A 230,686-nucleotide genomic window follows, 5' to 3' on the forward strand; every position below is an offset into this window, starting at 1 on the left:
GCCGAAGGCGGTGTCCATGTCGGCCATTCGCGCTTGATCGCAATGCGCGCCCTGCCATGCCATTCAAAGCCCTCGCGGCCGACGCCGATGCCATAGCGCATCGCTTCACCGTCATCCATGACGAGGTAAAGAAACTTGTCGTTGGTGTCGACGACGATTGTGCCGGGCTTTTCCTTGGTGTCGTAGCGGACAATCTGGCGGTGAAATTGTCTCTTGACCTTGTTGATGGGGATGCGCGGCAACTTATAGCCGGCATCTGTTACGGCACCGTAATTGCTGGTGAAAATCCGCATCGGGCCGACTGTGCTGCAACCGGCAAGAGCGGTCGCCAAGGCAGCGGCAAGAATGAGTGACTTCAATCGCATGAGAAAATGGTGCCTTTGCTCAAATAGCTTTGCCCGATTCGAGCCCGAAATCCGCCGTTATTCATGGTGGCTATTTTTTTGCTTGCCAAGCTTGTGATGCCTATATGCTGATGGAAATGTGTCCGTATGTTACAAACTGTGTCATTGCGGCAACAGGCACTTCGACATCACGAAGATAAACTATGCTCCTCAGGAAAATACTTTTTCTCGAGGCATACAGACAAGGAGCCGGCCATGAATGTTGGTGATGCGGGTCGCCGCGCCGGGCTTCCGGCCAAGACCATTCGCTACTACGAAGATATCGGCCTGATTCGACCGGAGCGTGCGGACAATGGTTACCGCACTTATTCCGGCGATGATGTTCATCGCCTGGCGTTTCTCAAGCGTGCCCGCAGACTCGGTTTTTCGATCGACGACTGCCGCCAGTTGATGGCGCTTTATCAGGACCGCTCGCGTGCCAGCGCCGACGTGCGCCGGATCGCTTCTGCCCAGGTCGTGGCGATTGAAGAAAAACTGAGCGAACTGAAAGCCATGCGCGCGACGCTGCAAAATCTTGTCGATGCCTGCAATGGCGACGAGCGCCCGGATTGCCCGATTCTGGATGACATGGCGGGACGTCAGGAAGAGACACAGCCGGGTACGCCGGGCGAGCGCGACAGGCGGTCTTGATATCGGAGGGTTCTGATTATTGGCTAAAGTGACGTGCCGCAACAAGGCGTAGAATCTGTATAGCGCGTTTGATTAGCAGAGCGTGATTTCGGCGGATCTGCGTTGCCACATACACCGGTTGCATGATGTCCGGCGCATCGGTGATCAGGGAAATAGACATCCCTGCGTCTGACAATTGTCGATGCAGGTGGGCTGGCAGATAGGTGGTGCCACCAATGCGCTGGAGGAACGCTGTTGCCAATTCCTCATAGCCCACGCTCATCGACGGGCGGGTCAGTTGCGGCAAAAGTTCGGCATGAACTCGGTCAAAATAGGAAGTATATCCTGTGTGGATGTAGCGCTCCGGCGCAACCTCGGCGAGCGTACGAACTTCCGTAGAAACCATCACGAACCGCTCGGTTCCAATTTCTTCGACGCGAAGATCAGGTAAATATTTTGGAGCAAACAGCAGCGCAATATCAATGTTTCCGCTGGCCAAATCAGTGACGATCTGTGCCGAGTAGTCTGCGTTGAGGTGCAGAGCAATGCGGTCGTGTGACGCGTAGAGATCACCTGCCCAGTCGAGAAGCAGCGTGCGCATGAGGCTGAACTGGGCCGATACACGCAAGGATCCGTCAAACTTTTCCATCGCGCCGGCATCACGCCGTGCATGGCTCCATGCTGCTTTCAGTGCGCGCGCGTGTTGTTCAAAGCGAGCACCGGAAGCGGTGGGGATCGCCCCGGCGCGACCTCGTACGAAGAGCGTGGCACCGACTGCGCCTTCCAGTGTACGCACACGCGTACTGATCGTCGACTGTGTTGTGCCCAGCCGCTCTGCTGTTCGGTTGAAATTCCGTGTTTCGAGAAGATCGAGAAAGGTGTCGAGAAGATCCAGATTCATCTTTAATCGAATAATACGATTGATAATTGCATATCAAGCATGTTTATCAAATCGATCATTTGCCTTCTAGTCCTCCCGGTCAATTCGAATAACACTGACGGGGAAAGGGCAAGGCCATGTTTATTGTCGATTGCGACTGCCACAATTACTGGTGCAGCGCGACGGTACTCGAACCCTATCTGGACGGCTTGTGGAAGGATATGTTCAACCGGGGCGAGCGGACCGGTCCGGTTGGCGCTTTCCCGCATGGCCATCGCGCCTGGTTCCACCCGGAGGGGTTCGCCCGTCAAGACGTGCAGCCCGAGAGTGAGGACGATAATTATCTGATAATGAAGGAAAAGCACCTCGACAAGTATAACATCGGGGTTGCTATCCTTACCGGCGACGAGGCGATCGAAGCATCGACACTTGCCAATCCTCATTACGCTATGGCCTTGTGTAAAGCGTATAACGATTACCAGATCGACTATTGGCTGCCCAAAGATGATCGGTTCATGGGTTCGATTGTCGTGGCCCCACAAGACCCACAACTTGCGGCCGCCGAAATCAGGCGCCTCGGAAGCCATCCGAGGATGGTCCAGGTTCTGGTATCGCACGGCGCTCAACGTCCCTATGGCGATCCGTTCTATCATCCGATTTTTGAGGCATGTGCGGAAGTCGGCTTGCCATTCGCTATGCATCTGGGTGGACAGGGAGGAGTGAATTCGACCCCTATAGGGGCAGGTCCGACGATGTTTTTCTGGGAGACCCATGCGGTTCTGCCGCAGTCGGCTATGACGTATATGGCTTCGATGATTGCTCAAGGTGTCTTCGAGAAATGGCCCGATCTTTATTGCGTCGTTATCGAATGCGGCGTGGCTTGGGTTCCTTCGGTCTTGTGGCGTCTGGATGCTAATTATCGCGCACTCCGAAAGGAAACGCCGTGGCTGAAAATGCTGCCTTCCGAATATTTCCGGCGCAACATTCGCTTTTCAACACAGCCCCTGGAGCAGCCGAATAATGTCCAGCATCTTTGGACGACGTTGGAAGCAATGGACGGTGAACACACTCTCATGTTCGCATCGGACTACCCGCACTGGGACTATGATGACGTCAATGCGTTGCATATCCCGTCAAAATGGCGCGAGAGAATCATGGGGTTGAATGCGCTTGAGGTCTACAAGCGCATCAGTGCGCCTGCGGCAATGATTGGGCAACTGGAGGCGAATTATGGCTGATTTGCATTTCGCCTGTCACGTTTCGGATGTTCCTGCCAATGGGGCGAAGATTGTAGCGATCAAGAAACATTCCGTTGGCGTCTTCAAGCTTCCGGACGGCTATTTCGCTATGCTGAATGTCTGCCCACATCGGGGAGCTGCAATCTGCCAAGGCCCCGTGTGCGGCACGACGGGAACAACGGAAACACGGGACTTCGTCTATGAACGCTCTGGAGAGATTGTTCGTTGCGCCTGGCATGGCTGGGAGTTCGACATCCGCACCGGACATTTCCTGGTCGACCCCAAGATTCGCGCTAGAACGTTTCCGGTTACCGTCGAAGACGACAACGTTTTCGTGCAATTCTGATGTCTGACATCGACTTTGGCGAAAAATGATAGAGGCTTCACAGCTAATGACCTGCCTCGGCAAGGATCCATTCCCGGAAATCGTTGAGCGCGGGATTGGACAGGGCGCCCTTGCGGTAAGCAAGATGGAAGCCATAATTGGCGAGTTCAACCTTTGACACCTTGGTGAGCAGACCAGCGTCCAATTCATTGGCAACCAGCGCATCGTTAAGGGCAAGGCCTTGGCCGTCGATCACCGCCTGTACGCGCACATTGGGGTCCGGAATGACAAGGGCATCGCGTGCAGGGCGATAGGCAATTCCAGCCGCACGATGCCAGTCGGCCCAGGCATGGCTTTCCTCACGATCGTGCAGCAGCGACACTTCGGGCAGCACTTTTTCCAAACCTTCCAGCTTGATCCGCTCGGCAATGCGCCTGCCAGCGGTCGCAAAGGCCGGTTGCGGCAAAAGCAATTCGGTTTCCATATCGGTCCAATGGCCGGTCCCCCAGCGAATGGACATGTCGATGGTGTTGTCACGAATGCCTATCACATCGACCACAGGTTGCACCCGCAAACCAACCTCGGGGTGTGAAATGATGAAATTCATCAACCGGGGAGAAAGCCAGCGAGAGGCGAAATAGGTCGGCGTGGCAATAGTGATGCGCCTGCTGTCAACCTGACGCAGATTGGCAATGGTGCGTTCCAGTTCCTGATAGGCGGTGTGGGATGCATGCCACAAAATCTGACCCTTTTCAGTCAGCTTGATGCCGCGGTGTTCGCGCGTAAACACCTGGAAGCCGAGATCCTCTTCGAGACGCCTGATCTGATAACTCACCGCACCCTTGGTGAGATTGAGCTTCTCCGCCGCTTCGGTGAAGCTGAAGCTGTTGGCGACAACATCGAGAAGCCGAAGTGTATCGAATGACCGAAAACGCATATATTGCGTATAAGAATTTTAGACGCAAGAGGCAAATCATTTGGTTTGCGTCGCGTGGTTTTTCGGCATTTATTCGCGCAATGTATTTTATCCGGATTGATGCGCTGCCATTTGGCGTTCATTGCGATCAATCCCCTTCATCGGAGATGCAAGTTGGAAACCGCCATCCTTGTTAGCGACATCGCTCCTGCACCAGTTCCTGGTCGTCGCTCAGGTGGTCGGTTGGCGCGCATGGAACGCCGCTCGGATGCGGCCCGTCCGGCGGCTCCTGCCATCATTACCCGCCAAATACGGACTTACGATCTGCTGGACGACGAGACCCTTTGTACGATCGAGGCACATGCGGACTGGATCCTGAAGGAGATCGGCATCGAGTTTCGCGAAGATCCAGAGGCGCTGGAACTGTTCCGGCAGGCTGGAGCAACAGTGACCGGGGAGCGTGTGCGGTTCGATCCGGGCCATGCCCGTGCATTGTGTGCCACAGCGCCAGCCAGTTTTCGCATGGAGGGCCGCAATCGGGAAAGCTCCATCATTCTTGGCGGCAATCATGTCGTTCTGATGCCATCCTATGGCCCCCCATTCGTGCGCGACCTCGACAGTGGGCGGCGTTACGCAACGATTGCCGATTTCGAAAACATTGTGAAACTCACCTTCATGTCCGGTGTCTTGAATCACTCCGGCGGGACCGTGTGCGAACCGGTCGACCTGCCGGTCAACAAGCGCCATCTGGATATGGTTTACGCGCATCTGAAATATTCGACCAAGCCGTTCATGGGGGCGGTGACGGCCCCCGAGCGTGCGCAAGATTCCATCGACATGGCGCGTATCGTTTTCGGCGATAGCTTCATGGAAGAAAACTGCGTCATTCAGGGCAATATCAACGTCAACTCGCCACTGGTCTACGACCATATCATGACGGGTTCCCTGAAAGCCTATGCACGTGCCAACCAGTCGGTTGTCGTCTCTCCTTTCATTCTGGGTGGCGCTATGGGGCCGGTTACCCAGCCGGGATTGCTGGCTCAGGCGCATGCCGAGGCTATGGCTGGCATCGCGCTTTCCCAGTTGGTGCGCAAAGGGGCGCCTGTCGTATATGGCAATTTCCTGACCACGATGAACCTGAAGACCGGCGCGCCGACATTCGGGACGCCGGAGGCCAATCTTTCGACCTTTGCCATTGGCCAACTTTGCCGCCGTCTCGGCCTGCCATTGCGTTGCGGGGGGCAGTTGACCGCCTCGAAGGTGGCCGATGGTCAGGCCATGCAGGAATCGACCAACAGCATGATGGCGGGGATACTTGCCGGCTCCAACTTCATTTTCCATGCGGCCGGTTGGCTCGAAGGCGGCCTGACCATGGGCTACGAGAAGTTTGTCATGGATCTGGATCACTGCGGAATGATGCTGAGGATGATTCAAGGCCTGACGGTGGACGCCAACGCACTTGCCGATGAAGCATTTCGGGAAACGGGACCCGGTGTGAATTTCTTCGGTTGCGGCCACACATTGAAGAATTTCGAAACGGCCAATTACATGTCCGACCTTGCCGATACATCGTCTTTCGAGCAGTGGAGCGAGGCAGGATCGCAAGACACTGAGCGCCGGGCCAACCGGCGTTGGAAAACGATGCTGGAAGATTACGAGGCACCACCCCTGGATCAGGGGATCGACGAAGCACTGCGCGATTTTATGGATCGCAGGAAAAACGCTTCCACCGACGCCTGGTACTGACCCATCAAGGCGCAACACCATTCCCAAATGAAAGGATCATGTGCATGAGCACGTCTACGCGTATATCCGCCCTTGCAAGTCGCCACCGGGCCCTGGGCTCGACACTTGACGATTGGAACGGAATGGGGACCGCCTGGAGCTATGATAGCGACCCGTGCAAGGAGCATGATGCGGTACGCGAGGCCGCAGGTCTGTTCGATATGTCGGGGCTCAAGAAAGTGCATGTGCAAGGCAAGGATGCGAGAAGCGTTATCGACGATGTGATTACGCGCGATGCGACGCGCATCGATGCAGGGCGTTCAGCCTATACCAGCGTGCTTACAGATCAAGGCACCGTTTGCGATGACGCCATCGTGGCCAATTTGGGCAATGACCATTGGCTTTTCGTGCACGGTTCCGGTGAAAGCATGGAGCGGTTGCAAGAATCGGCGTCCGGCAAGGATGCCAGCGTGACATTTGATGACGATCTTCACGATATCTCCCTGCAAGGGCCGGGTTCGACAGCTCTGCTTGCCTCGCACACGCCTGCTGACATCGCAGGGATGGCCTATTTCAGCCATCTCGAAACGACGTTGTTCGGTCATCCATGCCGGATCTCGCGAACAGGCTATTCAGGCGAGCGCGGCTACGAGATTTTCGCTGGCGCTGATGTCGTTTGCGATATCTGGGACAAGATACTGGCCCACGGCAAAAAAGATGGCGTGATGGCATGTTCTTTCACAGCGCTCGACAAAGTTCGCATCGAGGCGGGGCTTCTCTTCTTCGGGTACGACATGACCGCCGAACATACGCCTTGGGAGGTCGGCCTCGGGTTCACCATCAGCCAGAAGAAGGGGCAGTTCCGGGGCCGCGACAAGGTCATGGAGGCGAAGGGAAACGAACGTTTCGTGCTGCGCGGGATTGTTGCCGAACATGACGACGCCGTACCCGGTGGAGCGGCTCTGCGTATGGACGGGAAAGCTGTCGGTATCGTCAATAGCCCGGTCTGGTCGCACAGGCTGGGAAAATCTCTGGCGCTGGTTCACCTGCGCCCGGACATCGCTGTTGCCGGCAAGCGTCTGGAGGTTGTATCGGAGGATTTTTCATGCCCGGCAACAATTGCGGAGCTGCCATTTTTCGACCCGCAGAAGAACCGGGTGCGAGAATAGCTGCGAAGGGAGACCCTTTGAGCCGATGCCACCAGCATCTACAGCACATCGCGTCTAAAGGGGTTTATGAATTGAGCATCTCTTGCGGCGACGATCAGCTATCTTTGGGGAGGCATCGAGATGAACATGATGAACCGGCACGCTGGCTCCTTTGAAGAGCCATTGGAGCGCGCTGGTCGTACCTGCATCGAACCAGACCCATGTGTCGTCGTGCCGATGCGGTTCATGTTTATTCTGGTTCCCGGTTTCTCACAGCTTTGCCTGTCGTCCTTGATTGACCCGCTGCGCATCGCCAATGCCGTGTCGGGGCGTGATCTGTTCACATGGAAGCTTGTAAGTGAAGATGGCCAGCCGGTTGTGTGTGCCAGCGGTATCCGTGTTTGTGTCGACAGCGCGCTTGGAGAGCAGTCAGATCTCTTGAATGGCGGACACCGTGTCGATGTGGCGGTAGTTTGTGCTGGCGATTGGGTTGAACGCTATGAAATTGGACGGATAGTTTCGTTTCTGCGCGTCTGTGCCCGTCGCGGATTGACCCTTTGCGGATTAGGGACGGGCACTTGGGTTCTGGCCGCTGCAGGTCTTCTGGCAAATGCGCGATGCACGATACATTGGAGTAAATTGGCAGCATTATCCGAAACATTCTCGCGGCTGAATGTGGCGGATGTGCTCTTTGTCGAACAGGGCAATGTGACGACTTGTGCCGGTGGGCTTGCGGCTTTTGACCTGGCGTTGAACCTGATCGAGCGCCACTCCGATAGCGAACTTGCCCAAACTGTTTGTGGTTTCGTGTCTGCCGTCCGTTGGCGCGAGGGAGAAAATTGCCAATCTGTTCCGCTTGGGTTGCGGCTCTCGGGTGCAAGCTTGAAGCTTGAGCAGGTGATAAGGCTGATGGAGCAGAATCTCGAAGAACCATTGTCCCTGTATGAGATTGCTCAACAGGTGGGTTCCTCACGCCGGCAGGTTGAGCGCCTGTTCCGACGCCATTTTCGAACCACGCCCCATCATTACTATCTGACGCTGCGGCTCGAACGCGCGCGCCAATTGATTGAATCGACGGACATGCGCCTGACGAATGTCGCAATGGCCTGCGGCTTCGCATCGGCGTCACATTTCACAAAATGTATCCGGGAACATTTCGGGCTTATTCCAAGCAAACTCAGAGACAATGTGCGTGAGACCCGGCTCGCTAAGTTGTCAGTGTCTGGCAGAACCAGCCCCCTCACGTCAGAGGATTGGTCACCGCCAGCCTCGGCGTTCACCTCGTTGCCATCATGATTTAACTAAGATGAATGTCGATTGGCCCTGGTGCGAATTTCAGTGCCGGGACACCAAAGCGCGCCGCGTCTAAAGAGATTCATGCAGCGTGCTTCAAGCCATTGTTTTTGTGCATGTCGTTGTTCCAAAACCGCTGCACAGTTTTGGGCGGCATGCACTAGGACGGTAGAACCGCACCTTCCAGCGTGGTCAGTTGATGCAGGAATTGCTCGGCCTTGCTGCGGCTATCATCGTCCTTGGCATCCGCAATATCCTCGCGCGCATCCTGAATGCGACGCGCGATTTCTGCGCGATCAATATCCTTGACCGGCACCGCAGATTCAGCAAGCAATGTGCAACCTGAAGGCAGGATATCGGCAAAGCCGCCGAACACGACATAGCGTTCTTCGCTCCCACCGGAAGCTCTTACCGTAACGACGCCGGGCTTGATCGTCGTCATTGCCGGTGCATGGTTTGCCATCACGGTCATCTCGCCTTCCGTGCCCGGAATGACGACAGACTCGACCTGTTCCGAAACAAGCAGGCGTTCCGGTGAAACCAGTTCGAATTGAAAGCTATCAGCCATGATGTCTCACAGTATGTTGGACCCGAGCGTGCGGGCCCTCATAAGCCCGCACAATAGCAAACCGGAACTTACGCCGCTTCGGCCGCCAGCTTTTGCGCCTTCTCGACGGCTTCTTCGATGGTGCCGACCATATAGAAAGAGGCTTCCGGCAGATGATCGTATTCGCCTGCGACAAGACCCTTGAAGCCCTTGATGGTATCGGCGAGATCGACCAGTTTGCCAGGTGCACCGGTAAACACCTCGGCGACGAAGAATGGCTGCGACAGAAAACGCTCGATCTTGCGGGCGCGGGCAACGGTCAGCTTGTCCTCTTCGGAAAGCTCGTCCATGCCGAGAATGGCGATGATGTCCTGAAGCGACTTGTAGCGCTGCAATGTCTGCTGCACGTCGCGGGCAACCTGATAGTGCTCATCGCCGACAACCAGCGGATCGAGCATGCGCGACGTCGAATCCAGCGGATCGACCGCAGGGTAAATGCCCTTTTCCGCGATGGCGCGGTTCAGCGTCGTGGTTGCATCAAGATGCGCAAACGACGTTGCAGGTGCCGGGTCGGTCAAATCGTCGGCGGGCACGTAAATTGCCTGCACCGAGGTGATCGAGCCCTTGGTCGTCGTGGTGATCCGCTCCTGCAACGCGCCCATGTCGGTGGCAAGTGTCGGCTGGTAGCCAACAGCAGAAGGAATACGCCCAAGCAGCGCCGACACTTCCGAACCAGCCTGCGTGAAGCGGAAAATGTTGTCGACGAAGAACAAGACGTCCTGGCCCTGATCGCGGAAATATTCAGCAACCGTCAGTCCGGTCAAGCCAACACGCGCACGCGCTCCTGGAGGCTCGTTCATCTGGCCGTAAACAAGCGCGGCCTTGGAACCTTCGCCGCCGCCTTTCTGGTTGACGCCGGATTCGATGAACTCATGATAGAGATCGTTACCTTCGCGGGTACGCTCTCCGACACCGGCAAACACAGAATAACCGCCATGTGCCTTGGCGATGTTGTTGATCAGTTCCTGGATCAGCACGGTCTTGCCAACGCCGGCACCGCCGAACAGACCGATCTTGCCGCCCTTTGCGTAAGGCGCGAGCAGATCGAGAACCTTGATACCCGTGATGAGGATTTCCGCTTCCGTCGACTGTTCGACATAGCTTGGCGCGGACTGATGAATCGAACGCACTTCACTTGCATCGACCGGGCCTTCTTCATCGACAGGATCGCCGATGACGTTGATGATGCGGCCAAGCATGCCTGGACCCACCGGCACCTGGATCGGCGCACCCGTATCGGTGACCGCCTGGCCACGAACGAGGCCCTCGGTCGAGTCCATCGCGATGCAACGTACCGTATTTTCACCGAGATGCTGGGCAACTTCGAGTACCAGCCGGTTTCCGACGTTCTCGGTCTCGAGCGCGTTCAGGATGGCGGGCAAATCATCGCCGAACTGCACATCGACAACAGCGCCGATGACCTGCCGAACTTTTCCGACTACCCCGCTTGCCTTGGCAACGGCGCGCGGTGTGCTTGCCTTGGCCGAAGCTGCTGCCTTTTTGGCCGGAGCTGCTTTCGTTGCCGCCTTGGCCGGAGCAGCGGCTTTCGTCGATGCTGCTTTACTAGCGGTCGCCTTTTTGGGGGTCGCTGCTTTCGCCATTGTTTTTAACCCTTTTTCGTCCGTTTGTTTCTCACACGTATAACAGGAAGGAAACCTCCCTTACCGGTTCGTGCTAGAGCGCCTCGGCGCCCGAAATAATCTCGATCAATTCCTTGGTGATTTGAGCTTGCCGCTGACGATTATACGTAATCGACAGTTTGTTGATCATATCACCAGCATTGCGCGTCGCATTGTCCATGGCGCTCATCTTGGCACCCATTTCCCCTGCTGCATTTTCGAGCAACGCACGGAAAACCTGCACCGATATGTTGCGCGGGATGAGATCGGAAAGGATTTCACCCGGCTCCGGCTCATATTCATAAACAGCGCTGTCATCGCCTGCTTCACCATTGGCTGCACTGACAGCCGCGGGAATGAGTTGCTGCGCGGTCGGAATTTGAGAAATGACCGACTTGAACTGCGAATAAAACAGCGTGCAGACGTCAAAACTGCCTTCGTTGAAGAGTTGAATAACCTTTTTGGCAATCCCGTCGGCATTGGTGAAACCGAGTGTTTTGACTTCGCGCAAATCAACGCGGTCGATAATCAGCGACGCAAAATCGCGACGCAATATATCAAAACCCTTCTTGCCGACGCAGATGATCTTGATCGTCTTGCCATCCGCCTGCAACTTGCGGGCATGATCGCGCGCAAATCGTGCGATCTGGGAGTTGAAGCCACCACAAAGCCCGCGCTCTGCCGTGCAAACGACGAGCAAATGCACATCATCCTTGCCGGTACCGGTCATCAATGCTGGTGCATCGCCACCGTCACCAACCGCTTGGGCAATGTTGGTCAACACCGCCCCCATCCGCTCGGAATAGGGGCGCGCCGCTTCGGCAGCCTCCTGGGCACGGCGCAGCTTTGCCGCGGCAACCATCTGCATTGCCTTGGTGATTTTCTGCGTCGCCTTGACCGAGGCGATACGGTTACGAAGGTCTTTTAATGACGCCATGCTTCAAACTCGATCCCGTCATCCGATCTCTGTTCAGGCAAAGGTCTTGGCGAAAGCGTCAATTTCACCTTTGAGCTTGCCGCGCAAATCATCGGAGAGCGCTTTTTCCTTGCGGATAGCGTCAAGCACGTCCTTGCCGGTCGAACGCATATGCGACAGCAGGCCCTGTTCGAATTTACCAACCTGGGCAACAGCCAGCTTGTCGAGATAGCCATTGACGCCGGCAAAAATCACCGCGACCTGCTCTTCCGTCTTGAGTGGAGAAAACTGTGGTTGTTTCAGCAACTCGGTCAGGCGCGCGCCACGGTTGAGCAAGCGTTGCGTCGAGGCATCGAGATCCGACCCGAACTGCGCGAAGGCAGCCATTTCACGGTATTGCGCAAGCTCACCCTTGATCGACCCGGCGACCTGCTTCATCGCCTTGATCTGCGCTGCAGAACCAACGCGAGACACCGACAGACCCACATTCACGGCCGGGCGAATACCCTGGAAGAACAGGTTGGTTTCGAGGAATATCTGACCATCGGTGATTGAAATGACGTTGGTGGGAATATAGGCCGACACGTCGTTGGCCTGCGTCTCGATGACCGGCAAAGCCGTCAGCGATCCGGCACCATTGTCGTCGTTCAGCTTTGCTGAGCGTTCCAGAAGGCGCGAATGCAGATAGAACACATCGCCGGGATAGGCTTCACGTCCGGGCGGACGACGTAGCAACAGCGACATCTGGCGGTAGGCAACGGCCTGCTTGCTGAGATCGTCATAGCCGATCAACGCATGCATGCCGTTATCGCGGAAATATTCGCCCATGGTGCAGCCGACAAACGGCGCAATATACTGAAGCGGGGCCGGATCGGAGGCTGTCGCGGCGATGATGATCGAATAATCGAGCGCACCGCGCTCTTCGAGAATTTTCACGAACTGCGCCACGGTCGAGCGCTTTTGGCCCACGGCAACATAAACGCAATAAAGCTTTTCAGATTCCGGCCCGGATTCGTGAATGGCTTTCTGGTTCAGGATCGTATCGAGAATAATAGCTGTCTTGCCGGTCTGTCGATCGCCGATGACCAATTCACGCTGGCCACGACCGACGGGAATGAGCGCATCAATGGCCTTTAGGCCAGTCGACATCGGCTCATGCACCGATTTACGAGGAATGATGCCAGGTGCCTTGACGTCAACGCGCTTGCGCTCCTTGGTCTTGATCGGACCCTTGCCGTCGATCGGATTGCCAAGCCCGTCAACGACACGGCCAAGAAGCTCAGGCCCGACAGGTACGTCAACGATGGCACCGGTACGCTTGACGGTGTCGCCTTCCTTGATGTCACGGTCATTGCCGAAAATAACGACGCCGACATTGTCTGCTTCAAGATTAAGCGCCATGCCGCGAATGCCGCCTGGAAACTCGACCATCTCGCCGGCCTGAACATTGTCGAGGCCATATACGCGGGCGATACCATCGCCAACGGACAGAACCTGTCCAACTTCGGAAACTTCGGCCTCTTTGCCGAAATTCTTGATCTGGTCTTTCAGAATTGCGGAAATTTCCGCGGCGCGAATGTCCATCAGCCGACCTCTTTCAGTGCAAGCTTAAGCGAATTGAGTTTGGTTTTGAGCGACGTATCGATCTGGCGCGAACCCATCTTGACGACAAGGCCACCAAGCAATGAGGGGTCTATCGTCATATTGATCGTTACATTCTTGCCGGCAACGCTCTTCAGCGCGGCTTTCAGTTCCGTCTGCTGTGCCGAACTAAGCGTGTGTGCCGAGGTGACGTCAGCCGATGCCTCGCCGCGATGATCGGCAGCAATCTTGCGAAACGCACGGATCATGCCCGGAACCGCAAACAGCCGGCGGTTTCTTGCGACCACACGCAGGAAATTTCCAGCCAGACCGGAAATCCCGGCCTTGTTGACAATCGCCGAAATGGCTTTTTCCTGATCGTCGGCGGCAAACACAGGGCTTTCAATGAGGCGTCGCAGATCGGCACTGCCATCAAGCATGCTTTCGAAGCCTGTCAAATCAGCTTCAACCTTGGCAATGGAATTCGCCTGGCGCGCGAGCTCGAATAGCGAGCCAGCGTAACGCTCTGAAACACCGGAGATTGGCGAGGACGACTGGGCCACGGTCCGTCTTTTCTCTTGTTTGACAGGCCGCAGATTGTTGGCTCGAGCAAAAACTCTGGCTAAATCTTTGACCTTACTTAGGTTATTTCCAGGCAAGGGAATGGCTTTCGCATCCCCTAGCTGAAAGTCGATTGCCGTCTAGCACAGGCTTTTTCAGACCGCAATGCATCCTCTGGCATGTATGCCCGGCACTATTGTCGCATTAGCCCGCCAAGTTCAACAGCGTGGCGACGATTCAGGCCAAAAAGCCGAAAACGAATGCGAGCGGAAATGCCGCCAACAAGAGCTCAACGACGACCGCCGCCCAATTATAGGGTGTATTGGCACCGTCAGACATCATCCCCAGTATGCGGCCAAACACGGTAAACAACCAGGAAAAGCCGAGCGCCATATAAAGCAGAGGCTGCGCGAGCAAAATGGCACACAGGCCCAGGCCCAGATAAAATCCGGCCATGCGGCTGCGCCCCTCTACGATTGCTTCCGGCTTGTCCGATAGCGGCTGCAAACGCAAAGCCTTGAAAGCAAGACCAGGGGCAAGAAACAGGACCAGACCGAGCGCCAGGGTAACAACCGCACTCGACCAGGCGAGCCATTCGCCCTGGCTCATCGGCCACGGAAACGAAAATTCCATTATTATCCCCTCATCGCAATCCGTAGCAGATTGAAGATTGTGCGGCTGGGAAGTCAAGCGCCAAACTCAACCACCATCCAATCTCAAAAGGAGGTTTTATACCCCGCAGCCACCGGCCATTCAAAGAAAACTCTGCGGATCAATATCAACCTGCACCCGCACCGAACCGCGAACTTTCGGCCCACTTGTGAGCATGACGCGGACGAAGCGCTGCATATCGGAGCGTCGTTCGCCGTGCACCAACAATCGGAATCGATGGCGGCCGCCGATCATAGCAAGCGGTGCCTCTGCCGGGCCAAGCACGGTGATGTCGCCAACCTCTGGTGCGGATCGGCGCAAGGCACGCGCATGACCTTCCGCTTCCGCGCGCGTGGCGGCACTGACAATGATCCCGGTCAGCCTCCCGAAAGGCGGCAAGGCAGCACGTTCGCGCTCAGTAATTTCGCGCTGGTAGAAGCTCTCCGCATCGCCCGACATGATTGCGTGCATGACGGGGTGGTCCGGCTGGTAGGTCTGGAGCAGGCCAAGGCTTTTCTTGCCGGTGCGCCCCGCTCTGCCAGTTACCTGGCTCAAAAGCTGAAATGTACGTTCGGCGGCGCGCGGATCGCCATTGGCAAGGCCGAGATCGGCGTCGATCACCCCGACCAATGTCATGTTCGGAAAATTGTGCCCCTTGGCGACCAGTTGCGTTCCGATCACGATATCGGCCTCACCATTGGCAATCGCCTCCAGTTCGAGCCGCAGTCTGCGCACGCCGCCCATGATATCGGATGAAAGTACAATCGTGCGGGCTTGGGGAAAGTGCGCAACCACCTCTTCGGCAATGCGCTCTACCCCCGGCCCACAGGCCACGAGATGATCGAATGTCCCGCATTCCGGGCACGCCTCCGGGCGTTTTTCGCTATGGCCGCAATGATGGCAGATCAAGTGTCCGCGGAACCGGTGCTCAACCAGCCATGACGAGCAGACTGGGCAGCCAAAGCGGTGGCCGCAAACCCGGCACAAGGTCAGCGGTGCGTAGCCGCGCCGGTTCAGGAACAATAAGGACTGTTCCTGCTTTTCAAGCGTTTGCCTGATGTGAGAGAGCAAAACGGGCGACACAAATCCGCCGCGGGCAGGCGGCGCACGGCGCATGTCGATTGCCTTGAGGTCGGGAAGTGCTGCTTCGGCAAAGCGCGCTGGCAGCACGGCCCTGGTGTAACGGCCCTGTTGTGCATTGACCCGGCTCTCAATCGACGGTGTGGCCGAGGCCAGCACGATGGGAAACCTGCCGATGCTGGCGCGCACCACCGCCATGTCGCGGGCATTGTAGAAAACGCGATCCTCTTGCTTGTAGGCCGGATCATGTTCTTCATCGACAATGACGAGGCCAAGTTCCCTGAACGGCAAGAACAATGCCGAGCGTGCACCGGCAACAACACGAACACTTCCTTCCACCACCTGGCGCCACACCCGCTCACGCATGCGTGGCGGCAGGTCGGAATGCCATTGCGCCGGCTTGGCGCCGAAACGATCCTGAAAGCGTTCGAGAAAGGCGTGGGTCAACGAGATTTCCGGCAACAGGATCAGCACCTGCCGGCCTCGTTCCAACGCTGCGGCGACCGCCTCGAAATAGACTTCGGTCTTGCCCGATCCGGTCACCCCGTCGAGCAATGTTACTCCGAACGCTTCATCCTCGACATTGGAGCGCAAATGTTTGGCCGCCTCGCGTTGATCGGGCATCAGGTCAGGTGTGGAATAGGTTGGGTCGGGCAGGGCAACTACCGGACGTGGCGGGATCATCACCGTCTCAAACACGCCTTGCGCCTTGAGGCCATCGATAACGCTTGATGAAACACCCGCCGCATGGGCAAGGCCGGAGCGTGTCCAGGCAAGCCCTCCCACCGCTGTTTCAAGTACCCGCGAGCGCGCCTTGGTCACGCGGTCAGGTTCTTCAACGGTTCGCTGCAAGCCTTCCGTCCAGGGTTCCGGATCGAAGGCTTCGGGTGCACGCAACAGCATGCGTGCCACGATACCTGGCGGCGACAGCGTGTATTGCGCGACCCAATCAACAAAGCTGCGCATTGCTGCGTCTATCGGCGGGCAATCGAACACATGCTCGATCGACCGCAATTTTCTGGCGTCCACCTCATCGGGCGTATTGTCCCAGACAATGCCGGCAACGTGGCGCGGGCCAAGCGGTACACGCACAATCGAACCCGGCTCCACATGCATTCCTTTGGGAACCGCATAGGTGTAGGGACGTTCAGCAGGCATGGGCACGAGCACGGCGGCAGTGAAACGCGAATCTTCTTTCATGAGACGTGACCTTGCCCCGACTTTGGTCTAGAGCAAAGCCCAAGCGCCAACCTGGGGCCGAGCGCACGCTCAAGCGCGTTGGGCGCGCATGGAATAATTGCCAAGGAGAACATCATGAAATTCTTTGTCGACACTGCCGACATCAAGGAAATCCGCGAACTGAACGATCTGGGGTTGGTTGACGGGGTTACCACCAACCCGTCGCTGATACTCAAATCAGGCGGCAAGATCGATGAAGTCACCAAACAAATCTGCGACATCGTCAAAGGTCCGGTTTCTGCCGAAGTCACAGCCACAGACTATGACGGCATGATGAAGGAAGCCAAGGTTCTGGCCAGGATCGCCGACAACATCGCCATCAAGGTGCCGTTGACCCTTGACGGATTGAAGGCCTGCAGGTCTATCCGCTCCGATGGCCGCATGGTCAATGTCACGCTGTGCTTTTCTGCCAATCAGGCTCTGTTGGCAGCAAAGGCCGGGGCTTCTTTCATCTCTCCGTTCGTTGGCCGGCTCGATGACACCGGCATCGACGGAATGGACCTGATTTCAGACATCAGACAGATCTATGACAATTACGATTTCCAGACCGAAATCCTTGTCGCTTCGGTGCGCTCAACCAGCCATGTCCAGCAGGCAGCCCTGATTGGCGCAGATGTCGCCACCGTTCCGCCATCAACATTGCGCGCGCTCGTCAAGCATCCTTTGACCGACAAGGGCCTCGAAGCCTTCCTCGCGGACTGGGCCAAGACCGGCCAGAAGATCGGCTGAGCGCCAACTCGTCAATAAGTCTGAACCACGCCCCCCGACATCATCACGCTGATGTCTTTCACGCTGGTGTCGGGGGCGTTTTTGCATAGCCGGAGCAGCTAGGGTTCTTGCAACAGCCGACGCGCTTCAACGCTTTGCAAGATCCTGAGTGATCGCCAGTTGCAACAATTGCGCCAATTCCCGCGCCGCACGGTTTTCAGCATCAATTTGCGCGCGGTAGTTTGCGAATTCCTGCAGTGGCCGGTCAAACGACGCCGACATCGAACGATTGCCTGTCGAGATGGTTTTACCGGTAGCGGTATCTGTCAGCTTGTAGTTCGCCGTCAGGATAACAGTTCCGGCGGTTGGCACGTCTTGTGTGGCGGATGCCTGTATGGATGCGGCTGATTCCACCGCCTCGGTCACGTTGAGATCAAGCGAATAAAGCGGTGAAGCTGGCTCGCCAGCGCCGCGCGTCAGCCCAAAGATCAGATTGTTTCGCACCTGCTGGGCATAGCGCGTATTCACCGGGCTGACGGCAATTGACGCAAGTTCCTCGGTTGCGCCAACCTGCGCTCCTGGTGAAAGCGGGGCGTTGGAATAAAGCGGTCGCACGGTGCAGGCCGATACCAGTGCGACACTGATGAAAAAAGCCGCACGCAATGTTGAATTCAGGCGGCGCGCCAGTGCCGTCTTGCTATTTTCAGGCAACGACATTGACGATCCTCTGAGGCACAACGATGATCTTGCGCGGTGTCTTGCCTTCGAGCGCCTTTTGCACGAAGTCGAGAGCAAGCACTGCCTGTTCGACAGCAGATTGATCTGCGTCGCGGGCAATTGTCAAATCGCCGCGTTTCTTGCCATTGACCTGCACCGGCAGCACGATCTCGTTGTCAACGACGAGAGCGGGATTGAAGGATGGCCATGGCTGCGCTGCAACCAATCCCGATCCGCCAAGTGCCTTCCAGCATTCCTCGGCCAGATGCGGCATCATTGGCGCGACCATGACAATAAGGAACTCCAATGCCTGGCGCACGGCACCCGCACGCGCGCTATCGCCATCGCGGTCATCCGCAAGGGCAGCAATTTCGGGAGAAAGCGCATTGGTCAACTCATAGAGACGGGCAACCGCCTTGTTGAAATGCAACCGTTCTATGTCTTCGCCCACTGCCTTCAAAATCTTGTGGGCCGTGCGCGAAATGGTCGCGACATCTCCTTCACCAGCAGCAGATGCGACATCGCGCAAAACAGGCGCGGCTTCCGCCACAAGACGCCATATGCGCTGGACAAAGCGATGAGCGCCTTCAACGCCCGCTTCGGTCCAGATCACGTCGCGTTCCGGCGGTGAGTCCGACAGCATGAACCAGCGCGCGGTATCGGCCCCGTAGCTGGCGATGATGTCATCAGGATCGACCACGTTCCTTTTCGATTTCGACATTTTCTCGATCGACCCGACCTCGATCGGGGAGTCATCGGCCAACAGCACGGCCTGCCGCTTCCCGTCAGCCTCATCGACCTTGACCTCGGCAGGTGTAACCCAGCCTTGCGGCCCCTTATAGGTTTCGTGCACGACCATGCCCTGAGTGAACAGGCCCTCGAATGGTTCGCTTACCTCGTTGAGATGTCCAGTTGCCTTCATGGCGCGTGTGAAGAAACGCGAATAAAGGAGATGGAGGATCGCATGTTCGATGCCGCCAATATATTGATTGACCGGCAGCCAGCCCTTTTTGCCATCGACATAAGACAGCGTCGTCGGCCTTGTCTCATTCCACGGATCGGTGAAGCGCGCGAAATACCACGACGAATCGACAAATGTGTCCATCGTGTCGGTGTCGCGGCGTGCTTTCTTGCCGCATTTCGGGCAGTCCACATGCTTCCACGTCGGATGATGATCGAGCGGATTGCCGGGGCGCTCAAACGTGACATCGACCGGCAATTCGACCGGCAGGTTCTCGTCGGCCACAGGTTGCGCACCACAATCGTCGCAATGAATGACGGGGATGGGGCAACCCCAATAGCGCTGGCGCGAAATCAGCCAGTCGCGCAGCCTGAACTGCACCTTGCGCTCAGCCTGCGGACGGTTGCCGACGGTTGCACCTGAAAGCCGCGTCGCCACTTCCTCGAATGCGTCGCTTGGTTTCATACCGTCGAGAAAGCGCGAATTGATCATCGTGCCATCTTCGACATAGGCTTCTTCCGTAATCTGGAAGGCGGGTGCCTCAATGCCTTCCGGCTTGACCACCGGCACAACCGGCAGCCCGTATTTATTGGCAAAATCAAGGTCGCGCTGGTCATGCGCCGGGCAGCCGAAAATTGCGCCCGTGCCATAATCCATCAAGACGAAATTGGCGACATAGACCGGCAGCGTCCAGTCCTTGTCAAAGGGATGCGTGACACGGATGCCCGTATCGAAGCCTTTCTTTTCCGCTGTCTCGACGGTTGCCACCGATGTTCCCATGCGGCGCACGTCCTCGATGAAGGATGCAAGTTTCGGGTTTGTCTGCGCCGCCTTTTTTGCCAGCGGATGATCGGCTGCAATCGCCATAAACGATGCGCCGAATATGGTGTCGGGCCGCGTCGTATAGACTTCCAGTTCATCTTCGCCCGATGGTGCCGTGTCGCTTGCCAGCGGCCAGCGAACCAGCAGGCCTTCGGAACGGCCGATCCAGTTGCGCTGCATGACCCGGACTTTTTCCGGCCAGCGTTCAAGCGTGTCGAGCCCGTCGAGCAGGTCTTGCGACATCGAGGTGATCTTGAAGAACCATTGCGTCAGATCGCGCTGCTCGACCAGTGCGTCGGATCGCCAGCCGCGCCCGTCTATGACCTGCTCATTGGCCAGAACCGTCATGTCGACCGGGTCCCAATTGACCTTGGCCGATCTGCGCTCCACCAGTCCGGTGCGCCAGAAATCCAGAAACATCTTCTGCTGGTGACGGTAATATGCCGGATCGCAGGTCGCGAACTCGCGCGCCCAATCGAGCGAAAGGCCCATCGTCTTCAATTGGCGCTTCATCGTGGCGATGTTGGAATAGGTCCAGTCGCGCGGATTGACCTTGTTGTCGCGCGCCGCATTTTCCGCCGGCAGGCCGAAGGCATCCCAGCCCATCGGATGAAGCACATTTTCGCCTTTTGCGCGATGGTAGCGCGCCACCACGTCACCCATCGTATAGTTACGCACATGGCCCATATGAATGCGCCCTGAGGGATAGGGAAACATCTCCAGCACATAATATTTCGGACGCGGGTCGTCGTTCTTCGTCTCGAACAGCTTTTCGGCATCCCATGCCTTTTGCCATTTGGGTTCTGAAGCGCGCGGATTGTATCGTTCGGTTGCCATGACCGGTTTTTCTTTTAAAAGCATGAGGAAAGCTGCCACGCTCACGCGGGCAGCCAGGAACATGGCTCCGGTCTTCACCATGCTTTGGCAAACCCGTCAACCATATGGGTGCACCACCGGGGCAAAAACAGCGGTATCGGACGATAGGAACCGGATATGAACCATGCTGTCGAACAGCTTGCAGCGGTCAAGGCAAATATTGGCGCAGCAGAACAGAGTTCAAAACGCAGTCCGGCAAGTGTCACGCTGGTTGCTGTCTCCAAAACATTCGATGCGGATGTCATTCGCCCCGTTATCGAAGCGGGCCAGCGCGTTTTCGGTGAAAACCGCGTGCAGGAGGCGCAAGGAAAATGGCCGCTGTTAAAAGCCGATTTCCCGGATATAGAGTTGCACCTTATCGGCCCGCTGCAATCCAACAAGGCCAGGGAAGCAGTCGCCCTGTTCGATGTCATCGAGACGGTCGATCGCGACAAGATCGCTGCCGAACTTGCCAAGGAAATGCGCAAGCAAGAGCGGACACTGCGATTATTTGTGCAGGTCAATACGGGGTCGGAGCCGCAAAAGGCTGGCATCGAACCGAGCGAAACCATTGCCTTTGTCACGCGCTGTCGCGATGTCCACGGGCTCACCATCAATGGTTTGATGTGCATTCCGCCAGCCGATGAAAATCCGGGGCCGCATTTTGCCCTGCTTGAAAAACTCGCGCGCGAAGCTGGTGTCGAACGTCTTTCGATGGGCATGTCTGGTGATTACGAAACCGCAGTCGCGTTTGGTGCAACCAGCGTCAGGGTGGGGTCGGCAATTTTCGGAAGCCGATAAGGTCTCTGACCAGCGCCCTTTATCGGCAATGGGAGCCCCGTTTGAACGTCACCGGCGATAATAGCGTCTGACGCGGGGATGGCCGGACAGCGGCGCGGGCCTGTAGGGTGGTGAATACTTGTCAAATCTGCATTCAATTCCGTCGCATAACATGTCGATATCAACTGACTCCCAGCGAATGTTTCTGGCGCTCTGAAGCCAGAATATGCCCAGCCCTGTTCTCTCATCATGTGCCTTGCCCAGCATATTGTCGTGCATGTTGACGGTGAGCGGAATATGGAGATGGCAAACGTTTCGCAACCTGTCGAGCATCCAGTCGAGCGCAAGGTCGGCCAGTTTCCAGTCGTCATTGTAACCGCCTCCGATGTCGGAATGCACGCCCGGAAACCAGACCTGTTCGATAATCTGACCGGCAGCGCGCCCCTCAATGTTCACGTCGGCCCACTGCACCGGGGCAAATTCCTTACGGTTCTCATCTATCGACAGCGCATGCAGACCAACCGGCACACGTTCCGATAAATCTTTGTCGTGGAATTCGTGTTTCCACGGATTGACCAGATTCATGATGCCGGGAAGCCCAAGCGCTTTCACCGTATCGAATACGCCGACCACGTCGGGCACGGCCTGCTGCGCCCGATATTTGCGCGCAAAGGTTTCGCCCGCCGCTTTTCGCGCGGCCTTGCCTTTGATCTTGTAGGTAGCGACTGCTTCTTCGGCGATTTTGCGCCGCCGCTCTGCGCCTGACCCTTCACGAGCCTTGGAAATAGGGGTGCCGGCGTCGTCCATTGCTATGCCGCAGGTTGCCAGCACACCGCCGAGGCAACGAACGGTGTAGGCACCACGACTGAAGCCGAAGAAGCCGATCTTCATGCCGGGACGCCATTTGAGCAGCAGGGCTTCGTAGCAATCGACGATGTTGGCGCTAATGCCCCAGCCCGTCACTTTGGACCAGAAATTGCGGAAAGTACGGGTCCAGTTATTCGCGCCTTCGTCCGGTGCACCAAGTCCTGGGTCGTAGAAGCTCTCCAAATAGGGCTTGCCTTCAGCCGCGGAAAACATCTGGAACACATTGGTACTCTTGATCGCCGCGTCGTTGCGGACGCCGCGCTGGCCCGTGCCGTCGGAGAAGATCAGTACCCACTGCTTGAGCGGTTCCGGCATTGGCCTCTCGATTGCGAGTTGCGTTTCCAAAGCACGTCGCGTTCAAAGTCATTCATGCAGCGTGCTTCAAGCCATTGTTTTCATGCATGTCGTTGGCCCAAAAACGCTGCACATTTTTGGGCGGCATGCAGTAGACATTTCTGCGAAGCGCGCTGCCGGAAAAGGCATCAGTGCAGCACGAACTCGCCATCGACTTTTCTCCATTCATTCGATGCAATCAGCTTCTGATGTGAATAGCTCACTGAATGCAACGGCCCTTCGAGCCTGGATTTCCAGAATTCGATGAACTTCACCAGCACCGGAAATTTCGGAGCGATGTCGTAGTCCTGCCAGATATATGTCTGCAACAGAAGTGGATGATCTGGAAAATGGTAGAGGATTTTTGCCGTTGTCAGGCCATAGCCCTTCAGCATCAGTTCCATATCGAGATGGTCACGCATGGTTGCCTCGCAAACCTGCATTTCCCCCCGCGCAAATTGTGCGCGCCGATGGTTAACCCTTTATTGATAACGTTTGGAACGGGGTTTTGCTTCCACGCCCGGCAAGCTGATCTTGCAAAAGCTTGAGCCATTTTGTTTTTTGCAACCGATTTGGCTAGGCCGGGAGTGAGCGGTGATATTGAGCACGTCAACAATGTCGAATTGTTGATACATACCTGATAGGTTGAATTAATGAAAAAGAAAATCTCCGGCGGCCTTGTCCACGAACTACCCGAGGATTTGGTTGCTGCGCTGACCGATACATTAGAAGTTACTAGCTTATGGGAAAACTTGACGTCTATTGCCCGAAATGAATTTATTTGTTGGGTTGAAGATGCGAAACAGGACGAGACTAGGAAGCGGCGGATTAATCGAACTGTTGAGGAGCTTCTTGAAGGCCAAAAACGCCCATGCTGTTGGGTAGGCTGCATTCACCGCACCGACAAAAAACCCAGCAAATGGCAGCAAGATGTCTTAATCGACAAAAAGCCAAAAAAGTAATGTCCAAAGTCAATTTGGCTGAGCCTTCGCAAAAACCATGGTTTTTGCGACAATGGTCTCTCAATTATCTAGAGGTTTGTAAGGGGTAGAATTTTGGTCAGCGGAGACAATACGACAAACCAAACAGGAACGATTACACCCTACTTCACCGTTGAAGATGCGGACGCGTTGATTGAATTTGCCGTAGAAGTTTTCGATGGTTTATTGGTTAAAGAAGATAGATACAAAGACGGAAAAATCCAGCACGCGCGAATTCGTATTGGTGAATCAATAATAATGCTTAATCAAAGCACGGAGCAGTTTTCCGCTAATGTATCTCAGATTTATTTGTATGTTGACGACGTCGATTCGAAGTTCCAAACCGCATTGAAATGCGGTGCTATATCAATAATGGAACCCAATTTAAGGCCGTTTGGTGATAGAATTGCTGGTATAAAAGACCCTTGTGGAAATATCTGGTGGATTGCTAAACAGGTAAGCTAAACAGTTATTTTTAACCAACAGAGGTTGTGTGGAATATTCGAAAGATTGTAGCTATGTAGTCATCCTCCAGTCGCATAATCGGATATCTGGAACATTTGTCAGGTTGCGACATCGACAGAACGATAACTTCACTCGACAAGCGAAATTTCAACTGATCCGCTGCTCAATTTCTGCGTCATCCGGTCACGCAATCGAACGTCTAATATTGCCGTTCGGGTGGAACTGTTAATAATGTGGTTGACTTGCGACGGTGATCGCCGCGCCATTCGCATTTTGGCCAATGGCTGATTTTGGAGGAAAGCAGGAATGTCCGATGTTCATGTCCACCGCGTTCAATCTGCGTGGAAGAAGAATGCGCTGATCGATAACGAGACCTATCTCAAATGGTACGCCGACAGCGTCAAGAACCCGGATAAATTCTGGAACAAGCACGGCAAGCGCATCGACTGGTTCAAGCCCTATACCAAGGTCAAGAACACCTCGTTCGACGGCAAGGTTTCGATCAAGTGGTTCGAGGATGGCCAAACCAATGTTTCTTATAACTGTATTGACCGCCACCTGAAGAAGCGCGGCAATCAGGTTGCCATCATCTGGGAGGGTGACAATCCTTATGATGAGAAGAAGATCACCTACAATGAATTGCATGAGCATGTTTGCCGGCTTGCCAATGTGCTGAAGAAGCATGGCGTCAAGAAGGGCGATCGCGTCACCATCTACATGCCGATGATCCCTGAAGCGGCCTACGCCATGTTCGCCTGTACCCGCATCGGCGCCATCCATTCCGTCGTTTTCGGCGGCTTCTCGCCGGATGCGCTGGCCGGTCGTATCGTCGATTGCCAATCCAATTTCGTTATTACCGCCGATGAGGGGTTACGCGGTGGCAAGCCGATACCGCTGAAGGACAATACCGACAAGGCCGTCGAGATCGCGGGCAAACAGAAGGTGAAGGTCAATAATGTTCTGGTGGTACGCCGCACAGGCGGCAAGGTCGCCTGGGCCGAAGGCCGCGACCTCTGGTATCACGAAGAAACCGCCTCGGTTAAACCCGACTGCAAGCCGGAGAAAATGAAGGCGGAAGACCCGCTGTTCATCCTCTACACATCCGGCTCGACCGGCAAGCCGAAGGGTGTCTTGCACACCACCGCAGGCTATCTCGTCTATACCTCGATGACCCATCAATATGTCTTCGACTATCACGACGGAGACATTTACTGGTGCACAGCCGATGTCGGCTGGGTAACGGGTCACTCCTATATTCTCTATGGTCCGCTGTGCAACGGTGCAACGACGCTGATGTTCGAAGGTGTTCCCAACTACCCGACACCATCGCGCTTCTGGGAAGTGGTCGACAAGCACAAGGTCAACATCTTCTACACCGCGCCCACCGCCATCCGTGCGCTGATGGGAGCGGGCGACAGCCATGTGGAGAAAACGTCGCGCAAATCGCTGCGGATACTTGGCTCGGTTGGCGAGCCGATCAACCCGGAGGCATGGCAATGGTATTATAATATCGTCGGTGAGAAGAAGTGTCCTGTCATTGATACATGGTGGCAGACGGAAAATGGCGGCATCCTGATTGCGCCGCTACCGGGAGCGACTGACCTGAAGGCGGGCTCTGCAACGCGGCCATTCTTTGGCATTGTCCCGCAGATCATGGACGCTGACGGCAAGGTCATCGAAGGTGAAGGCTCCGGCAATCTGTGCATCGCCGACGCCTGGCCCGGCATGATGCGCACCGTTTATGGCGATCATGAGCGTTTCGCACAGACATATTTCTCCGCCTATAAAGGCAAGTATTTCTCGGGCGATGGCTGCCGCCGTGACGAGGACGGCTATTACTGGATCACCGGGCGGGTTGATGATGTCATCAACGTATCCGGTCACCGCATGGGCACCGCCGAGGTGGAATCCGCGCTCGTTGCCCACGACAAGGTGTCGGAAGCTGCGGTCGTCGGTTATCCGCACGACATCAAGGGGCAGGGCATCTACTGCTATGTCACGCTGATGGATGGCGAGGCACCGAGCGAGACGTTGCGCAAGGATCTTGTAACGCATGTGCGCAAGGAAATCGGCGCGATTGCCACGCCTGACAAGATCCAGTTCGCACCCGCCTTGCCCAAGACGCGTTCGGCCAAAATCATGCGCCGTATCCTGCGCAAGATCGCCGAAGACGATTTCGGCTCGCTCGGCGACACCTCGACGCTGGCCGATCCGAGTGTCGTCGACGAGCTGATTGCCAACAGGCAAAACAAGAAGGGCTAAAGCAATCCCCGAGAAAAGTGTGTAGCGGTTTTCCGTTCGGGATTGCGCAAAACAAACAAGCAATCCCCGAGAAAAGTGTGTAGCGGTTTTCCGATGCTGTCGGGGTCGAACCGTCAGGGTGAGCATATGGGCGACTTGGGAGAGGTGATAGAGCTTTGGCGCTATCCTGCCAGTTCACTGGCAGGAGAAACTATGCAGACGATTTCCGTCAATCAGGCGGGTGCTGATGGCGACAGGCTCTTTGGCCTTGTCGAAGCGGATACAGGGGAGATCGCACGCCCTGATGGCCATGAGAAATGGCACCAGGTGCCGCGCATCAAGGCTCGCCTATCCGCCGATCGCAGGCTTGAAATAGCCACCTCCAATGGTGAATGGATCGCGGCGCCCAGCCCGGATTGCGACCGTGCCATTTCGGCCTATCTCGGCTTCGACGCGGCAATCTTGCCGTATGGGGGCGGTAGACCATCTGGATATGCGGGGGAAATCACGGCGCCGCGTTATAAAAAGGCACCCTTGCATCTGTTGACCACGGCATCGCTGGCGCGATTGAAAGCCCTGCACCCGAGCGGAGATCCAGATCGCCGCCGCTTTCGCCCCGGCATCGTTGTCGATATGCCCGAGGTCGAAGGCTCTTTTCCCGAAACCGAATGGATTGGCCGCAAGCTGGCAATAGGCGAAGTCGAGTTGACGATTTCAGATCCATGCCGCCGCTGCGGGTTCACCATCATCGGTCAGGACGGGTTTGACAGCGACCCCGATATTCTTCGAAATCTCCTGCGTCACAACGCGCGCAATATCGGTGTTTATTGTCAGGTCGATAGACCGGGTACCATTGGTCTCGGCGACAAGATGCGGTTTGTTTGAGAAATTTGAGCGCCCGCAACCGGCATTGCTATCGAAGATCAAGTGAAGGCCGCCAGCTTCAACAGAAGTGGCGGCCTTTCTTGCCTCAAATGCATGTCGCCCAAAGTGTGCGGCGATTACGGGCAACTACATGCATCAAAGCAAAGACTTAAAGCGCGCAAAACGAACCCTTGAATGTGCGCCGGGCTTTACGTTCGGCTATTTGGTGAGCGCCAGACGTTGCGTATTGCTGATGATTTCCTTGAATGCCGCATCCAGTTCCGGTCCGGTTGAAACATCGAAGAAATGCTTCAGGGCGGAGGTGTCCGTGGTCGCACAGTCTTTCAACACCGCCCTTGCCGGGCTGTTTGGGTTGGAACCGAGCGCGAAGCCGATCGTGTAGACCTGAATGCCGTCATTCTTCATGTTGGTGCACACGGCTTCAGCATAGCTGCGCGACTTGCTGGATTGGTTGCCCTGAGGCTTGCTGCCGATGGCAACACCAGCAAAGGCTGTGTTGAACTCACCATCGGTCATCAGGATTGCGACCTTGGAAACTTTCGTCTTGTCATACTCAGCCGGTCCGTCTCCCAATCCTGCCGACACGATCGTCGAACGCCATTTTGGCGACAGCATGTAATAGCCCCACTGCGCTGCGATTCCGCCGGCAGTCACACCATCAGCTTTGAAGTTATCGATCGTGTCGAGCAATTTTTGCTTGTCTGTGGTCAGCGGAATAAGTTCTGCCTTCGGGCATTTTGTGCCAGTGACCTGGCCCTGCCAATTCTTCGTCACGGAAATTCGATAATCCCTGTTCACTTTGGCCAGATAAGGCTGCCCGGCAACATTCAGGCGCTCCATATTGGGGCCGTCATCGGAAAAGTCGGCGCTGCCATCCTTGAATTTCCGTTCAGTGGCGCATTTATCTATGGGGGTGGTCACAGACACTGCGATAGGATCGTAGATCGACGGTGGCACGATGGGGCCGCCTTGAACCTCCTCGAACACCGAGCCCACAAGCTTGCCGGTGTTGACAGCTTCGGCATAGGGAACGATAGCAGCCCGCACGCGCGGATTGTTCGGATTTTGTTGGCCGAGCAATGCTTCTACGGCGTTTTTGGCGGCAGTTTTGAGATCCTTGATCTTCTGCCCGCCCATCGAGCCGGTAATGTCGAGCATCATCGCCACTTCAATATGTTTGTCGGAATATACTGCGGCACCCGTATTATAAACGCGCTTGGTCTTACCCATCCCGAACAGGGGGAAATAGAGATTGACGTCGACATAGGCACCGGCGGTGACAGTCTTTGCCGTCTTGTTGATCGTCAGCTTGTCGAGAACGATCTTGTCGGAGGGTAAAATTCCACCCGCGCTGTTTGCGGTCAGAAATGCGCGGACGGTTTTTTCTGCCTCTTCTTGCGTGGCAGCACCCGTGGTCAGGTCACGCGCCGTCGATGTAACAGCTGAATCGACCGCGCTACGCAAAGCCGATTTTGCATTCATGATCTGGCCTATATTGACCGCGTAGCCAACGCCCAAGGCCAGCATCGCCACCGTCACGCCAAAGATGAGCGCGAAATTGCCGTTGCGGTCTTCCACGAAGTTGTTGATCGACTGACCCGAAATCCCAAAATGCCGCATGATACTGCCTCCGTCTGCCACGACTTTGTTGTCGTTTGTCCCTGCCTTGCAGGAAACTGGCCGGAATGCGGGGAGAGGCGACGCACAACCAATGTATCGCTGTAGGCTATTGTTTTTGCTTATGTTCTGTCGAGGAAATGGTAAAGGCGAAGTAAATGTTTGCTCGTAGCTGCCTCGCGCTTTTACCGGACACTAACCATGAGCAGTGCCGCAATCATCCATAGTGGAAAAGCGTATCAATTCGGGACGTGTCTTGTGTGCCAAACGGGGTCAGTTGCACCAACTGTGCCGACGGCCACCAAAATATGGGCGAACCAATCTGCGCGACAAAAGGGTCGCAGCAATTGCTGTCCCATCCTCAGAGGCGACATCGGCCAACACCCGCCCGTAATATTTGCCGCCGCCAATGTTGGAGATGGAAACAGGACCGCTGTCGAGCATCGCCGCCAGCGCCTTGCGTGCAAGAATTGCGGCGGCATGTTCGCCGTCGCAGCGACTCTTCAGCTCCGGCGCATCAATGCCTCGTATGCGGATGCTGACCCGCACGGACTGACCCGGCCAGACGATAGCTTCGGCAAGAAATGTATCGCCATCGATGACGCGGATCACACTGGCTTCGACCGGCCCTGGAAAGGGTTTGGCCGCATGAACGGGCAATACGCCCATTCCCAGAGCGAACATCACACCAAACGGGGCGATCAATCTGAAAATATTCAAGAGCTGTGACATGATACAAAGGAAATTATTCCTATCGTATGTCAAATGCAAGAGCAAAATTACCACATGCGGCTGAGCCCAGTCAGGCAGCCTTGATCATCAGAAATCGGCAGTCAGGCCCTTGACGTCCCAGTCGCCATAGCGTCCGGGCTCCAGTCCACCACGTCCGCCTATCTCCTTGGGCAGTGCGGCCTCGGCGGCCAGATAGGCTTTGCGCCGTACTTGCGCTTCCGCAAGCGCCCGCTCAGCTGCTGGTGTCAGGCGTTTTACCTCGACGGTTTTGTATTCCAAATCTGCACCAGCACCCTGCGGCTTACCGTTTTCTTCTGTCATGCCATCCTGCCAATGGATTCAAACGCTACGACCTTCTTCCCATCATATAGCGGGGCGGGTGCGAGGGATCGACTCCTTTTGCGCGTATTTTTCTAAGGGGCATTCCGTGATCAAGAAAGGTTCTTCCGGCTGGAGTTCGCTGTTATGGTCAGGACCCGTCCGAAGGAGACGTCAATGCGCAGTCTCGTTGCCGCGATCATTCTTGCCAGCCTTGGCCATGTTGCTCATGCCGGCAGTATCAGCAGCGCCTATACGGATCTCGACCCGCAAAAGGATTGCCTGACCTATGCGCAGGCCGGGGAAGGCGATGGCGAATGGGCCGATCTTGCCTGCTCGGGTTATCGTGGATACCCGGTACTGCTGGCATATGACGATGCACGGGAATCGGTTTTTTACGGATTTCCCGCCGCCGATATGACGCCGGTATGGGAGAGTTTTGCCAGTTTCAATTCAAGCAGTGCCAAGGTGGAATGGCGCATCGAGATGACCGGTGATGTCACCGTTCCGTTTGCTGCAATTCATCGCCGCATGGTCAGCAATTCAGAGCAGCCCGACAAATCCAGCGAGGTCCTGCTCATTGCCAAGGTGGGCCAACCGGGGGTCCGTGAGGGCTGTACTGTTGGTCTTGTGCTGGCAACGGGCAACGCTGATGCCAATGAAGATGCTCGCAAGATCGCAGACGAGAAAGCCCGCGCCTTCGTTTGCGGAAAAGACAAGCGCGTGGACATCGGTGCTGTTCCGGCGTTCGGCCGGGTCGATAACTGAAAAGGATGAGCCGCTCTAAGTATTTGTTTTTACGCAATCCCGGACAGAAAACCGCTGCACACTTTTCCTGGAATTGCTCTAAGCGCTTTTTGCGCGTTCGATTGCCTCGACGATCATCTGCTTGGCTTTCGCGGCGTCGTACCAGCCATCGATCTTCACCCATTTGCCGGGTTCAAGATCCTTGTAATGTTCGAAAAAATGCGAGACCTGATCGAGTGTGATCTGTGGGAGGTCCGTGAAGTTCGCTACTTTTTCATAGCGCATGGTCAGGCTTGGCGATGGCACGGCGATGATCTTTTCATCCTGCCCGGCATTGTCTTCCATGATGAGCACGCCAATGGGGCGTACATTGATGACGCACCCAGGCACCAATGCACGGGTCGAGCAGATCAAGACGTCAATCGGATCGCCATCGCCCGACAATGTGTGCGGCACGAAGCCGTAATTGCCGGGATAGCGCATGGGCGTGTGCAAAAACCGGTCGACAAAAAGCGTGCCCGCTGCCTTGTCCATTTCATATTTGATCGGCTCGCCGCCAACAGGGACTTCGATAATGACATTGATGTCTTCGGGCGGATTGTGTCCGGTGGCTATCGCTTCAATGCGCATATGGTCTTTCCGTGGAATATCGCAGCACCGATAGCGGCTGATCGGCTGTCAGGCAATGACAGGATAGAAGAAAGATCAGGTTTTCGGCGTTCTGGTAAACGTGGCGCGCAGCTATTCCCAGACGAATGCGACCTTTTTCAAGGCCTTGTGCTCAAAGATTTCGACGCCTTCAGCGATATCGCGCCCGCCCGCACCGGTATAGAAGGAAAGTGCGTTTTCATTTTCTTCCAACGCCCAAACCACCATGCCTTTCAAGCCATAGTCGACCAGTCTTTGACGCGCGGCGGCGAAAAGGCGGCTTCCCAATCCAATGCCCTGATACTCAGGGCGCACGTAAAGTTCGTATATCTCGCCTTGCTGGCGTAGCTCGCGGGCCCGGTTCTTGCCAACGGTGGCGTAGCCCGCAACGGTACCGCCAATTTCCACAATCAGAACGGTTGCCGAGCGTTTGATGGCATTCGCCCACCAGTCGACGCCACGGCGATTGATCATGGATGCCAGTGTCTTGTGGGGGATGATGCCACAATAAGCTCCGCGCCACGCTTCAAGATGCACATCGGCAATTTCGCCTGCATCGCGCGGTTCGGCTCGTCTGATATCTATCGTCAGCGTGTTCATGATTTGTTAACCATAAACGCGCCTTGCCCGATTGCAAGCGTCTAGTCGCCTGTCAAATGATTTTCACACATCTGACTTCGAGGCGCATGGTGACATTGGGGCGGCTGGCCAGAATGCCGTCTAGTGCATGTCGCCCAAAAGTGTGCAGCGGTTTTGGGACAACGACATGCACAAAAACAAAGGCTTAAAGCACCCTGCATGAATCCCTTTAGACGCGACGCGCTTTAGCGATGATCCTTTGTCAAATCTCGACCAGATGATCGTCGAGTTCGTTGACATCTCCGGGCGAGACAGGAAAGTGCTCGGCCATGATTGCACCGACGGTCGTGATGGCCTCGACAAAGCCGTCGGCAAGGTGGTCGTTGCGTGCCTGAATTGTCAGATCACGCACGACATCATCCCATATGTCCTGTTGGACGCGACTGTTGATGCCCGCATCGGCGATCACTTCGGCATAATGTTCAGCCAGCGACACGAAGATGAGAACGCCCGTTCGTGCCGTGGTCATGTGAATGTTGCGTGCCAGAAATTGCCGGACAGCATTGTCGTGGGCGGCCCGGTGGCGCAAAGGCCATGGCACCAGATGGATGCGCAATCCGGGGGCAAGCCACAGGAGCACCATCGCTCCTGCAAGGGCCAGGCATTGCGCCAGCATGAAGTGCGGCAAGCGGATGGAAAGCCATCGGTATTCCAACCCATAGGCGGCAAGCAGGCTGATCAGAACGATGCCAACCATTGCCATGAAGGCTGCGGGGAAGAAGTAGGCGTCGCTTCGATGGGCAACGACGCAATAGATTTCTGCATCGGTCTTTGCCTCTGCGGTACGAATGGCCTGTGCCACGCGGAGACGGTCCTGTTCGGTGATAGGATGTGTGGCCATGTCTTGTTCACCAACCTCCTGATGAGCCGCCGCCGCCGGATGAACCGCCGCCGCCTGAAAAACCACCGCCGCTGCTGCCGGACCTGCCGGAGGAGCCGTTGGACGTCGTGAACGTGATACCAAGCCAGCGATAGGTTCTCGGGCCAATCTTCTGGCCTAGGATCGGCGGCAAGATAGCCATCGCAAAACCGCCGAAGAATATGGTTGCCCACAAGATGAAAAAGATAACGGGAAACCAATCCTCAACGCCTGACGAACTGTTCTGATTGCGCGCGCCGCGTGCTTCGAGCTCTTCCGGGTTGCCCTCAAGCACCATGATCATGTCATCGACGGCTTTTTCGATGCCGCCGGAAAAATCGCCGGCACGAAAGGCTGGCACCATATCGTTTTCGATGATCAGTTTGCTGTGCAGGTCGGTCAGCGTACCTTCAAGTCCATAACCGACCTCGATGCGCATCTTGCGATCGTTACGGGAGATCAGAAGCAGGACGCCGTTGTTTTCGCCTGCTTGCCCCAGGCCCCAGGCGCGAAACAGCCGATTGGCATAGGGCTCGATTGCCTCGCCATCGAGATCGGGGATCGTTGCCACGACGATCTGATCGGAACCCTTCTTTTCAAAATCGGCGAGTTTTTGCGTCAACAGAACTTCCGTTGGCGCATCGATCATGCCGGCGGTGTCAACGACGCGCCCGCTAAGCGTTGGCAAGGTGGCGGCAAATGCAGCCAGCGCGAAGACAAGCGCGAGGAAAATCGTGGCGCATGACAGCGCAAGCATGCCACGCGCACTTACGGAAATCGCTCTATGGTTTGTCACTGTCATCGACATTTTCGGCATGGGCTATGCGTTTTCGTCTATCCGCCCTGACCCGTGCCGAAATCGACCTTAGGCGCGTCCATCTTGTCTTCTGCAACCGTAAAGTTCTGGAAAGGCTGGTTATTTCTGAACCAGAATGTCGCCCATAAGACTGAAGGGAAGGTACGCAGCGTCAAATTATAGTCCCGTACCGCGGCAATATAATCGCGTCGTGCGACCGCGATGCGGTTTTCGGTGCCCTCAAGCTGCGCCTGTAGTGCCAGGAAATTCTGGCTTGCCTTCAGGTCCGGGTAGTTTTCCACGACGGCCAATAGTCTCGACAAGGCGCTGGTCAAGCCAGCCTGATTTTCCTGAAACGCCTTGAAAGCGTTGGGATCGGACAGCGTTTCGGGTGTCACCGTTACCTGAGTTGCCTTGGCGCGAGCTTCGACGACGCCTTCCAGCACGTCTTTTTCGTGGCTCGCATAGCCTTTGACGGTCTCGACGAGATTTGGAATGAGATCGGCGCGGCGCTGGTACTGGTTGAGCACCTGGCTCCACGCTGCCTTGGCGTTTTCCTCCGCCGTTGGAATCGTATTGTAACCGCAACCAGTCAATAGCGGCAGCAACAGTGTCATCATGACGAATGCCGGCAATTTGCGAAGCGGAGGCAGGAAAGTCAGGCGCTGGGCAAGCATAGGAGGTATCCTCTGGCGTGGACGATGGAAAAGCATTACCACAAAGTGTCGCCAAGAAAACGCTGTTGGGGAAAACACGTGACTGCTGGAGAAAACGGGCCTATTGGCTGGTACCGTGCCATCTTGCCAAAGGCTCTGTGTTTGACCTGATGAAGTAGCTAATGTTTCGATGAAACGGGATGTCATCATGGCTGGACCTCGAGATACGGACAGGGAGCGTGAGGCGCGCTATATCCTCAAGGGGATTGCGCGCGAGACCGACCCGAGCGGCACCTCCTTCATTGCCCGGACAGCAAAAAGCGCCCAAAGTCATGTCAACGCGGCAGATTGCGATCCATCTGACAAGATCGAATATTGGGGGACGCGCATCGGGCGCGTGATGGGCCTGATCCTGGCTTGCGCGATGCTCGTCGGGTTGGTGATTTATCTCTTTGGGGGCGGATAACAGGCAGATGCCGGCATCGACAAGTGACGCGCCTCGTGCCGTCATCGTCATTTCTAGTCATGTTGCGCGTGGCTCGGTCGGTAATCGCGCGGCCGTCTTTGCGTTGGAGACGTTGGGGTTTCCGGTCTGGGCCGTGCCGACCGTCATTTTGCCGTGGCATCTAGGTCATGGCCCTGCCACCCGTATCATTGCGCCAACGAAACAATTTGCGGCACTTTTGAACGACCTTGAACACTCGCCCTGGCTTGGCGAAGTCGGCGCTGTCTTGTCCGGCTATCTGGGCAATGCCGAACAGGCTGAAGCTGTCGCTTCGCTGGTGCGTACGATCAAGGCAAGAAATTCAGCCGCTGTTTATATCTGCGATCCGGTGATGGGTGATTCCAATGGCCTCTACGTGCCGGAGGGCGTGGCGATTGCAATGCGCGATCAATTGTTGCCGCTGGCCGACATCGCCACACCGAACCGCTATGAACTGGAATGGATGACAGGCACGAAATTGCCCGATTTGAAATCGACGGCGGCGGCCGCGTTGGAAGCCGGGCCGCCGACCATGCTTGTCACCTCCGCGCCAGCGATGATGGCGGGAGGCACGGGCAATTTCCTGCTCAACGCCAGGCACGCGCTGCTGGCCGAACACCGCATAATCGAGCGACCACCGAATGGGCTGGGCGATCTGACCGCCGCTGTCTTTCTGGCGCGCGTCCTTGCCGGCCACCCACCGGAAAAGGCGCTTCAATCAACAACGGCTGCGGTTTACGAAATTCTTGCGCGGACTGCGAAACGGGGCGGCGACGAATTGCAACTCGAAACAGACGCGCAAAGCCTGTCTAATCCGATGGCAATGGTGCAGCTTCGTCATCTCCTGCATCCGGGGCGCAAGTCAAAGGCGTGACCGCTTGGGGCGCAGCCAAAGGGGTGGCTGTTACACGCGATTGCGCCGGAATTCGACGATTGTATAAGATTTACCGTCACTTCTTCATTGATCGGTGGGGTGTTTTCCCGCTACAGGCTTGTTGACACAGTCCAAGCTGTCGCCATCCAAACCGGAAAGGCAATGCTGCCAACCATGAGCCACCTCCCAGAACATCTCCTCGCCGGCTATCGCCACTTCATGAGCGGTCGCTATGCAACCGAAAGCGGTCGCTACACTTCGCTCGCACGCGAAGGCCAGTCGCCGGAAACGATGATTATCGCCTGTTGCGATTCGCGCTCCGCTCCTGAAACGATTTTCGATGCAGGTCCGGGCGAACTGTTCGTATTGCGCAATGTTGGCAATCTGGTGCCGCCTTGCGAACCCGACGGAGAGTTTCACTCCACGTCGGCTGCGCTGGAATTCGCCATCCAGAGCCTGAAGGTCAAGAACATCGTGGTGATGGGCCACGGTCGTTGTGGCGGTATTCGTGCAGCATTGAGCACGGGTAACGCCCCACTTTCGCCCGGTGATTTTATCGGCAAGTGGATGAGCCTTATCGCACCGGCAGCAGATACGGTGGCCTCGAGTACATTGATGACGTCAGGTGAACGCCAGACGGCGCTGGAACGCATTTCGATCCGTTATTCTCTGGCAAATCTCAGGACATTTCCTTGCGTCAGCATTCTGGAAGGCAAGGGTAAACTGAGTTTGCATGGAGCCTGGTTCGATATCTCGACCGGCGAGCTTTGGGTGATGAACAAGGACACCGGCGATTTCGAGAAGCCGGATATTGGCGTTGAAGTGGCGGAGCCCGTGGTTTCGGCGGCAGATTGATGGTGCGCGCCCTTCTCAGTTCTATTGCCTTGGCAATATTCCTGACGGTGGGCGTTTTTTCGGCTCGTGCTGATGATGGCGTCATAGACCGCTGGTATGCAGCCTTGTTGAAGGTAGATCGCGCTGAGCTTTCAAACCTTTTGTCGAGTGATGCCCGCATCGAATTGTCGGATCTTGGTATCGAGCAAACCAGGACCGAGTTCATTGCCTCGATGGACGAATGGGAGGAGGCGGTGAAAGGGGCTTCGATCCGCCACAAGGTCGAGAAAACGGATGGTGATGTGACGACTGTTCTCGCCTGTTATCATTTTACGACCAACGATCTGCTCATGCGCGAAATCTTCGCGGTGAGCGACAATCACATTTCGGTCAATACGCAGACGGTTATCGCGGAAAATTGCGATAGCTATTGAAACGCTGCCGATGGTTGCACCCGGTCGTGGTGCGTCCTACATCGGACGAGGATCATCGTTTTGACCGTCCCCGATCAGCGAAAGAGTTTTCATGTCATCTGCAAAGACAGTCGATCTTGCCGCGCAAGCCCTGACAGCGTGGGATGGCCCGCTCGGGTTGCCTGATTTTTCCCGCATCGGCGATGGCGATTTTGCCCCGGTATTCGATGCCGCACTCAGCCAGCATGAGATCGAGATTGCGGCGATTGCCGATAATCCGGTGGAGCCAAGCATCGACAACACGCTTGCCGCTCTCGAACTGTCAGGCGAGGCGCTTGACCGGGTCTCCTCGATCTTCTGGTGTCGGGCTGGTGCGCATACCAATGAGGCAATTCAGGCGCTTGAGCGCGAGATTTCGCCAAAGATGTCGCGGCATTTTTCGTCCATTTCCATGAACGCCAATCTGTTTGCCCGCATAGATGCGCTCTACCAAGGCAGCGCCAAGCTTGACCTCGATGCCGAGACATTGCGGGTATTGGAAAAGACCTGGAAGGGCTTCGTGCGCTCGGGTGCGAAACTCGATGCCGACGGCAAAAAAGGCTTGCCGCGATCAATGAAGAATTGTCATCACTTGGCACGTCATTTGGACAAAATGTGCTTGCCGACGAAAGTGGCTGGTCGCTCCTTCTCGACGAACCAGATCTTGCCGGTCTTCCTGATTTCGTCAAGAGTGCGATGGCTGAAGCTGCCGAAACACGCGGTCACAAAGGCCGCTATGCGGTTACCTTGTCACGTTCGATTTATGAGCCTTTCACAACGTTTTCCGAACGGCGCGATTTGCGCGAACTGGCCTGGCGCGCCTTCACCATGCGCGGTCAAAATGGCGGCGCGCACGACAACACGCAGGTTGTGCGCACTATGCTTAAGCTGCGGGCGGAAAAAGCCAATCTGCTTGGCTATTCGTCATATGCGGCGCTCAAGCTGGACGATACCATGGCCAAGACACCGAAGGCCGTGCATGAATTGCTCGATCCTGTCTGGCAAAAGGCGCTGGAAAAAGCGGCAAGCGACCAGAAAGAACTGGAGAGGCTGGCGACATCTGCCGGCAGCAACGAGACATTTTCCACATGGGACTGGCGCTTTTATCAGGAAAAGCTGCGGGCCGAGAAATTTGCCTTCGACGAGGCCCAGCTCAAGCCCTATCTCCAGCTTGATCGCATTATCGAGGCCTGTTTCGATGTCGCAACGCGCCTTTTCGGGCTGCAATTTGAGGAAACAAAAGACATCGCCGTCTGGCACCCCGATGCGCGGGTTTTCGTTGTCCGCAATGGTGTCGGAACTGAGCGCGGCCTGTTCCTCGCCGACTATTTTACCCGAGCCTCGAAGCGCTCCGGTGCATGGATGAGTTCCCTGCAATCAGGCTACAAGCTGGGTCATGGCGCCAAGCCCATCATCTACAACATCATGAATTTTGCCAAACCATCAGTGGGCGAGCCGGCGTTGCTTTCGATGGACGAAGCGAAGACCCTGTTCCATGAATTCGGCCACGCGCTGCATGGAATGCTGAGCGAGGTGACATGGCCGAGCGTTTCGGGCACGTCCGTCAGTCGCGACTTTGTCGAGCTTCCCTCACAGCTTTATGAGCATTGGCTGACGGTTCCCGAGGTTTTGGGAAAACATGCGCTGCACTACCAGACCAGTGAGCCGATGCCCAAGGCATTGCTGGACAAGATGCTGGCCGCGCAAACCTTCGGCGCTGGCTTTGCCACGGTTGAGTTCACCGCATCCGCGCTTGTCGACATGGCCTATCATGCACGATCCGACGCGCCGGAAAGCCCGCTTCGTTTCGAATCCGAAACGCTTGCAGCTCTGCAAATGCCGGACACGATTGCCATGCGTCATCGCACGCCCCATTTCGGCCATGTCTTTGCGGGTGACGGCTATTCGGCCGGTTATTATTCCTACATGTGGTCGGAAGTGCTGGATGCCGACGCTTTTTCAGCCTTCGAGGCAAGCGGCGATCCGTTCAATCCGGCGCTCGCGGAGAAACTCAAGACCAATATCTATGCTGCCGGTGGTTCCAGGGACCCTGAAAAACTCTATACGGCCTTTCGTGGCAAGATGCCTTCGCCAGCGGCAATGATGGTCAAGCGCGGTCTGGTTTAGCTGGCTTTCATGTCTGATTGATGCTTGCCTCGATCAGCAGTTCGGCGTTTCTTGCCACCGACCGGGCAGGGCCGCCCGTGCCGAACAATTGCCCCGAGATGTAGGCACCCTCGATCAGGAGTAGCAGCCCGTCGCCCAGCGTGTCGGGATCATTGGCACCCATGGTTTTTGCCATCGCGCGAAGGCGGCGGCGCAGTTCTTTCTTGTTTTCCTCGCTTACCGTGCGCGCCGGGTGGTCGCTTTCAGGGTATTCCACGACTGCATTGGTCATGCCGCAGCCCCGGTAGCCGGGTTTTTGCGTGCGTTTTCCCACGCGGGTCAAGAATGCCAGAATCTGAGCGCGTGGATCGTCTGGATGGGCCGCTACCGCCTCATTGAACCGGCCCCAGAATTCACCGTCATATTGGCGCAAATAGGTGGCTGCGAGTTCATCCTTTGATGAGAAGCTGCGATAAAGGCTTGGCTTGGTGACGCCTGCGGTCCTGACAATCTCGTCGACGCCGATCGCCCTGATGCCTTGACGGTAGAAAAGGTCGCGTGCAACGCGCAGGATCCTTTCTGCGGCACGCGGTGTTTTGTCGGTGCTGATCTTCAGTTCAATATTTTTGGTGGATGTCATTCCTGGCTTCGCTTGACAATGTTACCGCTCGGTACGTATGAGGTTCATATGATGACACGTACCGATCAGTAACATGATAACTCGATCCGCTCCCTTTGGCCAGCGCTATGCGTTCGTGATTGTCGGCGTAATTTTCCTGTGCCTGCTCATTGCGGCCGGCCTTCGCTCTGCGCCTGCGGTCATGATGTTGCCGCTCGAAGACAGCCTCGGCTGGGGACGGGATTCCATCTCTTTCGCCGCTGCGGTCGGCATCTTCCTTTACGGGCTTGCGGGGCCGTTTGCGGCGGCGTTGATGGAGCGCATCGGTTTGCGCATGACGTTGATTGCGGCCCTGGCGCTCATGTCGGGTTCGACCGCGCTCAGCCTGTTGATGAGCCAGCCCTGGCAAATGGTGGTCACCTGGGGCGTGCTGTCCGGCACAGGCTCCGGTGCGGTGGCCACCGTTCTCGGGGCAACTGTTGTCAACCGCTGGTTCAAGACCAATCGTGGCTTGATGATGGGGCTGATGTCAGCATCCAGCGCCACGGGAATGCTGGTATTCCTGCCAATTCTTGCAGCACTTGCCCAGTCGGGCGGCTGGAAACCGGTGGTTATCGCTGTCTCGGTTGCCAGCGCCTGCCTGTTGCCGCTCGTCTATTTCCTGGTGCCGGAACGTCCCGCGTCGATCTCGCAGGTGCGCTATGGTGCCGATGCTGACGATGTTGCGCCGCGTCCGCCTGCTGCGCAGGGCAATTTTCTGGCCGATACATTACGTACACTGAAACGGGCTGCCGGAACGCGTGTCTTCTGGTATCTTTTCGCGACCTTTTTTATCTGCGGCTTCACCACCAACGGCCTGATCGGCACGCATCTCATCGCTTATTGCGGCGATATGGGCATTAACGAAATTCAGGCGGCGGGCCTGCTTTCGATGATGGGTGTTTTCGACCTGATCGGAACAACGCTATCGGGCTGGCTGACTGACCGTTTCGACCCGCGCAAGCTGCTCGGCATCTATTATGCAATTCGCGGATTGTCGCTCATCTACCTGCCTTATTCGGGCTTTTCGGCAACCAGCCTGATTGTTTTTGCTGTGCTTTACGGGCTCGACTGGATTGCAACGGTTCCGCCGACGTTGAGATTGTCCAACGAAGCCTTTGGCGACAATAGCGGGCCGATTGTTTTTGGCTGGATCGTTGCCGGACATCAGGTCGGGGCGGCCAGTGCCGCTTATTTCGGCGGTATCATGCGCGAAATCCAGGGCAATTACGAACTGGCTTTCATGATTGCCGGGATGACCGCCATTGCGGCCGCCTGCGTCGCGCTTCTGATCGATACCAGTCGTCCGTCATTCGAAAAAGACGCGCAATTGGCTTAGAAATTTTGGTCGATTCGTCGTTATTTCGGTGAAATTTGGCGGCAAAACCGCGAAAAACGGGTCAGTTTGGATAGCAATTTAGCGGAATATTCGGCCATTTTGCATCGAAACATCCGTTTTCAGCCTGTCTTTTCTTCAAAGAAGCACTGACCGGACCGGTCACCATGGGATCGACGCCGTCAGGCGCATCGGCAAAAAGCTGCTCCGCGCTTGAGGCCATACGCATCTCATCTTGAACAGAACCGCTGCTGCTGACCATCGAATTGGCAGCGCCCGCAGCAAATATGATGGTCAAAGCGGCGGCACCAATGCAAAGACCTGCGCGCCCGGAAAGTTTATTCGACAATTTGCAATACCAATTGTTCATCGTGCGAAAGGCTCCGCCCTTGGTTAACGGAATCTTGTCGCATCAAGCTCTTAAGAATCAGTGACTATCCATTTGACTCGTCGCGTCCCCTTTCGCAAATGCGAAAAAACCTGTATGAGCCGCGCAACCGAAGAAGGTAGCGCCTGATTTTCGAGTTTTGGCCCGCTGCCGCAGATATTCCAGAGACTCATATGAACCTTCGTAACATCGCGATCATCGCGCACGTCGACCATGGCAAGACCACACTTGTCGATCAGCTCTTGCGCCAATCCGGCTCATTTCGAGAAAACCAACGCGTTGCGGAACGCGCCATGGATTCCAACGATCTCGAGAAGGAACGCGGCATCACCATTCTGGCCAAGGCAACTTCGGTCGATTGGAAAGAAACGCGTATCAATATTGTCGATACACCAGGCCATGCCGATTTCGGCGGTGAGGTCGAGCGCATCCTCTCCATGGTCGATTCCGCCATTGTTCTGGTCGATGCCGCCGAAGGCCCGATGCCGCAGACAAAGTTCGTCGTTGGCAAGGCGTTGAAGGTTGGCTTGCGCCCGATCGTTGTCATTAACAAGATCGACCGGCCGGACGCGCGCCACGTCGAAGTGGTCAACGAGGTGTTCGACCTTTTCGCGGCGCTGGATGCCACCGACGAACAGCTCGATTTTCCAATTCTCTACGGCTCAGGCCGCGACGGATGGGTTTCGGAAAATCCCGAAGGCCCAAAAGATCAGGGCCTGGCACCGCTGTTCGATCTTGTTCTCAAGCATGTGCCGACGCCAACCGTGCATCCCGGACCGTTTCGTATGATCGGCACTATTCTGGAGGCCAATCCGTTTCTCGGGCGCATTGTTACCGGACGTATTGAATCAGGCGCACTCAAGGCCAATCAGGCGGTCAAGGTTCTCCACCATGATGGCTCCTTGATCGAAACCGGGCGCGTTTCCAAGATTCTCGCCTTCCGTGGTCTTGAGCGCCAGCCAATCGATGAGGCACAGGCTGGCGACATCGTTGCCATTGCGGGCCTGTCGAAGGGCACGGTTGCCGATACGTTTTGCGATCCGTCAGTCAGCGAGCCGCTCGAAGCCCAGCCGATCGATCCGCCGACCGTGACGATGAGCTTCATCGTCAATGATTCCCCGCTGGCCGGTACCGAAGGTGACAAGGTGACAAGCCGTGTCATTCGCGACCGCCTGTTGAAGGAGGCCGAAGGCAATGTTGCGCTGAAAATCGAGGAATCCACGGACAAGGATTCGTTTTACGTTTCGGGCCGCGGCGAGTTGCAGCTTGCCGTCCTCATCGAAACGATGCGCCGCGAAGGTTTCGAACTTGCCGTGTCGCGGCCGCGTGTCGTCATGCAGAAGGACGAGAGCGGGCAGTTGCTTGAGCCGGTTGAAGAAGTCGTCGTCGACGTTGACGAAGAACATGCGGGCATCGTCGTGCAGAAAATGTCCGAGCGAAAGGCGGAAATGGTTGAACTTCGTCCATCGGGCGGGGACCGTCAGCGGCTGGTGTTCCATGCACCGACGCGCGGGCTGATCGGCTATCAGTCGGAATTGCTGACCGATACGCGCGGCACTGCCGTGATGAACCGGCTGTTCCATTCTTATCAGCCATATAAGGGCGATCTTGCGGGGCGCACAAATGGTGTGCTGATCTCCAATGAGCAGGGCGAGTCAGTTGCTTATGCCATGTGGAACCTTGAGGATCGCGGCCCGATGGTCATCGATCCCGGCGTCAAGGTCTATCAGGGCATGATCATCGGCATTCACTCGCGCGACAACGATCTCGAAGTGAACGTGTTGAAGGGCAAGAAACTGACCAATGTGCGTGCCGCCGGTAAAGATGAGGCAGTGAAGCTGACGCCGCCGATCCGCATGACGCTGGAGCGGGCGCTGGCCTGGATTCAGGATGACGAACTGGTGGAAGTGACGCCGAAAACCATTCGCCTGCGCAAGCTTTATCTCGACCCCAATGAGCGCAAGCGTTTTGAAAAATCGGCAAAGGTGGCGGGAGCGGCGTAGCCACCCCCGTTTGCTTGTCGCTTTCAAGCTGGTGTATTTTCACGGAGCCTGACATCGAGCTATAATTGGCGGATGGACTGGTTGTGGAGCCGCGAATGCATATCACCTCTCTGCTTATCTTTGCTGCGGCGCTATTCGTTGCCGCAGGCTCGCCCGGTCCGTCGATTGCGGCACTGGTTTCGCGGGTAATCTCCAAGGGCTTTCGCGATGTTCTGCCTTTCCTCGCGGCCATGTGGATTGGCGAGGGCATCTGGTTGTCTTTCGCCGTATTCGGGCTCGCGGTTGTGGCCCAGACCTTTCATTTGGCTTTTGTCGTCGTCAAATGGATCGGCGTTGCCTATCTGGCATATCTGGCTTGGAAAATGTGGACGGCACCTGTCGAGGCGCGCGAAGAAGAACTACCCAGCGATAAATCGCCAATGAAGCTGTTTTTTGCCGGTATGGCAGTCACGCTCGGCAATCCCAAGATCATGATGTTTTATCTGGCGCTGCTTCCGACCATAATCGACCTCACTTCGGTCACCGTCGTTGGCTGGCTTGAACTGACACTGACCATGGCCATCGTGCTGATTGCCATCGACTTGACATGGGTACTGGCTGCGGCGCAGGCGCGCAGGCTGTTGAAGAGCAAACTGGCGATGAGAATTGCCAATCGGATCAGTGCCACGACAATGGCCGGTGCTGCTGCATTAATCGCAGCACGACCTTAGGCTGCTGTGCATTAGAATCCTCATAGTGGGTTGGCGAAGCAGCCCATATACCGCTGCAAAACCAGGGCTGGGTTCATGAGCGGATGCCGATCCTGACTGAACCGACATCCGTTTGCCTGAGTTTCCAGACGCCTTGCGTTCAACCCATGTTGATGATCGGTGCGATCTCGACACTGCAATTGGGCGCCGCCAACATAGGGCATCCCTTGGCCTTTTCGGCGGCATCGTCAATATCTGCAGCCTCGATGATGGAATAGCCGCTGGTCGGGTTGGCACCGCCATTGTTTTCGGTACGCCCACCAGACAACACGGTTTTCGACATGCCAACCGGATTGCCACCATCGACCACGGCGGAGCCGAGGCCACCGAACCAGTCAGTCCAGGCTTTCATGACTTCCTTTTGTTCGGCTTCGGTTTCCGGCATCTTGCCGGAGCCGTGATATATGTAGAGAAATCTTGCCATGCTCTCCTCCTTTAATCAGCAGCGTTGAACCGGATTGCGGGCACGCCGCGTCTTGATCATCGAATGAAACAGGCAATTGCGCAATGAAAATGCGAAGCAGCTAATATGAGTTCGCCAAGCTCGGGAATTCAGCGCGCCATTGCGTGATATTCATTGTTCGGGCGCATATCGACGGCAGCGGCGACGCGGTTGGACATATTGAAGAACGCCGTGGTTGAAGCAATATCCCAGATGTCGCGGTCGCTAAAACCGGCATCACGCAAGGTCTGGCGATCCTGTTCGACGATTTTTGCCGGTTCTTCGGTAAGCTTTACCGCAAATTCAAGCATGGCGCTTTGACGCTCGGAAAGTGCTGCGGCGCGAAAGTTCATCACCATCATTTCGCCGAGAAGCGGATCGCCTGAAAGCTGGCGCACCGCCGCGCCATGGGCGCTCAGGCAGTAGAAGCAATGGTTGATCGAGGACACGACAACCGCGATCATTTCGCGTTCGAGTTTGGACAGACCCGACTCGCCCAACATCAGGTCATTGTAACTGTCGGTGAATGCACGCAACTTCTTCTCATCGAACGCATAGGCAAGAAGCACATTGGGCACCATGCCAAGCTTTTCCTCACATTTTTCGAAATAGGCTTTGGTGGTGTCGCTCAATTCGGCGGGGGTGAGATCGAGTGCTGTCGTTTTGCCTGTCATTGGGATCACTTCTTATTTGCGGGGTGCGATGAGCCTGCTTGTGGCTTCGGAATTATTTTCTTTATGTATCGTCAAACCTTTGTCGCCAAAAGTCGATCATCTGATACGATAGTTGCACGTGCATGTGGCGAGAGGAGCATTTTACATCATGGTCAAACAGAAGTCGGCAAGCAAGCTGAAGAAGCCGATTGCCAAATCAGGCGTGGCGAAAAAGGTTCAAACATCAGGCAAGCTTGCTGATTATCTTCTTGCAAGAGCACCAAGCGAAGACATCTCAGCCTATGATGCAGCCGACATGGAGCGTGCTGCGGCATTGGCTGCGAAGGCCGTGGCGGGCCACAAAAGGGGTGAATGTGTCATTGCCATAGAGGCTGACTCCGGCGTGTCCCGACAGGAGCGGCCGGTGAGCGTGATCACAGTCGTCAATGACAACATGCCATTTCTGTTCGATTCAATTCTCGGCGAAATTTCCGAGAGCGGTGGCGAGCCCATGCTGGTTACGCATCCCGTCATTGCGGTCAGACATGGAAAGAACGGCGTCGAAGAAATTCTCGGCGATGGCAGCTTTGCCAAAGGCGACAAGGATTTTGATCGGCTCAGCGTCGTTCATGTCCATATAGGGCGGCTGTCTCAAGACCAGGCAAAGGGATTGACCGAGCGGCTCAAGAAGATCGTGTTGCAGGTTCGCTCTGCCGTCAACGACTGGAAGCCGATGCTGGCGCGTCTTGATCAGGCGATTTCCGAGTTTCGCTATGCGCCGGTGCCGCTCGACAAGGGCCATGTTGCAGAAGCAATCGCCTTTCTTGAATGGCTGCGCGATGACAATTTTACGTTTCTTGGCATGCGCGAGTACAAATATAGCGGTGGCGAGACGAGTGGCTCGCTTGAGCTTTCCAACAAGATCGGTCTTGGCATCTTGACCGACCCGGATGTTCTGGTGCTGCGCCGTGGCACCGAGGCGGTGACGACGACACCCGAAATCCGTGCATTTCTGCATGGACCGGAACCGCTGATCGTTACCAAGGCCAATGCCAAGTCGTCGGTGCACCGGCGCATCTATCTCGATTATATCGGGATCAAGACCTATACCGCGAAGGGCGTTCTGCTAGGTGAACTGCGCATCGTTGGCATGTTTACCTCGACGGCCTACACGCGCTCGGTGATGAAGATACCTTACCTGCGCTCGAAGGTGGAAACGATCATCACCAAATCCGGTTTCAATCCGCATGATCACTCCGGCAAGGCGTTGATCAATGTGTTGGAAAGCTATCCGCGCGACGAACTCTTCCAGGTTCCGATACCTATCTTGAGGAAACATGCCGAAGCCATTCTTGGGCTCATCGACCGCCCGCGCGTGCGCGCATTGGTGCGCGTCGATCAGTTCGATCGCTTCGTCTCCATTCTGGTCTTCGTGCCGCGCGATCGCTATGACAGCGAGGTGCGCGAAAAGGTTGGCGCTTACCTCAAGAATGTGTTCGACGGGCGTTTGTCGGCATATTATCCCGCATTTCCCGAAGGCGGCCTTGCCCGTGTTCATTTCGTCATCGGCCGGTCCGGGGGCAAGACACCGAAGGTCGAGCAGGCGACAATCGAGGCGGCCATTCGCGCCATCGTGCGGACATGGGAAGATGCGCTGCGCGAAGCTGCGGCTGAATCCGGATCGGACACGTCGCTTGCCAGTATCGCGGCTCAGTTTCCCGAAAGCTATCGCAACAGTTTTTCGCCGGCGGTGGCGCTGGTCGATGCGGGGCGCATTGCAACCATCACGAATGAAAATCCGATCGCCATCGACTATTACCGCGATGCCAGCCAGGCGCCTGAACAGGCATCGCTGAAGATCTATCATCATGGCGATCCCGTGGCGCTGTCACGACGCGTGCCGGTGCTGGAAAACATTGGCTTTCGTGTTATCAGCGAACGCACCTTCGAGGTCGGCGAGCAGTCCGAGAAGGTCTTCGTTCACGACATGGAGCTTGAGAACGCCTTTGGCCGTCAGATCGACCTTGACGATGGCGGCGCGTTATTCGAGGACGCTTTCCTGTCCGTCTGGAGTGGCGAGATCGACAATGACAGCTACAATGGGCTAGCCCAGACTGCGGGACTGTGGTCGCGGGAAATCCTGGTATTGCGCGCCTATGGGCGATATCTGCAACAGGCCGGTATTCCGCAAAGCCAGGATTTCATTGCCGCGGTTCTCAATCGCTACCCCGATATAGCGCGCGGCCTGCATGCCTTGTTCGTCGCCTGGTTCGATCCTGCTTCGCAGGCCGAGGGGGCGGTCACGGCAAAGCATCTGAAGGCCAAGATCAAGGATGCGCTGGAGGAAGTTCCCAATATCGACGATGACACCATCATCCGTCGCTATCTCAATTTGATCGAGGCGTCGCTGCGCACCAATCACTTCGTCAAGGGTAAGGCAGACCGGGGTCAATCACTGGCGATCAAGCTTGATTCGCGGGCCATTGAAGGTCTGCCCGCGCCAAAGCCGTGGCGTGAAATCTTCGTTTATGGCTCGCAGGTGGAAGGTGTTCACCTGCGTTTCGGCCCTGTTGCGCGCGGAGGATTGCGCTGGTCAGATCGGGCGCAGGACTACCGCACCGAGGTGCTGGGTCTCGTCAAGGCGCAGCAGGTGAAGAATGCGGTCATCGTGCCGGTTGGGGCGAAGGGCGGGTTCTTTCCCAAGAAGCTGCCAGTGGGTGGTAGCCGCGATGAAGTCTTCGAGGCCGGGCGCGATGCGTATATGAACTTTGTGTCGAGCCTTTTGTCGATCACCGACAATATCGACATCGATCATGTCGTTCACCCCGATGATGTGGTGCGCCATGACCCGGACGATCCCTATTTCGTCGTTGCGGCCGACAAGGGGACGGCGACGTTTTCTGATACGGCCAATGCAATCAGCGAGAAGCACGATTTCTGGCTCGATGATGCATTCGCCAGCGGTGGCTCGGCCGGTTACGATCACAAGAAGATGGGGATCACCGCCAAGGGTGGTTGGGAGGCGGTCAAGCGCCATTTCCGGGAGATGAATCGCGATATCCAGACGATGCCGTTCACAACGGTGGGTGTCGGCGATATGTCGGGCGACGTGTTCGGCAATGGTATGCTGTGTTCGCGCGAGACGCATCTTGTCGCGGCATTCGACCATCGCGATATTTTCATCGACCCTGAACCGGATGCAGAGGCGTCCTTTGTCGAGCGTCAGCGTCTGTTCGACCTGCCAAGATCAAGCTGGCAGGACTACGACAAGACAAAGCTTTCGCAAGGCGGCATGATCATTTCGCGCAGCCAGAAATCGATCACGCTGTCACCGGCCGCCGCTGCCGCTATCGGTATCGACAAGAGCGTTGCGACACCGACGGAAATCATGCGGGCAATCCTGTCGGCACCTGTCGATCTGTTATGGTTCGGCGGCATCGGCACTTATCTGCGTGGCTCAGGCGAAGCCAATCAGGATGTTGGCGACCGCGCCAATGACGCGATCCGAATAACGGCATCGGATGTGCGCGCCAAAGTGATCGGCGAGGGTGCCAATCTTGGCATGACGCAGCGCGCACGCATCGAATTCGGTTTGAAGGGCGGTGCCTGCAATTCCGATGCGATCGACAATTCGGGCGGGGTGAACTGCTCCGACGTCGAGGTCAATATCAAGATCGCGCTGGCTTCGGCAATGCGCAAGGGTTCGCTTACACGTCCGGCGCGCAACAAGTTTCTCGCCGAGATGACAGGTGAGGTCAGCGAACTTGTGCTGACCAACAATTATGAGCAAACGCTGGCATTGTCGCTGGCCCGCAAGCGCGGGCTGGCCGATCTTGCGCACCAAAGCCGGTTCATTTCCGTGCTTGAAGGCCGCGGCCTGCTTGATCGTGCAGTCGAGACGCTGCCGTCACCGCTTGGCCTTTCCGAGCGTGAGACACGGGGCGAACCGCTGACCAGGGCAGAACTCGGCGTGCTGCTGGCTTATGCCAAGATCGTGCTTTTCTCCGATATCGTTGCATCGGATGTTCCTGACGATCCGCATTTCGATAGCGACCTGATGGGGTATTTCCCTGTTCGTATGGCGAAGAAATACACGGCGGAAATCCACGGGCATCGGTTGCGCCGCGAAATCATCGCACGCGTCATCGCCAATGATCTGGTCAATCGGGGCGGCCCGTCCTTTGTCAGCCGGTTGCGTGAATCCACGGGCTGCACGGCGGCTGAAGTGGTGCGCAGCTTTGCGTTGATACGCGATGGCTTTGACCTGCCGTCGCTCTATCGCGAGATCGATGCACTCGACAACGAGATTGACGGTCAAGTGCAACTCGACCTTTATCAGGCAGTGAGCAGGCTGATTTTCGGGGCTTGCGGATGGTATCTGAAAAACGATACGGGAACGGCACCGCTCGGCCAGCGGATTGCGGGGTTGCGAGCGGCACGCAAGGCATTGGAGCCGAAACTGGTTTCGCTGTTGCCCGCCTTTTCGCGCGAACGTGTCGAGGCGCGCCAGCACGGGTTATTCAAGGGTGGTGCGAGCGAGAAGCTGGCCGAACGACTGGCGTTGGTCGATCTTGGCGAGCTGATTCCCGATATTGCCATGACGGCCAGTCTGGCGGATGCTGATCTCATCGTTGCGGCCAAGGCATTTTTTGCCGTCAGCGATGCGTTCCGAATCCCGCGTGTGGAAGATGCTGCGCTCGCAATCATGCCGTCGGATTATTACGACCAGCTTGCCTTGGCGCGGGCCAGCGATGCGATTTCTGCAGCACGGCGCGATATCGCCGTGGCTTCGTTGACCGCTCACGCATCGGCTTCCGATCCGGTCGCGGCATGGCTCGAAGCTGGCGGGGAGCGCGTTGGGCGTATCCGCGAGCGGCTTCAGGCTCTGACGGAGGGGGAGATTACCGTGTCGCGCCTTTCGGTGGCATCCGGGTTGATGAGTGACCTGACCGGGCCAACGCTGTAGTTGCGAGACTTGCCTTCGCGAACCGAATGAATGGTCGTTTCAGAGAGGTTCGCGCTACGCACAAATGACGCATTATAACTTTGATTGAGTATCGGACCGAAAACTGGCAACCACTTTTCGGTTCGATGCTCGAGAGAAACACCAGGAAAACCGCTGCACATTTTTTCTGAGATTGTTCTAAAGTCAGCGCAATTGCGATTCTGATCGAGCACTTGCGGGGGATGTGATGGCCGAAATTGAAGTGCCGCGCGCGTCGGGGCGTGGCATCTGGGGCTGGATGCTGTTCGACTGGGCGGCGCAACCCTTCTTCACGGTCGTTACGACCTTTATATTTGGTCCGTATTTCGTGGCGCGCATGGCAAGCGACCCGGCCATCGGGCAAGCCGCGTGGGGTTATGGTATTGCGGCGGCTGGCTTTGTCATCGCCATATTGTCGCCGGTGCTTGGCTCGATTGCCGACCAGACCGGTCCACGCAAACCATGGATCGCATTTTTGCGGTCATCCAGATCGTCAGTCTTTCCCTGCTCTGGCTCGCGGCACCGGGCTCCAATCTTTTCCTTGTCGTCCTGTGTTTCTCGCTGGCCTCTGTTGCGGCTGAATTTTCGACCGTGTTCAATGATTCCATGATGCCAAGACTGGTGCCGAAGGAGGAGATCGGCAAGGTTTCCAATCTGGCGTGGGGGCTTGGCTATCTCGGCGGCATGATCGTGCTGATCTTTGTCGTCGCGCTTATGGCGGGGTCGCCGGAAACGGGCAAAACGATCATTGGCGTTAATCCGCTATTCGGTCTTGATCCAAAGCTGGGAGAGGATGCGCGCGCCACCGGGCCATTGTCGGCATTGTGGTATTTGATCTTCATCCTGCCGATGTTTTTATTCACGCCCGACAGTGTGCGTGGCATGGCGATTGGACCGGCAGTACGCGAAGGCCTGCAAAGCCTGAAAGCGACGATTTTTGAAGTGCGCCAGCGCAAGGGGATATTCCGCTTTCTTGTTGCGCGGATGATCTATCAGGACGGCGTCAATGCGTTGCTGGCATTGGGGGGCGCGTTTGCCGCCGCGATGTTTGGATGGTCGATCACCGAGATCGGCGTTTACGGGATCATTCTCAACATCGTCGCGATTTTAGGTTGCCTCGTGGCAAGCCGACTCGACACGGCGATAGGCTCCAAGGCGCTGGTGATGGTGTCTCTGGTTCTTCTGGGCATTGCCACGGTGGGGATTGTTTCGACAGGCCCCGGCTATACGCTGTTTGGCGCATGGCTGATGCCGGGTGCGGATACGGGTGGATTGTTTGGAACGCCGGCGGAGAAAGCCTATGTGGCTTTCGGTTTGCTGATCGGCATGGCTTTCGGACCGGTGCAGGCGTCGTCGCGCTCCTATATGGCGCGCAGCGTTACGGCGGCTGAGTCCGGGCGTTATTTTGGTATCTATGCGCTGGCTGGACGAGCTACGAGTTTTGCCGCGCCATTTCTGGTGGCGACAGTAACGGCGCTTAGCGGGTCGCCGCGTCTTGGCATGGCGGTGATTATCCTGTTCCTCGCCGGTGGGGCATGGATCCTGATCGGGACGCCCTATCCTGCCGACAAGTCGAAGGGTTAAGGGGCTCCTTGATGCGTGTCATCCAAAGTGTGAACCACTTCGAGTGTTTGTTTTTACGCAATTCCGGACGGAAAACCGCTGCACAGTTTTCCTGGAATTGCTTTCAATGCCGAAAGTGGCGGACGCCGGTAAACACCATTGCGGTACCGTGTTCGTCCGCGGCAGCGATCACCTCGTCGTCGCGCATTGATCCGCCCGGTTGAATGACGGCGGTCGCGCCGGCTTCCACCGCAGCAAGAAGGCCGTCGGCGAACGGGAAGAATGCATCCGAGGCGACGACAGATCCCTTGGTCAATGGTTCGCTCAATGTGGCCGCGTCAGCGGCGTCTTGCGCCTTGCGCGCGGCAATGCGGGAGGAGTCGACGCGGCTCATCTGGCCCGCGCCAATGCCGACGGTAGCTCCATCCTTGACGTAGACAATGGCGTTTGACTTGACGTGCTTTGCGACACGGAATGCGAATTTGAGATCGGCCATTTCATCTGGTGTCGGTGCGCGTTTGGTCACTATCCTGAGGTCGAAGTCATCGACATTGGCATTGTCGCGGCTTTGCGCGAGCAAGCCTCCGGCGACCGATTTGACGATAAGCCCCGATGCGCGTGGATCAGGCAAGCCATCTGTTACAAGCAGGCGAAGGTTCTTCTTTGCGGCAATGATTTCGATCGCTTCAGCCGACGCCTCAGGTGCGATGATTACTTCGGTGAAAGTCTTGACGACCTCTTCGGCTGTCTTGCCATCAAGCAGGCGGTTCATTGCAACGATACCGCCAAAGGCAGAGACGGGATCGCAGGCCAGTGCCTTCAGATAGGCGTCTATCAGCGATCCGCCCTGGGCGACGCCGCAAGGGTTTGCATGTTTGATGATGGCCACCGCAGCCGCCTTGTCGGGATGAAATTCTCCGACCAGTTCGAAGGCTGCGTCGGTGTCGTTGATGTTGTTGTAGGAAAGCTGCTTGCCTTGCAACTGGCGTGCCGTGGCGACGCCGGGCCGCTTTTCGCCAGTGACGTAGAAGCCTGCGGATTGATGTGGATTTTCGCCGTAGCGCATCACCGTTTCAAGTTTACCACCAAATGCGCGCCATGCGGGGTGCTCGACCGAGAGTGTTTCTGCAAACCAGCCGGAGATTGCCGCGTCATAGGCTGCGGTGCGCGCGAAGGCTTTTGCGGCGAGCATTTTGCGGAAATCCAGCGATAGCGAGCCGAAGTTCAGTTCCATGGCATTGAGGACGGGTGCATAATCTTCAGGGTCGGTGACGATGGTGACATAGGCGTGGTTCTTGGCCGATGCGCGCACCATGGCCGGGCCGCCGATGTCGATGTTTTCGACAATGGCACTATAGTCGGCGCCGGATTGGCGAACCTCTTCGAAAGGGTAGAGATTGACGACGACAAGATCGATCGGTTCGATCTTGTGCTGACGCATGGCGGCTGCGTGTTCGGGATCGTTGCGCACGCCGAGCAGCGCCCCATGCACCGAAGGGTGGAGCGTTTTTACGCGCCCATCCATGATTTCGGGAAAGCCGGTCAGTTCCGAGACGTCGCGCACTGCGATGCCGGCATCGGCAATGGCTTTTGCCGTGCCGCCGGTGGAAACGAGTTCAACCCCGGCATGGGCAAGTGCGGTGGCGAATTCGACCAGTCCGGTCTTATCTGAAACGGACAGCAACGCGCGCCTGACCGAGATGAGATCCGGTGCCGGAATGTTTTTGGAAGCGACAGCCATGAAAGGCCCTCCGGGAGGTTGCGAGGCTTGGCGGGCTCTGGAGCGGTTCAGCCATTTCGATGTCAGCGCCAGGCGGATTTAAGTGCTTGATTTTACATAATTATATGCGGAAAATCGCTGCTTATTTTTTCGAGAGTTGCTCTAGCATATAAGAGGAGGAAATCAAGCAGTGCGCTCGCTCATCCCCTGCTGTCGTCGAATATCAGCTTCTGTCGGGTCTCGGGCAATAGCCGTGCGTGTCAGTTGCCAGTGAATTTCCGAAACCTCGGAAGCCTTGAACGACAAAACGATCTGCTTGCATCGGCGCGGCCCGCCAAGACCGGCAAAATAGATGGATTCTTCGACATCCGGTTCGATCTGCTCGGATGTGAAGACCCAACTGTCGGCACCGGCGGCTGTGAGAACGAGGCGGTCATCGCTGTCCTTGAACAGGCCGATGTCGGGTGAGATGTGAAAGCGGATCGCGACAAAGTCACGCCCGTTGTTGCGAACCGGGTCGTTTCCGGGGGCCATGAACCGGTCGCAGCCAGAAAGAATGTTGCCCTGCGCAGACAGGGTCAATTCACGCTCATGCAGGATACCGAAGCGCTGCACGTAGCCGTCATGGCGGGCGACGAAATTCTGGATGCCCATACTGTCGTTGCGCTGACAGGTGACGTGTCTGGGGCCGCCGATGAGGGGCGAACCCACGAATTCGCTAAAGCGCGGCGAATGATTGAAGCGCGCGGACGAGGTGTCGTTCAGCGTTGCGGTCGAATGTGCGGCGGTGGCGCGCGCCAATGGCCGAAACTCCACTTCGCCATAGGTATCGACACCTGAATTGACAATGAAATGCTGGCGGCCCGACGACATCTCAAAGGAGAGGCAGCCAGCATGTGCTGACCCGGAGAGGTCGATTGCTGGTGGCGGGCCTGTGTCGGCAATCACCGTCACATCATTCATGGACAGGCGCTCATAGCCGGAATGCGGCGCATGAAGGAGGGACGCGCCATCGGTATCGTCATGGCGCATGATGGCGGCGATGCGGTCAGGAATGGTGGCGCCCATGCCATTGAAGCGTGCCAGGCTGCCCTCTTGATGGCGGAAAAAGCGCAGGGCAGGCAGCATCCGGTCGATGGCACCAATCAATGCCGCTGGCGGGGCCTCTGCCTGATTGGCATAGGTCTGGCGTAGCGGCAGAAGGTCGGCGAGGATTTCCAGAACGGTCAGCGGATTACGCGAAACGTGGCCGCCGTCGGGGAGTATCTGGTGATCAAGCTCTTCGGCCAGATGGCGGGTAGCAGTGCGCAACGCCGAAGGAGGGGCAGGCAGGGAAAGTGCAGCGAAGGCAAGAGCAATGCGTGCGCGCAGGCGATCCCTGCCGGTGGGCATCTCGCGTACAGTTGCGCGCAGATAACGGATCTGGACGGCCAGCGATTTCAGGAAAGCCCGGTAGAAAGGGAATTCCGCGCCCTGGAGAACCACGGAAGAGTGCTGGAGCCATGCAATGATGCGCTTGGACGTTGTGCCGGGTTCCCACGCCACACCAGCGAGGTTGGTGCCATGCATGGCGATCCAGTCAGACACAAGGGCGCGTGCGTTGGCCGATGCAAGCTCGGTATTGGCGGCGCGCATGTGGCGCAGCCATCGAAAGCCGTGCAGGGATCGTTGCCAGCCGCGATTGGCCACTTCGATCTGAAAAGGCGATTGGCCTGCCGTTTCCACCAAATGGCCCGAAAGCGGGTAGCGCCCATAGTAAATTTCAAGCGCAATCTGAGGGTCGGCCAGACGCAGGTCTGGCGGCGCAATCAGGACACGTTCCGGTGTGCGGCCGGAATAACGCCAACGATAGGCTGGCCCGGCGCGCAGGCGTCGGCGTGTCTTGCGCCAAAACTCCCTTGCGACGAGCGCCCATAAGCGCGTCGTGTTGCTGGCAGCGTTTGCCAATGCCTCTCCTGAAGTCCCAATCTGGCACAATGGTATATGATTCAAGAACTTATGCGAAGGCCATTTTCGCAATCGCTCAAGGATGTCCACCATGTCTTGAAGTGGCCGTGGCGGCGTTGCGAGATCAGTTCTTGTGCAGACGCGCAGCGAAAAAGCCGTCAAGGCCAGATATTGAAGGTGTTGCCATCTGCAAGCCGGCCGGTGTGGTGCGCAATGTCCCCTGGGGTGTGATGAATTCGTCGATGCCGGGAACATCTCCGGGAAGGACGGGGTCGATGACAACTGACTTTATGGCTGCAAGGCTGGCAGTGAGCAGTTGTTCGCCTTCAAGCGGGTCAAGCGAGCAATTGGAAAAGACGATGCGGCCCCCGGCTTTGTCATGGCGATGGCACAGGCGAGCAGCCGTTGTTGCAGGTTTGCAAGCTTTTCAATGTCGGCAACGGTTTTTGTCCAAGGGACATCGGGGTGACGGCGTATCGTTCCGGTCGATGAGCAGGGAGCGTCGAGCAGCACAGCGTCGAAGAATTCGGCTGGCTCGAATTTCAGGATGTCAGCCTGTTCGATCTCGGCCTTCAGACCCAGCCGGTCGAGATTCTGGGCAAGCCGGGTCAATCTGTTTTTCGAAGAGTCGATGGCGGTGACCTTGGCACCGGCAACAATAAGCTGGGCACTCTTGCCGCCGGGAGCAGCGCAGAGATCGGCAACGCGCAAGCCACGAATGTCGCCAAACAATCGGGCAGGAATGCTGGCGGCGGTATCTTGCACCCACCACGCGCCTTCGGTGAAGCCCGGCAATTCGGTAACCGGTGCGGCCAGCTTTTCGATGCGCACGGAACCGGTCGGTAATACGATGCCGCCAAGCTTTTCTGCCCATAGCGCGGGATCGGATTTCACGCTGATATCGACGGGCGCTTCGTGGCGATGTGCGTCGAGTATTTTTCTGGTTGTTTGCTGGCCATAGGCGGACACGAGGCGTTCAGAAAACCATTTCGGCGCTTCATCGGTCTTGGTGAGAACTTCGGCCAATTCGGTGTCCTTGTTGCGCGCAATGGCGCGAAGGACGGCATTGACCAGACCGGAAAAGCGAACAGTTCGCGGATCGGATTTGGCGTGGGTTACGGCCAGATCAACGGTGGCGCTGTCGGGCACGTCGAGAAAGAGGATCTGGGCGGCTGCGACGTTCAGAATATGGGAAAGTACCGTTGCGTTTGCTGGCAGAGGCTTTTCCAGCCTGCGCGACAGCAGAGCGGCAATGGTCATGCGGTGACGCAATGCCGTTGCCAGAATTGCGCGAACCAAAGCGCGGTCACGCGTATCGAGTGCCATATATTGCGGATGTCCGTGATCGTTGTCGGTCAGGCCATCGAGCGGTGTCTTGGCATTGATTACGGCTGCCAGCAACCTTGCCGCGGCTTTGCGTACGGCCAAACCCGGAATTTTGGCGCTGTCTTCGTCCGGTTGGTGGCTTCTGCCATTTGCCGAGGCCTTGCTTCCGGCACGATTGTGGCGCGGGTTCACGACCAAGGTCTCGTGGGGCGATTTTGCCCATCGGGATGTGTTGAAAACAGATTGTCCATACGCTCGCCAGATCACAATTGATGGTGAAGAGGTGCGTTCGGCGTTGTTGGCGATCTTGTCAAGGGTTGAATCAAGGCAGGCGGAACACCGCTGCGCAGTTTTGCCGGGATTGCTTTAATCGTCTGGTGCGGTTGTCTTGCTTTTCGCGGGAGCTGAAACCCATGCATATAGTTCGCCGACAATTCCTCTGCGGAAGATGAGCACGCATATCATGAAGATGAGGCCGGTCGCTATCGTGACTGGAAAGTCGGAGGTGGCAAGTGAGTTTTGCAGCCCGACGACAAGTCCGGCTCCAACAATCGGGCCAACCATTGTGCCGATACCGCCAAGCAGGGTCATCAAGATGACCTCGCCCGACATTTGCCAGGCGACATCGGTCAGCGTAGCAAACTGGAAGACGATGGCTTTCAGCGAGCCGGCCAGCCCGGCCAATGCCGCCGACATGACGAATGCGGCAAGCTTGTAGTTGGCGACAGAGTATCCAAGCGAGATTGCCCGGTCCTCATTTTCCCTTATCGAGCTAAGGATCATGCCGAAGGGAGAATTGACGATGCGCCAGATTGCAAGCACGCCTACGAGGAAAACCGCCATAACGAAGTAATACATGTTCAGCGGTGCATGCAGGTCAATCATGCCAAACAACATGCCGCGATGAACGCCCTGGATGCCGTCCTCACCGCCCGTAAAGGGTGCCTGAACGCAGAAGAAGAAAAACATCTGGGATAGCGCCAGTGTGATCATCGCGAAATAGATGCCCTGCCGGCGTATGGCGAAGAAACCCATGACAAGGCCGAGCAAGGCTGCGCCGATCACACCGATGACAATGGCGGCTTCGGGAGACCAGCCCCAAACCTTGATGGCGTTCGCAGTGAAATAGGCGGCGCCGCCGAAGAAAGCCGCGTGGCCGAACGACAGAAGGCCAGTGTAGCCAAGCAGGAGATTGAATGCGCAGGCAAAAAGCGCGAAGCACAGCATCTTCATCAGGAAAACCGGGTAGACGAAGAATGGAGCGGCCAATAGTCCGACAATGCCGAGGACAATCAGAAGCCCTTCGATGTAGCTGGATGTCTTGGTGCGCGGGCCGCTGAGGGTCATGTCCACCATATCAGGCATCCTTTCCAAACAGGCCGGCAGGGCGAACCAAAAGCACGATGGCCATGATGACGAAGATGACGATATTGGATGCTTCCGGATAAAAGACCTTGGTCAGTCCCTCGGCCAATCCGAGCATGTAACCGGTGACGATTGCACCCATGATCGAACCCATGCCGCCGACAACGACAACGGCAAAGACGACGATGATGAGGTTCGATCCCATGAGAGGGCTGACCTGATAGATGGGAGCGGCGAGAATGCCCGCGACACCTGCCAGTGCCGAGCCGAGGCCATAGGTCAAGGTCAAGAGGATTGGAACATTGACACCGAAAGCCTGGACGAGGCGAGGGTTCTCCGTCGCGGCGCGCAAATAAGCACCGAGTTTCGTCTTTTCGACGGCAAACCACGTGCTGATACATATGATAAGTGAGGCAATGACGACCCAGCCCCGATAGTTCGGCAAGAACATGAAACCGAGATTGGTGCCACCCGAAAGCAGCGGTGGAACCGAATAGGGGTTTCCCGACACACCATAATAGTAGCGGAAAACACCTTCGATGACCAAAGCGAGGCCGAAGGTGAACAGGAGGCCATAGAGCGGGTCAATGTCGTAAAGGCGCGACAATGCCAGACGCTCGACAATGATGCCGAAAATGCCAACGATTATCGGCGCGATAATCAGGGCAGGCCAATAGCCGATGCCGAGATGGGCAAGCAGCAGGTAGCCAACGAAAGCGCCAAGCATATATTGCGCGCCGTGAGCGAAATTGATGACACGCAACAGGCCAAAGATGATGGCGAGGCCGAGGCTCAACATGGCATAGAACGAGCCGTTGATCAGACCGACCAGCAACTGGCCGAGAAATGCCTGGATGGGAATTCCGAAAATCATCGTCATGTCGATCTCACACGCCCAATACTTCGTGGAGTTGGTTCATTCGGTCGGGCAATTCGCCAACCGGGAAGCCAGCCATGACCTTACCGTGTTCCATCAGGTAGAAGCGGTCGGCGATGCGACTGGCAAATCGAAAATTCTGTTCCACGAGCAGAATTGTCATGCCGCGCTGTTTCAAGGTGGCCAGTAGTTCACCGATGCGCTGAACGATGACAGGGGCAAGGCCTTCGGTCGGCTCATCAAGCAGCATCATTTTTACACCTGTGCGCAATATGCGGGCCATCGCCAGCATTTGCTGTTCGCCACCGGACAATTTCGTTCCCTGGCTGTTACGGCGTTCCTTGAGATTGGGAAACAGCTCGAAAATTTCATCGACGCTCATTCCTCCGGGTGCCACAACTGGCGGAAGCATGAGATTTTCATCGACGGTCAAAGTGGCGAAGATGCCTCGCTCTTCCGGCACATAGCCAAGGCCAGCATGCGCCGTCTGGTGAAGCGGCATCTTTATCAGGTCGTTGCCGTCGAACACCACCTGACCGGTGCGCTTGCGAATGAGGCCCATGATGGTGCGCAGGGTCGTTGTTTTGCCGACGCCGTTTCGCCCCAGAAGCGTGACGGTTTCCCCCTCAAAGACTTCGAGGTCGACGCCGTGCAAAGCGTGGCTTTCGCCATACCAGGCGTTAAGGGCGTGCACGGAAAGCATGGGTGCGGGACTAGTCATGATCTGTCCCCATATAGGCAACTTTGACGCGCTCATCCTGGCTGACATTGTCGTAATCGCCGGCGGCCAGGATTTCACCATGCTGCAAGACAGTTATCCAGTCACAGAGATTGGCAACGACGGTCAGATTATGCTCGACCATCAGAACGGCGCGATCGCGGGCTACCGAACGAATGATGTTGGAAACGACGCCGACATCTTCATGACCCATGCCAGCCATCGGCTCGTCGAGCAAAAGCACTTTCGGTTCAAGGGCAAGCGTTGTGGCAATTTCCAGCACCCGTTTGCGGCCATATGAAAGATCGCTGGCCATCAGGTGCTTTGCATCGTCAAGGCCGACCGAGTGCAACAATTCCTCGGCGCGAGGCGTCAATTGATCGAGCGTTGAGGTCGAGCGCCAGAACTGGACGGCGAGACCGTTTGGACGTTGCAGGGCAACCCGCACATTGTCGAGCACGCTCAGGAACGGGAAGATCGCAGAGATCTGAAACGAGCGCACCAGCCCCATGCGCGCAACCTTGGCGGGTGGCGTGCGGGTTATGTCGCGGCCAAGCAGTTCGATCCTGCCACTGGTTGGCTGGAGGAACTTGGTCAGGAGATTGAAGACAGTAGTTTTGCCGGCCCCGTTGGGGCCGATCAAGGCATGGATCTTGCCATGATGTATGTCGAGATCGACATTATTGACTGCGGTGAAGCCGGCAAAGTCACGACGCAAGCCGCGGGCGGAAAGAACCACCCGCGGCGTGTCATTTTCGGCGACAGGCGTCATCATTGGGCCTGTCGTTGCCGTCACTTGGAGACCAGTGGGCAGCCACTTTCCGACGGCTTGATGAAGGCTTCGTCGCCAGGAACGGTTGCAAGAACCTTATAATAATCCCAAGGCTTCGTGCTTTCCGAAGGCTTCTTCACTTCCATGAGATACATGTCGTAAATCATGCGGCCATTGGCACCGACCTTGCCGTTCTTGGCAAAGACGTCGTTGACCGGCATCGAATGCAATTCCTTGGAAACAGCCTCGGTTTCGTCGGTGCCTGCCTTGTCGATGGCTTTCAGATACTGCGTGACCGCCGAATAGGTTCCAGCTTGAATCATGTTGGGCATACGGCCCGTTCTCTCGAAGAAACGCTCACCGAATTTGCGCGATTCATCATTGCGATCCCAATAGAAGCCTTCCGTCAGCGTCAACCCTTGCGCAGCCTCAAGTCCAAGGCCGTGAACTTCCGAAAGGGTGAACAGCAGTGCCGCCAACCGCTGGCCGCCAGCAACGATGCCGAACTCCGCTGCTTGCTTGATTGCATTGGCGGTATCGAGGCCGGCATTGGCCAGACCGACGACCTTGGCACCCGAGGCCTGAGCCTGAAGCAGGAAGGATGAATAGTCGGTCGTTGCAAGTGGATGGCGAACCGCACCCAGGACCTTGCCGCCCTGTGATTTGACGAAATTCGACGTCTGTTCTTCAAGCGAATAACCAAAGGCGTAATCCGCGGTGAGGAAGAACCAGGTGTCGCCGCCCTGCTTGACCAGCGCTCCGCCTGTGCCAACCGCCAATGCGTGCGTGTCATAGGCCCAATGGAAGCCATATGGCGAGCATGCCTTGCCGGTCAGGTCGCTTGAAGCGGCACCGGTGACGATGTCGATTTTCTTCTTTTCAGCCGAGATGCCCTGTACCGCAAGCGCGACGGACGAGGTCGTCAGTTCCATGATGGAATCGACCTGTTCGGTGTCATACCACTGGCGCGCAATGTTGGAAGCGATATCGGCCTTGTTCTGATGGTCGGCGGTGATGATTTCGATCGGCGCGCCCTGAACGGTGCCACCATAGTCTTCTGCGGCCATCTTGGCTGCTTCATAAGACCATTTGCCACCAAAATCGGCATAGACGCCGGACTGATCGTTGAGGATGCCAATCTTGACCTTGCCGTCGGAGATATCACCGGCCCAAGCTGGAATTGCTGTGGCAGCCAAAAGAGCTGCCGAAACGAGATACGTTAATTTCACTTCTATTCCCTCCTTGTGACCAAAGTCGGTTTGCCACCGAACCTTGCCCACCATTTCATGAAATTCGGTCGATTACGTCAGACGTCTCCCAGACAGGGCCTCTTTGAGCAAAGGCGTTGTTTTGTTCCAAATACGTCTGATATCGACCGAGGTAATATGCGTACCTCGAAATGCTAACACTGTCACCACGTTTGTAGGAAGATAACTTTTGTCTAAGACGGAGCCAGAAAAACCGGTTTCGCGATGAACTGCGGCAAACCGGATCAACCTGTGCGCGAGACGCAATATTTCGAGCGCCTGTTACCATAGTTGGATTGCAGGCCGGGCCATTCTGGTCGAAAGAGAATTTCATGCGCAGTAATTCGAATAGCGGTCCTGGCAATGGCGATGTCGTGGACTACGGGGAATGGGACTACATAATCGTTGGTGCGGGGTCGGCCGGCTGCGTGCTTGCAAACCGGTTGAGCGCCAACCCGCGCAATCGCGTCCTGCTGCTGGAGGCTGGCGGCAAGGACAATTATCACTGGGTCCATATTCCGGTCGGCTATCTCTACTGCATGGGCAATCCGCGCACCGACTGGTGTTATAATACGGAAGCCGAGGACGGTCTCAACGGTCGCTCGCTTGCCTATCCTCGCGGCAAGGTGCTGGGTGGCTGCTCCTCGATAAACGGCATGATCTACATGCGCGGTCAGGCCCGCGACTATGACAATTGGCGTCAGTCCGGCAATCCCGGATGGGGATGGGATGACGTGCTGCCGCTGTTTCGGCGCTCGGAGGACCACTACCAGCTTGATGATGCCCATCACGGACAAGGCGGTGAACTGCGCGTCGATCGGCAACGGCTGAGCTGGCCGATACTGGATGCTGTGACGGAAGCCGCAGGCGAGCTTGGGGTGCCGGCAACCAGCGACTTCAATACCGGCAATAATGAAGGTGCCGGTTATTTCGAAGTGAACCAGAAGAACGGTGTCCGTTTCAGTGCTGCGCGGGCATTTTTGCGTCCGGTGCGGGGGCGTACGAATCTCCGTATCGTTACCGATGCCACGGCGCAAAGAATTCTGTTTGAAGGTCGCCGCGCTACCGGCATCATGTTTCGTGGCGCTCATGGGCGCATGACGAAAGCCAAAGTGGGGCGCGAACTGCTGCTTTCTGCCGGAGCGGTCAACTCACCGCAATTGTTACAACTTTCCGGTGTCGGCCCGGCACATATCTTGCAACAGCACGGCATCGAAGTGCACCACGAATTGCCGGGTGTCGGCGAAAATCTTCAGGATCATCTACAGATACGCACAGCCTTTCGCATTCAAAATGCGGCAACGCTGAATGAGCGTCAGGCGAGCTTGTGGGGCAAGGCGGGCATTGCGCTTGAATATGCCTTGAAGCGGGCCGGGCCGATGTCGATGGCACCGAGCCAGTTTGGCATCTTCATGCGCTCCGATTCGCGTTTCGATACGCCCAATATCGAATTCCATGTGCAGCCTTTGTCACTTGAGCGTTTCGGGGAGCCGCTGCATGATTTTCCCGCCATTACCGTTTCGGTGTGCAATCTGCGCCCTGAATCGCGCGGGCATATCCACATCCGTTCTGCCGATCCGCGCCAACCTCCGGTCATCGCGCCAAACTATCTGTCGACTGCGGGCGACCGCGATATCGCGGCCCAGTCGGTTATTCAGGCAAGGAGGCTCATGGCCACCAAACGCATGCAGCCTTACCACCCAGAGGAGTTCAAGCCGGGAACGCATATCAGCAGCCCGGAAGACCTTGCTCGCGCTGCCGGTGATATTGCCACGACCATCTTCCATCCGGTAGGAACCGCGAAGATGGGAACCGATGACAATGCGGTGGTGGATGCTCAACTCAAGGTGCATGGCATTGAAGGTCTTCGCGTTGTCGATGCGTCGATCATGCCGACCATCGTATCGGGCAATACCCATGCGCCAACGGTGATGATCGCAGAAAAGGCTGCCGATATGATCGCGGCGAGTGCCTGATTTGGCAGAGTTGGCATGTTGAGTGGGTGAAATCGGCAATTTGCCGCTTCTTACGTGGTGAGCGGTATTGTGGCGACCGGGAGGGCTAAATGGATTTTTCGTCAGTCACGCGTGAATATAAAAAGGCATCCACCGCGTTTCGACTGCCTATTCCCGAATATTTCAATTTCGGGTTTGATGTCGTTGATGATTGGGCGGTGCGCGACGATCATACCGCGATCATTGCCGTTTCTCGTGATGGCGAGACGGTCGAACATCTCCCGCATTCGTATTTCAGTGAGAATTCGAACCGGTTTGCCAATGCGTTGCAGGCGCTGGATGCGCACCCGGGTGATTTCGCCTGCGTCGTGGTTGGTCGGGTGCCTGCTTGGTACACGGTGTTGTTTGGCTGCATGAAAGCCGGTGTGATTTCCATGCCCGGCACAAATCTCCTTACCGCGCATGACATTGCTTATCGGATCAATCATTCCGGTGCGAAGCTGATTGTCGTAACGTTGGAACATTGTGAAAAAGTAGAATCAATCCGTGCGCAATGTCCGACGCTGAAGACATTCATTGTCGTTGATGGGGCCCGCGATGGCTGGCTGTCGCTGGATAAACTTCTTGCCGATGCATCACCCGATATCAACCGCGCAGCATTTGCTCCGACCCGCTCCGATGACATGATGATGGCCTATTTTACCTCCGGCACGACGTCGATGCCGAAGATGGTGCCGCGCAATCACGGCTATGGACTGGCACATGCGGCGACCGGCCTTTTCTGGATGGATTTGACGCGTGCCGATGTGCACTGGTCGCTTACCGATACCGGATGGGCCAAGGCGGCATGGGGGATATTGTTTCCGCAATTCCTGCTCGGTACGCCAACTGTGCTTTATAATGGCGACGGCGCTTTCGATGCCGACCTGCATTTGCGCCTTATCGCCAAGCTTGGCGTGACGACATTTTGCGCGCCGCCGACCGTCTATCGGCTTTTTGCACAGCAGGATCTGAAGCAATATGACCTGTCTGGCTTGCGCCGTTCACTTGGCGCAGGTGAACCGCTCAACCCGGAGGTCATGCGCATCTGGAAAGAAGCGACGGGAACGGTCATAGCCGATGGCTACGGCCAGACAGAAACGATCAACATCGTTGCCAATTTCCCCAGCGAAGACGTCCGCTATGGGTCGATGGGCAAGCCGGTGCCGGGGTTCGATGTCGATGTTGTTGACGAAGACGGCAAGCGCGTTGCGCAAGATGAGGTCGGGCATATTGCGGTCAATATTGCCAGAACCGTATCCGAACGGACTTTTCCACGGATACTATACCGGCAAAGAACTCGATACCGCTTCATTTCGCAATGGCTGGTACTATACCGGGGATACCGCAAAGCGCGACAAGGATGGCTATTTGTGGTTTGTCGGCCGCTCCGATGACCTGATTTCGTCGGCGGGTTATCGCATCAGCCCGTTCGAGGTCGAGAGTGCGCTGATCGAACACCAAGCGGTTGCCGAAAGTGCTGTTATCGGCAAGGCAGACGAGACGCGCGGTGAGATCGTCAAAGCCTATATCATCCTGGCCAAAGGTTTTTCCGCGTCTGACGAATTGGCGCGCGACATTCAGGATTTCTGCCGCAAGCTGACAGCCCCTTACAAATATCCTCGTGAAATCGAATTTGTCGATGTCTTGCCGAAAACGATTTCGGGCAAAATTCGCCGGGTTGAACTCAGGCAGGCAACGAAAGAACAGTAGGCGCATTCGTTTCCAGATGGAGCCTGCTCTTTTTTGCGATGATTAGGCGTAAGACAGCCGCGGCATATAATGTGGCGGCAATTTGTCTGCTTGAAGCCTTACGAGGCCATGCTATCCGATGATTGAAGTTTGGGGTGTCGGATTTGAACAGACGGCATAATGGATGGGATGTACTGGCGGCTTTTACAGTCGCCTATTTTCTCGTTCTCCAATCCGTTCTCGGCACCTTCGCTTTTGCGATTGGACCCGATGCATCTCAAGTCGATGCCTTCGGCAATGTGATTTGTACGCATGAGGGGGCTCGCGAAGGCCCGAGTGACCTTCCGCAACAAAAGCATGTGCCTGCGTGTTGCGCGCTGGGCTGCAAGCTGGTGGCATCCGTTTCGTTCACGCCGCCGGTGAATGACCGGTTTCTGGCAGAGCATTCCTATTATATTGTTGCCTTTGTCTTCCCGACTTCGGTTCATCTGGATTTCGAGCGCCCGCGCTCTCCATCCGAGCCGCGCGCGCCCCCGGCCGTAGCCTGATTTAAGCGAAAGCGGTTGCGGAAAAGGCCGGTAGCGGGGTTGTGTTGCAGCAGCCGTGCCAGGCCCGGCAGGAACCTTTCGCTTGCTCGCTCATCCAAACATCTGAATTCATCGCGACCGGATACCGGCGCCCTTCTTCATGGAGTTATTCTATGACTTGTCTTTCTCTCTCTTCGCGCACGACCAACGCGCGCTATCAGCTCTTCTTCAACTTGTTCGCCCTGACACTTTTTGCCATTGCCTTCTCCCTTGCCGGTTCGCGCATGGCATCGGCGCATGAATACAAGATTGGCGACCTTGTGATCGAGCATCCGTGGTCGCGTGCGACGCCGGCTGGAGCAAAGGTTGCCGGCGGGTATTTTGTGATCACCAACAATGGCAGCACGCCGGACCGGCTGGTGTCGATCTCATCTGAAATTTCGGCGAAATCGGAATTGCATGAAATGTCGGTCAAGGACGGCGTTATGACCATGCGCCCGGTTACTGACGGCCTTGAAATTCCGGCTGGTGGAAAGGCGGAATTGAAGCCCGGCGGCTATCACTTGATGTTCATGGGACTGAAGCAGCAACCCAAAGAAGGCGAGCGGTTTTCCGCCACCCTGACATTCGAGAAAGCCGGTGCAGTCGATGTCAAATTCGCAGTCGAGGCCATGGGTGCGACCGGCGATCATTCCAACTGAATATTTCAGCTTGAGGACGCTTGTCTGATTTCGAGATGGAGGTGATAGAGCGTTCTTCGTGCGACCAACGGGTGACATGATTGGGCGAGGCAATCGTGTTCATCTCGTAGCCCCGCATTGGCCGTGTATTGTCTCCAGAAGGCGAGCAAGCTCGAAGTTAATCGATTGAATTTTGTCGCGCGAGAGTAGTTTCCTGTGTTGACGAAATCTTTCGAGAGGGTCAATCATGGTCACGAAATCATGCAAGGGCCGTAACTGGAGAAGGGCGCTATGAACTGGTCGTTTCAGCTTTACAGCGCCCGTAATTTCACGCCATGGGCTGAAGTGGCGGCGATGCTTGGCGATCTCGGTTACAGCGAGGTCGAGGGCTTTGGCGATGTCTATGGCGATCCGGCCGGTTTTCGTGCGCTGCTTGATAGCTACGGATTGACCATGCCGTCCGGTCATTTTTCCATTGAAGCACTGGAAGCTGATTTCGATGGCGTTTGCAAAATTGCCGACGTGCTTGGCATCAATCTGGTGATCTGTCCCTATCTGGATGAAGCACAACGGCCGCGTGACAAGGCAGGCTGGATCGCACTGGGCGAACGCCTTGCCAGGGTTGGGGAGGCGGCGCGCAACCGGGGCTACGGTTTTGCGTGGCACAATCACGATTTCGAGTTCGAGAAGCTTGCTGATGGCTCGGTGCCGATGGAGCATGTTCTTTCGGCAGCACCCGCTATCGGCTGGGAAATCGACGTTGCGTGGGTGGTACGCGCTGGCAATGATCCGCTTGCGTGGATCGAGCGTTACGGTTCACGCATCGTTGCGGTTCATGTGAAGGATATAGCGCAGCCCGGCACGGGGCTGGATGAGGACGGCTGGGCAGATGTCGGCCACGGAAATGTCGATTGGGCTGCGTTGTTGACGGCGCTTCGAGCGCACACCAATGCCCGGCATTTTGTCATGGAGCATGACAATCCCGCTGACATTGGGCGCTTCGCACGCCGCTCAATGGCAACGTTGAGCGGTTTGGCGGAAGGCGCTTAGATGGCACGCAAGCTGGGCGTCGGGATTATTGGGTGCGGCAATATTTCGACGACGTATTTTTCGTTGGTGCCGCTGTTTCGCGACATTGAAATCCGTGCTTGCGCCGATATCGATATGGGGGCGGCAAAGGCGCGCGCGAGGGAGTTTTCAGTTCGCGCGGAGATAGTAGAAGACCTGCTGCGATCCGATGACATCGACATCGTCGTCAATCTCACCATACCGGGCGTGCATTACCAGGTCTCACGAGAAATCCTTAATGCCGGTAAGCACGTTTATTCGGAAAAGCCATTTGTCCTGTCACTCAAAGATGGCCTTGACCTGCAAGAGCGCGCTGCGAGGAAGCGCCTGCGCATTGGATCGGCACCGGACACATTTCTTGGCGGGGCGCATCAGTTGGCCCGTCATCTCATCGACGCCGGAAAGGTCGGCAAAATCACCAGTGGAACGTGCCATGTGATGAGCCACGGCATGGAGAGTTGGCATCCCAATCCGGACTTCTTCTTCCAGCCGGGCGCTGGCCCGGTGCTCGACCTGGGGCCGTACTACGTCACCAATCTGATTCAACTGATCGGCCCGGTCAAACAGGTCGTGGCGTTTATTTCGACCCCTGCCAGTGAGCGGGTAATTTCTTCCAAGCCACGGGCTGGCGAGAAAATACCGGTCAACACGCCCACCACCGTTCATGGCATTTTGCAGTTTGAAAATGGCGCCGTCATTTCCATGGATTATAGCTGGGATGTGTGGAGCCATGGCCATGCGCCGATGGAGTTGTATGGGCAGGATGGTACGATCCATTTGCCTGACCCGAATTTCTTTGGTGGGGCGCTCAAGGTCACGAAGAAGGGGAAACTGGTGAAGACGGTGCCGAAATGGAACCATCCATTCGGTGTCGCCAATGAAAAGCACCCGGACGGGATGATGGCGAATTATCGGGCCGCGGGGCTTGCCGATATGGCGCGGGCAATTCTCGAAGATCGGCCACATCGCTGTTCGCTTGAACTGGCACTTCATGCAATCGATGTGATGACCAGCCTTTTGAAATCGGGGGAAACCGGCAAAGTTGTCACGCTGCGCACAAATTGCGAGCGCCCGGCGCCGCTTGGTGGCAAGCAAGCGGAAGCACTGCTTGCCAATGGCAGGCGTTAGACGTGCTTGCTTTGAATGAACCTGAACCTGGCTTCGTGCATTCCTGCGACGAAGCTTGCCTGCAACAAACCTCTTGAGGATGAATATGCCGTACCTGCCAGATGCGAACCGTTACGACACAATGATCTACAACCGGTGTGGGAATTCCGGCTTGCGGTTACCGGCGATCTCGCTTGGGCTATGGCACAATTTCGGTGATGATACACCCCACCGCACCAAGCAGGCGCTCGTGCGCAAGGCTTTCGATCTGGGCATTACTCATTTCGATCTCGCCAATAATTACGGGCCTCCTGGTGGTGCGGCAGAGCACGCATTCGGCGAGATCCTGCGGACCGACTTTGCGGGCTATCGGGACGAACTGATCATTTCGAGCAAGGCCGGATACGATATGTGGCTGGGCCCCTATGGAGAATGGGGCAGCAGAAAATACCTGCTTGCCAGCCTTGACCAGAGCCTCAAACGGCTTGGGCTCGACTATGTCGATATTTTCTATTCGCATCGTTTTGATCCCGACACACCTCTGGAAGAGACGATGGGTGCGCTGGATCACGCCGTGCGTTCGGGCAAGGCGCTCTATGCCGGCATCTCCTCTTACAATTCGCAGCGGACCCGCGAAGCGACCGACATATTGAGGAGACTTGGGACGCCTTGCCTCATTCATCAACCGAGCTATTCGATGCTCAATCGCTGGGTCGAAGAGGATAGTTTGCTGGACACGCTGGATGGTCTTGGCATTGGCTCGATCGTCTTTTCGCCGTTGGCGCAAGGCATGCTGACGGATAAATATCTGAAGGGCATTCCAGAAGACAGCCGGGCCGCACAAGGCAAGTCATTGCAGCAATCTTTCATCAGCGAGCAGACACTTGCCAATATCAAGGCACTGAATGCCATTGCCGGACAGCGCGGCCAGACATTGGCGCAGATGGCTTTGGCCTGGGTGTTGCGCAATGGCCGTGTCACGACGGCCCTGATCGGTGCCAGTAGGCCCGAGCAGATCGAGGATTGCGTCAGTGCGTTGAAGAACCGTGATTTTACCGATGCCGAACTGGCCGAGATCGACACCTATGCGCGGGAAGCCAATATCAATTTATGGGCAGCTTCAGCCGAGCGCCAGGGGCCGCAGCGAAAATAGGGACTGTTGGAAAGGCGCGGATTTGGCAGGCTGTGCCCATCTCGTTGTCTTTGCTTGCCGGAAACGGTAGCAAAAGTGGTGGCGAATGGTTATTTCAAGTTCAGGAAGCTATCTGCGGTCTTCCCGCGGGCAAGTGGAAGCAGGATCATGGCTGCACGAAATGCGTTGACAAAGAACCAGCTTCAGGTGCTGGACAAATTGCAAGTCGCTCACGCGCCGCTTAGTGCCTACACATTGCTCGACCAGCTTCGTGATCACGGGTTTCGCGCGCCGCTTCAAGTCTACCGGGCGCTGGATACATTGGTCAAAGGCGGGTTTGTGCACCGGGTCGAAAGCCTCAATGCGTTTGTCGCTTGTGCCGAACCCCATGATCACAGCCATTCCATGACCGCCTTCACCATCTGCGATATATGCGGGCAAGCCGCCGAGTTCTCCGATCACCAAGTCGGCCAGCAACTCGAAGAGTGGGTTCGTTCGACCGGTTTTTCTCCCAAGAAGGCTGTTATCGAGTTTCGCGGGACCTGTGCCAAGTGTCAGCAGGCGGCGGCTTGAGACAGCATTTGCAAATCGCGTCTCTTTTCGTCGTGCGTGCGACCCTGGTTCCGGCCTGACGCATTTCTCTTGGTCCGCTCCCGCTAAATTGCAACGCTTGGCTGCGTAACATCATCCAACTGATTCTGCTAAATATTCGGGCGCTGGCAGAGGATCGGTTGACGCGATTCGCGTGCCTGCGGAAATGTCAGATTGGGCTGTCAAATCAGTATAATGCAATCTATTCGACGCTGGATCCAAGTTGGTGAGAATTCACGACAGCCAGATTATCTCGCACGGCCTGGCAAGTGGAATGCCGTCCATTCCGGTTGGTCGCGACAACAGAAGGCAATATTGTATACAATAATTTAAAATGATGTTGACATGGATGTATTTTTATTATCTCATTTCCTTAGTCGCGCAGCCGTAGAGCAACCAATCAAAGCGTGAGATCAAAAGGGGAATGAACATGATCAGCAGACGCACTGTCCTGAAATCCGTGACGCTCGGTACGGTCTCCGCACTGGCAATCGCGGGAATGCTCGCTTCGGCGCAGGCCGAAAACAAGACACTCAAGATCGGTTTCGTGGGCGTTACCAGCGGTCCTGCCGCCGCATGGGGCACCTCAAATGTACGTTCCATGCAGGTGCTCGCCGACTGGATGAACGAAAAGGGCGGCGTCAAAATCGGCGACGATACCTATAATATTGAACTCGTCACTTTTGACGATCAGAAGGACCCGAAGCGGGCCGTCGCCGGTATGGAAAAGATGGCCGAGCAGGGCATCCATTATGTGGTTGGCCCTAATGTCGATGATGGTGCGGCTGCGGTACGCCCGGTCGCCGAAGCCAAGGGAATCATCTATTTTCCCTATTCCTTCCCCAAGGCGCTATACACGCCGCCGGCTTCCAACGCCGTTCTGGGTATGGTTGCCAACTACCAGTCGGCACCGGCCATTTACAAATATCTGAAGGAAAATGAGGGCGTCAAAAAGGTCGCCTTCGTTGCAGCAAACGAGTCCGACCCACTCAGCCAGCGGGACGGCGGTGTGGAGGCAGCCAAGGCACTCGGCCTCGACATCGTGGCGCAGAACGATACCTATTCCAACGATACGCGCGACTTTACACCCGTGCTGACCCCCATCATCCAGCAAAAGCCGGATCTGCTCGTGCTTTCGGGCGTTGCCCCGGCCAATGCGCCGCTGTTGATCCGCTCCGCGCGCGAACTCGGCTATGAGGGGCTCATTTCGGCTGAAACCGCGCAGGACGCCACCGTGCTGCAAGAAGGGGCGGGCGATCTTGCCAACGGTTTCATCTCCGTCGGCGGTGCCTCCACGCCGGAAATCCGTACCCCCGTCATGGAAGAATTCATCGATCGCTACACGAAGAAATACGGCGAATATAACGATGAATCCAACACCAAGGTTTATGCGCTCCAATACATCGTCGACACACTGCAGGCGAACCCCGCGGCAATCGACAATGTGGAAGAATACAAGAAGACCATGGACACCTTCTCGGCACCCAATCCCTTTGTGAAGGATGGCACGCTGAAATATGTCGGTACGACGTCGTTTACCCAGAAGCGCCAGATCTCCGTACCGATGGTGGTTACGCAGTTCGAGAATGGCAAGTTCGACACGCTGTTCGTCGGTGAAGTAGACTAGAGCGGTTCAGCTTTTGATAGAATCACTGAACCGCTCTAAGTATTTGTTTTTACGCAATCCCGGACAGAAAACCGCTGTACACTTTTCCTGGAATTGCTCTAAGGCGATCAACCGACAGATTGTCTGCGCCAATAATCCCTGGCGCAGATGTCTGGTTTGGGCGAGCCGGTTCCAGTGGGCTGGCGTGAGTATTTGAATTCATCGTGTTGTGACAACACGCGGTGCGGGACCAGTCCCTACCGCGTCGCCATCTGGATTTGACATCATGGAACAGGTGATCGCCAACGGGCTTTATCTCGGCGCTCAATATGCGCTGATCGCGCTCGGACTTACGCTAATTTTCGCGTTAATGAATGTACTCAATTTCGCTCACGGGCAGATGTATGTGCTGGGCGGTTTCGTAACCTATGCGGTATATGGCAGGCTGGGCTTGCCTTTTCCGGTGGCGCTCGCCGCTGCTTCCATCACATTGGCCGTTGTCGGTGGGCTAATCGAGAAATTCCTGTTCCGTCCGGTGTTGCGGCGAAGCGAGCGCGAGGAAAGCAGCATGCTTCTGGCCGCCGCCGTAGCTTTCTTCCTTGATGCGATCATCTTGCTCATATTCGGCGAGAAGCAACGTGGTGTCCCCAAGATCGTCAGCGGGGTCTTCGTCTCGGACGGTCTGATCATGCCTTACGACCGCATGGTGGTGGGCATCGTGGCTTTGGCGATGATCGCCGCCTTCGTACTTTACATGCAATACAGCCGAACGGGGCGGGCCATGCGGGCCCTGGCGCAGGACCGCATTGCGGCGCAATTGATGGGCGTGAACGTCGACCGCTATTCCATGATCGGCTTCGCGCTTGGCGCATTGCTGGCCGGAGCCGTAGGCGGCCTTCTCGTTACCATAACCGGTGTCAATTCCGGCATTGGCGGCCCTATCTCGATCAAGGCGTTTCTTATGGTGATGATCGGCGGTGCGGGCGTGGTCGGTGGTGCCATCGCCGGCGGCTTCATTCTCGGTATGGTAGAATCGGTCGGGCTCACGGTACTGCGCGAATATGGCGACGTTACCTATCTCGTCATATTTGCGCTTTTGATGGTGTTCCTCAGCATCCGCCCGAACGGGCTGATGGGCAAGCCCTGGGGTTGAGCCATGACACTGAAAGCCAAATTTGCCGTTTCCGTAGCGTTCCTGATCATCCTGCTGATATTTGTGCCGCTTCTGATAACCGCAACAGGCCGATCCGACCTCTACTACACGCTCACCTCCGTTGCGTTGCTCAGCATAATCAGCGCAGGTGTCTGGGTCACCTTCTACATCGGCCGCATCAATATCGGACAAGGTGCTTATGCGCTGATGGGGGGATATGTGTCGGCGGTGCTCGTCACCGGCTACGGTGTCTCCTTCTGGGTGACGCTGCCACTGGCTGGCCTGTTTTGCGTGGTGGCCAGCGTACTGATCGGTTTGCCGATACTTCGCCTTCGTGGGGTCTACTTCGCCATGGTGACGTTGGTGCTGACGGAAGTGGTGCGCCTGCTCGCGCTGGCGCTGCCAATCACCAATGGCGCCAGGGGAATCGTCAGCATTCCGCAGCCAGGTGGCATAGGGATATTCGGAATCACGCTGGTGCCGGATTTCGCCACGCTGTCGAACCCGCGCTTTGCCTTCTACATCGTCTCGGTGCTGCTCATGGCGCTGTGTTTCGGTGGCCTCTATCGGTTGAAACAATCGCGCATCGGGCAATTGTGCCAGTCGCTTCAGCAAAACGAGGAACTGGCCTCGTCAATCGGCGTCAATATTACCTATCTGCGCGTGCTTGCCTACGCCATCTCTTCGTTCCTGGGCGGGGTCGGTGGCGCGATGTTTGTAGCGATCACGCAATCGGTCTACCCGTCGAGCTTCACCGTCGTCGACTCGATCAACTTCATGCTCAACTGCTTCCTTGGCGGACTAGGCTATGTGTTCGGCCCGATGCTGGGCACCTTCGTGCTCTATTTCGGCTGGGATATGCTTTTCCAGACAGGCGAGTTCCAGCTTCTCATCTTTTCCTCGATCCTGATCGCACTGATGCTTTTGCTGCCGAATGGCATTTTGAGCCTTAGGCTGCCGGGGCAACGCAGGAGAGCGGAGTCCAAGCGGACGGCACCGGGGAGAGCGGCACCATGACCGACATCCTGAAGGTCTCCGAATTGACCAAGCGTTTCGGCGGTCTGGTCGCAGTTAACAAAGTCTCCTTCACGGTGCGCGAGCGCGAAATCCTCTCCGTTATTGGTCCAAATGGTGCGGGCAAGTCCACCCTGTTCAAGCTGATCTCCTCCTTCCTGCAACCGACGGAAGGCAAGGTGCATTTCAAGGGCGACCGCATCTCGGGACTTGCCGCCCATATCGTTGCCCGCAAGGGTGTGGTGCGCACCTTCCAGGAAACCACCATCTTCAAGGGCATGACAGTGCGCGACAATGTCATCATCGCTCATCATTTGCGCTCCAAAGCCAGTCTTGCCGGCTTCTACTTCGGTACTGGAGCGGCGCGGCGCGATCAGGAGGACTTCGGCCGTTCGGCGGATGAAATTATCAATTTCCTGGGCCTGGGCGATCTGGGCGATGAGACCGCCTCTACCCTGCCGCATGGTCATCTGCGCGCGCTGGGCATCGCCATAGGGCTTGCCACCGATCCAGCGGTGCTGCTTTTGGACGAGCCTTTCGCGGGCATGAATCACGACGAGACCAAGCGCGCTGTGGAGATAGTGCGCAAGGTGCGTGAGCGCGGCATCACCGTGCTTCTTGTCGAGCATGACATGCCGGCGGTCATGACGATTTCCGACCGCATCGTGGTGCTGAACTTCGGCGAGAAGATCGCAGAGGGCACACCCGTTGAGATACAGCAAAACCCCAAGGTCATCGAGGCCTATCTCGGTGCCGAAGATGAATCGATCGGATTGTAGGCTATGGAAACACTGCTCAAATTCGACGACGTCGAACTCTATTATGACCATGTCTACGCGCTGAAGGGGGTGTCGCTGGCGGTCGAGGAGGGCGAGACGGTGGCGCTGATCGGTGCGAACGGTGCCGGCAAGTCGTCCATCCTGCGTGCCATCACTGGACTCAAGAAGCCACAAAGGGCGAAATCCACTTCCGTGGCAAACGCATCGACGACACCGGACCGGACGAGATCGTGCGCATGGGTATCTCGATGGTACCGGAGGGGCGCCGGGTTTTTCCCTTCATGACGGTGAAGGACAATCTATTGATGGGTGCTTTCACGCGCAAGGCCAAGGCCGAGATCGCCGACACTCTGGAGCGCGTGCTGGTGCGCTTCCCGCGGCTTAAGGAACGCTACACGCAGCAGGCCGGCACGATGAGCGGCGGCGAGCAGCAGATGCTGGTGATCGGCCGGGCGCTGATGGCGAAACCGAAGCTTCTTCTGCTCGATGAGCCTTCGCTTGGAATCGCGCCGAAACTGGTACAGGACATTGCTCGCTCCATCGTCGCCATCAACCGCGACGAGAAAGTCAGCGTGCTCCTTGTCGAGCAGAATTCGCGCATGGCGCTACGCATCTCTCATCGCGCCTACGCGCTGACGACCGGCACCGTCGCACTTAGCGGCAATTCCGCCGAACTGCTGAACGACGAACGGGTCAAGCGCCTTTATCTTGGCGCGGAAGTATAGATCGGCCGCGTATGCGCATCCTTGTCATCAATCCGAACACGACAGCATCAATGACGATCAAGATCGGCAAGGCCGCGTCTTCCGTCGCGGCTCCAGGCACGGAAATCGTCGCGGTCAATCCGAACGACGGGCCTCCCAGCATCGAAGGCTATTTCGACGAAGTTTTCGCTGTTCCGGGCATTATCGCCGAGATGATCGGGAACAAGGCGGCGGATGCCTATGTGATCGCCTGCTTCGACGATACCGGGCTCGACGCGGCACGCTGCGCCACGGAGGCGCCGGTAATTGGAATAGGGAGGCTGCCTTCCACATGGCGAGCCTCATCTCCGGAAAGTTCAGCGTCGTTACTACGCTTGCCCGCTCGGTCCCGGCGATCGAGCACAATCTGGTGAAATATGGGCTTGCGACGCGCTGTGCCAAAGTGCGAGCTTCCGACGTGGCTGTCCTTGATCTGGAAAAACCTGGTTCCGACGCGCGCCACAAAATCTCCGACGAAATCGCCCGGGCAATCCGGGAAGAATTCGCCGAGGCGATTGTGCTAGGCTGTGCGGGTATGGCGGATCTTGCCAGTCAATTGTCGCACGAGCATGGTGTTCCGGTCCTCGACGGTGTTGCTTGCGCGGTGAAGCTCGCGGAATCCCTTCATGCGCTTGATCTCCATACATCGAAGGTAGGCAGTTACGAGGCTCCGCGTGCAAAGCGCTTTGCCGGTGCTTACGCATCGCTGTCGCCCACTGAATAACACGATGAACGGAGTTTCAGCAGCTTAGCCTGATCCTGCGGATATGGTATCGCTCCGACCGTGCTAACGGGGTTGACCATCGTACTTGCAATGTGAGAATTCAGGTTCTTCCGCTTGGTTGCAGCAGGCCCCAGCCCTGTATCACTGGAGCGTTCGAATGCATCGCCGGGAAAATAGAAGCATGTTGACTGTACTGCAGCCCGATACGCAGCTTGAGAAGCCGGCCACGCGCTGGACCCTTGTCTATCGCGGGGTCAAGGATGCCATCGTCGGCCGCCGTCTGATGCCGGGAACAAAATTACCGGAAGACGAACTCGCCACCATATATGCGGTAAGCCGCACGGTGGTACGCTCGGCCCTCCAGGCATTGGCACACGACCGTCTGGTGCGGCTTGAGCCAAATCGTGGTGCCTTCGTCGCGCATCCCTCGAAGAAGGAGGCGCGCGACGTGTTCGAGGCGCGTGCGCTAATTGAATCTGAGGTTGCCTCCATAGCCGCATCGAAGGCGACGCCGCAGGATATCGCCATTCTGCGGCGCCACCTCAAAAGCGAACATGAGGCGCTTGATGCAGGCCGCGACAGCGAGGCGATCATATTGTCGGCCCGTTTCCATGTCGGAGTGGCCGAGATTGCGGATCAAACTGCGTTGACTAATATCGTTCGTGATCTGGTCTCGCATTCGTCGCTTATCATCACGCTCTACTGGTCGCGGCGCGACACGACCTGCCAGACCCATGCCCACCACGACCTCGTCGACGCCATTGAGGCGCATCGTAGTGCCGATGCAGCCCGGCTGATGCAGAGCCATCTGGCCGACCTCATGTCCGGCCTTGATCTTACCAGAGGTGATAACAAGCCCGAAAAGCTGGCTGATATTCTGCGTTGAACGTGTGGACCAGGCCGTATGCTGGCACCTGAAAACGGTATGGAACCAGTTGGCCAATATTCCCGAACTTAAGGTTACGGCTACATTTTCACGGCGCTCGGCGTCCTCCAGTCATCTGCCGGTCCTGCGAGGAGGGTATGATGAACTCCTGTTCTTCCCGCGCTTCCTTGATGAACATGGAAGCTTCAGACGGCTCAACGAGGACGCCGAGCGCCGACGGCACATCAACCAAACAGTTCCCTGTTTCGCTGTGCCGTAGCCAGTATTTTTGAGAGCCCGCTATCGGCAACGCATTGCGCGGCAGAATCGAAATCATGCCAACTGCGTATGCGCTGCTGCTTTTCAGGCCAGTCCACAAGCGTTCCGCGTACCTCCAGAGCGAACAGGATGACAATGCAGTCGAGCATGCGTCCATCCTCAAGCAGCTTCACGCAAGAGTATTGGCCGAAAGGCTCCTTTGCGATTTCGCCAACGACACCAGCCTCTTCAAATGCCTCTTGCGCTGCGGACTGGGATGGCGTCTTCCCTTCAACGAGCCAGCCTTTCGGCAGTTTCCACCTTCCACGGCGGCGCGAGGTAATCAACATGACCTGCGCTCGGCTAGAGCTGGAACGCTTCCATCGCCACGGCAAGGCTCCATATTGAACTGCCAGAGCTTGCGGCCGGTTCTTCACGCGCTCATGCGGGACTGCAAACTCCGTCATGCCGCTCATGGTCGTGTTCCATGAACGCGAGCGATAAGTGAATCTGCTCGACCCTGTTTCGCATGTCTGTAGTTTGCCGATGAATAAACCGACCGTGGTGAAGCACTGGGTGTATGAGCGCACCAAGGACAGCGGGCGGCAGCCCGCGGCAATCGTCTGCTACAGTCCGAGCAGACACTGATGTGAATTTTATGAAGCATGTCGATCTCCGCCAACGCGCCGGCGACGGCGCGAGTTATGAACCGATATTTTGGCTGCTGTCCCGGAGAGGCGGCGATGTGCGGTTCGTCAGAGAAACATGCGACCGCTCCGGGAAACAACATCTGTTTTCCCGGCCAGCCTCGATACCTTGATGAAAGCAATCATGCACATGTCTTTCAACGTATGATCATCGGTAGAGAATACAAGTGCGGGAATGAAAAATCTTTTTTTCAAGGAGTTGACTTATTCTCCCCGTTGGTCACGATAGCTTTATGCGGAAACGATGTCTTTCCTTTTGCCTAATGATCAGGGCCAGTCTGCTCACCGGCAATTAGCCCTGGTCCGGTGGCGCTTTCGCTTCAGGCCAGGGATTTCTATCAGCAACTTCAATGATAGTGCGCGTGTCAGCATGCCCCGCACCCTCCTGCTTGATCCGGTAGGCAGGGATAGCGAAGGCGTCTGTTTATTGACACGCACCAGCAGAGGTAAATGTTATGGCCAAAAGAACAGGCAACCGTGAACACCGAAAACCAAAGCAAGTGAAGCAGAAGGAACAATTACTTGGTTCCTCCGAAATCTTGCAGGCAACGCTTGGTGTGCGTAGGAAATGACGAAATCTGTCGTGGCGTGAAGAAATTTGCGCCACGGCAGGCTCAGCGAACTTGCGAACAGTCACCGATAAAAAGACGCTGGATGGTCGCATCTTGACCGCGCTTGAACAAGCGCCGTCGGTGCGACGGTGACGGCCGACACGCTTCTTGATTTGTTACACTCTCAAAACATGTTTGCAGCATCCATCAGCATTCGAACCGCCGAATGTTTTCTCTGATCGACGCGCTTTCGCACCTCTCATCGGAACATGCCTCTCCCACCATGCTCCTGGCTTTCGGTCAGACCACCGGATATCGCAACAATGGTGGCAGTTGCCCAAATGACGGCCAATGCCGGCGTGAATGAGAAAAGGATGTCTGCCGCCAGCGGATCATGGTCATGAGTATCGGCGGTGTTTGAAAGCGACACTGCATCGGGCGACACGCTATCGCGAATTAACCCACCATCGTCTTCCCACCGGGCGATACAGGCATCATGCTGTATCTCTGCTACCCTACGGAGCTCGCCGCGCGGCCTTGGTTCATTGGGACAGGCAAACACGTCGGAAAAGTCTGCTGAAGAAATCATTGGTTGTCTCCCTTGGTCAGTTCGTTCACTTGGCGCGTGTGTTGTGACCAGGCTGAGCGCGACGTGGCCACAGCCTGGCTGCGTTGAAAAACGGTAGCTCACGCGTAAGCCGGCACCACTTCTGCGCCACTCGACGTGGGTTCATCCTTCACTCTGGCAGGTTGATCGGCGATTGAGGATCGCTTGCCCTCGTAGCGAGAGTTCAACCCGTCGATTACTTGCGGTATCTCGCTGCGCAGAATGCCAATATCTGCAAGTAGCTTGTCGTCCAGCCGTTCGAGTTGAGTGATTGCCTGACGCCGTTTCCAGCGTTCAGAACATGCATTGATTAGCCGATACAGAAAGCCTGGGTTCTCGGCTGCCCGATACCGAGGCGGTAGATTGTTCGGTGCTCGTATTTGCAGATGATGAGACATGTCATCCTCCATGATCGGGAATGCTGGCGCACCACATTGAAGCCGTCACACGTATGTGACCGCACCGGCGTCAGCGGTTACAGAGCTAGCAACGGCAATCTGATCTGGATGTTGCACACAGCCGCTCACCAGCGGTGGTGAGTTACCGTTCTGCTCATTTGAGTGGTGAAGAAATCAGGGTTGCCCCGAGGCAGATGTGGACACGAATGCCCGGCACCCGCTCGGGGCTACGAGCGGTTCAGTAGTGTTCCTGCAAAGAGCAGAAACCGTCTATGATTGCTGAACAAGAACATATCCTTGATATGGGCATTCCCTTCGGGCTTTCAATCCGGCGTTGATGTGCCGCGACCTTTCGACACGACGTATCGGAAATTGCTCTGGGATGTCATCGTGGAACCGTGCACGTCGAGGGCGGATGGCCCGGCCGAGAAGTTCGACAAGTGAGTCTTCAGGCCCTTGGTGTTGTTTCTGCTTGGCCATGAGATCGCGAGGTCACGCCTTCTAAAACACATCGCGTCTAAAGGGATTCATGCTGGGTGCTTTAAGCCATTGTTTTTGTGCATGTCGTTGCCCCAAAACCGCTGCACACTTTTGGGCGACATGCATTAAAGCTCTTGCTGATCGGGGCGCTCTGAGGGGCGTATCTGGACCTGCTATTTTTCTCCATGTTTACGTATCGAAGCCATGACGCTGTCGCCTACTGAGACCAGAGTGTGACAGACTGGTATCTTTGGGATTCTTGAGGAATGCAGGGCATCAGGAAAATTCAACGTTTTCAGATAATTCCGCTGGTGGAGCTGAGGAGGATCGAACTCCTGACCTCGTCATTGCGAACGACGCGCTCTCCCATCTGAGCTACAGCCCCGTCCAGCGGATGGCGCATTTATGAGCCGGGAGCATCTGCTGTCAAGCGAGCAATTGCAGCGGATTTTTTCGCAAGCCACCGCACTGTGATCGGCGCCTCTTGCCCGATTTCGCTGGAATGGCTACATGTCGGCAACAATTGGAGTCCGGTATGCTTGCCCTTATTCAGACCATTGTTCTTGCGCTCGACCTTTACTGGTGGGTCATAATCGGCTCAGCCGTTTTTTCCTGGCTTTACGCCTTCAACGTCGTCAATCCGCGAAACCAGTTTGTTGGTACTATCGGCAACATGCTTTTCCGCATGACCGAACCCGCGCTCAGGCCTATCCGCCGTTTCATGCCGGATCTTGGCGGTATTGACGTTTCGCCGATCATCCTGTTGCTGATCCTCTTCTTCGTGAGGCAATTCCTGCTCACAACGGTATTGTCGCTAGTTGTCTGATTTACCTGACGAGTGCGACCAATGCCGCGGTTGAAGCGGCACGTGTGACTGGCGATTGCGTGAAATTCACCGGGCTTCTGGCGAAAGTAGAATCTTTGTCGGGAAAGCAAAGACCCGCGCCTCCTGGGGAGACGCGGGCTGTTGCCTGGGCGCACTAAACGCCGCGGTACTCGATACATGTCCCGCAGACCCCGACCATGCAGGTTCATGGTGAAGAATGACTTAACGATCAGCCTGTCAGGCAACGATATTGATCTGATGGTGCTTTGAGCCGTGTCAGCCGGCGCGGCAAGGCGGCTTATCCGTTGGCGATCGCGGCGACATGGTTGTCGAAATTCGCTGATTCCATCAATGTCTTGCAGCGTGCAAAGCGTTCGTCGGCATAGGCACGAAAGTCCTCGGCGGGATTGTTGTTGGCAAGCTGGATCAATCCCCATAGCGTCCACAATAAATCGCACATCGCCTTGTAGATGACGACCCGCCCGTGCTGCGCCGGTCTTGGCTCCTGCTCGAAATAAGCCAGCATCATCTCCTCGTCCTGAGTGGAATCGAAATGACCTTCGACCGAAAGGTCACCGAGATCCCAAAGCGGATCGTTCATGCCGGCATATTCCCAATCGACGATCCACATGCGTTCATTTGCATCGAGAAAATTCTCGCAAAGCGGGTCACAGTGACACGCGGTGAGGGGCAGGGGATGTGCGGTCAGGGCTGCCCTGATCCGCTCGGATTCTTCCACAACGTCATGGTAGCCTGATGGCAGCGCCACATCCTTGGTCGAAAGCATTTTCAGGTAATCGTCGATCATGGCAAACAGTTCAAAGCGAAATGGAAAGATCGCCCCGCTGTCGTGCAATTGCCGTAGCGCCGTGCCCGCCCGCCCCGGACTGCCGTTACGTTCCTTGAAATTCTGAGGCGTCATGGTTTCGACGCCGGTGAGGAATTGCGACACCATCACACCGCTTTGGTCGTCGAAATAGAGAACTTGCGGGCTGACACCGGCCTTTGCCGCTTCGCGGGCGGCGACGGCTTCATTGGCGCGGTCGATATACTCCTCGGTTCCCTTGCCCGGTATGCGCAGACAATAGTCTCCGACGTGGAAAACCAGATTGGTCATGCCGCCAAGGCGTATGATGGGCCCACGAAAATCGGCCAGGAGCGGGATCGTCGTGACAAGTTCTCGCGCTATCGAAACACCACCGTCATCACTCATGCCTTCAACCTTTCCATTCTGGCATCATAGAGTGTACGAGGCCCACGGGTGGCCGGATAGGCCTTGCCGAACGCCTCGATTTCGAATTCCTTTTCACCGGCTGTCTCAATCGGCAAATAGCCGAAGGCGATGGTCTTACTGAGCGTGTATCCGTAGCCGGTCGATGATGTCGAGCCGACAATTTTGCCTTTGTGCAGGATTGCTTCGCCGCCATGCAGGGGGCAAAGCCGTCTATGGTGAATGAGCAAAGCTTGCGCTGCGCGCCTTCGGCCTTGATCCGTTGCAAAGCGGTGCGACCGATGAAATCGCCTTTGTCGAGCGCGACTGCGAAGCCCAGTCCGGCTTCGTAAGGATTGTAGTCCGGAGAGATGTCGCCGGACCAATAGAGATAGCCTTTTTCCATCCGGCACGAGTCGATGGCACGGTAGCCGATATCGGCTATGGCATGGGTTTCGCCTGCTTCGCGCAGCGTCTCATATACGTGCATCGCGTATTCCTGCGGTATGTAGAGTTCATATCCCAGTTCACCAACGTAGCCGATGCGCACGGCCAGCGCGGTCGCATCGCCGATCTCGATGTTTCGGGCTGTGAGAAACGGGAATGCCGCGTTCGAGATGTCATCGTCGCTGACTGCCTGCAAGACGGTGCGCGCGTACGGGCCGCACAGATTGAGCGTCGCATATTGATTGGTGACGTTGCGCAGGGTGACGCCTTGGGAAAGGTGTTGAGCGACCCAATGTGCATCATGCACCCCAAAGCCCGAACCGGTGACAAGCAAAAACCGCTGTTCATCGGCATGAACAATGGTGACGTCCGCTTCGATGCCGCCCTTCTCGTTGCACAATTGCGTGTAGACGGCCTTGCCCGGCGCGCCAGACAGGTCATTGGCTGCAATGCGTTGTAATTGGCCTTGCGCATCTGGCCCGGAAATCTCGAATTTCGAGAACGAAGTCTGATCGATCAGCGCCACACGCTCGCGGATTGCCATGACCTCCTCACCTACGGCATTGAACCATCCCGGCTTGTTTTCGAAGCTTCCCAGTTCGATGGATTGGCCGCCGTCAATGGAGAACCAGTTTGGCCGTTCCCAACCAAATTTGGACCCGAATACCGCACCGTTCTCGCGCAGTTTGGCGTGCAAGGGCGAGCGCCGCAGACCGCGCCCCGCGTGCGGTTCCTCTGCAGGCCAATGTATCTTGTAATAGGCCCCATAGGCTTCGATGATGCGTTGTTCCAGATATCGACCCTGCGCTTGCACGCCACTGAAGCGGCGCACATCGAATGGCCAGAGATCCATTCCGGCGTCGCCATGCAGGATCATGTTGGAGAGCGCCAGCCCGCCACCGCCAGAGCCTGCAATGCCAGCGGTAAAGCCACAGGCGACGTAGAAATTGTCCAGTTCCGGGGCAAGGCCCATGATTGGTTCGCCATCGAAGGAGACCGGGATAGGGCCATTGATGACTGTCTGGATGCCGATTTCATTGAGGACCGGCAAGCGCTCGGATGCAGGCAAGGCAAAGAGTTCGAGGCGTTCCATATCCGCAGGAAACAGTTCGCGGCCAAAATCGAATGGTGGCTTTCCTCGCCAGCACCCCTTGGTGCCATCTTCCCAACCGCCGATGGCAAAGCTGCCGGTGTCGGGCTTCAGGTAGAAATTGTGGTCGGGATCGCGCAGCGTGGTCAAATCCTGATCGAACGTCAGCTTTTTCTCGGTCAGGAAATACTGGTGTTCAACGACACCGGTAGCCAGCGGCACGCTTGCCATTTCACCAACGCGCTTGGCCCATAAACCGGCGCAATTGACGAGAATGTCGCAACCGATCGTTCCCGTATTGGTGACAACGCCGATGGCGCGACGGTTCTTCACGACAATATCTTCGACGGTTATGCCTTCTTCGATACGCACACCGTTCTGGCGCGCACCCTTGGCGTATGCCATCGTCAATGAATAGGGATCGATATAGCCGTCGCCGGGAATGAAGGCCGCACCCTCGATGCCATCCTTGACGATGAAGGGAAAGCGTTGTGCTGCTTCTTCCGGTGACAATGAATAACATTCGACGCCGAAACTTCTGGCCTGTCCCATGGAGCGGCGGATTTCGCTCCAGCGTTCATGGCTGCCCGCGAGCCGCAGTGACCCGACTTTTTCCAGGAGATTGCCTGCCCGGTTTCGGCTTCCAGCCGATCAAAGACCGCGACCGAATTCTGCATCAGCCGGGTGAGGTTCTTCTTTCCGCGCAATTGGCCGACAAGACCTGCCGCATGCCAGGTGCAGCCGTGCGTGAGTTGCGATTTCTCGACCAGAAGCACATCCTTGGCACCATCCCGGCCAAGATGGTAGGCAACGGACGTTCCAATCGCGCCGCCGCCTATGATGAGAATATGGACGTGGCGGTCGGCTTGAAAGGTCATGATTTCACCTTCTTGCCGGTTGGGTCATAGAGGGGTTCGAGATGGATGCGGGCCGGTGTTTTTTCCATCGCCACGACGAGTTCATATTCGCCGCTGACAAGGAATTCGTCGGAGACGCCGTCAGTGTCACGCACATATCCGTAGCCGATATTCTTGCCGATGGTGTAGCCATAACCGCCGCTGGTCAGGTAACCCACGGCCTGTCCGTTGCGCAGGATCGTCTCGCGCCCGACCAGAACGATGTCCAGATCATCAACCGTGAAACCGGCAAAGCGTTTGCTCATCGCTGCGCCATTGAGCTTTTCCAGCGCGCGCCGCCCAAGAAAATCTGTGTTCTTTCTCATCTTGACGGCCCAGCCGAGGCCAGCTTCCTGGGGCGTGTCATTGGGCGTAATGTCTGAACCCCATGCACGGTAGCCCTTTTCCAAACGCAACGATTCCAGCGCCCTGTAGCCGATAGGGCGGATGTCATCGGCTTTGCCGCTTGCCATCAGTGCATCGAAAACCTCGCCGATGGCGTCAATGGGAATATGCAACTCCCATCCGAGTTCACCGACATAGGTCACGCGCAGAGCACGTAACGTATGACCGGCAATCGTGATTTCGCGCAGATGCCCGAATGGGAACGCCTCGTGGGAGACGTCCGTATCGGTCACGGACGCCAGTACGTTGCGGGCTTTCGGCCCCATCAGCGACAATGTGCCGAAATCTTCGGTGACGTCTTCAAGCGCAACATCGAGCCCATCGGGGATGTGGTCGCGGATCCATGACTGGTCGTGGGTGCGAAACCCGGTGCCGGTAACGATGTAGAACCGGTCATGGGCCAGCCGCGCGACAGTCAGATCCGCTTCGATGCCGCCGCGCGTGTTCAGCAATTGCGTATAGGTCAATCGGCCGACCGGTTTGTTGATGTCGTTGGCGCATATCCAGTCCAGCGCCCGCAATGCGTCTTCACCCGTCATCTCATATTTGGAGAAGGACGATTGGTCGAAGATGCCAACGGCTTCACGCACGTGGCGATGTTCTTCGCCAACGGGCGCGAACCAGTTCTGCCTTCCCATCGAGTAAACGTCCTGGGCTTTCGCGCCGGAGGGGGCAAACCAGTTTGGACGTTCCCAACCGAGCTTGGAGCCGAACACGGCATTGTGCTTTTTCAGCCGGTGATAGAGCGGTGAAACAATGCGCGGTCTGCCGCTTTCATATTCTTCATGGGGAAAGCCGATGGTGTAGTGCTTACCATAGGCTTCCAGCGTGCGGTCGCTGACCCATTTGCGATCACGGTGCATTTCAGAAAAGCGGCGGATATCGACGACCCAGAGATCGAGCGGCGCTTCGCCATCGACGACCCATTGGGCAAGCACCCAGCCTGCGCCGCCGCCGGATGCAATGCCGAATGCGTTGAAGCCGGCGCCGACGAACATGTTGGCGCATTCGGGTGCCGAACCGAGGATGAAATTGCCGTCGGGCGTGAAACTTTCCGGGCCATTGATCATCTGCTTGACGCCGGCAGTTTCCAACGCCGGGACCCGTTCGACAGCCTGAATCATGTGCTGCTCGAAATGGTCGTAGTCATCGTCGAAAAGACGGAACTCCCAATCATTGGGCACGTCGCCTCCCGTCAGGCCCGTCTCCCAGGCCTGCGGGTTTGGCTCGTAGCCGCCCATTACCAGGCCGCCGACCTCTTCCTTGAAGTAGGTGCGCCGGTCGGGGTCGCGCACAGTCGGTGCGTCGGTTGCGAGGCCGTCGATCTTTTCGGTGATGATGTATTGATGCTTGACCGGCTGCAAAGGCACGTTGATGCCTGCCATGACGCCAAGCTGTCTGGCCCATTGCCCCGCACAATTCACCACTTTCTCGCAGGCGATGTCGCCCTTGTCGGTTTTTACCGCGGTGATGCGCCCTTCCTCGATGTCGAATCCGGTAACGCGCACGCCTTCATGCAGTTTCGCGCCATGCATACGCGCGCCCTTTGCCAGAGACTGGGTGATGTCTGACGGGCTGGCTTGTCCATCGCTGGGTAGCCAACTGGCACCGACGAGATCGCTCGTTTCCATCAACGGCCACATCTGTTTGACATCTTCTGGCGAAAGCAGGTGCATATCCATGCCAAAGCTTTTCGCCGTCGTTGCCAGGCGTTTGTACTCGATCCAACGGTCAGCGTTGGTGGCAAGCCGCAGGCAGCCGGTCATTTTCCAGCCTGTTGCAAGCCCGGTCTCAGCCTCAAGCCCCTTGTAGAGATCAACCGAATATTTGAGGACGCGGGTGATCGAGGCAGATGAGCGCAACTGCCCGACCAGACCGGCGGCATGCCATGTCGAACCGGAGGTGATGCGGCCCTGTTCCAGAAGCAACACATCGGCCTTATGGTCGCGGGCGAGGTGATAGGCGGTCGAGCAGCCGATGATGCCGCCGCCGATGACGATGATTTCGGCATGGGTGGGCAAGGTCATGATGGTGGCTTCCCGTATGTTGTTCTGTAGCTTTCCAGCGCCGCTTCAAACCGCGACAGATTTTCGGATGTGTAGGCGACGTAATCGGCACCGGGTGCGTCGAGGTGAAGCTCCGAGATCATGCTCCACATTGCTTCGCGCAGCAGCGAGGCGCACTGCATGGCACCATAACTCTGGCGCGTTTCGGCACTTGGCCTGTGCCCGAAATAAAGGCTTAGCAATTGCTCCGATTCGGCGTCATTCATGCCCGCATTCGATGCGGTGCCTGCAAGGTCAAACATGGCGGTGTTGAAGCCGGCATATTCAAAGTCGATCAGCCAAAGCCGCTGACCGTCGTCCATGAAGTTGGCGGGTAGAAGATCATTGTGCCCGAAGACGATGGGCAGGGGCGACTGAGCCTGTTCCAGTTCTTGTGCAAGGCTGAGATAGCGCGGCAGATGCGGCGTCATGCGACTGCCCTTGGCCTCCAGCGTGCGCGCATAGTCACGAATGACGTGAAACACCCAGAACATGAAACCCGCACCAGAGATGTGATTGGGCATTTCGCGGTGAAATGTTCGTATCAGTGGCGCGATACGCTCGATATTGGCGCGGACATCATCGCCGTCATAGGTCTTGGCCGCGATATGAGCGCATATGGTGACGCCGTCTTCGGCATATTCCACAGCCGGGCCGACGCCTGCGGCATGGGCGGCGCGCGCTGTCATCAATTCGCGCTCGCGCGAAACGTGGTGGAAGGGATAGTCGCGCCCGAACCTCACGACATGTTTGCCGTTGGCATCGGTAACGAGAAAGTTCTCGTTGCTCATTCCGCCTTCCAGCGGCGCGATTTCGATCACGCCGTTCCAGCATGGCAAGGTGCTGATGCGATCCTCGTTTCGGGAATGCCGGCGATTTGTCATGCCAGCCCCAACCTGATTTTCGCGCGTGCCGCTCCGGCGGAGATCAGCCGGTCAGCGATGATGGCAATGAAAGCGACGGCAAGCCCGGCAACCAGACCGCGCCCCGTGTCGGCCTTGGTCAGCGCGATATATACCTCTTGTCCGAGATCACGCGTTCCAACCAATGCGGTGATGACCAGCATGGAAAGGGCGAACATGATGGTCTGGTTCAGGCCCAGCATTATTTCCGGCAGCGCCAGCTTGAGTTTGATCTTGGTGAGAAGTTGCCAGCGCGTACAGCCCATCGCCTGCCCGGCCTCGATGAGACGCGGATCGACTTTCTGCAAACCAAGCACAGTGTAGCGAATTGCCGGGGCAATGGCATAGGCGACTATGGCGATGAGCGCGGTGAAATCGCCAACACGGAACAACATGACGGCGGGCATCAGATAGACAAAAGATGGCAGCGTCTGGAGGGTGTCGATGACCACCTGAACCCAGCGCCATGTGCGATCCCGTTCCGCCGCAATGATACCGATCGGGATGCCGATCAGCGAAGCAATGACGACCGAGATACCGCAGAGATAGACCGTAATCATAGCCTTTTCCCACTGGCCGGTCGCGGCAATCAGAAAGGCCAGTGCACCCACTAGTGCGCCCAGTCGCGCGCCTCCAAGCCGCCAGCCGGCAAAGGCGAGAAAGGCCGTTACGCCGAACCATGGAAAGGCACCCAACAGACGTTTGAACGGAATGAGTATGTTGAGCAAAACCATGTTCTTCAAGGCTTCGATGGTGTCGAAGAAGTTGACGTTGATCCAGCGAACAGCCTCGGAGAAAATACCACCAGTCGAAATTTGAAGGCTTTCAGGATACCGCTGAACAGCCGGAACCATCAGGCCGACGGCCGCTGTAACGATGACAACAGCGAGGGCAGCAATCAGATAAGGGTATCGCTGCATGATGCTACCTGTAAGGCGCACCGCATCGGACGCACCGGCCTTGATTGCATAGGCTTGTGACAGCCGGTCAAGTGCTATGGCGAGAGCGACGATGGCCAGCCCGGCTTCAAGACCGGCACCGATGTCGAGACGGCGCAAAGCTGCCAATACGTCGAAGCCCAGACCACCGGCACCGATCATCGAGGCGATGATGACCATGTTGAGGGACAGCATGATGACCTGATTGACACCGACCATCAGGCTATCCTTGGCCGAGGGGATCAGAACACGCCATGTCATCTGGCGGCGCGAACAGCCGATCATCTTGCCCAGATCGAGGATTTCCGAAGGAACAGAGCGCAAGGCCAGAACGGTTATGCGCGTCATTGGCGGCATGGCGTAGATCAGTGTGGCGACAACGGCCGCAGTCGGCCCAAAGCCGAACAGGAACAGGATTGGCACAAGGTAGGCAAAGACCGGGATGGTTTGCATCAGGTCCAGCAACGGGGTCAGCACGCGCTCGAAATGCGGCCAGCGATGGGCGAGAATGCCGAGCAGCAAGCCACCGATGACGCCAAGAGGTGCTGCAACCAGAATGGAAGCCAAGGTGATCATGGCGCTGTCCCACTGGCCGAATATGGCCAGAAAGCCAAAGCAGGTTGCCACGATGATTGCGAGCTTGCGGCCACCGGCATAAAAGCCCATCAGCGCAACAATGGCGATGACTGCGATCCATGAAAATGGCGGCAGGATTTCTACCGCACCGGACCCTTGCCCGGACAGCCATCCGGTGGATAACACGCTGAGCGCAAACTCATAGGGGATATTGATGAGGGTGGCGATGAAACGGGTGAGATCGGTGAAGGTGAAGAGCCCGAAGCTGGCGCTGTCGACCAGCCATTTCATGATGCCGCCAATCCACCGTTGCGCCGGGATTTGCCAAGCCGTCGGATAGACGAAACCCCATTTGGCGTCGCCCCCGAATTTCCAGAATATGATGAAGATAAGGATGGCTGCGACCCAGAGGCCTACACTGCCGCTGCCACGCCTGTGCGTCATCTCACCGGGTGGTGCGGCTTGCGTTTCGAGCGGTTGCGCCGGGGCTGACATTTCAGCCTCGCATCATCAGGGCCACGACATCTGCCCGGTCGAGAACGCCAATGGTCGTTCCATCTGGATCGACGACCCGCAAATGTTGTGTGGTCTCATCGAACATTGGCGCAGCTTCGGCAACAGTCAGCCGCGCGGATACGCTTGTTCCGTTCAACTTTGGGGAGGGGTTGGCCGAGGAGGTTTTGTCGGACGCCTTCATGACCGAGGCAACCCTGACAACCTTGGCTTTTGCTACGTTGCGGGTAAATTCGGCGACATAGTCGGTGGCTGGATCCAAAACGATGTCTTCGGGTGATCCGACCTGGACGATTGCTCCATCCTTCATGATGGCGATGCGATCAGCGAGCCTGATGGCTTCGTCGAAATCATGGGTGATAAAGACGATGGTCTTTTTCAAGACGGATTGCAGGCGCATGAATTCATCCTGCATTTCGCGCCTGATCAATGGATCGAGAGCGGAGAAAGGTTCGTCGAGGAACCAGAGTTCCGGCTCGACGGCTAAAGAGCGGGCGATGCCGACACGCTGCTGCTGACCGCCGGAAAGCTCGCGCGGGAAGAAATTCTCCTTGTCCGCCAAGCCGACCAGATTGATCATCTGTCGTGCGCGTTCCTCGCGTTCCGCCTTGGCCATGCTCTGGACTTCGAGTGGGAAGGCGACATTGGCGAGCACGGTGAGGTGGGGAAGAAGGGCGAAATTTTGAAACACCATGCCCATCTGATGGCGTCGAATTTCGATCATTCGCTGCGCATCGGCTTCGAGAAGGTTCTCGCCTTTGAAGCGTATTTCTCCTGCTGTCGGTTCGACGAGGCGCGACAGGCATCGCACGAGCGTGGATTTGCCCGATCCCGACAATCCCATGATGACAAAAATTTCGCCGGTGCGGACTTCGAGATTGACGTCTCGCACCGCACCGACGAGCCCCCGCTCAGAAAGTTCTCTCAACCCGGCATCCGGTCCGGTAGATTCAAGGAATTCTTTCGCGCCAGCGCCAAAGACTTTCCAGACGCTGCGGCAGACGAGTTTCGGTTGTGGCTCAGCCATCAGTCATCCAGCCCCTGAAGAAGAGGTTCACAAATTGCCCGCAGGGGTCGAAGCGAAGTTGGCCGCCGCAACGGGTGCGGCGGCACTCAACGTGATGTTACTTCTTGATCCACTGCGACCAGCGCGCTTCGTTGGCGCCCATCCATTCGGCGACAACATCATCGACCTTTTTGCCATCGAGGTCGACCTCGGTGATCATCTTGCCCATCTCATCATTGTCGATGGTGAAGGCCTTGATGGCCTTGTAGGCATCGGGCCACTTGTCCTTGACGCCGGCCCAGCCGACCTTCCAGATTTCGCCATGCGGTTTGCCGCAATCATAGGCCATATCGGGGTTGATACCCCATTTCGGGTCGTTGTAGCATTCCTTGGTGTATTCAGGGAACTGGACCCATTCGCCCTTGTATTTCGCGGTTGCCCAATGAGGCGCGTAAATCCACAAGAGGATAGGTGCCTTACGCTGATAAGCACTTTCAAGTTCGGCGAAAAGCGCGGCATCGGTGCCCGCGTGAATGACTTCAAATGGCAGGCCAAGGGCTTTTACGCGTTCGTCGTCAAATCCGCCCCAGGTTACCGGGCCGCCAAGATAGCGCCCTTTTGGGGCGGTCTCCGCGGTTGAAAAGGCTTCGGCGCACTTTTCGTCTTTCAGTGCTTCCCAGTTCGGCAGGCCGGGGCATTTTTCCTTCATATATTCAGGAAACCACCATTCCTCCTTGGCCTTCATGCCGGTTGGGCCGAAATTCTCGACCTTGCCGGTTGCGGTAGCGGCGTCCATGGCCTCGCGACCCGTGGTCTCCCACATCTCCATTGCGACATCGAGATCGCCTGTTTCAAGCCCGGCAAACTGGGCCAGATAGTCGGCCTGCACATAGTCGATATTATTACCGGCTTTCTTGAGAACCTCGCCCATGATGTGGGTGGTGATGAGCTGGCCGGTCCAGTCATGCAAGGTCAGCTTGATCGGATCTGACGAATCCTGCGCCCAGGCGGGCGCCAGTGAAATGACCGAACTGAAGGCAATTGCCCCAAGTGCGGCTGTGAAAATACGTTTGCGCGAAACCATGTCGAGTCTCCTGCTCACCCTTTTGAATATTGTCGTTGGTGCCTCAGGTCGTTGCTGTCTCCCGCAGCAAGCGCCTCAGGTTCATCACGCGATCAGTGTCACGCGGGTTGCCCCGGATTGTCAACGCGAATTTGTGGTTTTTTGTGTTAATTTGCCCGAATAAATGGCTTACTCATTGCGTTCATTGGAAAGGTTGCCATAAAATCGGGCATGATACTGATTGCATTCGGAATCGACCCCAGATGATCCATTCGAAACGCCACGGTAAAATTTTACGTCTGCTGGGTGAGCAAGGCACGGTCACCATTGCGGATCTGGCTGAACGGCTCGGGGTTTCGCTGGAAACCGTACGGCGCGATGTCAGGCCGCTGACCGATGACGGGATCGTCGTCAAGATGCATGGTGCCATCGGCCTGCCAGCAATGACCAGCGAAGCGCCGTTTGAGCGCCGCATGCGTGAAAACGCCAATGCCAAGCGGATAATTGCGCGCATGGTTGCGGCTACTATCCGCGATGGCGATTCCGTCATGCTCGACACTGGTACGACAACAAGCTTTCTGGCGCGGGAATTACTCGGCCATCGCCGCCTTACAGTCGTCACCAATTCATCGGATATCGCCCGCACGCTTGCAACCGTCAACGGCAACAAGGTCTATATGGCGGGCGGCGAACTGCGCAGCGATTCAGGCGCTGCATTCGGTAGTTCGGCTGTCGAGTTCGTCAGCCGGTTCAGCGTTATCCATGCAGTTATTTCCGCCGGCGCGATCGACGTTGCTGCCGGTGTTGTTGATTACGATCTGGCGGAAGCCGAGTTTGCCCGCATGGTGCTGTCGCGCGGTCAGCGATCAGTGGTCGTAACCGACCACAGCAAATTCGCTCGTCAGGGACTGGTCAGAGTTTGCGGCTTTTCCGGCTTTACCGAACTCGCGACAGATGAGGCGCCGTCTCGCGATATTACCGAGGCGCTTAACGCCGCCGGTACGCGGTTGACGGTCGCCAAGTGAGTCGTTGGAGTGCAGCGCCGGATCTGGTCGATGGAGGATAGGACAAGTCAGGCACCGCGTGCGGACGGGCTTTTCCCATAGGCTTCGCTGCGCTCGACCGCGCGGTAAAAATCGGTGAGCTGCTTGCCGCGTTCCGGCTTGAAGGTTCGTTCTGCACCAATCACCGAGGTGATGCGGTCGATACGGAAAGCGCGAAAATCATCACGCATTTCGCACCAGGCAACGAGTGTCCAGACCTTGCCCCAGAACCAAAGCCCCAAAGGGCGTATGTCGCGCTCGGTACCGCGGCCGGATTCATCATTGTAGCAAATGGCCAGCACATGACGCTTTTCAACCGCGCGCTCGATGACGTCGATGGCTTCGCGTGCAGCGTCACTGACCACCCACATCGGCGTGTGAATCTCGGTGCGGGCGATGCGATCCTTTTCAGCATCGGGCAGTACAGCGCCGATCTTGACCAAAGCCTCGTCGGCGGCGCGGGCCATCGCGGCACCGCCAAAAGCGCGCACCATGCGTGCTCCAGCCACCAACGCCACGATCTCGTCACGCGAGAACATCAAGGGCGGAAGGTCGAAACCTTCCCTCATGATGTAACCGACGCCGGCTTCGCCATCTATAGGCACACCGGTTGACTGCAGGTCGACGATATCGCGGTAAATCGTCCGCTCGGAAACCTCCAGCCATTTGCCCAGCTTCTGGGCCGTTACCAGCCGCCCGCCACGCAGGTGCTGAACAATCTGGAACAGCCTGTCGGCGCGTCTCATCACTTCGTCTCCCGGCGTCTATGAGGCGTGCCTTTCTTGCACGACGCTCCTGACAACATTGTGTCAGGAGCGTCGATTTCAAACGCCAAATTTGAGGGCTGTCGATATGGCGAGGCATTTTTACCTTATTTCCAGTTGCGCCGCTCTGGCCAGCCAATGTCAGAGCGGAGTTCGGGTGGTAGTGCGTTCAAAACGCGTTCGGTGTGGACCTCATTGCGGATTGTTCGGATTTTGCCGAAATAATGCTTTATCGAATTGTAAAAACCGAAGCTGGTCATGATGGCGTTCCTCTCGGTTTGAAAGGATGAACCATCGCACACCTGTCCTGACAGCGGTCTGTCAGGACAGGTGTGGGTTATTGGAGCGGCCAGACCATCATCAGCATCGGAACAGCGACGATGATGACCAATATGGACAGCGGCAAGCCAAGGCGGGGATAGTCGGAGAACTTGTAGCCGCCCGGTCCCATGACGAGCGTGTTGCATTGGTGGCCAATCGGAGTGAGGAAATCGCATCCTGCACCGATGGCGACGGCCATCAGGAATGCTTCGGGCCGGTAGCCGATCGTATCAGCGAAGCTGGCGGCGACCGGAGCCATGACCAGCACGGTGGCAGCGTTGTTGAGAAATGGTGTCACCATCATTGCGGTGAACAATATCAGGCCGAGTGCACCATAATTGGGCAATGCCTGGGCAAGTTGGGCAAGTGCATCGGCAATAAGATCGGTGGCTCCTGTGGTGCGTAGTGAGTCACTTACGGGAATGAGGGCAGCGAGCATGACCAGGATCGGGCCATCAAGTGCTGTATAGACTTCACGAAGGGGGATCACCCTGAACAGGAGCATCATGACGGCGGCACCAAAGAAACTGACGGTGACTGGCAGCAGGCCGAGAGCGGTTGAACCAATGGCGGCGACGAGGATAAGCAAGGGCACGATGCCATTGCGTACGCTGCCAAGAAGGAGGGGGCGTTCTGCCAGTGGCAGGAGATCGAACTCGCGCAAAAACTCCGGCAGGGCCTTGCGAATACCCTGAAGCACGATCACGTCTCCGAGCCGAAGGGTGATTTCGCCCAGCCGTTGATCGAGCCGCTCGTTCTTGCGGCTGACGGCCAGGAGATTGACGTTGAAGCGTTCGTAAAGCAGCAGACGCTGTGCCGACCAGCCGATCAGGCGCGAGTTTTCGGTAATGACGGCTTCGATAGCGGTCGCATCGGCTACATTTCCGCTTTTGTTGACTGGACCAAGGTTTTCGCCGACGCGAAGTTTGGCTTGTTCGACCAACCGGTCAAGAGAATCAGGGCCACCCTCGATCAGCACAATGTCACCCAGACGCAAAATCGCATCGGGCAAGGGCGCGATACGAATGACGCCGGAACGCAGGATTGCGGTTATGACCGTGTCGCCAGCCGATATTTTCAACAGGTCGGCCAGTGGCTTGTCGAGCACGACCGAATCCTTGGTGACATGGGCCTCGGCTGTGTAGTCCTTGATGTCGAGCGCTTCATTCAAAGAGGTTGTTTGCCGCTCGCGCTGCGGCAAAAGCCAGTAGAACAGGACAAGGAAAACACAACCTGCGGCGGCCAGCGCCGCTCCGACGGGCATGAAGTCGAACATCGTAAAGGGGGTGCCGGTCAGTTCTCCGCGCAGCCGCGATACGATGATATTGGGCGACGTACCAATCTGGGTCATAAGGCCGCCAAGCAAAGACCCGAACGCCATCGGCATAAGGAAGATCGACGGCGATACTTTCGAGCGGCGGGCAAACTGGAAAGCAATCGGTATCATGATCGCCAAGGCACCGATGTTCTTAACGAAGGCAGCCAGAATTGTAACGGTTACGACAAGCAGCGCCATTTGCGCACGCACGGACGAAACATTTGGCGCAAATCGCTGGATCGCGAGTTCCATGATGCCACTTCGCGCCACTCCGGCGCTGACCAGCAGGGCACTTCCGACAATGATGACAATATCGTCGCTAAAGCCAACGAAGGCGTGGTCAAACGGTACGACACCGACCGCCATGGCCAGCAATAAGGCTGCCATGGCAACAAGATCGTAGCGTATTCGCCCCCAGACAAAGGCTGCCATCATGATGCCGATGACCGAGAACGAAAGAATTTGAGGCAGTGTCAGCATGAGCATCCATTAGTGAGGTTTGGTTCCCGATTGAATCGATAACCACGCCAACCCTACCTTTTATCCAATTCCATACGGAAGCGTTGTTCTCACTTTTGTTGAGATTGCCCTCAAAAAACCGGGCGACGCATCAAGCGCATCAACTGCAATATGGTTCATCGTCATGAAACGTCATTGAGGAAAAGTGGTTCCTCAATGAACGGTTTCAGCGAGCGCCATGGCTCAAACACCTATTCCTTTTTCTTTCATCGAGCCGGTTATTTCATCTAGGATAACAGGATCATCGATGGTCGCCGGCATGGTCCATTCCTGCTTGTCGGCAATTTTCTGCATTGTGCCGCGCAGCACCTTGCCCGAACGCGTTTTTGGCAAACGCTTTATCGTAACGACCGTCTTGAGGGCGGCGACGGCACCAATCCGGTTGCGCACAAGCGCCACGACTTCGCTCTCAATCATATCGAGATCGCGGGAGACGCCGGCATTCAGAACGACAAAGCCAAGTGGGATCTGCCCTTTCAATGTATCGGCAACGCCGATTACCGCGCATTCGGCAACATCTGGATGTTCCGCCAGAACTTCTTCCATTGCGCCGGTGGATAGCCGATGCCCGGCTACGTTGATGATGTCGTCGGTGCGCGCCATGACAAACAGATAGCCGTCGTCGTCTATGATGCCGGCATCGGCTGTCTTGTAGTAGCCAGGAAATTCATCGAGATAGGCTTGATGAAAACGCCTGTCAGCATTCCACAATGTCGGCAGGCAGCCGGGCGGCAAGGGCAGTTTAAGCACGACATTGCCAAGTGTGCCGTTCGCCACCTGATGACCGGCATCGTCCAGCACGCGAATGTCGTAACCCGGCATGGGAACACCCGGCGAGCCATATTTTACCGGTAAGATGCCAAGACCGACTGGATTTTGCGTGATCGGCGCGCCGGTTTCGGTCTGCCACCAATGGTCGATTACCGGCACGGTGAGGTGTTGTTCCGCCCATTTGATGGTTTCGGGGTCTGCGCGCTCGCCTGCGAGAAACAGGGTGCGGAATTTTGACAGATCGTATTTGCCGATGAATTCGCCTTTGGGGTCCTGCCCCTTGATGGCGCGGAAGGCGGTTGGTGCCGTGAACAGGGAGACAACGCCGTGATCGGCGATTACACGCCAGAACGTACCGGCGTCCGGTGTGCCGATGGGCTTGCCCTCGAACATGACCGTCGTGCAGCCATGCAGCAGCGGCGCGTAGACGATGTAGGAGTGGCCGACCACCCAGCCAACATCCGAAGCTGCCCAGAACACTTCGCCCGGCTTGACGCCAAACTCATTGTCCATCGACCATTTCAGCATGGCCATGTGGCCGCCATTGTCGCGTATGACGCCCTTGGGTTGCCCGGTGGTTCCTGAAGTGTAGAGCACATATAGTGGATCGGTGGCCGCAAGTGCTACGCAGTCGACATTGGCACCAGCCGCTATTTCGCGCGCTACGGCGTCGGCATAGTCGATATCGCGGCCCTCGACGAGATCGCAGCCGAGTTCCTCACGCTGCACGACGATGCAATGCTCGGGCTTGTGTCGCGCCAGTTCGATGGCACCATCGAGTAGCGGCTTGTAGGCGATTATCCGGCTGGGTTCGAGCCCGCAGGACGCTGAAATAATCAGTTTCGGTTGGGCATCTTCGATGCGTTTGGCAAGCTCCTGTGCCGCGAAACCGCCGAATACGACGGAGTGGATTGCTCCCAGCCGGGCACAGGCGAGCATGGCAAAAGCTGCTTCGGCCACCATCGGCATATAGATGATGACCCGGTCGCCCTTGCCGACTCCCTGATTTTTCAACACGCTGGCCAGCGCGACAACCTCGCGCTTCAACTCGGCGTAGGTGTATTTGCGCACTGTATTGGCGATTGCGCTATCGTGGATCAGAGCGATCTGGTCGGCTCGTCCGTTAGCCACATGCCGGTCGACGGCGTTGTAACAAGTGTTGCAGGTCGCACCCACGAACCAGCGTCCGTAAATGCCCTGATCGGGGTCGAACACCTTGTCGAATGGGGAGAACCAGTCGATTTCGCGTGCTGCACTGGCCCAGAATTCTTCCGGATCGCGTTGCCAGTCGGCGTAAACCTGATGATAGCGGGACATCGCCTATCTTCCTCCCAAGCGTATTCGTCTCAGTTCTTTCCAGTGTCCCGATTCTGAAATTCGTTTCATCAGATATCAATCTCAGGTTGAATTTCAGAATCGAAAGGACACCACCACACTAGCTGCTCTCATCGTGCAACGTCTATCTAACTTAGGGTGAAGGCAGCATCACCGGCTTTGACAGGACGCGTCGATGCTGCTCAAACGCAGCATGTCAAAACTTCTTGCGTTCGTTATCATTGCGATGATGGGAATCCAACTGATCAAACCGCTCGGTCTTCCGGGCCTGAAGAAGCGCAGCGATTTCTGGAAACTGGCAGTTCTGGCGTTGGCGGCTATTTCGGCAACGGCAGCCTTTGGCCATTGGGGCTAATACGCGCGCGGCACGGATGGCTCGCTGCGAGGTGGTTGTTACCCATGTATGAAATAATAGACTGCCAGCAACAGGCCAATAGCTATGACGATGGCGCGAACGATTGTCTGCGGGACGCGCCTTGCTGCCCAAACGCCGGCAAAGCCGCCTATGGCCACGCCGGGCACCATGAATGCCGCCTGTAGCCAGGCAATGACGCCGCCTGACACGAAAACGACGATCGCTACTGCGGCGATGATGATCGAAAGCATGTTTTTCAAGGCATTCATCCGGTGGTAGCTGCCACCTTCGGTAAGGCCGAGCGTGGCCAGCATCATCACACCCATGCCGGCGCCGAAAAAGCCGCCATAAATGGCAGTGAAGAACTGCACGATGCACCCCGACAGCGTTGCGCTTGCGCTTTCCGGCCGTTCAGCCGATATCGCCTGTCTCAGCTTCGGGCCGACCGCGAACAGAATGGTGGCAGCGATCAACAGCCACGGCACCATGGCACCGAAGGCTGCGTTGTCGAGCTTCAGAAGGACAATCGAGCCAATGGATGCGCCGATGGTTGAGACGATGGCAAAAGCAATGGCACCGCGCCACATGCGCCGGATGTCGCTCCAGTAGGCGAGTGTCGAGGTAACATAGCCGGGGAACTGCGCAATGGAGGAGGTGGCGTTGGCGACAATTGGCGGCATGCCAACCAGCGTCAGGGCACCGAATGTGAGAAAGGTGCCGCCCCCGGCAATGGCGTTTGCCACGCCAGAAAGCAAACCGGCAAGGAAGAGAAGCGAAGCATCGAAAATTGTCACGGACGTATGAAACCAGATTATGAGACTTATGCTGCTTAACGCGTGGACGTTTGAGGGGAAAGGGTCCAGAACCACAACATGATGGGGTGTTGGTGCTGCCGGTAGAAAAATTGCGGAGCCTGCGGCCACTCATTTCGTATGCACGCTCCGGTATCGGGGAACAAAAAGGCGGACGGCAGGTGACAAACGCTTCCCGATAGTGTATCGCCGCGACCGAACCGGTGGGAAAAATCCCTCTGGGCCCGTCAACGATTGACGGTGTAGCCGCCCCTGCCCAATGCATTTCAAGTAAAGGGCATAGCCGAACGGTCATTGAACTGTGAAGCAAGAGTGGACGCTCTGACTGTCGGAAGAACAAGAAGTGGAATCCACGATGGATATCATCCGTCAGATCGAGGTCGAACAGGCCGCCAAGATCGAAGCCAAGCGTACGCTGCCCGAATTTCAGCCCGGCGATACAGTCCGTGTGCAGGTTCGCGTGACAGAAGGTACACGTACCCGCGTTCAGGCCTATGAGGGCGTGGTGATTGCCCGTTCCGGCGCAGGCTTCCAGGAAAATTTTACGGTTCGCAAGATTTCTTACGGTGAAGGCGTGGAACGTGTGTTCCCGGTTTTCTCGCCAATGGTTGAAGGTGTCGACATTGTCCGTCGCGGCAAGGTTCGGCGTGCCAAGCTTTACTATCTGCGCGACCGTCGCGGCAAATCTGCGCGTATCTCGGAAAACACTGGCGTTCGCGCCCGCAAGTTGAACGAAGCCGAGCGTGCAGCGTTGAACGCTGAAAAGGCCCGCATCGAAGCCGAGAAGGTTGCTGCTGCGCAAGCACTTGCAGCAGAAAAAGCTGCACAGGAAGCTGCCGAGAAAAAGGCTGCTGAAGAGGCGGAAGCCGCCAAGGCAGCCGAAGCTGCAACCGCTGAGGCGAGTGCAGAATAATTTCGGCCAATATATCCAGACAAAGGCGGCTTCGGCCGCCTTTTTTATTGGATGCAGAGGCGGAAATGACGGCGATGCCGGTGCAAATGGGGCGAGGTTGCGAACGAAACGGCGGGCAATAGGCTTGACGTTCGATCCGTTCATCAGGAGGCTTGCGCGGGAAATGGAGAGTGCTCGTGGATGTTGACAAGGCGAATACGGCGCTTGATGCGGTCTATTCGGCAAAGACACCGGATGAGCTTGCCAAGGCTTATGCGGATTGGGCGGCGACCTATGACAGCGAAACGGCTTCGCTTGGCTATCTGCTGCCTTTCCTGATCACGGCCTGGGTTGCCCGCTATGTCGGCGCAGGCGAAGGCCCGCTGCTCGATGCGGGTTGTGGCACGGGGTTGTCGGGCCCATCGTTAAAGGCGCTTGGTTATGAGGACATTTGTGGGCTCGACCTGTCGGAAGACATGCTCAAGATCGCAAGTGGCAGACAAGCTTATCGCGAGCTGAAACAGGCCATGCTTGGCACGACGCTGCCGTGGCCGGATGGGCATTTCCGTGCATTTTTCTCGACCGGGGTTTTCACGCTTGGCCATGCGCCGGCTACTGGTCTTCATGATCTTGTGCGCATTACGCGTCGAGGCGGACACGCCATCTTCACGGTTCGCGACCAGGTGTTCGCGAGCGGCAGCTTCAGTGATGTCTTTGCAGACATTGAGTCCCAGAATAAATGGCGGATGGTGGAGGAGAGCCCGTGGTTTCGGTGCTTCGCGACCGCTGAACCCGAAGCTCTGGTCAAGACGTTTGTCTTCGAGATTACCTAGAGCAATTCCAGGAAAAGTGTGCAGCGGTTTTCTGTCCGGGATTGCGTAAAAGAAATACTTGGACCACATCGACGGTTCTATCAAAAACTGAAACGCTATAGAGACGATGTTTGGGCGTGCGCCGAAGCGATGCCGGCCCACACCCAAACACTTTCGCACAATGCGCCGTTTATTCGTCGAGCATGATTTTTCCGGGCATCGACAAGTCTCCTGAAGCGATGTCATGAACGCCTGTCACGCAAAGTAGCGGTGCCTTGCCTTCGCCGTTGACCGTAAGCTCGGCGGTTACTGCGTCAAAGGCGATTTGATCTGCGTCGCCAACCGGGACCGTGATCTTGGCGATTTTGCCTTTGAGAGATGGGCTCATGCCGGGGCTATCAAGCGCCAGAGGCAGCATAGGTGCGGTATCGGGCAAGGCATCGACGCCGGGCGATACGTCGCGAACCTTGAGCCCGGCAGCGCAAGCGTCATCTTTTTCCAACACCACCCAATGCGAATGCCATGACTTGCCGTCATTGGCCGGATCGCCGTCGCCGTCCTCGTCGAACAGGGGGGTATCGTCGAAATCGGGATGTGCGGTGATGGCGAGCGCCAGAATGCCGGATTTTTCAGCAAAGCCTACGGTGGAAGGGTCCATCGCGGTGGGCCACACATAGGCTTCAACCTTGGCACCTGGCAGTGTGCCGATGGATTCCGGCAGGATCGAACCGGCATCGCCTGCCAGTTCCATCATGAAAGTGGCGAGGCGCCCATCGGTTGTGGCCGAGGCGGTCACGATGTCGAAGGGGGCGGGTTTTTCAGGGTCGATGGCACTTTCGATGTCATGGGCGATGGCAGAATGTCCAAACATCAGCAATGCGGACGCTGCAAATACGAGACTTTTCATTGATTGGCTCCTGTATGGTATTGAGTCGCTACTATTTATGAATAGCGTAAAGCCGAAGGCATTGCAAGAATGGTATTGTTACGCTACTAAATAGGCATGACTGATGTGAACGAAGCGATTGAGTTGATTGGGCGTCTGGCGCGTCTGGTGACCAATGAAGGTCATGCGCATGGATTGAAGCCGGCGCAGTGGGAAGCGTTGCGCTATCTGGCGAAAGCCAACCGCTTTTCGCGCACACCCGGCGGCTTGACTGCTTATCTTGGCCTCACGAAAGGTACGGTGTCGCAAACCTTGATGGCTCTGGAGCGCGCGGGCCTCATTGAGAAAACAAACAATCCTGGTGATGGTCGTTCGGTGCGGCTTGATCTGTCGGCCAAGGCGCAAGATTTGCTGCCGTTGGACGGTATTGAGACGATACGCCATGCATTTGAAGGCTTATCCCAGACAATGCGGATTGAGCTTGCAGCGGGATTGGCTGCTCTGGTCAAGCAGGCATTGGCTGCGCGCGACGGACGTGCATTCGGCATTTGCCGGGAGTGCCGCCACTTCTGCGCCAATGCACGGGGGGCAGGCTTGCACTATTGCACGCTTTTGAGTGAACCTCTGGCTGATAGCGAAATCGAACAAATCTGCCAGGAACAGGAAGCCGCCTGAGCCATCAATGCCGACGGATCACAATTGCCGTCTTGCCAAAAGCTTGATATGAGCAGCCTTATGGAAGAAATGTTCGGAGACCCGGCCTATAAGGGCTTCGTGCTGCAGGATAGGAAGCGCCTGCCGTCGCGCTTTTTTGCGCTGATTTCAGGTGCGCTGGCGAGCCGGTTTCGCTGAACTCTGCTGTTTCACGTCGCGAGCCGCAACTCCGGCATCACAATTTTCAAATATCGCAATCGACGGATTTTGAGCAATGAGCGCACCGCGCACCCTCTACGACAAGATATTCGATGACCACATGGTTGACCGTCAGGACGATGGAACCTGCCTGCTCTATATTGATCGCCATCTTGTCCACGAAGTGACAAGCCCGCAAGCCTTTGAAGGTCTGCGTATGACCGAGCGAAAGGTCAGGCATCCAGAAAAGACGCTTGCCGTGGTCGATCACAATGTGTCGACCTCGCCCGATCGGGTCAACGGCATCAAGAATGAGGAAAGCCGTATCCAGGTCGAGGCGCTTGCCAAAAACGCCGCGGATTTTGGCGTTGAGTATTATTCCGAGAAGGATCGTCGGCAGGGTATCGTTCATATCATTGGCCCCGAACAAGGCTTTACGCTTCCCGGTATGACGATTGTGTGCGGTGACAGTCACACCTCCACCCACGGTGCGTTCGGTGCGCTGGCGCATGGGATCGGCACGTCCGAAGTCGAGCATGTGCTGGCAACGCAAACACTGATCCAGCGCAAGGCCAAGAACATGCTGGTGCGTGTCGATGGCCAGTTGCCGCAAGGGGTGACGGCAAAGGATATCATCCTTGCCATTATTGGCGAGATCGGCACGGCTGGTGGCACCGGCTACGTCATCGAATATGCTGGCGAGGCAATTCGCGCGCTGTCCATGGAAGGGCGCATGACGATTTGCAACATGTCGATTGAAGGCGGCGCGCGTGCCGGTCTGATCGCGCCGGATGAGACGACGTTTTCCTATGTGAAGGATAAGCCACGGGCACCGAAAGGGGCTGCATGGGACATGGCGCTGGACTACTGGCAGACGCTAAAAACTGATGAAGGCGCGCATTTCGATAAGATCGTGGTGCTCGATGCGGCAAAGCTGCCGCCAATCGTGACCTGGGGATCTTCGCCTGAAGATGTTGTTTCAGTGCTCGGTGTGGTGCCGGACCCGGAGCAGATCGAAGATGAGAACAAGCGCAATTCGAAGAAGCGCGCGCTCGATTACATGGGCCTGACGGCGGGAACCAAAATCACCGACATCGAGCTTGATCGTGTCTTCATCGGCTCGTGCACCAATGGCCGCATCGAGGATCTGCGCGCCGTTGCCGCCGTTGCCGAGGGCAGGCAGGTGCATCCGCGTATTGACGCCATGATCGTGCCGGGATCAGGACTGGTGAAGGAGCAGGCGGAAGCCGAAGGACTGGACAAGATATTTATCGCGGCCGGTTTCGACTGGCGTGAACCGGGCTGCTCAATGTGTCTGGCCATGAACGATGATCGCCTCAAGCCACATGAACGCTGTGCATCGACGTCGAACCGCAATTTCGAGGGACGACAGGGCTTCAAGGGACGCACGCATCTTGTTTCCCCGGCGATGGCCGCAGCAGCGGCAATCGCTGGCCATTTCGTCGATATTCGCGATTGGGAGTAGGTCTCTATACGGGCATGTGACGTGCCCTCGCACTTATCTCGATCATCTTCGGCTGATGCTTTTGATGGGCGCAGTTTAACCCGTTGTTTGTGCTTTGCACCTAAAGTCTTCCGCGACGGAAACCGGGAATGTGGTGCGGCTTGGGCACGGGATTGTTCATAATATTGCTCAACCCGGCCATTGCGCTTGTCCTGGCCTCGGCCTTTTTTGTGCTTTGGCAATATCAGAAAAGCCATCGGTATCTGGCAATTCTGTGCAGTGGCTATGTCTGTTCGGCGGTTGGCTTCCTGCTTCAGTATTTCACATTGCCACTTGGCGTTGCGGCGACGAAATTCCTTTCAAACGCCTTTTTTACAGTGGCCATTTGCCTTATTTCCGGTGTGGTCGCCAAACGCTATGGCAAGCAGATACCTGTCTTCGGGATCGGTCTGTTCGCGGCTGGTGGGTTGGCTGGCATGTCGTGGTTCCTGTTTGTGCAATCCGACATTACATGGCGTGTCCTGTCGATGAATTTCGCATTCGGGGGCATCTGTCTGGTCGTTGCAGCAGAATTGCGCGTCGTGCCCAACAAAGGGCCGATCGAGAAGATCCTGCTGGCCGTGTCCCTGCTATCGGGATTGAATTTCATTGCACGGCCTTTGTTGAGCGTGTTGATAGCCGGTCCTTTTGGCGGATACACGGAACTTCATAATTCGGTTTACTGGACAACTGCCGTTCTATCACATGGCTTGCTGTCGCTATTTCTTGCTCTTTGCCTGTTCACGGCTGCCGCGCTTGATGTGCTGGCGACGTTCAAGAGCGACTCGCACACCGACCCGCTTTCCAAACTGCTGAATCGGCGTGGCTTTGAAGTTTGTGCGGAAGAATTGCTGGATCGCTGTGCCAATGCGGGCTTTCCGGTTGCGCTGGTTCTGGCCGATCTCGACCATTTCAAAGCAGTCAATGACCGTCATGGCCATGCGGTTGGAGATCAGGTGATCGCAAGCTTCGCCGCAAGACTGGCATCGGCGGTGGGTACGCGAGGCATAGCAAGCAGGATGGGAGGCGAGGAGTTCGCAGTGCTGTTGCCGCTCGCCGATCTTGCCTCAGCCAAACTGTTTGCCGAGGCAGTGCGTACCTTGTATGCGACCGGACAAATTGATGACATCCCGGCCGATGTGCGGGTGACGGCGAGCTTCGGGGTCGCGGCGCGAACCGGCGACGAGTGTCTTGAGCCGCTGATGCGGCGCGCCGATGATGCGCTCTATAAAGCCAAGCAAAATGGCCGCAACAGCGTGCGCCTTTCCTATGAAAGACCCGCTGCAACCCCGGCCAAGGCGTATGGCGGCCTATAGCGCCGGTACAGGCTTTACTGGCAGGGGCTCAGTTCCGGCATCTCACCGTCAGCCAGGCCGTACATGTAGCTACGGCCCTTGACGAAAACGGGAGGTCGATAGCAATCCGCCGTTAGGGCGGGGGCCTGCGTCCGGTCAAGATAGACAACATCGGGTTGGCCAGCGTCGGTATAGTCGGCGAGCTTTTTTGCCATGCTGCCTTCACCAACCAGAATGCGCTTGTAGCCGGCTGCGCTATCAATGACGAGATTACCGAAGGAATCGGCATATACGTGGTCCTGATGTGCAGGCCAGGCGAATGCCGGACCGGCGTAACCAGCGGCAGTCAGAGCCACGACAAATGCCGTGAGACCCGGCAGAGCGAATTTTGAACGCATGGTGCGTCCTCCATGGTTAGAGGTAAACCTCCTCGATTCGAAGACGTTAACCATTTATTAACCTTTGTTAAGAGGCTAACCGCACCGCAACCATATCTTTCTAAACATGGTTAACGGCCAGGTGCTGGAGAAGGCGTCTGTCAGAGAGGCCATTTCTACGCCCGTATCAGCGCTTCAGCGTGCATCGAAACTTTTCAGAGGATGGCGGAAAATATTGTCAGGAAACGACTTGATCCAGATCAATCGTGGCGATTAGAAACATTCACATGGAGGACCGTGCATGGCGTTAGGCCGGACATTTCGGGTGGCTGCCCTATTGCCAATCATTGGTTTGGCTGCATGCGTTGCGCAACAGGGCAGGCCGGGGTCGCCGACCAGTATGGAGACCACATCATCTCAGCCCCGCAAAGCCACTTACAGTTGTGCTGATGGTGGACTGATGACGATCGTAAATCTCGGTGCCCTGGTTCGCGTGGCCGGTGCAGATGGTGTCGATGAGGAGTTTTCAGCTTCACCTGTCAACCAGACCAGCCGCTACGAAAAGGGGCATGACGCGATTGTTCTTGACGGACGTGACGCCCTGATCATGAGGAACCGACAAGTGCCGCTGACCTGCACTCGCTAAACGATTTTGCGACGCACTCGCCTGATTGGTGCCCGATAGGCCGGGTTCAAACGGTTGAAGTGGCGGTCTGGCTTTTGTCAGGCCAATTTTCGGTCTTTATGCGGCTTTCCAGCTTTGACGCGGTGCAAAAAGAGTTCTAGAAACCGGCTGTCTAATACAGTACCCGGGAATTGCAGCGCTTCACTTTAGCGAAGCTGGACCGGATGCAGATTTGGGGGAGCCATGAGTCAACCACTAGCCACCCGCGGCCGACCACTTTCACCGCATCTGTCAATATATCGACCACCAATAACGATGACGATGTCGATCATCCATCGCATTACCGGTGGTGCGCTCTATTTCGGAACGCTGCTGGTTGCATGGTGGCTTACGGCAGCGGCGGGACCGCAAGCCTATTTCGATTTCGTCAACGGCATTTTCGGTTCATGGATCGGGCGTCTCATTCTTTTCGGCTATACATGGGCGCTTGTGCACCACATGTTTGGCGGTATTCGCCATCTCGTTTGGGACACCGGGGTCGGCCTTGAAAAGCATACGGCGTCGAAGATCGCCTGGGCCACGCTTATCGGATCGGTGGTTGCGACACTGGCAATCTGGATCGTCGGCTACATGGTGCGAGGAGGCTGACGATGAGCGACAACAAGAACGATATGCGCACACCGCTTGGCAAAGTCCGGGGGCTGGGTTCGGCGCGCGAGGGAACGCAGCATTTCTGGCGTCAGCGTGTGACTGCAATCGCCAACATCCCGCTGGTCCTGTTTTTCGTAGGATTTCTGATTGCGATGAATGGCGCTGACTACGCCGAGCTGCGTTCAGCGCTGGCCAATCCTTTCGCAAATTTGATCATACTCCTGATGCTGGTTTCCGGGCTTTATCACATGCGGCTTGGTATGCAGGCCATCATTGAAGACTATGTTCACGGCGAGGGCAGCAAGCTGGCTTTGCTGGTTCTCAATACTTTCTTCACCATAGCGGTTGGCGTTGTTTCGGTCTTCGCCCTGCTCAAGCTGTCATTCGGAGGCTGAGCCTTGGCCAAGGACACGAAAAGCGCGAACAAGGCTTCCGCTTACACTTATGTCGATCACAAATTCGATGTTGTCGTTGTCGGTGCCGGAGGTTCGGGTTTGCGCGCCACGCTTGGCATGGCCGAGCAAGGCTTGAAGACCGCCTGCATCACCAAGGTGTTCCCGACGCGCTCTCATACGGTTGCCGCCCAAGGCGGGATTGCTGCCTCGTTGCAGAATATGGGTCCCGATCATTGGCAGTGGCACCTCTATGACACGGTGAAAGGCTCCGATTGGCTGGGCGACACCGATGCGATGGAGTATCTGGCACGCGAAGCGCCAGCGGCCGTCTATGAGCTTGAGCATTACGGCGTGCCGTTCTCGCGCACGGAGGAGGGCAAGATTTATCAACGACCCTTTGGCGGCCATATGCAGAATTTCGGCGATGGACCGCCGGTTCAGCGCACATGCGCGGCGGCTGACCGCACCGGCCATGCCATCTTGCATACGCTCTATGGCCAGTCGTTGAAGCACAATGCGCAGTTCTTCATCGAGTATTTCGCGCTCGATCTCATCATGGAACCGGATGGAACCTGCACCGGTGTCGTGGCCTGGAACCTTGATGACGGCACCATTCACCGGTTTTCGGCCAAGATGGTGGTGTTGGCGACAGGCGGTTACGGGCGCGCCTATTTTTCGGCTACCTCGGCGCACACCTGTACCGGCGACGGTGGCGGCATGGCATCGAGAGCCGGACTGCCCTTGCAGGACATGGAATTCGTGCAGTTCCATCCAACCGGCATCTATGGTGCGGGCTGCCTGATTACCGAAGGCGCGCGCGGTGAGGGTGGCTATCTGGTCAACTCCGAAGGTGAGCGCTTCATGGAGCGCTATGCGCCTTCAGCCAAGGATCTTGCGTCGCGCGATGTCGTGTCGCGCTGCATGACGATGGAAATTCGTGAGGGTCGCGGAGTTGGCAAGGACAAGGATCACATCTTCCTGCATCTCGACCATCTCGACCCGGCGGTGCTTGCCGAGCGTTTGCCCGGTATTTCAGAGTCGGCCAAAATCTTTGCGGGCGTCGATCTGACCCGCGACCCGATCCCGGTCCTGCCGACTGTTCACTACAATATGGGTGGCGTTCCAACAAATTACTGGGGTGAAGTGCTGAATCCGACAGCCAAAAGCCCGGATCGTGTTTCGCCCGGTCTGATGGCTGTCGGTGAGGCTGGGTGTGCCTCGGTTCACGGTGCCAACCGGCTTGGCTCGAACTCGCTGATCGACCTCGTCGTGTTCGGACGCGCTGCTGCGATCCGGGCAGGGCAGGTCATCGACCGCAATGCACCCATTCCGGCGCTGAATGAAGCGTCGGTTGAAAAAATCATGGATCGCTTCGATGGGCTGCGCCATGCCAATGGCGGCACGCCCACGGCTGTCATTCGCGAACGGATGCAAAAGGCCATGCAGGATGATGCGGCAGTGTTTCGTACGCAAGATTCGCTTGCAAAGGGCTGCAAGCGAATTTCCAAGATCTGGGGTGAGTTGAAAGATATCAAGGTCTTCGATCGCTCGATGATCTGGAATTCCGATTTGGTCGAGACGCTTGAACTGGAAAACCTGATGTCCAACGCGATTGCAACGGTTTATGGCGCGGAAGCGCGCAAGGAAAGCCGTGGTGCCCATGCGCGCGAAGACTTTTCGGCGCGTGATGACGCCAAATGGCGCAAGCACACGCTGGCTCGTGTCAGCGAGACCGGCAAGGTCACGCTCAGCTACCGTCCGGTACACACCGAACCGCAGCTCAAGGAAAAAGATGGTGGCATCAGCCTCGCCAAGATCGCGCCCAAGGCGCGGGTGTATTGAGGACTGCATAGAATGGTCGAACTCGCATTACCCAAGAACTCGCAGATCAAGCAAGGCAAGACATGGCCGAAGCCGGAAGGTGCGACCAATCTGCGCGAATATCGCATCTATCGCTGGTCACCGGATGATGACGAAAACCCGAGCATGGATACCTATTTCGTCGACATGGACGATTGCGGACCGATGGTTCTGGATGCGCTCTTGTACATCAAGAACAAGATCGATCCGACATTGACGTTGCGCCGCTCGTGTCGCGAAGGCATTTGCGGTTCGTGCGCGATGAACATTGACGGTTCCAACACACTGGCCTGCACCAAAGGTTGCGACGACATTTCCGGCGCGATCAAAATCTATCCATTGCCGCATATGCCGGTGGTGAAGGATCTTATTCCCGACCTCACCAATTTCTACGCGCAGCATGCCTCTATCGAACCGTGGCTCAAGACGGTTTCGCCCGAACCTGCAAAGGAGTGGCTGCAAAGCCATGATGATCGCGTGAAGCTGGACGGGCTTTACGAGTGCATTTTGTGTGCTTGCTGCTCGACGTCGTGCCCAAGTTACTGGTGGAACGGTGATCGTTATCTTGGTCCGGCTGTGTTGCTGCAAGCCTATCGCTGGCTGATCGATAGCCGTGACGAGGCAACCGGCGAGCGGCTCGACAATCTGGAAGACCCCTTCCGTTTGTATCGCTGCCATACCATCATGAACTGTGCACAGAGTTGTCCAAAAGGGCTCAACCCTGCCAAGGCCATCGCCGAGATCAAGAAATTGATGGTTGAGCGGCGCGTTTGACCCTGGTGGCGGCCTGTCTTTTGGTTTTTTGTACGCGACGCAATGGTAAAAGACAGGCAGTGAGATCGGCTGATCTCGCGGTTTGGAGATGGGGAAAGATATGGTCGATGACGATTTTCCAATCCTGTCACCCATCGAAGCGCGTGTTCTCGGTTGCCTGATCGAGAAGAAGGAAATTACGCCTGACGTTTATCCGCTGACGCTCAATGCTCTGATCGCGGCGGCGAACCAGAAAACCGCCCGCGAACCTGTGATGGCGGTGGAGACATCTGAGGTTCACAGAGCCCTTGGCTTGCTTGAGCAGAAGGGGTTGTCGCGGCAGGTCTTTGCTTCGCGCGTCGAGCGTTACGAGCACACGGTTGCGCAGCGCTTCTCACTCACAACTCAGCAAATCGTGCTCGTCGGTCTTTTGCTGCTGCGCGGCCCGCAAACTGCCTATGAGCTTTCGGCCCGAAGTGAGCGAATGGTGCGATTTGCGTCGGTTGACGATCTGCGTGGTGATCTCGATCTGCTGATCGGGCGAAAGCCGCCACTTGTCCAGCAGCTTGATCGCAGTCCAGGCCAGCGCGAGGAACGCTTCGTGCATTTATTGTCCGGCAAGGTTGAGGATGTTGCCCCCGCCACGACTATGCGAACGGCGGTGCCGACTTTGGACCTTGAAGCGCGCATTGTGGCGCTTGAAGAACTGGTTGTAAAACTTGGCGAGCGCATAGAAGCACTGTCTAACGAAAGCCGTTGAGGCTGCTTTTGGTGCCTCCCGCATCAGAGCGGATTTCGGGCGGTTTAGCTTTTGATGGAAGCGCTGAACCGCTCCAACTATTTGTTCTTACGCGATTTCGGGAAAACCGCTGTGCACTTTTCCCGAAACTTCTCTAGCGACCAGTGCCGCTGCGAGTTGCGCGTTGATCAGGTCAGCTTCGCGTCAAGTGTGATCTTGATTGCACCGAGTGCCTTGGACACAGGGCATCCCGCCTTAGCCTTTTCAGCCAATTCATTGAATTTTGCCGCCTCAATGCCGGGAACCTTGCCGACGACTTTCAAGGCGCTCTCGGTGATTTCGAAACCACCTTCGGCAGCGGGGCCATAGGCAATAACAGCCTCGGCGTTCAGCTCAGTGGCGGGTGTGCCATTTTCAGCCAGAAAATGCGCAAACTGCATGGCAAAGCAACCGGCATGAGCGGCGGCGATCAATTCTTCCGGATTCGTGCCGGATTTCCCACTCTCATCCTGAAAGCGACCCTTGAAAGAATAGGGTTGTTTGTCGAATGCGCCGCTTTGCATATCAAGCGTGCCGTTACCCTCAGTGAGCGAACCCTTCCAAAGGGCGATGGCGTTACGATTCATGATTTTCTCCTTGCATGAGGGATGGCCGAAAGCGGCCTATTGGCAATATAGGGATTTAAAACGGCATCGTCATTGACCCGGTGCAAATTCAAGCCACGGAATCGTGTCGTTCTGGTGTGGTTGCGACAATATTTTATTTTATCAGGACTGCCCTACTGGCAAACGTCCACCCATTCGGCGTCGGTCAGGGTTGCCAGCCGGTCGGGTGTAAGGCGAACAGCAGCGTTTGTTGCACCGGCAGCCGGTACGACCTCTTCAAAGCCACGTAGCGAGATGTCGCAATAGACAGATAGCGGCGAGGGTAAGCCAAATGGGCACACACCGCCAATAGGGTGGCTGGTCGCCTCGATGACGTGCTCGGCATCAAGCATGCGCGCTTTTGCAGCGAAATGAGCGCGAAACTTCCGGTTGTCAATTCGTGCCGTGCCGCCGGTCACGAGGAGCATAAGGGTATCACCGGCACGCAGGCAGATTGTTTTCGCGATTTGTGCGGGTTCAACGCCATGCGCCGCTGCCGCCAATGCGACCGTTGCCGAACTGTTTTCGGTAACGATCACCCTAATGTCGGGAGCGTGGGTTGTGAAAAATGCGCGAACGGAATCAAGACTCATTTGGGAAACAATAGAAGCGACCACTTCGATCAGGCAAGAGGGGTTGGGCTAAAGCACATCGCGTCCAAAGGGATTCATGCAGGGTGCTTCAAGCCTTTGCTTTTTTGTGCATGTCGTTGCCCCAAAACCGCTGCACACTTTTGGGCGACATGCATTAGATTGCTTCGCCTTTCAGAAGGCGTGGCGTGTTGGGGGCAAGGCCGGAGGCCTGGCGGATGAAATACTCCTTGAGGCGTGGCAGGCGCTCGACAATGCCAAGGCCGATATCACGTACCGCCCGGACCGGCGCGATGTCGTTGGAAAACAGCCGGTTCAGTATGTCGGTGGTAACACCCATCTGCACGGTATCGAAACGGCGCCATGCCTGATAACGCTCCAGCACATCGAGTGCGCCAATATCCTGACCAAGGCGGTCGGCCTCGACAATGACTTCTGCCAGTGCCGCTGCATCCTTGAAACCAAGATTAAGCCCCTGACCGGCGATCGGATGGATGCCGTGAGCGGCATCGCCTACAAGTGCGATACGAGGCGCGACGAAGGCGCGGGCAAGTGTCAGACCAAGAGGCCATGCGCGAGGTTTGTCTTCGACGCGGATTTCGCCAAGCTTCAAACCAAAGCGCCGTTCCAGCTCCGTCTCGAATACAAGTTCGTCGCCATTCACCAATTTGTCAGCATCGTCAGTTCGCTCAACCCATACCAGCGAGGAACGATTGCCCTTTAGCGGCAATGTGGCAAAGGGGCCTGCGGGAAGAAAATGTTCTTCTGCGCGGCCATTATGCGGGCGATCATGGCTAACTGTGCAGACAATGCCTGACTGGCCATATTCCCAACGCACCGTCTTGATGCCAGCCATGTCGCGCAGCCTGGATTTAACACCATCAGCAGCAACAAGCAGGCGTGCGTCAAGCGTAGCACCATCAGCCAGATGAACGACCACACCGGCATTCGTGGCATTGAAACCCTGCACTGCCATGCCTTCGACAATGTCGATACCGAGTTGTTGGGCGCGCCGACGCAAGGCACCATTCAGATCGCGATTGGCAACCATATGCGCGAAGGGTTCGCCGGGGGCGATTTCACCATCGAAAGTGAGGAAAACCGGCCGTACCGGATCGGCAGTCCGCGAGATCGGTGATCGTCATGTCGGTAATTGCTTGTGCTTCGGGGGCAATCTCTTCCCATACGCCGAGGCTTTCGAGCATCCGGCAGGCGGCAGCGGCAATGGCCGATGCTCGCCCATCCTTTTGCCAGACGCCGGCAGGCGCTGCATCGACAATGGTTATGGAAAGACCTGGACGTGCCTGCTTGAGCGAGACGGCCGTCGCAAGGCCAACATATCCAGCACCAGCGACCAAAACATCAAGTCTGGTCTGACTTGTCTTGCCGGATTTGCGTCCACTCATTACCAGAAACCTTTCGCACTTCGGATCTGTGCCTACTACGCGCTTGACGGCCAGCCAATCCTGTTCGACACCATATGGAGACAATCGGGCGAAGGTGCGAAAGCATGACGACGGCTATCGACGAGCTTCTTGACATTCTCGACCTTGAAAAGCTGGAGCACAACCTGTTTCGTGGTCGCAGCCCGCAGCTCAACTGGCAACGCGTGTTTGGCGGCCAGACAATCGCTCAGGCGCTTGTGGCGGCACAGCGTACCGTTGATCCCGAGCGCCATATCCATTCGCTGCACGGCTATTTCATGCGCCCGGGCGACACCAAGGTGCCGATTATCTATGAAGTCGATCGCATCCGCGATGGCATTTCCTTCACGACCAGACGTGTAGTTGCAATCCAGCATGGCCAGGCGATTTTCTCACTCGAAGCGTCATTCCAGTATGACGAAACGGGTCTGGAACATCAGATGCCGATGCCTTTGGATGTTCCCGAGCCCGATACGCTTTTATCGCAACGCCAACTGATGAACGAATTGGGTGACGCTGTGCCGGAAGGCATCAAACGCTATTGGGAACGTGAACGGCCCGTCGAAATGAAACCGGTCATGTTGAAACATTATACAAGCCGGGAAAAGCTTGAGCCGAAACAAAATATCTGGATCAGGACGAGCAGCCCCGTACCAGACAACCGCGCTATTCAGGCGGCCGTACTGGCCTATCTGTCGGATATTACGCTGCTTGATACATCCACATTCGCCCATGGGCGTGCAATTTTCGATCGCGATATTCAAGGTGCCAGTCTGGACCATGCCATGTGGTTTCATCGTAGCCATGCCTTGGACGACTGGATTCTCTACACGCAAGACAGCCCCTCGACCCAGGGTTCGCGGGGGTTCACGCGCGGTACGCTATTTGCCCGCGATGGTACGCTGATTGCCTCGGTAGCGCAGGAAGGATTGATCCGGCTGAAGCGAAAGATGAAATAATAGGCATGGCGTTTTATATGCACAATTATTAGACATAACCGTAACCGAACTTCTGAAGCGCTACGGAGCGAATTTCAATATATACATTTAATAACAGCTAGTTACCGATTTTTACGGCAACTGGCACGGAGCTTGTTTGTCCATTGTAGCTTCCCCGACTTTGTTGGGGCCAGCACGTGCATGTGGAACGCGGGGACCCGCATCAAACAAGGGGTGAAACCTTATGAAAATTGTGATGGCTATTATCAAGCCGTTCAAGCTCGACGAGGTGCGCGAGGCGCTCACCACGCTCGGCATACAGGGCCTGACCGTTACGGAGGTCAAAGGCTACGGACGTCAGAAAGGCCATACGGAAATCTACCGTGGTGCCGAATATGCCGTGAGCTTTCTGCCGAAAATCAAGATCGAAGTCGCGGTCGATGACGATGTGGCCGACAGGACAGTCGATGCAATTCGCAATACCGCCAAGACCGGGCAGATCGGTGATGGCAAGATTTTCGTTTTTGGCATCGAACAGGCCGTGCGCATCCGTACCGGCGAAACAGACACAGACGCGCTCTGAACGGGCCGGTCCAGTTGCAATGGAGAGATCAATGAAATTTCCTTCGATTTTCAGACGGACACGGCTTTCCGTATCGCTTGCACCCATAGCTCTATGCTTTGGGAGCACGGCTGCGTTCGCGCAAGAAGCCGCACCCGTCTCGGCAATAGATTCGGGCGATACGGCATGGATGCTGTTGTCTACGATTCTCGTGCTGTTCATGATTTTGCCAGGGCTTGCCCTGTTCTATGGCGGTCTCGTCAGGTCCAAGAATGTCCTGTCCATTCTCATGCAGTGCACAATGATTACGGCAATGGTCGCGGTCGTTTGGGTTCTGTGGGGATATTCGTTCGCGTTTGGTGGCGGCACGGGTGCTTATTGGGGCGGTTTTGGCAAGATTTTCCTGATTGGCGTGACGCCTGAATCGGAAGCGGGAACAATTCCGGAATTTGTCTTTATCTGTTTCCAGATGACCTTTGCCTGCATAACGCCAGCCCTGATAGTCGGGGCTTTCGCAGAACGCGTGAAGTTCTCCGCAGTGCTCGTGTTCGTGGCGGCGTGGGTCAGCCTAGTGTATTTCCCGATCGCGCATATGGTTTGGGATGCCAATGGCCTGCTCTTTGGTTGGGGCGCACTGGATTTCGCGGGCGGCACCGTCGTTCACATCAACGCCGGTATCGCTGCATTGGTGGGGGCCTTGCTCATCGGCAAGCGGGCAGGTTATGGCCGCGACAACATGGCACCGCACTCAATGCCGTTCACGATGATCGGTGCCTCGATCCTGTGGGTTGGCTGGTTCGGATTTAATGCGGGGTCTGCCCTTGCGGCGAATGGAACAGCCGCACTTGCCATGATCAACACCTTTACGGCGACCGCCGGTGCTGCAATTGCCTGGGCCGTGGTGGAAACGGTTTCACGCGGCAAGGCATCCATGCTTGGTGCTGCCTCGGGCGTTGTCGCTGGACTTGTGGCGGTTACTCCGGCGGCCGGTTTTGTCGGCCCTGTCGGGGCTATCGTGCTAGGCGCGATTGCCAGCATCGTGTGCTATTATTTCGTGGCAACGGTGAAGATCAAGCTTGGTTATGACGATGCTCTGGACGTGTTCGGCGTGCATGGTATTGGTGGCATTGTCGGTGCTATCGGGACCGGCATTTTCGCATCGTCTTCGCTTGGCGGGGTTGGTTACGCAGAAGGTGTATCGATGGGCGGCCAGCTCTGGACGCAAATTCTCGCCGTCCTGATCACGATTGTCTGGTGCGGTGTGGTGTCGGCCATCCTTTACAAGCTGGTTGATATGACAATCGGTCTTCGTCCTGCCGCGGATATTGAGGCTCAAGGCCTCGACATCACGTCGCATGGTGAAGTTGCCTATCATTCATGATGAAATGCGGCGACTCCATTGCTTGAGGGGTATCAATAGCAATTGCCAAACGTTGAGTCGGGGCCCGGATTTGTCCGGGCCTTTTTCATGGCTATACCGGGAAATAATGTCGAAAATGGTCGTGTCGTGCAACGCTCCAAAAATCGTGACGATAAGAATCTGGATGGTTAATGCGACCTTAACCTTACCCTCGATAGTCTAAAGGGTGAATCTGCCCCGCGCGCGTTCGTGCCGTGGGGGTCACCAATTTGGACGGGGAAAGAGGCATGCGTTCAGGGGCTACAGCACCGCTCGCGCTGATCGATTCGGGGAATGGCGTTCGCGCCTTCGCGCGTCGGCAGCTTGGCAGAGTGATTGGCTGCGGGTTGTTTATCGTGGTGGTCTTCGCCATTGCCAGCCTGGCTACATGGAATGTTGCCGATCCCAGTTTTTCGCACGCGACTGACAATATTGTCACCAACGCGATGGGCTATGGCGGGGCCGTCTTTTCCGATCTTGCCATGCAGTTCTTTGGCCTTGCGGCGGTAGCCGGTGTTGTTCCGGCTGTTATCTGGGGCTTTTTCTTGTTTTCCGCGCGCGGTGTCGACCATCTCGCGAAACGCGGGTTTGCATGGTTCGGCTTTGCCGTGCTTGCTGCTGCCATGGCAGGTTGTGTTGTGCCGCCAAAGACGTGGCCGCTGCCGACAGGTCTTGGTGGCGTGTTTGGCGATATGGTGCTGAATATTCCGGGCTTCATTATCGGTGGATACCCGACGGGCCTGATTGCTGCTCTTCTGGCTATTTTGTTTGTTGCGCCAACCCTTTGGCTGTTCGCTTATGGTTCGGCACTTATCGGTCGCAGAAACGGCTTTGCGGTCAATGTGCCAAAAGAAACGGCGGAGCCTGTCGACACTGATTCCATTCTGTTCGAGCATGATGAAGATGACGACAGTGAAGGGTTTCTGGCGCTTGGCGCGCTCACGCATTGGTGGCTGTCACTGCGCGCTTATCTTCGCCGTCGCGCTGCACGACGCAATGCCCGCGATGGATTCGCACCGGAGATGGAGCCACGCCCAAGTGCATGGCGACGTGCCGCGGAGCGGGTAGAATCCGCCGAACTTGCCGAATCGCGGATGAGCACGAACGGACGAGCCCGCGTTGAGCCGGAATTCTTTGCCGACATGGTCGGCGATCATGGCGCGTCGCTTGATCCGCATGACAGCGACGTATTTTCACAAGACGGCGAAGACCTGGATTTTGCGCAGGAGAACGACCAGTTCCGTAACGACGCACCGCGCGCGCAAGCACAGAGCTTTCGCTCCGATGCGGCTACGCGCGTTGTGGCACCAGCGCCGAGGCCGGTTTCAGGGACGCGCATCCAGCGTGAGGCTCAAACCTCGCTGATCGATACGAATTCGTTCGAGATGCCATCTCTGCATTTCCTGTCCGATCCGCCCAATGTGGTGCGCGACCCCAGCCTGTCGAAGGAATCACTGGAACAGAATGCCCGGCTTTTGGAGGGCGTTCTTGAAGATTTCGGCGTCAAAGGCGAGATCATCCATGTCAGGCCCGGACCTGTCGTAACGCTTTACGAGCTTGAACCAGCACCGGGCATCAAGTCATCGCGGGTCATCGGGCTTGCCGACGATATTGCACGTTCGATGAGCGCAATTGCCTGCCGCGTCGCGGTGGTTCCAGGGCGTAATGCCATCGGCATCGAATTGCCAAACGCCAAGCGCGAAACGGTTTATCTGCGCGAAATCATGGCAAGCCGCGATTTCGAAACAACGAAAGCCAAGCTGGCGCTGGCACTTGGCAAGACGATCAATGGCGAGGCCGTCATCGTCGATATTGCCAAGATGCCGCATGTTCTGGTTGCAGGTACCACCGGTTCGGGCAAATCGGTTGCCATCAATACGATGATCCTTTCATTGCTCTACCGGATGACGCCTGAGCAATGCCGGTTGATCATGATTGACCCGAAAATGCTGGAGCTATCCGTCTATGACGGCATACCGCATTTGTTGACCCCGGTTGTTACCGATCCGAAGAAGGCCGTTGTGGCGTTGAAATGGACGGTCCGGGAAATGGAAGATCGCTACCGGAAGATGTCCAAGGTCGGTGTGCGCAACATTGATGGCTTTAATGCGCGTGTTGTTCAGGCCCAGAAAAAGGGCGAGCAAATCTCGCGTACCGTGCAAACCGGGTTCGACCGGCAGACCGGCGAAGCGATCTATGAAACCGAACAGCTCGACCTTGATCCGATGCCCTATATCGTCGTCATCATCGATGAGATGGCCGATCTGATGATGGTCGCGGGCAAGGACATCGAAGGCGCGGTACAGCGCCTTGCTCAAATGGCGCGTGCTGCCGGCATTCACGTCATCATGGCGACGCAGCGCCCGTCAGTCGATGTCATTACCGGTACGATCAAAGCCAATTTCCCGACCCGCATTTCGTTCCAGGTGACGTCTAAGATCGATAGCCGCACCATTTTGGGTGAACAGGGTGCAGAACAACTGCTCGGCATGGGTGACATGCTTTATATGGCGGGTGGCGGGCGCATACAGCGTGTTCATGGGCCTTTCGTTTCCGATGGCGAGGTGGAACAGATCGTTGCGCATCTGAAACTTCAAGGTGTGCCGGAATATCTCGACGCCATTACCGAGGATGAAGAGGAAGATAGCGAATCGTCTTCGGGCAAGGGTGGCTCCGGTGGTGGCAATATCGATAATTCCGATGATCCTTACGATCAGGCGGTGGCCGTTGTGCTGCGCGATGGCAAGGCTTCGACCAGCTACATTCAACGCCGCCTCGGTATCGGTTATAACCGGGCTGCGTCGATCATCGAGAAGATGGAGAAGGAAGGCATCGTCGGAGCGGCAAATCACGCTGGTAAGCGCGAAATTCTGGTGCCGACCGAAGATGACAAATTCTAGAGCATCGGACTTAATGTGGGCAGGTCGCAGGAAACGGGATCCAATTGTCGCACTTACGCGTTGAGACATATGTTGCCAAACTTAGGCCTAACTGGCGCGCGACATTGTGCATGAACTGTCAATGAGACGAGAGTGAGCTGCATGAAGAATGAATTTTCCGCACAGATCGGCAAGTTTGCACCGACGCGCCGCCACGTTCTTGGTTTAGGGCTCATATTCGCCGGCGCGGCTGCGCTCAATGTCGTTCCCGGCTTTCGCCTTCTTGCTGCTGCGCAAGCCGCCGCACCCGTTGCGGCACAGGAGATTGCCGACCATTTCTCGTCAGTGAAATCCATGACCGGCGAGTTTGTTCAATTCGGGCCGAAAGGTGAGCAGACGGGTGGCAAGTTCTTTCTGGAACGGCCTGGGAAAATCAGGTTCAATTATGATGGGTCGTCCGATTTCAGAGTGATCTCCGACGGGGAATCGGTGGTGATCCTGAACAAGAAGCTCAAGACCTCGGACCTTTATCCGCTTTCGAAAACGCCACTTAAACTATTGCTCGACAACAAGATCGACCTTTCGGGTGATCGCGTGAAGAGCGTGAAGCAGGAAGACGATCTCACGACGATCCAACTTGCCGACAAGTCGGTTTTCGGCAATTCGAAGATCACCATGATGTTCGATCCGCAATCCTACGAACTGCGCCAATGGACGATCACCGATGCGCAAGGCAAGGACACCACGGTGATGATCTTCAACGTACAGGAAGGCGTGAAATTCGCCGCCGATACCTTCGCGATCGACTATACCGCCAATCGCGTACTCAACACCAAGAAGAACATGCGCTAAGATACATCGCGTCAAAAAGGGTTCATGCGGTGCTTTGAGCACTTGTTTTCATGCATGTCGTTGTCCCAAAACCACTGCACACTTTTAGGCGACATGAATTTGTTTGTGTGGAAACCGGCGCGCAACGTGGGGACTTGGGCGTGTCATCTTGTTTTTAGTAGCGGCGGCTGGCAGGGTCTGGGCTCAACCCTAGAAAGGGCGCATTGCGTTTCAGCCAATACCCATCGGTCACGGCGTACCATGTGCCGTACCGGAATTTTTGATGCCATTCTCGATTGCTACCTGGAATATCAATTCGGTCCGGCTACGCATGCCGCTTATCGAACGCCTTCTGGTCGAAGAGGCACCTGACGTGCTTTGCCTTCAGGAAACCAAATGCCCGGACGATCTGTTTCCTTCCTCTGCCTTTCGCAAACTTGGCTATGAACACATCGCCATTCATGGTCAGAAGGGCTATCATGGGGTGGCAACTGTTGCTCGTCGGCCAATCGAGATCGTGGAGAAACGTCGATTCTGTGAGATCGACGATAGTCGTCATGTGTCTGTCAGAGTTTCGGCTGGTAGCAAGTCGATCCTCCTGCATAATTTCTATGTTCCAGCCGGTGGTGATGAACCCGATCCGGTAATCAACCGAAAATTCAAGCACAAACTCGACTTCGTGGCCGAAATGCACGCCATTCGTGCGGAGTATAATGACGTTTCGGGATCTGTTTTGGTGGGCGACCTCAATATTGCTCCTCAGGAACATGATGTCTGGTCGCACAAGCAGCTTCTGAAGGTTGTGAGCCACACACCGGTGGAAACCACGAATTTCGAGGCGATGCGTGAAGCGGGCGGGTGGGTCGACCTGATGCGCCACCACGTGCCGGACGATCAGAAGATTTTTACGTGGTGGAGCTATCGCGCCAAGGATTGGGAGACTTCCAACCGGGGTCGCCGGCTGGATCATGTCTGGGCATCTTCCAATCTGGTGCCCTGTTTTTCCGGCTACGACATCATGAGCACGGCGCGCGGCTGGGAACGTCCTTCAGACCATGTTCCGGTGATCGCGCGGTTCGATCTGGATTAGGGCAATGGGCCGGAAAGTCATTGCGCCAACCGTTCAGCCCGAGAACCGCGGTGCCAATTTCTCGATACGGCTGATCAGCGCCTGAAACTGCTCCAATATACGCTGGTGAAGGCTGGCAGCGATTTCGGGATATTCTTCGAGGATACGCCGGAACATCTTTCGGCTGAGGCGAAGCACCTCGGAATCGACGGCTGCCGAGGCGCTTGTCAATCGCTTGGTGTCGGCAATCAATGCCAATTCACCCAAAAGAGCGCCTGGACCGGCTGTTCCTATGGCGACGCGTTTGTCGCCCACTTCATGGTAAAGGGCGATGCTGCCACTGATGACGACATAAGCACAATCTGCTTCGTCCTCCTCAAGATAGAGTTTCCTGTCGGCAGGAAGAACGGTCGTTTCCGCGCCAAAGGCGAGCAGACGCAACTGTTCCTGCGTGAAACCCTCGAAGAGTTCCACGGCAGAAAGTATGCGAATGTCGTCGTCCAACGCCATCAGCTATGTCCCCGAACAGTCAGGTCTAGTCCCCTTCTCATGCGAGCCCGTCCCGGCTCGCTCTGACTAATAGAAGCACAAATATTTAAGGAACAAGCTTATAGCCGCCACTTTCTGTCACAAGCAGTTCTGCATTTGAAGGATCACGCTCGATCTTCTGGCGCAAGCGATAGACGTGTGTTTCAAGCGTGTGCGTGGTTACGCCTGAATTATATCCCCATACTTCTTCAAGCAACACGTCGCGTGTCACGACCTTTTGTTCGGCGCGGTAGAGATATTTGATGATCGAGGCTTCCTTTTCGGTCAGCCTTACTTTGGCACCACGCTGGTCGATCAGAAGTTTCTGGCTAGGCTTGAAGGTATAAGAGCCGACCGAGAACGTGGCATCCTCGCTTTGTTCGTGCTGTCTCAGTTGCGCACGCACGCGGGCAAGCAAGACGGCAAAGCGGAATGGCTTGGTGACATAGTCGTTGGCACCGGCTTCGAGGCCGAGAATCGTGTCGGAATCGGTGTCGTGGCCTGTCAGCATGATGATGGGCGCCTTGTAGCCCCCTTGCGCAGCAGCTTGACAGCCTCACGCCCGTCCATATCAGGCAAGCCAACATCCATGATAAGCACGTCGATGAGTCCGGTGCGGGCTGCCGCTACGCCTTTGGCTGCGGTTGACTCCTGCAAGACATCGAATTCTTCGTAGAGCGAAAGTTGCTCGACAAGCATGGTGCGAAGATCGTCATCATCGTCTACGATAAGTATGGTTCGTGAAGTCATGGATCAATCCGTTGTTTTGAAACCTATTTTCATCGTCGCCAGTTGACCGTTGTTTATTTATGCGGAAGCTGATGAACGCAATAGCCGATCACAGTGATTTGTTCCGTGGCACGATCATACCTGAAAAAACGCGAGCGCAATGCAGCAGATGCAACTTTACGGACAGGCTTTCGTATTCTGACGGTACGCGCGCGCCCAAACAACCCGTCACAAGGCTTGTTGCAGGTTGGAAATCTGGTGTTTCGCTGCGCCTTGGGTAGGGGTGGCATATCTGCAAACAAGCGAGAGGGCGATGGCGCGACGCCACTTTCCTCGATGCGTATTCTGTCCGGCTATTTTCGCGATGACCAATTTTCCGGTGGGCGACGAACGGGTTTGCCAATGACTCCGATCGGTCCAGATCTGGGCTGGTGTGAAGTCCCGGCGGATCGCAATTACAACCGCCCGGTGAAGATGCCATACAATGCGAGCCACGAACGGATGCGTCGCGATGACAGGCTCTACGATGTCTGTCTGGTGCTTGACTGGAATATTTCGCCGCGGCGACGCGGGCGCGGTAGCGCCATCTTTTTCCACCTCGCACGGCCTGGCTTTTCTCCCACGCAAGGCTGTATCGCCGTTACTGCCCGCACTATGGCCCAATTGCTGCCGCTTTTATCGAACCGGACAATCGTCAAAGTGGTGCGTTGACCCAACGTCAAAAGCACCAGACTGTCGTTTTCTTGATTTCTGCGTCTTCCAGCGCACGCGTGACCGGAACTTGGTAGACGGCAAGTTTTTCCATGGCTGATTTCGGTAAATAGAACCGTCCCGGATCGCCGACAAGAATGGCCGCGCCGCGCTCTTTAAGCGTTGTGAACCAAGGCAAAATGCGCTCGGCAAGAAGTTTGTCGTAAAATACGTCGCCAGCCAAAACTACGTTCCAACCGTCATCTTGCCCTATCAAGTCCTCGCGGACGAAGGGGATATCGACATTGTTGGCCTTCGCGTTGAGACGGATTGCCGTTTCACAAAACGGGTCGATGTCATTGGCGATCAATTTTGCCGGTTTCATCATGGCGGCAGCGATGGCCACGAGCCCTGACCCCGAAGCGAAGTCGAGCACGTGTTTTCCACGTATAATGGCCGGATTGTCCAGAATGTAGCGCGCCAACCCCTGACCACCGGCCCAGGCAAAGGCCCAGAAAGGCGGCGGCAGACCTATTTCAACCAGTTCCTCCTCGGTACGCTTCCACAAATCATGCGCTTCACCGGCAAGATGCAGGCGGATTTCGGGCACATGGGGTGGTGCCAGAAGGTCAGTATTGGCACGGATGAAGCGCTCGGCGTTTTCAGGTGCAAGCTTCAAGGTGCGGGGTCGAGGCCACCCATGCGGCAGACTTCCTTCCACTCATCGGAGGTGACTGGTTGTACAGAAAGCCGGCCAAGCCTGACCAGTGCCATTTCAGCCAGCTTCGGGTTGGCTTTGACATCCGCCAGTGTTGGAGGGTTTGGCACGTCACGCACAGCACGGATATCGACGCATTCCCAGCGGGGATCTTCGGTTGTGGTGTCATGGTGGGCAAGGGCGCAAACCTCGGCAATGCCAACGATATTCAAGCCTTCATTGGAATGGTAGAAAAAGCCGAGATCACCGATCTGCATGGCTTTCATGTTGTTGCGTGCGGCGTAATTGCGCACGCCGTCCCATTGTGTGCCGTCCTTGCCCGTTGCTTTCAACGCATCGAAAGAGAATTTGAACGGTTCGGATTTGAATAGCCAGTAATTCAAGTGTCTACCCCATGTCGTGTCTTGATTATCGCGTTTTGCCGGGTGTTAGAGGTTTTCCGGCTTGTTGAAGGCCCAGTTCCAGGCGCGAATTTCCACGCTCTCGAACAATCCGGCCTTGGCATAAGGATCGCTGCCTGCAATTGCTTCGGCTTCAGCCTTGTCGGCTGCTTCGATGACGACAAGGCTACCGGTCGGCTTGTTATCTGCGTCAAGGAATGGTCCGGCAAAGGCAAGTTTCCTGTCGTCATTCAGCCGGTTGAGGAATGCGACATGATCCGGCCTCGTATCAGTTCGCACTTGAAGTGAGCCGGGCTTATCCTTGCAAAGCAATGCAAACAACATTCTTCGATGCTCCTGATTTTACGGTTGGTTTTCGTTTTTCAAGGGGCGCGCCATCAGCCTGGCGACAGCCTCGTGGATGGTGATCTTGTTGTCGAGAATGGCAGCGACCGCCGTGATGATCGGCGCGTCAATGCCCCGTTCCTGGGCAATTTTCACGGCAATTGCGGCCGTCGCAACCCCTTCAGCCAGTGGCCGCCCATCAAGCGTTTCACCTCGCCCAACCGCCAGTCCATAGGTAAAATTGCGCGATTGCGTGGAAGAACATGTCAACAACAGGTCGCCGAGACCGGAAAGTCCCATAATTGTCTCCGGTTTTGCGCCAAAGGCTGCGGCCATGCGGCGCAATTCAACGAACCCTCTTGTCACCATGGCCGCCTGTGCGCTGGCACCAAGTCCTGCCCCGGTTACGGCACCGGCTGCTATGGCGAAAACATTCTTCAAGGCGCCGCCGATTTCGACGCCGATCAGATCGTCACTGGAATAGCACCGCAGATTTCGCGCGGAAAAGCGGGTTGCAAGGTCGGCGGCGAGAGACGGGTCGGGGGCGGCAACGACAACGGCAGTGGGTTGGCCTCTGGCCACATCTATCGCAAAGCTTGGGCCGGACAGGATTGCGATGGGGTTGCCGGGCAGGCATTGCCCAACGATTGAAGAGAGTAATGCGCCGGTTTCACGTTCGATGCCTTTCGCGCACAAGACAAGCGGCGCAGCGCCTGGGATATGAGCCTTGGCATTTTGCAATACGGCACGCAGCGATTGTGCAGGCGTGACTGCGAGAACGCAGTTCGTGCCTGCAAGCGCCTGTTCAATGTCGCTCATTGCCATAATGCCGGGTTCAAAGGAGATGCCGGGCAGATAGCGCGGGTTTTCACCTCGCTTGACAGCGTTGGCTGTGGCAACGTCACGCGCCCATAAGCGCACGTCGTGACCGGCACGCAGCATGGCCAGCGCCAATGCCGTTCCCCAGGCTCCTCCGCCAAGTACAGTGACCTGCCAGGGACTGGTTGCCTTGCCAGTTTCGTGTTGATCGCTCATGCTTTGGCACCTCGTCGGCCTGACCCGACAACGGGTGCCGAGATGCCATCCAGTGGCCAGCGGGAACGGGGTACGAAATTGAACGCATCCTCGTTGGCGGTGTTCGCTCGCAGTCGTTCAATGCCCGCCCAAGCGATCATGGCTGCATTGTCCGTGCATAGTTTCAGGGGTGGTGCCATGAAACAAAAACCGGCCTTCTCGCACAGCGTTTCGAGTGCTGTCTTGATGGCAAGATTGGAAGCGACCCCGCCGGCAACGACGAGCGTCGGCTGCTTGCAATCGGGAAATTCGTGGTTGAAACGATCAAGAGAGCGCGAAACCCGATCGGCCAAGGCACCAGAAGCGGCAGCCTGAAACGAAGCGCAGATGTCGTTTACGTCCTGTTGTGTCAGTGGTGCAATTGCGGTCGCCGTCTGACGCACCGCAGTCTTGAGGCCGGAGAATGAGAAGTCCGGCTGGGCCGAGCCCTTCATCGGGCGTGGAAAGGCAAACCGGGTGGCGTCGCCATTTGCGGCGGCCGTTTCGACATTCGGACCACCCGGATACGGCAAGCCGAGCATCTTTGCCGTTTTATCGAAGGCTTCGCCCAAGGCATCGTCAATGGTGGTTGCCCAGCGCTGATAGTCGCCAACGCCTGCTACCTTGACGATCTGGGTGTGGCCGCCGGATACCAAAAGCAAGAGATACGGGAATTCGACGCTTCCGGTCAGGCGCGCGGTCAGCGCATGTCCTTCAAGATGGTTGATTGCAAGAAGCGGTTTGTTGGCCGCTGTGGCGATGGCTTTTGCGGTCATGAGGCCAACGATGAGCCCACCGACGAGGCCCGGCCCTGCGGTCGCGGCAATGGCGTCGATGTCGCCAAGTTGCACATCTGAATCGGCCAAGGCGGCTTCGATGATGCCATCCAGCGCTTCGACATGGGCGCGCGCGGCAATTTCGGGGACAACACCGCCAAAAGCTGCATGTTCCTCGATCTGGCTCAGCACGATGTTTGAAAGTATCTTCGGGCCGGAATCGTTCGTAAACGCAACGACACTGGCTGCCGTCTCGTCACAACTCGTCTCTATACCCAGAATGCGGATCAATTCGTCGCTGCTCCGATCATTGCCCGGTCGCGCTTTCCCGGTTAGGAGAAGGCACAACTCAACCTCGTCTGCCGGGGGTTATCACGGACCGAGCATCATGCAAACTGTATTGAAAATTGGAACGCGTGGCAGCCCGCTTGCATTGGCACAGGCCCATGAAACGCGGGCGCGGCTGATGGCGGCACATGGTATGGCTGAAGAGGCGATTGAAATCGTCGCCATTTCAACCAGTGGTGACCGTATCCAGAACCGCCCATTATCCGAGGCTGGCGGAAAAGGTCTGTTCACGAAAGAACTGGAAGAAGCGCTGTTCGACAAGCGCATCGACATTGCCGTGCATTCCTCGAAGGATATGCCGACGCTGTTGCCGGACGGTCTGGAGCTTTCCGCTTTCCTGCCGCGCGAGGATGCGCGTGACGCCTTTATCGGCAAGGACGCCAAATCCATCGAGGATTTACCGCGAGGTGCCAAAATAGGATCATCGTCATTGCGCCGTCAGGCGCTCATCCGGCGTATGCGGCCCGATCTCGATGTGGTGATGTTTCGTGGCAATGTGCAGACCCGACTCAGGAAACTGGATGAGGGTGTTGCGCAGGGCACGATCCTTGCGCTGGCCGGTCTCAAGCGGTTGGGAATGGAGCATATTGCCAGCGGCGTGATGGGGCTGGATGTTTTTCCCCGGCACCGGGACAAGGCGCAATAACAATCGAAAATCGGGTCGGTGATCGTTTCGTCAGGCAAATGCTTGATGCAATTAATCATATTCCGACAGAACAGGCGCTTGCGTGTGAACGCGCTTTTCTGGGCGCGCTTGATGGCTCATGTCGAACGCCTATTGCCGGTTACGCGACGGTTGATGATGAAAGACTGACTTTCAAGGGCCTCATCATCAAGCCCGATGGCACCGAAGCGCATGAAATTGACGCTGAAGGCGCGGCTTCTGATGGCACTCACATTGGCGAACAGGCCGGTGCCGATGTGCGTGCGAAGGCCGGTCCGGTGTTTTTCGAAGGCTGGTTTTGATATGCTGCGCGTGCTGGTGACGCGGCCTCAACCCGCCGGCAACCGAACAGCTTTACGCCTGAAGGAACTGGGTTTCGAGCCGGTGTTGCTACCGCTGTCGGAAACACTGCCCTTGCCAGTCGGTTCGAGCCTCCTGCCAGAAGGGGTCGCAGCGGTGGCGATTACCAGCGCCAATGCTACCCGCCATGCTTCGCAGGATTTGCTGGATCAACTTTCCAGGCTGCCTTGCTACGCAGTCGGCAAAAGGACTGCCGCGTCTGCCCGGGCGGCAGGTTTTTCGACAGTGGTGGAAGGGGCAGGTGATGCCGTGGCGCTGGCGCGGCAGATTGCGGGTTCGACCAGCGTGGATGCTGTTGTCTATCTTTGCGGGCGCGTGCGCAATCCCGAGTTCGAGAAGCAATTGGAGGGTGCCGGCGTGCGGGTTCACCCAATAGAGAGCTATGATACTGTTCGTATTGATTATAAATGCGAGGCGATTGTCGAACGTTTGTCGGGTTGTGCGGTCGATGCGATTTTGCTGTATTCGGCGATGGCGGCGACTGCTATGAAGGAACTGACTGGACGAGCGGGTGTAAGTCATCTCTTTGAAACCGCACAATTCTATTGCTTATCGGGTCGCGTTTCCTTGCCGCTTGGGGATGTTGCTGGCGATAAGATCCTTGTTGCGCGTGAACCCAATGAACAGGCGCTGCTAGCACTTCTGCGGCTGCGCTATTGAGCCGCGTCATCACACGGCCCCTTTTCACCGCTTTGAGGTGTGATAGATATTTTAGAACTCACCGATGCCGCTTGGCGGTAGTTATGAAGCGAAATTGCGGAGCCAGGCATGGTCAAGACGCCAAAGACCCGACATTCGAAGAGTCGTCGCGAACCGGTAACGATCGAACTTGAGCCGGAAGCCGTCTCACGCACAGCGCAAGCTCAGTCGGCTGGCGAGGATAAGGGTGTGAGCGAGCCTGCCGATCAGGCGCAAAGCGATGTGCAGCCGGAAGTGGAGGCTGCGGGCGATGCGCAGTCAGGCAGTGATGTGGCGCAGGAAGAATCGCAATCTGCTGGCGATGTCGCTGAACCATCTACTGATAGTTCGTCCCAGACCTATGATTACTCTTTCAAGGATCACGCTGAGGCGCCAGATGCAGATAAGGCGAAAAGCGACCAATGGGGTGATGCTTCAGGCGAGCAGGCGACAATGGCTGCTGCGGCAGCGGTTGACGGAACTGGCCGGAAGAAGGGCGCAATGGGTGGCCTTGCTGCGGGAATTGTCGGTGGGATCATCGCGCTTGCGGGTGCCGGTGCGCTGCAGTTTGCCGGAATTTTAGGCGCACCCGGCACCGCATCCAGTTCTGTTGAGAACCTGAACAGCGATGTCGCGGCGCTCAAGGCGCAAATGGCGCGGATGGCAGGTTCAGAAAGTGGCGGCGAGGCGGCGGCAAAGATAGGGACGATTTCCTCGACGCTCGATCAGGTCGAGGCCGAACTTGCGACGTTGAAAGCGGCCGTTGAGACGGGAAGTGACGTGAGCGACGTGACTGGCCTGGCCGACAAGGTTCAGGCACTGGAGACAACGATCGCCAATCTTGACCAGTCCGGCACAGCCGCCTCAGTCGATCTCGGTCCGCTTGATGAAAAGGTCGGGGCGCTTGAAGCGTCTGTCAAATCGGCCAACGATGCCAGCGCCCAGCAGAATGAACGGCTGGCGGCGCTTGAGCAATCGATCACAGCGCTTTCCGGCAAGGTCGATGCGCAGGCTTCGCAACCCAAGATCGCGTTGGCAATCGCTGCTTCGGCGCTGAAATCCGCGCTTGAGCGGGGTGCAACATTTGAAGCAGAGCTTGAGACGTTCGCGGCCATTTCTCCAGATGCGCCGGAGCTTGCATCGCTGCGCCCCTATGCTGAAAAAGGGGTGCCAACCCGTGCTGACATAGCCGCCAGTACCGATGGCGCGGCCGATGCGATGATCGCAGCCACTACACCCGTCGATGAAAATGCCGGTTTCGTTCAACGCCTGCTTTCGAGCGCCGAGTCGCTGGTCAAGGTCAGGCCGATCGGGGCGGTAGAGGGAACCGGTGTCCCCGAAATCGTTGCCCGCATGGAGGCGTCGGTGAAGCAGGGAGACTATGCCAAGGCGCTCAGCGAATATGATACGCTGCCGCAGGAGGCCAAGGCCGCAGGTGAGGCTTTTGTGGCCAAACTCAAGGCCCGGCTGGATGTGGAAGCGAAGGTCGATTCCCTGATCTCCGGCGCGATGAAAACATGAGGCAAGCACGATGACCCGCATCCTGTTCTTCCTCATTGTGGTTTTTGGTCTTGGTCTTGGCTTCTCCTGGTTGGCTGACCGGCCGGGCGACATGGTCGTGACGTTCGACGGCTATCAATATCAGGTTGGCCTGATGGCGGCCGCTGTGGCGGTGGTTGGCGTGGTCGCCGCCGTCATGATTGCCTGGTGGCTCGTTAAATCGTTGTGGAACAGTCCCTACGCCATTGCCCGACATTTCAGAGTGCGTCGCCGGGACCGCGGCTATCAGGCGCTTTCGACCGGCATGATCGCTGCCGGGGCAGGAGACGGATCTCTGGCGCGCACAAAAAGCAAAGAGGCGGCCAAGCTGATCCGGTCGGATCAGGAGCCGTTGATCTATCTTCTGGAAGCACAGGCTTCGCTGCTTGAAGGTGATCATGATGGTGCCCGTGAGAAGTTCGAAGCCATGCTTGACGATCCGGAGATGCGGCTGCTTGGGTTGAGGGGCTTTATCTGGAGGCTGAACGTCTCGGCGATCGAAATGCGGCGCGCCACTATGCCGGTCGCGCGGCTGTCGCGGCACCAGAACTTGCCTGGGCGGCCGAGTCGACCCTGGAAGAACTCACCGCACGAGGCGACTGGGATGGTGCCTTGAAGCTGGTCAATGCGCAAAAATCAACGCGTCAGGCCGGGCGCGATGCCGTGGACCGCCGGCGCGCGGTGCTTTTGACGGCAAAGGCCGGGGCGCTGATGGATGTAGACCCGGACGCTGCCCGGGTTGCGGCAATCGAGGCAAATCGACTTCAACCCGCTTTCGTGCCTGCGGCGCTGGCGTCTGCCAAGGCATTGTTCAAGCAAAATGATGTTCGCAAAGGCTCAAAAATACTGGAGGCGGCGTGGCGTGCAGAACCCCACCCTGAGATTGCCGAACTCTATGTCCATGCTCGCCCCGGCGATGCGGTTCTCGACCGGTTGGCACGGGCGCGCAAGCTACAGGACATGAAGAAGAACAATGCCGAATCGTCGCTTGCCGTGGCACGTGCGGCGCTTGATGCGAAGGAATACAAGACAGCGCGCGAGGAGGTTGGGGCAGCCATTCGCCTCGATGGACGCGAAGGTGCCTTTCTTCTGCTTGCCGATATCGAAGAAGCAGAGACGGGTGATCAGGGCATAGTGCGCCAGTTGTTGTCGAAAGCAGTGCGCGCGCCGCGCGATCCTGCCTGGGTGGCTGATGGTGTCGTGTCTGAGCATTGGGCGGCGGTTTCGCCTGTTAGCGGGAAGCTCGATGCATTTGAATGGCGTGCGCCGGTTGAACGGCTCGGTCAACTGATCGAAAATGATGAGGTGGTTGTTGAGCCTGTGCCGGCTGTCATCGCCGCGCCTGTCGTTCTTTCGCAAGATGAGGATATTGACGAGGCAACGGTCATATCTGATCCACCAGCGGGTGCGGAGGAAACGTCCGGTGTCGTGGACAGTGCGTCCGGTTCGGTTGACCCCAAAGATCAGGACGAAGCGGAAGCCAGCGATGATACGCCCCCTGCGGTGGAGAATGAAGCCGATCCCACGGAGCCCGAAGAGATGCCTGTCAGGCTTCCTGACGACCCCGGTGTCGACCCCAAGGATCAGGCCGAGAAGCTATCGAGCGGATTCCGCTTGTTTTGAACGTCTGCACCTTGAACATTCATGAAAATCGAACTGGAATAGCCGATGTTTGAGCGTGTTTTGTCCTTCCTCAAGGAACTGCCCGTTGGGGGTGCCAATGGAGGCCATGAAGCGGAAGACGATCCGCGCGTTGCTGCCTCGGCATTGCTCTACCACATTATGAACGTCGATGGCGTTCGCCAGGATGTCGAATGGGATCACTTCAAAGCGGCACTTTCCAAAACCTACGGGCTTGACGGCGATGAACTGAGCAAGCTGGCACAGGCAGGTGAGCAGGCAGACAATGAATCCGTTGATCTTTATGCTTTCACCAGTGTGCTAAAACGCCATCTCGACGCTGAAGCGCGCAAGAATTTTATTGGCCTGATGTGGGACATTGTTTATGCGGATGGCGAGTTGCATGAACTTGAAGACAACACTGTCTGGCGCGTTGCCGAGTTGATTGGTGTTGAACGCCGTGATCGTGTGGAAGCGCGCCGCAAAGCCGCGGCGAAAGCGCCAGGCGCAACTGGCGCATCCAGTGACGAGTGATATACATCTGAGAGTTTTCAGGGTTCTTTTTCCATGCCAGCCAGCCGTCGACCTCAAATCCTGATCATCCTGCATCAGGAGACGTCGAGCCCCGGACGTGTTGGACATATGCTTATCGAGAAAGGCTTTGATCTCGATATTCGTCGCCCACCGCTGGGTGACAGCTTGCCCGACACGCTTGAAAAACATGCAGGCGCCGTCGCATTTGGTGGACCCATGAGCGCGAACGACCAAGATGAATTCGTGCGGCGGGAAACCGACTGGTTGAAGATACCTTTGAGGGAAGACAAGCCGTTCCTGGGGATTTGCCTTGGCGCGCAAATGCTGGTCAACCATCTGGGCGGCAAGGTGGAAAGCCATGACAATGGGCTGGTGGAGATTGGCTGGTACCCCCTAAAAGCCACCGAGCAGGGCCATAAGCTGCTGCATTGGCCAAATATGGTCTATCAGTTTCACCGCGAAGGATTTTCACTGCCCAAGGATGCGACGCTTCTGGCAACAGCCGAGACCTACCCCAATCAGGCATTCCGCTATGGCAATAATGCCTGGGGCATTCAATTTCACGGCGAGTTGACGCAGTTGATGATGCACCGCTGGGTGGTGCGTGGTGCGCATCGTTTTGTGCTTCCCGGAGCCCAACCGGGGCGCGACCATCTCGGTGGGCGGCTGATTTGGGATATGCAGCTCAAGCGCTGGATTGGCGAATTCCTGCACGCGGTTTTCGGAACACCTCTGGATCAGGAGGATATGGGATCGAACCGATCCAAAATCATGAACGTGATCGTTTCCAATGATTGAGAGCGGAAAACCGCTGCACAGTTTCCTCACCCCACTCAAAAGCGGTTCAGCTTTCGATAGAAGCACCGAACCACTCCAAGTAATTGCTTTTACACCATTCCGAGCGCGTTCATGTAGAGGTCGATGATGGCTTCTGCTTCCTGGCGCTCTGTCTGATCCTGCTTGCGAAGACGAATGATCGTGCGGATGGCCTTGGTGTCGAAGCCGGTCCCCTTGGCTTCGGCAAACACTTCCTTGATGTCGTCGGCAATGGTCTTTTTTCTTCTTCAAGCCGTTCGATGCGCTCGATCAGGGCGCGCAACTGGCCGGCTGCAACTGTCTGACTGGTTTCAGTGATGTCGTCGGCCATGTCGATCTCCAAATTGTTTGCTTGTAGGTAGCATCGGTACTATTGAACCGGCTTGCTACCCAAATCCTTGTTATCGGGGCGGGAGAGGAATTCCTGCTTGCCGGTGTTTGTTCAGCCGCGACTCGTTAATCGTACTGCGGCTTTTCGGTGGGTTCGATGCCCGACAGGTGGCGGTCGGTCAAGTTGTTTATCGCCATCTCGTCCAATCGGTATTGTGTATCCATAAGCGTCTTTGCTTGATGTCATCCAAAGACGACAAGCAGGTCCTTGGCGTCGATCTGGTCGCCAGTCTTCACCAGAACTTCGGTGATCGTACCGTCGCGCTCCGCATGAAGTGCCGTTTCCATTTTCATGGCTTCGATCGACAGGAGTACGTCGCCGGATTTGACCGTCTGTCCGGCTGATATGGCAACAGTCGAGACGACGCCGGGCATCGGTGCGCCGACATGCATGTCGTTTCCAGGTTCGGCCTTGGGGCGTGCCTTGATGGCGGATGCGCCATGCGCACGATCGGGCACCTTTACCCGGCGCGGTTGTCCGTTGAGCTCAAAGAAGACGGTGACCATGCCTTTGTCATCGACATCGCCGATGGCGAGACAGCGCACCACCAATGTCTTGCCTTTTTCGAGATCGAGGAATGCCTCGTCAGTTGGTTCCATTCCATAGAAATAGATCGGCGTCGGCAATACACTGACGGGTCCGTAGGTTTCCTGCGCTGCGGCGAAGTCGGAAAAAACCTTTGGGTACATCAGCCAAGATGCAAACTCGTATTCGGTCAGCTTGCGCTCGAGCTTTTCTTCAATCTCTTTGCGTTTTTCCTGCAAATCCAATGGCTTCAAAAGCGAGCCGGGCCTGACATTGATCGGGTCGGTGCCTTTGAGGGCTTTCTTCTGGAGGGCTTGCGGCCAGCCGCCCGGCGATTGGCCGAGATCGCCGCGCAACATGGAGATGACGGAGTCGGGAAAGGCAATATCCTTGTCTGGGTTCTCGACGTCGGCGACGGTGAGGTCCTGGCTGATCATCATCAGGGCCATATCGCCGACAACTTTTGACGAGGGCGTAACCTTGACGATATCGCCGAACATCAAATTGACGTCGTGATACGCCTGCGCCACCTCATGCCAACGTGTTTCAAGGCCAAGCGAGCGGGCTTGCTCCTTCAGATTGGTGAACTGGCCGCCGGGCATTTCATGGAGGTAGACTTCCGATGCCGGCCCTTTGAGGTCGCTTTCGAAGGCGGCGTACTGGTTGCGCACAGCCTCCCAATAGAACGAGATCTTTCTGATCCAATGCGGATCAAGGCCGGGGTCGCGTTCGGTTCCCTTCAACGCCTCCACAATTGAACCCAGACAAGGCTGTGCCGTGTTACCGGAAAACGAATCCATCGCGGCGTCGATTGCGTCAACGCCGCTTTCGACGGCTGCCAATACGGTTGCGGCGGACAGGCCAGACGTATCATGCGTATGGAAATGGATCGGCAAGTCCGTGGCATCGCGCAACGCCTTGAACAGCGCGCGGGCCGCGGCCGGCTTCAGTAAACCGGCCATATCCTTGACGGCAATAATATGCGCGCCGGCCATCTCCAGTTCCTTGGCCAGTCCGACGTAATATTTGAGGTCGTATTTGGCACGTTCGGGGTCAAGTATATCGCCGGTATAGCACATGGCTGCTTCGCAAAGCTTGCCTTGCGCGCCAACCGCATCCATTGAAACGCGCATGTTTTCGACCCAATTCAGGCAATCGAAGACCCTGAAGAGATCGACGCCGCCATCGGCTGCCTGCTTGACGAAATGCTGGACGACGTTATCTGGATAATTGGTGTAGCCAACGCCGTTGGCGCCGCGCAGCAGCATTTGCAACAGGATGTTGGGTGCGCGCTCACGTACCAGCGCGAGACGTTCCCACGGGTCTTCAGTGAGAAAGCGCATGGCGACATCGAAGGTCGCGCCGCCCCAGCACTCTAGTGACAGAAGTTGCGGCAAGGCACGCGCATAGGTGCTGGCAATATTGGCAATGTCATGGGTGCGCACCCGCGTTGCCAGCAAGGACTGATGCCCGTCACGCATTGTGGTGTCGGTGATCAAAACCTGCTTCTGTTCGCGCATCCAGGCAGCAAACTTCTGCGGACCCACTCGATCCAGCATCTGTCGCGTGCCATCGGGGATGGCGCTTGTCAGGACAGGAGCGAGGGGAAGTGCCGCATCGGGATTGGGCCGTGGCCGATCGCGTGTTTCTGGATGGCCATTTACACTGACATCGCCAAGATAGTTGAGCAGCTTCGTGGCTCGGTCCCGGCGTTTGACCTGGGTGAATAGGGCAGGTGTCGTGTCGATGAACTTCGTCGTATAGGAATTATCGGCAAAACTTTGATGGTTGATGATGGCTTCGAGAAAAGTGAGGTTTGTCGCCACGCCGCGAATGCGGAACTCGCGCAAGGCGCGGTTCATGCGTGCGATAACTTCTCCAGAAGTCGGGGCCCAAGCCGTCACTTTCTCCAGGAGCGGATCGTAGAATCGGGTAATGACCGCACCTGAATAGGCAGTGCCACCGTCAAGACGGATGCCGAAACCGGTGGCGCCGCGGTATGCGGTGATGCGGCCATAGTCGGGAATGAAGTTCTGTTCGGGATCTTCCGTGGTGATACGGCACTGCAAGGCATGACCGTTGAGGCGAATATCCTTCTGGGCGGGAACGCCAGATTGGGGCGTGCCTATGGCAAAGCCATCGAGAATGTGGATCTGTGCCTTGACGATATCAATGCCGGTCACTTCTTCGGTAACCGTGTGCTCGACCTGAATACGGGGATTGACCTCGATAAAGTAGAATTTCCCCGAATCCACATCCATCAGGAATTCGACGGTTCCGGCCCCGATATAGCTGGTGTCGCTGGCGAGCTTGAGTGCGTAGCCGCACAATTCTTCTCGCTGGGCGGCATCCAGATAAGGCGCAGGCGCGCGTTCAACAACCTTCTGGTTTCGACGCTGGATTGAGCAGTCACGTTCGAAAAGATGAACGGCGTTACCGTGGGTATCGCCAAGGACTTGCACCTCGACATGACGGGCGCGCTCGATCAGTTTCTCAAGATAGACCTCATCCTTGCCAAAGGCGGCCTTGGCTTCGCGCTTGCCTTCCATGACCTCGCGGGCAAGGTCTGTTTCCGCGCGAATGGCGCGCATGCCGCGCCCGCCGCCACCCCAGGACGCTTTGAGCATGAGCGGATAGCCGACTGTTTTTGCAAGCTTCTTCACCTCCTCCATATCGTCGGGCAAAGGGTCTGTTGCAGGCACTACCGGCACACCGATCTCGATGGCGAGATTGCGGGCCGCCACCTTGTTGCCAAGCCTGCGCATCGTCTCAGGCTTTGGCCCGATAAAGGTGATGCCGGCCTCGGCGCAGGCTTCGGCAAATTCCGGACTTTCGGACAACAGGCCATAGCCGGGGTGGATGGCATCCGCGCCTGAAAGCTTTGCAACGCGGATCACTTCTTCGATCGAAAGATAACTCTCGATCGGTCCCATGTCCTTGGCCAGATGCAGTCCGCGACCGACCTGATAACTTTCGTCAGCCTTGAAGCGGTGGAGTGAATATTTGTCTTCTTCGGCCCATATGGCGACCGTTTTGAGGCCAAGTTCATTGGCCGCGCGGAACACACGGATGGCAATTTCGGATCGATTAGCGACAAGGATTTTATTGATAGCCAAGAACACACTCCGCAGGCAGGGATATCAGGGGGCGCGCATGAATAGCGCGAAAATGCTGCGGCGCAAACGGCAATGATGCATGAACAGACGCAAATCGTCGGAGATACAAAAATGCCCGGCGTAAAACGCCGGGCATTTCGCTAAAAATGAACTTAAGGCTATTAGAGCTGGAAGTAGTTGTACTTTCCGTCGTCGCCCTTTTTCCACTGATAAATTACGTAGTCAGCGTCGGTACGGTCGCCTTTTTCGTCAAAGGAGAGCTCGCCAAGAACAGTCTTGAACGGGCCTTTTGCCTTGATAGCCTTGGCAACTTCCTGCGGATCGTTGGAACCGGCAGCGTTGGCTGCCTGTGCAATGACCTGCGTGGCTGCATATGAGTAGAGCGTGTAAGCCTCTGGCTCAAAGCCGGCTGCGCGGAACTTCTCAACGATATCCTTGGCGTTCGGGTTCTGACGTGGGTCTGGCCCGAAGGTGTTGTAGGTACCGGCAACCGCGTCGCCAGCGATCGAGGCAAGTTCGTTCGAGACGATGCCGTCGCCCGAGAACAATGGAGCCTTGAGACCTTGGTCAGCCGCCTGGCGAATGATCAGACCGGCTTCGGTGTGAAGGCCACCCCAATAGATCAGTGTTACGCCGGCTTCTTTCATCTTGGCGATAAGCGCCGAGAAGTCCTTGTCGCCAACATTGATGCCTTCATACATGACTTCATTCATGCCAGCGGCGTTAAGCGCCTTCTTGGTTTCGTCGGCAAGACCCTGACCATAAGGCGTCTTGTCGTGGATCACGGCAACCTTGGCATCTTTGAAGTTTGCGGCAATATAAGCGCCGGCAACTTCGCCCTGCTGATCGTCACGACCGCAGACGCGGAAGGTGTTCCACAGGCCGCGTTCGGTGAAGGTCGGGTTGGTGGAAGCCGGAGTTACCTGCAAAATGCCGTTTTCAGCGTAAACTTCCGATGTCGGGATGGATACGCCCGAGTTGAAGTGGCCTACAACGAATTTGACGCCGTCGGCGACGAATTTGTTGGCTACCGAAATGCCTTGCTTTGGATCTGCAGCATCGTCACCGACGCTAACCTTGATCTGCTCGCCGTTCATGCCACCGGCTGCATTGATGTCGGCAGCGGCCTGCTCGGCACCTTTTTGCAACTGTGCGCCAAAGGCTGCGTTGGGGCCGGTGATCGGGCCGGCAACGCCGAGTAGAACATCAGCCCAGGCACCGCCGCTGAACGCAAGCAGTGCGGACAGAGCTACCGCGGACAAAAGTGATTTCTTCATTTAACGCTCCCATTTACGGAGTGGGCCTGAAAGATGCTTTCATGCGATGCCCACTCTGATCGCAGAAAGTGTACTTTGCCGATTTTCTGGCAGTTGTCACGCCGTTTCAACTTTGAAACGGCGTTAATGGTGAACCTTAATTCTTTGATTTCCAACTCAATGGCGAGACTTTCTCATAAAGCCAGTTGTACTGCGTGACCATTTGATTGGTGCGTGTGTATTGGTAGCCGATGAAGGCAACAATCATCAGGACTGCAGTGTCGATGAGATAGTATTGCGCCGAAAACATCGTGCCTTCGAACAAGGCGTAATGAATGAACCTGATGCCGAAACCCAGACCGAGTACGTAAAAGAACAAAGTGGTCTGAGATCTCCACGTTTGCGCGCTGGCGCGGCCCGTCATCCAGGCTGCCCATCCGCCGAGAAGACAGGTGACAAAGAAGAACTGCCAGACCGAGGGTTCTTCGTAGATAATACCTTGCATGATGATAACTCCCGGAATCAGTGACGTCCGCCTTCGAGATAGGCAGCGCGCACTTCAGGATTGGCGAGCAATTCCTTGCCCGTACCGCTCATGGTCACACTGCCATTGACCATGACATAGCCGCGCGTGGCGAGTTTCAAGGCACCAAAAGCGTTTTGCTCGACCAGGAAGACTGTTAATCCCTGCGTGCGGTTCAGTTCGCGAATGGCGTCGAAAATCTGCTTGACGATCAATGGAGCCAGTCCAAGCGATGGTTCGTCAAGCAGCAACAATTTCGGCCTGGCCATCAATGCCCGGCCAATCGACAACATTTGCTGTTCGCCGCCCGACAAAGTGCCGCCACGCTGGCCGATGCGCTCTTTCAAACGTGGAAACAGCGTGAAGACCTTTTCGACGTCTTCTTCGTAATATTTGAGATTGTCGAGGCTGGCTCCCATCTGAAGGTTTTCCAGAACCGTCATGCGCGGGAATATCCGCCGCCCTTCGGGCGATTGCGCAATACGCATGCGGGCAATCTCGTGGGTTGGTAGTTGGGTGATGTCTTTGCCGGCAAAGGAGATCGTACCGGTGCGCGCCCTTGGTGCCCCAAAGATTGTCATCATGAGGGTTGATTTGCCGGCGCCATTGGCACCGATCAACGCCACGATTTCACCTTCGTTGACTGAGACGTCGACACCATGCAGCGCCTGAATGTTGCCGTAGAAGGTCTGAACGCCCTTGATGTCGAGCAGCGTTTTGTTGGCCATTATTTACGCCCCCGCGCTTGCCAGACTTTGGTGCCGACCCCTGCTTGGCAAGCAGCTTGGCTTGCTTGACCCAATCCTCGCGAGCTATGCGCCCATCGAAAGCAAGATAGGCTTCGGCTGCCACGACGTCATTTTTCTTCCATGCCGCTATCTGATCGAAATGGAATATGCCATGTTCGTTGAGCTTCTTTTGATTGACCGGGCCGATGCCTTTGATGGCAAGCAGGTCATCGGCTTTTCCGCCGCGCGGTGCGGCAAGGCGGTTGGTGATAGCTTTGGCTGTTGGCGCTGGCTTTGCCGGTGTTGCTGTCTTGGTGGGTATTTTGGATGCTGACTTGGCGGGCGAAGTTGCTTTGCCGGTCTTGGCCTTGATGCCAGGGGACTTCGCTGCTGCTGTCTTGGTGCGTGGTTTCGTTTTCACACGTGCGCTCTTGGATGCGCCTTTTTCGACAGTAACGCGTTCGCCGTCGCCGTGGGTGACGGTGTCGTCCAGCGGTCCGGCAAGCATGGATGACGAATCGTCGGGACGGTGCCCGTGACCGGGAACAACATCGAGTTCTTCAATGACGCTTTCGTCTCCGACCTCGGTCAGAGCCGTTTCCACCTCTTCGTCGTCAACGCCAAGATAGGCTGCGATGACGCGCGGATCCGTCTTGACCATGTCGGGATCGCCGTCGGAAATCTTGCGTCCATATTCGAGTACAACCACGTGATCTGATATCTGCATCACGACTGACATATCGTGTTCGATCAACAGAATTGACGTGCCCGTGCTTTTCTTGATGTCGAGCAACAATGTGTTGAGCGCGAGCGATTCCCTTGGGTTCAGTCCCGCCGCCGGTTCGTCCAGACAGAGGAGTTCCGGGCCAGTGCACATTGCGCGGGCAATCTCAAGCCGCCGCTGCGCGCCGTAAGGCAGATCGCCAGCAGGATCATCGGCGCGATCAACGAGTTCGGCCTTTTCCAGCCAGTGCTTTGCCAGATCGATGGATTCTGCCGATGCCTGGCGATAATTGCCGATGCCAAGCAGGCCCAGCACTGTGTAGCCGGAAGCTTTCATCAGTTTGTTGTGTTGCGCCACCAGGAGGTTTTCCAAGGTTGTCATGCCGGAAAACAGGCGGATGTTCTGGAAAGTTCGGGCGACTTTGGCCTTGGCCGTAATCTGGAAGTCGGCCATTCGTTCAAGCAGGAATTCGCCACCGTTCTTGCTGGCGAGGCGGATCATGCCTTCGGTCGGCTTGTAAAATCCGGTTATGCAATTGAACACCGTGGTCTTGCCTGCGCCATTGGGGCCGATAAGCGCGGTGATTTCACCGCGTTTTACGGCAAATGACAGGTCGCCAATGGCGACAAGGCCACCAAATTTCATCGACAGATGTTCAACCTGAAGAATTGGCGTGGTCATGGCTGTATTTGTATTCATCAGCCGTGTCCTTCCTTGGTAAATGAGGCGGATACGGCTTTTCGTTCTCTCAGGAAGGCTGTCGGTTCCCGGCTGCCGACAAAGCCGCGAGGTTTCCAGACCATGACGATCACCATGGCTAGACCGAACAGCAGCATGCGGTAGAGTTCAGGTGTGAAGTCCGGTCCGAAAATCAACTTGAGGAACTGCATTTCACGCAGGATTTCCGTACCGCCAATCATCACCACAGCGGCGATGAAAATGCCTCCGAGCGACCCCATACCACCCAGAACGACGATTGCGAGAATAATCGCGGATTCCAGAAAGATGAAGGATTCGGGGCTGACGAACCCTTGCCTGGCAGCAAAGAAGGAACCTGCAAATCCACCGAACATGGCGCCCGTGGCAAAGGCGGTAAGTTTCGTGGTTGTCGTGTTGATGCCCAGCGAACGACAGGCGATTTCATCTTCGCGTAGAGCTTCCCAAGCCCGCCCGACGGGCATCCTGCGCAAGCGAATGGTCACGAATGCCGTCAACAGGCACAGCAGCAGGATAAGATAGTAGAGGAATATCTTGTAGTAGGCACCCGACTGGGCAATGTCAAAAACCTTGGAGATGTAGTTGGGGTCTGACACGTTGAACGAAATCAGCCCAAAGAAACTGACTTTCGGGACGCCGGAGACGCCGGCCGCGCCATTGGTGACTTCGCGCCAGTTGATCAGCACAAGGCGGATGATTTCACCGAATGCAAGTGTGACAATTGCAAGATAGTCGCCGCGCAGTCTCAGAACGGGAAAGCCGAGTATGACCCCCCATAAGGCAGCCATGAAGCCAGCGACGGGCAAGAGTATCCAGAAGGACCAGCCGAAATGGGTGCCGAGCAGGGCATAGGAATAGGCACCCACGGCGTAGAAGGCAACGTAGCCGAGATCGAGCAGGCCTGCCAGACCGACAACGATATTGAGGCCCCATGCCAGCATCACGTAAATGAGGATCTGGATGCCGAAATTGTCGACCCATTTCAGGGAACCCTGGAAGCCGAACATCATGACAATGATGATCGGGTACAATACCAGCAAGGTAACGCCTAGCGAATAGGAGTGCGCACCGACGAACGCGCGGTAGGCATAGAGGAGCCAGGCAAGCACGTAGATGATTGCTGCCGCGCGCAACATTCCGACATAGACGCCCCAATAGGGACCGACAGCCGCCTGCAAGGCGTTGCCGAGCAGAAGGAGTACGGCTGCGACTACAATCGCTGCGATCAAGTATTTCTTCTGGAAGAACCGTTTCGCAAAGCTATCGGGCAGCTTCCCGGTCTTTGGGTCGTGCAGCTTTTGCGAAGCAAGGAACGGTGCCACATAGACGATCTGGACGAAGCGGCCGATCATGGTGAGGATGACCACGACGGCGAGCAATCCCCATCGGGGCACAAGGATCAGTTCATTGTGGATGTTCTGGTCGGTCTTCAGTCCGATCATCAGGACGAACAGGAAGAACGAGACAATGCCGGCGAAGATCGCCTCGCGGAAGCCTCTGGCAAAATCGTGGCTGCCGCCGGCAAGCGTTTTCGATGGGTCAGTTGTCATGAGGTCAGACCTTCTCGACTTCCGGACGGCCAAGCAAACCGGACGGCAGGAAAATCAAAACAATCGCAAGGATCGAAAATGCGGCAACGTCCTTGTAATCGATAGAGAAATAAGCCGACCAGAGACTTTCGATGAAGCCTATCGCAAGTCCGCCGATCACCGCGCCGGGGACCGAACCGATGCCACCGAGAACGGCTGCGGTAAATGCTTTAACTCCGGGAACAAAACCATCGGAGAAGACCACGACACCGTAATACATCAGGAATAGCGTGCCAGCGACCGCAGCAAGAGATGCGCCGATGATGAAGGTGATCGAAATGGTGCGGTCAACGTCAATGCCGAGCAGTGCAGCCATCTTCCGGTCCTGTTCGCAGGCGCGTTGCGCGCGCCCCAGGGCGGTTTTGTTGACGACATACCAGAAAACCACCAGCAGGACCGCCGTTACAGCCACGATAACGATCTGCTTCAATGAAATGCTGATGCCATAGATGTTATAAACCTGGCTGATCATTGGCGGAATGGGCTTGTTACGGGGACCTTGCGTAACCTGCACGAAATTGGAAAGGGCTATCGACATGCCAATTGCAGTGATCAACGGGGCGAGGCGAAAGGAACCGCGCAGCGGCCGGTACGCCATCTTTTCGATGACCCAGTTGTAAAGGGATGTCAGCACCATCGCCACCACCATCATGATGAGGAGGGCAATGACGACGGGCACAGAATAAAACAGCGCGCCGAGAATAAGGAAAACGATGAGAGCGATGAAGGCTCCGACCATGAAGATATCGCCGTGGGCGAAATTGATCATGCCGATGATGCCGTAGACCATCGTATAGCCGATCGCAATGAGGCCATAGATAGATCCCAGCGTCAGCCCGTTTATAAGCTGCTGGATAAAGTACTGCATGTCGAAACTGCTCCCCTGGAGTGTCACCCTGAGACGGGTGCATCCCTTTTAGTCTTTTCCCTAGTCCTATAGCGTCGCGCATGGATTGCAACTTGAAATTTCAACCACAAGCCGCGTTTTCGGAAACTGTCCAGCGAAGGCTGTTCCCCTCGTTATCGGCTGCTGGACCGTTGCGGAACCTACCACTGGCACAAGACAATGTCATTGATGAATCGGGTGTAGATTACTCCAAAAATCGAAACAATCACTACGAAAGTTCTATAAGTCGAGGGATTATTGCACGTTTCATGATTGTGAAAACAACTCATTCAGGTGAAACATAGCGTCATTCCTTTGCTATTTGACCACGAATCCGTGAGCGAACGGGTCGCGATCGTCGATGAAAATCGTATTCAATCCGGTCATTCGCGCCCATCCCCCTACGGAAGGTGTGATGGCGGATTTTCCGGCCAATTCGATTTCATTCTCGACGCGGCCCTTGAAGATCGAGCCAATAATCGACTCATGGACAAAATTGTCACCGACCATCAATTTATTCCTGGCGTGCAATTGTGCCATGCGTGCCGAAGTACCCGTGCCGCAAGGTGAGCGGTCGATGGCCTTGTCGCCATAGAAAACTGCGTTGCGTGCATCCGCTTCCGGATGTGTTGGCGCGCCGGTCCATAGCATGTGGGTGAGTTTGTTGATGCTCGGATTTTGCGGATGAACGAATACGTATTGTTCGTTGAGGCGTTGGCGAACCACCGGGCTCCACGCAACGAGATCACCAGCCGTGTAGTCGGCCATGTCACGGTAGTTCTCCTGCGGATCGACTATCGCATAGAAGTTGCCGCCATAAGCGACATCGACATGAATTTGTCCCAAGGTGGGGCATTCGACTGCGAGATGTTGCGCATAGAGGAAGGATGGCACATTGGTGATGCGCACTTCCTCGACATATTCGCCGACCTGCTTGTACTCGGCCACCACAAGCCCGGCGGGGGTATCCAGCCTCAAAATGCCCGGCGTTCTGGGCTGTACCAGACCATGCTCGATTGCCATTGTAACAGTGCCGATCGTGCCATGCCCGCACATTGGCAGGCAGCCCGATGTTTCGATGAACAGGATGGCGATGTCGCAATCATCGCGCGTTGACGGGTAGAGAATGGAACCAGACATCATGTCATGACCACGCGGCTCAAACATCAAGCCAGTGCGAATCCAGTCGTACTCGGCAAGGAAGTGCGCGCGGCGTTCCATCATTGTGGCGCCTTCGAGACGAGGGCCACCACCGGCAACGAGACGTACCGGATTGCCGCATGCGTGGCCGTCGATGCAAAAGAACGAATGACGAGCCATATGTTACCTCATTCAGAAGCGGGCTGGAGAAAAGGGAGTGATGTCGATGACAGGCGTTTGCCCCGAAACGAGATCCCGGACCAGCCTGCCAGTCGCGGCGGCCTGTGTCAGACCAAGATGGCCGTGGCCGAAGGCATAGAAGACCGAGGGTGCGTGAACGGCTCGTCCAATCACGGGCAGACTGTCGGGCAGAGAGGGCCTATATCCCATCCATTCGCGACCGCCGCTCGGGTCGAGCCCGGGCAGGAACCTTTCGGCTTTTTTGAGCAGTGCTTTTGCACGGGCATAATTGGGTGCCCGGTTCAGGCCGCCGAGTTCTACGGCTCCACCAATGCGTAAGCCGTTCGACAAAGGCGTAACAACAAAACCGTGCCTTGAAAAAATCAGTTGCCGCTTCACATCGAAAGCCGCAACGGGCAGCGTCGTGTTGTAACCTCTCTCCGTTTCAAGCGGGATGGGCTCATTCAGACTTTTTGCCAGAAGATGTGACCACGCACCCGCAGCTATGACAAGTTGGTGCGCCCGGTATTGGCTGCCATTAGCCAGATGTATTGTGACATCTTCCTCATTCGCCTCGATGGTCGTGATCAGTGCTTGTTCAAACCGAGCGCCTTTGGTCTGGGCATAAGCCCATACGGCCTTGCCAAGTTCCTTGGGCTCACTCACCGTTTTCCAGTCGGGCACGAACGTGCCTTTGATGAAGCGTTTTGCCAGACCAGGTTGCAGGTCCGACAATTCATCGCCGTCGACGTGACGATAGGCAATGTTGAACCTGTCGCGCGCCGCCCAACCTACCAATGAAGTTTGAAATTCCGGCTCACTCTCATAAAGTTCGAGCGAACCATTTTCTCGCAACATGTGATGCGTGCCGGAGCGCTGCATCAAGCCCGACCATTCAGCTTGCGCGAGTGTCATCAATGCCGCCTGGGCAGTTAATGCGGCCTCGAATTTTCCCGGCGCACTGGCGCGCCAGAAACGCCACAACCACGGTATCAATTGGGGAAGATAGGCAGGCGGGATAGTCAGCGGCCCAAGCGGATCGGCCAGCCATCGTGGAAGATTGCGCATCATGCCTTTGTGGGCCAATGGCAGCACGTCGGAAAAGGCGAAGGCTGCGGCATTGCCGGAACTGGTTTCTTCGCAGATGCCGCTTCGATCGAAAACCGTGACGCTGCGGCCCGCCTCGGCAAGATGGGCGGCAACCGAAATACCAATGATGCCGCCACCGATAATGGCGACATCCAATTTCTGGTTCGGCGCGGCATGCGACATTTGCCAGAGGGGCCTTTTCGTCCTCAGAAGCCGGGCAGATCCGGGCGGACCGCCAAAGCATCCTTGATAATTTTTTCCGTGGCCTTGCGCCGTTCGCCGGATAGCGGCTGACGCGGCATGCGCACGCGGTCATTTGTGCCGATTGCGTGGACTTCCGCAAGCTTGATATTCTGGACCAGATAGGTGGAGACATCGAGATCGAGCAGGGGCCGGAACCAGCGATAAATGGCGAGGGCTTCGTCGCGCCGCCCCTGTCTCAATAACTGATAGATGGCCACGGTCTCGCGTGGAAAGGCAGTTACAAGACCTGCGACCCAGCCGATGGCACCGACCGACAGCGCCTCGAATGCGAGATTGTCGACACCGGTGAAAAGATCGAAACGATCCTCGAAGCGGTTGATGATTTCCGTTGTGCGACGAATATCATCAGAAGATTCCTTGATCGCGACGAAATGCTGGTCCGTGGCCAATTCTTCCATGTCGTCAACGGTCACGTCAACGCGATAGGCGATCTTGTTGGAGTAGATCATTACTGGCAAGCCGCCGGCCGCGGCTACTGCCTTGAGGGCATCCACTGTTTCGCGAGGATTGGTATGATAGATCGGGCTTGGCACGATCATCAGGCCGTCGGCGCCTTCTTTTGCGGCGCGCTTGGCAAGATTGGCAGCTTCGCGGGTGCCGGCTTCGTTGATGGTCAGCAGGACAGGCTTCTTGCCAGCCACTTTGCGCGCCGTCGTGAAAACCTCGATTTTCTCGTCAGCCGAAAGCATCGGGCCTTCGCCCAGCGAACCGGCCACGATGATGCCATCGCAACCTGCATCCATTTGAAGCGCGAAACAGCGCTCCATTTCCGCATGGTCGAGGCGGTCGTCCTCGGTGAATTTGGTCGTAACGGCGGGAATAACTCCGGTCCACATAATGGCTCTCCATCTGATATATCAGTGGCATATCTTATCTTTGGAGTATCTGTCAATATGTGCCCGCTTATGATATATCAAGAATATATCAAGGAGGCGTGCTTGACCTATTCGGATGACCCAATCGAGGACGAACCTGCAACGAGCCGAGCCTACCGGTTGCTCGAGCGAATGATCGTTACACTTGATCTGGTGCCTGGTGCTTTCGTAACTGAAGGCGCGCTGATCGAACGGCTCGGATTGGGGCGCACGCCAGTCCGTGAAGCGATACAACGACTGGCATGGGAGGGGCTGCTTGAAGTTCGCCCGAGGGCAGGCATAGCTATTGCCCCTCTCCATGCCGGCGATTGGCTGCGCGTTATCGATGCGCGGCGCGGCGTTGAGACCGTCCTTGCCCGATCTGCTGCCCGCTTCGTCACGCGTGAGGCAGGAGAGCGCTTTCAACACGCTGCTTTGCTGATGCAAAAATCGGTGATTGCCGGTGATGTGTTGGCGTTCCTGAAAGCAGACAAGGCGCTCGATGAGGCGCTTGCGCTTGCGGCAGATAATCTCTTTGCGTCGCGGTTGGCTGCACCGCTGCAAACACACAGCCGCCGCTTCTGGTTCCGCTACCAAGCCGATACGGGATTGGCGGAATCCGCTGAGCGGCATATTGCCCTGATCCGCTCAATCCTCGATGGGGACGCGAACGCCGCAGCAGATGAGGCGAACAGGTTGATGACGCAGTTGCGCAGCTACGCCGAAGTGTCGGCTACGCGTTAAAAAATGCGCCGCCGCTTCTCAACGGCAGCGCATTCAATCGTCGAAATCTGTTGTCTGTTGTTATTTCATGGTTGGCATGGCGAATTCGGCACCTTCCTTGACGCCGGATGGCCAGCGCGACGTTACCGTCTTCGTCTTGGTGTAGAACTTCACCGAATCCGGGCCATACTGGTTGAGATCGCCAAAGCCTGACTTCTTCCAGCCACCAAAGGTGTAGTATGAAACCGGTACCGGGATCGGCACGTTAATGCCGACCATGCCAACATTTACCCTGCTGGCGAAATCGCGTGCGGCATCGCCGTCGCGGGTGAATATGGCGACACCATTGCCGTATTCATGCTCGGAAGGCAGGCGCACTGCTTCCTCAAAGTCATGTGCACGCACGACCGACAAGACAGGTCCGAAAATCTCTTCCTTGTAGATGCGCATGTCAGGCGTAACATCGTCGAACAGGCAACCGCCCAGATAAAAGCCGTCTTCATAGCCCTGCATCTTGAAGCCGCGGCCATCGACGGCGAGCTTGGCGCCTTCCTTGACTCCGATCTCGACATAGTTGCGTACGCGCTCAAGTGCTGCCGCTGTCACAAGTGGTCCGAAGTCCGCGCTTGGGTCGGTGGAAGGCCCGATCTTCAGGCTCTCAACGCGAGGGATCAGCTTTTCCATCAGCTTGTCGGCCGTGGCCTTGCCAACCGGAACCGCGACCGAAACGGCCATGCAACGTTCGCCGGCCGCACCGTAGCCTGCGCCGACCAGCGCATCCACGGTCTGATCCATGTCTGCATCGGGCATGATGATCATGTGGTTCTTGGCGCCACCGAAGCATTGTACTCGCTTGCCCGCCGCACAGCCGCGCGAATAAATATATTGCGCAATCGAGGACGAGCCGACGAAACCAATGGCTGAGATGTCATCATGGTCCAGAATAGCGTCGACTGCTTCCTTGTCTCCATTGACGACATTGAGAATGCCTTCGGGCAGTCCGGCTTCCAGCATCAATTCTGCCAGCCGCATGGGAACACCCGGATCGCGTTCCGAAGGCTTTAGAATGAAAGCATTACCGCAAGCGATTGCCGGCGCGAATTTCCACATCGGGATCATGGCCGGGAAGTTGAATGGCGTGATACCGGCAACGACGCCAAGTGGCTGGCGGATCGAATAGAGATCAATGCCGGGACCTGCACCTTCGGTGTATTCACCTTTCATCAGGTGGGCAATGCCGAGCGCGAACTCGACAACTTCGACGCCGCGCAAAATGTCTCCCTTGGCATCCGGAATGGTCTTGCCATGCTCGCGAGCAAGCAACTCGGCCAACGCGTCATTTTCGCGTGCCACCAATTCGAGGAACTTCATGAAGACGCGTGCACGGCGCTGGGGGTTGGTCGCCGCCCATGCGGGCTGTGCCGCCTTGGCGTTGGCTACCGCTGCGTCCATTTCGGCCTTGGATGCTAGTGCGACCTTGGCGCGAACTGTTCCGTCAAGCGGTTGGAAAACGTCCGCCGCTCGCCCGGACGTGCCTTTGACGTTCTTGCCGCCGATGAAATGACCATATTCGATCATGCTACACTCCCTGATGTTGTCTTGTGGTGAGCATTGTCGGCTTTTCCAGCCTGCATGGCAACGTGAGCGGAAACGCAACAGATGTGCATAAAATCGACAACAAAACATGAGTGCGCTTGATTTATCGCATAGGCGCGGCGCATCATGAGACATGGTTAGTCTGTTTTTTCCACACGCTGTTTTGATATTGGTGTCAGCAATATGAACTGGGACGACGTTCGTATTTTTCTCGCGGTCGCCCGCGCCGGGCAGATTCTTGGTGCGGCACGGCGGCTGGAACTGAACCATGCTACCGTCTCACGCCGGGTTGCTGCACTCGAAGAAGCATTGAGAACCAAGTTGTTTCGCCGTCTCACCACGGGAAGCGAGTTGACGCCGGCTGGTGAGCGCTTCCTTGAGATTGCCGAGCGGATGGAGGCCGATGTCATTGCAGCCCGCTCGACGGTTGCGGGGGAAGGTGACGACGTATCGGGCACGGTTCGTATTGGCGCTCCCGACGGCTTCGGTGTCGCGTTTCTGGCCAGGCATCTTGGCGCGTTGACGGCTCTGCACCGCGAACTCACCATCCAGTTGGTGCCCGTGCCACGCTCATTTTCGCTGTCACGGCGCGAGGCCGATATTGCCATCACTGTGGAACGACCAACAGAGGGACGCCTGGTGGCGGGAAAACTGGTCGACTATTCACTCGGTCTGTTTGCTTCACGCGGTTATGTCGAAAGCCGTGGTCTGCCCAAAAAGGCCGCCGACCTCGCAGATCATACGCTGATTGGCTATGTCCCGGACCTGATTGTCAGTCCCTCACTTGATTACGAGGCTGAATTCAACGCGGATTGGCATTCTGCCTTTGCCATTTCTTCGGCGCTTGGACAGGCCGAAGCGGTTCGGGCAGGAGCCGGAATTGGTATCCTGCACACATTTATTGCCCGTGCGATGCCGGAACTCGTGCCTGTCGAAATCATTGCACCGATCAGACGCGCCTACTGGCTGGTCTATCACGAATCAGTCAGACCGCTGCGTCGCGTCCAGACGGTTGCCGGTTTCATCACGAAAATCGTGGAGCGGGAGCGATCACTTTTTTTATGAAGCAATCTTAAAGCACATCGTATCTCAAAGGGATTCATGCAGGGTGCTTCAAGCCTTTGTTTTTGTGCATGTCGTTGTCTGAAAAACCGCTGCACACTTTTGGGCGACATGCACTAATACGCCCATTTCGAGGGGCGTCGCGCGCCTGCATTTATTGAATATCGCTTGGCTAGGTCGTGTTGGGAAAGCTGAAAACCACAACACCCGCCGGGGGAGGAGATCCGGCGGGTGTCGTAATGGTCGGTCAGCGATCGGGAGGAGGTGAAGGCTGACCGTATCCGTCTTGGCCCGGGAGGAGGTGGGCGGCGACGGAATTCAGTAATCGGAAGATACCCACGACCCGGTATTTTATGAAGAGATAATTTTGCATGGCAGCAATGCATATTGTGCAATGCAACATTATGGTCATGTCGATAGGCTTGATGAGTGGACTACTCCACATTGCTCCTTGCGCCAACGCAAAGATCAATGGATCATCTTGGTCTAGTGAAGGCCTGCGCTCCAACGCAGCAAAATGTTTCATTTGAACAGGCGGCACAATATATGATCTCGCAACTGACGCTCACTGAACGCCAAAACGCGCTTGTCATTCTTGTGCTGTTGGGCCTGTGCGGCATAGCAATGGCCGCAGTCGGTCGTGGCGATCCAATTGCTGTGCATGGTTACGTGATCCTTATCTTCAGCCTGGGTTTGGCCTTTGTCGTAATGTCTGGCTACTACACGCCCGAGCCCGATCCGGAACGCCTCTCACGCTATTTCGACGACCCGACCAAGGTCGGTATCGTGCTGACGATGGTCTGGGCCGTGTTCGCCATGGGCATTGGCGTATGGGTAGCAGCGCTGCTTGCGTGGCCGGATTTCACCTTCGATCAGGCGTGGGCGAGTTTTGGCCGCCTGCGTCCCGTTCACACGACAGGCGTTGTCTTCGGCTTTGGCGGCAACGCACTGATTGCCACTTCCTTTCATGTGCTTCAGCGCACCTCGCGGGCGCGCTTGCCCGATCAATTGACCCCCTGGTTCGTACTGCTTGGCTATAATCTTTTTTGCATATTGGCGGTCACTGGTTATTTCATAGGCATTACCCAATCGAAGGAATATGCCGAACCCGAATGGTATGCCGATATCTGGCTGGTTATCGTTTGGGTGGCATATTTCCTGCTCTACCTGCGCACGTTGGCGCGGCGCAAGGAACCCCATATCTATGTCGCCAACTGGTACTACATGGCCTTCATTCTGGTCGTGGCGATCCTGCATATCGTCAATAATCTCGCAGTTCCCGTGTCGTTTGCCCACGCCAAAAGCTATTCGCTGTTTTCGGGCGTGCAGGATGCGATGACGCAATGGTGGTATGGTCATAATGCCGTCGCCTTCTTTCTGACGTCGGGCTTTCTCGGGATGATGTATTATTATCTGCCAAAGCGTGCGGGGCGGCCGATTTTCTCTTACCGCCTGTCTATCATCAGCTTTTGGGGCATCACCTTCCTTTACATGTGGGTGGGCTCCCACCATCTGCATTACACGGCCTTGCCGCAGTGGGTGCAGACACTTGGGATGACGTTTTCACTGGTGCTTCTGGTGCCGTCATGGGCGTCGGCTGGTAACGCGCTGGCAACGCTCAACGGTGCCTGGCACAAGGTGCGCGACGACGCCACGCTGCGCTTCATGATGGTCGCCGCCGTGTTTTACGGCCTTTCGACATTCGAAGGCTCGTTCATGGCGATCCGCCCGGTCAACTCGCTGTCACACTATACGGACTGGACTGTCGGCCATGTTCATGCCGGTGTACTCGGTTGGGTGGCGATGATCACGTTCGGGTCGATTTACGCGCTGGTGCCGTGGATGTGGAAGCGTGAAACGATGTACTCGCCGAAACTTATCGAGGTCCATTTCTGGTTGGCGCTTTCAGGCACCATTGTCTACGTCTTTGCCATGTGGAACTCAGGCATCATTCAGGGCCTGATGTGGCGCACCTACACCGAGAGCGGAACACTGGCCTATTCCTTCCTCGACTCGGTCGAAGCCATGCATCCTTATTACATTGCACGCGCGTTCGGCGGGTTGTTGTTCCTGCTGGGTGCCATTGTCTGCTCGTACAATATCTGGATGACGATCCGCGCCAGCAAGACGCGTATTGCCGAGCAGAAGGAAGATGCGGATGTCCCCGCCTTTGTTCGTGACGCCGTTCAGGCCGGGGAGTAATCGATCATGCCCGAATTTTTCCATCGCAAGATCGAACGTAATTCCATCGGCTTTGTCGTCGCGATTGTCGCCGTCGCGTCGATCGGCGGTTTTGTCGAGATAGCGCCGCTGTTCACCATTCACGAGACAGTTGAACAAGCGCCAGACATGCGTGTCTATACGCCTTTGGAACTGGCGGGGCGTGACATTTACATCCGCGAAGGGTGTTATGCCTGCCACAGCCAGATGATCCGCACGCTGCGTGATGAAGTCGAGCGCTACGGCCCTTATTCGCTGGCGGTCGAATCGAAATATGACCATCCAATGCTGTGGGGGTCGAAACGTACTGGTCCGGACCTTGCTCGCATTGGCGACAAATATTCCGATGCATGGCATGTCGCTCATCTCATCAATCCGCGTGATGTGGTGCCGGCATCGGTGATGCCGAAATATGGCTGGCTGGCACGCAATGACCTCAAGATTTCGGAGCTGAACGAGAACCTTGCCGCGCAGCGCACGGTTGGCGTTCCCTATACTCAGGACATGATCGACAACGCCACGAGCGACGCATTTGGCCAGGCGACACCAGACAGCGAAGCGGCGAGCGGGGTCAGTGAACGATATGGCGAGGCAACGCAGGTGCGTGCCTTTGACGGTGATCCAACACGGGTGACCGAGATGGATGCACTCGTTGCCTATCTGCAAATTCTGGGGCGGCTGACCGATGCCGCCTACAAGCAGTCAGCGTCGGCGGGAGAATAGATATGGACATCGACCATAACACGCTCGTCGCCTTGTCCAAGAGCTGGGGGCTGTTTTATCTCATCGCCTTTTCGATCGGCGTGGTGATCTACGCACTCTGGCCTTCCAACCGGAAACGCTTCGATCATGCAAAGGTCAGTATTTTCGACAAGGATGATAGGCCCGGGGACGACAAACCGGGATACGACAAACCGGGAGACGACAGGAGGAAGGACGACAGGTCGGGGCACGGTAAACAATCGGGACCGGGGGCCTAGACGATGGCGGTTGAAAAGCAGGATCGGGTTACTGGCCGGATGACAACCGGCCATGAGTGGAACGGCATCGAGGAACTTGAAACACCAATCCCGCGCGTGGTGTTCTTCTTTCTTGCTGTAACGACGGCATTCGCGATCATTTGCTGGATACTTTATCCAACATGGCCGCTTATCTGGACTTATACCAAGGGTATAACCGGTTTTGACCAGCGCAATGTGGTGACGCAACAAGTGGCGCAAGCTGATGCCAGCCGCGCAGCATTATGGACCGACAAGGTCTCGACCATGTCTTATGCCGATATCGAAGCGGATGCACCCTTGATGCAATCGGTGAAGGAAGCCGGGCGTACGCTGTTCATTGACAATTGCGCGGCCTGTCATGGTGTCAACGCAACAGGTGGTCCCGGCTTCCCCGACCTTACAGCCAAATCATGGCTTTGGGGTGGTGAGCCGGAGATGATCGAGGAAACGATCCGGGTCGGTATCAACGCTACAGATGAGGATACCCGCGTATCGCAAATGATGGCTTTCGGTCGTGACGGTATATTGCAGCCGGAGCAAATCGCCGAGGCTGTTGCCTATGTCCGTTCGCTTTCAGGTCTGACGCCCGCCGCCGGTGATGCAGAGCGAATTGAGGCCGGCAAAGAGGTCTTCCAGAACAACTGCGTGGCCTGTCATGGTGAAGACGCCAAGGGATCGCATGATGTCGGCGCGCCCGACCTGACGGATCAGGCCTGGATTTATGGTCATGATGTGCAGAGCGTCTACACAAGTGTTTATTCCGGGCGTCAGGGCCATATGCCCAACTGGGGCACGAGGTTGTCGCCTCTACAGGTCAAGCTTCTGACGCTTTATGTGCATACGCTGGACGGGACGCCGCAATGAATGCGGGATTGTCATCCTCGACAGCGGGAACCGCTTCAATGTCTCCACCGATACGACGCCCGTTGAGCAAAGTTCTCGTCTGGTCTCTTGTGGGAGCTGGGCTCGCCTTACTGGTTGGCGCTAATGCCCATCTGGTCTATGTCGCGGTTACCTCGCAGCCCGGTTGTGTGCCACATGCCAAGGACATCGGCGCTGACGGCGCACCATTGCGGGCGGCGCGTTCCGCCTGCTGAATGCTGAAAGGATAACGGTATGGCTAGCGCCGAACAGTCTGACAATTTCGTTCCCCTGGCCGAACAACGCCGCCGCTACCTTCCCGCCGGTGCAGCCTTCGGATGGCTTGGTGCAGGCTGGCGTGACCTATGGACAATGCCAGGTCCGAGCCTCGTTTACGGGCTCGCCATTTTCGTCGCCTCTATCGTCATCGTGTGGGGTTTGTTTGCGCTGGAACTCGATTACATCCTCTTGCCTGCGTTGGCCGGTTTTATGGTGGTTGGCCCCTTGATCGCTGTCGGCCTTTATGAAAAGAGCCGCGCGCTTGGGGCAGGTGAACCTGTAAACCTCAAGGCAATGTTGTTCGTGACGACACGCTCGGGCGCGCAAGTTCTCTATACGGGTGCCATTTTGTGCCTGCTCATGCTGGTCTGGATGCGCGCGGCAGTCATTATCTACGCGTTGTTCTTTGGTCTTCGACCTTTTCCCGGCCTCGACCATGTCGTTGAAATGCTCATCACCACGCCTGAAGGGTGGGGAATGCTGGTGGTAGGTACGGCGGTTGGCGGGTTGTTCGCGGCTTTTTCCTTTGCCATCAGCGTGTTTGCGATTCCGATGCTGCTCGATCAGCGAACGGATGCCTTCACGGCCATGGGGACAAGTATTTCAATGGTCTGGCGAAACCTGCCTGTCATGGTGATGTGGGGCGCACTCGTGTCGATCCTGTTCCTGCTGGCGGTCGCGACAGGTCTTGTTGGTCTGATCGTTATCTTCCCCTTGCTTGGTCACGCGACATGGCATGCCTACAAAGCGATTGCGTAAGGGCGATCAAGTGAGAAAGGTCAGATGAGTTGCTGCGCACCAGGTGTTGAAGCGGCTGCCGAATTTGGACGTGATCCATCGGCGGAAGAACTCAAGCTGGCCAGCCGCGAAGTGGATGACGGTCTCTACCAGACCGATCTCGCCGTTCCGGGTGTGCATTGCGCTGTCTGTATCCAGAAGATCGAGCGTGGGCTTTCCCGTCTTGTCGGCGTCGAATATGCGCGCGTCAACCTGTCGACGAAACGCGTCAGCGTAAAGTGGCGAGGCGAGATAACGCCGCCGATGATCCTGACCCTGGCCGAGCTTGGCTATCCGGCCCATCTTTTCGAAGCGGAGGACGACAAGAGCGACCCGGAGCTTTGGCGCCTGATCCGCGCATTGGGAGTCGCTGGCTTCTGCGCCATGAACATCATGCTTTTGTCGGTTTCGGTCTGGTCGGGCGCAGACGCGGAAACCCGGCAGGCATTCCACCTGATTTCGGGCGCGCTTGCACTGCCCGCACTGCTTTACTCGGCGCAGATATTCTTTCGCTCAGCATGGGGTGCGTTGAAGAATGGCCGAACCAACATGGATGTGCCAATTTCCATTGGCATAACACTGGCGTTCTGTCTCAGCCTCTACGACACGTTTAACAACGGCGAACATGCCTATTTCGATGCGGTGACAACGCTCATCTTCTTTCTTCTGGTTGGCCGTACGCTCGATCATGTCATGCGCGAAAAGGCGCGGGCTGCTGTACGCGGATTGATCCGGCTCACGCCACGCGGGGCAACGGTGCTGCGCGATGACGGTAGCCGCGACTACCTGCCTGTCGATGAAATCGAGCCGGGCATGCAGATTTTTCTGGCTGCCGGTGATCGCGTGCCGGTCGATGGCGAGGTCAGACAGGGCGTGTCGGATGTGGATTGCGCGCTCGTCACCGGGGAAAGTGCGCCGAGACATGTTGAGAGATGCACTGAAATTCGGGCGGGCACGCTCAATCTGACGGGGCCGCTGACGATGGTGGCGCATGCGCGTGCGCAAGACTCATTTCTTGCCGAAATGGTGCGCCTCATGGAAGCGGCGGAAGGCGGGAGAGCCCATTACCGGCGTCTGGCTGATCGTGCGGCCCGACTTTACTCGCCTCTCGTTCACGCAGCCGCCTTGCTGACATTTCTTGGCTGGATGGCGGCGACCGGTGACTGGCACCGGGCGGTTGGAATTGCGATCGCGGCGCTGATTATCACTTGCCCCTGTGCGTTGGGTCTTGCCGTTCCCATTGTTCAGGTGGTTGCAGCGCGCCGTCTGTTCGAGAATGGCATCATGGTCAAGGACGGTTCCGGCATCGAGCGATTGGCGGAAATTGACACGGTGGTCTTTGATAAGACAGGGACGTTGACACTTGGCCGCCCCGGCCTGGTCAACGCCAACCTCATCGATAAGGACACGCTGCACATTGCCGCGACCATGGCCGCACAATCGCGCCATCCGCTCTCAGCGGCGATTGCTGCAGCTTCTTCACGCGATGATGGCGTGTCTGCAGGTCTTACCGGCGTGATGGAGTATCCCGGCTTTGGCATGGAAGCTCATGCAGAAGAAGCGTGTTATCGCCTTGGGCGAGCCGAATGGGCGCTGGCAAATGGTGCCACCGAAACGGGGACTGTTCTTGCCCGCAATGGCGATCTGTTGGCCAAATTCGTGTTCGCCGATGACCTTCGCCCCGACGCAAAGGCCGCAATAGAGGCACTGCGGCGACAGGGGTTAAATATTGTGATCCTGTCCGGCGATGAGTTGGCCTCCGTTGCGATGACAGCGCAGCAACTCGACATAGCCGACTTTAGTGGCGGGCTGTTGCCGGGTTCCAAGGTTGAGCGCCTGGCTGCTCTTTCGAGCGCGGGTCACAATACGCTGATGATTGGCGATGGGTTGAACGATGTTCCGGCTCTTGCTGCGGCACATGTATCCATGGCTCCGGCAACCGCCGCCGACATCGGGCGCAATGCTGCCGATTTTGTATTCCTTCACGAAAGCCTCGACGCGGTTCCAAGGGCACTTTCAGTCGCGCGTGAAGCGGGGAGGCTGGTCCGGCAGAATTTCGCACTGGCAATCGGTTACAACATCATCGCGCTGCCGGTCGCGATTTCCGGCGCTGTCACGCCGCTGATCGCGGCGCTGGCAATGTCGTTTTCTTCTATCGTGGTTGTCACCAACGCCATGCGCCTGAAATCGGGGAGACACAGTGACGCCGTCCGCCCTCGCGACATAAGCCCGGTTTCCGCCACGGCTAATCCGGTGTTGGCCAAATGAGTGCGCTTGTTTTCCTCGTTCCGCTTGCGCTCATTCTGGGTGGAGCTGCGCTCTACGCATTCCTGTGGACTTTGCGTAGCGGTCAGTATGACGATCTCGACGGTGCTGCCGAGCGCATATTGATGGATGATGACGATGACGAGCAATGAGATGGAGTTGCCATTACATTGCCTGACCGGTTTTCGGCCGGTGCTCTAAACGCTGCAAATCCAGTATCTCTTCACTTAGAACATTATCATCCAGGTCGATGATTGCGCGCCAAACTGTGTTGCCGCGCCTGACGGTCAGACGCTGGCGACCGTCATCGTCGTCAGTTCCGGTCTCTACTGTGCTCGTTACCAGTCCAAGCCGCATCATCCTTTGCAGATCGGCAATGCTGGTGGAAAGTCGATTGGCAAGAATGCTCGGCTCTACGAACAGGTCGCCATTGACGTCGCGCTCCAGTTTCATCGCAGATATGTCATCATGTTGGTGCCTCGCCGCATCGGCCATTTTCTCGCAGCATGAGAGATGCGGAAAATAACGCATCCATTGTCGCTGCTGTTTGCCTTTTCGCAAATACATGTATCAACAATTCATGTTTTAAATCATGCCTGATGTTGTGAACAGGGAGCCCATAGATGCAAGTCTGCGATTGGAACCGGCAGGGGTCTGTTGTTGCGTCGCATGGCAACGCTTTGGACGTGGGCAGCCATTCGCAACGATTGGTAACGCTTGTCGAATTGATCGCGGCGGACCTGCTCGCACCGGCAGGACCGGAAATTCTGGGCTGTTGCGACTGGCTTTGTGCGGATTTCACACACGGTGAGACCGCAGGCTTATTGTGGGGGCAAGAGCAATGATGGGTGCGGCGCTATCGCGCTGGACGATGGCCTACTTTGCCGCTGCACTGGTGTTTTTGCTTGCCGCACAGACGCTGATGGTGGCCGGTTATGGCTTCCCAACGGTTGACATTCGCTCGCCGCAAACATTGATCCTCGTGCATATGGTTACAATCGGCTGGCTCAGCCTCTTGATGTGCGGCGCCTTATTCCAGTTCGTCCCGGTGCTGGTCGCGCGCCCGTTGCGCCGTCCGACACTCGTCCTTCCCATCCTGGTTTGTCTGCTTGCCGGGCTGGGATGTTTGCTTGCGGGATTTCTTCAACTCTCAGGTGGCCTGGCCATCGAAATTCCCTTCCTCGCTTTTTCCGGTGTACTTTTGCCCACTGGTTTTACCCTTGCCGTTATCGTGTTGGGCGATACGTTGTTGAGTGGTCGGCCGCTTTCCCTGCCGGCGCGCTTTGTGGCCTGGGGTTTGGTTTTTGTTGTCACGACAGCTACTTTTGGGGCATTGTTTACAGCAATCCTTTCAGGTTTTCCGTCGGTTGACCTGGCGGGGACATGGGGGAGTGAAGCGCTCCCATTGCACATCACTGCCGGGCTTGGCGGATGGCTTACATTTTCAGCAATTGGTGTGAGCTATCGCTTGTTGCCAATGTTCATGCTGTCTCCGGATGGCGAACGGGGAAGCAATCGCGTCGTCCTATGGTGCGGCGTAATCGCTCTTGCTCTGGTGATTGTCGGCAGTCCCATAGAAATGGCAATTGGCGGCCCTGGGGCGGCGTTGCCATTCGCCTTTCTGCTGGGGCTGGTGGCTGTTGCTTTCCATTGCTTCGACCTTGTCTTTTTCTACACCCATCGCAAGCGCCGCAAGATTGAACTCAACAGCCTCGCGGCTGTCGGTGCTTTCTGCGCGTTCTATCTCTCGGTCCTGCTGTTTGCTATTTTGCTCGCGAGCGGAACACTGGCCATACATATTGGCGCACTTCTCTATCTTGTCGCTTTTGGCTGGTTGACGGGGCTCGGTCTTACGCAACTCTACAAGATCGTTCCGTTCCTTACCTGGCTGGAATGCTATGGTCCTGTAATGGGCAGGAAACCCACACCGCGCGTGCAGGATCTTGTCATGGAGGGGCGCGACAAGGTTTGGTTTGCGCTTTATTTTTCCGCAGTGGCCGTCGGCACTGCTGCGTTGTTGGCAGATATGACGGTGATATTTCGCTCTGCGATGGCAGCCACGCTTATCGCAACGGTTGCGCTGGTCGTGGAAATGGTTCTGGTGCGTCGCCTGTTCAATATTGCCGTTGCTGCGCGTTTGCCCGAAGGGACCGTGCGGCCGGGCCTTTTTCTTGTCTCTCCTCGTTAGCAATGATTGGAGCTTTGCATGACCCCAACACATTATGATCTCGATGTTCGCCCGATCCTGCGTAACGGCGGTGAACCGTTCAGCGTCATCATGCAAGCCGTGGCCGAACTTGCGCCGGGGCAGGGGCTGCGATTGCTGGCGACATTCAAACCTCTTCCGTTGTTCCAGGTTCTTGGTGCACGCGGTTTTGAATCGGCAGCACGCGAGATTGGCGAGGGGGATTGGGAAGTCATCTTCACGCCAGCCGGCGCGTCGACGGAGGTGGCGCGGCAGGCGCAACCAACCACCGCCACTGCCGATGCTGGCGATATATGGCCCGAACCCATCCAACAGCTCGACAATCGCGATCTCGATCCTCCCGAACCGATGGTCAGGACACTTGAGGGCGTGGAGACACTTGCCGCTGGCCAGACGATTGCAGTTTTGTTGCCACGCAAACCGGTGTTTCTTTTGAGGAACTGGAAACGCGTGGCCATCGCTGGCGTGGAGATTTCGAGCCTGAAGGCCACTACCGGGTCGTAATTCGCTCCGGCGGTTCGAGGTAATAACAGCATGGATGGTATCGAACATGGAAATCTCGTTGCCGACGTCATCGATGCGTTGCGCGTGGTGATCGATCCTGAATTGGGCGAGAACGTCGTCGATATCGGGTTGATCTACGATGTCGCCATTTTGGAAGGTGACATTGCGGAAATCGAAATGACGACGACCTCAAAAGGGTGTCCGGCAACGGGTTACCTCAAGGATGCGGTGGCAAATGCGGCATGGTCGGTTGAAGGTGTGCAATTTGCGCAAGTGCGCCTTACATACGAGCCAGCGTGGATGCCGGAGATGATGAGTGAAGTTGCCAGGCAACGGTTGGGCATGAACAGAACAGGGACGGTGATATGAGTGAACCAAATCGTGGCAGGAAGACGATTGTCGTCGATGGCGTTCCCCTGCCTGATATTCTCGATGAAGCGATGGTTCATGCTGTCGTCCACGGGTTCTACGACGAGATCCGGCGCGATGAACTCCTCGGCCCGGTCTTCAACAGCAGGATCGAGCCGGACGAGTGGCCGCGCCATCTCGCCAAAATGTGTGACTTCTGGTCGGCAACTTTACTCAGGACTTCCCGATATGACGGGCGACCGCTGCCGCCACATCTGGCCATCCCGGGTTTGGGTGAAGCGCATTTCCGGCGTTGGCTTACCCTGTTCAGGGCCACGGTGAAGCGCCTTTGCCCGCCACAAGTCGCAGCACTGTTCATGGATCGTGCCCTCAGGATCGCGCACAGTTTTCGCCTTGCGGTCGCTTTCAGCAGGGGTGATGACACGGTAGGCGTCGTGCCGATCCTGGAGGATAGCCTTTAGATCACGATGATCAATGGAACCTGTCACGCAAATGTCTGCCAGGCGAGATGAAACAGGCATCCGACAGAACCCAATTAGATGACGCCTTCGAGCCCGATCTGATCACTAATGAGGGTGATCTTGCGAGGTTCTAATGCATGTCGCCCAAAAGTGTGCAGCGGTTTTTCAGACAACGACATGCACAAAAACAAAGGCTTGAAGCACCCTGCATGAATCCCCTTAGACGCGATGTGCTTTAGAGCCGTTCACGAACAAGGATCGAAAGAAGCGCGGCAATCGCATTCTCATAAGCCTTGCTATCCGCTTTGGCATCGCAAGCCAACGCGGCTCGGTCGAACATCGCTGACAACAGATCCGCACAGATATCGATTTCCGCAGTCGTGGCATTTGTCCCGAGCGCATCCTTGATACCGCTCCGCAGTTCCCGACCGCCTGTTTCCAGGTCTATCCGGCGCATCTCCTCGGGGCCAAGAACTGCTGGTCCTTCGAGCAACAGCAACCGCACGCGACCCGGCCGGCGCATTGCCTGGAAATAAGCCTTTGCACCATAGAGCAGCGCCTCCACCGGGGTGGTCGCGTTGATCGCATTGGCCTCGATCTCTTCGGCGATCTGTAGTGCTTCGGCTTCAACGACGGCCTGAAACAACGCCTGCTTATCCTTGAAGTGGTGATAGAGCGCGCCGCGCGTTACGCCTGCCTTTTCGACAACCTCGGGCGTTCCCGTGGCCGTATACCCTTTTTCGAAAAACAGTGTTCGAGCAGCTTTGATTAAGGCACCGCGTGTTTCCTGACTGCGGTCGATATTTGAACGTCGCTCTTGCATACATACAGCCTGTATGTTACTTATCCATCAACATACAGTGTGTATGTTATTGCAGAGGAGCGCAAGCGATGAAACTGACGCAATATTATCCTGTTCTCATGGTGGAAGATGTTTTTGAGATTAGCACATTCTACCAGACATATTTTGGCTTCCGGTCGCTTTTCGACAGCGATTGGTATGTGCATCTGCAGTCGACCTACGACGAAAGCGTCAATCTGGCGATCCTTCAAGGAGATCATGAGACGATCCCCGAGGCGGCGCGTGGCCGCGTTTCAGGGATGCTATTGAACTTCGAGGTGGAGGACGTGGATGCGATATATGAGGAGCTACGGGGTAAGAACCTGCCGATGCTTTGTCCGCTACGGGACGAGCCATTCGGTCAAAGACATTTCCTCACGCGTGACCCCAGCGGCGTGCTGATCGATGTAATAAAGCCCATTCCCCCGAGCGAAGAATTCCTTGCCCAGTTTGCAGATGATGCATTGCCCCAATGAATCGATGTCAGGGGCTGAATGTCTTGGGCCGATGTTTAGCATCGGCCCAACGTGAATGTGCTCCTCTGCCAATAGCAGCCTCGTTCGCAGCTCGGATATTGCCCGGTTATAGGTCTTCAACCGCGAGATGACGTCGGTCTGTTTTAGCCCTGTGGCGGGTGCAAGCGTTTTAGTCGTGCCCCTCGGCGAGCATGAGCAAGCGGCGAGGTTCGACAACAGTGACTTTCTGGCGGCCGCTCTTGACCAAACCCCGGTCTTCCCAGGCGGTGAGCAGACGGCTTACTGTGTGAAGTGTTGTTCCCGTCATTTCGGCAATGTCCTGGCGCGAGATTGGAAAGTCGATCAACAAACCATCTTCGGTCTTCTTGCCGCTCTGCTCCACCAGCTTGAGCAGTGCGTGGGCAACGCGACGGTCGACTTGTTCGGTCGACATTTCGACAACGCGGGTGTGTGCATCCTGAAGTCGTGCACCGACTGCCTTGTAGGTGTTGGCACCGAAATCTGGAAAAGCGGCGGCAAATTCGGGCCAAAGCCGCCCCGGCCATGCCAGCACCACGCAGTCGATGGCGGCAATGGCGCTTGCGGGATAGGTCGTGCGGCCCAGCGCATGGGCAATCCCCAGCAATTCGCCGGGACTGATATAGCGAACGATGACCTGTTGGCCATCGGGCGTGGATTTCACCACCCGCACATGCCCATCGAGCAGGAGGAAGAAGGAAAGCGCCTCTCCGTCCTGCTCGAACACAGGCTGGTTCTTGGCAATGCGCAATGAGCGGGCCTGACCAATGATGGCGTCAAGATCTTCGGCCGGAATGCCTTGAAATGCGGGCAGGCCGGCTATCAGCGAACGGTCCAGACGGCTCAAGATTACTCCTCCTTGGCGATGTAGGAAGCATGAGATTGTGCGCGGCACAATCCCACAATTGCCCAAGGCACGGCAAGTCGCCGAATCTGCGGCGTTTTTCCCTCGGCCGTCATCTTGTTTGCGTTGCAACAAAGTTTACCTGTCGGGCGCGGCGTAAGAGCCATGCAACGACGCGAAGCCGATGGGCGGGCGCCATTGAAAAGAAAGGTAAAATCATGAAGTACACTTTGGCAACGGGCATTGCGCTCGCATTTGCGCTTGTGGCGGGCGCGGCACAGGCAGCAGAACATCAAGTCCAGATGCTCAACAAGGGTGACAAGGGTGTGATGGTGTTCCAACCCGACTTCATTCAAGCTGAACCCGGCGATACAATCACCTTCCTTCCGACCGACAAAGGTCATGATGCCGAGAGCATCAAAGGCATGATTCCAGAAGGTGCGACGCCATTCAAGGGCAAGATGAGCAAGGAGATTTCGGTCACGGTCAACAAGGAAGGTGTCTATGGCGTCAAATGCACGCCGCATTACGGATTGGGTATGGTGGCTTTGATCGTTGTCGGCAAGCCGGTCAATCTCGAAGAAGCCGAGATGGTCAAGAATCCTGGCAAGGCAAAGAAGAAATTCAAAGAATTGTTTGCCGAAGCGGCTCAGCTTAATTGAACCAGAAAAGCCTTGCTGATCTGACATGTGCGGCCCGGTGTTATCGCCGGGCCAGCCGTGTTGCACAAACGAAGTGACCGATATGGCAATTGCACGCACAAAAACTGGTTCCTATCCGGCACTTCTCTCTTACGGATTTCGGCCGTTTTTCCTGTTTGGTGCATTCCATGCCGGTGCGACGATCCTGTTTTGGTTGCCCATATTTTACGGAGTTCTCGATACTTCCAGCCTGTTTGCGCCGGTGGACTGGCATATCCATGAGATGTTGTTTGGCTATCTCGCAGCGGTCATGACCGGCTTTTTGCTCACGGCAATTCCAAACTGGACGGGCCGGTTGCCATTGCAGGGGTTGCCACTGCTGACGCTGCTTTCCATCTGGGTTGCCGGGCGTTTCGCTGTGTTTTTTTCGGCACAGATCGGTTGGCTTCCTGCCCTATTTATCGACTGCGCATTTCTTCTGGCCGTTGTGGTCTGCGCCGCGCGGGAGGTCATTGCCGGACGCAATTGGCGAAACCTGAAAGTTATCATACCTGTCAGCGTGCTTTTTCTGGCGAATGTGGCGTTTCATCTTGAGGCTCACAATAACGGTGTTTCGGATGGGGCGCGCAGGCTGGGGATTGGTGCTGCAATCGTCCTCATCATGATTATCGGCGGGCGCATCATTCCAAGCTTCACCCGCAACTGGTTGGTGCGTGAGAATCCGGGACGGTTGCCGGTGCCGTTTGAGCGTTTCGATGCAGTGGTTATTGTTTTTTCCGCACTGGCATTGGCAGCGTGGACGCTATTGCCCAATCAGACGGGGACAGGCGTGGCGATGCTTGGTGCCGCACTCCTTAACATTGTGCGGCTCTTGCGCTGGGCAGGCGACCGCACATTGCGCGATCCTTTGGTGATTGTGCTGCATATAGCCTATCTTTTTGTACCGGTCGGCTTCTTGCTTGCCGGACTGGCCGTACTCATCCCTGAAGTCGTACAACCAGTCGCAGGTCTTCACGCATTCGGCGTGGGGGCGGTCGGTTCGATGACGCTTGCCGTCATGACCCGTGCCACGCTTGGGCATACGGGGCGCAAATTGTATGCGAATGCCGGAACTCGCATGATCTATCTCGCGGTGGTATTCGCCGCCTTGTGCCGCATCGGTGCTGCTTTTGTACCATCGGCAACAGTATTGCTCGATATTTCGGCCGGGCTTTGGGGTGCAGCTTTCCTCGGTTTTGTCGCACTGTATGGCGGTATGCTTGCCAGACCACGCCTGCGCGCAGGATCGTAACAAGCATCAGTGCATGTCGCCCAAAAGTGTGCAGCGGTTTTTCAGACAACGACATGCACAAAAACAATGGCTTAAAGCACCTTGCATGAATCCCTTTGGACGCGATGTGCTTTAGTGATCAGCACAGGTTTACGGTTCGTGGAGACTTTCATCCAGACCGCGGAGCAGTGGATAGAGGAAATAGGAGATGACGCTGCGCTGCCCGGTCTTGATTTCGGTTTGCACGGTCATTCCGGGAATAAAGTGAAATCCGGCCGGAATGTTCCTCAGGTTCACGTCGTCTAGCGTGATCCTGACCTTATAGAAGGGCACACCATTTTGCGCCGGTTCCTCGGTTCTTTGTTCTGGGCCGAAAGCATCCTGGCTGATGTTGCGGACCTTGCCATTTCCGGTGCCGTACTTCTGAAACGGGAAGGCATCGAACTTGATCCGGACCGAATCTTTTTCCGCCAGCTGACCTATGTCTTTTGCCGAAACGCTGACTTCGGCTTCCAAAGGCACGTCAAGTGGAACCATGGTGAAGAGTGGTTCGGCTTCACGCGCGATCGAGCCGATCGAGCGTTGGGCAACATTAAGCACGGCGGCGTCGGCTGGCGCGGTCAGCACCGCCATCTTTTGGCGTAGCTCTGCTTTCTTCAACTCTTCGGCCGCGGCGGTGCGATTGTCGCGCAACTCGACCAGATTTTCCATTGATGCGCGCCGAAAATCCTCGATGAAGGATTGCCGCTCGGCTTTGGCCTGCTCTATCGTCTGTCCGGTTTCCAGTTGGTTGCCGCGAATACGACCAAGATTGGCTTCAATATCCAGACTAACGTCGCGTCCCTGCAAGTAACTGAGCCGCGAGCCCGTGCCCTGATCGAACAGCGTTTCGCGCATCTTGTCGATTTCGTGAAGACCAGTCAGGCGTTTCAGCAGAACAGCTTCTTCACCGCGACTGGCCGCAAGCGTTGCTTGTGCCTGGGCAATGCGTGTTTCGAAGTCGCGGATCTTGGCATCGTAAAATGCTCTGCGCTGCGCGAAAAGCTGCGCCTGAAGCTTTTCATCGGCTCTCGCGCTCTTGGGCGGTGCGTAAGTTTTTCCGTCCAATTCAGCGTCTATGCGGTCGATTTGGGCGTCGAAACCCTGAATTTTGCCGAGTATCTGCTTGCTGTCCGATGCTGCAAAGGTCGGATCAAGCGTCGCAAGGGTTTGTCCTGCACGAACAGTGTCTCCAACTTTCACCTCTATCGAGCGAATGACCGAGGTCTCAAACGGTTGCACGACCAGCATAGGGCGTGTGGTAATCAGTTTGCCGGGTGCTACGACGACTTCGTCGATCTGCGAGACAGAGGCCCAGAACACAGCACCGACAATGAACAGCACCACACCATAAAGCGTCATCCTCGCCAATCTTGGAGGTGGTCGCTGCTCCAGTTCAATGGCGTCGGGCTGGAACTCCATGATCACCGGACGCTCGGTCGGCGGGACAATTGTCAGGGTCGGCTGCGTGGTTGGTGCAGGCGCGCTTTCTGCTTTTGCTAGCGCGAGCTTGGTACGGGCGGCTTTCATCCGGCAAGCCTCGTTTGCTGGTTCCACAGTTGGCGATAGGTCGTGCAGCGCGACAATAGCTGGTCATGGCCACCGATGTCGGCCAGACGTCCCCGATCAATGACCAGAATGGCATCCGCATCGGCGAGTGTGGAGAGCCGATGGGAGACGATGATGACAGTTCGCCCCTCGGCAATGCCACGAATGCTTTGGCGCACGATCATCTCGGTCTCCGGGTCGAGCGCGCTGGTTGCCTCGTCGAAGATGAGGATGCGCGGATCATTGACCAGTGAACGGGCGATCGACAGGCGCTGCTTCTGCCCACCTGACAGGTTTTCCGCATTTTCCTCGATCATCGTGTCGTAACCGCGCGGCAACTGTTCAATGAATTCCTCGGCGCCAGCGAGTCGGGCAGCGTTGACCACCTGCTCGAAACTTGCGTCGGGTTTGGCCGCCGCGATGTTTTCACGAACCGTGCCACGGAATAGGAAATTGTCCTGAAGCACGACGCCCACATTCTTGCGAAGATGCACGAGATCGATTTCGCGGACATCGTGGCCACCAATGCGGATGATGCCCTCCTGGATTGGATAGAGCCCCTGGATAAGGCGGGTTACCGTTGTCTTGCCCGAACCGCTACGGCCAACGACACCAAAAATAGTTCCGGGTTCGATGGCGAATGAGACATTGTCCAGGGCCATTGGCGTGTCGGGCCGATAGCGGAAAGAGACGTTCTGGAACTCGATGCTTCCAGTGATGTCTGGCCTCAAGCCTTCCGTGCGACCGCTGCGTTCCACCCGCTGGTTCATGACCTCGCCCAGCATGCGCACAGAAAGTGCAACTTCCTGATATTCGTGAACCATGGTGACGATCTGGACCAGTGGGCCAGAAACCCGGCCGGCAAGCATGTTGAAGGCGACGAGTGCGCCAATGGTCATGCTTCCGTCAAACACGGCAAGCGCGCCAAAGCCGACGATCGAAACGCTCATGAGCTTTTCCATGAAGCCGGTGATCGACTGGGCTACGGTGGAGATTTTCTCGACATTGAAACGGGTGGTTATCGTTTGTGCGGAGCGGTCGTCCCAAACGCGGCGTTGTAGCGGCTCCATAGCCAGGGATTTGACAGTTCTCATGCCGTGAACGGTCTCGACCAGCATTCCCTGGCGCACACCTTCCGCCTCATAGAGCGCCTGCAAACGGCGCTTGAATGGGCCAACGAGAACAGCCACAACAACGGCAATCGCCACGCTGAAAAGAAGCACCATTGTGGCCAGCCGGGGGCTATAGAGATAAAGCACCGGTACAAATACAAAGAGTGACAAAGCGTCGAGTAGCGTCAGGAACAGCCTGCCGGTCATGAATTCGCGAATCCGCCCGGCCTGCTGCATATGCTTGACCAGAACACCGGCAGAGCCCTGTTCGAAATATGTGATCGGCAAATCGAGCAAATGCTTGAAGGTGCGTGTCGCAACCTTGATGTCGATGCGGTTGGTGGCGAATATCAATAGATATCGGCGCAGGAATACGAAAAGCGCGTCGAACAGCAGTGCAACGCAGATGCCGATCGTCAGAACATAAAGCGTCGAATAACTCTCATGGACAAGAACCTTGTCGATGACGAGCTGAAAGAAAATTGGCGTTGCCAACCCCAGCGCATAGAGGAACAGCACCGCTATGCCTACATCGAGGAACAGTTTTCGTTGTTTGATGATTTCCGGCAGGAACCAGCGAAAACCGAACGGCTGGTCAGGGTCGCTAAAGGCGTAGCTGCGTTTTGTCAGCAGCAGTTCGCCGCTCCACCGACTGCAAAACTGGTCGAGTGGCAGAGCCAATATTTCAGGACGCGCGGCAAGTGGATCGAAAATCTGGACGATTTCTTCTCCGCTTTCGGCTCGCCCGGTCCCAACGACTGATACCCAGTTGTCATTATCGAGGCGTGCCATCGCGGGATAGGCATCGCCCAGTTTCATCAATCCGGCACGGCCCACCTTGGTCAGGCGGGCACGCAACCCGGCTTCCTTGGCCATGCGTACCAACATGGCCGAGGTTACCGGCTCACTGCCGATTGCGTAACTGGTTGCCAAGCGTTCAGGACTTGTGTCCAATCCGTGATGACGCAAGACACCAGCGAGGCAATAAAGCCCCGTATGTTGTTGTTTTTCCATTTATTCGGAGCCCCCTCCGTGCTGCCTAACTGAAGTTAGGCGAGCCATTCTGCTTCGTGTTTGAACGTGCGTTCTTCGCTTTCTTGTCGCTGACATCGCCTGCAACCTGAGGTGCGGGGTCGGCCACAGCAGTGCGCTTGATGGCTCCGCCGTCGATCAGTCCCTGCAGAACTTTCTGCATGAGATCGACGCTGTTGGCGAAGGATTCAACAGACATGATAACCCGTTGCTTGAAGACAGGTTTTGGCGCATTTGACTGGTCTCGTTCAGTGGGCGAGAGGCTGACAAGATCGATGCGCACGATCGTGCCGTTTACCGTGACCTCACCAATACCATCTGCGTAGAGTTCTTGATGCATTGCATTCCCTTTCCTGCGTTCTTGTGTGTGGTACGAGCGCTGGTGCGCTCTCCACATCAGGCTGCTAGTTGCCCGTTAAACATGACATCCACCCAATAGTTGGATGAGTTATATGTGTTGGTGGGGAACGCGCTGGCGGTGCCATAGGCGTAAACGCCGGCATTTGTGGGCGCCGTGAGCGAACCATTCGTTTGCGAGGACGTGAAGTAGTCATTGTCAGCTGAGTAAAAGCCATCGGTGTGGTACGATACGATGTAGGTCGAACCTGCTGCGATCTGGACCGGGCTGTTGAATTCGGTTGATTGCCAGCCGCTCGCTGTTTCGTTGGTGAAGGTGGTGGTGGCCAGTAGTGTTCCGGTACTCGTCCACAGGCTGCCCGTATGCGTGCCGACGTTCTGTGTTCCCTTGTAGAACTTGATGCCGGAGATGGTGCCGTCGCTGGATGCAGAGAACCTCATGCCGAGTTCGACCGAGTTGGGATCGCTGTCGGTGAGAATGGCAGGCGTCGAATTTTCGGGGAAGAAGCTTTGCGCCGTGGATGGCTGCGTGACATCAAGCGTTGCGGTAGCTGAAGCGGTGCCGCCGCGCCCATCGGAAATGGCATAGGTGAAGCCTGCCGCACCGGAATAGCCCGCCGTCGGTGTAAAGGTGACGGTGTTGGTCTGGGCGTCGAATGTGGCGGTGCCATTGGTTGGTGCGCTGACACCTGTCACGACCAGCGGATCGCCATTGGCGTCGGTGTCGTTGGCCAGCAGTGACGCCGCCGCGATTTGTAGAGCTGTGTTCTGCTGCACGGTATAGCCACTGTCATTGTTGGCAACAGGGGCTGTGTTGGGGGTTTGCGTGACATTGAGCGCGACCGTGGCTGATGATGTACCACCGCGTCCATCGGAGATGGCGTAGGTGAAGCCTGCCGCTCCGGTATAGCCCGCCGTCGGTGTAAAGGTGACGGTGTTGGTCTGGGCGTCGAATGTGGCGGTGCCATTGGTTGGTGCGCTAACGCCTGTCACGGTCAGCGGATCGCCATTGGCGTCGGTGTCGTTGGCCAGCAGCGAAGCTGCCGCGATTTGCAGAGCCGTGTTCTGCTGCGCAGTATAACCACTGTCATTATTGGCGACAGGGGCGGTGTTGGGGGGCTGCGTGACATCAAGCGTTGCGGTAGCTGAAGCGGTGCCGCCGCGTCCATCGGCGATGGCGTAGGTGAAGCCTGCCACACCGAAATAGCCCGCCGTCGGGGTAAAGGTGATTGTGTTGGTCTGGACATCGAATGTCGCGGTGCCATTGGTTGGCGCGCTGACGCCTGTCACGGTCAGTGGATCGCCATCGGCGTCAGTGTCATTGGCCAGCAGCGAAGCAGCCGTGATTTGCAGGGCTGTGTTCTGCTGCGTGGTATATCCGCTGTCATTATTGGCGACAGGGGCAAGATTGGATGGCGCTGCACCCGGAGTATAGAGAACGTCCACCCAGTAGTTTGACGCGTTGTAAGTGTTGTTGCAGGAACGCGCTGGCGGTGCCATAGGCGTAAACGCCGGCATTTGCGGATGTCGTAAGCGCGCCATTGGTGGTTGAAGACGTGAAGTAGTTATTGTTGGCCGAGTAGAATCCGCCCGTGTGATAGGATGCAACATAGGTAACCCCGGCACTGATCGAAACCGGATTGCTAAACGCAACCGTCTGCCATCCGCTCGCCGTCTCGTTGGTGAAGGTCATGGTGGCCAGTAGTGTTCCGGTACTCGTCCACAGGCTGCCCGTATGCGTGCCGACGTTCTGTGTTCCCTTGTAGAACTTGATACCGGAGATCGAGCCGTCGCTGGATGCAGAGAACCTCATGCCGAGTTCGACCGAGTTGGGATCGTTTTCGGAAAGCACTGCAGGCGTCGAATTTTCGGGGAAGAAGCTTTGCGCCGTGGATGGCTGCGTGACATCAAGTGCCGCGGTAGCTGTAGCGGTGCCGCCGCGCCCATCGGAAATGGCATAGGTGAAGCCTGCCGCACCGGAATAGCCCGCCGTCGGTGTAAAGGTGACGGTGTTGGTCTGGGCGTCGAATGTGGCGGTGCCATTGGTTGGTGCGCTGACACCTGTCACGACCAGCGGATCGCCATTGGCGTCGGTGTCATTGGCCAGCAGTGAAGCAGCCGTGATCTGCAAGGCCGTGTTCTGCTGCGTGGTATAGCCGCTGTCATTGTTGGCGACAGGGGCGGCGTTGGGGGTTTGCGTGACATTGAGCGCGACCGTGGCTGATGATGTGCCGCCGCGTCCATCGGAGATGGCATAGGTGAAGCCTGCCGCACCGGTATAGCCCGCCGTCGGTGTAAAGGTGACGGTGTTGGTCTGGGCGTCGAATGTGGCGGTGCCATTGGTTGGTGCGCTAACGCCTGTCACGGTCAGCGGATCGCCATTGGCGTCGGTGTCGTTGGCCAGCAGCGAAGCTGCCGCGATTTGCAGAGCCGTGTTCTGCTGCGCGGTATAACCACTGTCATTATTGGCGACAGGGGCGGTGTTGGTAACTCCGCCCGGATCGAAAACGACATCGACCCAGTAGTTCGTATTGCCGAATGAATTGGTCGGGAACTGGTTGCCATTTCCATAGGCGTAAACGCCGTTATTGCCAGAAGGTGCTGTCAGCGGACCTGTGGTTTTTGGGGTTGTGAAGTAATTTGCCGTCGAGGTGTAATGGCCGTTGCTATGGAAGCTCGCGACATATGTCGTGCCAGCTGTAATCGCAACCGGGTTGCTGAAGGCGACGGTCTGCCAACCGCTTGCCGTTTCACCGGTGAAAGTTGCGGTGGCAAGCAGTGTACCGGTTGAAGACCAAAGCGTGCCTGTATGCGTGCCGTTGTCGTTGGCACCCTTGTAATATTTGATCCCCGAAATAGCTCCTGCTGTCGAAGAGGTGAACCGGACGCCGAGATTAACCTGTACAGCGTCGCTGTCGTTCAATGACGTCGGCACATCTGATTGCGAAAACAGGGTGAAGGTCTGTTCCGTCACATTCATGTCGACGAAAGCCGATCCAATACCGCCTCGGCCATCAGAGATCGCATAACCGAACCGTGCGGGGCCGGTATAGTCTGCAGTCGGCGTGAAGGTGATGGTATTGTTTTGGGTGTCGAGCGTGACTGTTCCGTTATTTGCCGATCCAACGCCGGTTATCGTCAAAATGTCGCCATTTGGATCCGTGTCATTGGCGAGAAGCGTCGCCGCGGCGATGGTGATTGACGTATTGCGTGCGATCAGGAAACCGTCGTCATTGACGCCGACCGGTGGTTCGTTGACCGTGTTGGTGGGGCTGAAGACGACATCGACCCAATAATTGAAGCCATTTGATGAAGTTGCCGGAAGTGTGGTGCCGGTTGCGTATGTATAGTATCCGTTGTCTGTCTGGGCTGTCAGTGGGCCGTTCGTCTTGGGCGTCGTGAAATAGCCGGCCGTGTTGGCATAGTGACCACTGCTGTTGTAGCTGGCCATATAGGTAACGCCGGCAGCGACTTGAACCGGATTGCTGAAGGTCACCGTTTGCCAGCCACTCGCAGTTTCACCCGTAAAGGTGGCGCTGGCCAGCATGGTTCCCGTGCTGCTCCAAAGCGTGCCGACATGTGTGCCGCCGTCGCCTAGGCCTTTGTAATATTTCATCCCGACGATCGTGCCGGATTCCGATGACGAGAACTTCATCCCCAGATTGACGAAACCAACGTCAGTGTCAGACAGGATTTCCGGCGTTTCCGAGGGCGAGAAAATGCTGGTCAGTGTTACCGGGTCCACCGAAATGGTAAGCCCGGCACCAGGTGTTTCCAGATTGACGCTATCGTCAACGGAGCGTGTTTTTATGTTGTAATCGCCACCCGCAAGAGGCGTCCAGCTGTAGCTCCAATTGTCGAAGCCTGCCGCCCGATGCCAGCTCAAGCCGCCATCGGTCGACACTTCCACGACAGCCACGGACCCGCCGCCGGTATCGGCTGCCGTGCCGGTTACGACAATCGGCTTTCCTGCTGTGAAAGTTCCACTCGTTGTTGGCGACGTAATCGTGCTCACGGGTGCTGTGGTGTCGGTCGATTGCGATGCAACGGCCAGACTTGCCATCAGCGTTGTCGGCTGCACGCCCATGTCGGCAAACAGATTGACCATCGCCTGTTGGACATTCGGGTCGGTCGGTGTCACCTCAAGGTCATGGTTGGCGTCGAGCCCCACGACCAGTAAACGGTACCCGCCCCAAACACCAATGCGCCACTCGGCGCGCGGTACAATGTGAGGCTGTGGCTGGCCGTGCCTGGCCCGGTGGTGTTGCCATAGTCGAGCAGTAGCGTGTCCACGTCGACGGTTGTCGACGATAGCGCTATCAAACCATCTGGCCGCGCACCATTGTCGAGATCGGAATCCCATTCATAACCGAGCAGATTGGGGGTCAGCGAATAGACTTGCCCCGGCTGGATATCTGCGACAGCGGTATTGTTCCAGAACCGGAAATTGGACAGATTATACGGGATTTCAATCGTATCCAGTCGATAGGAGTCGACGGTGAATATCGTGCCGGTGAGACCGTTTTCCGGCTGTCCCGATCCCAATTCGGGGTCGCGCCAAGTCGAGGTCGTGTTGCCGGGGTCGGTATCGGCGTTGTCCCAGCGTTCCTTGTAGGAAACAAGCGTCTTGTAGGGGGTACCGCTGCCGTCGATGCTGGTTTCCCAACGGGTTTCCCAGTAAACCTCGTTGCCGCTCAGGAAGGCAAGATTGACACCGGCATCGCGTGCGGCTTCCACATTAGTGCGCTGGTCAGCCGACCAATATTCGTCATGGCCGACAGACAGGAATACCTTGCTGTTGAGCAATTGTCCGGGCGTCGAATCCGTATCGATGCCTGAAATGTAGTTGACGTCATATCCGTTGCGCTCAAGCCAGCGGATCGTCGGGTATTCGACGGAAAAAATGAAATCCTGTGGTCCAGACGAAAAGCCGCCGTCGCGGGTGATGATTGGGCGATTGTAGCTGACGGCACTGGCGCGGCCCGCGTGACCGCCCGCGTCGACACCGCCGTAGAGATTGTAGCCGCCCCACCAGTTATAGGCTTGCCATGTGGTGTCGGAGGCCTGGAATGTAATATCGCTCGGGGCCTCATCGTCGCGAACGATGAAGGGAATGATATTGGCCCCCTGCGAGCCGTCCAGCCTGGTCATTTTGGCAAGATAAATACCCGATACGGCATCGGCGGGGATATCCCATGAGGCGGAAATATTCCAGTTGCCGGCATCAACGAGCTTTCTCGTTGCGTCGAACAAGGGATCGGGTTGAACCTGCGCGGTCGCAAGCGTCTTGTTGATCGTCGTGATTTTGCGGGCACCATCGCCGCCGTAATATCCCAAACGGTAGATATCGATGACGTAATTGGTCGAATCAGTATTGATCTTGAAGTCGACGGTTTCGCCATGATTGATTGTGAACTGAACGGAAAAACCTTCAATGGTCGGATCACCGGCGTCGATAAGCCATTCGCTCTCCGGTGTGCCTTGCTTCTGGTTCTCCAGCACAATGGCATTGGCACTTTCTGCGGCCAGCAAGGAGACTGTGCCCGCGGACGCATCCGGTGAAGCGCTGCGGCTTGCAGGTGCGCTTGTTTCGGGGCTGTTAGCCGATGCGCCATCGTAGGTCGTATCGTAATACTGGACAACTCTTTGGTCGTAGCCTGACGGCAGACCGCCGACCGTAGCGGGGCCACCGGTGCGGATTGAACAAACCGTGCAGGCACGCCCGGTGCATGACCCGCATGGCGCTGTGCTTGATGCGGCGCGCCAATCGGCGTTCCAGCCCGAAGCCACTGTTGCCTGTGATGTATCAAGTACGGTTGCCGGTCTGGCGTCCGGTGCGGCTTGAGCTGCCTCCGGCTTTTTGTGAAGGTTTGCGCTGGAGTTGAAGCCGGGGCGCTTTGAACGAATTCAGTGTCTCCACCCGCGCTAGAAGCTGCCGGTGCGGCCGTTGGCGCCCCATTCGTCGATTGCGAAGAGGTAGCGGAAGATGAGGCAGCAGAACTTGAAGATGTCGCCGCAAGGGGTGATGAAAGAGATGTCATCAGGCCGCGCGCTGCGGTAATCGTTGCGCCGACAAGGCGCTGTGATGTTCCCTGCGCCACTGGGCGCATAATGGATGCGATCGACCGAGCGCCATCGGTCACCTTGCCGGAAAAGCCATGGTCAATCGGGGTCGATGCCGTACCCACCGATAAGGGATCGGATATGATTTCCTTCGATTTCTTCAGTGAAGTCCGGGTGGCGCGGCCACTGGATCTCGACGCGGATGGCTTACGGCGCGCTTCGGCCAAAGCCGGATCGCCGCTTGGCGTATCGGAGGCGGGCAGGACAGATGGCGAAGTCGCTGTGATCTCGGATGTGTTGGCCGCAGCCTTTCGCGCGCGCCCTTTTCGTGCTGCCGCCGTGGCGGACTTTTTCTTGGATGACGCAATGGTCTTCGCCGCGTTTGGTGCCGCGTTCGGGCTCGATTCTTCTGAAAAATCGCCGACAGCGGAGGATCCGTCTGCCAGAGTCGACTCTTCGCGCTTGTCTTTGAATGCATCCATCACATCGAACCTGTCGTTTTGACCTCAGCTTCCACCCCAGTCGTCTATGTTCGCCCTATCAGCGCGTGTTGCCTATTGGTTTCTTCGGGTGATGGGGTATCCCCCCAAAGGGCGTAACCCCGTTTCACACAATGCTATCGCATGTGCGGGCGCACGCAAGTTTTCATGTGAAATTTCTTAATTAAATCAATTGTGTATGGTGTTTTTGACCTTAACTGCCATGCATAGGGTTACGACGTGACAGTTGCAGTTGCGGGTTTGTCGCCGGCTGATCAATTTTTACCCTGTTTGAATATTCTTATTCTCGGAAGCGCTATTGGCAGGCAGCCTTATGATATGTTGCCTGTAGGTGAAGTTTTTTGCATTTGGATATTGCTTTCCCGCTATTTTTAGGGTCAATATGAACTGACTGACAACGATAGGCTTAGGTGCTAGGCCGACTGGTGGATGCGTAATATTTCGGAGGAGAAGATTTAATGACAGCTTCGTGGCGGTTTTCGACATTGGCCGATCGTCATCGTGCCATGGGGTCCAAGTTAGAGGACTGGAGCGGCATGGGAACCGCCTGGAGCTATGACAAGGATGCCGACGAGGAATATGTAGCGATCCGCACCAAGGCGGGGCTCATGGACGTTTCAGGTTTGAAGAAAGTCCACATCACCGGCGCTCATGCTTCTCATGTGATCGACCTGGCAACGACTCGCAATGTCGAGAAGATCTATCCCGGAAAGTCGGTTTATGCCTGTATGCTCAATGAGCAGGGCAAATTCACTGATGATTGCGTGATCTACCGGATGGGTCCGAATTCGTGGATGGTTGTGCATGGCTCGGGCTCCGGTCATGAAGAACTGACGCGCGCCTCGATTGGCCGGGACGTGTCGGTCCGCTTCGATGACAACCTCCATGACTTGTCATTGCAGGGGCCGCTGGCGGTAGACTACCTCGCCAAGCATGTGCCGGGCGTCCGTGATCTCAACTATTTCCATCATATGCAGACGCAGCTTTTCGGCTTGCCTGTGATGATATCGCGCACCGGCTACACCGGCGAGCGCGGCTATGAAATCTTCTGCCGCGGGCAGGATGCCGGTACGATCTGGGACCGTATTCTGGATGAAGGCAAGGAGATGGGCATCATTCCATGCCGCTTCACCACGCTCGATATGCTGCGGGTTGAAAGCTATCTCTTGTTCTACCCGTACGACAATTCACAGATGTATCCTTTCGAAAACGAAGGCCCCGGCGATACGCTTTGGGAACTTGGGCTCGATTTCACTGTAAGCCCCGGCAAGACCGGTTTCCGTGGTGCAGAAGAGCATTATCGCCTGAAAGGCAAGGAGCGCTTCAAGATTTCCGGCGTGCTCTTGGAAGGTTCGACGCCGGCCGACGAAGGCGCGCCAGTTTACAAGGATGGCAAGAAGGTGGGTGTGGTAACCTGCGCGATGTATTCACCGCTGGTGAAGAAGTCGATGGGCATTGCGCGCCTGGATGTCGACTGTGCTGTCGTTGGAACCCCGCTGGAAGTGCGCAACAAGGATGGCTCCATCAAGGCAACGGCACAGGCGCTGCCGTTCGACGATCCCAAGAAACTGAAGCGGACTGCGAAAGGCTGAGGTGGAATGGTCGATACAATACTCAGTCGACCGGTTTATGGAACGCTTTCACCACAGGCCGGGACACACCATTTTCTGATTGCTGATGGTGAAGGTGGTGCGGCGATCATTGATCTGGCCAGCAAGGCACCAGTGAACTTCTTCGCCAATGCGCATATCATGTTCATCCCGGGTAAGACCGGGGTGCAACATGTCGACGCGCTCAAGGCACTGAATCCTGATCGATTTTATGAGGGGCCGTCACTGGCGGCTGCGCTTCCGAGATTTCGTCAGACGCTTGACGGCGCTCATATGGGGATGCGCCTCTATGTATCAGGGTCGGAAGGCCTGATAGGCCAGGTTGTGCAAATAGCCGGTGAGGCAGGGATCGATCATGATTCGATCCAGACGGAGCAGCGCGGGTCATTGGCACGGCGGGTGCAGTGTGTCCATTGCAAGGGCATCACCGAAAATGTGAAAACGCAACCTGCACAATGTTCGCATTGCGGCCTGCTTTTGCTGGTACGCGATCATTATTCGCGGCGCTATGCTGCGTTTCAAGGGGTCTGTATCAATGCGGAAGACCCTTCTGATATTCCTCCGAAAGAGGAGATTTTCAATTGAGTGCCGGAGCAAGCAAAATCGATGTCACGGTGACCGATGTCGTCGCAGTCAATGACCTCGTAAAACGTTTCCATTTTGAACGCACGGACGGCGCGATTTTGCCGACGTTTTCGGGTGGAGCGCATATCGTGGTCGAGATGCGCGACGATGGCCGAACCCGACTTAATCCCTATTCGCTGATGAGTTCGCCGCATGACACGCGCGATTACACGATTAGCGTGCGGCGTGACGATGTCGGGCGTGGTGGCTCGCTGTTCATGCATAACCAGGTCAAACCGGGCTTGCGCATGATCGTCTCCAATCCCGTCAATCTGTTTTCGCTCGATTTGCGTGCCAGAAAACACCTGATGATAGCCGGCGGCATCGGCATCACGCCATTTATGGCGCAGACCGCGCAGCTTGCGGTCGAAGGCGGCAATTTCGAACTGCACTACTCTTGCCGCAGCGATGCTCTTGCCACCTATGCCGATGTTTTGCAGGCCCGTCATGATCGCCGCATCCACCTCTACCGAAACGACCATTCCGAAGCGATCGATCTCGAGAAGCTTCTCGGGTTGCAGCCTCTTGGAACGCATCTTTATGTATGCGGCCCCGCCGGGATGATCGAGTGGGTGCGCGCTACGGCTGCCGAGGCCGGCTGGCCCGAAGAAACCGTGCATTTCGAGCATTTTGCAGCGCCGCAACCGGGTAAACCGTTTGATGTCAGGCTTGCGACCAGTGGCCTGGATGTTCATGTCGGCGAACATGAAAGCTTGTTGGAGGCGATTGAGAGAACCGGGTTAAACCCACCCTATCTGTGCCGTGGCGGCGTCTGTGGCCAGTGCGAAACCAATGTGATTTCCCATGACGGCACATTCCTGCACAACGATCATTGGTTGAGTGAGGAAGAACACCGTTCGGGCTGCAAGATCATGCCATGCGTGTCCCGCTTTGAGGGCAAGTCGCTGGTTCTCGAACGCTAGTGTCCTGAATTTGAAATTCGCCTCATTGCACGAGCGAGCTGTACAAATTTCGGATCAGATAAGGCTATTAGGGCGCACTCCCAACAAGGGAATGGTTTCAGGAATTTCCCGTGCAGGGGCACGTGGAAGTGAGGAGGATGAAATGGGAATAAACTTCAAGCAGGAGACATTTCGCGACGATTTTTCATTCTGGAACAGCCCGGAGCAAGTTCGTCGTTTCCCTTTTCCGTTTCATGAAGACGGTTACATGTATTCGGTCAATATCGAACCGCATGTAAAAGGCTCCCCGAACACGGTTTTCGAAAACCTGTTCGATGTCGACGAGCATTACATTTCAGAGATGCAGGATCGCGCGCTGGTGTTGGCTGAAGACCCGCTGCGCTGTCAATCTCTGCCGCATATGACGCTTGCGGGCTGGGATACGCTTGAGCTTTTGATGACCGAGAAGGCACAAAGCTATCCCGAACATTTTTCGCTCACCCGCGACGGTGACAAATGGCATTGGGTCAACCGGCCGCTTGGTATCGATGATCATTTCACTTTCGGTGATACCTCCACTTTGCCTTATGAGCCTCTGGAATATATCACGCGTCAAAGTCAGGGAGATTTTGCAGTTCTCGACCAGCGTGACGGCAATCTGTGGATGGATGCTGGAATAGTCACGACGCAGGCTGACTGGTCGCTGGATTTTGACATCGGCATGAATTTCTTCGAATGGCATGCACCGGTTCCGCTGGCGCACGAAATGGGCGTATTCAATCGTGCCCTGAAATTCCTGATGGCCATGCAGCAAGGGCAGCCTGCGCGCCGCCTCAATTGGACAATGACAATCAATCCCCGGCTCGATACGAGCCCTGAGAATTACCACAAATGGGGCACGGACCGCACGACCGTGACGCCTGAGAATGTCGGCGGCAAGGTGCATCTGCGCGTGGAAGTGCAGATGTTTTTCCGCTTGCCGCGTTCCAATGCGCTGTTGTTTCCGATCCGTTGCTACCTGATCAATATGGACGAACTGGCTAGCTCGCCGAAATGGGCGCGTCGGTTCCATCGCGTGCTGCGTGGCTTGCCGCAGGAGTTGATCGATTATAAGGGCCTGACGCGCTACCGTCCGACCGTTATCGATTGGCTTTCCAAGTTCGATGACGGCAGCCCGACCTCATCGGGATTTGGCCCGGACTAGATTTGACCACACGCGGTTTGCTCGGATGAGGGCGGTGCGTGGACAAAGTGACGACGTAACAGTTGTTTCGAAACAAGTTATTCGGCGTGGCGCCGAGATAGGACGAGAAGCCAATTCTGACGCCAACTGACTATGTGGTTGGAGGATATGAATTTTGAACAGTCAATCGGATATAAAACAGCATTCCATATATGACGCGATCGGTGGAGAAGAGACCATCAGGCGCGTTGTCAAAATCTTCTATGACATCATTGAGCAGGATGAGGACGCATCCGAATTGCATCTGCTTCATCTTCGGGGCCACGGCGTTGCGCACTCACGCGAAGAGCAGTTCAATTATCTTTCCGGCTTTTTTGGCGGCCCGAGTTATTATGTTCAGAAATACGGCCACTCCCGGCTGCGGGAAATCCACGAACATGTCCCGATCGGGCCAGAAATGCGCGATCTTTGGCTGGCATGCATGAGCCGTGCGATTGATCGGGCAGGTCTGTCCCAGGAATTGAAGGACGTGATGATGCACCATTTCACCATCGCAGCCGAAACATCGCGCAACCGGGACTGACGCGATCATTGCGAATCAGCGTGATCTTGCGAATGTGCGAGATTTTGTCCTGAGTGCCGCGACAATCTGAAAACCGGAACCCGGCGTTCTGTTCGTTACCAATCGATGTATCAGAGCGTGGAATTGCCGGACCGGATTTTCTCCGGACCGGCACAGTTCAATTTATTGACGGTTCGGCTATTGGCAGCCGATTGCGGATCATTCTGCCGCTTCAACGTGCTTCATCGGCAAAATGCGCGCCGCGCAATATTTGAATTCGGGTATCTTGCCGAATGGATCGAGCATCGGATTTGTCAGCCTGTTGGCCGGACTTTCGTTGAAGCAGAAAGGCATGAACACCATGCCGTCGGCCACCTCGCGATCAGCCCGCAAAATGGCTTCAACCGTGCCACGCCGTGTCTCGACCTGCACCATGTCACCGATCGACAGGCCTTGCCGCTCGATCTCATAGGGGTTCATTGCTGCAATACCTTGCGGTTCGATGGCGTTGAGCACGCCGGCCCGCCTTGTCATGGCACCAGTATGCCAATGCTCGAGAATGCGCCCGGTGGTCAGCACCAATGGATAATCCGCGTCCGGTACTTCAGCCGGTGGCAACAGGTCTGTCGGTACGATACGGGCGCGCCCGTCGGCTGTCGGGAAGCCTGACGAAAAGACAATCTCGTTGCCAGGAACGTCCTCACCATCCGCCGGATATATGACGGAACCTTCGCGGTCGATGCGATCCCAGGAGATGTGTTTGAGCGATGGCATCACTGCCGCCATCTCGGTGTAAACGTCGGAGACGTGGCTATAGGTCCAGTCAAGACCCATGCGCCGGCCGAGTTCGATAATCAGGTCGATATCCTGGCGCGCCTCGCCCGGCAGGTCGAGTGCGGGCCTGCCGATTTGTACCTGGCGATTGGTGTTGGTGTAGGTGCCAATTTTTTCTGCATGCGCTGAAGCTGGCAAAATGACATCGGCATGCCAGGCTGTTTCGGTCAGGAAAATATCCTGGACAACGAGGTGATCGAGCTTGGCAAGTGCTGCGCGCGCATGGCTTTGATCCGGGTCGGACATGGCCGGGTTCTCGCCCATGACATACATGCCGCGCACTTCGCCTTCATGTATCGCATCGATGATCTCGACAACTGTCAGGCCGCGCTTGGGATCGAGCGTTTGGCCCCAGAAATTCTCGTACTGGCTACGGATATCAACGTTTTCCACCGACTTGTAGTCGGGGTAGTACATCGGGATCAGACCTGCATCGGAAGCCCCTTGCACGTTGTTTTGGCCGCGCAACGGGTGAAGGCCGGTGCCGGGACGCCCGATATGGCCGGTGATCAGCGCCAGCGCAATCAGGCAGCGTGAATTGTCAGTGCCGTGGGTATGCTGGGAAACACCCATGCCCCAGAAGATGATCGAGCGCTCCGATGTCGCATAGGTCCGTGCTACATCGCGCAGAACGCTGGCTTCGATGCCGCAAACCTCGGACATGGCTTCCGGAGAGAAGTCCTTTACCTTGGCTTTCAGCGCCTCGAAACCGGTGACATTTGCCTGTATGTATTGCTCGTCATAGAGTTTTTCCTCGATGATGACATGCAACAATGCATTCAGCATGGCCACATCGCTGCCCGGCTTGAAGCGTAGCGAATGGGTGGCATGGCGCATCAAATCCTGCCCACGCGGATCCATGATGATCAGTTTCAGACCGCGCTTGGTGGCCTGTTTGAAGAATGTGGCGGCAACCGGGTGGTTGGTTGTTGGGCGCGCGCCGATGATGATGGCACAGTCGGCTTTCATCGCGTCGTTGAACGGTGCCGAAACAGCGCCAGAACCCACGCCTTCCATCAGCGCGACGACCGATGATGCATGGCAAAGCCGGGTGCAATGGTCGACATTGTTAGTGCCAAAGGCCTGGCGTACGAACTTCTGGAAAAGATAGGCCTCTTCGTTGGAGCCCTTAGCTGAACCGAAACCGGCCAGTGCCTGCCCACCATGATCTTTGAGGATGGTTTTCAGGCCGCCTGTTGCGCGTTCCAGCGCTTCTTCCCAAGTGGCTTCGCGAAAGACCGTCAGTGGATCGACGCCACGCATGTCCGCATCGGCGGCTTTTGGCGCATCGTCGCGACGGATCAGTGGCTTGGTCAGACGTTCGGGCGACATGGCATAGTCAAAGCCGAACCGGCCCTTGACGCAGAGGCGGTTTTCATTGGCATAGCCGTTGCGACCATCAACCTGGACAATCTTGTTGTCTTTTACGGCGACACTGGTCTGGCAACCGACACCGCAAAACGGGCACAGCGTGTCAACGACCTTGTCGAATTCCTGAATGGCGCGGGTCTTGCCCTTTTCGTCCATCAGGGTCTTTTCATAGAGCGCCCCGGTCGGGCAGGCCTGCACGCATTCGCCGCAGGTCACGCAGGTGGAAAGACCCATCGGGTCGTGCATATCGAAGACCGGGATGATGTGGCCACCGCGATCGGCCATGCCGATGACGTCGTTGACCTGAACTTCACGACAGGCGCGTACGCAGGCACCGCAGGCAATGCAGGCATCCAGATTGACGGCTATGGCCGGATTGGAAATGTCGAATTCAGCGGTGGAGGCGGCATCGAACTTGGAGGCGAACCGGTCGCTGCCGGAAATTCCCATCGACGATGCCCAGTCCCAGAATGCCGACTGGTTGTCGGGTCCATCCGCGGCCGGGCGCATATTGCTGGCCAGTAATTCGAACACCATCTCGCGTGACTTTGTCGCGCGCTCGGTATCGGTGTGCACCACCATGCCGTCCGTGGGCTGGCGGATACAGGAGGCGGCAAGCACGCGCTCACCCTCGATGTCGACCATGCAGGCGCGGCAATTGCCGTCCGTGCGATAGCCGGGCATATCGACATGGCACAGATGCGGCAGCTTTGTGCCTTCGCGCTTTGCGATTTCCCAAATCGTCTCGCCAGCTTCTGCGCTGACTGTTTTCCCGTCCAGGGTGAATTCGATCTTTTTGGTCATCTCACAAGTCATCCCGGAAATGCGTTAGAAGATGGTTGACCGGGTTGGGGGCGGCTTGCCCGAGCCCGCAGATTGAAGCGTCGCGCATCACCGTTTCCAGATCGCGCAGAGCGGTTTCGTTGAGACCGCCTTCACTATGCAGCAGCGATACCATCTTGCCGGTTCCCTCGCGGCAGGGCGTACACTGGCCGCAGCTTTCGTGCTTGAAAAACTTCAACAAATTGACCGTCACGTCCTTGATGCTGTCCTCCTGCGAGAACACCACAATGGCATGCGAGCCGACAAATGCACCTTGTTTGGCCAGTTCGCCGCCAAAATCGAGCGGAATGTCACCCATCGACGCTGGAAGAACGCCACCTGACGCACCACCGGGCAAATAGGCTTTGAAGCTGTGTCCATCAGCCATGCCGCCGCAATGATCATCAATCAGTTCGCGCACCGTCACGCCAGCCGGTGCAAGAATAACGCCCGGGTTCTTCACACGGCCTGAAACCGACCATGAACGAATACCGGGATGGTCCGGCTTTCCAAGCTTTGCAAACCAATCCGCGCCTTTTTCAACGATGTCACGTATCCACCACAGGGTTTCGACATTGTGGTTGAGCGTGGGCCGACCGAACAAGCCAACTTCAGCGATATAAGGCGGGCGGTGGCGCGGCATTCCGCGTTTTCCCTCGATGCTTTCCAGCATCGCGCTTTCCTCTCCGCAGATATAAGCGCCCGCACCGCGTCGCAATTCAATGAAGCCGGGGGAGACGATGCCGGCTTTTTCGAGCGCGGCGATCTCGTTGCGAAGGATCGCCAGAACGGCAGGATACTCGTCTCGCATGTAATAGTAGATGCGTTCGGCCTCGACCGCATGGGCAGCGATGAGCGCGCCCTCGAAAGTCCTGTGCGGATCGCGTTCGAGATAGACACGGTCCTTGAAGGTGCCCGGTTCTCCCTCATCACCATTGATGGTCATCAACCGCGGCCCGGTATAGGAGCGCACGAATTGCCATTTCTTACCTGTCGGGAATCCGGCCCCACCAAGACCGCGAAGACCGGCATTTTGCATGGTCTCGATGATGGTGTCGGTGGTCAGCGTGCTCTTGCGCACTTTCTCCAGGAGTTGATAGCCGCCCGCCGCGCGATAGGCTTCGAGATCGGTGTATTCAGGAACGACGACGTTGGTTTCGCCGGCCTTTGCCATTTGCAGAAGGCCTTCGCTTGTTGCATGGCCGACTTCCCTATCGCCGATGCGCGCAGCAGGTGCCTCCGCACAGCGCCCGATGCAAGGAGCGCGCACGACCCGAATTGCGGACGGATCGACACCAGCGGCAAGTTCGCCAATCAATGTCTCTGCGCCTGCCACCATGCAACTTACCGAATCGCAAACGCGGATTGTCAGGGCGGCCGGCTTGGGCTGGCCTTCCTTGACGATGTCGAAATGATCGTAGAACGAGGCCACTTCATAGATTTCAGCTTGTGAAAGGCGCATATCCTCGGCCAGCGCGCGCATATGCTCGGCTGAAAGGCACCCAAACTTATCCTGAACGAGATGTAGAAACTCGATCAACAGGTCACGGCGTCGAGGCTGTGTTCCAAGAAGTTCGCGTACGTCGCGAAGTGCGGCATCATCCAGCTTGCGCCCTTTTGGGCCTCGGTCACGTGGTCGCCGTTCCATCACTGTCATTTTAGTTCCCTTCCATCACGGAACACGCCACTGGGCTGTTCTGCGGGAATATCTGAATTTGACTATAAGGCAAAAAATATTCCCAACGCTATAGTTTTTTAGACCAATTCGAGTTTGAATTTGGTCGTCTCCACCGTGGCGCCGCTGAATCGCTGCTACCGATGTCTTTATTTTGCGCGGACAATATCCGCCATCGGTGGCTTAGAATGTTCGCAATGCGATCTCTGGTATCGATTATGAGACGCATGATGCTGAAAAACACGCCAGTTTGGCACTGTAAAACCCTGTCCATATTTCAAATGCCATAGCGGTCGCAATGTTGGAGATTTTCTGCCTTGTGGCGGAAAATTCAATCTCCCGGATCATATACCTTGGTCACATGATAATCAGGTCAGTGCAAGTGTTGCGCGTGCGCAGTTCGACGCATGGTGTGGCGGTCATTATTCACATGATGCCAGAATAGGGTATGAATTCAACAGATTGACCCGGTTCGACAGTGGTAATTTCTTCGCGCAGTTGCACCATGCCGTCTGTTTCAACCAGTGATGACATCAGTCCAGCTCCTTCGCGCGGGAACTTTGTCGCCTCAAGCGAGCCGTCCGCAGCCGTCCGCAGGCTGGCTCGCACGTATTCGCGGCGTCCGATCTTTTTGCGATAGGAAAATGCAGCGCGCACGATGGTTGCTATGGGCTGCTGGGGCCCGGTTCCGGCCAGTGTGAAAAGTGCCGGGCGCACCACATGGGCAAAAGTAACAAAGGTCGCAACCGGGTTTCCCGGCAGGCCGATGAAGGGTGTTCCCGCGATCACTCCCATGGCGACAGGACGACCGGGTTTGATTGCAATGCGCCAGAAATGGAGGCTGCCGACGCTTTCGAGGCTGGCCTTGACATGGTCGGCTTCACCGGTCGAGACGCCGCCTGAGGTCAAAATCAGGTCATGCGTTGTTGCGGCGCTTTTCAAAGCGTCCGATATGCGGGCGCGGTTGTCATCGAGAATGCCAAGATCGCTAATTTCGCAGCCAAGCCGTCGCAACATGGCGATCAGCATGAACCGGTTGGAATCGAACAATTGCGCTGGTGCGCGGGCGTTGCCGGGCGCAACGATCTCGTCGCCTGTCGAGAAAACAGCGACGCGGACCCTGCGGCGAACTTCAATCCCGGTCATGCCAAAGGCGGTAGCTAGCGCGATATCTTGCGGTCGCATCAACCTGCCAGCCCGGATGATGACACTCGCCATCGCGACATCTTCACCGGCGGGTCGTACATTGGCACCACGTTTCAGCCCGGTTGGCAGCACCACATTACCGTCTGCGTCGATGCTGACATCTTCCTGCATGAATACGGTATCTGCGCCTTCAGGCATCGGTGCGCCGGTGAAGATGCGGCTGGCTTGTCCCGGTGCAAGTGCCGGCACAGTCTGCGCGCCTGCCTGTATCCGGCTTGTGACGGCAAATGTCTGTTCTGTTGAAACCGGCAGGTCTTCGCCACGCACGGCGTAGCCATCGACAGCGGAATTGGTAAAGGGGGCAGTGCCAGCGGGGCTTTCAGGTCGCTTGCCAGGACCCGTCCATCGGCATCAATCAGGCGAACCGTTTCGGTCTCCTCGACAGCGCTCAGGCGAGCGGTGACAAGTGCAACAGCTTCGTCGACGGATGTCATCGGCCCGCCGAAGGCAAAGCAGTCGTCTGAAAGCTGCGCCATATAAATTCACTCTATTCGGGCACTTGCCCAGACAATGGGCCAAGATCGTGGGCCAAAACAAGTGGCTTGCAGGCCCGGTTAGACGTCGCCATCTACACCACTGGATGATCGTGCGCGAGCATTTTTCATGCTGTTGTGCACGCGAATTGAAGAACGGATGAGACATCGAAACGCGCTAATTCGTTGTTTTCTACGTGATTTGGAGCCGTCATTCGGTTTCCACTTCTGCCGGAATTGCTTTAGGAAGCGACCAAGCGTCGAACATCATGCGAGAATGCCATGAACGAAATCACTAGCCGATCCGCTAACGCGATCATCATGCCCAATCCCGGCGATCCGTTGCTGACCGAGCGCGTTGCCGGTGTTGATCACAATGGCGAGGAAATTTCTGTCAATGTACCGGTCGAGCGCGCACTGACGCTCTATCTGAATGCGCAGGAGATCGTCACCATGATGACGATCAACGATTATCCAGATTATCTGGCCATCGGATATCTGCTCAACCAGAATATGCTGAAGCCGGATGATGTGGTGACGGCGGTCGATTATGACGGCGATTTGCAGGTGGCGGTCGTTCGCACGGAGCATGGCACCAATTTCGAGCAGAAACTGAAAAAGAAGACGCTGACGTCCGGTTGCGCGCAGGGCACGGCATTTGGCGACCTGCTTGAAGCCATCGGCGATATTGTCTTGCCCGAGGCGCAACTGCGCACATCCTGGCTCTATGAGATGACGCGTGCGATCAATACCACGCCGTCGCTTTACCTGGAGGCTGGCGCCATTCATGGTTGCGTGTTGTGCAGGCAGGGCCAGCCGGTGTGCTACATGGAAGATGTCGGACGCCATAATGCGGTTGACAAGATTGCCGGATGGATGCGCGTCAATCATGTCGATCCGGCAGACAAGATTTTGTACACGACAGGCCGCCTGACCTCGGAAATGATCATCAAGACGGTAAGGATGGGGATTCCCATTCTCGTATCACGTTCGGGCTTTACGGCGTGGGGCGTGGAACTGGCCAAACAGGTTGGCTTGACCCTGATTGGTCGTGCGCGAGGCAAAAGGTTTGCCGCGCTGTCGGGACAGGAGCGGATCGTTTTCGATCAGGATTTGGCGCTTGTACAAGAAGAGCCGTCGCGCAGTCGGCGCAAGGGCGGTCGCGATGATGGGTGATCTACTACCGACTATTGGTGTGGTGCTGGCCGGTGGTTTGGCTCGGCGCATGGGTGGCGGCGACAAGCCGATGCGACGCATTGCGGGGCGCACCATTCTCGATCACGTCATCGACCGTTTCGCGCCCCAATGCGATGGGCTGATCATCAACGCAAATGGTGATCCGGCGCGCTTTTCTTCCTTCAAACTGCCGGTGGTTGCCGATAACGTAGCTGACAATCCCGGACCGCTGGCTGGTGTGCTTGCAGCACTCGACTGGGTGGCTGAGACGCGACCGGGAGTTGAATGGGTTGCCAGCGTGGCTGGCGATTGCCCGTTCCTGCCTCGCGATCTGGTTGAAAATTTTCATCAAGCGCGAGCCAGCCAGGGTGCCGAACTCGCTGTTGCTGCATCAGGCGGCAGGTCGCATCCGGTTGTCGGTCTTTGGCGTGTCGATTTGCGTGAGGATTTGCGCTATGCGCTGGTCGTTGAAGACATGCGCAAGATCGACCGTTGGACCGGGCGTTACCGGCTTGCCACGGTGTCGTGGCCGGTGGAGCCGGTCGATCCGTTTTTCAACGCCAATACGACTGACGATCTGGCCGAGGCGGAGAGACTAGCCGAACGCATAGCGGACTGATTGCCCATTTTCCCCGGGATTGCTTCAGTCGGTCAGGCAGGGGTGAACCCGACACGGACCAGTGCGGCGCGGCAAGCGTTTGAAGTCAGGGCTTCAAGGAACGCGGTGACGGCGGGCCGCGTTTTTCGGGCTGTCACCAATGCGAAATCGTAATGTTCTTCGGTCAGTGCAATGAAGCCCAGTCCAGACGCCTTGGCTACGGGTTCAATGGTCACACCCCAATCGGCGCGCTTTTGCGCAACTGCGGTTGCAACCGCGTTGTGCGAACGCGGCTGATACCAATAACCTTCGGGCCGTGCGCTACCCAGCAATTTGTCGATCAGGATACGCGTGCCAGCACCCTGATTTCGATTGACCATCAGGCAATGTGGATCGAGCAGCGCGGCGGCAATGGCGTCCTTCGCATCAAGCCCTTCAAAGCGTTGATCACCCGACCGGAAAACGATCCCCTGCATACGCCGCCAGCCGGGCACAAGTTCGAGCTCCTGCGTCAGGAATGGCGCGTTGTAGGTTCCGCTATTTTCATCGAACAAATGGATCGGCGCGAGATCGCATTCGCCGCGGCGTGCAGCAGCCAGTCCGCCAAGACTGCCGACAGAGAGTGAACGTGCTGCAAATCCGGAGCGGGTGAGGGGAGCCAGCACCTGATCCAGCCCAATGCAGTGACTGCCGATGATAACCAGATCCGGAACACGCACATGTGGTGTGAACAGCGTCACCTCGGTTGTGGTGTTTGCAGCGACATGGTCGGCCAAGGCATCGACGCGAATGAAACCGTCGGCTTGCGCAAACGAGGTTATCGCACCCGAACCCTTGCCGGTTGGATAGGCGACAAAGCCATCATTGCCTTCGACCAATGAGACCATCACGAATTCGGCACGACCCAGTTCGGACGCGACCCGCAGCGGGAGCCGTGCTGTTACTTGCGCTTCCGCTCTGGGTGGCAGACCCGCCATGCGACGCAGGACCGGTACGATCATGTCGTGAAAGGTGAACATTGCCGAAGTTGGAAAGCCTGGCAGGATAATGACAGGTTTGCCATTGCAGACGGCAAGGCAGAGTGGTTTGCCCGGCTTTAATGCCACGCCATGTGCAATGATGCCGGGATTGCCAAGGCGCGACACGATGCGGTGGGTTATGTCGCCAGCCCCTTTCGAAGTGCCGCCCGAGAGGATCAGCATGTCAAAGTTGGCCAATGCGTCTCGCATGACCCTTTCCAGTGCCTTTTCTTCATCTGGAACGGCACCGAGAAATGTCGCTTCACCACCGTTTTCAGTGACTGATGCGCTGATGATGGCGCCGTTGGTGTCGTAGATGGCAGCCGGGCGCAAAGGTTTTCCCGGCTGAACCAGTTCATCGCCGGTTGACAGGATGGCGACGCGGGGCTTGCGGGCAACCGTCGCGCTGTCCATGCCACAGGCCGCCAGCATGCCGATCTCGCGCGAGCCGATCACCGTGCCGGCGCGAAGCAAGACTTCGGCTCGTGCGATATCGGAACCGGCGAATGAAATGAACTGGCCGGGGTTGGCGCTGCGCTGAACCGAGATACTGCCATTGGAAGCCTGTTCGGTATGTTCAATCATGATAACGGCGTCGGCCCCGCGCGGTATCGGACCACCGGTGGCAATCGGCGTTGCGGTTTTCTTGAGTACCTCCTGGCGAGGCATGACACCACAGGCAATTGTCTCGTCATTGAGGGCGAGTTCCGATGGCTGTGCCTGGCTGACTGACGCAAGGTCTGCCGAACGCACCGCAAAACCATCGACATTGGAGCGGTCAAATGGCGGTACATCAACTGGCGCGACAACATCCAGCGCCAGCGCCAACCCGATCGCGCTTGCCAAGGGCTTTTCCTCACTTAACAGGTCGCGAGGAAAAAGGGCTGCTTCGAAACGCGTCAGCGCTTCTTCGCGCGACAGGATGTCGAGGAATTGTTCTTGATTGATGCCACGGTTTTCGGGCGGCGAATGAGGAGCCTTGGTCATGGTCGAGTTCAGCCGATATCGCGAAGGGGCAGGGCACCTATAGGCGTGCCTGCGGGATAGCCTTCGCTGTTGTCAGAAATGGTGAGCCAAGCATCGGCAAGTGCGATGTGTTCCAGCGAAATGGTGCCGATTGCAAGGGGCACCCATGTTTCGTCCTTCTGCTGAAGGAGGACGGTTTCAGCAATGCCAATGGCCGATGAGATTTTTCTCGCCAATGGCAGCACCGTTTTGTTTCGGGTGAGCCGTCCAGATAAGTGGTCGATAACCGGCTGGACAATTGCCAGATAAGCACCAAGAGCTTGTCCGGGTGTGCCCGGCAAGGCGATGGCTGAAATGTCCCCAATCTTGGCAATGGCAGTTGTTCTGCCCGGTCGAAGCGCGATGCCGTGTGCCACAAGTTTGCCGCGTGCGCCAAGTCCCACTGCGGCTATGTCCGTGCGCCCGTCACCAGTGCCGCCTACCAAGACGAACAGATCGCACGGCTCGCCTTCCAGTGCGGCGGCAAGTAAATCTCCATCGCGCGCTACGTGCTGGTTGGCGATGAGATGCGCACCATCGGATTGCAGACTTGCCGCAATGAGATGCGTGGTTGTCTGGCATTCATCGGGGGCGGCTACATCAATCAGGCGCACCAGAGGGCGTTTTACCGCGACATGGTCCAGTCCGGCACCGCGCGCGACAAGCAGGTCGAGGCTGGTCAGGCGTTGTCCGCGCTTGATAATGGAGCGTCCGGCGGGGATGTCTTCGCCGGTGCGGCGTATACCTTGTCCGGGAATGGCATCGGCAAGCACCTGAACAATCGGCCCGGTAAATTCGACCTGTGTCGTCTCGATCACGCAGTCGCAACCGTCAGGCATGCGCTCACCCGTTTCCACCCACAACGGCGCGCCAGTCAGGGGAATGGGCGAATAAGAAGAAGCTCCGGCAAGGGCGTTGGCATGAAAGGCATAACCATCAATTGCCGCCGTATCGAAAGCCGGCACAGGCGCGGCCAAAGGTGCCATTTCGGCGGCCACCAATCCGGTTGCCTCCGCTAGCGGCACATTCATTGGGGCCACCGGTGAAAGGTGGTCGAACAGCGCCTCAACAACCTTGGTCAGGCTTGTCAGGACGTCGATTGATGGGTGTGCAATCATCATGGGAGATGAATGGCCGGTTGCGTTCAGCTTTGCAACCGGTCTTCGCACCGTGTTATCGCCGATTGAACCGGGCCGATTGAGCCGGCAAGTCGCCCCGGTTTGTGCGTTGGGTAAACCGGGGCGGAAAGCCAGCTTTCATTTTTCGTGGATTTGTATGGCGATCGTGGGATCAGGAACGCGACTTTTCGGCATTGCCGAAGAACAGTTGCTGACCGTCGATCTTGTAAGCATCAATTGCCTGCTGACCCTCATCCGAGATCAGCCAGTCGATAAATTCCTGCCCAAGCTTTGCCTTAACATTGGGGAATTTCTCAGGATTGACGAGCATTACACCATATTGATTGAACAGGCGCTTGTCGCCCTGCACCATGATTTCAAGGTCACCGCGATTTTTGAAGGCCAGCCATGTGCCCCTGTCCGACAAGACGTAGGCATTCATCGAACTTGCTGTGTTGAGTGCGGCCCCCATGCCTTGCCCGATTGCGCGGTACCATTCGCCCGGCGCTGGATCGACGGCAACGCCAGCGGCCTTCCAGAGCCTGAGTTCAGCCGAATGGGTGCCTGATCTGTCGCCTCGTGACACAAAGGGTGTGGCTTTTTACTTATCGCGACAAGTGCGGCGGCAATGTCACTGTTTCCCTTGACGCCAGCGGGGTCGGACTTTGGGCCGATCAGAACGAAATCATTGTACATGACGTCGTAGCGCTTGACGCCAAATCCCTCGGTAAGGAATTTTTCCTCCTGAGCCTTTGCATGAACGAAGACAACGTCGGCATCACCACGTCGTCCGGTATCGAGCGCCTTGCCGGTGCCTTGCGCGATCACCTTGACGTCGATGCCTGTCTTTTCCTTGAACAGCGGCAGGATGTGGCCGAACAGTCCGGAATCCTGCGTGGATGTGGTTGAGGACACAATGATCGAATTTTCGGCCGCAAAGGCGGTCACACTGCCAAAGGTGAGAAAGGCAAGGGCGGTGATGGTGGAAAAGAGTCGGCGGTTCAGCATTTTGCACTCCATTTGCAGACAATCAGATGACTAAATTACCGCGTATGAACGCCGCGGCTTCCGGTGTTGTGGGCCGTTCAAAGAAGTCTTCGGTGCTGGCCCTCTCGCACAGGTTTCCCCGAACCAGAAAGACGATATCGTCGGCGATACGGCGGACCTGCCCGAGATCGTGGGAGGCCATGACAATCTTGATTCCGGTCTGGGCGGCGGCGAGGATGATCTCTTCAACGCTGCGTGTAGCTGCGGGATCGAGATTGGCTGTCGGCTCATCAAGCAAAAGCACTTCAGGGTTGCGTGCCAGTGCGCGTGCCAGTGCAAGCCGTCGCTGTTCGCCACCGGACAGGCAACGGGCTGGTCGTGATGCCAGATGTTGAAGACCGACACGCTCCAGCAGCTCCTCTATCCGTGCTGCGCGCAAGTGGCGCGGGCACGCCGCTTGCGCCAGCCCGTAGGCGACATTGGCAGCGGCTGAGCGCGCCAGCATGACCGGCTTCTGGAACAGCATGGCGCGGCGCGTCATGGCCGAATCGTTGCGGCCACCCCAAGTAATGCGCCCTTGAGACGGTACGACAAGCCCCATGCACAGGCGTAGCAGCGACGTTTTCCCGGCGCCATTCGGGCCGACGATCAGGGTCGGCGTTCCCGATGTTATCTCGAAGCTCAATTGATCGAGCAATGTCGTTGCATTGACGGTGAGGGAAACGCGGTCGAGGACAAGCGGGAGGTCGCTTGAAGGTGCGCGCATCATCCGCCCGCCCGTTGCTCGGACCACATCCGCACGCCCCAGGCCGCAGCATTGATCGTCAAGATGAGGCTTATGAGAATGATGCCCAGGCCCATCGCCAGCGGCAGATCGCCTTTTGAGGTTTCGAGGGCGATGGCGGTGGTCATGGTGCGGGTGAAGCCGTCAATATTTCCACCGACGATCATAACGGTGCCGACTTCGGCCGCGGCCCGGCCAAAGCCTGCAAGCAAGGTGGTAATCAGGCTGTAACGGCTGTCCATCAACAGGGTCGCTACGCGTCTGGCAGGTCCGACACCCATCGCGGTCAGTTCGTCGCGATATTCGCTCCACAGGTCTTCGACCGTCTGGCGCGTCAAGGCAGCAATGATCGGAATGACCAGAAGCGCCTGGGCGATGATCATGGCAAGCGGCGTAAAGAGAATGCCGAAGGTGCCAAATGGGCCTGAACGCGACAGAAGCAAATAGACCGTCAATCCGACGACCACCGGCGGCAAGCCCATGAAGCCGTTGATGAGGACGATCAGGAAGGTTCGCCCGCGAAAGCGCGTCAAAGCCAGTAATGCGCCAAGCGGCAATCCAACGACGACGGCAATCGCTACAGCCGAGAGGCTGACGAAGAGAGATAGGCGAACGATCGCGAAAAGTGTCGCGTCGCCGCTTGCAATGAGTTGCCATGCATTCAAGCCGTTGGGCATCATGTTCTCCGAACAATCGCCCTTTTTTGCAACAATTCCGTATGTGTCAATGTTTGAATTCTAGAGCATTATATGCAAGTAAATGCAGGTATGGAACTACTGACAACAGCGGAAGCGGCCGACTATTTGCGGCTTGGAGAGCGCAAGCTTTACGAGCTTGTGGCAAACAACGCGGTCCCGTGCAGCAAGGCGACGGGCAAGTGGCTATTTCCGCGCCATGAACTCGACCGTTGGGTGCTATCGGGATTGATGCAGCCGATGGGAATGATGTCGGCTGATGCGCCGCCAATCGTTGGCGGCAGTCAGGACGATTTGCTGGAATGGAGTTTGCGCCAATCCGGTTCTGGTCTCGCTTCATTGACCGAGGGAACCGAAAGCGGGGTAGGGCGCTTGTTGCGTGGTGAGGTTGCTGCGGCGGCAATCCATTTCCACGCAGATGACAGTTGCGAGGAACGGCAAGACAGCGCCAACATTGCTGCGGTGCGTGCGATGCCGAAACTTCATGACGCGGTGCTGGTTGCGTTTGCCAGGCGTGAACAAGGCTTGTTACTGCCTCCGGGAAACCCTCAACAGTTGCATAGTCTTGTCGATGTGCTCACTACGGGGGCCAGGATGGCAGTGCGGCAACCGGGTGCGGGTGCGCGGATGCTTCTGGATGTACTTCTCAAGCGGATATCGGCAAATCATGGAGAGTTGCGACGGCTTGATCCACCTTGTCCAAGCGGGCGCGATCTTGCTGCCGCTGTCGAGACGGGCAAGGCCGATTGTGGCATCGCAACCCGCTCGGCGGCTCTGGCGGCAAGGCTGGATTTTGTCCCGCTTGTCTGGGAGGATTTTGATCTCCTGATGCGCCAGCGGACATATTTTCAAGCTCCGCTCCAATCACTTTTGACCTTCATGTCGCGCGGTCTGGTCAAAGCACAGGCGACAGAGCTTACCGGTTACGATTGTACCGATATCGGTCGAATTCGCTTTTCCAGTTAGTGCCTGTCGCCCAAAAGTGTGCAGCGGTTTTTCAGACAACGACATGCACAAAAACAAGGGCTTAAAGCACCCTGCATGAATCCCTTTAGACGCGATGTGCTTTAAAAGGAGAGGTGCCCTCTCCAAGCTGTGGAGTGCGGAGGCGGCGAGGCCAATTTACGCCCGTAAAAACAACTACCCCCGCCAGATGAGGCGGGGGTAGTGAAAGCCACAAGAGGGGTTGTATGGCTTTGAGGGAACGAGCGCTGCTACAAGACGAAGATCCAGTTGGCCAGAAGCACGACGGCAAAGCCCGCTGCCAGTGTGAGGTAAGGCAACATGCCAGCCTTGCGGTTGCGCAATTCGTCTTGCGTGATGCCGAGATCGTCGAGCATGTGAACCGGGAACCTTCCACGATCCTGCACATAGTGCCGGAAGCAGAATACCGGGATGATCAATGATGCGGCAATCAGGCCTGCCCATAGCGCCCACGGATTCCAGACCTTTGCGCCGGCGCCCATGAACATGGCATTGACGAAGGAGAGCATGCAGCCGATAGCGATCAGGATGGTGGGTGCGCGCCATGGCCGCGCAATATGGCCATTGTCGATGCGATGAATCCAGCCGGCATTGAGGTTCAGAAAATTGAATATGATGTAACCGCAATTCGACACGGCAAGGATGAAGAAGAAGCTCCCAGCGTCGGCACAGGCGATAGCCAGAATGCCGAGATTGAAAACGAGGTCGGTCCACATAGCCCTGGTTGGCGCGCCATGCTCGTTTACATGCGTAAGATAGCGCGGCAACCAACCGTCGACCGAACCTTGATACAAGGTGCGGGAAGACCCGGCCATGGCCGTATTGATGGCCAGCATGAGAGCCAGGATCATCAACATGATCATGATCGTTGTGACGAAGCCTGAGCCACCGACCATTTGGGCCATGGCCTGACCGACACCCGAACCGTCGACGATAGAGTCCGAAAGCATGCCTTCAAGACCGAGGACACCCTGGAAGGTGAAAGGCACGAGTGTATAAAGCAGCAGGCACAGAAGCCCCGAATAAAGAATTGCCCGGACCGTATCGCGGCCCGGATCCTTGAATTCGCTGGTGAAACAGATCGAGGTTTCAAATGCATAAGCCGACCATGCGGCGATGAACATTCCGCCAAATACCAAGGTCCAGCCGGAGATGTTCCATTCGCCGGGCGCGCGCGCATAGGCTTCGGCAAGCGGGACAAATGGTGTGTAATTGTCCCAGTTGATCTGGCCGGTGATGATGGGAACGATGCCGACGATCAGCATCGGAATGATGACTGCCAGGCCAATATATTTCTGGACGTTGGCTGTGCTCAAAATGCCCCGATGCTGGATGGCAAAGGTGATGAGCATCAGTACCACGCCAATCATGAAGACGGCATTGAATGAGAAATGGACGGGACCAAGCGAGCCGCTATACAGCGTCCAGTCGCGTATGGCAGGCGTTCCTGCTGCGGTCAGTGCGGCAACGGCGTCGGCAGCGGCTTTGCCCGCATTGGCGGGGTCGGCAAGCCATGCGACAACTTCAGGAGACGTGTCGGAAAAGCCCGGAATTGGCGCGAACACATTGAGGAGATATGCCGCCGCAATGGAGCAACCCAACGATAGCACCGGGGTCCATGCCAGCCAGTTGCACCAGACGGAGAGCGGCGCGATGAATTTTGAATAGCGCAACCATGCTGTTGCGCCATAGACAGAAGCGCCGCCGGATTTACTGGGAAAGAGGCCGGCGATTTCTGCGTAGGTACATGCCTGAATGAGACCGAAGACAACCGACACGATCCAGATGACATAGGCAGGAATGCCGACGGTGCCAGCAATGCCACCGATGGAAAAGAGAACGAGTGCTGGCACTCCGCTCGCTACCCAGAACGCTCCACGCCAATCAATCGTCCTTTGAAGTTGGTGCCCGGACGTCGCCGGAATCGCATCCGCGATACTGCTCATTGGTAATCCTCCCCGATTTTCGTCAGATTCATCTGGTGCCGCCGCATCGACGGCCCATGTCAAAGCGCGCCTGTCAGATGTTTCCAGGTAGTTGCATTTTTTTCCCTCAAGTGAACATGCCACAACCATTCCGCCCGTCAAGCGAATTATTGAAGGTGCGTGACAAAGTGAGGCCTCTTCGCTTGTGCGAACCAGCGATGGCTGCAACTGAAGGAATGGCTTGTGTTGTAGTGAAAAACCGGATGAATTTCAGGAAGTCGGCCGCAGATATTCGCAAATTCTTGCATGAATTCAAAGGCCGGGTAGGCGTCACCGTTGCATATGGCCATGCAAATTGCCACGGCTACCCACAAGTCAGGGTGCTCTAATGCCTGTGGAGTGGAACTGCCTGCCTTGGAGCAGGCGTCACTGTTATCCACACAATGGATTGGCGTGGAAAATTCTTTCTGGCAGACAATATTTCCGCATAGAGTGTTGCCGGCGCGACCGGCTCACCTGAAAACTGACAAAGGAGATCATGGTGTCATGAGTACACTTGCGGGCAAAATTGTCGTTGTGACAGCGGCAGGACAGGGGATTGGCCGGGCGAGTGCGCTTGCGTTTGCGGCAGCAGGCGCCAAGGTGCACGCCACTGACATCAACGAGAAGGCTTTGGCTGATCTTGTGGCAACAGTGCCCGATATCATTGCCAGTCGGCTGGATGTGCTTGACGCTCAGGCTGTGACAACGGCATTCGCCGCTATCGGGCAGGTGGATGTCTTGTTCAACTGTGCGGGCTTCGTCCATTCGGGCTCGATCCTTGAGATGCAGGAGGGCGACCTCGAATTTGCACTCGACCTCAATGTGCGTGCGATGGTGCGCACCATCCGCGCGGTGCTACCGGGAATGCTGGAGCGTGGCGAAGGGTCCATCATCAACATGTCCTCGGTGGCTGGCAGCGTGAAGGGCGTGCCCAATCGCTTTGCTTATGGGATCACCAAGGCGGCCGTGATCGGCCTGACCAAAGCGGTAGCGGCCGACTTCGTGAGCAAGGGCATACGCTGCAATGCTATCTGCCCCGGTACGGTGGAAAGCCCCTCGCTGGAAGGGCGAATGCGTGCGCAGGGAGATTACGAGACGGCGCGCGCTGCATTCATTGCACGCCAGCCAATGGGGCGATTGGGCGTACCGGAGGAGATTGCCGACCTTGCCGTCTATCTGGCAGGTGCCACCTATACCACGGGCCAAGCCTACAATATCGACGGCGGCTGGTCGATCTGAGGGGAGCTCCTTTGACGTATATATCACCACGCACGAGCAGGTTTGCATAAGGCCGCTTGGCCGATAATCAGGAGAGAATTTTCATGAAATTATTGCGTTATGGCGAGACGGGAGCGGAAAAACCCGGCCTTCTCGATAGCAACGGCGCTCTGCGCGACCTTTCGGGTCATGTTGCCGACATTGGCGGAGTCGCACTTGACCCCTCGTCACTGGCGACATTGGCGAAGCTTGATGCGAAGACATTGCCGGCGGTTTCGGGCACACCGAGGCTCGGTCCTTGCGTGGCCGGCGTCGGCAAATTCATCTGCATCGGGCTCAACTATTCCGATCATGCGGCCGAGACCGGCGCTAGCGTGCCTTCCGAGCCGATCATCTTCATGAAGGCATCATCAGCCATCATTGGTCCTGATGACGACGTGGTGATCCCGCGCGGATCCGAGAAGACCGACTGGGAGGTTGAACTGGGGGTCGTTATTGGTAGGACGGCCAAATATGTTTCCGAAGCTGATGCACTGGATCATGTCGCCGGTTACTGCGTTGCCCATGACGTGTCGGAGCGCGCCTTTCAGACTGAGCGGCAAGGCCAATGGACCAAGGGAAAGAGCTGCGACACGTTCGGCCCGATCGGTCCGTGGCTGGTGACGAAAGATGAAATCGCCGATCCGCAACAGCTGAAAATGTGGTTGAACGTGAACGGCCAGGCAATGCAGAACGGCTCGACGAAGACCATGGTCTACGGCGTTGCCCACCTGGTTTCCTATCTCAGCCAATTCATGAGCCTGCACCCTGGCGATATCATCTCCACCGGCACACCTCCCGGTGTGGGTATGGGCATGAAACCGCCTCGCTACCTGATATCTGGTGACGTGGTCGAACTCGGTATCGAGGGCCTCGGCACCCAGAAGCAGACCATCAAAGCCGACCTATAGCAAGACGGAAACTTTGTGCGAATATGTGCAGCACTTGTCGGTTCCTGCACGATCCGCAACGCCGTTGCGCGCTTCTCCTGAAATTGCTCTTGCATGTCGGTCTCAATGCGCCTCGTCCCAATTGTCGGCGGCGCGGGCATCGACTTGCAAGGGGACGGACAACGATACCGCAGGCATGGCAGCATTTTCCATCACATCGCGTATCACGGGAATGGTCGCTTCAACCTCGGCCTCGATCGTTTCAAAGATAAGTTCGTCATGGACTTGCAGCAGCATGCGCGCCGAAAGTCCGGCGTCCTGGAGTGCGCCATCCATTCGCACCATAGCGCGGCGAATGATATCGGCAGCGGTGCCTTGCAGGCGCGCATTGATCGAGGCGCGCTCATTGAAAGCACGTACCGAGGCATTGGGCGATTTGATTTCCGGGTAATGGATGCGCCGGCCAAACACGGTCTCAACGAAACCATGTTCACGGGCATAGGCCTTCGTTGTGTCGATATAATCGCGAATGCCGGGAAAACGCTCGAAATACTGCTTGATATAAGCGCCTGCTTCATCGCGCGGGATGGACAATTGATTGGCAAGGCCGAAGGCCGAGATGCCATAGATGATACCGAAGTTGATCGCCTTGGCGCGTCGGCGCACCTCGGAAGGCATCCCTTCGACCGGCACATTGAACATTTCGGAGGCGGTGATGGCGTGGATGTCGGCGCCATCGGCAAATGCCTGTTTGAGTTGCGCAATGTCGGCAACATGGGCAAGCACGCGCAGTTCGATCTGGCTGTAGTCGGCCGAAATCAGCTTGTTGCCCTTGTCGGCGACGAAAGCCGTCCTGATCTTTCGACCCTCCGTTGTGCGCACCGGGATGTTCTGCAAATTGGGATCGGAAGATGACAGTCGTCCGGTTGTCGTTGCCGCCAGCGCATAAGAGGTGTGGACGCGCCTGGTTTCAGGGTGGATGAAGCCGGGCAGGGCGTCGGTGTAGGTCGATTTCAATTTCGTCATCTGGCGCCAGTCGACGATCTTGCGCGGCAATTCGTGCCCCTCGGCGGCGAGGTCTTCCAGCAATTGCGCCGACGTCGACCATTGCCCGGTCTTGGTCTTGGAGCCGCCGGGCAACCCCATGCGGCCAAACAATATGTCACCGAGTTGCTTGGGAGAGCCGATGTTGATGCGCTCGCCGATGAGTTGATAAATCTCGTCTTCGAGGCGTGCAGCACCCTGGGCCAATTCGCCTGACAGTCTCGACAATATCTGCCGATCGACGGAGATGCCGCGCTGTTCCATCCTTGCAAGCACCGAAACCAGCGGCCGCTCCAACCGTTCATAAACGGAAACGACGCCCTTGGCGGCAAGACGCGGTTTCAGCACCTGCCAGAGCCGCAAAGTCACGTCGGCATCCTCGGCCGCGTAGGCGGTGGCCTTTTCGATATCGACTCTGGCGAACCCGATAAAATTCTTGCCGGAACCAGCGACTTCCTTGAAAGGTATGGTTTCATGGCCGAGCCACCGGTCCGCCAGCGCGTCCATGCCATGCCCGCCCGAGACGCCAGCGTCGAGAACGTAGGAAATCAGCATGGTGTCGTCATAGGACGCGACGTCAATGTCATGCCTGTTCATGATGACGAGGTCATATTTCAGGTTTTGCGCGATCTTGAGGACGGATCTGTCTTCCAGAAGGGGCTTGAGCGCGGCCAGCGCATCACGAACGGGTATCTGGTTTTCTACCAGTCCGCCTCCGAGCAGGTCATCTTGCCCGCTCATGTGGCCAAGCGGCACATAGGCTGCCCGACCTGCGCGGGTTGCCAGCGAAAAGCCGACCAGATCGGCCTGCATAGGGTCGAGAGATGTTGTTTCCGTGTCAAAGGCCACAACACCAGCTTCAAGGGCCTCGGCAATCCATGCCTGCAAGGTCGGCAAGTCACGAATACAGTGATAGGCGCTGGTGTCAATTTTGGCAGCTACGGCGGCCTCGGCGCGCGCAGCGGAAAGCTGCGAGGGCGAATTGCCGACCTCGGGCGGGAAAATCGACTGTTGCGATGCAGGTGAATTGTTCGTTTCCCCATTTGGGGTGGTAGCGGGTGTCTCTCCAGCCTCTATATCCGGTCCATGCACTGCGCCGTTTCGCTCAATCGCTACAGGCGTTGCGTCAACATTGGCGGCATCGGTTTCCGTCGCTTCCGCGACCCGGCGTGTCAGCGTTGTAAATTCCATCGTTTTCAGGAAACCGATGAGCTTTGGCCCATCCGGCGGCTGCAGCACGAAATCGGCAAGCCCTTCACTGTCGGCTACGGGTACATCTGTCTTCAACGTCACCAATTGGCGTGAAATACGCGCTTTTTCAGCGTTATCGATAATCGATTGCCGACGCTTTTCCTGTTTTATCTCGGAGGCGCGAGCCAAAAGCGTTTCAAGATCGCCAAATTGCTCAAGTAATAGGGCCGCCGTTTTCGGACCGATGCCCGGCACACCGGGAACGTTGTCGACCGAATCTCCAGTCAAGGCTTGCAGGTCGATCATTTTTTCAGGCGCTACCCCCCATTTTTCAATGACTTGGGGGATGTTGATCTCGCGATCTTTCATCGGGTCATACATGGAAACGGTCGGTCCGACCAACTGCATCAGATCCTTGTCGGAGGAAATGATGGTGGCATCGCCGCCCGCTTCTGTTGCCAGACGGCAATAGGTGGCGATCAGGTCGTCGGCCTCGAAGCCCTCCGTCTCGACACAGGGCAGGTTGAAAGCTCGGGTGGCTTCCCGGATCAGGCCGAACTGGGGAACCAGATCCTCCGGTGGGGCCGAACGGTTGGCCTTGTATTCAGGATAAAGCTCATTGCGGAAAGTCTTGGAGGAGTAGTCGAAAATGACCGCAAAATGGGTTGGCACCACACCGGCATTGGTGTTTCTGGCATCCAGCATCAGCTTCCACAGCATGTTGCAGAAGCCCGATACCGCACCGACGGGCATGCCATCCGATTTGCGGGTTAGCGGCGGGAGTGCGTGATAAGCCCGGAAGATGTAGCCGGAGCCGTCGACAAGGAAGAGATGATCGCCTTTTTTCATGGGACGAATGGATAGCGCGAGGAGGCGTTGGGGTCCATCGCAAAGGCAGAATCCTGATATTGATCCTCTGATATCCTGACATCGAAGCGCCGTTCACGCGTATGTTACAAACTTGTAATTATTACGCCCTTGAATCGCCACGTTCACAGCCACAGATATAGTTTATCGGCAATTTTCGCCGAAGTCCGGAGTAAGGCCCGTCCCCCGCCTATACCGGACAATGCGGCAGCCTATCCCCCTCTCCGGGCTGCCGCACCGTTTTGAGTGAAGCCGCCGTGGTTCCCCTCCGCCACGGCGGTATTTTTTTGCCATTTAAAAAGCTTGGAGCGGTATTTCCTTTTGTGCGGGGTTTTGTCTGGAAACCCACTTCCACTCTATCTCGTTGATTTCATGAAATTTCAGATGGAAACAGGTTTCCACTTTTCCTTGATTTGTTTTAGACTCTTTGAGTATCACCACACGGTCTGCACCGCCGCAGAATTGAAAGGCCTTGATAAAGAATGTCCGCAGTTTCCCCTGTTCTCGACCGTCTTGACCAGTCACTCGACCAAAGCTTGCAACGCTTATTCGATCTGCTCAGGATCAAGTCGATCTCGACCGACCCCGCTTATGCCGATGAGTGCCGCAAGGGTGCAAAGTGGTTGGTCGCTGACCTCGAAACCATTGGCTTCAGCGCAAGCGTTCGCGATACACCGGGTCATCCGATGGTGGTGGCGCATCACGATGGCCCCGCAGGTAGCCCGCATTTGCTGTTTTACGGCCACTATGATGTGCAGCCCGTCGATCCGGTGGAATTGTGGGACGATGACCCCTTCGCGCCTGAAGTGAAGGATGTCGAACCGGGCCGTAAAATCATCACCGGACGCGGGTCGGCTGATGACAAGGGCCAGTTGATGACCTTTGTGGAAGCATGCCGTGCGTGGAAGGACGTGCACGGCCAACTGCCCTGCAAGGTGACGCTTTTATTCGAGGGTGAAGAAGAATCCGGTTCCCCTTCATTGAAACCGTTTCTCGAAGCGAATGCGGCTGAATTGAAGGCCGATTTCGCGCTGGTCTGCGATACCGGCATGTGGGACAGGCAAACACCTGCCATCTCGACCGCGTTGCGTGGGTTGGTTGGTGAGGAGATCGTCATCAAGGCGGCAAATCGCGACCTGCATTCGGGTGAATTCGGGGTGCGGCGGCAAATCCGATCAGGATACTTTCCAAAATCCTTGCCGACATTCATGACGAAGATGGTGGCGTCACCATTCCAGGCTTTTATGACGGCGTCGAAGAAACGCCATCGCAAGTCTTGAAATCGTGGGAGTCTCTTGGCGAGACGGCCGACGACTTTCTTGGCCCGATCGGCCTGTCCATTCCGGCCGGTGAAAAGGGACGCTCTGTTCTGGAACTTGTCTGGGCACGGCCAACTGCGGAATTCAACGGCATCATTGGCGGTTATACCGGCAAGGGGTTCAAGACGGTGATTGCGGCACAGGCGTCGGCGAAGGTCTCGTTTCGTCTTGTTCACAAGCAGGACCCGGAGAAAATCCGGGCGGCGTTTCGCAAATTCGTCGAGGATCGGTTGCCAGCCGACTGCTCGGTCGAGTTCCACCCGCATGGCGGCTCACCGGCAATTCAGCTTTCCTATGACTCGCCATTTCTGACCAAGGCGAAAGAGGCGCTTTCAGATGAGTGGCCCAAGCCCGCGGTGATGATCGCGATGGGAGGTTCGATCCCGATTGTTGGAGATTTCCAGACTTACCTTGGCATGGAATCGCTGCTGGTGGGCTTTGGCCAGTCGGATGATCGCATTCATTCTCCCAACGAAAAGTATGAACTTTCTTCATTCCATAAGGGTCAGCGCTCATGGGCGCGTATCCTCGACGCGCTGACACGGTGATCAAGATATGACTGATATTCGCTTCCATAAGAACGATCTGCCTGACCTTGCCCACTATGATGTCGATGCCGTGGCCATCGACACGGAAACGCTTGGTCTGAACCCGCACCGCGACCGGCTATGTGTCGTACAGATTTCGCCCGGTGACGGTTCGGCCGATGTCATCCAGATCGAGGCGGGGCAAAGAAAGGCTCCAAACCTCGTCAGCCTGCTCAGAAACCGCAAGGTGACAAAACTGTTTCACTATGGGCGTTTCGATATTGCAGTGCTTTACAATGCCTTTGGTGTGATGGCCGATCCGGTGTTTTGCACCAAGATCGCTTCACGCCTGACACGCACCTACACCGACCGGCACGGGCTGAAAGATATTTGCAACGAGTTGCTTGGTGTCAGTCTCTCAAAAGTGCAGCAGTCTTCAGATTGGGCAGCGGAGACGCTTAGCCCTGAACAACTCGAATATGCCGCCTCTGATGTGCTTTATCTACACCGTTTGCGAGATGTACTAGTCGGGCGTCTGGCGCGCGATGGCCGCGCCAAGGAGGCTGATGCGTGTTTTCGCTTCCTGCCGACGCGGGCGAAACTCGATCTGATGGGATGGGATGAGGTCGATATTTTCGCGCATAGCTGATGCATGTCGCCCAAAAGTGCGTGGCGGTTTTGGGGTGACGACATGCATCAAAATAAAGGCATATTGCGCGCTGTATGAATCCCATCAGACGCGACGTGCATCAATGCGCGGAACCATCGCTTTGCTAAAGCGTTGAATTTGGCGCCAGACAAGAGGGATTCAGACAAGGGGGATGACGATGGCTGCCCGACAACCGATTTCAACTGCGCCAATGGATGGAACGAAAGTGACCGTCTATTGGACGGACGGTGCAGGCATAACCAACGAGTCGGTTGCTCACTATCGGTCGCTTGAAAGATTAAAGGCAGGCGGTGGTGATTGGGATGAGAGCGATACCGGGTGGTGGGCATATATAGACGGCGACACGCAAAAGCGAATTACCCCTTCCGGTTGGCGACCAGCGTCGTGTGACGATGACGACATTTGAGTGGGTTTCGTTATTCCATCTGACCGGTGGCTTTAGCCGCTTCGCTCTCAATCATATGGCTCAATTGGCCTTGTGATCTAGCTCGTAGCGAATACGGACTACCAAGGAAGTCAGCCTGAACATTACTCAACATCGAGATCGGAGCGCGCCGTGAACAGAAACATGCTTTATCTTATCATCGGCGCGCTGATTGCTGCAGTCGTGGCGTTGGGCTTGTATGTCTACCAGCAGCAATCCAAGCGTGAAGGTGTCGAAATCAAGCTCAATGACAGCGGAATCTCGATTCAGCAGAACTGAGCGAGACGGTTGTCAACATCAGCACACAAGCGGTCAACGCGCGACCGGGTCAGTGCGCAATCGGGTTTGCAATGCTGTTTTTCCCGGCGGTAACAGGAACCCTGCCGCTTTCCACAAGAAGCCCCGTAATACGGGCAAATCCGGCAAAAGACTTCCTTGCTTCTTCGGCGCTCATCTGGGCGGCAGCGGCGGCGGCGCAACAGTTGAGCGCGCAGCGGTAAACGGGGCCGCGACGGCCAACAGGCCATTCACGTAAAAACGCCATGGCGTCTGCGACGGAGTCGATTTCTTCCGCAGGACAACCTTGTCCGCGCGCCACACGTACAGGCGAGAAGAATTGCAGGCGATTCATCGCGTCCTCCCAAATTTTTGCGAAACTGGCCACATGCTCTGCGAAGCGTGGTTATGATTTCCTCAACGCGTAAAGTGTTGGGAAGTTCCACGCAGCAATGATTGTTAGATAGATCAAAAGAGGCATTTTTGCGATGGCCTGGCGATGATCCACCGATTTTATGACGCATTCTAACGATTTAACTCGTCTTTAAATCGTCGCATCTAGTCTCCACTGGAACGCCATCGGCAGGGAAGACTAGCGCGGACGCATGGCGAACGGCAAAAACAGACGTATTGAGCCCAGTTTCGACGAGCCGCTGCAAATGTCGGCAGGCTTTTCGCTGCGAGAGGAGGACCGTGTCGTGCCCGCCAATCGCAAGGTTTCGCCAAGACGTAAATCAAGCAAAGCCAGGAAGGGCTCACGGCGCGGGCGCACCAGGCGCGGTTTGTTCGGCCTCCTTGCCAGAATGTTCTACTGGGGGTTCGTCTTCAGCATATGGGGTGGCATCGCGGCTGCCGGTATCGTGGTTTACTATGGCGCGAAAATGCCCGCCGCCACGACATGGGCCATTCCCAACAGGGCTCCCAATATCAAGATTGTGTCGGTTGACGGCCGTTTGATCGGCAATCGTGGAATGAGTGGTGGTGAGGCTGTAAGCCTCAACGAAATGTCAGCCTATATTCCCGAAGCCGTCATCGCTATCGAGGACCGCCGTTTCTATTCGCATTTTGGCGTTGACCCGATCGGATTGGCACGCGCCATGGTGGCGAACATTATTGGCGGGCGCTTTTCGCAAGGTGGCTCGACACTGACGCAACAACTGGCCAAGAACCTGTTCCTCAAACCCGACCGCACTCTGGAACGCAAGGTGCAGGAAGTGCTGCTCGCATTGTGGCTGGAGCACAAGCACACCAAGGATCAAATCCTGGCGATGTATCTCAACCGGGTCTATTTCGGCTCCGGTGCCTACGGTGTCGAAGCGGCATCGCGCCGCTATTTCGGCAAAAGCGCGCGTGATGTGTCATTGCCGGAAGCGGCATTGCTCGCGGGGTTGCTCAAGGCTCCGTCGCGCCTTTCTCCGGCCCGTGACCCCAAGGCTGCGGAAGAACGTTCGCAGCTTGTACTCGCGGCAATGCGCGAGGAGGGCATGATTGACGGCAAGGACCTTGCACGCGCAATGAGTGCGCCAGCCACACGCGCGCCGTCCTACTGGACTGGGTCGGAAAACTATGTCGCCGATACGATCATGGAAGAGTTGCCCGACCTTATAGGCGATGTGCAAGGTGACATCGTTGTCGATTCCACGGTTGACCTGACGCTGCAAAAGATCGCCGAGAAATCTATCCGACACCTCATCGACAAGAACGGCAAGAAGCTTGCCGTGAGCCAGGGTGTGCTGGTGTCGATCGACAATTCCGGGGCTGTCAGAGCCATGGTTGGCGGCTACGACTATTCCACCAGCCAGTTCGACCGCGCTTTGGAAGCCCGGCGGCAACCGGGCTCGGCATTCAAACCTTTTGTTTATATGGCGGCACTTGAAGCGGGACGCACCCCGCAAAGCGTGCGCAACGATGCCCCTATCCGCATCGGCAATTGGACGCCCGACAATTATGGCGGCAAATATTATGGCAAGGTGACACTGGCCACCGCGCTTGCAAAATCGCTGAACTCGGTCGCGGCACAACTGACGATGGAGGTCGGCCCCAAAGCCGTTGTCGAGGCTGCGCATCGTATGGGCATCCAGTCGGACTTGAAAAGCAATACCTCCATCGCGCTTGGTACGTCCGAGGTAACGCCGCTTGAGTTGACGGCAGCCTATGTGCCGTTCGCCAATGGTGGGTATCGGCCGGAAATCCATTTCATCCGCCGTGTAACGGATACTTCCGGCAAGGTTCTTTACGAAAATACCGCGACAAACGCGCCGCGCGTCGTCAAGCCTGACATCGTTGGCATGATGAATTCGATGATGGCGGGGGCTGTGGAAATGGGAACGGCCAGAAAAGCTGCTTTTGCCTGGCCTTCTGCCGGCAAGACCGGGACAAGCCAGAATTCGCGCGATGCGTGGTTCGTCGGCTACACGGCCAACCTGACAACGGGTGTCTGGTTCGGCAATGATGACGGCAAACCAATGAAGCGTGTCACAGGTGGTGCGTTGCCTGCCCAGGCCTGGCACGAATTCATGGTTGCAGCCCATGAAGGTGTCCCGATTGCGCAATTGCCGGGAACCTGGAAATCCGTGTCTTCTGGAACATTCGCGCTGGGGGTGGTTCCAAAGCCCAGGGCACGGCCTGCCATTGGCCTTGCGAATTCGAACAATGACGTTCAAACCAGCTCATCCGGGCGTGAAGTGTCGGTGGCCGAGAGGGATGATGGCGACCGGCTCGCTATGCCGAGCGACAATGGGTCAACTGCGTCGATCGGGCGTCCGGTGCCGCCCGGTGACGTAGGTGGGCCTTTGAAGACCCGCAAAAAGTCCATTCTGGATTTCCTGACGGGCGGTTGAATAGACATCTTCCAGTTCCCTTTATCGAGGGCTCGCCAGCGGGCTCGCGTTCGGCTACATGTCGGCGCTGGAGTTACATTGAATGGCTGCTGTATCCGATCCACGAAAAACTATTGTCCTAACGGGTGCCAGCCGTGGCATCGGTCATGCCACGGTCAAACGCTTTTCGCTTGAAGGCTGGCGTGTCATCACCTGCTCTCGACAGGCGTTCTCGGACGATTGCCCGTGGCCTGCGGGTGCGGATGACCACATCAAGGTCGATCTTGCGGATCAGGAAGATGTCGGCGTCGCCGTTTCGGAAATCCGTCACCGGCTGAAAGCTCATGGCGGGCAGCTCAATGCGCTGGTCAACAATGCGGGCATCTCGCCGAAGCTTGAAAGCGGTGAGCGAATGAACTCAATCGATACGCCCGTGCATATGTGGCGCGATGTCTTTCAGGTCAATTTCTTCGCGCCGATCATGCTCGCACGCGGCCTTTTCAAGGAATTGGCAACGGCCAAGGGTTCCATCGTCAATGTCACCTCGATTGCCGGCACGCGCGTCCACCCATATGCCGGTACGGCCTATGCCACGTCGAAGGCGGCGCTCGGATCACTGACGCGTGAAATGGCGCATGATTTCGGGCCGCATGGCATTCGGGTGAACGCTATTGCGCCAGGCGAGATCGATACGGCAATTCTTTCGCCGGGTACCGAGAAGATTGTCGAGACGATTCCGTTGCGTCGCCTCGGCGCGACCGCGGAGATTGCGGACATCATCTATTTCTTGTGCTCAGGGCAGGCTTCCTACGTCACAGGCTCGGAAATCCACATCAATGGCGGTCAGCACGTTTAGAGTACCGAATTCAGCCTGCGGATTTTTATTCTCCGGGCCCGCCCGCTTTCAGAAAACCGATTGCCTTCAAACTGACGGTGCGCGAGTGGGTTTCTTCTGATTCATTCCTCACGCGGCTAAAAATACCTGCTTGTTCAGGATTTTACCGTGATGGCGACTGCACCGATAAAACTCAATGCCTTTCCCGTTTTCCTGCGGGTCGAAGGCGCTTGCGTGGCTATTGTCGGCAATGGCCAGGAAGCATTGGCCAAAGCGCGGTTGCTTGGCCAATCGTCAGCTTCGTTGCGTGTTATCGCTGACGATGCCGATGCCGGTCTCCTGACGTGGATTGCTGCCAATGGTGCGACACATATTGATGCGCGCTACGCGCCAGAACACCTTCAAGGCGCGGTCATGGTTTTTGCGGCCAGCGGTGAGGAGACGCTGGATCGGCTTGTTGTTGAGGATGCCCGCCGCCTTGGCATTCCCGTCAATGCGGTTGATCGGCCTGAATTGTGCGACTTCTTCACACCTGCGCTGGTCAATCGGGCACCGGTTGCCATTGCCATCGGCACCGAAGGCGCTGGTCCCGTCCTTGCCCAGATGATCCGGGCACGTATTGACCAGATGTTGTCGCCTTCTCTTGGTTCATTGGCGACGCTTGCAATTTCGTTTCGTCTGAGGGCCGAACGCCTGTTGCCGAAGGGGAACCGTCGCCGTTCATTCTGGACTAACTTTTTACGGGTGCGCCAGCGCGTGCGATGGAATCCGGTCACCTTGTCAAAGCGCAGAATGCTGCGGCTGATCTCCTGCGGGCAAGCGAGAATGCTTGTGGCCATGTCTCATTAGTCGGTGCGGGGCCGGGAGCCGAGGATCTTCTGACATTGCGCGCGCAGCGCCTCTTGATGGAGGCGGACGTTATCCTCTACGACGCTCTGGTGCCTGAAGCTGTTGTGGCAATGGGACGTCGCGATGCGGAGCGTGTTTCGGTTGGCAAGCGCAAGGGTTGCCATTCCAAGACGCAGGCACAGATCAATGATTTGCTGGTCCGTCTTGGTCGCGAAGGCAAGCGCGTCGTGCGGCTGAAAAGCGGCGATCCCCTGGTGTTTGGACGCGCCGGCGAGGAGATGGCAGCATTGCGCGATGCCGGGGTCTCTTATGAAGTCGTTCCGGGAGTAACGGCGGCGTTTGCTGCTGCTGCGGACTTTGAACTTCCGCTGACGTTGCGCGGTGTCAGCTCATCAATGGTTTTTACCACGGGCCATGATTTGAAAGGCCGTTCACTGCCCGACTGGGCGCGATTGGCCATTTCGGGCGCAACCGTTGCGGTCTATATGGGGCGCTCCGTTGCGGCGGAAGTTGCGGGTCGCCTCATCGAAGCGGGATTATCGTCTGATACCGCCGTTGGCGTGGTCGAGAACGCAAGCCTGCACAGCCGCCGCAAATTCCACGGAACTCTTGCCGATCTTCCCTCGCTTCAAAACCGCTCGGATATTACCGGTCCGGTGATGACCATTATTGGCGATGCGGTGGCGGGTGCCAATTTCGAGGATTCCGAAGCATTGGCTGTTGGCAGGAACGTCAAATCACATCAATTGATCGAGAGGGTGGAAGCATGAAGTTGTTGACCGCAAATCGGTTAAGCGACGGTGAGGTCGTCTGGTATGCCGAAGGCCGGTGGGTCGAGACGATCGGCAAGGCTTTGGTTGCCCAGGAAAAGTGCGATCAGGAAACGCTTGAAGCTATCGGCAATGCCGCACTCGCCGACAATGTCGTCATCGACGTGAGCCTGATCGACGTCGAATTGATTGATGGCGTCATTCATCCGGTGCGCTTGCGTGAACGTATCCGGGCAGCGGGGCCGACCATTCGCAACGACCTTGGCAAGCAGGCCCGCCTTCAACAAGCAGCATAGAAACAGGAGCGGGCGAAACGCCCAACACAGGCGGCACATGGATGTCGTCCGGAGACAAGCCGATGTACCGCTATGATGAATTTGACCATGAGTTCGTGAAGGCCCGTGTCGCGCAGTTTGGCGATCAGGTCGAACGCCGGCTTGCCGGGGAGATTACGGAAGAGCAATTTCGTCCGCTCAGGCTGATGAACGGCGTCTATCTGCAACTTCATGCCTATATGCTGCGTATCGCCATTCCTTATGGAACGCTGCATCCGCGCCAGTTGCGCATGCTTGCCCATATCGCGCGCAAATATGACAAGGGTTATGGCCACTTCACCACGCGCCAGAACATCCAGTTTCACTGGCCGGCACTTTCGGACGTGCCCGCAATCCTTGACGACCTTGCCAGCGTCGAAATGCATGCCATCCAGACATCAGGCAATTGCATTCGCAATGTGACCGCCGATCATTTCGCTGGCGCGGCCGCCGATGAGGTTGCCGATCCGCGTCCCTATGCGGAAATTCTGCGCCAATGGTCGTCCGTACACCCCGAGTTTTCCTATTTGCCACGCAAATTCAAGATCGCGGTGACCGGTGCCGAGCGTGACCGGGCGGCGATCAAGACGCATGACATTGGGCTGCATCTGAAGAAGAATGAAAAGGGCGAACTCGGCTTTGCCGTCTATGTCGGAGGCGGGCTTGGCCGTACGCCGATGATTGCCAAGAAGATACGCGATTTTCTGCCGCAAAAGCATCTGTTGTCCTACACCACAGCGATCCTGCGCGTTTACAATCTGCATGGTCGGCGCGACAACAAGTACAAGGCGCGCATCAAGATCCTCGTTCATGAGACGGGAACAGAAGAACTGGCGGGATGGATCGAGACCGAGTGGCAGGCGCTGAGGGAAAGTGAACTCAAACTGCCGGATCAGGATGTCAGTGCCATCCGCTCTTATTTCGCACCGCCGGCTTTGGCGGATCGCTCCGAAGGCGACGAGATAGTGCGGCTTGCCCGGCTCGATTCCCGTGCGTTCGGCGAATGGCTTGACCAGAATGTCACCACTCATCGCCATCCCGACTATGCGGCGGTTACGATCTCACTGAAAAGCATTGGCGAGACGCCGGGTGACATGAGCGACAGCCAGATGGAAGCGGTTGCCGATCTTGCGGAACGGTATGGCTATGACGAAGTGCGGGTGACGCATGAGCAAAATCTCGTCTTGCCGCATGTGGCGCGTGCCGATTTGAAAGCCGTATTCGATGGGTTGGCAGAGATTGATCTGGCGACGCCCAATGCCGGTCTTGTCAGCGATATCATCGCGTGCCCAGGGCTCGACTATTGCACGCTGGCCAATGCCCGTTCAATTCCAGTAGCACAGCAGATTGCCCAACGCTTCGCATCGCTGGAGCGGCAGCGCGACATTGGCGAATTGAAGCTCAAAATATCGGGCTGCATCAATGCCTGCGGTCATCACCATGTCGGCCATATCGGCATTCTCGGAGTTGAGAAGAAGGGGCCGAACTCTACCAGATCACCTTGGGTGGCTCTGCCGACGAGAATACCAGCGTTGGTGAAATCATCGGGCGCGGCTTCGGTCCCGATGAGATTGTCGATGCGGTCGAGACATTGATCGAAACCTATCTGAGCATTCGCAACGACCGGTCCGAGCGATTCATTGATGTTTATCGGCGTGTTGGGCAAGCACCATTCAAGGAGGTGCTCTATGGAGTTGAAGCCAGGGCGGCTTGATGTTGGCGCAACTGATGAAGCCGATGCCGCAGCGGTCGCCGCCGGGTTGGATGCGCTCTACGGTCATCTGGCTGCGTCAGAGATCATCGAGAAAGCCATAACGGAATTATTTGCCGGAAAAATCGCGACAGTTTCTTCTTTTGGCGCCGATTCTGCGGTTCTTTTGCACCTGATTTCGAGAATTGACCGCAAATTGCCGGTTGTTTTTCTCGAAACGGGTAAACATTTCGACGAAACTCTGTCCTATCGCGATGCTTTGGCTGCAGATTTCGGGCTGACCGATATCCGCGTCGTGACACCTGACGCAACCGCGTTGGAGCGCATCGACCCGGCAGGCCGATTGCATGAGACCGATGTGGATGCGTGTTGCGAGGTGCGAAAAGTGGAGCCGATGGCGCGCGGCGTTACGCCGTTTCGCGCCTGGTTTACCGGGCGCAAGCGCTTTCAGGCAAAGACACGCGAAAAACTTCCGGTTTTCGAGGCGATTGGTTCGCAAATTCGCATCAACCCGTTGGCAAACTGGACGACAAGCGATCAGGCAAATTACATGCGCGATCATGCGTTGCGAAAAAACCCGCTGGTCGCCTACGGCTATCTTTCGATTGGATGTTTGCCTTGCACCAAGCCTGTCGAGCAGGGACAGGACGCGCGCAGCGGGCGTTGGGCGGGACATGCCAAGACCGAATGCGGTATCCATCTGTCCGGCCTTGAAAGATCGCTTACCGACGCATCATTGTAAGTAGGATAGCCAATGTCTGAACAGTTGCAAAGAAGTGAAAACCAGCTTTGGACACCACAAGGTTTTCGTGAAGACGAATGGGCATACGCCGAAGGAGCTTCATCTCTAGCTGGCAACGGGCGCGTTATCGTGCCGTTGCAGACGTTCCTCGATCTCGATCCGCAGGAACGTCTCTTGGCCAAGGAAAGGCTGGGTGTCGTGTTGCAACCGGGAGATCAACTGGACGCGATTGTTGATCTGCTTGATGCGGTATCGCTGGTGGCGTTGGCATTTCCAGCTTTCACCGATGGGCGCAGCTACTCAAAGGCTGAGTTGTTGCGAAGCCGTCATGGGTTCGAAGGGGCGTTACGCGCGGTCGGACAGGTGTTGGTCGATCAATTGCCACATATGCTGCGGGTTGGCTTTGACGAATTTGAAATTTCCAATCCTACGCTTTTGAAACGGCTGAAAATTGGCGATACAGGCGGCTTGCCGCTTCATTATCAGCCTTCTGCGAAGCCAGCGGGTAAAGCGCCGCAATACGCATGGAGGCGTGTTTCAGCCGGTTGACGATCTGGTTTGTCAGGCAGCGGCCAACCGCGCTTCACGGAAAGTCACGAGTTTCCTGTGGTTTTCGTCCCACAGGGCCAGCTTGACGCAGCGCAGGCTGCCGAGAAGCGTGATGCGGCCGATATCGCGAAGTTCCGGATGATCGCGCAAGACCTCCGGCAACCTGTAATGCGGCACCTTGGCTGACAGGTGGTGGACATGATGGATGCCGATATTGCCGGTGAACCAGTTCAGCACGGCTGGCAGGTCGTAATAGGAAGAGCCATGCAGCGCTGCATACTGAAATTCCCACTCCGGCTCCCTTTCCCATGCCGTCTCTTCGAATTGATGCTGGACATAAAACAGCCAGATGCCGATCGAACCGGCGAGAACGACGATCGGGATATGAACAACCAGAAACGCGCCAAAGCCGATGAACCAGATGAGGATGCCCGAAGCGAGTAGAATTGCGATATTGGTGGCCATCGATGAAACCCAGGGTGCCAGGCCATCACGCATCATGCCCACTGGCAATCTTTGTTCGAACAGGAACAGCCATGCGGGGCCAATGCCGAACATCACCAGGGGATGGCGGTAGAGGCGGTATGCGATGCGCCGACGCCACGACAAGCCCTGGTATTCGGCGACAGTCAGCGTTTTGATATCACCCATGCCGCGCTCGTCGAGATTGCCGGCGCTGGCGTGGTGGACCGCATGGGCGCGCCGCCAGCAATAATAAGGGGTAAGGGTGAGTACGCCCAATGCCCGGCCTGTCCAGTCGTCGGCGTGGCGATTGGCAAAGAATGAGCCATGGCCACAATCATGCTGGATCATGAACATGCGCACGAGAAAGCCGGCTGTGGGGATAATGAGAATGAGACCCCACCAGAAGCCATAGGCATAGGCAGCCCACGTCAACGCCCAAAGTGTTGCGAAAGGGATAAGTGTGATCGCCAGTTCGGTCGCGCTACGCCGCCTGTTCGGCTTCTTGTAGCGAGCGAGAATTTTCAGCCATGCGCGCTTGCTGCTTGCAGCAACTTCGGGGAAATCATGTTCATCAGAAAGCATAAGCGGGACTTTGCGCGCCCGCAAGTCGTCACAACGTGCTTTAAATGCGCCGCGTGGTATTTCCACAACCATCTTGTGGGTCGCTTAAACGGTCAAGCAGTTCCTTGAGATGGGCAGGCAAATCAGTGGTGACTTCGAACACGGGCAGGGTGCGCAGGACACGCCGCGTTGCCTGACTGCTCATCTGGCGCTTGATGTCATTGGCAAAATTGTCGTGCTGTTGGCCGACTGTTCGGGGCATTGTCTCAAATCCTTATCCGGTTTCGAAACTCCCATAATCGCGGAATGGTTCCTGTATTGCGCCAAGAACGCAAGGCAAAGTGGCGTTTAGGGTAAAATTTGAATTAAGAACGAATGATTTGAAGACTGAGGGAAGGGAGGTTAACGACACGGCTATTGTATTCGCCCCCTTGATTTTTTGCTTGCGAACCTCGATATCGAGCGCAACTTCCAAACCTTGCAATTGATGGACCATGCAATGAGCGATTTGCCCAAAGACGAACATGTGCCCGAGGAAATAGAGTTGGCTGAAGCCGCGCCCGAGCGCGCGGAAGGTGGCGTTGAAGACGACTATGAAGCCCTCGTGCGACTCTTGAAGGAAAACGAGGAACTCAAGGACCGTGCCTTGCGCGTGGCGGCTGATATGGAAAATCTTCGCCGTCGCACCGTTCGCGATGTGCATGATGCGCGCTCCTATGCAGTTGCCAATTTCGCCCGTGACATGCTTTCAGTTGCGGACAATCTGCAGCGGGCTCTGGATGCGATTCCAGCCGAAGCGAAGGAATCGGGCGATGCTGGCTTCAAGGCGTTGATTGAAGGTGTCGACATTACTGCGCGCAGCATGATTTCGACGCTTGAAAGACATGGCGTCAAGAAATTGGCACCGGAAGGCGAGAAATTCGATCCGAATTTCCATCAAGCCATGTTCGAGGTTCCCAATCCGGACGTCCCGGCCAATCTGGTTGTTCAGGTTGTCCAGCCGGGCTATTCCATCGGTGATCGGGTGCTACGCCCGGCCATGGTTGGCGTATCCAAGGGTGGGACCAAGCAGGCACCGACTGATGCTTCCGTCGAGCCTGGACCTGTCAATGAGCAGGCCGAAAAAGACGCATAGCGCGTTTGTGAAAACGAAGTGCGGCTTCCTGATTTCGGGGCCGCTTTCGTCGCGTTGTTGCCATTTGGTTTGTGCTGCCTCACCATCCGTTCATGAATGCGATCACACTTTTTGATTATGCCGGCGTTGCAGTATTTGCAGCAACCGGTGCATTGGCGGCGTCGCGCAAGCAACTCGACATTATCGGCTTTCTGTTTCTTGCAAGTGTGACGGGCATCGGCGGCGGCACTTTTCGAGACCTGATCCTTGGTGTTCCCGTGTTCTGGGTGGGTAGCAGCGCCTATGTGCTGATTGGCGCAGCCGTTGCGGTGCTTGTCTTTTTTACCGCACACCGGGTCGAGATCCCGCTATAAACTCCTTTTGTGGCTGGATGCCGTGGGGCTTGCCGCTTTCGCGGTCTTCGGGGCAGCCAAGGGCCTGTCTGTCACCGGCTCGCCGGTGGTGGCGATCATCACCGGGATGCTGACGGCCTGCTTCGGTGGAATTTTGCGCGATCTCTTGTCAGGCGAGCCATCGGTGTTGCTGCGCCGCGAAATCTACGTCACCGCAGCACTTGCAGGTGCCAGTGTTTTTACAATAGCCGACCTTGCCGGCCTGCCAGCTATCGCGGCAGAGATGAGCGGGTTTGCAACAGCTCTTGTCGTGCGCGGCGGTGCATTGAAATTCGGATGGTCCATACCGGCTTACCGCGGCAGACCGGGCCGCCGCCCGGAGGACATCCCCTGAGCGGTTGTGTACGGCTAGAGCGTTTCAGTTCTTGATAGAATCACTGATCGGCGCCAACTGTTTGTTTTTACGCAATCGTGGCGGAAAACCGCGCCACACTTTTCGGCGACATGCACTAAGTTTACAGTTGCATATTGGTTTGAGTTCCTTCACCCCCCTCTGTCCTGCTAAGCCGCGAAGCTCTGGCCTTCGCCACCATAATAATTGATGTAGCGAGTGCCGATTTCGCTGACGGGCATGACCACAAAGACATCCACGGTCGAAAAATCGTGGTCGATGACGCAGCCGTCGCCGATGCGCGCGCCGACGCGCAGATAACCCTTCACCAAGGGTGGCATTGCGGCGATGGCTGACTTGACGTTGACCGCCTCGATCGGCATCAGTTCCATTGAGCAATAACGTGCGGCAACGGCGCGTATGTCCCATGCCGAACTCGTGCGGCAATGATGGGCGAGATATGTCAGCGCTTCTGCGTGCAGGGCAGGGACAATACCGTGAAATGAGGCGCAGCCCGTCATCACGTCAATCTTGTGATGGTTGATATAAGTCCAGATGCCTTGCCAAAGCACTTCAATGGTACGCTTGGAGCGATATTCCGGCAAAACGCAGGAACGGCCCAGTTCGAGAAAGCGCTGGCCCGGATGGCGCGCGATCAGGCGCCTCAACTCGAATTCGTCCTCGGAATAGAAGCCGCCTGCCGTTGTTGCCGTTTCCTGCCTGAGAAGGCGGTATGTACCAACGATGCGGCGGTGTTCAGGGGCGGTCAAGCTGGTATCAACCACCAGAAGATGATCGCATAGCGGATCAAATCGGTCGGCATCGCGACGGTCCAGCTCTTGCAAGCGACCTTTGCGAGCGCCAAGCTCTTCATAGAAAACCCGGTAGCGAACTTCCTGCGCCGCAGAAATTTCTGCCTCGTTGCGAGCGAGGCGCACTTCGAGATTGCCAATGCGTCCAAGCGGTGAGTTCAACGTCTCGTGGTTTGCCTTTGTTGCCGAAACCACGGCTGCGCCGCCCTTCGGATGAGGTTCGCCTTGCGGTATCGCTGACTGCACGAGTGATTCTCCTTCGAGCCATCCCTCTTGGCGCGGGAATACGATGGTGGTGCAACAGGATTGTGACAGTAGCGTGATACTGCGTTCTGGGCAAATGTCTCGTTGCGAAAAGTGGCGCTTCGAGAGATTGCAGGGGAATTTAGCTGGCTTCTCCACAGTTCACACCGCGCAGACAGTGTTCGATTGAAGAAAGCGGGCGGGTCTGGCTCAAGCCGCGACCTGTTCCTGGATCGCATGGACGAGTGTCTGCGGGTCCAGCGGCTTGGTGACGAAGCCTGAGGCACCATGCGCAAGTACGGCATGGCGGGTCTTTTCCTGACTGTCAGCGGAAAGCACCATGATCGGAATTGGCGGTAGGCCCTGTTCTTCCTCATGCCGGCGGATAAGGACAATGGCGTCCATGCCATCCATCACAGGCATGTGCAGGTCCATGAGTACGACATCATACCGGTTCCTGTGGCCGATGCTTATCAGGGCATCGACAGCTTCTTTACCGTTACTGACAAGCTCGACGCGATGGCCCGCTTTCAACAATGTTGCACGAGCAAGCATGGCGTTGATCTCGTTGTCCTCGGCGATCAGCACCGAAAGGCTCGGTTTGCGGTGAGCCGATGCGTGTTGTTGCGGTCCGGCTCCGCGCTTCGCGGGTTTTACTTGAGCTGGCGTCTTGGTCTGACCGACCAACATGACGCGCAATAGCGTTTCGCCGCGAACCGGTCTTGCCAGGAATGTAGCGTAGCCATTGGCGCGATACTCGCCCAACAGGCCACGATCTGTCGGGGCAATCAAGGTTGCGGCTTCGCATCTGGCAAAGCCTGTCTGGCGCAACCGTTTCAAGACCCGCCCGTCGCTTTCTTCCATAGCCGCATCAACCAGAAGCAAATTGCAGTCGGCCGCGAAAGTGGCCGCCTTGGCCGTTGTCGCGGCCACTTTTGCCGTGCCGCCATAAGCGCGGACAGTGCGGGCAATCGCCTCGGCCTCAATGGTATTCTTGGAAACGATCACGACCTGTCGCTCAGCAAGCATGTCGTTGCGATTGTGCGGTGGTTCCGAAGCTGCGGTGGCGGGGATTTCGAAAACGAACTCCGCGCCTTCACCGACCTTGCTGGCTACCGAAATGGTGCCGCCCATTGCAGCCACGAGACGTTTGGAAATGGCGAGGCCGAGACCCGCGCCGCCGTGCTTTCTTGTGGAGGTTCCGTCAACTTGTTCAAAGTCTTCGAAAATTCGATCCAGGTCGATCTCACGCATGCCCGGACCGGTATCGGTTATGGTGAAGCGGATGCGGTCGGTGGTGTCAGTGCGAACGCGCGCGATAGACAGGAGCACGCCGCCGGTGTCGGTGAACTTGATGGCGTTGCCGATCAGGTTCAGCAATACCTGGCGGACCCGACCGGGGTCGGCGGTGATGATTTGCGGTACATCTGGCTCGACATGACAGCCAAGGCCGATATCCTTGCCGTAGGCTCGCGCGGCCAGAAGTTCGACAATGTTGTCGGCAATTTCGCGCAATGACATCGGTTGCGGTTCCGGATCAAAGCGGCCAGCCTCGATTTTGGAGTAATCCAGCAAATCCTCGATCAGGGCAAGGAGTGCGCTTGCCGATGTCGATACGGCTCCGACATAGGTATTTTGCTCGGGCGACAGATCAGTGTCGGCCAGAAGCTTGGCCATGCCCATGATGCCATTCATTGGCGTGCGAATTTCATGGCTAACGGTTGCCAGGAAGCGCGATTTGGCCTGGCTGGCATATTCAGCGCGTTCACGCGCCGTAATCAGCGACGACTCGGCTTTCTTGCGGGCCGTGATGTCGCGGGCAATGGCTTTGTGAGACACAGAGCCACTTTCTTCGTCACGAACTGAAAGCTCGATCCATGAAAACCAGCGTTGACCATCGGGTGTACGAATACCGACGTCTGTGGAACTCAGGCATTCATGGTCGGAAAATGCCGCATCAGGCACGATGCCGATATCAATGCCGAGTTCGGCGAGGCTCATGTCCGACAGCTTGTTGCGTTCGACGCCAACCAGATCGGCAAAAACCTTGTTGGCGTAGACGATGCGACCTTCACGGTCACGATGAACGACAAGATCGCCCAATGCGTCGATCAGTCCGCGAAAGCGCTCGTCGCTTTCCTGCATTTCCCAGACACGATCAGCCAGTGTTTCCATTTCCACACGGCTTTGCACGGAATTCTCGGCGAGGTCGGCGGCGGCCAAGCGGTCAGTGCGCTTGAAATGCAAGTGCGCGACAAGTGCGCATATGCCTGTTCCCAGTATTCCGAGGCTGATGAAGTAGGGGGAACCCGTGAGTTGCGAAAGACCAGCCAGAATCACGAGGACGACGCTTGTGACCAGCGGTATAATGTTTGAAGTGAGGCGAGGCGTGTCCGGCACGATCGGCGGCGCTTCAATGCGCGGACGAAAAACGACCAGCGGTTTCGTGCCGCTGTTTGGTTCGGCCCTTTCGGGTGCTTCCATGCCAGGTTGCGCGTTCATGCCACGATAAATGACAGATAGAATTTTAGGAAGCTTGGCGCGGATCGCTCAAATTTTAACGGCTAGGTGGATTTTCACATCAAAATTGCTGTTCATCAGCAGAAATCGCATGTTTTTCCAGCAACCATAACCGCCGATGCGTTGCTACATATCGACGACGACGCGCCCGCGTATTTTGCCCTCGACGATGTCATGTGCAGCCTCGATGATGTCATCAAAGCCAATGGTGGTCGACAAGGCGGTCAGTTTGTCGACGTCAAGGTCGCTACCAATGCGATGCCATGCTTCCAGTCGAAGTTCCTTTGGTGCCATCACCGAATCGATGCCGAGCAATGACACGCCGCGCAAAATGAATGGCGCAACGGAAGAGGGTAGATCCATACCTCCCGCCAAGCCACAGGCGGCAATCGCGCCGCCATAAGAGGTCATCGACAGTATGTTGGCCAATGTATGGCTGCCGACGACGTCAATGCCACCGGCCCAGCGTTCCTTGGCAAGAGGTTTGGCAGCGCCAGCAAATTCGCGGCGCGAGATGATTTCGGTTGCACCAAGTTCGGTCAGGTAAGCGGTTTCTGATTCACGACCGGTGGAGGCAATGACATGGTAGCCGAGATTTGAGAGCAGCGAGACGGCGACGGAACCAACACCGCCTGCGGCGCCGGTTACGACCACGGGGCCGCGTTCAGGGTCGATGCCGTGGCGTTCCAATGCCATTACGCACAACATGGCCGTATAGCCGGCAGTGCCGACGGCCATCGCGTCATGCGGGTTCATGCCTTCAGGAAGCGGCACCAGCCAATCGCCATTGACGCGGGCGCGTGTTGCGTAGGCACCAAAGTGGGTTTCTCCCACGCCCCAGCCATTCAGGACGACCTTGTCGCCTTTGCGCCAGTCAGCATGTTCGGAGGAAATAACCGTGCCGGCAAAATCGATGCCGGGAACAAGGGGCCAACGGCGAATAACCGGGGCTTTGCCGGTGATGGCAAGGCCGTCCTTGTAGTTTACCGTGGTGGCTTCGACGGCAACAGTTACATTGCCCTCCATCAGATCGGAGTCGGAAAGTTCGGTCACTGCCACTGACTGTTTCTTATTTTCATCGCGCGAAACAAGGATGGCTTTGATGGTGTCTGACACGTCGCTCTCCAGGAATTCCAGTATTGCGTTGTCGGATTTCTATTGATGAAAATCAATCGTTCGAAGGTCTAAATCATGAACGCGATCGATTCCAATAAGTTAGAGCGGAATGCGGGCGGAAAACCGGGTTCCACTTTTCCTCATCCCGCTCTAGGCTGACGGCGCCAACTGATGAATTCCTCAGCCATTACCAGAACGGCACCTATGGTAATGAAAGCATCGGCCAGATTGAAAACGGCAAACGACCAGACCGGAGTATGAAACAGAATATAGTCGATGACATGGCCGTAGACTGTCCGGTCGATCAGATTGCCCAGTGCGCCACCCACGATCAGCGCAAAGCCGATGCGGGCAAGTATCTGACCGGGAGCGGTGCGCGTGGCGAGGTATATGACGAATGCCGATACGACCAGTGACACGACGATCAGACCGGTGTCGCCAAAGGATGACAGCATCGAAAAGGCGATGCCGGTGTTATAAGTGCGATAGAGCGCCAGAAATGGCACGACGTCGATCTTTTCCTGGAAGGCAAGCCCGATTTCGACCAGATGCTTGATCCATTGGTCAAGTGCGATGGCGAGGGTGGCGAGCGCAGCATAGGGTACGAGGGATCTCACGATTGCGTATCCCCCAAGGCAAGCGCATCGCGGCGAATTTCGAACAGCATCACCCCCGTTGCCACGGCGAGGTTGAGCGAGTCGGCGCGCCCCGCTTGCGGGATGCGCAGCAGGCGGTCGCAACTTGCGGCAAGTGTATCGGGCAGCCCCTGTTGCTCATTTCCCATGAGGAGTAAAACGGGTTTTTGCGCAAAGTCGATGGAACGGTAGTCAACCGCGCCTTGCAAATGTGTGCCGACAACGAGACCGGGGAAGTTCTTTCGCCAGTCGAGAAATTCTTCGACACCTGTCCTGGCAATTGGCACCGCGAAGACCGAACCCATCGTTGCCCTGACGGTTTCGACCGAGAACGGGTCCGTGGTTTCGCCGACGAGGATGACGCCCCTAGCACCAACTGCATCGACGGTGCGGATAATTGTGCCGAGGTTGCCAGGATCGCGGACCCTGTCCAGTGCCACCCACACATCATTGTTGGTGGGGCGGACGTCTTTTATCGGCGTGAGCTTTTGGGAAAAGACACCAACGACCATTTGCGGATTGTCGCGCCGTGTGATGGCGCAGAGTACTTTTTCGGAAACTTCCAGAACCGTACCACTTGCGGCAACGGTACGGGCAGCGACTTTCTCGATAGCCGGATTGCCGCGTCCTGCCTTGGCGAACACCAGCGTTTTTATGTTCCAGCCGAGGTCCAAAGCGTCGATAACCAGTTTCAAGCCTTCCGCCATGAAAGCATGTTGCTGGTCACGAAATTTCTTCATTGCAAGCGCCTTGATCTCCTTGACCAAAGGGTTGGCAAGGCTGGTGACTTCTTTCACCTGACCCGGCGCGCGTGCATGGCGTTGGCTTGTCGTGTTCATGTTCCTGCCACCCAGCGCGAAAATAGCGATGTGGAAAGCGCACGGCCTGCCGATTTCTCGCGGATGATAAGTTCACCGGATTCGACCATGCCGCCCATACCGGCAAAGGTGTCACGCATCAGGGCGTGAATGGCGAAGAAGGAGGCACGGATCGAATAGGCCGTCAGCACCACGGCAAGCGGCTTTGGCGACAGGATCGAGCGGCAGGCGTTGGCCAGCGCCGGTAAATCCTCGAACAATTGCCAGACTTCGCCTTTCGGTCCGCGTCCATAGGCGGGTGGGTCGAACAGGATAATGTCATAGCCATTGCCCCGCCGTTGTTCGCGTTCGACGAATTTCACGGCATCGTCAACGATCCAGCGGATAGGTTTCTGGCTTAGACCTGCCATTTCCTGATTTTCACGCGCCCAACCGATGGCCTTTTTCGATGCGTCGACATGGGTGACTTCCGCGCCCGCGCGTGCTGCAACCAGTGAGGCAAGACCGGTATAGCCAAACAGGTTCAAAACTTTGACCGGCCTTTTCGCGGCGGCAATCAATCCGGCCATATGATCCCAGTGTGAAGCCTGTTCGGGGAAGACGCCGACATGGCGAAACGAAGTAAAGCGGCCGAGATAGTCGATGCCATCATGTTTCATTGGCCAGGTTTCGCCGAGCGGTGTTTTGGGAAAGCGCCAGCGTCCTAGCCCCTCCTCTTCGGTGTCGCCGGTAAATATGGCGTCGGCACGCTCCCATTCATGCGGGCTAAGTGCCGGTTGCCAGATTGCCTGACCTTCGGGGCGAATGATGCGATAGGGGCCATATTGTTCGAGTTTTTCGCCCGCTCCGCTGTCGAGAAGCGCATAGTCGCCATTGGGCGCAACTTCGAGGATGAGAGGCAGGCGTTCACCGGGAAGGGCGCCTTCGCGGCGCGCGGCAATACGCGGTTCAGACCCGGACTGTGGCTGGTTGTTCGAACGTCGTTTCATACGCTCGTCGCGTTTCGATACCTGCTCACCATGTGCTTGGACTGGCTTTTGCGGGCGGTTGTCGCGGCGCTGGTCGCGATGGGATTTCAAGGGACAGTGTCTCCGATGCGGCATGCCGCTTTTGGCACAGCGCAAACAGCCACGCAACAAGGCGTAACCGTCAGCGGCGATTGATCGAACAGCAGTAATTTACGAGACCGGCGCGAACTATTGCGCAAGGGTCACGAAGTGAGCGCCTTGTAAACGGCAAAGCCAGCAGCAAGGTCTTCCAGTGCTGCGCCGACCGATTTGAACAGCGTGATCTCGTCAACGGTTTCACGGCCTTTTCGTTCGCCGCGCGCCAGTTCATGCAGGTCGGCGACAATGGCGTCTGGTCGCAGCACCCCGGATGCAAGAGGCTGAACGATATCACCAGCTTCCTTGGTCGCTCCCGCACGCGTGTCGACATAAACCCGTGCGCGGGTGACGGTGTCATCATCGGCTTCTCGCATGTCGGGAGTAAATCCGCCCACAAGGTCAACATGGGTGCCGGGCTTTAGCGAAGTACCTTTGATAAGTGGCGTCGTCGAAATCGTGGCTGAGGTTACGATGTCGGCCTTGGCGAGTTCCGTATCGAGATCGTCGGCGACTTCAGCGGCCAATCCTGCGGCACGCAGTTCAGCCGCGATCTTTTCGGCATTGGCAGGTGTTCGGTTCCATATACGGATTGTCGTGATCGGGCGCACCGCGCAATGGGCGTGGGCAAGAAATGGTGACAAGGCACCTGCACCGACCACGAGCAGGCGCGAAGCGTCTTTGCGGGCGAGATAAGAGGCTGCGAGGGCCGAGGCACAGGCCGTACGCCATTGTGTCAGCCGCTGGCCGTCGATCATGGCTTCCGGCTCGCCGGTAACGCCATTGAGCAACAGGTAAAGTCCCATCACAGCGGGCTTGCCGATAGCATTGTTATCGGGAGATACCGTCACGATCTTGACGCCGATATGACCATTTGCGGATGTGCCGGCAGCGTTGAAATCGGTCCATGCAGGCATCAGGAGCAAGGTGGAGGCCGCACCATCTGGCCGCTCTACGGAGTGGTGATGCCTGACCGGCTGCACTGCGCCCTCGCGAAAAGCCGCGCGCAAGGTTTCGACCAGACCCGGAAATGTCAGGGCGTGATCGACCTCATCAGCCGAAATGGTGAGCATTGATGGACTCCACGAAGAAGGATGGGCTGGTCTGCAAGCCGGTCAAGCCGTCGGTTTGGGCAATGCCGGTCCCTGTGGTGCTGCGGGCGGGCGGGCTACTGCCTGGCGCAGACTTTCAGCTTCAATTCTGCGCTGGCGTGCCAATTTACGGTATCGGCCCTGCCTGACCCAGGTGGCGATACTCCCGACAATCATGCCGATCGCAAGTGCCGCGAACAAGTAGATGAACAGGGGCAAGGTCAACGTCAGTGCCGGATTGCCCGGGTTGAACGGATCGACGGTGAAGGCGACGAGTTCGCGATTTGCAACAGCCAACGCAATCAGGATGATAGCGAGAGGCACGAATATGACGACGAGCACAAACCTGTTGAACATGACTTCCCTTGCCGAAAGCGGCAGCCTTGCGAATTGGCTATCTTTTGTGAGGAATTAGGCTGAAACGATTGACTATTTTGTGACGTTCAGTCTTTCGCGCAGTTCCTTACCCGTCTTGAAGAAGGGAACCCATTTTTCCTCAACCTCGACCGATTCCCCTGTGCGTGGGTTGCGACCAGTGCGGGCGGGGCGATTCTTGACCGAAAACGCACCAAAACCACGCAGTTCGACGCGATTTCCATCAGAAAGTGCATCGGTTATCTCATCGAATACCGCACCGACGATGTTTTCGACGTCGCGCAGAAACAGATGAGGATTACGTGTGGCGATGATTTGCACAAGTTCAGACTTGATCATTCGAGCCGTCCTTCGAATACGCTGTGGTCAAAATTACACGGATGATTTTGTTCGGGTTTTTCATCTTTTGAATGGTCAATCAAGGGTGCCAGACGGAAATAAGACCGTCAAGGAACAAGCGCTTCCCGCCGACTTCACGTAAGATATCACCGCTATATTCGGGAAGGCCAAGTGCACGGGCGACTGTGCGGGTCAACGCCTTTGAAAAAAGCAGGCCGCTGCCTTTTTCCGTGTCTTTCCACTCAATCACGTTCAATTTGGTATCGACACCCTTGGTCGCGAGCCAGTCGAGCGCCTCGTCTTCGCCTCCGACAGCGTCAATCAAATGGTTGGTGAGCGCCTGGCGCCCGGTGAAAATCGATCCATCGGCCAGCGCCAGCACTTGTGGCCTGGTCATGGAGCGTCGTTCGGCAACGATGCCGACAAACCAGTCATAGCTGTCGAGGATAAGCCTGCGGATCATCGCACGCTCTTCGTCGGTGGTCGGATTGAATGGCGAGGGTTCGGCCTTCAAAGGCGAAGACTTCACTTCTTCAAGTTTGACGCCGATTTTTTCCATCAAGCCGGTAACATCGGGAAACTGGATCAATACGCCGATTGATCCGACAATCGAGGATTTGCGGGCGACAATGTGGTCAGCCGCGCTTGCGATCATGTAGCCAGCCGATGCGGCGAGTGTGCCAACCTGCGCCACGACAGGCTTTTGGGCGGCGAGCTTGCGCACCGCGTCATAGATTGATTCTCCGCCCGCGGTGGTGCCTCCGGGCGAATCGATAACGAGAATCACGCCCTTGACGCTGGGCGATTTTCGGATCGAATCCAGCCGCTTGGTCAATTCCTCGTCTTCGGTGATGGTGCCTTCGATCTTGACCTTGGCTATGTGGGCAATTGCGGTTGCGCCAAACTCGTCCTTATAAATCCAGCTGGAAAATGCAATCAGCGCGAGTGCAATCACCGCGAGTGCTGCAAGGCGCCAGAATGTCAGTTTGCGACGTATTCTGCGGCGGTCAATCAGGTCGTCTGCTTTCAGCGGCATGGTTGATCCCGTTTGGTTTGGACACTCATATTTAATGCAAGCGCCCGATAACGGCCAGAAGTTTCAATTGCGCGCCTGGCTCGATTGTCGCCTATAGATTCCAATATCAGTTTCGATACAAGGCCACATGCCATGTCAAGAAGCCACATTTTTGCAGTTTTGTTTGGCTTGTGCTTGTTTGAACGTCCGTGCGACCCGAATTATAGGGCAACGTCTGCGGGGCGATATTTTTGAGAAAGCAGTGATGTTGGCGCGACCGAGTGAACCGATCAGCGAGGATGACGCATATGCTGCGATGCCGACGCCAGAAAAGCCTGCGCCGGATCGCGCGGCTGCATTTGGGCGCGCACAGCAGCATTCGCGTCGTGTTCGCACGCTAAAGTTCATCGTGCCCGCCATTGCCGTTGTCATTGCTATCGCTTTTCCCGTCTATTCTTACATCATGTCGCCAGCGACGTTATCTGTTGAGGCCGAAGGCAGCGCCTTTTCGGATGGCAAACTGGTGATGGCCAATCCCAAGCTCGAAGGCTTTACCAAACAGAATTTGCCCTATTCAATGACCGCTGTTCGCGCCATTCAGGACATCACGAAAGAAAATATCATCGGATTGGAAGGGATTAACGCCAAACTACCGATCGATGCGGAAAATACGGCTGTGATTTCCGCCTCGACGGGAACCTATGATCGTGAAAACAACACGCTGGATATGAACAGCGACGTCACGGTGACGTCGTCTGATGGAATGGTTGTGAAATTGAAATCGGCCTTTCTCGATATGGACAAAGGCAATATGAAGACAGATCAACCCGTCGATATCCTGCGCGACGGTTCGCGCATTACATCGAACAAAATGAAAATCGAGAACAATGGCAAAGTTCTGATTTTCGAAGACAATGTGCGTGTCAATATCGATCCCGCCAAGGCTAAGGCGGCCAACAATAGCGGAGACCAAAATGCGGCTCAGTGATTTGACGAGGCCTGCGGCCCTTGCATCCATCTTGTCCTTGGCTTTGTGCGCGCCTGTGCTGGCCCAGTCGGATGCGACAGGTAAAATGCCCGGCTTGAAATTGTCGGGCGATGAACCCATCCAGATCGAAAGCGACAAGCTTGAAGTGCACGAGAACGAAAGTGTCGCGATCTTCACTGGAAACGTGAATGTCGTGCAAGGCCCGACCTTGCTCAAGGCCGGGCGCATGAAGGTTTATTACGTCAGGGACGACAAAGCCAAAGCGGGTTTGGCGGCTGCGGGATCGGCAACGACCGGGACGGCAAATATCGATCATCTCGAAATCAACGACAAAATCTATATCAAGTCCGATACGCAGGTTGCGACCGGCGATAGCGGGACGTTCGACATGAAAAGTCAGGTTCTGGTGTTGTCGGGCGACAAGGTCGTGTTGTCCGATGGCGACAATGTGCTGACCGGTTGCAAGCTGACCGTTCACATGGAGACCGGCCTTGCTCAGGTCGATGCGTGTGGCGGCAGGGTCAAGATGTCCATAGTGCCTGGATCGCAGAAACCTTGATGATCGACCTTTCCATGCTGCGCCTGTCAAAGCGAAAAGCGGCCAAGCTTGCCGCACCAGCCACCCCCGATACGATGTCGACCAAGTTGAAGGGAACCTTGATCGCAAGGGGCTGACCAAGAGCTACAAAAACCGCAGGGTTGTGAGCGGCGTTTCGCTGGGGGTACGTGCCGGCGAGGCTGTCGGGTTGCTCGGACCCAACGGGGCAGGCAAGACAACATGTTTCTACATGGTGACGGGGCTGGTACCGGTTGACGAGGGAACGATCGAGATTGACGGGTATGACGTCACGTCGATGCCGATGTATCGCCGTGCGCGGCTGGGTATCGGCTATTTGCCGCAGGAAACGTCGATTTTTCGCGGTCTCAATGTTGAGCAGAATATCCGGGCTGTTCTTGAGGTTGTGGAAAAAGCCGCAAGGAACGCGAGAGAAGCCTCGACGAACTGCTCGAAGAATTCCATATCAGCCATTTGCGCAAGGCACCGTCCATGTCGCTGTCGGGCGGCGAGCGGCGACGGCTTGAGATTGCCAGGGCGCTTGCCAGCAAACCGGCCTATATGTTGCTCGACGAGCCTTTTGCCGGCATTGACCCGATTGCAGTTGCCGATATCCAGCAGCTTGTGCGCCATTTGACGGCACGTGGCATCGGCGTTTTGATAACCGATCATAATGTGCGCGAGACGCTTGGTCTTATAGATCGTGCCTATATCATCCATGCGGGCGAAGTGCTGACGCATGGTCGCGCCGAGGAAGTCGTGGCAAACCCGGATGTGCGCCGTCTTTATCTCGGCGAAGGGTTCACGCTGTAACGCTGCGTTGTCGGGCGTGTTTGTTCATGATTGCCACCCTTGCGCGAAATTGCCTGAGATAACGGTCTGGTAAGCCGTATTTGCTACCTGATGTCTTGACAAGCAAGAGTCGGGCCAGTTCCAATGCTGGCTGGACCTATTTTCGATCAACAAGATCTGCCTAGAGGCGTCGATAGCGAA

198 protein-coding genes, 1 tRNA gene and 21 pseudogenes (1 of these 220 cut by a window edge) are annotated in these 230,686 nt (G+C 56.6%); 112 read left to right on the forward strand and 108 right to left on the reverse strand.

Translation table 11 applies throughout. The features are described 5' to 3' along the window. Positions 1-365, reverse strand: the 5' portion of a protein-coding gene (locus AC0L7S_RS10275) for a L,D-transpeptidase (protein WP_473470760.1). The gene continues 250 nt to the left of window position 1, outside the view; only the first 365 of its 615 coding nucleotides appear in the window; the start codon lies at positions 363-365; its stop codon lies beyond the left edge, outside the window. Between the two features lie 234 nt (positions 366-599). On the opposite strand from AC0L7S_RS10275, the gene cueR reads away from it, so the two are divergent. Beyond that, the gene (cueR, locus tag AC0L7S_RS10280; protein WP_473470762.1) at positions 600-1,034 is read left to right on the forward strand and encodes a Cu(I)-responsive transcriptional regulator; all 435 of its coding nucleotides are present in this window, start codon (positions 600-602) and stop codon (positions 1,032-1,034) included. Positions 1,035-1,050: 16 nt separating this feature from the next. On the opposite strand, the gene AC0L7S_RS10285 is transcribed toward cueR, so the two are convergent. Next, positions 1,051-1,914 (reverse strand): LysR family transcriptional regulator, encoded by an 864-nt coding sequence (locus AC0L7S_RS10285; protein WP_473470763.1) that lies wholly within the window; start codon positions 1,912-1,914, stop codon positions 1,051-1,053. A 116-nt stretch (positions 1,915-2,030) separates the two neighbouring features. Here AC0L7S_RS10285 and AC0L7S_RS10290 point away from each other — a divergent pair, with 116 nt between their 5' ends. Continuing rightward, entirely contained in the window at positions 2,031-3,131 is a 1,101-nt protein-coding gene (locus AC0L7S_RS10290; RefSeq protein ID WP_473470764.1) for an amidohydrolase family protein, read from the forward strand. Then, a complete protein-coding gene (locus AC0L7S_RS10295) occupies positions 3,124-3,477 on the forward strand; it encodes a Rieske (2Fe-2S) protein (RefSeq protein ID WP_473470766.1) in 354 nt (117 codons plus the stop codon). Before AC0L7S_RS10290 ends, AC0L7S_RS10295 begins: the two co-directional genes overlap by 8 nt. A gap of 43 nt (positions 3,478-3,520) precedes the next feature. On the opposite strand, the gene AC0L7S_RS10300 is transcribed toward AC0L7S_RS10295, so the two are convergent. Next, complete coding sequence (locus tag AC0L7S_RS10300) at positions 3,521-4,393, reverse strand: LysR substrate-binding domain-containing protein (RefSeq protein WP_473470767.1); 873 nt, start codon at positions 4,391-4,393, stop codon at positions 3,521-3,523. 153 nt (positions 4,394-4,546) lie between these two features. Between AC0L7S_RS10300 and AC0L7S_RS10305 the strand changes: the two genes are divergently transcribed. The 3 genes from AC0L7S_RS10305 (at position 4,547) to AC0L7S_RS10315 (ending at position 8,541) form a co-directional block, all read left to right on the forward strand. Further along, complete coding sequence (locus AC0L7S_RS10305) at positions 4,547-6,118, forward strand: trimethylamine methyltransferase family protein (protein WP_473470768.1); 1,572 nt, start codon at positions 4,547-4,549, stop codon at positions 6,116-6,118. 44 nt (positions 6,119-6,162) lie between these two features. Next, positions 6,163-7,266, forward strand: coding sequence for an aminomethyl transferase family protein (locus AC0L7S_RS10310; protein ID WP_473470769.1), 1,104 nt, complete (start codon positions 6,163-6,165; stop codon positions 7,264-7,266). 120 nt (positions 7,267-7,386) lie between these two features. Then, the gene (locus AC0L7S_RS10315; protein ID WP_473470771.1) at positions 7,387-8,541 is read left to right on the forward strand and encodes a GlxA family transcriptional regulator; all 1,155 of its coding nucleotides are present in this window, start codon (positions 7,387-7,389) and stop codon (positions 8,539-8,541) included. Between the two features lie 157 nt (positions 8,542-8,698). Here the strand turns inward: AC0L7S_RS10315 and AC0L7S_RS10320 are convergent, their stop codons facing one another. From AC0L7S_RS10320 to AC0L7S_RS10350, 7 genes are all read right to left on the reverse strand, one after another. Then, a complete protein-coding gene (locus AC0L7S_RS10320) occupies positions 8,699-9,106 on the reverse strand; it encodes a F0F1 ATP synthase subunit epsilon (protein WP_473470772.1) in 408 nt (135 codons plus the stop codon). Between the two features lie 68 nt (positions 9,107-9,174). Next, on the reverse strand, positions 9,175-10,746 hold the full coding sequence (gene atpD, locus AC0L7S_RS10325; protein WP_473470773.1) for a F0F1 ATP synthase subunit beta: 1,572 nt from the start codon (positions 10,744-10,746) through the stop codon (positions 9,175-9,177). 73 nt (positions 10,747-10,819) lie between these two features. Further along, positions 10,820-11,701: a F0F1 ATP synthase subunit gamma gene (locus tag AC0L7S_RS10330; RefSeq protein WP_473470774.1), complete on the reverse strand. Its 882-nt coding sequence runs from the start codon at positions 11,699-11,701 to the stop codon at positions 10,820-10,822. 33 nt (positions 11,702-11,734) lie between these two features. Next, positions 11,735-13,264, reverse strand: a complete 1,530-nt coding sequence (atpA, locus tag AC0L7S_RS10335; protein ID WP_473470776.1) for a F0F1 ATP synthase subunit alpha — start codon at positions 13,262-13,264, stop codon at positions 11,735-11,737. Then, positions 13,264-13,824, reverse strand: coding sequence for a F0F1 ATP synthase subunit delta (locus tag AC0L7S_RS10340; protein ID WP_473470777.1), 561 nt, complete (start codon positions 13,822-13,824; stop codon positions 13,264-13,266). Before AC0L7S_RS10340 ends, atpA begins: the two co-directional genes overlap by 1 nt. Before the next feature lie 235 nt (positions 13,825-14,059). Beyond that, a complete protein-coding gene (locus AC0L7S_RS10345) occupies positions 14,060-14,455 on the reverse strand; it encodes an AGROH133_08824 family phage infection protein (protein ID WP_473470778.1) in 396 nt (131 codons plus the stop codon). A 120-nt stretch (positions 14,456-14,575) separates the two neighbouring features. Continuing rightward, positions 14,576-16,753, reverse strand: a complete 2,178-nt coding sequence (locus tag AC0L7S_RS10350; protein ID WP_473470780.1) for a primosomal protein N' — start codon at positions 16,751-16,753, stop codon at positions 14,576-14,578. Between the two features lie 114 nt (positions 16,754-16,867). Between AC0L7S_RS10350 and fsa the strand changes: the two genes are divergently transcribed. After that, positions 16,868-17,521, forward strand: a complete 654-nt coding sequence (gene fsa, locus AC0L7S_RS10355; RefSeq protein WP_473470781.1) for a fructose-6-phosphate aldolase — start codon at positions 16,868-16,870, stop codon at positions 17,519-17,521. A gap of 126 nt (positions 17,522-17,647) precedes the next feature. Here the strand turns inward: fsa and AC0L7S_RS10360 are convergent, their stop codons facing one another. Next, positions 17,648-18,217, reverse strand: a complete 570-nt coding sequence (locus AC0L7S_RS10360) for an LPS assembly lipoprotein LptE (protein ID WP_473470782.1) — start codon at positions 18,215-18,217, stop codon at positions 17,648-17,650. Next, positions 18,204-20,837: a leucine--tRNA ligase gene (leuS, locus tag AC0L7S_RS10365; protein ID WP_473470784.1), complete on the reverse strand. Its 2,634-nt coding sequence runs from the start codon at positions 20,835-20,837 to the stop codon at positions 18,204-18,206. Before leuS ends, AC0L7S_RS10360 begins: the two co-directional genes overlap by 14 nt. 156 nt (positions 20,838-20,993) lie before the next feature. On the opposite strand from leuS, the gene AC0L7S_RS10370 reads away from it, so the two are divergent. Next, the gene (locus tag AC0L7S_RS10370) at positions 20,994-21,656 is read left to right on the forward strand and encodes a YggS family pyridoxal phosphate-dependent enzyme (RefSeq protein WP_473470785.1); all 663 of its coding nucleotides are present in this window, start codon (positions 20,994-20,996) and stop codon (positions 21,654-21,656) included. 48 nt (positions 21,657-21,704) lie between these two features. Here the strand turns inward: AC0L7S_RS10370 and AC0L7S_RS10375 are convergent, their stop codons facing one another. Together AC0L7S_RS10375 and AC0L7S_RS10380 are read right to left on the reverse strand one after the other, a co-directional pair. Further along, positions 21,705-22,817 (reverse strand): phospholipase effector Tle1 domain-containing protein, encoded by a 1,113-nt coding sequence (locus AC0L7S_RS10375; RefSeq protein WP_473470786.1) that lies wholly within the window; start codon positions 22,815-22,817, stop codon positions 21,705-21,707. 167 nt (positions 22,818-22,984) lie between these two features. Continuing rightward, positions 22,985-23,257 carry an usg protein gene (locus tag AC0L7S_RS10380; RefSeq protein WP_473470787.1) on the reverse strand — a complete coding sequence of 91 codons (273 nt, stop codon included), beginning with the start codon at positions 23,255-23,257 and terminating at the stop codon, positions 22,985-22,987. A gap of 231 nt (positions 23,258-23,488) precedes the next feature. Here AC0L7S_RS10380 and AC0L7S_RS10385 point away from each other — a divergent pair, with 231 nt between their 5' ends. The 4 genes from AC0L7S_RS10385 (at position 23,489) to AC0L7S_RS10400 (ending at position 27,406) form a co-directional block, all read left to right on the forward strand. Beyond that, positions 23,489-23,797 (forward strand): YdeI/OmpD-associated family protein, encoded by a 309-nt coding sequence (locus AC0L7S_RS10385; protein ID WP_473470788.1) that lies wholly within the window; start codon positions 23,489-23,491, stop codon positions 23,795-23,797. A gap of 93 nt (positions 23,798-23,890) precedes the next feature. Beyond that, positions 23,891-24,280: a VOC family protein gene (locus AC0L7S_RS10390; RefSeq protein ID WP_473470790.1), complete on the forward strand. Its 390-nt coding sequence runs from the start codon at positions 23,891-23,893 to the stop codon at positions 24,278-24,280. Positions 24,281-24,586: 306 nt separating this feature from the next. Next, positions 24,587-26,542, forward strand: coding sequence for an acetate--CoA ligase (gene acs / locus AC0L7S_RS10395; RefSeq protein WP_473470792.1), 1,956 nt, complete (start codon positions 24,587-24,589; stop codon positions 26,540-26,542). 192 nt (positions 26,543-26,734) lie between these two features. After that, positions 26,735-27,406 (forward strand): MOSC domain-containing protein, encoded by a 672-nt coding sequence (locus AC0L7S_RS10400; protein ID WP_473470794.1) that lies wholly within the window; start codon positions 26,735-26,737, stop codon positions 27,404-27,406. Between the two features lie 198 nt (positions 27,407-27,604). On the opposite strand, the gene AC0L7S_RS10405 is transcribed toward AC0L7S_RS10400, so the two are convergent. From AC0L7S_RS10405 to AC0L7S_RS10415, 3 genes are all read right to left on the reverse strand, one after another. Further along, positions 27,605-29,026, reverse strand: a complete 1,422-nt coding sequence (locus tag AC0L7S_RS10405; protein WP_473470795.1) for a Tad domain-containing protein — start codon at positions 29,024-29,026, stop codon at positions 27,605-27,607. A gap of 270 nt (positions 29,027-29,296) precedes the next feature. Further along, the gene (locus tag AC0L7S_RS10410) at positions 29,297-29,743 is read right to left on the reverse strand and encodes a thermonuclease family protein (RefSeq protein ID WP_473470797.1); all 447 of its coding nucleotides are present in this window, start codon (positions 29,741-29,743) and stop codon (positions 29,297-29,299) included. A gap of 99 nt (positions 29,744-29,842) precedes the next feature. Further along, complete coding sequence (locus AC0L7S_RS10415; RefSeq protein WP_473470799.1) at positions 29,843-30,076, reverse strand: DUF1674 domain-containing protein; 234 nt, start codon at positions 30,074-30,076, stop codon at positions 29,843-29,845. A gap of 174 nt (positions 30,077-30,250) precedes the next feature. Between AC0L7S_RS10415 and AC0L7S_RS10420 the strand changes: the two genes are divergently transcribed. Beyond that, positions 30,251-30,841, forward strand: a complete 591-nt coding sequence (locus tag AC0L7S_RS10420) for a hypothetical protein (RefSeq protein WP_473470801.1) — start codon at positions 30,251-30,253, stop codon at positions 30,839-30,841. 78 nt (positions 30,842-30,919) lie between these two features. Here AC0L7S_RS10420 and ppa read toward each other — a convergent pair whose 3' ends face one another. The 5 genes from ppa to AC0L7S_RS10445 all read right to left on the reverse strand — a co-directional run bounded on the left by ppa (position 30,920) and on the right by AC0L7S_RS10445 (position 34,439). Continuing rightward, a complete protein-coding gene (gene ppa / locus AC0L7S_RS10425) occupies positions 30,920-31,450 on the reverse strand; it encodes an inorganic diphosphatase (protein WP_473470803.1) in 531 nt (176 codons plus the stop codon). A gap of 111 nt (positions 31,451-31,561) precedes the next feature. After that, positions 31,562-32,068, reverse strand: a complete 507-nt coding sequence (locus AC0L7S_RS10430; RefSeq protein WP_473470804.1) for a GNAT family N-acetyltransferase — start codon at positions 32,066-32,068, stop codon at positions 31,562-31,564. A gap of 241 nt (positions 32,069-32,309) precedes the next feature. Continuing rightward, on the reverse strand, positions 32,310-32,948 hold the full coding sequence (locus tag AC0L7S_RS10435) for a TPM domain-containing protein (protein WP_473470805.1): 639 nt from the start codon (positions 32,946-32,948) through the stop codon (positions 32,310-32,312). A 7-nt stretch (positions 32,949-32,955) separates the two neighbouring features. After that, positions 32,956-33,723, reverse strand: coding sequence for a TPM domain-containing protein (locus tag AC0L7S_RS10440; protein WP_473474259.1), 768 nt, complete (start codon positions 33,721-33,723; stop codon positions 32,956-32,958). A gap of 77 nt (positions 33,724-33,800) precedes the next feature. After that, positions 33,801-34,439, reverse strand: a complete 639-nt coding sequence (locus AC0L7S_RS10445) for a LemA family protein (RefSeq protein ID WP_473470806.1) — start codon at positions 34,437-34,439, stop codon at positions 33,801-33,803. A gap of 187 nt (positions 34,440-34,626) precedes the next feature. Between AC0L7S_RS10445 and AC0L7S_RS10450 the strand changes: the two genes are divergently transcribed. The 5 genes and pseudogenes from AC0L7S_RS10450 (at position 34,627) to AC0L7S_RS10470 (ending at position 39,189) form a co-directional block, all read left to right on the forward strand. Continuing rightward, positions 34,627-34,884, forward strand: coding sequence for a hypothetical protein (locus tag AC0L7S_RS10450; RefSeq protein ID WP_473470807.1), 258 nt, complete (start codon positions 34,627-34,629; stop codon positions 34,882-34,884). A gap of 7 nt (positions 34,885-34,891) precedes the next feature. Then, positions 34,892-35,776, forward strand: coding sequence for a pyridoxal kinase PdxY (pdxY, locus tag AC0L7S_RS10455; protein ID WP_473470808.1), 885 nt, complete (start codon positions 34,892-34,894; stop codon positions 35,774-35,776). Between the two features lie 174 nt (positions 35,777-35,950). Further along, entirely contained in the window at positions 35,951-36,631 is a 681-nt protein-coding gene (locus AC0L7S_RS10460) for a carbonic anhydrase (protein WP_473470809.1), read from the forward strand. Next, positions 36,631-37,044 (forward strand): nuclear transport factor 2 family protein, encoded by a 414-nt coding sequence (locus AC0L7S_RS10465; RefSeq protein ID WP_473470811.1) that lies wholly within the window; start codon positions 36,631-36,633, stop codon positions 37,042-37,044. Before AC0L7S_RS10460 ends, AC0L7S_RS10465 begins: the two co-directional genes overlap by 1 nt. A gap of 91 nt (positions 37,045-37,135) precedes the next feature. Then, positions 37,136-39,189 (forward strand): annotated as a pseudogene (locus AC0L7S_RS10470) (M3 family metallopeptidase). Positions 39,190-39,196: 7 nt separating this feature from the next. Here the strand turns inward: AC0L7S_RS10470 and AC0L7S_RS10475 are convergent. Beyond that, positions 39,197-39,808 (reverse strand): TetR/AcrR family transcriptional regulator, encoded by a 612-nt coding sequence (locus tag AC0L7S_RS10475; RefSeq protein WP_473470812.1) that lies wholly within the window; start codon positions 39,806-39,808, stop codon positions 39,197-39,199. Positions 39,809-39,881: 73 nt separating this feature from the next. Here AC0L7S_RS10475 and AC0L7S_RS10480 point away from each other — a divergent pair, with 73 nt between their 5' ends. Further along, on the forward strand, positions 39,882-41,165 hold the full coding sequence (locus tag AC0L7S_RS10480) for an MFS transporter (RefSeq protein ID WP_473470814.1): 1,284 nt from the start codon (positions 39,882-39,884) through the stop codon (positions 41,163-41,165). Between the two features lie 61 nt (positions 41,166-41,226). Here the strand turns inward: AC0L7S_RS10480 and AC0L7S_RS10485 are convergent, their stop codons facing one another. Beyond that, positions 41,227-41,532, reverse strand: coding sequence for a hypothetical protein (locus AC0L7S_RS10485; RefSeq protein WP_473470815.1), 306 nt, complete (start codon positions 41,530-41,532; stop codon positions 41,227-41,229). A 191-nt stretch (positions 41,533-41,723) separates the two neighbouring features. Here AC0L7S_RS10485 and typA point away from each other — a divergent pair, with 191 nt between their 5' ends. Next, entirely contained in the window at positions 41,724-43,553 is a 1,830-nt protein-coding gene (gene typA, locus AC0L7S_RS10490) for a translational GTPase TypA (protein WP_473470817.1), read from the forward strand. 95 nt (positions 43,554-43,648) lie between these two features. Then, entirely contained in the window at positions 43,649-44,263 is a 615-nt protein-coding gene (locus tag AC0L7S_RS10495) for a LysE family translocator (protein ID WP_473470819.1), read from the forward strand. A gap of 139 nt (positions 44,264-44,402) precedes the next feature. Here the strand turns inward: AC0L7S_RS10495 and AC0L7S_RS10500 are convergent, their stop codons facing one another. After that, on the reverse strand, positions 44,403-44,726 hold the full coding sequence (locus AC0L7S_RS10500; protein WP_473470820.1) for a YciI family protein: 324 nt from the start codon (positions 44,724-44,726) through the stop codon (positions 44,403-44,405). Between the two features lie 128 nt (positions 44,727-44,854). Next, the gene (locus AC0L7S_RS10505) at positions 44,855-45,418 is read right to left on the reverse strand and encodes a peroxidase-related enzyme (protein ID WP_473470821.1); all 564 of its coding nucleotides are present in this window, start codon (positions 45,416-45,418) and stop codon (positions 44,855-44,857) included. Between the two features lie 148 nt (positions 45,419-45,566). Between AC0L7S_RS10505 and AC0L7S_RS10510 the strand changes: the two genes are divergently transcribed. Then, a complete protein-coding gene (locus tag AC0L7S_RS10510; protein ID WP_473470822.1) occupies positions 45,567-50,363 on the forward strand; it encodes an NAD-glutamate dehydrogenase in 4,797 nt (1,598 codons plus the stop codon). A 226-nt stretch (positions 50,364-50,589) separates the two neighbouring features. Then, positions 50,590-51,965 (forward strand): annotated as a pseudogene (locus AC0L7S_RS10515) (MFS transporter). A 103-nt stretch (positions 51,966-52,068) separates the two neighbouring features. On the opposite strand, the gene purH reads toward AC0L7S_RS10515, so the two are convergent. The 8 genes and pseudogenes from purH to AC0L7S_RS10555 form a co-directional block, all read right to left on the reverse strand. Beyond that, entirely contained in the window at positions 52,069-53,685 is a 1,617-nt protein-coding gene (gene purH, locus AC0L7S_RS10520) for a bifunctional phosphoribosylaminoimidazolecarboxamide formyltransferase/IMP cyclohydrolase (RefSeq protein ID WP_473470823.1), read from the reverse strand. A 162-nt stretch (positions 53,686-53,847) separates the two neighbouring features. After that, the gene (locus AC0L7S_RS10525; protein ID WP_473470824.1) at positions 53,848-55,611 is read right to left on the reverse strand and encodes a heparinase II/III family protein; all 1,764 of its coding nucleotides are present in this window, start codon (positions 55,609-55,611) and stop codon (positions 53,848-53,850) included. 124 nt (positions 55,612-55,735) lie between these two features. Then, a pseudogene (locus AC0L7S_RS10530) lies at positions 55,736-57,135 on the reverse strand (RsmB/NOP family class I SAM-dependent RNA methyltransferase). A gap of 168 nt (positions 57,136-57,303) precedes the next feature. Next, the gene (locus tag AC0L7S_RS10535; protein WP_473470825.1) at positions 57,304-58,293 is read right to left on the reverse strand and encodes a branched-chain amino acid ABC transporter permease; all 990 of its coding nucleotides are present in this window, start codon (positions 58,291-58,293) and stop codon (positions 57,304-57,306) included. 1 nt (position 58,294) lies between these two features. Continuing rightward, entirely contained in the window at positions 58,295-59,182 is an 888-nt protein-coding gene (locus AC0L7S_RS10540; RefSeq protein WP_473470826.1) for a branched-chain amino acid ABC transporter permease, read from the reverse strand. 7 nt (positions 59,183-59,189) lie between these two features. Beyond that, positions 59,190-59,900 (reverse strand): ABC transporter ATP-binding protein, encoded by a 711-nt coding sequence (locus AC0L7S_RS10545; RefSeq protein ID WP_473470827.1) that lies wholly within the window; start codon positions 59,898-59,900, stop codon positions 59,190-59,192. Continuing rightward, positions 59,893-60,672: an ABC transporter ATP-binding protein gene (locus tag AC0L7S_RS10550; protein ID WP_473470828.1), complete on the reverse strand. Its 780-nt coding sequence runs from the start codon at positions 60,670-60,672 to the stop codon at positions 59,893-59,895. The genes AC0L7S_RS10545 and AC0L7S_RS10550 overlap by 8 nt, the downstream gene beginning before the upstream one ends. A gap of 17 nt (positions 60,673-60,689) precedes the next feature. Further along, the gene (locus AC0L7S_RS10555; protein ID WP_473470830.1) at positions 60,690-61,898 is read right to left on the reverse strand and encodes an ABC transporter substrate-binding protein; all 1,209 of its coding nucleotides are present in this window, start codon (positions 61,896-61,898) and stop codon (positions 60,690-60,692) included. 350 nt (positions 61,899-62,248) lie between these two features. Between AC0L7S_RS10555 and AC0L7S_RS10560 the strand changes: the two genes are divergently transcribed. From AC0L7S_RS10560 to AC0L7S_RS10635, 16 genes and pseudogenes are all read left to right on the forward strand, one after another. Next, positions 62,249-63,892 (forward strand): GMC family oxidoreductase, encoded by a 1,644-nt coding sequence (locus AC0L7S_RS10560; RefSeq protein ID WP_473470831.1) that lies wholly within the window; start codon positions 62,249-62,251, stop codon positions 63,890-63,892. Positions 63,893-63,981: 89 nt separating this feature from the next. Next, positions 63,982-65,307: an acyl-CoA synthetase gene (locus AC0L7S_RS10565; protein ID WP_473470832.1), complete on the forward strand. Its 1,326-nt coding sequence runs from the start codon at positions 63,982-63,984 to the stop codon at positions 65,305-65,307. Next, the gene (locus AC0L7S_RS10570; RefSeq protein ID WP_473470833.1) at positions 65,282-65,623 is read left to right on the forward strand and encodes an AMP-binding enzyme; all 342 of its coding nucleotides are present in this window, start codon (positions 65,282-65,284) and stop codon (positions 65,621-65,623) included. The genes AC0L7S_RS10565 and AC0L7S_RS10570 overlap by 26 nt, the downstream gene beginning before the upstream one ends. A gap of 134 nt (positions 65,624-65,757) precedes the next feature. Continuing rightward, positions 65,758-66,150, forward strand: coding sequence for a DUF2946 family protein (locus AC0L7S_RS10575; RefSeq protein WP_473470834.1), 393 nt, complete (start codon positions 65,758-65,760; stop codon positions 66,148-66,150). A 152-nt stretch (positions 66,151-66,302) separates the two neighbouring features. Then, positions 66,303-66,830 carry a copper chaperone PCu(A)C gene (locus tag AC0L7S_RS10580; protein ID WP_473470835.1) on the forward strand — a complete coding sequence of 176 codons (528 nt, stop codon included), beginning with the start codon at positions 66,303-66,305 and terminating at the stop codon, positions 66,828-66,830. A gap of 270 nt (positions 66,831-67,100) precedes the next feature. Next, a complete protein-coding gene (locus AC0L7S_RS10585) occupies positions 67,101-67,859 on the forward strand; it encodes a sugar phosphate isomerase/epimerase family protein (RefSeq protein WP_473470837.1) in 759 nt (252 codons plus the stop codon). Beyond that, positions 67,860-69,005, forward strand: a complete 1,146-nt coding sequence (locus AC0L7S_RS10590; protein ID WP_473470838.1) for a Gfo/Idh/MocA family protein — start codon at positions 67,860-67,862, stop codon at positions 69,003-69,005. Between the two features lie 85 nt (positions 69,006-69,090). Further along, complete coding sequence (mgrA, locus tag AC0L7S_RS10595; RefSeq protein WP_473470839.1) at positions 69,091-70,137, forward strand: L-glyceraldehyde 3-phosphate reductase; 1,047 nt, start codon at positions 69,091-69,093, stop codon at positions 70,135-70,137. Between the two features lie 147 nt (positions 70,138-70,284). After that, complete coding sequence (locus AC0L7S_RS10600) at positions 70,285-70,689, forward strand: Fur family transcriptional regulator (RefSeq protein WP_473470840.1); 405 nt, start codon at positions 70,285-70,287, stop codon at positions 70,687-70,689. A 448-nt stretch (positions 70,690-71,137) separates the two neighbouring features. Then, positions 71,138-72,334, forward strand: a complete 1,197-nt coding sequence (locus tag AC0L7S_RS10605; protein ID WP_473470841.1) for an ABC transporter substrate-binding protein — start codon at positions 71,138-71,140, stop codon at positions 72,332-72,334. Between the two features lie 265 nt (positions 72,335-72,599). Continuing rightward, positions 72,600-73,466 carry a branched-chain amino acid ABC transporter permease gene (locus AC0L7S_RS10610; RefSeq protein WP_473470842.1) on the forward strand — a complete coding sequence of 289 codons (867 nt, stop codon included), beginning with the start codon at positions 72,600-72,602 and terminating at the stop codon, positions 73,464-73,466. 3 nt (positions 73,467-73,469) lie between these two features. Continuing rightward, complete coding sequence (locus tag AC0L7S_RS10615) at positions 73,470-74,483, forward strand: branched-chain amino acid ABC transporter permease (protein ID WP_473470843.1); 1,014 nt, start codon at positions 73,470-73,472, stop codon at positions 74,481-74,483. Further along, a complete protein-coding gene (locus AC0L7S_RS10620; protein ID WP_473470844.1) occupies positions 74,480-75,259 on the forward strand; it encodes an ABC transporter ATP-binding protein in 780 nt (259 codons plus the stop codon). Before AC0L7S_RS10615 ends, AC0L7S_RS10620 begins: the two co-directional genes overlap by 4 nt. Before the next feature lie 3 nt (positions 75,260-75,262). Further along, positions 75,263-75,984 (forward strand): annotated as a pseudogene (locus AC0L7S_RS10625) (ABC transporter ATP-binding protein). Between the two features lie 11 nt (positions 75,985-75,995). Then, positions 75,996-76,726, forward strand: a pseudogene (locus AC0L7S_RS10630) (aspartate/glutamate racemase family protein). Between the two features lie 181 nt (positions 76,727-76,907). Next, complete coding sequence (locus tag AC0L7S_RS10635; RefSeq protein WP_473470846.1) at positions 76,908-77,612, forward strand: GntR family transcriptional regulator; 705 nt, start codon at positions 76,908-76,910, stop codon at positions 77,610-77,612. Between the two features lie 224 nt (positions 77,613-77,836). Here the strand turns inward: AC0L7S_RS10635 and AC0L7S_RS10640 are convergent, their stop codons facing one another. From AC0L7S_RS10640 to AC0L7S_RS10655, 4 genes are all read right to left on the reverse strand, one after another. Then, positions 77,837-78,325: an NUDIX hydrolase gene (locus AC0L7S_RS10640; protein ID WP_473470847.1), complete on the reverse strand. Its 489-nt coding sequence runs from the start codon at positions 78,323-78,325 to the stop codon at positions 77,837-77,839. Between the two features lie 1,041 nt (positions 78,326-79,366). Continuing rightward, positions 79,367-79,696: a hypothetical protein gene (locus AC0L7S_RS10645; protein ID WP_473470848.1), complete on the reverse strand. Its 330-nt coding sequence runs from the start codon at positions 79,694-79,696 to the stop codon at positions 79,367-79,369. Positions 79,697-79,794: 98 nt separating this feature from the next. After that, positions 79,795-80,112 (reverse strand): DUF1127 domain-containing protein, encoded by a 318-nt coding sequence (locus tag AC0L7S_RS10650; RefSeq protein WP_473470850.1) that lies wholly within the window; start codon positions 80,110-80,112, stop codon positions 79,795-79,797. Between the two features lie 789 nt (positions 80,113-80,901). After that, positions 80,902-80,977, reverse strand: a tRNA-Ala gene (locus AC0L7S_RS10655). Between the two features lie 150 nt (positions 80,978-81,127). Between AC0L7S_RS10655 and AC0L7S_RS10660 the strand changes: the two genes are divergently transcribed. Further along, positions 81,128-81,418 carry a YggT family protein gene (locus tag AC0L7S_RS10660; RefSeq protein ID WP_473470851.1) on the forward strand — a complete coding sequence of 97 codons (291 nt, stop codon included), beginning with the start codon at positions 81,128-81,130 and terminating at the stop codon, positions 81,416-81,418. A gap of 298 nt (positions 81,419-81,716) precedes the next feature. On the opposite strand, the gene AC0L7S_RS10665 is transcribed toward AC0L7S_RS10660, so the two are convergent. The 8 genes and pseudogenes from AC0L7S_RS10665 to AC0L7S_RS10700 all read right to left on the reverse strand — a co-directional run bounded on the left by AC0L7S_RS10665 (position 81,717) and on the right by AC0L7S_RS10700 (position 92,530). Beyond that, complete coding sequence (locus AC0L7S_RS10665; RefSeq protein ID WP_473470853.1) at positions 81,717-82,631, reverse strand: phosphotransferase; 915 nt, start codon at positions 82,629-82,631, stop codon at positions 81,717-81,719. Further along, positions 82,628-83,041, reverse strand: coding sequence for a glycine cleavage T C-terminal barrel domain-containing protein (locus tag AC0L7S_RS10670; RefSeq protein WP_473474260.1), 414 nt, complete (start codon positions 83,039-83,041; stop codon positions 82,628-82,630). Before AC0L7S_RS10670 ends, AC0L7S_RS10665 begins: the two co-directional genes overlap by 4 nt. Then, positions 83,002-85,043: pseudogene (locus tag AC0L7S_RS10675) on the reverse strand (GcvT family protein); the annotation flags it as partial. The pseudogene AC0L7S_RS10675 and the gene AC0L7S_RS10670, both read right to left, overlap by 40 nt. Continuing rightward, on the reverse strand, positions 85,040-87,493 hold the full coding sequence (locus tag AC0L7S_RS10680; RefSeq protein WP_473470854.1) for a GcvT family protein: 2,454 nt from the start codon (positions 87,491-87,493) through the stop codon (positions 85,040-85,042). The pseudogene AC0L7S_RS10675 and the gene AC0L7S_RS10680, both read right to left, overlap by 4 nt. Continuing rightward, a complete protein-coding gene (locus tag AC0L7S_RS10685) occupies positions 87,490-88,395 on the reverse strand; it encodes a phosphotransferase (RefSeq protein ID WP_473470855.1) in 906 nt (301 codons plus the stop codon). The genes AC0L7S_RS10680 and AC0L7S_RS10685 overlap by 4 nt, the downstream gene beginning before the upstream one ends. Continuing rightward, positions 88,392-90,422, reverse strand: a complete 2,031-nt coding sequence (locus AC0L7S_RS10690) for an ABC transporter permease (RefSeq protein WP_473470856.1) — start codon at positions 90,420-90,422, stop codon at positions 88,392-88,394. The genes AC0L7S_RS10685 and AC0L7S_RS10690 overlap by 4 nt, the downstream gene beginning before the upstream one ends. A gap of 1 nt (position 90,423) precedes the next feature. Continuing rightward, complete coding sequence (locus AC0L7S_RS10695; RefSeq protein ID WP_473470858.1) at positions 90,424-91,467, reverse strand: quaternary amine ABC transporter ATP-binding protein; 1,044 nt, start codon at positions 91,465-91,467, stop codon at positions 90,424-90,426. 97 nt (positions 91,468-91,564) lie between these two features. Further along, a complete protein-coding gene (locus AC0L7S_RS10700; protein WP_473470859.1) occupies positions 91,565-92,530 on the reverse strand; it encodes an ABC transporter substrate-binding protein in 966 nt (321 codons plus the stop codon). 242 nt (positions 92,531-92,772) lie between these two features. Between AC0L7S_RS10700 and AC0L7S_RS10705 the strand changes: the two genes are divergently transcribed. Beyond that, the gene (locus AC0L7S_RS10705; protein ID WP_473470861.1) at positions 92,773-93,534 is read left to right on the forward strand and encodes a DeoR/GlpR family DNA-binding transcription regulator; all 762 of its coding nucleotides are present in this window, start codon (positions 92,773-92,775) and stop codon (positions 93,532-93,534) included. A 47-nt stretch (positions 93,535-93,581) separates the two neighbouring features. Here AC0L7S_RS10705 and AC0L7S_RS10710 read toward each other — a convergent pair whose 3' ends face one another. From AC0L7S_RS10710 to AC0L7S_RS10725, 4 genes are all read right to left on the reverse strand, one after another. Continuing rightward, positions 93,582-94,298, reverse strand: coding sequence for a helix-turn-helix transcriptional regulator (locus AC0L7S_RS10710; protein ID WP_473470862.1), 717 nt, complete (start codon positions 94,296-94,298; stop codon positions 93,582-93,584). Positions 94,299-94,423: 125 nt separating this feature from the next. After that, the gene (locus AC0L7S_RS10715) at positions 94,424-94,576 is read right to left on the reverse strand and encodes a hypothetical protein (RefSeq protein ID WP_473470863.1); all 153 of its coding nucleotides are present in this window, start codon (positions 94,574-94,576) and stop codon (positions 94,424-94,426) included. A gap of 77 nt (positions 94,577-94,653) precedes the next feature. Next, on the reverse strand, positions 94,654-96,432 hold the full coding sequence (locus tag AC0L7S_RS10720; protein ID WP_473474261.1) for an SLC13 family permease: 1,779 nt from the start codon (positions 96,430-96,432) through the stop codon (positions 94,654-94,656). 225 nt (positions 96,433-96,657) lie between these two features. Further along, positions 96,658-98,562, reverse strand: a complete 1,905-nt coding sequence (locus tag AC0L7S_RS10725) for a propionyl-CoA synthetase (RefSeq protein WP_473470864.1) — start codon at positions 98,560-98,562, stop codon at positions 96,658-96,660. Between the two features lie 193 nt (positions 98,563-98,755). Between AC0L7S_RS10725 and AC0L7S_RS10730 the strand changes: the two genes are divergently transcribed. Then, on the forward strand, positions 98,756-98,935 hold the full coding sequence (locus tag AC0L7S_RS10730; protein ID WP_473474383.1) for a hypothetical protein: 180 nt from the start codon (positions 98,756-98,758) through the stop codon (positions 98,933-98,935). Between the two features lie 38 nt (positions 98,936-98,973). Here AC0L7S_RS10730 and AC0L7S_RS10735 read toward each other — a convergent pair whose 3' ends face one another. Beyond that, positions 98,974-99,729, reverse strand: coding sequence for a sulfite exporter TauE/SafE family protein (locus tag AC0L7S_RS10735; RefSeq protein WP_473470865.1), 756 nt, complete (start codon positions 99,727-99,729; stop codon positions 98,974-98,976). A 373-nt stretch (positions 99,730-100,102) separates the two neighbouring features. On the opposite strand from AC0L7S_RS10735, the gene rplS reads away from it, so the two are divergent. Further along, on the forward strand, positions 100,103-100,660 hold the full coding sequence (rplS, locus tag AC0L7S_RS10740) for a 50S ribosomal protein L19 (RefSeq protein ID WP_473470867.1): 558 nt from the start codon (positions 100,103-100,105) through the stop codon (positions 100,658-100,660). Positions 100,661-100,836: 176 nt separating this feature from the next. Continuing rightward, positions 100,837-101,472, forward strand: a complete 636-nt coding sequence (locus AC0L7S_RS10745) for a class I SAM-dependent DNA methyltransferase (RefSeq protein ID WP_473470868.1) — start codon at positions 100,837-100,839, stop codon at positions 101,470-101,472. A 169-nt stretch (positions 101,473-101,641) separates the two neighbouring features. Here the strand turns inward: AC0L7S_RS10745 and AC0L7S_RS10750 are convergent, their stop codons facing one another. After that, positions 101,642-102,358 (reverse strand): hypothetical protein, encoded by a 717-nt coding sequence (locus AC0L7S_RS10750; RefSeq protein ID WP_473470869.1) that lies wholly within the window; start codon positions 102,356-102,358, stop codon positions 101,642-101,644. A gap of 105 nt (positions 102,359-102,463) precedes the next feature. On the opposite strand from AC0L7S_RS10750, the gene AC0L7S_RS10755 reads away from it, so the two are divergent. The 4 genes from AC0L7S_RS10755 (at position 102,464) to AC0L7S_RS10770 (ending at position 106,009) form a co-directional block, all read left to right on the forward strand. Further along, positions 102,464-103,012, forward strand: coding sequence for a MarR family winged helix-turn-helix transcriptional regulator (locus tag AC0L7S_RS10755; protein ID WP_473470870.1), 549 nt, complete (start codon positions 102,464-102,466; stop codon positions 103,010-103,012). 48 nt (positions 103,013-103,060) lie between these two features. Further along, positions 103,061-103,189: a hypothetical protein gene (locus AC0L7S_RS10760; protein WP_473474384.1), complete on the forward strand. Its 129-nt coding sequence runs from the start codon at positions 103,061-103,063 to the stop codon at positions 103,187-103,189. 76 nt (positions 103,190-103,265) lie between these two features. Further along, entirely contained in the window at positions 103,266-104,675 is a 1,410-nt protein-coding gene (gene leuC / locus AC0L7S_RS10765; protein ID WP_473470871.1) for a 3-isopropylmalate dehydratase large subunit, read from the forward strand. A 140-nt stretch (positions 104,676-104,815) separates the two neighbouring features. After that, positions 104,816-106,009, forward strand: a complete 1,194-nt coding sequence (locus tag AC0L7S_RS10770) for a GGDEF domain-containing protein (RefSeq protein ID WP_473474262.1) — start codon at positions 104,816-104,818, stop codon at positions 106,007-106,009. Between the two features lie 14 nt (positions 106,010-106,023). On the opposite strand, the gene AC0L7S_RS10775 is transcribed toward AC0L7S_RS10770, so the two are convergent. After that, positions 106,024-106,386, reverse strand: a complete 363-nt coding sequence (locus AC0L7S_RS10775; protein WP_473470872.1) for a hypothetical protein — start codon at positions 106,384-106,386, stop codon at positions 106,024-106,026. 439 nt (positions 106,387-106,825) lie between these two features. On the opposite strand from AC0L7S_RS10775, the gene AC0L7S_RS10780 reads away from it, so the two are divergent. The 6 genes from AC0L7S_RS10780 (at position 106,826) to AC0L7S_RS10805 (ending at position 111,409) form a co-directional block, all read left to right on the forward strand. Then, positions 106,826-107,011 carry a hypothetical protein gene (locus AC0L7S_RS10780; RefSeq protein WP_473470873.1) on the forward strand — a complete coding sequence of 62 codons (186 nt, stop codon included), beginning with the start codon at positions 106,826-106,828 and terminating at the stop codon, positions 107,009-107,011. A 222-nt stretch (positions 107,012-107,233) separates the two neighbouring features. Continuing rightward, the gene (gene sdhC, locus AC0L7S_RS10785) at positions 107,234-107,638 is read left to right on the forward strand and encodes a succinate dehydrogenase, cytochrome b556 subunit (RefSeq protein WP_473470875.1); all 405 of its coding nucleotides are present in this window, start codon (positions 107,234-107,236) and stop codon (positions 107,636-107,638) included. A 2-nt stretch (positions 107,639-107,640) separates the two neighbouring features. Continuing rightward, positions 107,641-108,036: a succinate dehydrogenase, hydrophobic membrane anchor protein gene (sdhD, locus tag AC0L7S_RS10790; protein WP_473470876.1), complete on the forward strand. Its 396-nt coding sequence runs from the start codon at positions 107,641-107,643 to the stop codon at positions 108,034-108,036. A gap of 3 nt (positions 108,037-108,039) precedes the next feature. Next, positions 108,040-109,878 carry a succinate dehydrogenase flavoprotein subunit gene (gene sdhA, locus AC0L7S_RS10795; RefSeq protein WP_473470877.1) on the forward strand — a complete coding sequence of 613 codons (1,839 nt, stop codon included), beginning with the start codon at positions 108,040-108,042 and terminating at the stop codon, positions 109,876-109,878. A 12-nt stretch (positions 109,879-109,890) separates the two neighbouring features. Continuing rightward, positions 109,891-110,670: a succinate dehydrogenase iron-sulfur subunit gene (locus AC0L7S_RS10800; protein WP_473470878.1), complete on the forward strand. Its 780-nt coding sequence runs from the start codon at positions 109,891-109,893 to the stop codon at positions 110,668-110,670. A gap of 100 nt (positions 110,671-110,770) precedes the next feature. Further along, a complete protein-coding gene (locus AC0L7S_RS10805) occupies positions 110,771-111,409 on the forward strand; it encodes a DUF480 domain-containing protein (protein WP_473470879.1) in 639 nt (212 codons plus the stop codon). A 167-nt stretch (positions 111,410-111,576) separates the two neighbouring features. On the opposite strand, the gene AC0L7S_RS10810 is transcribed toward AC0L7S_RS10805, so the two are convergent. From AC0L7S_RS10810 to AC0L7S_RS10820, 3 genes and pseudogenes are all read right to left on the reverse strand, one after another. After that, entirely contained in the window at positions 111,577-112,014 is a 438-nt protein-coding gene (locus AC0L7S_RS10810; protein WP_473470880.1) for an OsmC family protein, read from the reverse strand. 152 nt (positions 112,015-112,166) lie between these two features. Continuing rightward, positions 112,167-112,625 (reverse strand): YbaK/EbsC family protein, encoded by a 459-nt coding sequence (locus AC0L7S_RS10815; protein ID WP_473470881.1) that lies wholly within the window; start codon positions 112,623-112,625, stop codon positions 112,167-112,169. A gap of 154 nt (positions 112,626-112,779) precedes the next feature. After that, positions 112,780-114,028: pseudogene (locus AC0L7S_RS10820) on the reverse strand (ubiquinone biosynthesis hydroxylase). Between the two features lie 104 nt (positions 114,029-114,132). On the opposite strand from AC0L7S_RS10820, the gene tesB reads away from it, so the two are divergent. The 6 genes from tesB to AC0L7S_RS10850 all read left to right on the forward strand — a co-directional run bounded on the left by tesB (position 114,133) and on the right by AC0L7S_RS10850 (position 121,745). After that, the gene (gene tesB / locus AC0L7S_RS10825) at positions 114,133-115,005 is read left to right on the forward strand and encodes an acyl-CoA thioesterase II (RefSeq protein WP_473470883.1); all 873 of its coding nucleotides are present in this window, start codon (positions 114,133-114,135) and stop codon (positions 115,003-115,005) included. A gap of 223 nt (positions 115,006-115,228) precedes the next feature. Continuing rightward, positions 115,229-115,567 (forward strand): P-II family nitrogen regulator, encoded by a 339-nt coding sequence (locus AC0L7S_RS10830; RefSeq protein WP_473470884.1) that lies wholly within the window; start codon positions 115,229-115,231, stop codon positions 115,565-115,567. A gap of 31 nt (positions 115,568-115,598) precedes the next feature. Continuing rightward, positions 115,599-116,927, forward strand: a complete 1,329-nt coding sequence (locus tag AC0L7S_RS10835) for an ammonium transporter (RefSeq protein WP_473470885.1) — start codon at positions 115,599-115,601, stop codon at positions 116,925-116,927. Positions 116,928-117,193: 266 nt separating this feature from the next. Further along, positions 117,194-119,845, forward strand: coding sequence for a DNA translocase FtsK (locus tag AC0L7S_RS10840; RefSeq protein ID WP_473470886.1), 2,652 nt, complete (start codon positions 117,194-117,196; stop codon positions 119,843-119,845). A 141-nt stretch (positions 119,846-119,986) separates the two neighbouring features. Then, the gene (locus tag AC0L7S_RS10845; RefSeq protein ID WP_473470887.1) at positions 119,987-120,676 is read left to right on the forward strand and encodes an outer membrane lipoprotein carrier protein LolA; all 690 of its coding nucleotides are present in this window, start codon (positions 119,987-119,989) and stop codon (positions 120,674-120,676) included. Positions 120,677-120,938: 262 nt separating this feature from the next. Continuing rightward, entirely contained in the window at positions 120,939-121,745 is an 807-nt protein-coding gene (locus AC0L7S_RS10850) for an exodeoxyribonuclease III (RefSeq protein ID WP_473470889.1), read from the forward strand. Between the two features lie 33 nt (positions 121,746-121,778). On the opposite strand, the gene AC0L7S_RS10855 is transcribed toward AC0L7S_RS10850, so the two are convergent. Both AC0L7S_RS10855 and AC0L7S_RS10860 read right to left on the reverse strand, forming a co-directional pair. After that, on the reverse strand, positions 121,779-122,234 hold the full coding sequence (locus tag AC0L7S_RS10855) for a cyclic nucleotide-binding domain-containing protein (RefSeq protein WP_473470891.1): 456 nt from the start codon (positions 122,232-122,234) through the stop codon (positions 121,779-121,781). An 85-nt stretch (positions 122,235-122,319) separates the two neighbouring features. After that, a pseudogene (locus AC0L7S_RS10860) lies at positions 122,320-123,002 on the reverse strand (response regulator transcription factor). A gap of 93 nt (positions 123,003-123,095) precedes the next feature. Here AC0L7S_RS10860 and AC0L7S_RS10865 point away from each other — a divergent pair. Next, positions 123,096-123,692, forward strand: a complete 597-nt coding sequence (locus tag AC0L7S_RS10865) for a L,D-transpeptidase family protein (RefSeq protein ID WP_473470892.1) — start codon at positions 123,096-123,098, stop codon at positions 123,690-123,692. A 7-nt stretch (positions 123,693-123,699) separates the two neighbouring features. Here AC0L7S_RS10865 and AC0L7S_RS10870 read toward each other — a convergent pair whose 3' ends face one another. From AC0L7S_RS10870 to tsaD, 5 genes are read right to left on the reverse strand one after another with little or no spacing between them, the layout of a single operon-like run. Continuing rightward, positions 123,700-124,350, reverse strand: a complete 651-nt coding sequence (locus AC0L7S_RS10870; RefSeq protein WP_473470893.1) for a class I SAM-dependent methyltransferase — start codon at positions 124,348-124,350, stop codon at positions 123,700-123,702. After that, on the reverse strand, positions 124,347-124,772 hold the full coding sequence (locus AC0L7S_RS10875) for an EVE domain-containing protein (RefSeq protein WP_473470895.1): 426 nt from the start codon (positions 124,770-124,772) through the stop codon (positions 124,347-124,349). Before AC0L7S_RS10875 ends, AC0L7S_RS10870 begins: the two co-directional genes overlap by 4 nt. A 45-nt stretch (positions 124,773-124,817) precedes the next feature. Then, the gene (locus AC0L7S_RS10880; protein ID WP_473470896.1) at positions 124,818-125,114 is read right to left on the reverse strand and encodes a YciI-like protein; all 297 of its coding nucleotides are present in this window, start codon (positions 125,112-125,114) and stop codon (positions 124,818-124,820) included. An 18-nt stretch (positions 125,115-125,132) separates the two neighbouring features. After that, the gene (locus AC0L7S_RS10885; protein WP_473470897.1) at positions 125,133-126,149 is read right to left on the reverse strand and encodes an NAD(P)H-dependent glycerol-3-phosphate dehydrogenase; all 1,017 of its coding nucleotides are present in this window, start codon (positions 126,147-126,149) and stop codon (positions 125,133-125,135) included. Further along, positions 126,146-127,231 carry a tRNA (adenosine(37)-N6)-threonylcarbamoyltransferase complex transferase subunit TsaD gene (tsaD, locus tag AC0L7S_RS10890; RefSeq protein ID WP_473474263.1) on the reverse strand — a complete coding sequence of 362 codons (1,086 nt, stop codon included), beginning with the start codon at positions 127,229-127,231 and terminating at the stop codon, positions 126,146-126,148. Before tsaD ends, AC0L7S_RS10885 begins: the two co-directional genes overlap by 4 nt. Before the next feature lie 100 nt (positions 127,232-127,331). On the opposite strand from tsaD, the pseudogene hemC reads away from it, so the two are divergent. The 6 genes and pseudogenes from hemC to AC0L7S_RS10920 all read left to right on the forward strand — a co-directional run bounded on the left by hemC (position 127,332) and on the right by AC0L7S_RS10920 (position 133,484). Beyond that, positions 127,332-128,257, forward strand: a pseudogene (gene hemC, locus AC0L7S_RS10895) (hydroxymethylbilane synthase). A gap of 1 nt (position 128,258) precedes the next feature. Beyond that, on the forward strand, positions 128,259-128,975 hold the full coding sequence (locus AC0L7S_RS10900) for a uroporphyrinogen-III synthase (RefSeq protein WP_473470898.1): 717 nt from the start codon (positions 128,259-128,261) through the stop codon (positions 128,973-128,975). A gap of 108 nt (positions 128,976-129,083) precedes the next feature. Next, on the forward strand, positions 129,084-130,514 hold the full coding sequence (locus tag AC0L7S_RS10905) for a COG4223 family protein (protein ID WP_473470900.1): 1,431 nt from the start codon (positions 129,084-129,086) through the stop codon (positions 130,512-130,514). A 10-nt stretch (positions 130,515-130,524) separates the two neighbouring features. Continuing rightward, positions 130,525-132,155: pseudogene (locus AC0L7S_RS10910) on the forward strand (heme biosynthesis HemY N-terminal domain-containing protein). 45 nt (positions 132,156-132,200) lie between these two features. Beyond that, positions 132,201-132,686 (forward strand): tellurite resistance TerB family protein, encoded by a 486-nt coding sequence (locus AC0L7S_RS10915; RefSeq protein ID WP_473470901.1) that lies wholly within the window; start codon positions 132,201-132,203, stop codon positions 132,684-132,686. A 33-nt stretch (positions 132,687-132,719) separates the two neighbouring features. Continuing rightward, on the forward strand, positions 132,720-133,484 hold the full coding sequence (locus AC0L7S_RS10920) for a glutamine amidotransferase (RefSeq protein WP_473470903.1): 765 nt from the start codon (positions 132,720-132,722) through the stop codon (positions 133,482-133,484). Positions 133,485-133,573: 89 nt separating this feature from the next. On the opposite strand, the pseudogene AC0L7S_RS10925 reads toward AC0L7S_RS10920, so the two are convergent. From AC0L7S_RS10925 to AC0L7S_RS10980, 12 genes and pseudogenes are all read right to left on the reverse strand, one after another. Continuing rightward, a pseudogene (locus AC0L7S_RS10925) lies at positions 133,574-133,833 on the reverse strand (DUF2312 domain-containing protein). A gap of 242 nt (positions 133,834-134,075) precedes the next feature. Beyond that, positions 134,076-137,534 (reverse strand): pyruvate carboxylase, encoded by a 3,459-nt coding sequence (gene pyc, locus AC0L7S_RS10930; RefSeq protein WP_473470904.1) that lies wholly within the window; start codon positions 137,532-137,534, stop codon positions 134,076-134,078. Between the two features lie 161 nt (positions 137,535-137,695). Beyond that, positions 137,696-138,811, reverse strand: coding sequence for a branched-chain amino acid ABC transporter substrate-binding protein (locus tag AC0L7S_RS10935; protein WP_473470905.1), 1,116 nt, complete (start codon positions 138,809-138,811; stop codon positions 137,696-137,698). 136 nt (positions 138,812-138,947) lie between these two features. Further along, positions 138,948-139,295, reverse strand: coding sequence for a DUF6867 family protein (locus AC0L7S_RS10940; protein WP_473470907.1), 348 nt, complete (start codon positions 139,293-139,295; stop codon positions 138,948-138,950). Positions 139,296-139,312: 17 nt separating this feature from the next. Beyond that, complete coding sequence (locus AC0L7S_RS10945; RefSeq protein ID WP_473470908.1) at positions 139,313-140,041, reverse strand: ABC transporter ATP-binding protein; 729 nt, start codon at positions 140,039-140,041, stop codon at positions 139,313-139,315. Further along, the gene (locus tag AC0L7S_RS10950; protein WP_473470910.1) at positions 139,944-141,464 is read right to left on the reverse strand and encodes an ATP-binding cassette domain-containing protein; all 1,521 of its coding nucleotides are present in this window, start codon (positions 141,462-141,464) and stop codon (positions 139,944-139,946) included. The genes AC0L7S_RS10945 and AC0L7S_RS10950 overlap by 98 nt, the downstream gene beginning before the upstream one ends. Beyond that, positions 141,464-142,522, reverse strand: a pseudogene (gene livM / locus AC0L7S_RS10955) (high-affinity branched-chain amino acid ABC transporter permease LivM); the annotation flags it as partial. The gene AC0L7S_RS10950 and the pseudogene livM, both read right to left, overlap by 1 nt. Before the next feature lie 216 nt (positions 142,523-142,738). After that, a pseudogene (locus AC0L7S_RS10960) lies at positions 142,739-143,032 on the reverse strand (DUF3382 domain-containing protein); the annotation flags it as partial. A gap of 4 nt (positions 143,033-143,036) precedes the next feature. Beyond that, positions 143,037-143,939, reverse strand: a complete 903-nt coding sequence (locus AC0L7S_RS10965; protein ID WP_473470911.1) for a branched-chain amino acid ABC transporter permease — start codon at positions 143,937-143,939, stop codon at positions 143,037-143,039. A gap of 336 nt (positions 143,940-144,275) precedes the next feature. Next, positions 144,276-145,277, reverse strand: coding sequence for a 4-hydroxyproline epimerase (locus tag AC0L7S_RS10970; protein ID WP_473470912.1), 1,002 nt, complete (start codon positions 145,275-145,277; stop codon positions 144,276-144,278). Positions 145,278-145,289: 12 nt separating this feature from the next. After that, positions 145,290-146,549: an NAD(P)/FAD-dependent oxidoreductase gene (locus tag AC0L7S_RS10975; protein ID WP_473470913.1), complete on the reverse strand. Its 1,260-nt coding sequence runs from the start codon at positions 146,547-146,549 to the stop codon at positions 145,290-145,292. Between the two features lie 23 nt (positions 146,550-146,572). Next, entirely contained in the window at positions 146,573-147,466 is an 894-nt protein-coding gene (locus AC0L7S_RS10980) for a dihydrodipicolinate synthase family protein (RefSeq protein WP_473470914.1), read from the reverse strand. A gap of 69 nt (positions 147,467-147,535) precedes the next feature. On the opposite strand from AC0L7S_RS10980, the gene AC0L7S_RS10985 reads away from it, so the two are divergent. After that, positions 147,536-148,228 (forward strand): GntR family transcriptional regulator, encoded by a 693-nt coding sequence (locus AC0L7S_RS10985; RefSeq protein ID WP_473474264.1) that lies wholly within the window; start codon positions 147,536-147,538, stop codon positions 148,226-148,228. 60 nt (positions 148,229-148,288) lie between these two features. Here AC0L7S_RS10985 and AC0L7S_RS10990 read toward each other — a convergent pair whose 3' ends face one another. Continuing rightward, a complete protein-coding gene (locus AC0L7S_RS10990) occupies positions 148,289-149,785 on the reverse strand; it encodes a CoA-acylating methylmalonate-semialdehyde dehydrogenase (protein WP_473470915.1) in 1,497 nt (498 codons plus the stop codon). 201 nt (positions 149,786-149,986) lie between these two features. Between AC0L7S_RS10990 and AC0L7S_RS10995 the strand changes: the two genes are divergently transcribed. From AC0L7S_RS10995 to ccoS, 9 genes and pseudogenes are all read left to right on the forward strand, one after another. Next, the gene (locus tag AC0L7S_RS10995) at positions 149,987-150,868 is read left to right on the forward strand and encodes a LysR family transcriptional regulator (protein ID WP_473470916.1); all 882 of its coding nucleotides are present in this window, start codon (positions 149,987-149,989) and stop codon (positions 150,866-150,868) included. A gap of 543 nt (positions 150,869-151,411) precedes the next feature. Further along, positions 151,412-153,067: a cytochrome-c oxidase, cbb3-type subunit I gene (gene ccoN / locus AC0L7S_RS11000; RefSeq protein ID WP_473470917.1), complete on the forward strand. Its 1,656-nt coding sequence runs from the start codon at positions 151,412-151,414 to the stop codon at positions 153,065-153,067. 6 nt (positions 153,068-153,073) lie between these two features. After that, positions 153,074-153,808, forward strand: coding sequence for a cytochrome-c oxidase, cbb3-type subunit II (gene ccoO, locus AC0L7S_RS11005; RefSeq protein ID WP_473470919.1), 735 nt, complete (start codon positions 153,074-153,076; stop codon positions 153,806-153,808). 2 nt (positions 153,809-153,810) lie between these two features. Beyond that, a pseudogene (locus AC0L7S_RS11010) lies at positions 153,811-153,972 on the forward strand (cbb3-type cytochrome c oxidase subunit 3); the annotation flags it as partial. 96 nt (positions 153,973-154,068) lie between these two features. Next, positions 154,069-154,950: a cytochrome-c oxidase, cbb3-type subunit III gene (gene ccoP, locus AC0L7S_RS11015; protein ID WP_473470920.1), complete on the forward strand. Its 882-nt coding sequence runs from the start codon at positions 154,069-154,071 to the stop codon at positions 154,948-154,950. 38 nt (positions 154,951-154,988) lie between these two features. Beyond that, a complete protein-coding gene (locus AC0L7S_RS11020) occupies positions 154,989-155,183 on the forward strand; it encodes a hypothetical protein (protein WP_473470921.1) in 195 nt (64 codons plus the stop codon). A gap of 19 nt (positions 155,184-155,202) precedes the next feature. Next, the gene (locus tag AC0L7S_RS11025) at positions 155,203-155,985 is read left to right on the forward strand and encodes a DUF2189 domain-containing protein (RefSeq protein ID WP_473470922.1); all 783 of its coding nucleotides are present in this window, start codon (positions 155,203-155,205) and stop codon (positions 155,983-155,985) included. A gap of 24 nt (positions 155,986-156,009) precedes the next feature. Continuing rightward, positions 156,010-158,271, forward strand: coding sequence for a cation-translocating P-type ATPase (locus tag AC0L7S_RS11030; RefSeq protein WP_473470923.1), 2,262 nt, complete (start codon positions 156,010-156,012; stop codon positions 158,269-158,271). Continuing rightward, complete coding sequence (ccoS, locus tag AC0L7S_RS11035; protein WP_473470924.1) at positions 158,268-158,420, forward strand: cbb3-type cytochrome oxidase assembly protein CcoS; 153 nt, start codon at positions 158,268-158,270, stop codon at positions 158,418-158,420. Before AC0L7S_RS11030 ends, ccoS begins: the two co-directional genes overlap by 4 nt. Positions 158,421-158,433: 13 nt before the next feature. Here ccoS and AC0L7S_RS11040 read toward each other — a convergent pair whose 3' ends face one another. Beyond that, positions 158,434-158,799, reverse strand: a complete 366-nt coding sequence (locus AC0L7S_RS11040; RefSeq protein WP_473470926.1) for a DUF6522 family protein — start codon at positions 158,797-158,799, stop codon at positions 158,434-158,436. Between the two features lie 92 nt (positions 158,800-158,891). Between AC0L7S_RS11040 and AC0L7S_RS11045 the strand changes: the two genes are divergently transcribed. From AC0L7S_RS11045 to AC0L7S_RS11065, 5 genes and pseudogenes are all read left to right on the forward strand, one after another. Next, positions 158,892-159,113 (forward strand): hypothetical protein, encoded by a 222-nt coding sequence (locus AC0L7S_RS11045; protein WP_473470927.1) that lies wholly within the window; start codon positions 158,892-158,894, stop codon positions 159,111-159,113. Beyond that, positions 159,110-160,456 carry a hypothetical protein gene (locus AC0L7S_RS11050; protein ID WP_473470928.1) on the forward strand — a complete coding sequence of 449 codons (1,347 nt, stop codon included), beginning with the start codon at positions 159,110-159,112 and terminating at the stop codon, positions 160,454-160,456. The genes AC0L7S_RS11045 and AC0L7S_RS11050 overlap by 4 nt, the downstream gene beginning before the upstream one ends. 18 nt (positions 160,457-160,474) lie before the next feature. Further along, positions 160,475-161,001 (forward strand): annotated as a pseudogene (locus AC0L7S_RS11055) (DUF2249 domain-containing protein). 7 nt (positions 161,002-161,008) lie between these two features. After that, entirely contained in the window at positions 161,009-161,347 is a 339-nt protein-coding gene (locus AC0L7S_RS11060; RefSeq protein WP_473470929.1) for a metal-sulfur cluster assembly factor, read from the forward strand. Continuing rightward, positions 161,344-161,808 carry a group III truncated hemoglobin gene (locus tag AC0L7S_RS11065; RefSeq protein WP_473470931.1) on the forward strand — a complete coding sequence of 155 codons (465 nt, stop codon included), beginning with the start codon at positions 161,344-161,346 and terminating at the stop codon, positions 161,806-161,808. The genes AC0L7S_RS11060 and AC0L7S_RS11065 overlap by 4 nt, the downstream gene beginning before the upstream one ends. 235 nt (positions 161,809-162,043) lie before the next feature. On the opposite strand, the gene AC0L7S_RS11070 is transcribed toward AC0L7S_RS11065, so the two are convergent. Further along, positions 162,044-162,631, reverse strand: coding sequence for a TetR/AcrR family transcriptional regulator (locus AC0L7S_RS11070; protein ID WP_473470933.1), 588 nt, complete (start codon positions 162,629-162,631; stop codon positions 162,044-162,046). Positions 162,632-162,699: 68 nt separating this feature from the next. Here AC0L7S_RS11070 and AC0L7S_RS11075 point away from each other — a divergent pair, with 68 nt between their 5' ends. Further along, positions 162,700-163,125, forward strand: a complete 426-nt coding sequence (locus tag AC0L7S_RS11075; protein WP_473470934.1) for a VOC family protein — start codon at positions 162,700-162,702, stop codon at positions 163,123-163,125. Positions 163,126-163,294: 169 nt separating this feature from the next. On the opposite strand, the gene AC0L7S_RS11080 is transcribed toward AC0L7S_RS11075, so the two are convergent. Beyond that, a complete protein-coding gene (locus tag AC0L7S_RS11080; RefSeq protein ID WP_473470935.1) occupies positions 163,295-163,990 on the reverse strand; it encodes a Crp/Fnr family transcriptional regulator in 696 nt (231 codons plus the stop codon). A gap of 215 nt (positions 163,991-164,205) precedes the next feature. Between AC0L7S_RS11080 and AC0L7S_RS11085 the strand changes: the two genes are divergently transcribed. Further along, on the forward strand, positions 164,206-164,649 hold the full coding sequence (locus tag AC0L7S_RS11085; RefSeq protein WP_473470937.1) for a pseudoazurin: 444 nt from the start codon (positions 164,206-164,208) through the stop codon (positions 164,647-164,649). Positions 164,650-164,731: 82 nt separating this feature from the next. Further along, positions 164,732-165,919: an NnrS family protein gene (locus AC0L7S_RS11090; RefSeq protein WP_473470938.1), complete on the forward strand. Its 1,188-nt coding sequence runs from the start codon at positions 164,732-164,734 to the stop codon at positions 165,917-165,919. Positions 165,920-166,048: 129 nt separating this feature from the next. On the opposite strand, the gene AC0L7S_RS11095 is transcribed toward AC0L7S_RS11090, so the two are convergent. From AC0L7S_RS11095 to AC0L7S_RS11120, 6 genes are read right to left on the reverse strand one after another with little or no spacing between them, the layout of a single operon-like run. Next, positions 166,049-167,467, reverse strand: a complete 1,419-nt coding sequence (locus AC0L7S_RS11095) for an HlyD family type I secretion periplasmic adaptor subunit (protein ID WP_473470939.1) — start codon at positions 167,465-167,467, stop codon at positions 166,049-166,051. Further along, complete coding sequence (locus AC0L7S_RS11100; RefSeq protein ID WP_473470940.1) at positions 167,464-169,611, reverse strand: peptidase domain-containing ABC transporter; 2,148 nt, start codon at positions 169,609-169,611, stop codon at positions 167,464-167,466. The genes AC0L7S_RS11095 and AC0L7S_RS11100 overlap by 4 nt, the downstream gene beginning before the upstream one ends. A gap of 25 nt (positions 169,612-169,636) precedes the next feature. Next, a complete protein-coding gene (locus AC0L7S_RS11105; protein ID WP_473470942.1) occupies positions 169,637-169,969 on the reverse strand; it encodes a hypothetical protein in 333 nt (110 codons plus the stop codon). Positions 169,970-170,025: 56 nt separating this feature from the next. After that, on the reverse strand, positions 170,026-171,486 hold the full coding sequence (locus tag AC0L7S_RS11110; RefSeq protein WP_473470943.1) for a cadherin-like domain-containing protein: 1,461 nt from the start codon (positions 171,484-171,486) through the stop codon (positions 170,026-170,028). Beyond that, positions 171,374-174,157 (reverse strand): DUF4082 domain-containing protein, encoded by a 2,784-nt coding sequence (locus AC0L7S_RS11115; protein WP_473470945.1) that lies wholly within the window; start codon positions 174,155-174,157, stop codon positions 171,374-171,376. Before AC0L7S_RS11115 ends, AC0L7S_RS11110 begins: the two co-directional genes overlap by 113 nt. Next, a complete protein-coding gene (locus AC0L7S_RS11120; RefSeq protein ID WP_473470947.1) occupies positions 174,124-175,776 on the reverse strand; it encodes a N,N-dimethylformamidase beta subunit family domain-containing protein in 1,653 nt (550 codons plus the stop codon). Before AC0L7S_RS11120 ends, AC0L7S_RS11115 begins: the two co-directional genes overlap by 34 nt. A 120-nt stretch (positions 175,777-175,896) precedes the next feature. On the opposite strand from AC0L7S_RS11120, the gene AC0L7S_RS11125 reads away from it, so the two are divergent. From AC0L7S_RS11125 to AC0L7S_RS11150, 6 genes are all read left to right on the forward strand, one after another. Beyond that, entirely contained in the window at positions 175,897-176,553 is a 657-nt protein-coding gene (locus AC0L7S_RS11125; protein WP_473470948.1) for a hypothetical protein, read from the forward strand. A 454-nt stretch (positions 176,554-177,007) separates the two neighbouring features. Further along, on the forward strand, positions 177,008-178,141 hold the full coding sequence (locus AC0L7S_RS11130) for an aminomethyl transferase family protein (protein ID WP_473470949.1): 1,134 nt from the start codon (positions 177,008-177,010) through the stop codon (positions 178,139-178,141). Between the two features lie 6 nt (positions 178,142-178,147). Continuing rightward, positions 178,148-178,744 carry a dimethylamine monooxygenase subunit DmmA family protein gene (locus AC0L7S_RS11135; RefSeq protein WP_473470950.1) on the forward strand — a complete coding sequence of 199 codons (597 nt, stop codon included), beginning with the start codon at positions 178,148-178,150 and terminating at the stop codon, positions 178,742-178,744. Beyond that, positions 178,741-179,706: a PDR/VanB family oxidoreductase gene (locus AC0L7S_RS11140; protein ID WP_473470952.1), complete on the forward strand. Its 966-nt coding sequence runs from the start codon at positions 178,741-178,743 to the stop codon at positions 179,704-179,706. Before AC0L7S_RS11135 ends, AC0L7S_RS11140 begins: the two co-directional genes overlap by 4 nt. Positions 179,707-179,848: 142 nt before the next feature. After that, positions 179,849-180,889 (forward strand): heme-dependent oxidative N-demethylase family protein, encoded by a 1,041-nt coding sequence (locus AC0L7S_RS11145; protein WP_473470953.1) that lies wholly within the window; start codon positions 179,849-179,851, stop codon positions 180,887-180,889. A 154-nt stretch (positions 180,890-181,043) separates the two neighbouring features. Next, on the forward strand, positions 181,044-181,451 hold the full coding sequence (locus AC0L7S_RS11150) for a group II truncated hemoglobin (RefSeq protein ID WP_473470954.1): 408 nt from the start codon (positions 181,044-181,046) through the stop codon (positions 181,449-181,451). A 198-nt stretch (positions 181,452-181,649) separates the two neighbouring features. Here the strand turns inward: AC0L7S_RS11150 and fdhF are convergent, their stop codons facing one another. From fdhF to AC0L7S_RS11165, 3 genes and pseudogenes are all read right to left on the reverse strand, one after another. After that, the gene (fdhF, locus tag AC0L7S_RS11155) at positions 181,650-184,439 is read right to left on the reverse strand and encodes a formate dehydrogenase subunit alpha (protein WP_473470956.1); all 2,790 of its coding nucleotides are present in this window, start codon (positions 184,437-184,439) and stop codon (positions 181,650-181,652) included. A 1-nt stretch (position 184,440) separates the two neighbouring features. After that, on the reverse strand, positions 184,441-186,114 hold the full coding sequence (locus AC0L7S_RS11160) for an NAD(P)H-dependent oxidoreductase subunit E (RefSeq protein ID WP_473470957.1): 1,674 nt from the start codon (positions 186,112-186,114) through the stop codon (positions 184,441-184,443). A 444-nt stretch (positions 186,115-186,558) separates the two neighbouring features. Further along, positions 186,559-187,814, reverse strand: a pseudogene (locus AC0L7S_RS11165) (molybdopterin molybdotransferase MoeA). Positions 187,815-188,093: 279 nt separating this feature from the next. Between AC0L7S_RS11165 and AC0L7S_RS11170 the strand changes: the two are divergent. Both AC0L7S_RS11170 and mobA read left to right on the forward strand, forming a co-directional pair. After that, positions 188,094-188,987, forward strand: a complete 894-nt coding sequence (locus AC0L7S_RS11170) for a formate dehydrogenase accessory sulfurtransferase FdhD (protein ID WP_473470958.1) — start codon at positions 188,094-188,096, stop codon at positions 188,985-188,987. Beyond that, a complete protein-coding gene (gene mobA, locus AC0L7S_RS11175) occupies positions 188,977-189,606 on the forward strand; it encodes a molybdenum cofactor guanylyltransferase MobA (RefSeq protein WP_473470959.1) in 630 nt (209 codons plus the stop codon). The genes AC0L7S_RS11170 and mobA overlap by 11 nt, the downstream gene beginning before the upstream one ends. A gap of 32 nt (positions 189,607-189,638) precedes the next feature. On the opposite strand, the gene AC0L7S_RS11180 is transcribed toward mobA, so the two are convergent. The 5 genes and pseudogenes from AC0L7S_RS11180 to AC0L7S_RS11200 form a co-directional block, all read right to left on the reverse strand. Further along, positions 189,639-191,591 carry a molybdopterin biosynthesis protein gene (locus tag AC0L7S_RS11180; protein ID WP_473470961.1) on the reverse strand — a complete coding sequence of 651 codons (1,953 nt, stop codon included), beginning with the start codon at positions 191,589-191,591 and terminating at the stop codon, positions 189,639-189,641. 8 nt (positions 191,592-191,599) lie between these two features. Continuing rightward, a complete protein-coding gene (locus AC0L7S_RS11185; protein WP_473470962.1) occupies positions 191,600-192,730 on the reverse strand; it encodes a molybdopterin-binding protein in 1,131 nt (376 codons plus the stop codon). 169 nt (positions 192,731-192,899) lie between these two features. Beyond that, positions 192,900-193,735: pseudogene (locus tag AC0L7S_RS11190) on the reverse strand (ABC transporter substrate-binding protein). A gap of 22 nt (positions 193,736-193,757) precedes the next feature. Continuing rightward, positions 193,758-194,480: an ATP-binding cassette domain-containing protein gene (locus tag AC0L7S_RS11195; protein WP_473474265.1), complete on the reverse strand. Its 723-nt coding sequence runs from the start codon at positions 194,478-194,480 to the stop codon at positions 193,758-193,760. After that, on the reverse strand, positions 194,480-195,175 hold the full coding sequence (locus tag AC0L7S_RS11200) for an ABC transporter permease (RefSeq protein WP_473474266.1): 696 nt from the start codon (positions 195,173-195,175) through the stop codon (positions 194,480-194,482). The genes AC0L7S_RS11195 and AC0L7S_RS11200 overlap by 1 nt, the downstream gene beginning before the upstream one ends. A 90-nt stretch (positions 195,176-195,265) precedes the next feature. Between AC0L7S_RS11200 and AC0L7S_RS11205 the strand changes: the two genes are divergently transcribed. Then, positions 195,266-196,159, forward strand: coding sequence for a substrate-binding domain-containing protein (locus AC0L7S_RS11205; protein ID WP_473474267.1), 894 nt, complete (start codon positions 195,266-195,268; stop codon positions 196,157-196,159). Positions 196,160-196,407: 248 nt separating this feature from the next. Here AC0L7S_RS11205 and AC0L7S_RS11210 read toward each other — a convergent pair whose 3' ends face one another. Further along, positions 196,408-198,123: an APC family permease gene (locus tag AC0L7S_RS11210; RefSeq protein ID WP_473470963.1), complete on the reverse strand. Its 1,716-nt coding sequence runs from the start codon at positions 198,121-198,123 to the stop codon at positions 196,408-196,410. Between the two features lie 525 nt (positions 198,124-198,648). On the opposite strand from AC0L7S_RS11210, the gene AC0L7S_RS11215 reads away from it, so the two are divergent. After that, entirely contained in the window at positions 198,649-199,383 is a 735-nt protein-coding gene (locus AC0L7S_RS11215; protein WP_473470964.1) for an SDR family oxidoreductase, read from the forward strand. A gap of 83 nt (positions 199,384-199,466) precedes the next feature. Beyond that, entirely contained in the window at positions 199,467-200,312 is an 846-nt protein-coding gene (locus AC0L7S_RS11220; protein WP_473470965.1) for a fumarylacetoacetate hydrolase family protein, read from the forward strand. A gap of 102 nt (positions 200,313-200,414) precedes the next feature. On the opposite strand, the gene polA is transcribed toward AC0L7S_RS11220, so the two are convergent. Beyond that, complete coding sequence (polA, locus tag AC0L7S_RS11225) at positions 200,415-203,375, reverse strand: DNA polymerase I (RefSeq protein WP_473470966.1); 2,961 nt, start codon at positions 203,373-203,375, stop codon at positions 200,415-200,417. Between the two features lie 500 nt (positions 203,376-203,875). Here polA and AC0L7S_RS11230 point away from each other — a divergent pair. The 4 genes and pseudogenes from AC0L7S_RS11230 to AC0L7S_RS11245 all read left to right on the forward strand — a co-directional run bounded on the left by AC0L7S_RS11230 (position 203,876) and on the right by AC0L7S_RS11245 (position 206,612). Then, positions 203,876-205,260 (forward strand): annotated as a pseudogene (locus tag AC0L7S_RS11230) (M20/M25/M40 family metallo-hydrolase). Positions 205,261-205,267: 7 nt separating this feature from the next. Further along, the gene (locus AC0L7S_RS11235) at positions 205,268-205,888 is read left to right on the forward strand and encodes a ribonuclease D (protein ID WP_473470967.1); all 621 of its coding nucleotides are present in this window, start codon (positions 205,268-205,270) and stop codon (positions 205,886-205,888) included. A gap of 178 nt (positions 205,889-206,066) precedes the next feature. Continuing rightward, on the forward strand, positions 206,067-206,315 hold the full coding sequence (locus tag AC0L7S_RS11240) for a hypothetical protein (protein ID WP_473470969.1): 249 nt from the start codon (positions 206,067-206,069) through the stop codon (positions 206,313-206,315). Positions 206,316-206,465: 150 nt separating this feature from the next. Beyond that, positions 206,466-206,612, forward strand: a complete 147-nt coding sequence (locus AC0L7S_RS11245) for a hypothetical protein (RefSeq protein WP_473470970.1) — start codon at positions 206,466-206,468, stop codon at positions 206,610-206,612. Positions 206,613-206,661: 49 nt separating this feature from the next. Here the strand turns inward: AC0L7S_RS11245 and AC0L7S_RS11250 are convergent, their stop codons facing one another. After that, positions 206,662-206,964: a DUF982 domain-containing protein gene (locus AC0L7S_RS11250; protein WP_473470972.1), complete on the reverse strand. Its 303-nt coding sequence runs from the start codon at positions 206,962-206,964 to the stop codon at positions 206,662-206,664. Between the two features lie 250 nt (positions 206,965-207,214). Between AC0L7S_RS11250 and AC0L7S_RS11255 the strand changes: the two genes are divergently transcribed. From AC0L7S_RS11255 to AC0L7S_RS11285, 7 genes and pseudogenes are all read left to right on the forward strand, one after another. Then, entirely contained in the window at positions 207,215-209,449 is a 2,235-nt protein-coding gene (locus AC0L7S_RS11255; RefSeq protein WP_473470974.1) for a transglycosylase domain-containing protein, read from the forward strand. Positions 209,450-209,531: 82 nt separating this feature from the next. Continuing rightward, the gene (locus AC0L7S_RS11260) at positions 209,532-210,284 is read left to right on the forward strand and encodes an SDR family NAD(P)-dependent oxidoreductase (protein ID WP_473470975.1); all 753 of its coding nucleotides are present in this window, start codon (positions 209,532-209,534) and stop codon (positions 210,282-210,284) included. A gap of 150 nt (positions 210,285-210,434) precedes the next feature. Further along, a pseudogene (gene cysG / locus AC0L7S_RS11265) lies at positions 210,435-211,882 on the forward strand (siroheme synthase CysG). After that, positions 211,879-212,178: a DUF2849 domain-containing protein gene (locus AC0L7S_RS11270; RefSeq protein ID WP_473470976.1), complete on the forward strand. Its 300-nt coding sequence runs from the start codon at positions 211,879-211,881 to the stop codon at positions 212,176-212,178. The pseudogene cysG and the gene AC0L7S_RS11270 overlap by 4 nt, the downstream one beginning before the upstream one ends. A gap of 62 nt (positions 212,179-212,240) precedes the next feature. Continuing rightward, on the forward strand, positions 212,241-213,791 hold the full coding sequence (locus AC0L7S_RS11275) for a nitrite/sulfite reductase (RefSeq protein ID WP_473474268.1): 1,551 nt from the start codon (positions 212,241-212,243) through the stop codon (positions 213,789-213,791). A 93-nt stretch (positions 213,792-213,884) separates the two neighbouring features. After that, on the forward strand, positions 213,885-214,649 hold the full coding sequence (locus AC0L7S_RS11280; RefSeq protein ID WP_473470978.1) for a phosphoadenylyl-sulfate reductase: 765 nt from the start codon (positions 213,885-213,887) through the stop codon (positions 214,647-214,649). Positions 214,650-214,661: 12 nt separating this feature from the next. Next, a complete protein-coding gene (locus AC0L7S_RS11285; protein WP_473470979.1) occupies positions 214,662-215,198 on the forward strand; it encodes a DUF934 domain-containing protein in 537 nt (178 codons plus the stop codon). Between the two features lie 12 nt (positions 215,199-215,210). On the opposite strand, the gene AC0L7S_RS11290 is transcribed toward AC0L7S_RS11285, so the two are convergent. Continuing rightward, positions 215,211-216,245: a fatty acid desaturase gene (locus AC0L7S_RS11290; RefSeq protein ID WP_473470980.1), complete on the reverse strand. Its 1,035-nt coding sequence runs from the start codon at positions 216,243-216,245 to the stop codon at positions 215,211-215,213. A 40-nt stretch (positions 216,246-216,285) separates the two neighbouring features. Beyond that, entirely contained in the window at positions 216,286-216,486 is a 201-nt protein-coding gene (locus tag AC0L7S_RS11295) for a hypothetical protein (RefSeq protein ID WP_473470981.1), read from the reverse strand. A 237-nt stretch (positions 216,487-216,723) separates the two neighbouring features. Between AC0L7S_RS11295 and grpE the strand changes: the two genes are divergently transcribed. Then, the gene (grpE, locus tag AC0L7S_RS11300) at positions 216,724-217,359 is read left to right on the forward strand and encodes a nucleotide exchange factor GrpE (RefSeq protein WP_473470982.1); all 636 of its coding nucleotides are present in this window, start codon (positions 216,724-216,726) and stop codon (positions 217,357-217,359) included. A gap of 92 nt (positions 217,360-217,451) precedes the next feature. Next, positions 217,452-218,085: pseudogene (locus tag AC0L7S_RS11305) on the forward strand (trimeric intracellular cation channel family protein). A gap of 167 nt (positions 218,086-218,252) precedes the next feature. Here AC0L7S_RS11305 and olsB read toward each other — a convergent pair. The 10 genes from olsB to sppA form a co-directional block, all read right to left on the reverse strand. Next, positions 218,253-219,089 carry a l-ornithine N(alpha)-acyltransferase gene (gene olsB / locus AC0L7S_RS11310; RefSeq protein ID WP_473474269.1) on the reverse strand — a complete coding sequence of 279 codons (837 nt, stop codon included), beginning with the start codon at positions 219,087-219,089 and terminating at the stop codon, positions 218,253-218,255. 258 nt (positions 219,090-219,347) lie between these two features. After that, the gene (locus tag AC0L7S_RS11315; RefSeq protein WP_473470983.1) at positions 219,348-221,639 is read right to left on the reverse strand and encodes an ATP-binding protein; all 2,292 of its coding nucleotides are present in this window, start codon (positions 221,637-221,639) and stop codon (positions 219,348-219,350) included. 144 nt (positions 221,640-221,783) lie between these two features. Beyond that, positions 221,784-222,773, reverse strand: coding sequence for an acrylyl-CoA reductase (NADPH) (acuI, locus tag AC0L7S_RS11320; protein WP_473470984.1), 990 nt, complete (start codon positions 222,771-222,773; stop codon positions 221,784-221,786). Positions 222,774-222,913: 140 nt separating this feature from the next. Next, complete coding sequence (lspA, locus tag AC0L7S_RS11325; RefSeq protein ID WP_473470985.1) at positions 222,914-223,390, reverse strand: signal peptidase II; 477 nt, start codon at positions 223,388-223,390, stop codon at positions 222,914-222,916. Continuing rightward, complete coding sequence (locus tag AC0L7S_RS11330) at positions 223,387-224,247, reverse strand: TrmH family RNA methyltransferase (RefSeq protein ID WP_473470986.1); 861 nt, start codon at positions 224,245-224,247, stop codon at positions 223,387-223,389. Before AC0L7S_RS11330 ends, lspA begins: the two co-directional genes overlap by 4 nt. Continuing rightward, positions 224,244-225,215 carry an RsmD family RNA methyltransferase gene (locus AC0L7S_RS11335; protein WP_473474270.1) on the reverse strand — a complete coding sequence of 324 codons (972 nt, stop codon included), beginning with the start codon at positions 225,213-225,215 and terminating at the stop codon, positions 224,244-224,246. Before AC0L7S_RS11335 ends, AC0L7S_RS11330 begins: the two co-directional genes overlap by 4 nt. A 221-nt stretch (positions 225,216-225,436) precedes the next feature. Next, positions 225,437-226,402: a bifunctional Delta(1)-pyrroline-2-carboxylate/Delta(1)-piperideine-2-carboxylate reductase gene (gene lhpI / locus AC0L7S_RS11340; protein WP_473470987.1), complete on the reverse strand. Its 966-nt coding sequence runs from the start codon at positions 226,400-226,402 to the stop codon at positions 225,437-225,439. 42 nt (positions 226,403-226,444) lie between these two features. Further along, positions 226,445-226,777 carry a LapA family protein gene (locus tag AC0L7S_RS11345; RefSeq protein WP_473470988.1) on the reverse strand — a complete coding sequence of 111 codons (333 nt, stop codon included), beginning with the start codon at positions 226,775-226,777 and terminating at the stop codon, positions 226,445-226,447. 72 nt (positions 226,778-226,849) lie between these two features. Next, positions 226,850-227,134 (reverse strand): integration host factor subunit beta, encoded by a 285-nt coding sequence (locus AC0L7S_RS11350; protein WP_473470990.1) that lies wholly within the window; start codon positions 227,132-227,134, stop codon positions 226,850-226,852. A gap of 79 nt (positions 227,135-227,213) precedes the next feature. After that, positions 227,214-228,170: a signal peptide peptidase SppA gene (gene sppA / locus AC0L7S_RS11355; protein WP_473470991.1), complete on the reverse strand. Its 957-nt coding sequence runs from the start codon at positions 228,168-228,170 to the stop codon at positions 227,214-227,216. Positions 228,171-228,414: 244 nt separating this feature from the next. On the opposite strand from sppA, the gene lptC reads away from it, so the two are divergent. The 3 genes and pseudogenes from lptC to lptB all read left to right on the forward strand — a co-directional run bounded on the left by lptC (position 228,415) and on the right by lptB (position 230,506). After that, positions 228,415-229,137 (forward strand): LPS export ABC transporter periplasmic protein LptC, encoded by a 723-nt coding sequence (gene lptC, locus AC0L7S_RS11360; RefSeq protein ID WP_473470993.1) that lies wholly within the window; start codon positions 228,415-228,417, stop codon positions 229,135-229,137. After that, entirely contained in the window at positions 229,124-229,696 is a 573-nt protein-coding gene (locus AC0L7S_RS11365) for an LptA/OstA family protein (RefSeq protein ID WP_473470994.1), read from the forward strand. Before lptC ends, AC0L7S_RS11365 begins: the two co-directional genes overlap by 14 nt. Before the next feature lie 74 nt (positions 229,697-229,770). Then, positions 229,771-230,506: pseudogene (gene lptB / locus AC0L7S_RS11370) on the forward strand (LPS export ABC transporter ATP-binding protein). Positions 230,507-230,686: the final 180 nt, after the last annotated feature.

The sequence above is a fragment of the Mesorhizobium sp. G2-6-1 genome (assembly GCF_055809095.1).

Bases quoted from the DNA above. Each gene is read 5' to 3' on its own strand.
- ppa (WP_473470803.1), bottom strand. From the start codon at position 31,450: ATGCGCATTGAAGCGATAGCCACCGGACACAATCCGCCCGAAGACATC.
- acs (WP_473470792.1), top strand. From the start codon at position 24,587: ATGTCCGATGTTCATGTCCACCGCGTTCAATCTGCGTGGAAGAAGAAT.
- ccoP (WP_473470920.1), top strand. From the start codon at position 154,069: ATGGCGGTTGAAAAGCAGGATCGGGTTACTGGCCGGATGACAACCGGC.
- AC0L7S_RS10660 (WP_473470851.1), top strand. From the start codon at position 81,128: ATGCTTGCCCTTATTCAGACCATTGTTCTTGCGCTCGACCTTTACTGG.
- AC0L7S_RS10990 (WP_473470915.1), bottom strand. From the start codon at position 149,785: ATGATCGAATATGGTCATTTCATCGGCGGCAAGAACGTCAAAGGCACG.
- AC0L7S_RS11070 (WP_473470933.1), bottom strand. From the start codon at position 162,631: ATGCAAGAGCGACGTTCAAATATCGACCGCAGTCAGGAAACACGCGGT.
- AC0L7S_RS11145 (WP_473470953.1), top strand. From the start codon at position 179,849: ATGGGAATAAACTTCAAGCAGGAGACATTTCGCGACGATTTTTCATTC.
- AC0L7S_RS10810 (WP_473470880.1), bottom strand. From the start codon at position 112,014: ATGAATCGTAACGCCATCGCCCTTTGGAAGGGTTCGCTCACTGAGGGT.
- AC0L7S_RS11030 (WP_473470923.1), top strand. From the start codon at position 156,010: ATGAGTTGCTGCGCACCAGGTGTTGAAGCGGCTGCCGAATTTGGACGT.
- AC0L7S_RS10760 (WP_473474384.1), top strand. From the start codon at position 103,061: ATGAGCAGCCTTATGGAAGAAATGTTCGGAGACCCGGCCTATAAGGGC.
- AC0L7S_RS10715 (WP_473470863.1), bottom strand. From the start codon at position 94,576: ATGACCAGCTTCGGTTTTTACAATTCGATAAAGCATTATTTCGGCAAA.
- sdhD (WP_473470876.1), top strand. From the start codon at position 107,641: ATGAGCGACAACAAGAACGATATGCGCACACCGCTTGGCAAAGTCCGG.
- AC0L7S_RS11020 (WP_473470921.1), top strand. From the start codon at position 154,989: ATGTCTCCACCGATACGACGCCCGTTGAGCAAAGTTCTCGTCTGGTCT.
- AC0L7S_RS10750 (WP_473470869.1), bottom strand. From the start codon at position 102,358: ATGAAAAGTCTCGTATTTGCAGCGTCCGCATTGCTGATGTTTGGACAT.
- AC0L7S_RS10400 (WP_473470794.1), top strand. From the start codon at position 26,735: ATGCAGACGATTTCCGTCAATCAGGCGGGTGCTGATGGCGACAGGCTC.
- AC0L7S_RS10360 (WP_473470782.1), bottom strand. From the start codon at position 18,217: ATGTCGTTGCCTGAAAATAGCAAGACGGCACTGGCGCGCCGCCTGAAT.
- AC0L7S_RS10975 (WP_473470913.1), bottom strand. From the start codon at position 146,549: ATGTCGCATGCCGCGCCGAACCAGAAATTGGATGTCGCCATTATCGGT.
- AC0L7S_RS10285 (WP_473470763.1), bottom strand. From the start codon at position 1,914: ATGAATCTGGATCTTCTCGACACCTTTCTCGATCTTCTCGAAACACGG.
- AC0L7S_RS10915 (WP_473470901.1), top strand. From the start codon at position 132,201: ATGTTTGAGCGTGTTTTGTCCTTCCTCAAGGAACTGCCCGTTGGGGGT.
- AC0L7S_RS10590 (WP_473470838.1), top strand. From the start codon at position 67,860: ATGGCACGCAAGCTGGGCGTCGGGATTATTGGGTGCGGCAATATTTCG.
- AC0L7S_RS10830 (WP_473470884.1), top strand. From the start codon at position 115,229: ATGAAAATTGTGATGGCTATTATCAAGCCGTTCAAGCTCGACGAGGTG.
- AC0L7S_RS10685 (WP_473470855.1), bottom strand. From the start codon at position 88,395: ATGACAAATCGCCGGCATTCCCGAAACGAGGATCGCATCAGCACCTTG.
- AC0L7S_RS11060 (WP_473470929.1), top strand. From the start codon at position 161,009: ATGGATGGTATCGAACATGGAAATCTCGTTGCCGACGTCATCGATGCG.
- AC0L7S_RS10885 (WP_473470897.1), bottom strand. From the start codon at position 126,149: ATGAGCGATCAACACGAAACTGGCAAGGCAACCAGTCCCTGGCAGGTC.
- AC0L7S_RS10950 (WP_473470910.1), bottom strand. From the start codon at position 141,464: ATGAATACAAATACAGCCATGACCACGCCAATTCTTCAGGTTGAACAT.
- AC0L7S_RS11215 (WP_473470964.1), top strand. From the start codon at position 198,649: ATGAGTACACTTGCGGGCAAAATTGTCGTTGTGACAGCGGCAGGACAG.
- AC0L7S_RS11095 (WP_473470939.1), bottom strand. From the start codon at position 167,467: ATGAAAGCCGCCCGTACCAAGCTCGCGCTAGCAAAAGCAGAAAGCGCG.
- AC0L7S_RS10480 (WP_473470814.1), top strand. From the start codon at position 39,882: ATGATAACTCGATCCGCTCCCTTTGGCCAGCGCTATGCGTTCGTGATT.
- cueR (WP_473470762.1), top strand. From the start codon at position 600: ATGAATGTTGGTGATGCGGGTCGCCGCGCCGGGCTTCCGGCCAAGACC.
- rplS (WP_473470867.1), top strand. From the start codon at position 100,103: ATGGATATCATCCGTCAGATCGAGGTCGAACAGGCCGCCAAGATCGAA.
- AC0L7S_RS10850 (WP_473470889.1), top strand. From the start codon at position 120,939: ATGCCATTCTCGATTGCTACCTGGAATATCAATTCGGTCCGGCTACGC.
- AC0L7S_RS10505 (WP_473470821.1), bottom strand. From the start codon at position 45,418: ATGACAGGCAAAACGACAGCACTCGATCTCACCCCCGCCGAATTGAGC.
- AC0L7S_RS11235 (WP_473470967.1), top strand. From the start codon at position 205,268: ATGACTGATATTCGCTTCCATAAGAACGATCTGCCTGACCTTGCCCAC.
- AC0L7S_RS10420 (WP_473470801.1), top strand. From the start codon at position 30,251: ATGCGCAGTCTCGTTGCCGCGATCATTCTTGCCAGCCTTGGCCATGTT.
- AC0L7S_RS11330 (WP_473470986.1), bottom strand. From the start codon at position 224,247: ATGAACACGACAAGCCAACGCCATGCACGCGCGCCGGGTCAGGTGAAA.
- AC0L7S_RS11275 (WP_473474268.1), top strand. From the start codon at position 212,241: ATGTACCGCTATGATGAATTTGACCATGAGTTCGTGAAGGCCCGTGTC.
- typA (WP_473470817.1), top strand. From the start codon at position 41,724: ATGAACCTTCGTAACATCGCGATCATCGCGCACGTCGACCATGGCAAG.
- AC0L7S_RS10620 (WP_473470844.1), top strand. From the start codon at position 74,480: ATGACCGACATCCTGAAGGTCTCCGAATTGACCAAGCGTTTCGGCGGT.
- AC0L7S_RS10645 (WP_473470848.1), bottom strand. From the start codon at position 79,696: ATGATTTCTTCAGCAGACTTTTCCGACGTGTTTGCCTGTCCCAATGAA.
- AC0L7S_RS10640 (WP_473470847.1), bottom strand. From the start codon at position 78,325: ATGAGCGGCATGACGGAGTTTGCAGTCCCGCATGAGCGCGTGAAGAAC.
- AC0L7S_RS11075 (WP_473470934.1), top strand. From the start codon at position 162,700: ATGAAACTGACGCAATATTATCCTGTTCTCATGGTGGAAGATGTTTTT.
- AC0L7S_RS10665 (WP_473470853.1), bottom strand. From the start codon at position 82,631: ATGAGTGATGACGGTGGTGTTTCGATAGCGCGAGAACTTGTCACGACG.
- AC0L7S_RS11185 (WP_473470962.1), bottom strand. From the start codon at position 192,730: ATGATGATTGCACACCCATCAATCGACGTCCTGACAAGCCTGACCAAG.
- AC0L7S_RS10985 (WP_473474264.1), top strand. From the start codon at position 147,536: ATGATATATCAAGAATATATCAAGGAGGCGTGCTTGACCTATTCGGAT.
- AC0L7S_RS10995 (WP_473470916.1), top strand. From the start codon at position 149,987: ATGAACTGGGACGACGTTCGTATTTTTCTCGCGGTCGCCCGCGCCGGG.
- AC0L7S_RS11335 (WP_473474270.1), bottom strand. From the start codon at position 225,215: ATGAAACGACGTTCGAACAACCAGCCACAGTCCGGGTCTGAACCGCGT.
- AC0L7S_RS10435 (WP_473470805.1), bottom strand. From the start codon at position 32,948: ATGGCCACACATCCTATCACCGAACAGGACCGTCTCCGCGTGGCACAG.
- AC0L7S_RS11220 (WP_473470965.1), top strand. From the start codon at position 199,467: ATGAAATTATTGCGTTATGGCGAGACGGGAGCGGAAAAACCCGGCCTT.
- lptC (WP_473470993.1), top strand. From the start codon at position 228,415: ATGTTGGCGCGACCGAGTGAACCGATCAGCGAGGATGACGCATATGCT.
- AC0L7S_RS11210 (WP_473470963.1), bottom strand. From the start codon at position 198,123: ATGAGCAGTATCGCGGATGCGATTCCGGCGACGTCCGGGCACCAACTT.
- AC0L7S_RS10540 (WP_473470826.1), bottom strand. From the start codon at position 59,182: ATGACGATGATTTTCGGAATTCCCATCCAGGCATTTCTCGGCCAGTTG.
- AC0L7S_RS10565 (WP_473470832.1), top strand. From the start codon at position 63,982: ATGGATTTTTCGTCAGTCACGCGTGAATATAAAAAGGCATCCACCGCG.
- AC0L7S_RS10800 (WP_473470878.1), top strand. From the start codon at position 109,891: ATGGTCGAACTCGCATTACCCAAGAACTCGCAGATCAAGCAAGGCAAG.
- AC0L7S_RS10600 (WP_473470840.1), top strand. From the start codon at position 70,285: ATGGCTGCACGAAATGCGTTGACAAAGAACCAGCTTCAGGTGCTGGAC.
- AC0L7S_RS10855 (WP_473470891.1), bottom strand. From the start codon at position 122,234: ATGGCGTTGGACGACGACATTCGCATACTTTCTGCCGTGGAACTCTTC.
- AC0L7S_RS11090 (WP_473470938.1), top strand. From the start codon at position 164,732: ATGGCAATTGCACGCACAAAAACTGGTTCCTATCCGGCACTTCTCTCT.
- AC0L7S_RS11285 (WP_473470979.1), top strand. From the start codon at position 214,662: ATGTCTGAACAGTTGCAAAGAAGTGAAAACCAGCTTTGGACACCACAA.
- AC0L7S_RS10310 (WP_473470769.1), top strand. From the start codon at position 6,163: ATGAGCACGTCTACGCGTATATCCGCCCTTGCAAGTCGCCACCGGGCC.
- AC0L7S_RS10460 (WP_473470809.1), top strand. From the start codon at position 35,951: ATGAGCCACCTCCCAGAACATCTCCTCGCCGGCTATCGCCACTTCATG.
- sdhC (WP_473470875.1), top strand. From the start codon at position 107,234: ATGAGTCAACCACTAGCCACCCGCGGCCGACCACTTTCACCGCATCTG.
- AC0L7S_RS10900 (WP_473470898.1), top strand. From the start codon at position 128,259: ATGCTGCGCGTGCTGGTGACGCGGCCTCAACCCGCCGGCAACCGAACA.
- AC0L7S_RS10650 (WP_473470850.1), bottom strand. From the start codon at position 80,112: ATGTCTCATCATCTGCAAATACGAGCACCGAACAATCTACCGCCTCGG.
- AC0L7S_RS11135 (WP_473470950.1), top strand. From the start codon at position 178,148: ATGGTCGATACAATACTCAGTCGACCGGTTTATGGAACGCTTTCACCA.
- AC0L7S_RS10690 (WP_473470856.1), bottom strand. From the start codon at position 90,422: ATGTCAGCCCCGGCGCAACCGCTCGAAACGCAAGCCGCACCACCCGGT.
- AC0L7S_RS10805 (WP_473470879.1), top strand. From the start codon at position 110,771: ATGGTCGATGACGATTTTCCAATCCTGTCACCCATCGAAGCGCGTGTT.
- AC0L7S_RS11045 (WP_473470927.1), top strand. From the start codon at position 158,892: ATGCAAGTCTGCGATTGGAACCGGCAGGGGTCTGTTGTTGCGTCGCAT.
- AC0L7S_RS11290 (WP_473470980.1), bottom strand. From the start codon at position 216,245: ATGCTTTCTGATGAACATGATTTCCCCGAAGTTGCTGCAAGCAGCAAG.
- AC0L7S_RS10585 (WP_473470837.1), top strand. From the start codon at position 67,101: ATGAACTGGTCGTTTCAGCTTTACAGCGCCCGTAATTTCACGCCATGG.
- AC0L7S_RS10920 (WP_473470903.1), top strand. From the start codon at position 132,720: ATGCCAGCCAGCCGTCGACCTCAAATCCTGATCATCCTGCATCAGGAG.
- AC0L7S_RS10415 (WP_473470799.1), bottom strand. From the start codon at position 30,076: ATGACAGAAGAAAACGGTAAGCCGCAGGGTGCTGGTGCAGATTTGGAA.
- AC0L7S_RS11240 (WP_473470969.1), top strand. From the start codon at position 206,067: ATGGCTGCCCGACAACCGATTTCAACTGCGCCAATGGATGGAACGAAA.
- AC0L7S_RS10500 (WP_473470820.1), bottom strand. From the start codon at position 44,726: ATGGCAAGATTTCTCTACATATATCACGGCTCCGGCAAGATGCCGGAA.
- AC0L7S_RS10965 (WP_473470911.1), bottom strand. From the start codon at position 143,939: ATGCAGTACTTTATCCAGCAGCTTATAAACGGGCTGACGCTGGGATCT.
- fdhF (WP_473470956.1), bottom strand. From the start codon at position 184,439: ATGACCAAAAAGATCGAATTCACCCTGGACGGGAAAACAGTCAGCGCA.
- AC0L7S_RS10815 (WP_473470881.1), bottom strand. From the start codon at position 112,625: ATGAGTCTTGATTCCGTTCGCGCATTTTTCACAACCCACGCTCCCGAC.
- ccoN (WP_473470917.1), top strand. From the start codon at position 151,412: ATGATCTCGCAACTGACGCTCACTGAACGCCAAAACGCGCTTGTCATT.
- AC0L7S_RS11200 (WP_473474266.1), bottom strand. From the start codon at position 195,175: ATGCCCAACGGCTTGAATGCATGGCAACTCATTGCAAGCGGCGACGCG.
- AC0L7S_RS10510 (WP_473470822.1), top strand. From the start codon at position 45,567: ATGGTCAAACAGAAGTCGGCAAGCAAGCTGAAGAAGCCGATTGCCAAA.
- sppA (WP_473470991.1), bottom strand. From the start codon at position 228,170: ATGCCGCTGAAAGCAGACGACCTGATTGACCGCCGCAGAATACGTCGC.
- AC0L7S_RS11255 (WP_473470974.1), top strand. From the start codon at position 207,215: ATGGCGAACGGCAAAAACAGACGTATTGAGCCCAGTTTCGACGAGCCG.
- AC0L7S_RS10880 (WP_473470896.1), bottom strand. From the start codon at position 125,114: ATGTTGTTTGCATTGCTTTGCAAGGATAAGCCCGGCTCACTTCAAGTG.
- AC0L7S_RS10605 (WP_473470841.1), top strand. From the start codon at position 71,138: ATGATCAGCAGACGCACTGTCCTGAAATCCGTGACGCTCGGTACGGTC.
- AC0L7S_RS10300 (WP_473470767.1), bottom strand. From the start codon at position 4,393: ATGCGTTTTCGGTCATTCGATACACTTCGGCTTCTCGATGTTGTCGCC.
- atpA (WP_473470776.1), bottom strand. From the start codon at position 13,264: ATGGACATTCGCGCCGCGGAAATTTCCGCAATTCTGAAAGACCAGATC.
- AC0L7S_RS11350 (WP_473470990.1), bottom strand. From the start codon at position 227,134: ATGATCAAGTCTGAACTTGTGCAAATCATCGCCACACGTAATCCTCAT.
- AC0L7S_RS11065 (WP_473470931.1), top strand. From the start codon at position 161,344: ATGAGTGAACCAAATCGTGGCAGGAAGACGATTGTCGTCGATGGCGTT.
- AC0L7S_RS10905 (WP_473470900.1), top strand. From the start codon at position 129,084: ATGGTCAAGACGCCAAAGACCCGACATTCGAAGAGTCGTCGCGAACCG.
- AC0L7S_RS10835 (WP_473470885.1), top strand. From the start codon at position 115,599: ATGAAATTTCCTTCGATTTTCAGACGGACACGGCTTTCCGTATCGCTT.
- AC0L7S_RS10615 (WP_473470843.1), top strand. From the start codon at position 73,470: ATGACACTGAAAGCCAAATTTGCCGTTTCCGTAGCGTTCCTGATCATC.
- AC0L7S_RS10680 (WP_473470854.1), bottom strand. From the start codon at position 87,493: ATGACCTTGCCCACCCATGCCGAAATCATCGTCATCGGCGGCGGCATC.
- AC0L7S_RS10710 (WP_473470862.1), bottom strand. From the start codon at position 94,298: ATGAGACGCGCCGACAGGCTGTTCCAGATTGTTCAGCACCTGCGTGGC.
- AC0L7S_RS10580 (WP_473470835.1), top strand. From the start codon at position 66,303: ATGACTTGTCTTTCTCTCTCTTCGCGCACGACCAACGCGCGCTATCAG.
- AC0L7S_RS10840 (WP_473470886.1), top strand. From the start codon at position 117,194: ATGCGTTCAGGGGCTACAGCACCGCTCGCGCTGATCGATTCGGGGAAT.
- AC0L7S_RS10980 (WP_473470914.1), bottom strand. From the start codon at position 147,466: ATGTGGACCGGAGTTATTCCCGCCGTTACGACCAAATTCACCGAGGAC.
- fsa (WP_473470781.1), top strand. From the start codon at position 16,868: ATGAAATTCTTTGTCGACACTGCCGACATCAAGGAAATCCGCGAACTG.
- AC0L7S_RS10485 (WP_473470815.1), bottom strand. From the start codon at position 41,532: ATGAACAATTGGTATTGCAAATTGTCGAATAAACTTTCCGGGCGCGCA.
- AC0L7S_RS10370 (WP_473470785.1), top strand. From the start codon at position 20,994: ATGAACCATGCTGTCGAACAGCTTGCAGCGGTCAAGGCAAATATTGGC.
- AC0L7S_RS10635 (WP_473470846.1), top strand. From the start codon at position 76,908: ATGTTGACTGTACTGCAGCCCGATACGCAGCTTGAGAAGCCGGCCACG.
- AC0L7S_RS10775 (WP_473470872.1), bottom strand. From the start codon at position 106,386: ATGCGTTCAAAATTCGCTCTGCCGGGTCTCACGGCATTTGTCGTGGCT.
- ccoS (WP_473470924.1), top strand. From the start codon at position 158,268: ATGAGTGCGCTTGTTTTCCTCGTTCCGCTTGCGCTCATTCTGGGTGGA.
- AC0L7S_RS11170 (WP_473470958.1), top strand. From the start codon at position 188,094: ATGAACGAAATCACTAGCCGATCCGCTAACGCGATCATCATGCCCAAT.
- AC0L7S_RS10845 (WP_473470887.1), top strand. From the start codon at position 119,987: ATGAAGAATGAATTTTCCGCACAGATCGGCAAGTTTGCACCGACGCGC.
- AC0L7S_RS10440 (WP_473474259.1), bottom strand. From the start codon at position 33,723: ATGCTTGCGCTGTCATGCGCCACGATTTTCCTCGCGCTTGTCTTCGCG.
- AC0L7S_RS11295 (WP_473470981.1), bottom strand. From the start codon at position 216,486: ATGCCCCGAACAGTCGGCCAACAGCACGACAATTTTGCCAATGACATC.
- AC0L7S_RS10430 (WP_473470804.1), bottom strand. From the start codon at position 32,068: ATGAACACGCTGACGATAGATATCAGACGAGCCGAACCGCGCGATGCA.
- AC0L7S_RS10695 (WP_473470858.1), bottom strand. From the start codon at position 91,467: ATGGCTGAGCCACAACCGAAACTCGTCTGCCGCAGCGTCTGGAAAGTC.
- AC0L7S_RS10295 (WP_473470766.1), top strand. From the start codon at position 3,124: ATGGCTGATTTGCATTTCGCCTGTCACGTTTCGGATGTTCCTGCCAAT.
- AC0L7S_RS10495 (WP_473470819.1), top strand. From the start codon at position 43,649: ATGCATATCACCTCTCTGCTTATCTTTGCTGCGGCGCTATTCGTTGCC.
- AC0L7S_RS10345 (WP_473470778.1), bottom strand. From the start codon at position 14,455: ATGGAATTTTCGTTTCCGTGGCCGATGAGCCAGGGCGAATGGCTCGCC.
- AC0L7S_RS10730 (WP_473474383.1), top strand. From the start codon at position 98,756: ATGCTGCTCAAACGCAGCATGTCAAAACTTCTTGCGTTCGTTATCATT.
- AC0L7S_RS10475 (WP_473470812.1), bottom strand. From the start codon at position 39,808: ATGACATCCACCAAAAATATTGAACTGAAGATCAGCACCGACAAAACA.
- AC0L7S_RS11025 (WP_473470922.1), top strand. From the start codon at position 155,203: ATGGCTAGCGCCGAACAGTCTGACAATTTCGTTCCCCTGGCCGAACAA.
- AC0L7S_RS10940 (WP_473470907.1), bottom strand. From the start codon at position 139,295: ATGCAAGGTATTATCTACGAAGAACCCTCGGTCTGGCAGTTCTTCTTT.
- AC0L7S_RS10560 (WP_473470831.1), top strand. From the start codon at position 62,249: ATGCGCAGTAATTCGAATAGCGGTCCTGGCAATGGCGATGTCGTGGAC.
- AC0L7S_RS10320 (WP_473470772.1), bottom strand. From the start codon at position 9,106: ATGGCTGATAGCTTTCAATTCGAACTGGTTTCACCGGAACGCCTGCTT.
- AC0L7S_RS10385 (WP_473470788.1), top strand. From the start codon at position 23,489: ATGAAAAAGAAAATCTCCGGCGGCCTTGTCCACGAACTACCCGAGGAT.
- AC0L7S_RS11205 (WP_473474267.1), top strand. From the start codon at position 195,266: ATGGAACTACTGACAACAGCGGAAGCGGCCGACTATTTGCGGCTTGGA.
- AC0L7S_RS10780 (WP_473470873.1), top strand. From the start codon at position 106,826: ATGACGATCGTAAATCTCGGTGCCCTGGTTCGCGTGGCCGGTGCAGAT.
- AC0L7S_RS11100 (WP_473470940.1), bottom strand. From the start codon at position 169,611: ATGGAAAAACAACAACATACGGGGCTTTATTGCCTCGCTGGTGTCTTG.
- AC0L7S_RS10380 (WP_473470787.1), bottom strand. From the start codon at position 23,257: ATGCGTGACCATCTCGATATGGAACTGATGCTGAAGGGCTATGGCCTG.
- AC0L7S_RS10350 (WP_473470780.1), bottom strand. From the start codon at position 16,753: ATGAAAGAAGATTCGCGTTTCACTGCCGCCGTGCTCGTGCCCATGCCT.
- AC0L7S_RS11110 (WP_473470943.1), bottom strand. From the start codon at position 171,486: ATGGCACCGCCAGCGCGTTCCTGCAACAACACTTACAACGCGTCAAAC.
- AC0L7S_RS10725 (WP_473470864.1), bottom strand. From the start codon at position 98,562: ATGTCCCGCTATCATCAGGTTTACGCCGACTGGCAACGCGATCCGGAA.
- AC0L7S_RS11280 (WP_473470978.1), top strand. From the start codon at position 213,885: ATGGAGTTGAAGCCAGGGCGGCTTGATGTTGGCGCAACTGATGAAGCC.
- mobA (WP_473470959.1), top strand. From the start codon at position 188,977: ATGATGGGTGATCTACTACCGACTATTGGTGTGGTGCTGGCCGGTGGT.
- mgrA (WP_473470839.1), top strand. From the start codon at position 69,091: ATGCCGTACCTGCCAGATGCGAACCGTTACGACACAATGATCTACAAC.
- polA (WP_473470966.1), bottom strand. From the start codon at position 203,375: ATGAAAAAAGGCGATCATCTCTTCCTTGTCGACGGCTCCGGCTACATC.
- AC0L7S_RS10315 (WP_473470771.1), top strand. From the start codon at position 7,387: ATGAACATGATGAACCGGCACGCTGGCTCCTTTGAAGAGCCATTGGAG.
- AC0L7S_RS10700 (WP_473470859.1), bottom strand. From the start codon at position 92,530: ATGGTTTCGCGCAAACGTATTTTCACAGCCGCACTTGGGGCAATTGCC.
- AC0L7S_RS10330 (WP_473470774.1), bottom strand. From the start codon at position 11,701: ATGGCGTCATTAAAAGACCTTCGTAACCGTATCGCCTCGGTCAAGGCG.
- AC0L7S_RS11050 (WP_473470928.1), top strand. From the start codon at position 159,110: ATGATGGGTGCGGCGCTATCGCGCTGGACGATGGCCTACTTTGCCGCT.
- AC0L7S_RS10935 (WP_473470905.1), bottom strand. From the start codon at position 138,811: ATGAAGAAATCACTTTTGTCCGCGGTAGCTCTGTCCGCACTGCTTGCG.
- AC0L7S_RS10945 (WP_473470908.1), bottom strand. From the start codon at position 140,041: ATGGCCAACAAAACGCTGCTCGACATCAAGGGCGTTCAGACCTTCTAC.
- AC0L7S_RS11315 (WP_473470983.1), bottom strand. From the start codon at position 221,639: ATGAACGCGCAACCTGGCATGGAAGCACCCGAAAGGGCCGAACCAAAC.
- AC0L7S_RS11085 (WP_473470937.1), top strand. From the start codon at position 164,206: ATGAAGTACACTTTGGCAACGGGCATTGCGCTCGCATTTGCGCTTGTG.
- AC0L7S_RS10465 (WP_473470811.1), top strand. From the start codon at position 36,631: ATGGTGCGCGCCCTTCTCAGTTCTATTGCCTTGGCAATATTCCTGACG.
- AC0L7S_RS11365 (WP_473470994.1), top strand. From the start codon at position 229,124: ATGCGGCTCAGTGATTTGACGAGGCCTGCGGCCCTTGCATCCATCTTG.
- AC0L7S_RS10405 (WP_473470795.1), bottom strand. From the start codon at position 29,026: ATGCGGCATTTTGGGATTTCGGGTCAGTCGATCAACAACTTCGTGGAA.
- AC0L7S_RS10450 (WP_473470807.1), top strand. From the start codon at position 34,627: ATGGCTGGACCTCGAGATACGGACAGGGAGCGTGAGGCGCGCTATATC.
- AC0L7S_RS11160 (WP_473470957.1), bottom strand. From the start codon at position 186,114: ATGACAGTGATGGAACGGCGACCACGTGACCGAGGCCCAAAAGGGCGC.
- AC0L7S_RS10375 (WP_473470786.1), bottom strand. From the start codon at position 22,817: ATGCCGGAACCGCTCAAGCAGTGGGTACTGATCTTCTCCGACGGCACG.
- AC0L7S_RS11105 (WP_473470942.1), bottom strand. From the start codon at position 169,969: ATGCATCAAGAACTCTACGCAGATGGTATTGGTGAGGTCACGGTAAAC.
- AC0L7S_RS10610 (WP_473470842.1), top strand. From the start codon at position 72,600: ATGGAACAGGTGATCGCCAACGGGCTTTATCTCGGCGCTCAATATGCG.
- ccoO (WP_473470919.1), top strand. From the start codon at position 153,074: ATGCCCGAATTTTTCCATCGCAAGATCGAACGTAATTCCATCGGCTTT.
- leuC (WP_473470871.1), top strand. From the start codon at position 103,266: ATGAGCGCACCGCGCACCCTCTACGACAAGATATTCGATGACCACATG.
- AC0L7S_RS11180 (WP_473470961.1), bottom strand. From the start codon at position 191,591: ATGACCAAGGCTCCTCATTCGCCGCCCGAAAACCGTGGCATCAATCAA.
- AC0L7S_RS11040 (WP_473470926.1), bottom strand. From the start codon at position 158,799: ATGCGTTATTTTCCGCATCTCTCATGCTGCGAGAAAATGGCCGATGCG.
- AC0L7S_RS11130 (WP_473470949.1), top strand. From the start codon at position 177,008: ATGACAGCTTCGTGGCGGTTTTCGACATTGGCCGATCGTCATCGTGCC.
- AC0L7S_RS11195 (WP_473474265.1), bottom strand. From the start codon at position 194,480: ATGCGCGCACCTTCAAGCGACCTCCCGCTTGTCCTCGACCGCGTTTCC.
- purH (WP_473470823.1), bottom strand. From the start codon at position 53,685: ATGGCTGTCGCTTCCAAAAACATTCCGGCACCGGATCTCATCTCGGTC.
- AC0L7S_RS10535 (WP_473470825.1), bottom strand. From the start codon at position 58,293: ATGGTGGACATGACCCTCAGCGGCCCGCGCACCAAGACATCCAGCTAC.
- AC0L7S_RS10550 (WP_473470828.1), bottom strand. From the start codon at position 60,672: ATGATGACGCCTGTCGCCGAAAATGACACGCCGCGGGTGGTTCTTTCC.
- leuS (WP_473470784.1), bottom strand. From the start codon at position 20,837: ATGGCAACCGAACGATACAATCCGCGCGCTTCAGAACCCAAATGGCAA.
- tesB (WP_473470883.1), top strand. From the start codon at position 114,133: ATGACGACGGCTATCGACGAGCTTCTTGACATTCTCGACCTTGAAAAG.
- AC0L7S_RS10705 (WP_473470861.1), top strand. From the start codon at position 92,773: ATGATCCATTCGAAACGCCACGGTAAAATTTTACGTCTGCTGGGTGAG.
- AC0L7S_RS11250 (WP_473470972.1), bottom strand. From the start codon at position 206,964: ATGAATCGCCTGCAATTCTTCTCGCCTGTACGTGTGGCGCGCGGACAA.
- AC0L7S_RS11270 (WP_473470976.1), top strand. From the start codon at position 211,879: ATGAAGTTGTTGACCGCAAATCGGTTAAGCGACGGTGAGGTCGTCTGG.
- AC0L7S_RS10545 (WP_473470827.1), bottom strand. From the start codon at position 59,900: ATGACTAGTCCCGCACCCATGCTTTCCGTGCACGCCCTTAACGCCTGG.
- AC0L7S_RS10445 (WP_473470806.1), bottom strand. From the start codon at position 34,439: ATGCTTGCCCAGCGCCTGACTTTCCTGCCTCCGCTTCGCAAATTGCCG.
- AC0L7S_RS11345 (WP_473470988.1), bottom strand. From the start codon at position 226,777: ATGTTCAACAGGTTTGTGCTCGTCGTCATATTCGTGCCTCTCGCTATC.
- AC0L7S_RS10290 (WP_473470764.1), top strand. From the start codon at position 2,031: ATGTTTATTGTCGATTGCGACTGCCACAATTACTGGTGCAGCGCGACG.
- lhpI (WP_473470987.1), bottom strand. From the start codon at position 226,402: ATGCTCACCATTTCGGCTGATGAGGTCGATCACGCCCTGACATTTCCG.
- grpE (WP_473470982.1), top strand. From the start codon at position 216,724: ATGAGCGATTTGCCCAAAGACGAACATGTGCCCGAGGAAATAGAGTTG.
- AC0L7S_RS10970 (WP_473470912.1), bottom strand. From the start codon at position 145,277: ATGGCTCGTCATTCGTTCTTTTGCATCGACGGCCACGCATGCGGCAAT.
- atpD (WP_473470773.1), bottom strand. From the start codon at position 10,746: ATGGCGAAAGCAGCGACCCCCAAAAAGGCGACCGCTAGTAAAGCAGCA.
- pdxY (WP_473470808.1), top strand. From the start codon at position 34,892: ATGCCGGCATCGACAAGTGACGCGCCTCGTGCCGTCATCGTCATTTCT.
- AC0L7S_RS11260 (WP_473470975.1), top strand. From the start codon at position 209,532: ATGGCTGCTGTATCCGATCCACGAAAAACTATTGTCCTAACGGGTGCC.